At 49.1% G+C, this 230,686-nt stretch carries 228 protein-coding genes, 4 tRNA genes, 3 rRNA genes, 1 pseudogene and 1 riboswitch (2 of these 237 only partly in view); of the genes and pseudogenes, 95 read left to right on the top strand and 141 right to left on the bottom strand.

All coding sequences use genetic code 11. The features are described from left to right. From argJ to A1sIA56_RS03195, 18 genes are all read left to right on the top strand, one after another. On the top strand, positions 1–1,050 hold the 3' portion of the coding sequence (gene argJ / locus A1sIA56_RS03115) for a bifunctional glutamate N-acetyltransferase/amino-acid acetyltransferase ArgJ (protein ID WP_095673497.1). It extends 96 nt beyond the left edge of the window; the window shows 1,050 of its 1,146 coding nt (coding positions 97–1,146); the start codon falls outside the window, past its left edge; it ends in the stop codon at positions 1,048–1,050. After that, positions 1,047–1,832 carry an acetylglutamate kinase gene (argB, locus tag A1sIA56_RS03120; RefSeq protein ID WP_095673498.1) on the top strand — a complete coding sequence of 262 codons (786 nt, stop codon included), beginning with the start codon at positions 1,047–1,049 and terminating at the stop codon, positions 1,830–1,832. Before argJ ends, argB begins: the two co-directional genes overlap by 4 nt. Beyond that, positions 1,829–2,986: an acetylornithine transaminase gene (locus A1sIA56_RS03125; RefSeq protein WP_095673499.1), complete on the top strand. Its 1,158-nt coding sequence runs from the start codon at positions 1,829–1,831 to the stop codon at positions 2,984–2,986. The genes argB and A1sIA56_RS03125 overlap by 4 nt, the downstream gene beginning before the upstream one ends. Beyond that, positions 2,979–3,458 carry an arginine repressor gene (argR, locus tag A1sIA56_RS03130; RefSeq protein ID WP_095673500.1) on the top strand — a complete coding sequence of 160 codons (480 nt, stop codon included), beginning with the start codon at positions 2,979–2,981 and terminating at the stop codon, positions 3,456–3,458. The genes A1sIA56_RS03125 and argR overlap by 8 nt, the downstream gene beginning before the upstream one ends. Then, positions 3,458–4,885, top strand: coding sequence for an argininosuccinate lyase (gene argH / locus A1sIA56_RS03135; RefSeq protein WP_095673501.1), 1,428 nt, complete (start codon positions 3,458–3,460; stop codon positions 4,883–4,885). Before argR ends, argH begins: the two co-directional genes overlap by 1 nt. Positions 4,886–4,893: 8 nt before the next feature. After that, positions 4,894–6,162, top strand: a complete 1,269-nt coding sequence (gene tyrS, locus A1sIA56_RS03140; RefSeq protein ID WP_095673502.1) for a tyrosine--tRNA ligase — start codon at positions 4,894–4,896, stop codon at positions 6,160–6,162. 481 nt (positions 6,163–6,643) lie between these two features. Beyond that, positions 6,644–8,156 (top strand): 16S ribosomal RNA (locus A1sIA56_RS03145). 293 nt (positions 8,157–8,449) lie between these two features. Next, positions 8,450–11,541, top strand: a 23S ribosomal RNA gene (locus tag A1sIA56_RS03150). Between the two features lie 124 nt (positions 11,542–11,665). Next, positions 11,666–11,782 (top strand): 5S ribosomal RNA (gene rrf / locus A1sIA56_RS03155). Together the 16S, 23S and 5S rRNA genes form the textbook arrangement of a ribosomal RNA operon. Before the next feature lie 130 nt (positions 11,783–11,912). Further along, positions 11,913–12,887, top strand: coding sequence for a tetratricopeptide repeat protein (locus A1sIA56_RS03160; RefSeq protein ID WP_223298477.1), 975 nt, complete (start codon positions 11,913–11,915; stop codon positions 12,885–12,887). Positions 12,888–12,971: 84 nt separating this feature from the next. Further along, positions 12,972–13,337 (top strand): single-stranded DNA-binding protein, encoded by a 366-nt coding sequence (locus A1sIA56_RS03165; protein ID WP_095673503.1) that lies wholly within the window; start codon positions 12,972–12,974, stop codon positions 13,335–13,337. Between the two features lie 26 nt (positions 13,338–13,363). Further along, on the top strand, positions 13,364–13,690 hold the full coding sequence (locus tag A1sIA56_RS03170; protein ID WP_095673504.1) for a hypothetical protein: 327 nt from the start codon (positions 13,364–13,366) through the stop codon (positions 13,688–13,690). Further along, on the top strand, positions 13,687–13,836 hold the full coding sequence (locus A1sIA56_RS06955) for a hypothetical protein (RefSeq protein ID WP_190277022.1): 150 nt from the start codon (positions 13,687–13,689) through the stop codon (positions 13,834–13,836). The genes A1sIA56_RS03170 and A1sIA56_RS06955 overlap by 4 nt, the downstream gene beginning before the upstream one ends. A gap of 11 nt (positions 13,837–13,847) precedes the next feature. Beyond that, complete coding sequence (locus tag A1sIA56_RS03175) at positions 13,848–14,636, top strand: TlyA family RNA methyltransferase (RefSeq protein WP_095673505.1); 789 nt, start codon at positions 13,848–13,850, stop codon at positions 14,634–14,636. Then, on the top strand, positions 14,636–15,493 hold the full coding sequence (locus tag A1sIA56_RS03180) for an NAD kinase (protein ID WP_095673506.1): 858 nt from the start codon (positions 14,636–14,638) through the stop codon (positions 15,491–15,493). The genes A1sIA56_RS03175 and A1sIA56_RS03180 overlap by 1 nt, the downstream gene beginning before the upstream one ends. After that, positions 15,486–17,207, top strand: coding sequence for a DNA repair protein RecN (recN, locus tag A1sIA56_RS03185; RefSeq protein ID WP_095673507.1), 1,722 nt, complete (start codon positions 15,486–15,488; stop codon positions 17,205–17,207). The genes A1sIA56_RS03180 and recN overlap by 8 nt, the downstream gene beginning before the upstream one ends. Before the next feature lie 28 nt (positions 17,208–17,235). Continuing rightward, positions 17,236–18,876 (top strand): CTP synthase, encoded by a 1,641-nt coding sequence (locus tag A1sIA56_RS03190; RefSeq protein WP_095673508.1) that lies wholly within the window; start codon positions 17,236–17,238, stop codon positions 18,874–18,876. 14 nt (positions 18,877–18,890) lie between these two features. Then, complete coding sequence (locus tag A1sIA56_RS03195; RefSeq protein WP_095673509.1) at positions 18,891–19,808, top strand: site-specific tyrosine recombinase; 918 nt, start codon at positions 18,891–18,893, stop codon at positions 19,806–19,808. A 13-nt stretch (positions 19,809–19,821) separates the two neighbouring features. Here the strand turns inward: A1sIA56_RS03195 and A1sIA56_RS03200 are convergent, their stop codons facing one another. Next, a complete protein-coding gene (locus tag A1sIA56_RS03200) occupies positions 19,822–20,235 on the bottom strand; it encodes a hypothetical protein (RefSeq protein WP_095673510.1) in 414 nt (137 codons plus the stop codon). Next, positions 20,232–21,116 carry a ParA family protein gene (locus A1sIA56_RS03205; RefSeq protein WP_095673511.1) on the bottom strand — a complete coding sequence of 295 codons (885 nt, stop codon included), beginning with the start codon at positions 21,114–21,116 and terminating at the stop codon, positions 20,232–20,234. The genes A1sIA56_RS03200 and A1sIA56_RS03205 overlap by 4 nt, the downstream gene beginning before the upstream one ends. An 80-nt stretch (positions 21,117–21,196) precedes the next feature. Between A1sIA56_RS03205 and A1sIA56_RS03210 the strand changes: the two genes are divergently transcribed. From A1sIA56_RS03210 to gcvP, 13 genes are all read left to right on the top strand, one after another. Then, a complete protein-coding gene (locus tag A1sIA56_RS03210) occupies positions 21,197–22,144 on the top strand; it encodes a segregation and condensation protein A (RefSeq protein ID WP_095674174.1) in 948 nt (315 codons plus the stop codon). After that, entirely contained in the window at positions 22,137–22,754 is a 618-nt protein-coding gene (scpB, locus tag A1sIA56_RS03215; protein WP_095673512.1) for an SMC-Scp complex subunit ScpB, read from the top strand. The genes A1sIA56_RS03210 and scpB overlap by 8 nt, the downstream gene beginning before the upstream one ends. A gap of 76 nt (positions 22,755–22,830) precedes the next feature. Then, on the top strand, positions 22,831–23,550 hold the full coding sequence (locus A1sIA56_RS03220; RefSeq protein WP_095673513.1) for a pseudouridine synthase: 720 nt from the start codon (positions 22,831–22,833) through the stop codon (positions 23,548–23,550). Between the two features lie 266 nt (positions 23,551–23,816). Then, a complete protein-coding gene (gene aroH, locus A1sIA56_RS03225; RefSeq protein WP_095673514.1) occupies positions 23,817–24,179 on the top strand; it encodes a chorismate mutase in 363 nt (120 codons plus the stop codon). Positions 24,180–24,193: 14 nt separating this feature from the next. Then, positions 24,194–25,246 (top strand): prephenate dehydrogenase, encoded by a 1,053-nt coding sequence (locus A1sIA56_RS03230; RefSeq protein ID WP_095673515.1) that lies wholly within the window; start codon positions 24,194–24,196, stop codon positions 25,244–25,246. A 53-nt stretch (positions 25,247–25,299) separates the two neighbouring features. Then, a complete protein-coding gene (gene der / locus A1sIA56_RS03235) occupies positions 25,300–27,270 on the top strand; it encodes a ribosome biogenesis GTPase Der (protein WP_095673516.1) in 1,971 nt (656 codons plus the stop codon). After that, positions 27,271–27,837 (top strand): CDP-alcohol phosphatidyltransferase family protein, encoded by a 567-nt coding sequence (locus A1sIA56_RS03240; RefSeq protein WP_095673517.1) that lies wholly within the window; start codon positions 27,271–27,273, stop codon positions 27,835–27,837. A gap of 9 nt (positions 27,838–27,846) precedes the next feature. Then, positions 27,847–28,227, top strand: coding sequence for a glycine cleavage system protein GcvH (gcvH, locus tag A1sIA56_RS03245; RefSeq protein WP_095673518.1), 381 nt, complete (start codon positions 27,847–27,849; stop codon positions 28,225–28,227). Positions 28,228–28,320: 93 nt separating this feature from the next. Further along, positions 28,321–28,785 (top strand): FHA domain-containing protein, encoded by a 465-nt coding sequence (locus A1sIA56_RS03250; protein ID WP_095673519.1) that lies wholly within the window; start codon positions 28,321–28,323, stop codon positions 28,783–28,785. 1 nt (position 28,786) lies between these two features. Beyond that, positions 28,787–29,509: a transcriptional regulator FtsR gene (ftsR, locus tag A1sIA56_RS03255; protein WP_095673520.1), complete on the top strand. Its 723-nt coding sequence runs from the start codon at positions 28,787–28,789 to the stop codon at positions 29,507–29,509. Positions 29,510–29,532: 23 nt separating this feature from the next. After that, positions 29,533–30,036 (top strand): bifunctional nuclease family protein, encoded by a 504-nt coding sequence (locus tag A1sIA56_RS03260; protein WP_095673521.1) that lies wholly within the window; start codon positions 29,533–29,535, stop codon positions 30,034–30,036. Between the two features lie 150 nt (positions 30,037–30,186). After that, positions 30,187–30,687 carry a MerR family transcriptional regulator gene (locus A1sIA56_RS03265; protein ID WP_095673522.1) on the top strand — a complete coding sequence of 167 codons (501 nt, stop codon included), beginning with the start codon at positions 30,187–30,189 and terminating at the stop codon, positions 30,685–30,687. A 56-nt stretch (positions 30,688–30,743) separates the two neighbouring features. Then, entirely contained in the window at positions 30,744–33,593 is a 2,850-nt protein-coding gene (gene gcvP, locus A1sIA56_RS03270; protein WP_095673523.1) for an aminomethyl-transferring glycine dehydrogenase, read from the top strand. Between the two features lie 11 nt (positions 33,594–33,604). On the opposite strand, the gene A1sIA56_RS03275 is transcribed toward gcvP, so the two are convergent. From A1sIA56_RS03275 to A1sIA56_RS03315, 9 genes are read right to left on the bottom strand one after another with little or no spacing between them, the layout of a single operon-like run. Further along, positions 33,605–34,348, bottom strand: coding sequence for a polyprenol monophosphomannose synthase (locus A1sIA56_RS03275; RefSeq protein WP_095673524.1), 744 nt, complete (start codon positions 34,346–34,348; stop codon positions 33,605–33,607). An 11-nt stretch (positions 34,349–34,359) separates the two neighbouring features. Beyond that, a complete protein-coding gene (locus A1sIA56_RS03280; protein WP_095673525.1) occupies positions 34,360–35,262 on the bottom strand; it encodes a 5'-3' exonuclease in 903 nt (300 codons plus the stop codon). Continuing rightward, positions 35,259–37,634, bottom strand: coding sequence for a DEAD/DEAH box helicase (locus tag A1sIA56_RS03285; RefSeq protein ID WP_095673526.1), 2,376 nt, complete (start codon positions 37,632–37,634; stop codon positions 35,259–35,261). Before A1sIA56_RS03285 ends, A1sIA56_RS03280 begins: the two co-directional genes overlap by 4 nt. Next, complete coding sequence (locus A1sIA56_RS03290; RefSeq protein ID WP_095673527.1) at positions 37,631–38,497, bottom strand: diacylglycerol/lipid kinase family protein; 867 nt, start codon at positions 38,495–38,497, stop codon at positions 37,631–37,633. The genes A1sIA56_RS03285 and A1sIA56_RS03290 overlap by 4 nt, the downstream gene beginning before the upstream one ends. Then, complete coding sequence (tatC, locus tag A1sIA56_RS03295; RefSeq protein ID WP_095673528.1) at positions 38,497–39,285, bottom strand: twin-arginine translocase subunit TatC; 789 nt, start codon at positions 39,283–39,285, stop codon at positions 38,497–38,499. The genes A1sIA56_RS03290 and tatC overlap by 1 nt, the downstream gene beginning before the upstream one ends. 5 nt (positions 39,286–39,290) lie before the next feature. Beyond that, entirely contained in the window at positions 39,291–39,473 is a 183-nt protein-coding gene (tatA, locus tag A1sIA56_RS03300) for a Sec-independent protein translocase subunit TatA (protein WP_095673529.1), read from the bottom strand. Between the two features lie 28 nt (positions 39,474–39,501). Next, positions 39,502–40,398, bottom strand: coding sequence for a helix-turn-helix transcriptional regulator (locus A1sIA56_RS03305; RefSeq protein WP_095673530.1), 897 nt, complete (start codon positions 40,396–40,398; stop codon positions 39,502–39,504). Continuing rightward, positions 40,391–41,332: a helix-turn-helix transcriptional regulator gene (locus tag A1sIA56_RS03310; protein ID WP_190277024.1), complete on the bottom strand. Its 942-nt coding sequence runs from the start codon at positions 41,330–41,332 to the stop codon at positions 40,391–40,393. Before A1sIA56_RS03310 ends, A1sIA56_RS03305 begins: the two co-directional genes overlap by 8 nt. Then, a complete protein-coding gene (locus A1sIA56_RS03315; RefSeq protein WP_095673532.1) occupies positions 41,316–42,167 on the bottom strand; it encodes a tRNA (adenine-N1)-methyltransferase in 852 nt (283 codons plus the stop codon). Before A1sIA56_RS03315 ends, A1sIA56_RS03310 begins: the two co-directional genes overlap by 17 nt. A 58-nt stretch (positions 42,168–42,225) precedes the next feature. Here A1sIA56_RS03315 and A1sIA56_RS03320 point away from each other — a divergent pair, with 58 nt between their 5' ends. Next, positions 42,226–42,978: a RecB family exonuclease gene (locus A1sIA56_RS03320; RefSeq protein WP_095673533.1), complete on the top strand. Its 753-nt coding sequence runs from the start codon at positions 42,226–42,228 to the stop codon at positions 42,976–42,978. Between the two features lie 12 nt (positions 42,979–42,990). Here the strand turns inward: A1sIA56_RS03320 and metH are convergent, their stop codons facing one another. Next, positions 42,991–46,503: a methionine synthase gene (metH, locus tag A1sIA56_RS03325; protein WP_095673534.1), complete on the bottom strand. Its 3,513-nt coding sequence runs from the start codon at positions 46,501–46,503 to the stop codon at positions 42,991–42,993. Between the two features lie 29 nt (positions 46,504–46,532). On the opposite strand from metH, the gene A1sIA56_RS03330 reads away from it, so the two are divergent. After that, complete coding sequence (locus tag A1sIA56_RS03330) at positions 46,533–47,396, top strand: PAC2 family protein (RefSeq protein WP_095673535.1); 864 nt, start codon at positions 46,533–46,535, stop codon at positions 47,394–47,396. On the opposite strand, the gene mshC is transcribed toward A1sIA56_RS03330, so the two are convergent. Genes mshC through A1sIA56_RS03350 form a run of 4 tightly spaced genes read right to left on the bottom strand, consistent with a single transcriptional unit; the run spans position 47,393 to position 50,588 of the window. Then, complete coding sequence (mshC, locus tag A1sIA56_RS03335; RefSeq protein ID WP_095673536.1) at positions 47,393–48,634, bottom strand: cysteine--1-D-myo-inosityl 2-amino-2-deoxy-alpha-D-glucopyranoside ligase; 1,242 nt, start codon at positions 48,632–48,634, stop codon at positions 47,393–47,395. The two genes, A1sIA56_RS03330 and mshC, sit on opposite strands and share 4 nt — an antisense overlap. 15 nt (positions 48,635–48,649) lie before the next feature. Continuing rightward, positions 48,650–49,351, bottom strand: a complete 702-nt coding sequence (locus A1sIA56_RS03340) for an SCO1664 family protein (protein ID WP_095673537.1) — start codon at positions 49,349–49,351, stop codon at positions 48,650–48,652. Continuing rightward, positions 49,348–49,899, bottom strand: coding sequence for a DUF3090 family protein (locus A1sIA56_RS03345; protein WP_095673538.1), 552 nt, complete (start codon positions 49,897–49,899; stop codon positions 49,348–49,350). Before A1sIA56_RS03345 ends, A1sIA56_RS03340 begins: the two co-directional genes overlap by 4 nt. After that, a complete protein-coding gene (locus tag A1sIA56_RS03350) occupies positions 49,896–50,588 on the bottom strand; it encodes a histidine phosphatase family protein (RefSeq protein ID WP_095673539.1) in 693 nt (230 codons plus the stop codon). Before A1sIA56_RS03350 ends, A1sIA56_RS03345 begins: the two co-directional genes overlap by 4 nt. Before the next feature lie 68 nt (positions 50,589–50,656). On the opposite strand from A1sIA56_RS03350, the gene A1sIA56_RS03355 reads away from it, so the two are divergent. After that, positions 50,657–51,604 carry an aldo/keto reductase gene (locus A1sIA56_RS03355; protein ID WP_095673540.1) on the top strand — a complete coding sequence of 316 codons (948 nt, stop codon included), beginning with the start codon at positions 50,657–50,659 and terminating at the stop codon, positions 51,602–51,604. An 11-nt stretch (positions 51,605–51,615) separates the two neighbouring features. Here A1sIA56_RS03355 and A1sIA56_RS03360 read toward each other — a convergent pair. Next, positions 51,616–52,917, bottom strand: a pseudogene (locus A1sIA56_RS03360) (M20/M25/M40 family metallo-hydrolase); the annotation flags it as partial. Between the two features lie 133 nt (positions 52,918–53,050). Between A1sIA56_RS03360 and A1sIA56_RS03365 the strand changes: the two are divergent. The 5 genes from A1sIA56_RS03365 (at position 53,051) to A1sIA56_RS03385 (ending at position 57,306) form a co-directional block, all read left to right on the top strand. Further along, positions 53,051–53,134: transfer RNA gene (locus A1sIA56_RS03365), tRNA-Leu, on the top strand. Positions 53,135–53,187: 53 nt separating this feature from the next. Then, the gene (locus tag A1sIA56_RS03370; protein WP_095674175.1) at positions 53,188–53,715 is read left to right on the top strand and encodes an adenine phosphoribosyltransferase; all 528 of its coding nucleotides are present in this window, start codon (positions 53,188–53,190) and stop codon (positions 53,713–53,715) included. After that, entirely contained in the window at positions 53,715–55,583 is a 1,869-nt protein-coding gene (locus tag A1sIA56_RS03375) for an acyltransferase family protein (protein ID WP_095673542.1), read from the top strand. Before A1sIA56_RS03370 ends, A1sIA56_RS03375 begins: the two co-directional genes overlap by 1 nt. A gap of 23 nt (positions 55,584–55,606) precedes the next feature. Beyond that, positions 55,607–56,251 (top strand): thymidine kinase, encoded by a 645-nt coding sequence (locus tag A1sIA56_RS03380; protein WP_095673543.1) that lies wholly within the window; start codon positions 55,607–55,609, stop codon positions 56,249–56,251. 14 nt (positions 56,252–56,265) lie between these two features. Continuing rightward, complete coding sequence (locus A1sIA56_RS03385) at positions 56,266–57,306, top strand: NAD(P)-dependent alcohol dehydrogenase (protein WP_095673544.1); 1,041 nt, start codon at positions 56,266–56,268, stop codon at positions 57,304–57,306. Between the two features lie 20 nt (positions 57,307–57,326). Here A1sIA56_RS03385 and A1sIA56_RS03390 read toward each other — a convergent pair whose 3' ends face one another. Continuing rightward, positions 57,327–58,061 (bottom strand): DUF554 domain-containing protein, encoded by a 735-nt coding sequence (locus A1sIA56_RS03390; protein WP_095673545.1) that lies wholly within the window; start codon positions 58,059–58,061, stop codon positions 57,327–57,329. A gap of 22 nt (positions 58,062–58,083) precedes the next feature. On the opposite strand from A1sIA56_RS03390, the gene yczE reads away from it, so the two are divergent. After that, the gene (gene yczE / locus A1sIA56_RS03395) at positions 58,084–58,752 is read left to right on the top strand and encodes a membrane protein YczE (protein ID WP_095673546.1); all 669 of its coding nucleotides are present in this window, start codon (positions 58,084–58,086) and stop codon (positions 58,750–58,752) included. 103 nt (positions 58,753–58,855) lie between these two features. Continuing rightward, positions 58,856–60,292 carry an NCS2 family permease gene (locus tag A1sIA56_RS03400; RefSeq protein WP_095673547.1) on the top strand — a complete coding sequence of 479 codons (1,437 nt, stop codon included), beginning with the start codon at positions 58,856–58,858 and terminating at the stop codon, positions 60,290–60,292. A gap of 54 nt (positions 60,293–60,346) precedes the next feature. On the opposite strand, the gene A1sIA56_RS03405 is transcribed toward A1sIA56_RS03400, so the two are convergent. Together A1sIA56_RS03405 and A1sIA56_RS03410 are read right to left on the bottom strand one after the other, a co-directional pair. Further along, positions 60,347–60,991, bottom strand: coding sequence for a uracil-DNA glycosylase (locus tag A1sIA56_RS03405; RefSeq protein ID WP_095673548.1), 645 nt, complete (start codon positions 60,989–60,991; stop codon positions 60,347–60,349). After that, the gene (locus tag A1sIA56_RS03410; RefSeq protein WP_095673549.1) at positions 60,957–61,745 is read right to left on the bottom strand and encodes an ABC transporter ATP-binding protein; all 789 of its coding nucleotides are present in this window, start codon (positions 61,743–61,745) and stop codon (positions 60,957–60,959) included. Before A1sIA56_RS03410 ends, A1sIA56_RS03405 begins: the two co-directional genes overlap by 35 nt. An 83-nt stretch (positions 61,746–61,828) precedes the next feature. Between A1sIA56_RS03410 and serB the strand changes: the two genes are divergently transcribed. Next, positions 61,829–63,031, top strand: coding sequence for a phosphoserine phosphatase SerB (gene serB, locus A1sIA56_RS03415; RefSeq protein ID WP_190276981.1), 1,203 nt, complete (start codon positions 61,829–61,831; stop codon positions 63,029–63,031). On the opposite strand, the gene hisG is transcribed toward serB, so the two are convergent. The 19 genes from hisG to pyrR are packed head-to-tail and all read right to left on the bottom strand — an operon-like array spanning position 63,032 to position 82,782. Next, positions 63,032–63,877 carry an ATP phosphoribosyltransferase gene (hisG, locus tag A1sIA56_RS03420; protein ID WP_095673551.1) on the bottom strand — a complete coding sequence of 282 codons (846 nt, stop codon included), beginning with the start codon at positions 63,875–63,877 and terminating at the stop codon, positions 63,032–63,034. Positions 63,878–63,895: 18 nt separating this feature from the next. Then, positions 63,896–64,159 (bottom strand): phosphoribosyl-ATP diphosphatase, encoded by a 264-nt coding sequence (locus tag A1sIA56_RS03425; protein ID WP_095673552.1) that lies wholly within the window; start codon positions 64,157–64,159, stop codon positions 63,896–63,898. After that, on the bottom strand, positions 64,156–64,827 hold the full coding sequence (rpe, locus tag A1sIA56_RS03430; protein WP_095673553.1) for a ribulose-phosphate 3-epimerase: 672 nt from the start codon (positions 64,825–64,827) through the stop codon (positions 64,156–64,158). Before rpe ends, A1sIA56_RS03425 begins: the two co-directional genes overlap by 4 nt. Before the next feature lie 9 nt (positions 64,828–64,836). Then, positions 64,837–66,201 carry a transcription antitermination factor NusB gene (locus tag A1sIA56_RS03435; protein WP_420021861.1) on the bottom strand — a complete coding sequence of 455 codons (1,365 nt, stop codon included), beginning with the start codon at positions 66,199–66,201 and terminating at the stop codon, positions 64,837–64,839. Beyond that, on the bottom strand, positions 66,185–67,090 hold the full coding sequence (fmt, locus tag A1sIA56_RS03440; RefSeq protein ID WP_095673554.1) for a methionyl-tRNA formyltransferase: 906 nt from the start codon (positions 67,088–67,090) through the stop codon (positions 66,185–66,187). Before fmt ends, A1sIA56_RS03435 begins: the two co-directional genes overlap by 17 nt. Beyond that, a complete protein-coding gene (gene def, locus A1sIA56_RS03445) occupies positions 67,091–67,651 on the bottom strand; it encodes a peptide deformylase (protein WP_095673555.1) in 561 nt (186 codons plus the stop codon). Positions 67,652–67,663: 12 nt separating this feature from the next. Beyond that, positions 67,664–69,535 carry a primosomal protein N' family DNA-binding protein gene (locus A1sIA56_RS03450; protein ID WP_095673556.1) on the bottom strand — a complete coding sequence of 624 codons (1,872 nt, stop codon included), beginning with the start codon at positions 69,533–69,535 and terminating at the stop codon, positions 67,664–67,666. A gap of 17 nt (positions 69,536–69,552) precedes the next feature. Beyond that, the gene (metK, locus tag A1sIA56_RS03455) at positions 69,553–70,743 is read right to left on the bottom strand and encodes a methionine adenosyltransferase (RefSeq protein WP_095673557.1); all 1,191 of its coding nucleotides are present in this window, start codon (positions 70,741–70,743) and stop codon (positions 69,553–69,555) included. Between the two features lie 4 nt (positions 70,744–70,747). Further along, positions 70,748–71,932, bottom strand: coding sequence for a bifunctional phosphopantothenoylcysteine decarboxylase/phosphopantothenate--cysteine ligase CoaBC (gene coaBC / locus A1sIA56_RS03460; protein WP_095673558.1), 1,185 nt, complete (start codon positions 71,930–71,932; stop codon positions 70,748–70,750). A gap of 17 nt (positions 71,933–71,949) precedes the next feature. Then, positions 71,950–72,210 carry a DNA-directed RNA polymerase subunit omega gene (gene rpoZ, locus A1sIA56_RS03465; protein WP_017955438.1) on the bottom strand — a complete coding sequence of 87 codons (261 nt, stop codon included), beginning with the start codon at positions 72,208–72,210 and terminating at the stop codon, positions 71,950–71,952. Positions 72,211–72,262: 52 nt separating this feature from the next. Next, positions 72,263–73,135 (bottom strand): guanylate kinase, encoded by an 873-nt coding sequence (gmk, locus tag A1sIA56_RS03470; RefSeq protein WP_095673559.1) that lies wholly within the window; start codon positions 73,133–73,135, stop codon positions 72,263–72,265. 9 nt (positions 73,136–73,144) lie between these two features. Then, on the bottom strand, positions 73,145–73,846 hold the full coding sequence (pyrF, locus tag A1sIA56_RS03475; RefSeq protein WP_095673560.1) for an orotidine-5'-phosphate decarboxylase: 702 nt from the start codon (positions 73,844–73,846) through the stop codon (positions 73,145–73,147). Further along, on the bottom strand, positions 73,846–74,784 hold the full coding sequence (locus A1sIA56_RS03480; protein ID WP_095673561.1) for a dihydroorotate dehydrogenase: 939 nt from the start codon (positions 74,782–74,784) through the stop codon (positions 73,846–73,848). The genes pyrF and A1sIA56_RS03480 overlap by 1 nt, the downstream gene beginning before the upstream one ends. Further along, positions 74,781–75,629: a dihydroorotate dehydrogenase electron transfer subunit gene (locus tag A1sIA56_RS03485; protein ID WP_095673562.1), complete on the bottom strand. Its 849-nt coding sequence runs from the start codon at positions 75,627–75,629 to the stop codon at positions 74,781–74,783. Before A1sIA56_RS03485 ends, A1sIA56_RS03480 begins: the two co-directional genes overlap by 4 nt. Beyond that, entirely contained in the window at positions 75,629–78,895 is a 3,267-nt protein-coding gene (gene carB / locus A1sIA56_RS03490) for a carbamoyl-phosphate synthase large subunit (RefSeq protein ID WP_095673563.1), read from the bottom strand. The genes A1sIA56_RS03485 and carB overlap by 1 nt, the downstream gene beginning before the upstream one ends. Then, positions 78,895–80,022, bottom strand: a complete 1,128-nt coding sequence (gene carA, locus A1sIA56_RS03495) for a glutamine-hydrolyzing carbamoyl-phosphate synthase small subunit (protein ID WP_095673564.1) — start codon at positions 80,020–80,022, stop codon at positions 78,895–78,897. The genes carB and carA overlap by 1 nt, the downstream gene beginning before the upstream one ends. Further along, positions 80,019–81,305: a dihydroorotase gene (locus A1sIA56_RS03500; protein ID WP_095673565.1), complete on the bottom strand. Its 1,287-nt coding sequence runs from the start codon at positions 81,303–81,305 to the stop codon at positions 80,019–80,021. The genes carA and A1sIA56_RS03500 overlap by 4 nt, the downstream gene beginning before the upstream one ends. Further along, entirely contained in the window at positions 81,302–82,249 is a 948-nt protein-coding gene (locus tag A1sIA56_RS03505) for an aspartate carbamoyltransferase catalytic subunit (RefSeq protein WP_095673566.1), read from the bottom strand. The genes A1sIA56_RS03500 and A1sIA56_RS03505 overlap by 4 nt, the downstream gene beginning before the upstream one ends. Then, positions 82,249–82,782 (bottom strand): bifunctional pyr operon transcriptional regulator/uracil phosphoribosyltransferase PyrR, encoded by a 534-nt coding sequence (pyrR, locus tag A1sIA56_RS03510; RefSeq protein WP_095673567.1) that lies wholly within the window; start codon positions 82,780–82,782, stop codon positions 82,249–82,251. The genes A1sIA56_RS03505 and pyrR overlap by 1 nt, the downstream gene beginning before the upstream one ends. Before the next feature lie 125 nt (positions 82,783–82,907). Here pyrR and A1sIA56_RS03515 point away from each other — a divergent pair, with 125 nt between their 5' ends. Further along, the gene (locus A1sIA56_RS03515) at positions 82,908–83,408 is read left to right on the top strand and encodes a helix-turn-helix domain-containing protein (RefSeq protein WP_095673568.1); all 501 of its coding nucleotides are present in this window, start codon (positions 82,908–82,910) and stop codon (positions 83,406–83,408) included. Here the strand turns inward: A1sIA56_RS03515 and nusB are convergent. The 15 genes from nusB to A1sIA56_RS03590 form a co-directional block, all read right to left on the bottom strand. Further along, positions 83,405–83,827: a transcription antitermination factor NusB gene (nusB, locus tag A1sIA56_RS03520; protein WP_095673569.1), complete on the bottom strand. Its 423-nt coding sequence runs from the start codon at positions 83,825–83,827 to the stop codon at positions 83,405–83,407. The genes A1sIA56_RS03515 and nusB overlap by 4 nt on opposite strands. Further along, a complete protein-coding gene (gene efp / locus A1sIA56_RS03525; RefSeq protein WP_095673570.1) occupies positions 83,827–84,387 on the bottom strand; it encodes an elongation factor P in 561 nt (186 codons plus the stop codon). The genes nusB and efp overlap by 1 nt, the downstream gene beginning before the upstream one ends. 64 nt (positions 84,388–84,451) lie before the next feature. After that, the gene (gene aroQ / locus A1sIA56_RS03530) at positions 84,452–84,883 is read right to left on the bottom strand and encodes a type II 3-dehydroquinate dehydratase (protein WP_095673571.1); all 432 of its coding nucleotides are present in this window, start codon (positions 84,881–84,883) and stop codon (positions 84,452–84,454) included. Continuing rightward, the gene (gene aroB / locus A1sIA56_RS03535; protein ID WP_095673572.1) at positions 84,880–85,935 is read right to left on the bottom strand and encodes a 3-dehydroquinate synthase; all 1,056 of its coding nucleotides are present in this window, start codon (positions 85,933–85,935) and stop codon (positions 84,880–84,882) included. Before aroB ends, aroQ begins: the two co-directional genes overlap by 4 nt. Continuing rightward, on the bottom strand, positions 85,932–86,438 hold the full coding sequence (locus tag A1sIA56_RS03540) for a shikimate kinase (RefSeq protein ID WP_095673573.1): 507 nt from the start codon (positions 86,436–86,438) through the stop codon (positions 85,932–85,934). Before A1sIA56_RS03540 ends, aroB begins: the two co-directional genes overlap by 4 nt. 5 nt (positions 86,439–86,443) lie before the next feature. Then, positions 86,444–87,625, bottom strand: coding sequence for a chorismate synthase (gene aroC, locus A1sIA56_RS03545; RefSeq protein WP_095673574.1), 1,182 nt, complete (start codon positions 87,623–87,625; stop codon positions 86,444–86,446). Between the two features lie 40 nt (positions 87,626–87,665). Beyond that, the gene (locus A1sIA56_RS03550) at positions 87,666–88,058 is read right to left on the bottom strand and encodes a prepilin peptidase (protein WP_095673575.1); all 393 of its coding nucleotides are present in this window, start codon (positions 88,056–88,058) and stop codon (positions 87,666–87,668) included. A gap of 47 nt (positions 88,059–88,105) precedes the next feature. Beyond that, entirely contained in the window at positions 88,106–88,912 is an 807-nt protein-coding gene (locus A1sIA56_RS03555) for a shikimate dehydrogenase (RefSeq protein WP_095673576.1), read from the bottom strand. Beyond that, positions 88,909–89,949: an endolytic transglycosylase MltG gene (gene mltG, locus A1sIA56_RS03560; protein WP_095673577.1), complete on the bottom strand. Its 1,041-nt coding sequence runs from the start codon at positions 89,947–89,949 to the stop codon at positions 88,909–88,911. The genes A1sIA56_RS03555 and mltG overlap by 4 nt, the downstream gene beginning before the upstream one ends. Then, positions 89,933–90,352: a Holliday junction resolvase RuvX gene (gene ruvX, locus A1sIA56_RS03565; RefSeq protein WP_095673578.1), complete on the bottom strand. Its 420-nt coding sequence runs from the start codon at positions 90,350–90,352 to the stop codon at positions 89,933–89,935. The genes mltG and ruvX overlap by 17 nt, the downstream gene beginning before the upstream one ends. A 5-nt stretch (positions 90,353–90,357) precedes the next feature. Beyond that, positions 90,358–93,033: an alanine--tRNA ligase gene (gene alaS / locus A1sIA56_RS03570; RefSeq protein WP_095673579.1), complete on the bottom strand. Its 2,676-nt coding sequence runs from the start codon at positions 93,031–93,033 to the stop codon at positions 90,358–90,360. Then, positions 93,033–93,389 (bottom strand): DUF948 domain-containing protein, encoded by a 357-nt coding sequence (locus tag A1sIA56_RS03575; RefSeq protein ID WP_095673580.1) that lies wholly within the window; start codon positions 93,387–93,389, stop codon positions 93,033–93,035. Before A1sIA56_RS03575 ends, alaS begins: the two co-directional genes overlap by 1 nt. An 18-nt stretch (positions 93,390–93,407) precedes the next feature. Next, on the bottom strand, positions 93,408–95,147 hold the full coding sequence (gene aspS, locus A1sIA56_RS03580; protein ID WP_095673581.1) for an aspartate--tRNA ligase: 1,740 nt from the start codon (positions 95,145–95,147) through the stop codon (positions 93,408–93,410). Positions 95,148–95,177: 30 nt separating this feature from the next. After that, positions 95,178–96,446 (bottom strand): histidine--tRNA ligase, encoded by a 1,269-nt coding sequence (gene hisS, locus A1sIA56_RS03585; protein ID WP_095673582.1) that lies wholly within the window; start codon positions 96,444–96,446, stop codon positions 95,178–95,180. Continuing rightward, entirely contained in the window at positions 96,443–97,072 is a 630-nt protein-coding gene (locus A1sIA56_RS03590) for an MBL fold metallo-hydrolase (RefSeq protein ID WP_223298397.1), read from the bottom strand. The genes hisS and A1sIA56_RS03590 overlap by 4 nt, the downstream gene beginning before the upstream one ends. Before the next feature lie 163 nt (positions 97,073–97,235). Between A1sIA56_RS03590 and A1sIA56_RS03595 the strand changes: the two genes are divergently transcribed. Then, a complete protein-coding gene (locus A1sIA56_RS03595) occupies positions 97,236–98,552 on the top strand; it encodes a DUF349 domain-containing protein (RefSeq protein ID WP_095673584.1) in 1,317 nt (438 codons plus the stop codon). Positions 98,553–98,562: 10 nt separating this feature from the next. On the opposite strand, the gene A1sIA56_RS03600 is transcribed toward A1sIA56_RS03595, so the two are convergent. Genes A1sIA56_RS03600 through pgsA form a run of 14 tightly spaced genes read right to left on the bottom strand, consistent with a single transcriptional unit; the run spans position 98,563 to position 112,093 of the window. Beyond that, positions 98,563–100,722 carry a RelA/SpoT family protein gene (locus tag A1sIA56_RS03600; RefSeq protein ID WP_095673585.1) on the bottom strand — a complete coding sequence of 720 codons (2,160 nt, stop codon included), beginning with the start codon at positions 100,720–100,722 and terminating at the stop codon, positions 98,563–98,565. A 10-nt stretch (positions 100,723–100,732) separates the two neighbouring features. Continuing rightward, a complete protein-coding gene (secF, locus tag A1sIA56_RS03605) occupies positions 100,733–101,782 on the bottom strand; it encodes a protein translocase subunit SecF (protein ID WP_095673586.1) in 1,050 nt (349 codons plus the stop codon). Positions 101,783–101,786: 4 nt separating this feature from the next. Beyond that, positions 101,787–103,304 carry a protein translocase subunit SecD gene (secD, locus tag A1sIA56_RS03610; RefSeq protein ID WP_095673587.1) on the bottom strand — a complete coding sequence of 506 codons (1,518 nt, stop codon included), beginning with the start codon at positions 103,302–103,304 and terminating at the stop codon, positions 101,787–101,789. 11 nt (positions 103,305–103,315) lie between these two features. Further along, complete coding sequence (ruvB, locus tag A1sIA56_RS03615) at positions 103,316–104,356, bottom strand: Holliday junction branch migration DNA helicase RuvB (RefSeq protein ID WP_095673588.1); 1,041 nt, start codon at positions 104,354–104,356, stop codon at positions 103,316–103,318. Further along, on the bottom strand, positions 104,357–104,965 hold the full coding sequence (gene ruvA, locus A1sIA56_RS03620) for a Holliday junction branch migration protein RuvA (RefSeq protein ID WP_095673589.1): 609 nt from the start codon (positions 104,963–104,965) through the stop codon (positions 104,357–104,359). After that, on the bottom strand, positions 104,962–105,516 hold the full coding sequence (ruvC, locus tag A1sIA56_RS03625) for a crossover junction endodeoxyribonuclease RuvC (protein WP_095673590.1): 555 nt from the start codon (positions 105,514–105,516) through the stop codon (positions 104,962–104,964). Before ruvC ends, ruvA begins: the two co-directional genes overlap by 4 nt. A gap of 32 nt (positions 105,517–105,548) precedes the next feature. Continuing rightward, entirely contained in the window at positions 105,549–106,301 is a 753-nt protein-coding gene (locus tag A1sIA56_RS03630; protein WP_095673591.1) for a YebC/PmpR family DNA-binding transcriptional regulator, read from the bottom strand. Positions 106,302–106,359: 58 nt separating this feature from the next. After that, positions 106,360–106,932: a pyridoxal 5'-phosphate synthase glutaminase subunit PdxT gene (pdxT, locus tag A1sIA56_RS03635; RefSeq protein ID WP_095673592.1), complete on the bottom strand. Its 573-nt coding sequence runs from the start codon at positions 106,930–106,932 to the stop codon at positions 106,360–106,362. A gap of 39 nt (positions 106,933–106,971) precedes the next feature. Continuing rightward, a complete protein-coding gene (gene pdxS, locus A1sIA56_RS03640; RefSeq protein ID WP_095673593.1) occupies positions 106,972–107,859 on the bottom strand; it encodes a pyridoxal 5'-phosphate synthase lyase subunit PdxS in 888 nt (295 codons plus the stop codon). Positions 107,860–107,901: 42 nt separating this feature from the next. Continuing rightward, positions 107,902–108,882: a DUF3048 domain-containing protein gene (locus tag A1sIA56_RS03645; protein WP_223298398.1), complete on the bottom strand. Its 981-nt coding sequence runs from the start codon at positions 108,880–108,882 to the stop codon at positions 107,902–107,904. 43 nt (positions 108,883–108,925) lie between these two features. After that, positions 108,926–109,429 carry a LemA family protein gene (locus A1sIA56_RS03650; protein ID WP_095673595.1) on the bottom strand — a complete coding sequence of 168 codons (504 nt, stop codon included), beginning with the start codon at positions 109,427–109,429 and terminating at the stop codon, positions 108,926–108,928. Positions 109,430–109,431: 2 nt separating this feature from the next. After that, positions 109,432–110,601, bottom strand: a complete 1,170-nt coding sequence (locus A1sIA56_RS03655) for a glycosyltransferase family 4 protein (protein ID WP_095673596.1) — start codon at positions 110,599–110,601, stop codon at positions 109,432–109,434. Further along, on the bottom strand, positions 110,601–111,494 hold the full coding sequence (locus A1sIA56_RS03660; RefSeq protein WP_095673597.1) for a phosphatidylinositol mannoside acyltransferase: 894 nt from the start codon (positions 111,492–111,494) through the stop codon (positions 110,601–110,603). The genes A1sIA56_RS03655 and A1sIA56_RS03660 overlap by 1 nt, the downstream gene beginning before the upstream one ends. Then, complete coding sequence (pgsA, locus tag A1sIA56_RS03665) at positions 111,491–112,093, bottom strand: phosphatidylinositol phosphate synthase (RefSeq protein ID WP_095673598.1); 603 nt, start codon at positions 112,091–112,093, stop codon at positions 111,491–111,493. The genes A1sIA56_RS03660 and pgsA overlap by 4 nt, the downstream gene beginning before the upstream one ends. Positions 112,094–112,117: 24 nt before the next feature. On the opposite strand from pgsA, the gene A1sIA56_RS03670 reads away from it, so the two are divergent. Next, positions 112,118–112,714, top strand: coding sequence for a hypothetical protein (locus A1sIA56_RS03670; protein ID WP_095673599.1), 597 nt, complete (start codon positions 112,118–112,120; stop codon positions 112,712–112,714). Here the strand turns inward: A1sIA56_RS03670 and A1sIA56_RS03675 are convergent. The 4 genes from A1sIA56_RS03675 to A1sIA56_RS03690 are packed head-to-tail and all read right to left on the bottom strand — an operon-like array spanning position 112,697 to position 116,925. Further along, positions 112,697–113,221 (bottom strand): HIT family protein, encoded by a 525-nt coding sequence (locus A1sIA56_RS03675; protein ID WP_095673600.1) that lies wholly within the window; start codon positions 113,219–113,221, stop codon positions 112,697–112,699. The genes A1sIA56_RS03670 and A1sIA56_RS03675 overlap by 18 nt on opposite strands. Before the next feature lie 2 nt (positions 113,222–113,223). Beyond that, positions 113,224–115,212 carry a threonine--tRNA ligase gene (gene thrS, locus A1sIA56_RS03680; protein WP_095673601.1) on the bottom strand — a complete coding sequence of 663 codons (1,989 nt, stop codon included), beginning with the start codon at positions 115,210–115,212 and terminating at the stop codon, positions 113,224–113,226. 4 nt (positions 115,213–115,216) lie between these two features. Next, positions 115,217–115,942, bottom strand: coding sequence for an aminotransferase class IV (locus tag A1sIA56_RS03685; RefSeq protein ID WP_095673602.1), 726 nt, complete (start codon positions 115,940–115,942; stop codon positions 115,217–115,219). Continuing rightward, positions 115,939–116,925 carry a chorismate-binding protein gene (locus A1sIA56_RS03690; RefSeq protein ID WP_223298399.1) on the bottom strand — a complete coding sequence of 329 codons (987 nt, stop codon included), beginning with the start codon at positions 116,923–116,925 and terminating at the stop codon, positions 115,939–115,941. Before A1sIA56_RS03690 ends, A1sIA56_RS03685 begins: the two co-directional genes overlap by 4 nt. A 99-nt stretch (positions 116,926–117,024) precedes the next feature. Here A1sIA56_RS03690 and A1sIA56_RS03695 point away from each other — a divergent pair. The 3 genes from A1sIA56_RS03695 (at position 117,025) to A1sIA56_RS03705 (ending at position 117,361) form a co-directional block, all read left to right on the top strand. Beyond that, positions 117,025–117,097: transfer RNA gene (locus tag A1sIA56_RS03695), tRNA-Gly, on the top strand. 48 nt (positions 117,098–117,145) lie between these two features. Beyond that, positions 117,146–117,219: transfer RNA gene (locus A1sIA56_RS03700), tRNA-Cys, on the top strand. Positions 117,220–117,289: 70 nt separating this feature from the next. Continuing rightward, positions 117,290–117,361: transfer RNA gene (locus A1sIA56_RS03705), tRNA-Val, on the top strand. A 55-nt stretch (positions 117,362–117,416) separates the two neighbouring features. Here the strand turns inward: A1sIA56_RS03705 and A1sIA56_RS03710 are convergent. Next, entirely contained in the window at positions 117,417–118,679 is a 1,263-nt protein-coding gene (locus tag A1sIA56_RS03710) for a uracil-xanthine permease family protein (RefSeq protein WP_095673603.1), read from the bottom strand. Between the two features lie 122 nt (positions 118,680–118,801). Between A1sIA56_RS03710 and A1sIA56_RS03715 the strand changes: the two genes are divergently transcribed. Beyond that, positions 118,802–119,404, top strand: a complete 603-nt coding sequence (locus tag A1sIA56_RS03715; protein WP_095673604.1) for a LysE/ArgO family amino acid transporter — start codon at positions 118,802–118,804, stop codon at positions 119,402–119,404. On the opposite strand, the gene A1sIA56_RS03720 is transcribed toward A1sIA56_RS03715, so the two are convergent. After that, complete coding sequence (locus tag A1sIA56_RS03720) at positions 119,394–120,266, bottom strand: DMT family transporter (RefSeq protein ID WP_190276982.1); 873 nt, start codon at positions 120,264–120,266, stop codon at positions 119,394–119,396. The genes A1sIA56_RS03715 and A1sIA56_RS03720 overlap by 11 nt on opposite strands. Positions 120,267–120,294: 28 nt before the next feature. Here A1sIA56_RS03720 and A1sIA56_RS03725 point away from each other — a divergent pair, with 28 nt between their 5' ends. Beyond that, on the top strand, positions 120,295–121,779 hold the full coding sequence (locus tag A1sIA56_RS03725; protein ID WP_095673606.1) for an aldehyde dehydrogenase (NADP(+)): 1,485 nt from the start codon (positions 120,295–120,297) through the stop codon (positions 121,777–121,779). A gap of 8 nt (positions 121,780–121,787) precedes the next feature. On the opposite strand, the gene A1sIA56_RS03730 is transcribed toward A1sIA56_RS03725, so the two are convergent. From A1sIA56_RS03730 to A1sIA56_RS03765, 8 genes are read right to left on the bottom strand one after another with little or no spacing between them, the layout of a single operon-like run. Further along, on the bottom strand, positions 121,788–122,792 hold the full coding sequence (locus A1sIA56_RS03730; protein WP_095673607.1) for a proline racemase family protein: 1,005 nt from the start codon (positions 122,790–122,792) through the stop codon (positions 121,788–121,790). 8 nt (positions 122,793–122,800) lie between these two features. Then, entirely contained in the window at positions 122,801–123,694 is an 894-nt protein-coding gene (locus tag A1sIA56_RS03735) for a dihydrodipicolinate synthase family protein (RefSeq protein WP_095673608.1), read from the bottom strand. A 23-nt stretch (positions 123,695–123,717) separates the two neighbouring features. Next, positions 123,718–125,055 (bottom strand): FAD/NAD(P)-dependent oxidoreductase, encoded by a 1,338-nt coding sequence (locus A1sIA56_RS03740; protein WP_095673609.1) that lies wholly within the window; start codon positions 125,053–125,055, stop codon positions 123,718–123,720. Beyond that, complete coding sequence (locus A1sIA56_RS03745; RefSeq protein ID WP_095673610.1) at positions 125,052–125,303, bottom strand: (2Fe-2S)-binding protein; 252 nt, start codon at positions 125,301–125,303, stop codon at positions 125,052–125,054. Before A1sIA56_RS03745 ends, A1sIA56_RS03740 begins: the two co-directional genes overlap by 4 nt. Next, positions 125,300–126,442 carry an NAD(P)/FAD-dependent oxidoreductase gene (locus A1sIA56_RS03750; RefSeq protein WP_095673611.1) on the bottom strand — a complete coding sequence of 381 codons (1,143 nt, stop codon included), beginning with the start codon at positions 126,440–126,442 and terminating at the stop codon, positions 125,300–125,302. Before A1sIA56_RS03750 ends, A1sIA56_RS03745 begins: the two co-directional genes overlap by 4 nt. 14 nt (positions 126,443–126,456) lie before the next feature. After that, positions 126,457–126,861, bottom strand: coding sequence for an HIT family protein (locus tag A1sIA56_RS03755; RefSeq protein ID WP_095673612.1), 405 nt, complete (start codon positions 126,859–126,861; stop codon positions 126,457–126,459). Between the two features lie 4 nt (positions 126,862–126,865). Beyond that, complete coding sequence (locus A1sIA56_RS03760) at positions 126,866–127,765, bottom strand: oxygenase MpaB family protein (protein ID WP_150121993.1); 900 nt, start codon at positions 127,763–127,765, stop codon at positions 126,866–126,868. Next, complete coding sequence (locus A1sIA56_RS03765; protein WP_095673614.1) at positions 127,758–128,627, bottom strand: arginase family protein; 870 nt, start codon at positions 128,625–128,627, stop codon at positions 127,758–127,760. Before A1sIA56_RS03765 ends, A1sIA56_RS03760 begins: the two co-directional genes overlap by 8 nt. A gap of 49 nt (positions 128,628–128,676) precedes the next feature. On the opposite strand from A1sIA56_RS03765, the gene hutU reads away from it, so the two are divergent. Genes hutU through hutH form a run of 3 tightly spaced genes read left to right on the top strand, consistent with a single transcriptional unit; the run spans position 128,677 to position 133,018 of the window. Beyond that, complete coding sequence (gene hutU, locus A1sIA56_RS03770; RefSeq protein ID WP_095673615.1) at positions 128,677–130,347, top strand: urocanate hydratase; 1,671 nt, start codon at positions 128,677–128,679, stop codon at positions 130,345–130,347. Next, on the top strand, positions 130,344–131,513 hold the full coding sequence (hutI, locus tag A1sIA56_RS03775) for an imidazolonepropionase (protein ID WP_095673616.1): 1,170 nt from the start codon (positions 130,344–130,346) through the stop codon (positions 131,511–131,513). Before hutU ends, hutI begins: the two co-directional genes overlap by 4 nt. After that, the gene (gene hutH, locus A1sIA56_RS03780) at positions 131,501–133,018 is read left to right on the top strand and encodes a histidine ammonia-lyase (protein WP_095673617.1); all 1,518 of its coding nucleotides are present in this window, start codon (positions 131,501–131,503) and stop codon (positions 133,016–133,018) included. Before hutI ends, hutH begins: the two co-directional genes overlap by 13 nt. Here hutH and A1sIA56_RS03785 read toward each other — a convergent pair. After that, on the bottom strand, positions 132,999–133,766 hold the full coding sequence (locus A1sIA56_RS03785) for an alpha/beta hydrolase (RefSeq protein WP_095673618.1): 768 nt from the start codon (positions 133,764–133,766) through the stop codon (positions 132,999–133,001). The genes hutH and A1sIA56_RS03785 overlap by 20 nt on opposite strands. A 52-nt stretch (positions 133,767–133,818) precedes the next feature. On the opposite strand from A1sIA56_RS03785, the gene A1sIA56_RS03790 reads away from it, so the two are divergent. Continuing rightward, a complete protein-coding gene (locus A1sIA56_RS03790) occupies positions 133,819–134,481 on the top strand; it encodes an exonuclease domain-containing protein (protein WP_095673619.1) in 663 nt (220 codons plus the stop codon). On the opposite strand, the gene trpD is transcribed toward A1sIA56_RS03790, so the two are convergent. Together trpD and A1sIA56_RS03800 are read right to left on the bottom strand one after the other, a co-directional pair. Next, positions 134,456–135,508, bottom strand: coding sequence for an anthranilate phosphoribosyltransferase (gene trpD, locus A1sIA56_RS03795; protein WP_095673620.1), 1,053 nt, complete (start codon positions 135,506–135,508; stop codon positions 134,456–134,458). The genes A1sIA56_RS03790 and trpD overlap by 26 nt on opposite strands. Positions 135,509–135,518: 10 nt before the next feature. Next, positions 135,519–135,959 carry a hypothetical protein gene (locus A1sIA56_RS03800; RefSeq protein WP_095673621.1) on the bottom strand — a complete coding sequence of 147 codons (441 nt, stop codon included), beginning with the start codon at positions 135,957–135,959 and terminating at the stop codon, positions 135,519–135,521. A 152-nt stretch (positions 135,960–136,111) separates the two neighbouring features. Here A1sIA56_RS03800 and ctaE point away from each other — a divergent pair, with 152 nt between their 5' ends. Genes ctaE through qcrB form a run of 4 tightly spaced genes read left to right on the top strand, consistent with a single transcriptional unit; the run spans position 136,112 to position 140,144 of the window. Further along, complete coding sequence (gene ctaE, locus A1sIA56_RS03805) at positions 136,112–136,741, top strand: aa3-type cytochrome oxidase subunit III (RefSeq protein WP_095673622.1); 630 nt, start codon at positions 136,112–136,114, stop codon at positions 136,739–136,741. A 26-nt stretch (positions 136,742–136,767) separates the two neighbouring features. Further along, positions 136,768–137,559, top strand: a complete 792-nt coding sequence (qcrC, locus tag A1sIA56_RS03810; RefSeq protein ID WP_095673623.1) for a cytochrome bc1 complex diheme cytochrome c subunit — start codon at positions 136,768–136,770, stop codon at positions 137,557–137,559. 3 nt (positions 137,560–137,562) lie between these two features. Further along, positions 137,563–138,558 carry a cytochrome bc1 complex Rieske iron-sulfur subunit gene (gene qcrA, locus A1sIA56_RS03815; RefSeq protein ID WP_095673624.1) on the top strand — a complete coding sequence of 332 codons (996 nt, stop codon included), beginning with the start codon at positions 137,563–137,565 and terminating at the stop codon, positions 138,556–138,558. After that, the gene (qcrB, locus tag A1sIA56_RS03820; protein ID WP_095673625.1) at positions 138,555–140,144 is read left to right on the top strand and encodes a cytochrome bc1 complex cytochrome b subunit; all 1,590 of its coding nucleotides are present in this window, start codon (positions 138,555–138,557) and stop codon (positions 140,142–140,144) included. The genes qcrA and qcrB overlap by 4 nt, the downstream gene beginning before the upstream one ends. A 50-nt stretch (positions 140,145–140,194) precedes the next feature. Here the strand turns inward: qcrB and A1sIA56_RS03825 are convergent, their stop codons facing one another. The 5 genes from A1sIA56_RS03825 to ctaC are packed head-to-tail and all read right to left on the bottom strand — an operon-like array spanning position 140,195 to position 145,306. Further along, positions 140,195–141,547 (bottom strand): aspartate aminotransferase family protein, encoded by a 1,353-nt coding sequence (locus tag A1sIA56_RS03825; RefSeq protein WP_095673626.1) that lies wholly within the window; start codon positions 141,545–141,547, stop codon positions 140,195–140,197. A 39-nt stretch (positions 141,548–141,586) separates the two neighbouring features. After that, complete coding sequence (locus tag A1sIA56_RS03830) at positions 141,587–142,450, bottom strand: DMT family transporter (protein ID WP_095673627.1); 864 nt, start codon at positions 142,448–142,450, stop codon at positions 141,587–141,589. A 20-nt stretch (positions 142,451–142,470) separates the two neighbouring features. After that, positions 142,471–142,875, bottom strand: coding sequence for a cytochrome c oxidase subunit 4 (locus A1sIA56_RS03835; RefSeq protein ID WP_095673628.1), 405 nt, complete (start codon positions 142,873–142,875; stop codon positions 142,471–142,473). 2 nt (positions 142,876–142,877) lie between these two features. Then, positions 142,878–144,536: an aa3-type cytochrome oxidase subunit I gene (gene ctaD, locus A1sIA56_RS03840; RefSeq protein WP_095673629.1), complete on the bottom strand. Its 1,659-nt coding sequence runs from the start codon at positions 144,534–144,536 to the stop codon at positions 142,878–142,880. Next, positions 144,533–145,306, bottom strand: a complete 774-nt coding sequence (gene ctaC, locus A1sIA56_RS03845) for an aa3-type cytochrome oxidase subunit II (RefSeq protein ID WP_095673630.1) — start codon at positions 145,304–145,306, stop codon at positions 144,533–144,535. The genes ctaD and ctaC overlap by 4 nt, the downstream gene beginning before the upstream one ends. A 58-nt stretch (positions 145,307–145,364) precedes the next feature. Here ctaC and A1sIA56_RS03850 point away from each other — a divergent pair, with 58 nt between their 5' ends. Next, positions 145,365–146,408, top strand: a complete 1,044-nt coding sequence (locus tag A1sIA56_RS03850; RefSeq protein ID WP_095673631.1) for an aminotransferase class V-fold PLP-dependent enzyme — start codon at positions 145,365–145,367, stop codon at positions 146,406–146,408. On the opposite strand, the gene A1sIA56_RS03855 is transcribed toward A1sIA56_RS03850, so the two are convergent. Next, positions 146,397–147,374 carry a carbohydrate kinase family protein gene (locus A1sIA56_RS03855; RefSeq protein WP_095673632.1) on the bottom strand — a complete coding sequence of 326 codons (978 nt, stop codon included), beginning with the start codon at positions 147,372–147,374 and terminating at the stop codon, positions 146,397–146,399. The two genes, A1sIA56_RS03850 and A1sIA56_RS03855, sit on opposite strands and share 12 nt — an antisense overlap. A 38-nt stretch (positions 147,375–147,412) precedes the next feature. Continuing rightward, complete coding sequence (erpA, locus tag A1sIA56_RS03860) at positions 147,413–147,775, bottom strand: iron-sulfur cluster insertion protein ErpA (RefSeq protein ID WP_095531345.1); 363 nt, start codon at positions 147,773–147,775, stop codon at positions 147,413–147,415. 60 nt (positions 147,776–147,835) lie between these two features. Here erpA and nadA point away from each other — a divergent pair, with 60 nt between their 5' ends. Together nadA and A1sIA56_RS03870 are read left to right on the top strand one after the other, a co-directional pair. After that, positions 147,836–148,981 carry a quinolinate synthase NadA gene (gene nadA, locus A1sIA56_RS03865; protein WP_190276983.1) on the top strand — a complete coding sequence of 382 codons (1,146 nt, stop codon included), beginning with the start codon at positions 147,836–147,838 and terminating at the stop codon, positions 148,979–148,981. A gap of 8 nt (positions 148,982–148,989) precedes the next feature. Further along, positions 148,990–149,520, top strand: coding sequence for a DUF3043 domain-containing protein (locus A1sIA56_RS03870; RefSeq protein ID WP_095673633.1), 531 nt, complete (start codon positions 148,990–148,992; stop codon positions 149,518–149,520). A 15-nt stretch (positions 149,521–149,535) separates the two neighbouring features. On the opposite strand, the gene A1sIA56_RS03875 is transcribed toward A1sIA56_RS03870, so the two are convergent. Beyond that, positions 149,536–150,537, bottom strand: coding sequence for an aldo/keto reductase family protein (locus A1sIA56_RS03875; protein ID WP_095673634.1), 1,002 nt, complete (start codon positions 150,535–150,537; stop codon positions 149,536–149,538). A 60-nt stretch (positions 150,538–150,597) separates the two neighbouring features. Then, a riboswitch (adenosylcobalamin (AdoCbl) riboswitch) is annotated at positions 150,598–150,758 on the top strand. Positions 150,759–150,831: 73 nt separating this feature from the next. Between A1sIA56_RS03875 and A1sIA56_RS03880 the strand changes: the two genes are divergently transcribed. From A1sIA56_RS03880 to A1sIA56_RS03895, 4 genes are read left to right on the top strand one after another with little or no spacing between them, the layout of a single operon-like run. Beyond that, positions 150,832–151,383 carry an SCO2322 family protein gene (locus tag A1sIA56_RS03880; protein WP_095673635.1) on the top strand — a complete coding sequence of 184 codons (552 nt, stop codon included), beginning with the start codon at positions 150,832–150,834 and terminating at the stop codon, positions 151,381–151,383. Positions 151,384–151,393: 10 nt separating this feature from the next. Further along, entirely contained in the window at positions 151,394–152,137 is a 744-nt protein-coding gene (locus A1sIA56_RS03885; protein WP_095673636.1) for an energy-coupling factor transporter transmembrane component T family protein, read from the top strand. After that, positions 152,134–153,738: an ABC transporter ATP-binding protein gene (locus A1sIA56_RS03890; RefSeq protein ID WP_095673637.1), complete on the top strand. Its 1,605-nt coding sequence runs from the start codon at positions 152,134–152,136 to the stop codon at positions 153,736–153,738. The genes A1sIA56_RS03885 and A1sIA56_RS03890 overlap by 4 nt, the downstream gene beginning before the upstream one ends. Then, positions 153,735–154,544, top strand: coding sequence for an ECF transporter S component (locus A1sIA56_RS03895; RefSeq protein ID WP_095673638.1), 810 nt, complete (start codon positions 153,735–153,737; stop codon positions 154,542–154,544). The genes A1sIA56_RS03890 and A1sIA56_RS03895 overlap by 4 nt, the downstream gene beginning before the upstream one ends. Here the strand turns inward: A1sIA56_RS03895 and gcvT are convergent. Further along, positions 154,507–155,595: a glycine cleavage system aminomethyltransferase GcvT gene (gene gcvT / locus A1sIA56_RS03900; protein WP_095673639.1), complete on the bottom strand. Its 1,089-nt coding sequence runs from the start codon at positions 155,593–155,595 to the stop codon at positions 154,507–154,509. The two genes, A1sIA56_RS03895 and gcvT, sit on opposite strands and share 38 nt — an antisense overlap. Before the next feature lie 86 nt (positions 155,596–155,681). On the opposite strand from gcvT, the gene A1sIA56_RS03905 reads away from it, so the two are divergent. The 4 genes from A1sIA56_RS03905 (at position 155,682) to A1sIA56_RS03920 (ending at position 161,258) form a co-directional block, all read left to right on the top strand. Beyond that, on the top strand, positions 155,682–157,196 hold the full coding sequence (locus A1sIA56_RS03905) for a leucyl aminopeptidase (protein WP_095673640.1): 1,515 nt from the start codon (positions 155,682–155,684) through the stop codon (positions 157,194–157,196). Between the two features lie 87 nt (positions 157,197–157,283). Then, positions 157,284–158,651, top strand: a complete 1,368-nt coding sequence (gene lpdA, locus A1sIA56_RS03910; protein WP_095673641.1) for a dihydrolipoyl dehydrogenase — start codon at positions 157,284–157,286, stop codon at positions 158,649–158,651. 19 nt (positions 158,652–158,670) lie between these two features. Next, positions 158,671–160,362, top strand: a complete 1,692-nt coding sequence (gene sucB, locus A1sIA56_RS03915) for a 2-oxoglutarate dehydrogenase, E2 component, dihydrolipoamide succinyltransferase (RefSeq protein ID WP_095673642.1) — start codon at positions 158,671–158,673, stop codon at positions 160,360–160,362. 5 nt (positions 160,363–160,367) lie between these two features. Next, the gene (locus A1sIA56_RS03920) at positions 160,368–161,258 is read left to right on the top strand and encodes a TIGR01777 family oxidoreductase (RefSeq protein ID WP_095673643.1); all 891 of its coding nucleotides are present in this window, start codon (positions 160,368–160,370) and stop codon (positions 161,256–161,258) included. Here A1sIA56_RS03920 and A1sIA56_RS03925 read toward each other — a convergent pair. From A1sIA56_RS03925 to A1sIA56_RS03935, 3 genes are read right to left on the bottom strand one after another with little or no spacing between them, the layout of a single operon-like run. After that, positions 161,244–162,389, bottom strand: coding sequence for an NAD(P)/FAD-dependent oxidoreductase (locus A1sIA56_RS03925; protein WP_269466844.1), 1,146 nt, complete (start codon positions 162,387–162,389; stop codon positions 161,244–161,246). The genes A1sIA56_RS03920 and A1sIA56_RS03925 overlap by 15 nt on opposite strands. Next, positions 162,370–163,377 (bottom strand): Gfo/Idh/MocA family protein, encoded by a 1,008-nt coding sequence (locus A1sIA56_RS03930; protein ID WP_095673645.1) that lies wholly within the window; start codon positions 163,375–163,377, stop codon positions 162,370–162,372. Before A1sIA56_RS03930 ends, A1sIA56_RS03925 begins: the two co-directional genes overlap by 20 nt. A gap of 5 nt (positions 163,378–163,382) precedes the next feature. Next, positions 163,383–165,488 (bottom strand): MMPL family transporter, encoded by a 2,106-nt coding sequence (locus tag A1sIA56_RS03935; protein WP_095674179.1) that lies wholly within the window; start codon positions 165,486–165,488, stop codon positions 163,383–163,385. Positions 165,489–165,608: 120 nt separating this feature from the next. On the opposite strand from A1sIA56_RS03935, the gene lipB reads away from it, so the two are divergent. The 4 genes from lipB to A1sIA56_RS03955 are packed head-to-tail and all read left to right on the top strand — an operon-like array spanning position 165,609 to position 168,577. Beyond that, positions 165,609–166,280, top strand: a complete 672-nt coding sequence (lipB, locus tag A1sIA56_RS03940) for a lipoyl(octanoyl) transferase LipB (protein ID WP_095673646.1) — start codon at positions 165,609–165,611, stop codon at positions 166,278–166,280. Beyond that, entirely contained in the window at positions 166,277–167,209 is a 933-nt protein-coding gene (lipA, locus tag A1sIA56_RS03945) for a lipoyl synthase (RefSeq protein WP_095673647.1), read from the top strand. Before lipB ends, lipA begins: the two co-directional genes overlap by 4 nt. After that, positions 167,202–167,900: a lysophospholipid acyltransferase family protein gene (locus tag A1sIA56_RS03950; RefSeq protein WP_095673648.1), complete on the top strand. Its 699-nt coding sequence runs from the start codon at positions 167,202–167,204 to the stop codon at positions 167,898–167,900. The genes lipA and A1sIA56_RS03950 overlap by 8 nt, the downstream gene beginning before the upstream one ends. A gap of 5 nt (positions 167,901–167,905) precedes the next feature. Further along, complete coding sequence (locus tag A1sIA56_RS03955) at positions 167,906–168,577, top strand: DUF4191 domain-containing protein (RefSeq protein ID WP_095673649.1); 672 nt, start codon at positions 167,906–167,908, stop codon at positions 168,575–168,577. Here A1sIA56_RS03955 and A1sIA56_RS03960 read toward each other — a convergent pair whose 3' ends face one another. Further along, complete coding sequence (locus A1sIA56_RS03960) at positions 168,578–168,952, bottom strand: RDD family protein (RefSeq protein WP_095673650.1); 375 nt, start codon at positions 168,950–168,952, stop codon at positions 168,578–168,580. A gap of 178 nt (positions 168,953–169,130) precedes the next feature. Here A1sIA56_RS03960 and glnA point away from each other — a divergent pair, with 178 nt between their 5' ends. Together glnA and A1sIA56_RS03970 are read left to right on the top strand one after the other, a co-directional pair. After that, positions 169,131–170,564 (top strand): type I glutamate--ammonia ligase, encoded by a 1,434-nt coding sequence (gene glnA, locus A1sIA56_RS03965; RefSeq protein WP_095673651.1) that lies wholly within the window; start codon positions 169,131–169,133, stop codon positions 170,562–170,564. Between the two features lie 69 nt (positions 170,565–170,633). Next, positions 170,634–171,317: a DNA alkylation repair protein gene (locus A1sIA56_RS03970; RefSeq protein WP_095673652.1), complete on the top strand. Its 684-nt coding sequence runs from the start codon at positions 170,634–170,636 to the stop codon at positions 171,315–171,317. On the opposite strand, the gene A1sIA56_RS03975 is transcribed toward A1sIA56_RS03970, so the two are convergent. Then, positions 171,303–172,535: an MFS transporter gene (locus tag A1sIA56_RS03975; RefSeq protein ID WP_095673653.1), complete on the bottom strand. Its 1,233-nt coding sequence runs from the start codon at positions 172,533–172,535 to the stop codon at positions 171,303–171,305. The two genes, A1sIA56_RS03970 and A1sIA56_RS03975, sit on opposite strands and share 15 nt — an antisense overlap. Before the next feature lie 48 nt (positions 172,536–172,583). On the opposite strand from A1sIA56_RS03975, the gene A1sIA56_RS03980 reads away from it, so the two are divergent. Continuing rightward, positions 172,584–173,378, top strand: a complete 795-nt coding sequence (locus A1sIA56_RS03980) for a Na+/H+ antiporter NhaA (protein WP_095673654.1) — start codon at positions 172,584–172,586, stop codon at positions 173,376–173,378. On the opposite strand, the gene A1sIA56_RS03985 is transcribed toward A1sIA56_RS03980, so the two are convergent. The 3 genes from A1sIA56_RS03985 to A1sIA56_RS03995 are packed head-to-tail and all read right to left on the bottom strand — an operon-like array spanning position 173,353 to position 176,370. Next, the gene (locus tag A1sIA56_RS03985) at positions 173,353–174,762 is read right to left on the bottom strand and encodes a purine-cytosine permease family protein (RefSeq protein WP_095673655.1); all 1,410 of its coding nucleotides are present in this window, start codon (positions 174,760–174,762) and stop codon (positions 173,353–173,355) included. The genes A1sIA56_RS03980 and A1sIA56_RS03985 overlap by 26 nt on opposite strands. A 33-nt stretch (positions 174,763–174,795) precedes the next feature. Continuing rightward, positions 174,796–175,626 carry an SDR family oxidoreductase gene (locus A1sIA56_RS03990; protein WP_095673656.1) on the bottom strand — a complete coding sequence of 277 codons (831 nt, stop codon included), beginning with the start codon at positions 175,624–175,626 and terminating at the stop codon, positions 174,796–174,798. Then, a complete protein-coding gene (locus A1sIA56_RS03995) occupies positions 175,627–176,370 on the bottom strand; it encodes an enoyl-CoA hydratase-related protein (protein ID WP_095673657.1) in 744 nt (247 codons plus the stop codon). 84 nt (positions 176,371–176,454) lie between these two features. Here A1sIA56_RS03995 and A1sIA56_RS04000 point away from each other — a divergent pair, with 84 nt between their 5' ends. Both A1sIA56_RS04000 and A1sIA56_RS04005 read left to right on the top strand, forming a co-directional pair. Further along, positions 176,455–176,775, top strand: a complete 321-nt coding sequence (locus A1sIA56_RS04000; RefSeq protein WP_095673658.1) for a helix-turn-helix domain-containing protein — start codon at positions 176,455–176,457, stop codon at positions 176,773–176,775. Between the two features lie 153 nt (positions 176,776–176,928). Then, positions 176,929–177,507, top strand: a complete 579-nt coding sequence (locus A1sIA56_RS04005) for a hypothetical protein (RefSeq protein WP_095673659.1) — start codon at positions 176,929–176,931, stop codon at positions 177,505–177,507. Between the two features lie 92 nt (positions 177,508–177,599). Here A1sIA56_RS04005 and A1sIA56_RS04010 read toward each other — a convergent pair whose 3' ends face one another. Further along, entirely contained in the window at positions 177,600–178,697 is a 1,098-nt protein-coding gene (locus tag A1sIA56_RS04010) for an inositol-3-phosphate synthase (RefSeq protein WP_190276984.1), read from the bottom strand. After that, on the bottom strand, positions 178,694–179,230 hold the full coding sequence (locus A1sIA56_RS04015; RefSeq protein WP_095673660.1) for a PadR family transcriptional regulator: 537 nt from the start codon (positions 179,228–179,230) through the stop codon (positions 178,694–178,696). Before A1sIA56_RS04015 ends, A1sIA56_RS04010 begins: the two co-directional genes overlap by 4 nt. 124 nt (positions 179,231–179,354) lie before the next feature. On the opposite strand from A1sIA56_RS04015, the gene A1sIA56_RS04020 reads away from it, so the two are divergent. Next, positions 179,355–180,008 carry a LysE family translocator gene (locus tag A1sIA56_RS04020; RefSeq protein WP_095673661.1) on the top strand — a complete coding sequence of 218 codons (654 nt, stop codon included), beginning with the start codon at positions 179,355–179,357 and terminating at the stop codon, positions 180,006–180,008. A 14-nt stretch (positions 180,009–180,022) separates the two neighbouring features. Beyond that, a complete protein-coding gene (locus tag A1sIA56_RS04025; protein ID WP_095673662.1) occupies positions 180,023–180,721 on the top strand; it encodes a PD-(D/E)XK nuclease family protein in 699 nt (232 codons plus the stop codon). On the opposite strand, the gene A1sIA56_RS04030 is transcribed toward A1sIA56_RS04025, so the two are convergent. Beyond that, complete coding sequence (locus A1sIA56_RS04030) at positions 180,718–181,419, bottom strand: lysophospholipid acyltransferase family protein (RefSeq protein ID WP_223298401.1); 702 nt, start codon at positions 181,417–181,419, stop codon at positions 180,718–180,720. The genes A1sIA56_RS04025 and A1sIA56_RS04030 overlap by 4 nt on opposite strands. Positions 181,420–181,465: 46 nt before the next feature. On the opposite strand from A1sIA56_RS04030, the gene A1sIA56_RS04035 reads away from it, so the two are divergent. Continuing rightward, positions 181,466–181,747 carry a hypothetical protein gene (locus A1sIA56_RS04035; protein WP_095673664.1) on the top strand — a complete coding sequence of 94 codons (282 nt, stop codon included), beginning with the start codon at positions 181,466–181,468 and terminating at the stop codon, positions 181,745–181,747. 7 nt (positions 181,748–181,754) lie between these two features. Here A1sIA56_RS04035 and A1sIA56_RS04040 read toward each other — a convergent pair whose 3' ends face one another. Then, complete coding sequence (locus tag A1sIA56_RS04040) at positions 181,755–182,699, bottom strand: ROK family glucokinase (protein WP_095673665.1); 945 nt, start codon at positions 182,697–182,699, stop codon at positions 181,755–181,757. Continuing rightward, positions 182,700–183,134, bottom strand: coding sequence for an SRPBCC family protein (locus tag A1sIA56_RS04045; RefSeq protein WP_095673666.1), 435 nt, complete (start codon positions 183,132–183,134; stop codon positions 182,700–182,702). An 86-nt stretch (positions 183,135–183,220) separates the two neighbouring features. Here A1sIA56_RS04045 and A1sIA56_RS04050 point away from each other — a divergent pair, with 86 nt between their 5' ends. Genes A1sIA56_RS04050 through A1sIA56_RS04060 form a run of 3 tightly spaced genes read left to right on the top strand, consistent with a single transcriptional unit; the run spans position 183,221 to position 186,198 of the window. Continuing rightward, positions 183,221–185,008: an AMP-dependent synthetase/ligase gene (locus A1sIA56_RS04050; RefSeq protein ID WP_095673667.1), complete on the top strand. Its 1,788-nt coding sequence runs from the start codon at positions 183,221–183,223 to the stop codon at positions 185,006–185,008. Beyond that, positions 185,009–185,581 (top strand): sensor histidine kinase, encoded by a 573-nt coding sequence (locus A1sIA56_RS04055; RefSeq protein ID WP_095673668.1) that lies wholly within the window; start codon positions 185,009–185,011, stop codon positions 185,579–185,581. Then, positions 185,578–186,198: a response regulator transcription factor gene (locus A1sIA56_RS04060; RefSeq protein WP_150121995.1), complete on the top strand. Its 621-nt coding sequence runs from the start codon at positions 185,578–185,580 to the stop codon at positions 186,196–186,198. Before A1sIA56_RS04055 ends, A1sIA56_RS04060 begins: the two co-directional genes overlap by 4 nt. Here the strand turns inward: A1sIA56_RS04060 and A1sIA56_RS04065 are convergent. Together A1sIA56_RS04065 and A1sIA56_RS04070 are read right to left on the bottom strand one after the other, a co-directional pair. Further along, the gene (locus A1sIA56_RS04065) at positions 186,181–187,329 is read right to left on the bottom strand and encodes a glycosyltransferase family 4 protein (RefSeq protein WP_095673670.1); all 1,149 of its coding nucleotides are present in this window, start codon (positions 187,327–187,329) and stop codon (positions 186,181–186,183) included. The two genes, A1sIA56_RS04060 and A1sIA56_RS04065, sit on opposite strands and share 18 nt — an antisense overlap. After that, the gene (locus A1sIA56_RS04070) at positions 187,329–188,342 is read right to left on the bottom strand and encodes a C40 family peptidase (protein WP_095673671.1); all 1,014 of its coding nucleotides are present in this window, start codon (positions 188,340–188,342) and stop codon (positions 187,329–187,331) included. Before A1sIA56_RS04070 ends, A1sIA56_RS04065 begins: the two co-directional genes overlap by 1 nt. A gap of 62 nt (positions 188,343–188,404) precedes the next feature. On the opposite strand from A1sIA56_RS04070, the gene A1sIA56_RS04075 reads away from it, so the two are divergent. Further along, entirely contained in the window at positions 188,405–188,926 is a 522-nt protein-coding gene (locus A1sIA56_RS04075; RefSeq protein ID WP_095673672.1) for a dihydrofolate reductase family protein, read from the top strand. On the opposite strand, the gene A1sIA56_RS04080 is transcribed toward A1sIA56_RS04075, so the two are convergent. Next, entirely contained in the window at positions 188,927–189,769 is an 843-nt protein-coding gene (locus tag A1sIA56_RS04080) for a DMT family transporter (protein WP_095673673.1), read from the bottom strand. Positions 189,770–189,839: 70 nt separating this feature from the next. Here A1sIA56_RS04080 and A1sIA56_RS04085 point away from each other — a divergent pair, with 70 nt between their 5' ends. The 5 genes from A1sIA56_RS04085 to A1sIA56_RS04105 are packed head-to-tail and all read left to right on the top strand — an operon-like array spanning position 189,840 to position 195,958. Beyond that, positions 189,840–190,424: a DUF3000 domain-containing protein gene (locus A1sIA56_RS04085; RefSeq protein ID WP_223298402.1), complete on the top strand. Its 585-nt coding sequence runs from the start codon at positions 189,840–189,842 to the stop codon at positions 190,422–190,424. Beyond that, positions 190,417–191,700: an HRDC domain-containing protein gene (locus A1sIA56_RS04090; protein ID WP_095673674.1), complete on the top strand. Its 1,284-nt coding sequence runs from the start codon at positions 190,417–190,419 to the stop codon at positions 191,698–191,700. Before A1sIA56_RS04085 ends, A1sIA56_RS04090 begins: the two co-directional genes overlap by 8 nt. 55 nt (positions 191,701–191,755) lie before the next feature. Continuing rightward, a complete protein-coding gene (gene efeU / locus A1sIA56_RS04095; protein WP_095673675.1) occupies positions 191,756–192,574 on the top strand; it encodes an iron uptake transporter permease EfeU in 819 nt (272 codons plus the stop codon). Positions 192,575–192,632: 58 nt separating this feature from the next. Beyond that, positions 192,633–193,847, top strand: coding sequence for a thiolase family protein (locus A1sIA56_RS04100; protein ID WP_095673676.1), 1,215 nt, complete (start codon positions 192,633–192,635; stop codon positions 193,845–193,847). Then, on the top strand, positions 193,847–195,958 hold the full coding sequence (locus A1sIA56_RS04105) for a 3-hydroxyacyl-CoA dehydrogenase NAD-binding domain-containing protein (RefSeq protein ID WP_095673677.1): 2,112 nt from the start codon (positions 193,847–193,849) through the stop codon (positions 195,956–195,958). Before A1sIA56_RS04100 ends, A1sIA56_RS04105 begins: the two co-directional genes overlap by 1 nt. Here A1sIA56_RS04105 and dxs read toward each other — a convergent pair. From dxs to A1sIA56_RS04120, 3 genes are read right to left on the bottom strand one after another with little or no spacing between them, the layout of a single operon-like run. Beyond that, positions 195,897–197,813, bottom strand: coding sequence for a 1-deoxy-D-xylulose-5-phosphate synthase (dxs, locus tag A1sIA56_RS04110; protein WP_095673678.1), 1,917 nt, complete (start codon positions 197,811–197,813; stop codon positions 195,897–195,899). The genes A1sIA56_RS04105 and dxs overlap by 62 nt on opposite strands. A gap of 14 nt (positions 197,814–197,827) precedes the next feature. Then, positions 197,828–200,485, bottom strand: coding sequence for an aconitate hydratase AcnA (gene acnA / locus A1sIA56_RS04115; RefSeq protein WP_095673679.1), 2,658 nt, complete (start codon positions 200,483–200,485; stop codon positions 197,828–197,830). A 33-nt stretch (positions 200,486–200,518) separates the two neighbouring features. Then, positions 200,519–201,733 carry a class I SAM-dependent RNA methyltransferase gene (locus A1sIA56_RS04120; protein WP_095673680.1) on the bottom strand — a complete coding sequence of 405 codons (1,215 nt, stop codon included), beginning with the start codon at positions 201,731–201,733 and terminating at the stop codon, positions 200,519–200,521. 66 nt (positions 201,734–201,799) lie between these two features. On the opposite strand from A1sIA56_RS04120, the gene A1sIA56_RS04125 reads away from it, so the two are divergent. Together A1sIA56_RS04125 and A1sIA56_RS04130 are read left to right on the top strand one after the other, a co-directional pair. Beyond that, complete coding sequence (locus tag A1sIA56_RS04125; RefSeq protein WP_095673681.1) at positions 201,800–202,459, top strand: potassium channel family protein; 660 nt, start codon at positions 201,800–201,802, stop codon at positions 202,457–202,459. Positions 202,460–202,462: 3 nt separating this feature from the next. Further along, a complete protein-coding gene (locus A1sIA56_RS04130; RefSeq protein ID WP_095673682.1) occupies positions 202,463–203,122 on the top strand; it encodes a potassium channel family protein in 660 nt (219 codons plus the stop codon). Here the strand turns inward: A1sIA56_RS04130 and A1sIA56_RS04135 are convergent. Genes A1sIA56_RS04135 through A1sIA56_RS04145 form a run of 3 tightly spaced genes read right to left on the bottom strand, consistent with a single transcriptional unit; the run spans position 203,109 to position 204,744 of the window. Further along, a complete protein-coding gene (locus A1sIA56_RS04135; protein ID WP_095673683.1) occupies positions 203,109–203,723 on the bottom strand; it encodes a DUF3159 domain-containing protein in 615 nt (204 codons plus the stop codon). The two genes, A1sIA56_RS04130 and A1sIA56_RS04135, sit on opposite strands and share 14 nt — an antisense overlap. After that, positions 203,720–204,163 carry a dUTP diphosphatase gene (gene dut / locus A1sIA56_RS04140; RefSeq protein WP_095673684.1) on the bottom strand — a complete coding sequence of 148 codons (444 nt, stop codon included), beginning with the start codon at positions 204,161–204,163 and terminating at the stop codon, positions 203,720–203,722. The genes A1sIA56_RS04135 and dut overlap by 4 nt, the downstream gene beginning before the upstream one ends. After that, positions 204,160–204,744 (bottom strand): PaaI family thioesterase, encoded by a 585-nt coding sequence (locus tag A1sIA56_RS04145; RefSeq protein ID WP_095673685.1) that lies wholly within the window; start codon positions 204,742–204,744, stop codon positions 204,160–204,162. Before A1sIA56_RS04145 ends, dut begins: the two co-directional genes overlap by 4 nt. A 42-nt stretch (positions 204,745–204,786) precedes the next feature. Here A1sIA56_RS04145 and A1sIA56_RS04150 point away from each other — a divergent pair, with 42 nt between their 5' ends. Continuing rightward, on the top strand, positions 204,787–205,239 hold the full coding sequence (locus A1sIA56_RS04150; protein ID WP_223298403.1) for a DUF3093 domain-containing protein: 453 nt from the start codon (positions 204,787–204,789) through the stop codon (positions 205,237–205,239). Here the strand turns inward: A1sIA56_RS04150 and A1sIA56_RS04155 are convergent. The 23 genes from A1sIA56_RS04155 to recG all read right to left on the bottom strand — a co-directional run bounded on the left by A1sIA56_RS04155 (position 205,211) and on the right by recG (position 228,717). Then, positions 205,211–205,507, bottom strand: coding sequence for a DUF4193 domain-containing protein (locus tag A1sIA56_RS04155; RefSeq protein ID WP_095531292.1), 297 nt, complete (start codon positions 205,505–205,507; stop codon positions 205,211–205,213). The two genes, A1sIA56_RS04150 and A1sIA56_RS04155, sit on opposite strands and share 29 nt — an antisense overlap. A gap of 112 nt (positions 205,508–205,619) precedes the next feature. Continuing rightward, complete coding sequence (gene hflX / locus A1sIA56_RS04160) at positions 205,620–207,086, bottom strand: GTPase HflX (RefSeq protein ID WP_095673687.1); 1,467 nt, start codon at positions 207,084–207,086, stop codon at positions 205,620–205,622. Continuing rightward, positions 207,086–207,892 (bottom strand): diaminopimelate epimerase, encoded by an 807-nt coding sequence (gene dapF / locus A1sIA56_RS04165; protein ID WP_095673688.1) that lies wholly within the window; start codon positions 207,890–207,892, stop codon positions 207,086–207,088. Before dapF ends, hflX begins: the two co-directional genes overlap by 1 nt. A 4-nt stretch (positions 207,893–207,896) precedes the next feature. Then, positions 207,897–208,799, bottom strand: a complete 903-nt coding sequence (gene miaA / locus A1sIA56_RS04170; RefSeq protein WP_095673689.1) for a tRNA (adenosine(37)-N6)-dimethylallyltransferase MiaA — start codon at positions 208,797–208,799, stop codon at positions 207,897–207,899. Beyond that, a complete protein-coding gene (miaB, locus tag A1sIA56_RS04175) occupies positions 208,796–210,208 on the bottom strand; it encodes a tRNA (N6-isopentenyl adenosine(37)-C2)-methylthiotransferase MiaB (RefSeq protein WP_095673690.1) in 1,413 nt (470 codons plus the stop codon). Before miaB ends, miaA begins: the two co-directional genes overlap by 4 nt. Before the next feature lie 21 nt (positions 210,209–210,229). Further along, the gene (locus A1sIA56_RS04180) at positions 210,230–211,198 is read right to left on the bottom strand and encodes an acyl-ACP desaturase (RefSeq protein WP_095673691.1); all 969 of its coding nucleotides are present in this window, start codon (positions 211,196–211,198) and stop codon (positions 210,230–210,232) included. A gap of 38 nt (positions 211,199–211,236) precedes the next feature. Beyond that, on the bottom strand, positions 211,237–211,920 hold the full coding sequence (gene trmD / locus A1sIA56_RS04185; protein WP_095673692.1) for a tRNA (guanosine(37)-N1)-methyltransferase TrmD: 684 nt from the start codon (positions 211,918–211,920) through the stop codon (positions 211,237–211,239). Continuing rightward, positions 211,920–212,420: a ribosome maturation factor RimM gene (gene rimM, locus A1sIA56_RS04190; RefSeq protein ID WP_095673693.1), complete on the bottom strand. Its 501-nt coding sequence runs from the start codon at positions 212,418–212,420 to the stop codon at positions 211,920–211,922. Before rimM ends, trmD begins: the two co-directional genes overlap by 1 nt. A 14-nt stretch (positions 212,421–212,434) precedes the next feature. Continuing rightward, the gene (locus tag A1sIA56_RS04195) at positions 212,435–212,674 is read right to left on the bottom strand and encodes an RNA-binding protein (protein ID WP_095531284.1); all 240 of its coding nucleotides are present in this window, start codon (positions 212,672–212,674) and stop codon (positions 212,435–212,437) included. Positions 212,675–212,676: 2 nt separating this feature from the next. Then, positions 212,677–213,264: a 30S ribosomal protein S16 gene (gene rpsP / locus A1sIA56_RS04200; protein ID WP_095673694.1), complete on the bottom strand. Its 588-nt coding sequence runs from the start codon at positions 213,262–213,264 to the stop codon at positions 212,677–212,679. A 168-nt stretch (positions 213,265–213,432) separates the two neighbouring features. Further along, a complete protein-coding gene (gene ffh, locus A1sIA56_RS04205) occupies positions 213,433–214,890 on the bottom strand; it encodes a signal recognition particle protein (RefSeq protein WP_095673695.1) in 1,458 nt (485 codons plus the stop codon). A 12-nt stretch (positions 214,891–214,902) separates the two neighbouring features. Beyond that, on the bottom strand, positions 214,903–217,272 hold the full coding sequence (locus A1sIA56_RS04210) for a [protein-PII] uridylyltransferase (RefSeq protein WP_320410418.1): 2,370 nt from the start codon (positions 217,270–217,272) through the stop codon (positions 214,903–214,905). Next, entirely contained in the window at positions 217,206–217,544 is a 339-nt protein-coding gene (locus A1sIA56_RS04215) for a P-II family nitrogen regulator (RefSeq protein ID WP_095673697.1), read from the bottom strand. Before A1sIA56_RS04215 ends, A1sIA56_RS04210 begins: the two co-directional genes overlap by 67 nt. Next, positions 217,541–218,845, bottom strand: coding sequence for an ammonium transporter (locus A1sIA56_RS04220; protein ID WP_095673698.1), 1,305 nt, complete (start codon positions 218,843–218,845; stop codon positions 217,541–217,543). The genes A1sIA56_RS04215 and A1sIA56_RS04220 overlap by 4 nt, the downstream gene beginning before the upstream one ends. A gap of 130 nt (positions 218,846–218,975) precedes the next feature. Further along, a complete protein-coding gene (gene ftsY, locus A1sIA56_RS04225; protein ID WP_095673699.1) occupies positions 218,976–219,812 on the bottom strand; it encodes a signal recognition particle-docking protein FtsY in 837 nt (278 codons plus the stop codon). A gap of 19 nt (positions 219,813–219,831) precedes the next feature. Then, positions 219,832–223,368: a chromosome segregation protein SMC gene (gene smc, locus A1sIA56_RS04230; protein ID WP_095673700.1), complete on the bottom strand. Its 3,537-nt coding sequence runs from the start codon at positions 223,366–223,368 to the stop codon at positions 219,832–219,834. A 90-nt stretch (positions 223,369–223,458) separates the two neighbouring features. After that, positions 223,459–224,094 carry a ribonuclease III gene (gene rnc, locus A1sIA56_RS04235; protein WP_420021862.1) on the bottom strand — a complete coding sequence of 212 codons (636 nt, stop codon included), beginning with the start codon at positions 224,092–224,094 and terminating at the stop codon, positions 223,459–223,461. 49 nt (positions 224,095–224,143) lie between these two features. Next, complete coding sequence (gene rpmF / locus A1sIA56_RS04240) at positions 224,144–224,317, bottom strand: 50S ribosomal protein L32 (protein WP_095673701.1); 174 nt, start codon at positions 224,315–224,317, stop codon at positions 224,144–224,146. 76 nt (positions 224,318–224,393) lie between these two features. Further along, entirely contained in the window at positions 224,394–224,972 is a 579-nt protein-coding gene (locus A1sIA56_RS04245) for a YceD family protein (RefSeq protein ID WP_095673702.1), read from the bottom strand. Beyond that, positions 224,965–225,453 carry an ATP synthase subunit B family protein gene (locus A1sIA56_RS04250; RefSeq protein WP_223298405.1) on the bottom strand — a complete coding sequence of 163 codons (489 nt, stop codon included), beginning with the start codon at positions 225,451–225,453 and terminating at the stop codon, positions 224,965–224,967. The genes A1sIA56_RS04245 and A1sIA56_RS04250 overlap by 8 nt, the downstream gene beginning before the upstream one ends. Further along, a complete protein-coding gene (gene coaD, locus A1sIA56_RS04255; protein ID WP_095673703.1) occupies positions 225,450–225,932 on the bottom strand; it encodes a pantetheine-phosphate adenylyltransferase in 483 nt (160 codons plus the stop codon). The genes A1sIA56_RS04250 and coaD overlap by 4 nt, the downstream gene beginning before the upstream one ends. Positions 225,933–225,961: 29 nt before the next feature. Then, on the bottom strand, positions 225,962–226,549 hold the full coding sequence (gene rsmD / locus A1sIA56_RS04260) for a 16S rRNA (guanine(966)-N(2))-methyltransferase RsmD (protein WP_095673704.1): 588 nt from the start codon (positions 226,547–226,549) through the stop codon (positions 225,962–225,964). Between the two features lie 2 nt (positions 226,550–226,551). Further along, entirely contained in the window at positions 226,552–228,717 is a 2,166-nt protein-coding gene (gene recG, locus A1sIA56_RS04265) for an ATP-dependent DNA helicase RecG (RefSeq protein ID WP_190276985.1), read from the bottom strand. Positions 228,718–228,879: 162 nt separating this feature from the next. Between recG and rpmB the strand changes: the two genes are divergently transcribed. Next, on the top strand, positions 228,880–229,065 hold the full coding sequence (gene rpmB, locus A1sIA56_RS04270; protein WP_095531270.1) for a 50S ribosomal protein L28: 186 nt from the start codon (positions 228,880–228,882) through the stop codon (positions 229,063–229,065). Positions 229,066–229,078: 13 nt separating this feature from the next. Here rpmB and thiL read toward each other — a convergent pair whose 3' ends face one another. Beyond that, a complete protein-coding gene (thiL, locus tag A1sIA56_RS04275) occupies positions 229,079–229,990 on the bottom strand; it encodes a thiamine-phosphate kinase (RefSeq protein WP_095673706.1) in 912 nt (303 codons plus the stop codon). A gap of 65 nt (positions 229,991–230,055) precedes the next feature. On the opposite strand from thiL, the gene A1sIA56_RS04280 reads away from it, so the two are divergent. Continuing rightward, positions 230,056–230,289, top strand: a complete 234-nt coding sequence (locus A1sIA56_RS04280; RefSeq protein WP_095531268.1) for an Lrp/AsnC family transcriptional regulator — start codon at positions 230,056–230,058, stop codon at positions 230,287–230,289. A gap of 4 nt (positions 230,290–230,293) precedes the next feature. On the opposite strand, the gene A1sIA56_RS04285 is transcribed toward A1sIA56_RS04280, so the two are convergent. Beyond that, positions 230,294–230,686 carry the end of a D-alanine--D-alanine ligase family protein gene (locus A1sIA56_RS04285; protein ID WP_095673707.1) on the bottom strand. 651 nt of this gene lie beyond the right edge of the window, so 393 of the gene's 1,044 nt are visible here — the last part of the coding sequence; its start codon lies beyond the right edge, outside the window; the stop codon is at positions 230,294–230,296.

The raw sequence follows: 230,686 nt of genomic DNA on the forward strand, positions 1-230,686 counted from the left end.
CCACATTTCGATGCAGCCGCCGTCTACACAACTAATAAAGTCGTTGCGGCACCCGTTATTTGGTCACGTGAAGTAACTAAGGGCAAGCTCGTACGCGCTGCTGTTCTCAACTCAGGCGGAGCCAATGCGTGCACAGGTCCTCAAGGATTTGCAGATACTCATAAGACTGCGGAAAAAGTCGGCGAATTGCTGGGAGTTTCTGCTGGCGAGGTAGTTGTCTGTTCCACGGGTCTTATCGGAGAACTTCTACCAATGCCAAAGATTCTCTCAGGACTTGAATCGATTGCCACAAATCTCAAACCAGATTCACTTGATGATGTATCTCGAGCAATCATGACCACAGATAGCGTCCCAAAGGTTGCGACAACTTCAGTGAATGGCGTTGAGTTTGCTGGAATTGCAAAAGGTGCCGGAATGTTGGCGCCTGCATTGGCAACAATGCTTTCAGTTGTAATGACAGATGCGCTATTACCTAACAATGCGCAAGAAATTTTCACCCGGGTAACTGACCGTACTTACAACCGCATCGATTCAGATGGCTGTACCTCAACAAATGACACAGTGCTTCTCATGGGTAGCGGAGCCTCAGGAGTATCACTTTCAGAGAGCGAGTTTGAGAACGCTTTGATGGATATCTGTGGCTCTCTTTCATCTCAACTTATTGCCGACGCTGAAGGATCGACAAAGACTGTAGCAATCACCATCAAGGGCGCTGTAACTGAAAGTGAAGCTGTAGAAGTTGCGCGTGCTTGTGCAAGAAACAATCTCCTGAAGTGCGCAATCTTCGGAGCGGATCCAAACTGGGGTCGCGTGCTTGCCGCTGTCGGGACTGCAGATGCTCAAATGGACGCGCTGAACATTGATGTGATTCTGAATGGCATTCATGTGGCTAAGGAATCAGCGCCAAACGAGGATAAGAATTTGGTCTCATTTGCAGAACGCCTGGTAAACCTTGAAGTAAATCTCAATATGGGTAGCGCTACGGCCACAGTAATGACCAACGACCTATCGCATGATTATGTTCACGAGAATTCGGCATATTCAACATGATCGTCATCAAATTCGGTGGTCACGCAATGACTGATGAGCATGGAGGTTTTGCTAAGGCTATAGCTGAAGCAATTTCATCTGGCGTTACTCCTGTCATAGTTCATGGCGGGGGTCCTCAAATTGGTGAGGCGCTCAAATCGGCGGGAATTGAATCTTCTTTTGTCGGCGGTTTTAGAGTCACGACTTCAGAGACATTTGCTGTCGTTGAACGAGTCTTGGTAGGCGAAGTTGGACCGTCTGTGGCGCAATCGCTTAAGGAACATAGCGTCAATGCTGTTGCTATTTCTGGCAGAACATCAGGAACTTTGGTTGCCACGGCTCTGACGACACTCGTCGATGGAACACCGGCGGACCTCGGTTTAGTCGGTGTTGTTACTTCAGTAAACCCAAAGGAAATCAAAGAGCTTGTATCTACTGGCAGCGTTCCTGTCATCTCGCCGATTGCCACGAGCGAAGATGGCACTCATGGATTTAACGTCAATGCAGATTTAGCTGCTGCAGCGATAGCAGGAGCACTTGATGCCCAGTGGTTGATCATCATGACTGATGTCGAAGGTATCTACAGGAATTGGCCGGATAAGAGTTCACTAATTGAATCAATCTCTGCAGAAGAACTTGATTCGATTAAGGGAAGTTTTGCTGAAGGAATGGCGCCAAAGGTTCAGGCCTGCCTTGCAGCAATTGAAGCAGGCGCGAAAGCAGTAAGGATTATCGATGGAACAAATCCATCGGCTCTCAAGGATGCCCTCTTAGGTGTGGGCGGAACGTTGGTGGTTGCATGAAGCGTTGGCAGAAGGCACTTCAAGATAATTACGGAACTCCGACAATCGAACTTGTCTCTGGCAAGGGATCAGTCGTAAAGGATGCCAATGGCAATACTTATCTTGATTTCTTGGCAGGAATTGCGACCAATGTATTGGGACATGCACATCCTGCAATCGTTAAATCAGTAACCAAGCAGATTTCTACGTTGGGACACGTCAGTAATTTCTACGCTCATCCCAATGTTCTAGAACTTGCTGAAAAACTTCAGAAGTTAACCGGCGATAAAGGCGCACGCGTCTTCTTCTGTAATTCAGGAGCTGAAGCTAATGAAGCCGCCTTAAAACTCTCTCGCAAGACAGGTAAGTACAAGGTGGTTGCAACTCAAGAGGCATTCCATGGTCGCACCATGGGTGCGCTTTCACTTACTGGGCAACCTTCAAAGCGAAACCCTTTCAAGCCTCTCATCAAGGGCATCAAGCATGTTCCATTCGGTGACTCTGCTGTGATGAAGCGCGTCATCACAAAGAAGACTGCAATGGTCATTGTTGAACCGATTATGGGTGAGGCGGGTGTCATCGTTCCGCCGAGCGATTATCTTAAGAATTTACGCCAATACTGTGACGATAATGGTGCGCTCTTAGTTTTCGATTGCGTCCAAACAGGTATGGGTCGCACCGGAGATTGGTTCGGTTATGAATATTCAGGCATCAAACCTGATGTGATCACTTTGGCTAAAGGACTTGGTGGGGGACTGCCGCTTGGCGCAATGATTGCACTTGGTTCAGCTTCAAAACTTTTTGTGGCCGGCGATCACGGCTCTACTTTTGGAGGCAACCCGGTTGCAACTGCAGCAGCGCTTTCGGTGATCTCCGCTATCGAGAAAGAGAAGATTCTTTCTCATGTTGATGAAGTTGGCGAGTACCTACTGACCGAGCTCGCTCTTATTCCAGGTGTAACTGAAGTACGAGGAGCAGGACTACTCATCGGATTAACGCTCAATGCACCGGTTGCAAAAGCGTTAACGAAAAAGTGTCAGGATCTTGGCGCGCTTATCAATGCACCAGGAGATTCAACTATTCGCATCGCACCTGCTCTCAATGTCTCAATGAAACAGGCCCAGAAATTTGTCGTGATTTTCAGCCAAGCCATGAAAGAGGTATCCCATGTCTAGCGTGACCGCTCGTAGAGCAAAGGCGATTTCACTCATCAAGGCAGGCCTCATTCATTCGCAATCCGATTTGGTGAAGCAGTTAAAGAAGGCTGGCTTTGCGGTCACTCAAGCAACGGCAAGTCGAGACCTTGAAGAGATTGGCGCGGTCCGCGGACGTTCTTCATCCGGAGAATCTGTCTACAAGATTTCAAATAGTGACGACGAATCAATCTCGCGCACTATGCCCGTTCCTTCTGATTTGATCATCTCTGTTGAGGCGAGCGGAAATCTGGCGGTAGTTCGCACCCCACCTGGGGGAGCGCAGCTGCTTGCGAGTTCACTCGATCATTCTGGAATTTCCGAGATTATTGGCACGATTGCAGGCGACGACACGGTTCTCGTTGTATCGAGAAAAGCGACGGGTGGAGCCCAACTCGCGAAAGAATTGCTCGCTTACGGTGGAATCAAAAGAAGTGGAAGAGGTAGCAAATAATGGCGCTCTGGGGCGGACGTTTTTCTGAAACACCAGCTGATGCTGTCTTCGCACTCTCTCGCAGCGTCCACTTTGATTGGCGACTAGCGCCTTATGACCTACGTTCTTCACTTGCTCACTTAGCCGTTCTTCAGTCGAGCGGCCTGCTCGAAGATTCCGTGGCTGAACCTATTCGCGGAGCTTTGAACGAACTCATCTCTGAAGTTGCTGCTGGAAGATTCGTCGCAAACGAGACTGATGAAGATGTACATAGCGCTCTTGAACGTGGATTAACTGAGAAGTTGGGCGCCATTGGAGGCTCTCTTCGTGCTGGTCGTTCACGTAATGACCAAGTAGCAACCGACCTTCGCCTTTACGCCATCGATCACATGATCGAAGTTGCTCAACAGATTCTGGCGCTACAAAGCGCACTTATTGCAAAGGCATCTGAATATGGAGATGCACCAGCACCAGGATTTACTCACTTGCAGCATGCTCAGCCAGTTCTCTTCGGACATGAAATCGCAAAGCATGTACAAGGATTTTCTCGCGATCTCGATCGCATCCACGATTGGCTAGATCGCGCACTAGTAAGCCCGTTGGGCTCAGGTGCACTGGCTGGATCATCACTTCCGCTCTCACCTGAGGTAACTGCCAAGAACCTTGGCTTCACATCAAGTGCGGCAAATTCAATTGATGGCGTATCTGACCGCGACTTTGTTGCTGAAGCGCTCTTCACTCTTTCAATGGTTGGAATTCATCTTTCTCGAATCGGCGAAGAATGGTGCATCTGGGCCACAACTGAATTTGGTTGGGCGAAAGTTGCAGATGCCTATTCAACCGGCTCATCAATCATGCCTCAGAAGAAGAATCCGGATATGGCAGAACTTGCTCGCGGAAAAGCGGGACGTTTAGTTGGAAACCTCACTGGAGTTCTGACGATGCTGAAAGGTTTGCCTTTCGCATACAACCGCGATCTCCAAGAAGATAAAGAACCTCTCTTTGATTCCATCGATACCGTGCTTCTAGTTCTTCCTGCAGTTACAGGAATGGTTGCTACAACAGATTTCGATCGCGAGAAGATGGCACTTGCTGCTCCTCTCGGATTCTCACTTGCAACAGAGATTGCTGATTATTTGGTTCAAGCAAAGGTTCCTTTCGCTCATGCCCACGAAGCAGCCGGTAAGTGCGTTGCGATGTGCGAAGCATCAGGGCGCCAACTCCACCAATTAACTGACGAAGAGTTTGCATCGATTCATCCATCGCTCAAGGGCGATGTGCGTGATGTATTAACGGTCCATGGCGCCCTTGAATCGCGCACGACTGTGGGCGGAACTTCACCTTCATCCTTTAAGCAGCAGATCAAAGAGTCGACAGCAATTACTGCTGCCTACTCGAAAGAATTCACCGACAAGGCAAAGGCTTTCTCAGAGATGATGGGTGCGTGAAAAACGACATGACTGACCTAATCGATGACCTTAAATGGCGCGGGCTTATCTCGCAGACCACAGATGAAAAGGAGCTTCGTGAAGCTCTGAAGAAGCCGATCACTCTCTATTTAGGCACTGACCCAACCGCACCCAGCATTCACGTAGGAAACCTTGTAGTCCTCCTCGTTCTCCGCCGCTTCCAGTTAGCTGGCCACCACACGCTTCCATTGATCGGGGGAGCGACCGGTCTTGTGGGAGATCCCAGCGGAAAGAATGAAGAGCGCACACTGAATACAACCGATGTTGTCGAACAGTGGGTTAAGCGCATGACGGCTCAACTCTCTAAGTTTATGGATTTCGAAACCAAGGTAAATCCAGCAAAGATGGTCAATAACCTTGACTGGACTGCGCCGATGTCAGCGATCGAATTCTTACGCGATATTGGAAAACACTTCAGTATCAATCAGATGCTCAATAAGGATTCAGTTTCAACGCGTCTTGAGAAAGATGGAATTTCGTACACGGAATTTTCTTACCAAGTGTTGCAATCAATGGATTTCCTTGAGCTCTACCGCAGTTATAACTGCACACTTCAAATCGGTGGTTCAGATCAGTGGGGAAATATCACTGCGGGTCTTGATCTCATCCGTCGTGCAGAAGGAGGATCTGCACACGCACTTACAGTTCCACTACTGACTAAAGCTGACGGTTCCAAGTTCGGTAAGACTGCAGGTGGTGCTGTATGGATTGATCCTGAAATGACATCGCCATATGCCTTCTTCCAATACTGGTTGAACTCAGATGATAAAGATGTCATCAAGTTCCTTAAGGTCTTCTCATTTAAATCTCGTGAAGAGATCGAAGCACTGGAAAAAACACATAACGAAAACCCTGGTGCACGCGAAGCGCATCGCGAACTCGCGCGTGAATTAACATCACTTGTGCATAGTCCCGAAATTGCGCAGCGCGTTGAAGCTGCAGCACGTGCGTTATTCGGACAAGGTGATATCACCGAACTCGATGAAGCGACGTTATCTGCAGCCCTTGCAGAACTTCCACGAACTCAAGTGAAAAGTGGCGAAGAGATTCCAACATGGGTAGATCTATTGGCAGCCACTGGTGTTGTTGACTCTAAATCGGCCGCTCGACGCATCGTTAAAGAAGGTGGCGCATATCTCAATAATGAGAAGATCTCTGGCGAAGATTTCCGCCTCGAAAAAAGCCACTTTTTATGCGGAAAATATGCAGTTTTACGTAAAGGCAAGAGAGACTTGGCGGCTGTCGAGCTCATTTAAGTAAATTCTTACCCCGAAAAACCTCACTTTTTACGCATAAAAGTGAGGATTTTTCGTATTTCGACCCAATTTGGCCATTTCGGGGTGATTGCCAGTAGCCCGATTTGACCTGTATGGGGGAGAGACCTATAGTTACGCTCCTTGCTGTGGAACGGACACGAAAGTGGTCGTACAGCATTTCCTCCAGATTAAGGCCATTACCGCCGTTTTGACGTGCGCGTAGCCATGGACTAGATTTGGCGGTCTGCCCTGAAAAGTGGAAGAGATTCCGCAAAGCAGTGCGCATCCGTACCTTGAGAACTCAACAGCGTGCCATAAGTCAATGCCAGAGAATGGTGTTAATTCGCCATTCTCTAAATAAATACTTCAATGAAGTATGTACCAGACACTATTTATAGCGTCTGGAAATACTCGTTGATTTCCTTTGGTAAAGACAAAATAAACGACAGTTTGTTTGTCTCGTAAGCCATGAACAAAACTTTCTATGGAGAGTTTGATCCTGGCTCAGGACGAACGCTGGCGGCGTGCTTAACACATGCAAGTCGAGCGATGAAGCACCTTCGGGTGTGAATTAGCGGCGAACGGGTGAGGAACACGTGAAGAATCTGCCTTCAACTCTGGGATAACTCCGGGAAACCGGGGCTAATACCGGATATGAGCCTTGATCGCATGATCGGGGCTGGAAAGTTTTTCGGTTGAAGATGACTTCGCGGCCTATCAGCTTGTTGGTGAGGTAATGGCTCACCAAGGCGACGACGGGTAGCCGGCCTGAGAGGGCGACCGGCCACACTGGGACTGAGACACGGCCCAGACTCCTACGGGAGGCAGCAGTGGGGAATATTGGGCAATGGAGGAAACTCTGACCCAGCGACGCCGCGTGAGGGATGAAGGCCTTCGGGTTGTAAACCTCTTTCAGTAGGGAAGAAGCGAAAGTGACGGTACCTACAGAAGAAGCACCGGCTAACTATGTGCCAGCAGCCGCGGTAATACATAGGGTGCAAGCGTTGTCCGGAATTATTGGGCGTAAAGAGCTCGTAGGTGGTTCGATACGTCGGATGTGAAAATCAGGGGCTCAACCCCTGACCTGCATCCGATACGGTCGAGCTAGAGTTTGGTAGGGGAGACTGGAATTCCTGGTGTAGCGGTGGAATGCGCAGATATCAGGAGGAACACCGATGGCGAAGGCAGGTCTCTGGGCCAATACTGACACTGAGGAGCGAAAGCGTGGGGAGCGAACAGGATTAGATACCCTGGTAGTCCACGCCGTAAACGGTGGGCGCTAGTTGTGCGAACCTTCCACGGTTTGTGCGACGCAGCTAACGCATTAAGCGCCCCGCCTGGGGAGTACGATCGCAAGATTAAAACTCAAAGGAATTGACGGGGCCCCGCACAAGCAGCGGAGCATGCGGCTTAATTCGACGCAACGCGAAGAACCTTACCAAGGCTTGACATATACAGGAATATGGCAGAGATGTCATAGCCGCAAGGTCTGTATACAGGTGGTGCATGGTTGTCGTCAGCTCGTGTCGTGAGATGTTGGGTTAAGTCCCGCAACGAGCGCAACCCTCGTTCTGTGTTGCCAGCATTTAGTTGGGGACTCACAGGAGACTGCCGGGGTTAACTCGGAGGAAGGTGGGGATGACGTCAAATCATCATGCCCCTTATGTCTTGGGCTGCACGCATGCTACAATGGCTGGTACAAACGGCTGCAATACCGCAAGGTGGAGCGAATCCGAGAAAGCCAGTCTCAGTTCGGATTGGGGTCTGCAACTCGACCCCATGAAGTCGGAGTTGCTAGTAATCGTAGATCAGCAACGCTACGGTGAATACGTTCCCGGGGCTTGTACACACCGCCCGTCACATCACGAAAGTCGGTAACACCCAAAGTCAGTGGCCCAACCGCAAGGAGGGAGCTGCCAAAGGTGGGATCGGTGATTGGGATGAAGTCGTAACAAGGTAGCCGTACCGGAAGGTGCGGCTGGATCACCTCCTTTCTAAGGAGCATCGAGTAGAGAAGCTAATAGTTAGCTTCATTAAACTACTCGGCTCATAAGTGGAGCATTGACTTAGGTTTATTTAAGATTTCGCAATTAGTACAGCCTTCGGGAGTGGAAAATTAGCGTTTATCGAATTTCAACTAGGCACGTTGTTGGGTCCTGAGGGGACGGCTAGCGCCAAACCTCTGGACTTAATAAGAAGAGATACTGCGAATTTATTCGTAAGTCTCAACTCTTATTGAGTACCGCCCGTATTTTGAGAACTACACAGTGGACGCGAGCATCTTTGTGGAAAAATTATTAAGCGCACATGGCGGATGCCTTGGCATCAGAAGCCGATGAAGGACGTAGTAGGCTGCGATAAGCCTCGGGGAGCTGTCAAACGAGCTTTGATCCGAGGATTTCCGAATGGGGAAACCCAGCTGGAGTAATGTCCAGTTATTTCCGCCTGAATATATAGGGTGGATAAAGGGAACGTGGGGAAGTGAAACATCTCAGTACCCACAGGAAGAGAAAACAACCGTGATTCCGTTAGTAGTGGCGAGCGAAAACGGAAGAGGCCAAACCAATACTGTGCCAAGCCGGCAGGCGTTGCAGTATCGGTGTTGTGGGACCAGTTAGATCAGACTGCCGTTTGATCAAAGAGTCAAAAACTAGCTAGGTAGATGAATGGTGTGGGAAAGCCAGTCATAGAGGGTGAGAACCCCGTAGTCGAAACTTAGTTAACTCTTTACTGGTATCCCAAGTAATACCGAACTCGAGGAATTCGGTATGAATCTGGCGGGACCACCCGCTAAGCCTAAATACTCTCTGATGACCGATAGCGGACTAGTACCGTGAGGGAAAGGTGAAAAGAACCCCGTAAGGGGAGTGAAATAGAATCTGAAACCGTGTGCGTACAAGCCGTTGGAGCGACGAAAGTTGTGACAGCGTGCCTTTTGAAGAATGAGTCTACGAGTTAGTGTCGTGTTGCAAGGTTAACCCGTCGAGGGGAAGCCGTAGCGAAAGCGAGTCTGAATAGGGCGATTCAGTAGCACGATCTAGACCCGAAGCGAGGTGATCTACGCATGGCCAGGTTGAAGCGCGGGTAAGACCGCGTGGAGGACCGAACCCACTAATGTTGAAAAATTAGGGGATGAGCTGTGTGTAGGGGTGAAAGGCCAATCAAACTTCGTGATAGCTGGTTCTCTCCGAAATGCATTTAGGTGCAGCGTTGCGTGTTTCTTACCGGAGGTAGAGCTACTGGATGGTCGAGGGGTCCTACAAGATTACCAACATCAGCCAAACTCCGAATGCCGGTAAGTGAGAGCGCAGCAGTGAGACTGTGGGGGATAAGCTTCATGGTCGAGAGGGAAACAACCCAGAATAGCAACTAAGGTCCCAAAGCCTGTGCTAAGTGGAAAAGGATGTGAAGTCGCATAGACAACCAGGAGGTTGGCTTAGAAGCAGCCACCCTTAAAAGAGTGCGTAATAGCTCACTGGTCAAGTGATTTCGCGCCGACAATGTAACGGGGCTCAAGCACAGCACCGAAGTTCTATCATTCAAGCACTACCCCGATCGCAAGATCCAGGGGCTTGGATGGGTAGGAGAGCGTTGTGTGGCTGGTGAAGCGGCAGAGGAATCTAGCCGTGGAAGCCACACAAGTGAGAATGTAGACATGAGTAGCGAGAGAGGGGTGAGAAACCCCTCCGCCGAAAGACCAAGGGTTCCTGGGCCAGGCTAATCCGCCCAGGGTAAGTCGGGACCTAAGGCGAGGCCGTCAGGCGTAGTCGATGGACAACTGGTTGATATTCCAGTACTCGCTTATTTTCGCCCAGGACGAGGCAACTAATGCTAAGGCCGTGAAGTTGATCTGGCTTTTGTCAGATTGATGGAACCGCTGACCCAGTGTTGTAGTAGTTCAGCAATGGTGTGACACAGGAAGGCAGTCCAGCCCGGGCGATGGTTGTCCCGGGGTAAGGTCGTAGGGCGTTACGTAGGCAAATCCGCGTAACACATGCCTGAGAGCTGATGCCGAGCCGTAAGGCGAAGTGGATGATCCTATGCTGTCAAGAAAAGCATCTAGCGAGAAAATAAGTGACCCGTACCCGAAACCGACACAGGTGGTCAGGTAGAGAATACCAAGGCGATCGAGATAATTATGGATAAGGAACTCGGCAAAATGCCCCCGTAACTTCGGGAGAAGGGGGGCCCTTTGACGTGTAGGAGTTTTCCTCCGAAGCGTTGGAAGGCCGCAGAGACCAGGCTCAAGCGACTGTTTACCAAAAACACAGGTCCGTGCGAAGTAGCAATACGATGTATACGGACTGACGCCTGCCCGGTGCTGGAAGGTTAAGGGGACTGGTTAGCCGCAAGGCGAAGCTGAGAACTTAAGCCCCAGTAAACGGCGGTGGTAACTATAACCATCCTAAGGTAGCGAAATTCCTTGTCGGGTAAGTTCCGACCTGCACGAATGGCGTAACGACTTGAGCGCTGTCTCATCCGTAAACTCGGCGAAATTGCATTACGAGTAAAGATGCTCGTTACGCGCAGAAAGACGGAAAGACCCCGGGACCTTTACTATATCTTGATATTGGTGTTCGGAACGGTTTGTGTAGCATAGGTGGGAGACTTTGAAGCGGGCACGCCAGTGTTTGTGGAGTCATCGTTGAAATACCACTCTGATCGTTTTGAACTTCTAACCTCGGTCCGTAATCCGGATCAGGGACAGTGTCTGGTGGGTAGTTTGACTGGGGCGGTCGCCTCCTAAAAAGTAACGGAGGCGCTCAAAGGTTCCCTCAACCTGGTTGGCAATCAGGTGTCGAGTGTAAGTGCACAAGGGAGCTTAACTGTGAGACAGACATGTCGAGCAGGTGCGAAAGCAGGAACTAGTGATCCGGCGGTGGCTTGTGGAAGCGCCGTCGCTCAACGGATAAAAGGTACCCCGGGGATAACAGGCTGATCTTGCCCAAGAGTCCATATCGACGGCAAGGTTTGGCACCTCGATGTCGGCTCGTCTCATCCTGGGGCTGGAGTAGGTCCCAAGGGTTGGGCTGTTCGCCCATTAAAGAGGCACGCGAGCTGGGTTCAGAACGTCGTGAGACAGTTCGGTCCCTATCTTCTGTGCGCGTAAGAAACTTGAGAAGGGCTGACCCTAGTACGAGAGGACCGGGTCGGACGAACCTCTGGTGTGTCGGTTGTTCCGCCAGGAGCACCGCCGATTAGCTACGTTCGGAAGGGATAACCGCTGAAAGCATCTAAGCGGGAAGCTCGCTTCAAGATTAGGTTTCTCATTGGTTTACCAAGTAAGGCCCCCAGGAGACTACTGGGTTGATAGGGTGGAAGTGGAAGAGCCGTAAGGCTTGGAGCTGACCACTACTAATAGGCCGAGGATTTAACTACAAAGTTGCTACGCGTCCACTGTGTGGTTCTCGAGATACGGTCGAGAACCACGAACATAAGAAGATCAAATTAATTTTTGATCAGACTTACTTTTCGTAGGTTCATGCCAAAAACTCAATAGCGTTTCGGCGACCATAGCGAGAGGGAAACACCCGGTCCCATTCCGAACCCGGAAGTTAAGCCTCTCAGCGTCGATGGTACTGCACGGGTGACCTTGTGGGAGAGTAGAACGTCGCCGGACTTCTTTTATAAAAAGGGGCGCTTATTTTTAAGCGCCCCTTTTTTATTTCTCAAACGTTTTTACAACGCTTTAGAAATGTAGAAGTTAAACTTAACTAGATGCCAAAAGCATCAAAAAATTGGAGTGAGCAATGGAAGAGCGTCCACGCAACAGCGATCGATCAAGCAGCGATCGACCAGCGCGACCATCAAACGGTCGCCCTTCTTCACGCCCATCCTCATCAAGACCATCGAGCGGCCGTCCATCATCGGATCGTCCAAGCTCTGGCCGTCCATCTTCATCCAGACCTTCATCTTCTCGCCCGCAATCTCGCGAAGATCGTCCAGCTCGTGGCGGTCGCGATGACCGCGCTGGCGCAACGCGCCAAGTTTCACAGGGCCGCGATGTCAGCGATCCACGCGGGTTTCGTCCAGCTCCACAAGAACGCGATCAATCGCGAATTCGTCCACGCATCTTTGAACCAGATATTCCTGAAGATGTTACAGGCGAAGAGCTCGAGAAGAGCGTTCGTGCAGAGCTATTAAGTCTCTCTGCTGAAAATGCAAAGGTTGTTGCGCGTCATATGGTCTGCGTCAATCTGTATATGGATATTGATCCAGAACTTTCACATAAGCATGCAGTTGCTGCAGCACACCATGCAGGTCGTCTTGCAGTGGTTCGCGAAACTGCGGGTTATGCCGCATATCGCGCAGGTCATTATGAAATCGCACTGAAAGAGTTGCGCGCATCAAACAGAATCTCCGGCGATGTTTCGATGTGGCCAGTAATGGCTGACTGCGAACGTGGCCTTGGAAACCCTCTAAAAGCCTTGAATTTGGCTGGTTCAGACGAGGTCAAACGATTGGCAAAGCCTGAAGAAATCGAAATGCGCATCGTCGCATCCGGTGCACGTCGCGATCTCGGTGAATTCGATGCAGCCGTTGTTACCTTGCAATGTAAAGAGTTAAAGAATGAGAGCGAAGATTGGGCATTCCGTCTTCGCTACGCATACGCAGATGCGCTCGAAGCTGCAGGACGCTCAGAAGAAGCGCGCGAATGGTTTTCGAAGTGTGCAGATCTCGATCCTGAAGACGAGACCGATGCGCGCGAACGTTCACAGCAGTAGAGATATCCACATACTTCTTTAAACTCTGAAAGTTCGTCAGAGCAATACTCAATCATCGCCCCTTCATCTATTGAAAGGGTTTATATGGCTGCCACAAAGAGCGTTGCAAAGAAGACAGAGAAGAAGAGCGAGCAGATTGAAGAAGAAGTTGATTATTCACTCAACGATTTGCTCCTTCGAGGCCGTGTCTCAGCTCCTGCGACAACTAAAGAATTGCCAAGCGGAGATAAGGTCGTTGAATTTCGTTTAATTGTCACTCGGTCTGAACGCGAAGGCGTCGACACCCTCGATATCGCAGCCTGGAGCGCAAAGATGCGAAAAGCAGCCCTGACCCTCGAAGGGGATGAATGGATTGAAGTTTCAGGCTCGATTCACCGTCGTTTCTGGCAGAGCCCAACAGGCGTTGCCAGCCGTTGGCAGATTGAGGCTGCTGAGATTGTCCGCCTCTAGTCGTATGGAATCGATACTCTTACGTCATGGCAAAGGCCCCTATTACCGAGATCTTCTCAACCCTCAAGAGCTATGCCCAGAAGCTCTCTGATGGCGAACGCACACCTGCTGAGATCGCCACCGCCCTCAACGATTGGGCGCACGAGAGCGCAGATTCTGTGCGAGCGAAGATTCACGAAGAGGTAGAAGCTGCTGTCCTTAAGATGGGTTTTGTAAAGCGCGAAGAGTTCGATGCCCTTGCAAAAGAAGTCGCTGCTTTGAAGAAGAAATCTCCAGCCAAGAAAGCTGCAAAGAAATCTCCAGCTAAGAAGATTGCTAAGAAGGCACCTACAAAGAAGGCGGCAAGTCGATGACAGAAGAGAATGAAGTAGACCTCGTTCAAGAAGTTCGTACAGAACTTGATGAGATTGATGCCAGCGACCTCTCTGAACATTCAGCGCGTTTTGAGGCGCTCCACGAAAAACTTCAAGAGTCACTCAAGTCAATCGATAACCTCTAAGAACTCACATAATGAAGACTCGTCTCGATGCAGAACTAGTTCGTCGCGAACTTGCACGTTCGCGCGAACATGCTGCTGATTTAATCGAGTCGCGTTCTGTACTTGTTGGTGGAATTCCAGCCACAAAGCCAGCGACCCAAGTTGATGCCGAAACTTCCATCACCATTCAAGGCGATCGCGATGATTTCGTATCTCGCGGTGGCCATAAATTGGCAGGCGCTCTTGATGCATTCACTGGCGTTGCGGTTGAAGGAAAGACTTGTCTCGATGCGGGTGCGTCCACTGGTGGTTTCACCGATGTCTTATTGCGACGTGGTGCAGCACTCGTGGTCGCAGTAGACGTTGGTTACGGACAGCTGGCGTGGGAACTCCGACAGGACCCACGAGTGAAAGTCCTTGATCGCACCAATATTCGCCACCTCACCGGTGAACAAGTCGGTGAAGGTATTGATTTAGTTGTAGCAGACCTCTCTTTCATTTCACTCTCACTCGTATTGCCTGCCCTGGCTGCGGTATCAAAGCCAGAAGCAGATTTTGTTCTGATGGTAAAACCACAATTCGAGGTTGGCCGCGAAAAACTTGGTGCTGGGGGAGTCGTACGTGATCCAGCACTTCGTCGCGGAGCTGTTCTCGATGTCGCAGAGTCCGCTTACGACGTTGGTCTTGGAACTATGGGCATCGCTGCAAGTCCGCTTCCAGGTCCTGCAGGTAACGTTGAATACTTCTTATGGTTACGTCGCGGAGCACCTGAAATTGATGAGGCCGCCCTCGATACTGCGATTGCTATGGGACCTGCCTAATGACTATTCGTTCAGCCGCGCTAGTAATTAGCCCATCACGCGCCGAAGCAATTGCTGCTGCGAAGGAACTTGCACCACTTCTCTATTCTGCGGGTTTCTCGCTCTACACAATCTCTGATGTCTCAATCGAAGGTATCAAGAAGGTTGCTCCATCTGATCTTCCAGAAATTGAGATCGCTGTTGTTCTTGGTGGCGATGGCACCATTCTTCGTGCTGCTGAAATTACTTTGAGCAGAAATATTCCATTACTCGGAATCAATATGGGTCATGTCGGTTTTATGGCAGAAGTACAGCGACCAACTATCTCTGCAATCGCAGAAAGCATTATCTCTAAAAGCTATGTCTCAGAAGATCGCATGATTCTACGTTTCTCCGTCGAACGGGCTGGCAAAGAGATCGGAAAAGGTTGGGCACTTAACGAAGTGACAGTCGAACGTGATGGCACAACCATGGTCGAACTCTTCGTTGAAATCGATAGCCGCCCACTTTCGCATTGGGGTTGCGATGGGCTCATCTGTTCAACTCCGACTGGTTCTACCGCCTATGCATTTAGCGCAGGTGGGCCAGTGCTGTGGCCTGAAGTCGATGCACTTGTCTTGTTGCCAATCTCTGCTCACGCACTCTTCTCGCGTCCTATGGTCGTTTCGCCAAAGTCTGAAATTGTCGTCACCATCGAATCAACAGAGGCGCTTCTCTCAGCAGATTCTCTGCGCAAAATTCCACTTCAGAAGGGTGATCGCGTTCTCATTACTCGCGATGTTCAGACAATCAAGCTCTCACACGTTTCAAAGACGCTTTTCACAGATAGATTGGTAGCAAAGTTCAAACTTCCCGTTGAAGGTTGGCGCGGTGAGTGAACGTTCTTATCTAGAAGAGATTTCTATCCGCAATCTCGGAATTATCGAACAATCTGAACTCGAGCTCGGTCGAGGGCTTAATGTTCTCACTGGCGAAACCGGTGCTGGAAAAACAATGATTTTGACAGCTCTCAACCTTGTGCTCGGAGGCAAGAGCGATAGTTCGCTCGTGCGACATGGTTCTGAACGACTCGTTGCTACTGCGCAATTTTCGGTAACGAAGGATTCTAAAGATCAACTCGATGAAATCGGAGCCGAAGTTGATGGATCTTCACTCATCGTTACCCGCACGGTCAACAGCGACGGCAAGAGCAAAGCATCATGTGGGGGAGTTACGGTTCCGGCAGGGACTCTCGCCGATGTCACTGAGCCTCTGATCGAAATTCATGGGCAATCAGCGAACTCGCAGATCGTAAAACCCGCCCGACAAAGAGAGCTCCTTGATCGTTTTGGTGGAACTGCAGTGGCTTCATCGCTCTCTGATTACCAAGAGAAATACTCCGAATATCTAGAACTTAAAGAGCGCATCAAAGCGATGAAGGCATCTGCCAATAAGCGAGATGGTGAGATTGCAGAACTCGAAGAATTCCTAGCCGCCTGGGTAAAACTCAAAGCTGTACGCAACGAACCTTCTAGCGTTGAAGATGAGATCAAGCGACTTTCTAGCGTTGAAGACTTACGAATTGCATCAAGTGGCGCAATGTCGGCTCTCGATTCTGAAGAATCCGGAGCCTTGACTCTGCTTCATTCCGCCCGACGTTTCCTTGATGCCGCTAAGGGAAAAGATTCAAAGCTGGAAGAGATCGCAGAACGCGTAGCAGAATCACTCTTCATCCTCGATGATGCGTCATCTGATTTGGCATCGTATGCAACATCTCTTGAAGCGGACCCTGAACGTCTGGATTTCCTGCAGAATCGAAAAGCAGAGCTCAATCTCTTTATTAAGAGATGGGGCGGCGCCGAAAGCGCTGATGAGGAACTTGTTCTCCTTGCCGCAAAAGCTAAATCAGGTAAGGAATCAATCGCAGATCTTAAGGGTGGCGACGAACGCATTGCAGAGTTAGAAACTGAACTCGCAAAAATAAAGAAGAGCCTTTTGGCCGCTGCGCAAGAATTATCTAAGGCAAGAAGCGCTTCTGCTGAATCACTGTCACAATCAGTGACATCTGAGATTCAGGCACTTTCTATGCCGCACACTCGATTCTTTGCAGAAGTTATCTCTCCGGATTATTCCGGCGCTCTAAAGGAAAGTGATTTCACACAATTAGGTTGCGATGAAGTTTCTATGCAAATCCAGGGACAAGTTGATGGACCGAAGATTGCACTTGGAAAAGGCGCAAGCGGTGGCGAAATGTCTCGCATCATGTTGGGACTTGAAGTTGTCATCGCTAAATCACATCCAGTCGGAACCTATATCTTCGATGAAGTCGACGCAGGTGTTGGCGGAAAAGCTGCGATTGAAGTTGGTAAGCGCCTGCATGCACTTGCACAGAACTCTCAAGTTATTGTCGTTACGCATTTACCTCAGGTGGCGGCATGGGCCGATACTCACTTTGTCGTAAAGAAGAGCAGCGATGGATCCGTTGTTCAGTCTGGCGTCTCGAAACTTGGACAATCCGAGCGCGTTGAAGAGATTGCGCGCATGCTGGCAGGGCTTGAAGAATCCTCAAGTGCGCGAGAACACGCCGCCGAATTGCTAGCTATGCGAGGCTAAGCCTCAGAGAGCTATAAGATGGTCTTCCATGAGCCAAGCGCATGTGACTAAACATATTTTCGTAACAGGCGGAGTCGCCTCAAGTCTTGGCAAGGGCCTCACAGCTTCATCATTAGGTCGCCTTCTGGTCGCGCGCGGTATCCGCGTCACCATGCAGAAGCTCGATCCATATCTCAACGTAGATCCAGGCACCATGAATCCTTTCCAGCACGGTGAAGTATTTGTCACCGATGATGGCGCTGAAACGGATCTTGATATCGGCCACTACGAACGTTTTCTCGATCGCAACCTCGAAGGTTCAGCGAACGTCACGACAGGCCAGGTTTATTCACGAGTCATTGCGCGCGAACGTCGCGGTGAATATCTAGGTGAGACTGTTCAAGTTATTCCGCATATCACCAATGAAATTAAAGAGCGCATGCTCGCAAATGATTCAGCCGATGTAGATGTGGTCATTACTGAAATCGGTGGAACTGTTGGTGATATTGAATCGCAGCCATTCCTTGAAGCTGCTCGCCAACTTCGCCAAGAAGTAGGCCGCGATAACGTTTTCTATCTGCACATTTCGCTCGTTCCGTATATTGGGCCATCAGGAGAGTTGAAGACAAAGCCGACACAGCACTCAATCGCAGCTCTTCGCAGCATTGGTATTGCACCAGATGCAGTGGTTCTCCGTTGCGATCGACCAATCCCTGAAGGCATCAAGAAGAAGATTTCGCTGATGTGCGACGTCGATGTTGAAGCGGTAGTTGCAGCCGTCGATGCTCCATCAATCTATGACATTCCGAAGGTTCTATTCACCGAAGGCCTAGATTCCTATATCGTCCGTCGACTTTCACTCGGTGGACATGAGGTTCAATGGGGAGAATGGGATGACTTGCTTAAGCGTGTTCACTCTCCAAAGCACCACGTAAAAGTTGCTCTCGTTGGAAAGTACATCGATCTTCCAGATGCTTATCTCTCTGTTTCCGAAGCTCTTCGCGCAGGTGGATTCGCCAATGAAGCGAAGGTTGAAATTGTTTGGGTTCCAAGTGATGAATGTGAAACACCGGAAGGTGCGAAGAAATCACTTGGCGAAATCGATGCAATCTGCGTTCCTGGTGGATTCGGTATTCGCGGAATTGAAGGAAAACTTGGGGCGCTTAAATTTGCTCGCGAAAACAAAATCCCGACTCTTGGACTCTGTTTAGGTTTGCAGTGCATGGTTATTGAAGCTGCTCGAAACCTTGCCGGAATCAAGGATGCAAACTCTGCAGAATTCTTAGGCGATAGCGGAACACATGTCATCGCAACTATGGATGATCAGAAAGATATCGTTGCCGGTGGGGGAGATATGGGTGGCTCGATGCGCCTAGGTCTCTACAAAGCAACACTCACACCTGGCTCAATTGTTGCCGGCGTCTATGGTGCGACTGAAGTTTCTGAACGTCACCGCCATCGCTATGAAGTGAATAATCAGTATCGCGATCAAATTGCAGCGGCTGGCCTTGTCTTCTCTGGCATGTTTGCAGATCGTGACCTTGTTGAGTTCGTAGAACTACCTCGCGAAGTTCATCCATATTACGTTGGTACTCAGGCTCACCCAGAGCTTCGATCTCGACCAACGCGTCCACATCCGCTCTTTTCAGGGTTGATTGCAGCAGCACTCGTCCGTAAGGGCGCTCACTAAATTACAGTTGTGCAATGAAGTTCGAGGCAGCACGCAGCTCTTATCTCGATCAACTGCGTATTGAACGAGGGCTTTCTAGTAATTCAATATCTTCCTACACTCGTGATCTAGCAAAGTTCGAGCTATTTCTTCAAAACTCACGTAAAGATTTTGTGAACCTCACGGCACAAGACCTCACCGACTTTGAAGTCTCACTCAAAGCTATGGGACTGGCGCTTTCGAGCATCAATCGGACCTTGTCTGCCGTTAAGGGCTTCTACAAGTACGCATCTGTTGAATTTGATATCTCTAATCCAACTCTTGAGATAGTCAGTGCGAAGATTGCAAGGAAACTTCCTAAAGCGCTTTCAGTAGATGAAGTAACGAACTTGATTGAATCTGCAAAGCGAGAAGGTGATCCCATTTCACTTCGAGATTTCGCGATGTTGGAACTGCTTTACTCATCGGGTGGCCGTGTAAGTGAAATAGTAGGAGTAAATACCGGTGACATTTCTGTCACGCAGACCGATGATGGTGATGTAACGGTCTTGAAGTTGCGGGGGAAAGGCTCCAAAGAACGCCTTGTTCCACTCGGCAAATTCGCAGTCGCAGCAATTGAAGACTACTTCACGCGCACTCGACCAGCGTTAGCCGCTAAGAATTCAAAATCCGAACCAGCTCTCTTTCTTAACGCTCGCGGAAAACGATTATCAAGGCAGAGCGCATGGCAGATAGTTCTAGATGCTGCAGTTGCAACAGGGCTCGAAGGCAAAGTTAGCCCTCACGTTTTCAGACATTCATATGCGACACATCTACTTGATGGAGGCGCAGATATTCGCGTGGTGCAAGAGTTGTTGGGCCATTCATCAGTTACAACAACACAGATTTACACACTGATTACAATCGATAAAGTGCGCGAGACGTACAGCACCGCACACCCCAGAGCAAAGTGAAGCTAAGGAGTTATTAAATCCCGCGAAGGCGACGAGCAAGAATGCTCTGATCGCCCTTTGCTTCAAGGTCAGCGATTATCACTGCGATTGATTCGCGAACGATACGGCCGCGATCTACTGCAAGCCCTAGATCTCCGCGAAGCATGAGGCGCGCTTGATCGAGATCGAAGAGTTCATCTGTAGATAGATAGACAGTGATCTTCTCTTCATGAAGTTCGCGACCAGAAGGTGACTTCTCGGCGGCTGTAACGCGACGACGAGAAATGGTGCGAACACCCTTCTTTGTCTTCGGTGCAGCGCTCTGTGTTACCGGTGTAACTGGAGCTGAAGTTTGGATTGGTTCCGCAACTTGGCGAACTGCGCTCAGTGCTGGTGTGTTTGCACGGAAGAGTTCATCCGCACCTGGCAAGCTAGCTCTACGTGTCATCGGGCGCCTCCTCGGGCAATTAGTTCACGGGCAAGACGGCGGTATGACTGCGCACCACCTGAAGAAGATGCATAAGCAGTAATCGGTTCGCCTGCAACGGTTGTCTCAGCGAAACGAATTGTCTTTGCAATGATTGTTTCAAATACATCTTCAGGATATTTCTCAAGGATTGCCGTAAGAACCTCGCGGTTATGTAGAGTCTTACGGTCGTACATAGTTGCGAGGATTCCAATTAACTTAAGTTCAGGGTTAAGGAAGCTACGAACCTTGTCGATATTTCCCTTAAGTTCGATAAAGCCGTGCAGGGCGAAGTATTCGCATTGCAATGGAACGATAACTTCATCAGAAGCCACGAGTGCGTTGATTGTGAGTTGACCCATTGTTGGTTGGCAGTCAATCAAAATCACGTCGTACTCTGAGCGAAGGCGACCGAGTGCGCGCTTTAGATATTGCTGGCCACCGATTTCAGCGCCGAGAGTTGTTTCAGCTGTTCCCAAATCGCGGTTAGCTGGAAGAAAATCAAGACCGGCAACTGATGACTTCAGAACAATCTCATCGATATTTGCATCCGGTGTCATGAGTGCGTAATAAACAGTGTTCTCAAGTGGAAGTGCGTGTGCATTTACACCGAGACCAAGAGAGAGACCGCCTTGCGGGTCGAAGTCCACGAGAAGAACGCGACGTCCTAGTTCTGCGAGCGCTGCACCTAGGTTAATAGTTGACGTTGTCTTACCGACTCCACCCTTTTGGTTGAAGATCGAAATGACCTTTGCATCGCCATGTTCTGCAATAGGAGCAGGGATTGGAAAATTATGGGGTTCGCGCCCGAGGAGAGTGGCGGTAGTGGCCACATCATCATCAAATGTCGATTTAGCGTTCAAGCGAGAAACCTCTTTTCAGTTGTCGCGACTCTACGCGTAAAGCGCGACGAACTGCAAGTAAGACAAGTATGGTTCGCCTCGTGGAAAGTCTCGTGACTCCTGAGGAAATTACCTCAGAGCAAGCTGAATCAATCGCTCCTGAGAGCGGTTTTAGCGTCCACCTCGATAACTTTGATGGCCCCTTTGACCTCCTGCTTCAGCTGATCTCACGCCACAAGCTTGATATCACCGAAATCTCGCTCAGCATCGTCACCGATGAATTCATCGCCTTTATCCGCGCCCTCGAGGCTAGCGGTGAGGGTTGGCGCCTTGATCAAGCTACTGAGTTCTTAGTTATCGCCGCCACCCTTCTAGACCTCAAGGCAGCCCGACTCTTGCCTAGCGGCGAGATCGAGGATGAAGAAGACCTCGCTCTACTCGAGGCCCGAGACATCCTCTTCGCTCGTCTGCTCCAATATCGAGCTTTCAAGGAAGTTGCCGCTTCATTCCAGGATGCGATCGCCAACGCCGATAAGTCATTCCCTCGCGTGGTGGCCCTGGATCCAGCCCTAGCCTCACTTTTGCCTGAAGTCCTCATCGGGGTCGGTGCCCAGCGCTTTGCCGCTATCGCCGAGCGTGTTTTGACCCCAAAGTCCCCGCCTGTGGTGGCAGTTGAGCACCTCCATAGCGCCCTTGTGAGCGTGACTGAAGAGTCAAAGCTGGTCGTCGAAGCCCTGCGAAAGGGTCGAACCGTCTCCTTCAGAAACCTTGTCCAGGGCGCCGATTCCACCCTCGTGGTTGTCGCTCGATTCCTTGCTCTGCTAGATCTTTATCGACAGGGTGCGCTCCGTTTTGAGCAGGTTATCGCCCTTGGAGAGCTCCAGATCAGTTGGGTGGGCTCCGATGAAGGCGACATTCTGGTCACTGATGAGTTTGACGTACCCGTTGTGCTTGATGAGACCGTTGTAGAAGAGCTCGAGACTGCCTCGCAGGCGGTATCTGAACAGATTTCTGATGAATATGAGACAGAAGAGGATGAAAATGTCTAATCCAGAGGTAGAGACTCCTGAGGTTGAGGTCGCTAAAGATACCCAGCTTTCCCATGTATTTGATCCAGCTGCGCTAGCTCGCTCAATTGAAGCGATTCTGATGGTCGTTGACGAACCGGTCACCGAGCTCGCCCTGGCATCTGTTCTTCAGGTGACCGTCGATCAGGTCGTGGATTCCCTTGAAGCCCTCGTTCCAACCTACGAAGACCGAGGATTCACGCTCAAGGCGATCAATGGGGGATGGCGCTTCTATAGCCACCCAGATTGCAGCGCAGTGGTCGAGAAATTTGTCCTTGATGGCCAGCAGAATCGCCTCACGCAGGCAGCTCTCGAAACCCTGGCGGTGATTGCATACCGTCAGCCAGTTTCTCGCGCCCGCGTCTCAGCCATCCGTGGAGTGAACGTTGAGGCCGTTATGAAGACTCTCATTACTCGCGGCCTCGTCGAGGAATATGGGGTCGAGAACGAGACTGGAGCGATCTTGTACAAGACGACCAGCTACTTTCTCGAGCGCCTTGGACTCAACGCCTTGACCGACCTTCCTCCTCTGGCGCCACATCTGCCAGATCTCGATGGTCTCGATGAGATCCTCGATTCGCTAACTGACTAAGTAACGCCCTACACTTCTCGCCTAAGCCTCCCGCGCCTTTTGCCGGGGGAGTTGACTGTCGAGAATGGATAGCCACATGGCCGAAATGCGCCTTAATAAGATCATCGCCGATGCCGGAATTACTTCGCGTCGAGGCGCTGATGAGCTCATCATGGACGGTCGAGTCACCGTCGATGGACATCAAGTTCGCGAGCTCGGAGCCAAATTTGACCCTGAAAAGGTTAAAGTCGAGGTTGATGGCGAGACAATTACTCGCTCTTTGTCTAAGACTTATTTGGTACTACATAAACCTAGAGGCGTTCTGTCTACGATGTTCGACCCCGAAGGACGCCCTTCACTAGCTGACTTCATCGACCTCCGTACCGAGCGCCTATTTCACGTTGGCCGCCTCGATAAGGATTCAGAGGGCCTCATTTTGCTGACAAATGATGGGGATCTGACCTTCCGTGCCACCCACCCATCTTTTGGCCTAGAGAAGACCTACATCATTGAATTCGATGGAAAGCTTCCAACGGGGGTCGATAAGGTCCTTTTGAAGGGTATTGAACTAGAAGATGGAATGGGTCGAGTTTTGAGCTTTAAGCACTTATCTCCTCAGTGGATTGAGGTCACGATCCATGAAGGCCGATATCACATCATCCGTCGCCTTATGGAAGCTGTGGGTGTCGATGTCCTCAGACTGATCCGCACCAAATTCGGACCCATCTCATTGGGAGAAACCCTTGAAGGAAGATGGCGAGATCTCAATAGTAATGAATTGATTAGCCTCCAAAACGCTTTAGATATAAAACTTTAAATCGTTTCAGCATACACAAATAGATTTGTCTACAAATAGATACACGAGGTTTGGAAATTTGATAATAGATATATATCGATAATTGCACGCTCAATAGATACCCAAAAAAATGGCTTTATCGATATTGGTTCAGGTTGGAATGTTAGTAAGATTATGGGTCGAGAATATTACGATCCTATTGATGTGAAGAAAGATTGAAAGAGATTTATCGGCAAAACGTTAAATATATAGAACCAAGATATTAAGTAGAAGGGTACGATTGCGGAATGTCAGTGCGCGCAATTCGTGGGGCAACCCAAGTCGAGGCCAATACCGCCGAGGCGATTACAGCTGCAACGCAGGAGTTGATCCTAGAGATTCTCAAGGTCAACTCGCTTACCCCTGACGATGTCATCTCCGTCCTCTTCACATCTAGTCCTGATTTAGATGCCGCATTCCCGGCAGCTGCGGCACGCTCAGTTGGCTTCGAGAACACTCCTCTGATCTGTTCTGTTGAAATCGATGTTGCTGGAGCTCTCCCGCGTACTGTTCGAGTGATGGCGCATGTCGAAAGTGACCTTTCGAAGGACGATATTGCCCATATCTACCTCCACGGAGCTAAGGCGCTTCGACGAGATATCGCCCAGTAATCTCGAGGCCCACAATGACTCTTTCTCACGTACGAATCGTCGGCTCAGGGCTGATAGGAACTTCTATCGGACTCGGTTTAGCGCTCAAGGGCGTGGGCGTCACCATGAGAGATTCCGATTCCAGGGCTCAAGGCTTAGCCGAAGACCTCATAAAGAGTCCGTCAGATCTTCCGGTTGACTTGGTTATCCTCGCAACGCCAATCGGAGCGCTGAAATCGGTGATTGAGGGCGAGTTTGAGGCCAATCCAAAGGCAGCATTTATAGATATAGGGTCAGTTAAGTTTAAAGTTAAGGTTGAGGTATCGACATCATCGCTTCCTTCGAGCCGTTTTCTTCCTACTCATCCGATGGCCGGGCGTGAAGTAGGCGGCGCTGAATCTGCGCGCGCTGATCTATTCCAGGGGCGACCTTGGATTGTCGACGCCCAAGGCGTCGATAGCGATGTTCTTGAAAAGGCGTCAGAGCTGATTGAACTTCTGGGCGGTCACAAGATTGATCTCGATTCATCTGAGCACGACAAGGCGGTCGCACTCGTTTCTCACCTGCCTCAACTTGTCTCATCACTTCTTGCCAAGCAGCTGACCGGGGGAGAAGAGCGCTGGCTCGACCTGGCAGGTGCTGGCCTTCGAGATACCACCCGAATCGCGGGATCCGATGCCAAGCTCTGGCGCGAGATCGTGACGGCAAATAGCCAAGCGCTCACTCCATTACTTAAGGCGCTACAGCGCGATTTAAACAAACTCATCGACTCACTTGAGGATGAGAATTCAGTTGCAGATTTAATCAACGAAGGCCAGAAAGGTCGCACCCGAATTCCAGGTAAGCACGGTGGAAAAGCTCGCGAATACACCTTCCTTCCAATCGTTATTGAAGATAAGCCAGGTCAATTAGCTGCGCTCTTCGAAGAATGCGCGCAAGCATCAGTCAACGTTGAAGATCTGACGATCGAACATAGCCCGGGTCAGTTCACTGGATTAATCACGTTGGCACTCTCTGAGAGCGATGCGATAAAACTTTCTGACCATCTAAAGAGCAATGGTTGGAGCGTTCACGCACCAAAGAAGTAAATGCTTCGAAGCAATTGCCAATAGAATTAACTAACTAAAGATGGGCTGTGAAAATGATTGTTGTAGCGCTAGATGGACCAAGCGGCTCAGGCAAATCAAGCACATCTAAATCAATCGCAATTCGCGCTGGTTGGAATTATTTGGATACCGGTGCGCTCTACCGAGCGATGACATTTCTTGCTTTATCGATAAAGAGTGAAGATCCAAAAGAAATTATCTCAGCCGTAATCGATTCACCTATTTCCTTCAACTCTGATCCGCGCGATCCTAAAGTTTTCCTTGATGGACGCGATATCTCAAAAGAGATTCGATCACATGAAGTGACCGAGAAAGTTTCTGTCATTAGCGCCCTGCCTGAAGTTCGCGCGGAACTCCTGACTCTTCAACGCTCGATCATTAACAAGGCTGATCGTGGCATCGTTGTTGAGGGCCGCGATATCGGAACAGTTGTTTGTCCTGATGCTGCGCTCAAAATTTATCTCACTGCAGATATTGCTGCTCGTGCTAACCGTCGCGATGCTGAACTCGCAGAAGATTCACGCGGCGCAGAAGCGGTTGCACAATCACTTGCAGCGCGCGATGAAATCGATTCAACTCGCACTGTATCTCCGCTAGCGATGGCTACGGATGCTGTTCATATCGATTCAACTGAACTTAATCTTGAAGAGACCGTTGATCGCATCTGGGAGCTACTTTCACAACGTTCTTTGCTCGGTCTTCCGATCGTTGCAATCCTTGGCCGACCTAACGTTGGTAAATCAACTTTGATTAACCGATTTATAGGTCGACGTGAAGCGATTGTTGAAGATACTCCTGGTGTTACTCGCGATCGAGTTCAATATGAATGCGAATGGGCTGGTCGTCGATTCATCATTATGGATACAGGCGGCTGGGAATCAAAGCCTGACGGAATTTCTGTTCAAGTAAGTGCAAGTGCCGAGCTCGCAATGGATGAAGCTGATGTTCTCTGTTTCGTTGTTGATGCGCAGGTTGGCGCACTTGATGAAGATGACATCTTGGTTCAAGAACTTCGCAAAGCGAAGAAGCCAACAATTCTTGTCGCAAATAAGGTTGACGGAGATAACGATGAATCTGATGCTCACGCACTCTGGAATATCGGATTGGGCGAACCGCACTTTGTTTCAGCTCTGCATGGTCGCGGTAGCGGAGATTTGCTCGACACAATCGTTAAAGAACTTCCTGAAGTAGGAGCTGCTCAAGTACAAGATGGTTATCGCCGTATTGCCTTGATCGGTCGCCCTAACGTCGGTAAATCAAGTTTGTTCAACGCACTTGCTGGTGAAAGTCGCTCTATTGTTGATGATGTTGCAGGAACAACTCGCGACCCAATCGATGAATTGATTGAATTCGGTGGAAGCATCTGGAGATTCGTAGACACAGCAGGTTTAAAGAAGCGCGCGAATCAAGCAAGTGGAACTGATTACTACGCAACGCTTCGCACGCAAACCGCTCTCGAACGTTGTGAGTGTGCAGTGATTGTTCTCGATGCCTCGGTGCCGATTTCTGAACAAGACCTTCGCATCATCACGATGGTCGAAGAGGCTGGAAAAGCGATGGTCATCGTGATGAATAAATGGGACCTCGTTGATGAAGATCGCCGCACCCAGTTAGATAAAGAGATTGAACGCCACCTTGACCAGGTTGAGTGGGCACAGATTGTTAACGTTGCAGCTAAGACCGGTTGGCACCGTGATCGTCTAGCTCCTGCACTTCGTACCGCAATCGATTCATGGGAACGTCGCGTTCCGACATCAAAGCTCAATTCATTCTTGGGTGCCCTCATCGGCGCTACACCGCCACCAGTTCGTGGAGGAAAGCAGCCTCGCGTCTACTATGCGACCCAAGCAGGAATCGCGCCACCGAAGTTTGTGGTCTTCTCATCCGGCTGGATTGAAGCTTCTTATCGTAGATTTATCGAACGTCGCCTCCGCGAGGAGTTCAAATTCCCAGGAACTCCTGTTCAGGTGGCTATCCGAGTGAAGGAACGAGATAAGGAGCAGTAAGTGCTGACTATTCCCAACGCGCTTACCTTCCTACGATTCCTCGGAATCCCGATCTTTATCTATCTTGCCCTCGGCAAAGAAGCTGACGGTTGGGCAATTCTCGTTCTCGCCATCGGGGGAGCTACCGATTACTTCGATGGAAAACTAGCTCGCGCCCTTAATCAAGAATCTAAATTTGGCGAAATCGCCGATCCCACCATTGATCGCTTGTACATCGCAGCGACATTGGTTGTTCTTTATATGCGCGAGGCGATTCCGTTGTGGCTCATTGCGATTCTGGTTGCTCGCGATCTCTTCATGGCAGGGGTTGCACTTCTACTTCAACTCAAGGGTTACCAACCTCTTAAGGTCACGTATCTCGGCAAGGCTGCGACATTTAATCTTCTCTACGCCTTTCCGTTCTTGCTACTTGCACTGAGCCATACCTGGTACGGAACTGCTGCATTTATCTTCGGGTGGGCTTTTGCTATCTGGGGCGTGACTCTCTACGTAGGTACGGCCGTGGGATATTTCCGAACCGCGATAAAGACCATTACAGTTCGACCACACATCATCGAGGGCCAGTAGGAGCGCGCAATGTCAAACATTCCGTCAGATCTTCAGTACACAAAAGAGCATGAATGGGTTGCACCGACATCGACTGCACTTCGTATCCGTATGGGAATTACTGATTACGCACAGGGCGCGCTAGGTGACATCGTTTATGTGCAGATGCCTAAGGTCGGCGAGCCAGTTGTCGCAGATAAAGTTTGTGGAGAAGTTGAATCTACCAAGAGCGTCTCTGAAATCTTCGCACCAGTTACCGGAAAAGTCGTTGCAATTAACGAAGAGCTGACAAATGCACCAGAACTTATCAACTCAGATCCTTACGGGGCCGGCTGGTTGGTCGAGATCGAGGTTCCAACTGAGCCATCTGGCTTGCTCTCTGCCGCAGAATACGGAGCAATTACCGCGTAAATCCGGGCTTGATTTAATTTTCTTAACTCTCTAGTGTCACCCTTAAGTTGACGTCCAAAGTCGAGGCGTTCTTTTGGGTAAAGGGGGAGTTCAATGCCATCAGCAGATGAAAATCGCGAACTCACCAGCACCCTCCACCTCGGCCTTCGCTCAGTAGTAGGCAATTCCCCAGCCGATCTCATCAGCGAGCTCATTAACCAAGCCTCAGCAGAAGAGCGTCAGATTATTGATGGCGTCCTTTCTGGCGATGGCAACTCAGCGATGGTCTTTATCCATCGTGGAGCGCAGAAAGGTTCACGATTCCACGTTAGCGCCGAAGGCGTTTCGATTGGTCGCTCACCTGAAAGCTCAATCTTTCTCGATGATGTCACTGTTTCTCGTAAGCATGCATCTATTGAAAAGGTTGGAACCAACTTCACCTTCAAGGATTCTGGAAGTCTCAACGGTTCATACGTCAACAACGAATCTGTCACCGAAAAGGTCTTGACCTCAGGAGACGAAATCCAAATCGGAAAATTCCATCTGCTCTTTATCGGCAGCAAACTAGGGGAGAAGTAAGTTGAGCGTTCCAGCACGTGCTTATCTAAGTATTGGTGAAGTACTCACAAAGTTGCGCGGCGACTTTTCAGATATAACAATCTCAAAGATTCGCTTCCTTGAATCAGAAGGCCTCATTGAGCCGCAGCGCACTCCTTCGGGATATCGCAAGTTCACAACAACAGATCTTGATCGACTTCGCTATGTGCTTCTGGCACAGCGCGACCAGTACCTCCCGCTCAAAGTAATTAAAGAGAACCTCGATGCCCTAGATCGCGGACTTCAGCCAGCAGCGCAAGGCGGGGTTCCATCTCCACGTCCAACACTCGGTTTAGCAACAATCGATGGCGAATTCGCACCAGCTGCCTTCGCTGAGCAGTCAGAGATGCGTCTTTCCCGCGAAGAGCTTTTGAAGGCTTCAGGTCTTGAAGATTCACAACTCGTCGAACTCGAATCATTTGGATTGATCACAATCCGCGGTCGCCACTACGACAGCGACGCGCTCTCTGTCGCAAAGGCTGTCGCTGAAATGGCTGGATTCGGAATCGAACCACGCCACTTGCGTTCATTTAAATCTGCCGCAGATCGTGAAATTGGTTTGATTGAACAAGTCATCACACCCTTTACACGCCAGAAGAGCACCGAAGCAAAGGCTCGCGCCGAAGAAGTTCAGAAAGAGATTGCATCTCTCTCAGTACGTCTGCACGCAGCACTTGTGCGCGGTGGACTTAACCGTCCTCGTTAATCGATCTCGGTTAGGTATTCCACGTGTTTGTTCAGGTTGAAGTTGTTGGTGTCCGTATTGAGATGCCGTCTAACCAACCAATCGTCTTACTAAAAGAGCTAGACGGAACTCGCTTTCTTCCCATCTGGGTCGGAGCTGTTGAAGCCACCGCCATTGCCTTTGCTCAGCAAGGCCTTGAAGCCCAGCGCCCCTTAACCCATGACCTGATTCGCGACCTTCTGGACCGAGTAGACATAACTCTGACAAGTGTCCACATCACTGAGATCAAGGAGGGGGTCTTCTATGCCGATCTTCTCTTGCGAAATAGCGAGGGAGCACTTGAGCCGCTATCTGTAAGACCGTCTGATGCCATCGCAGTAGCTCTTCGTACCAAAAGCAATATCTTGGTCAATAGCGATCTGCTCGATGAGGTAGGAATCGATATCCCAGAGCAGGTGACCAATGAGGCATCGGCTGCGGGAGACCAGGAGCTAGAAGCTTTCCGCGAGTTCCTCGATGGGATTAACCCTGAGGACTTCGCTGGGTAAGCGTCAGCGGTTCCAGCGCGAAAGCATGGCTGGGTAAGGCTTAGAAGTCTCAACCTCAAGTAGAGGTTATGTTCGTGTCGGTCTGCCATATCAAGGGCACGCAGGCGTAGCCTTACGCCAACCCCACTACGTGAAAGCGAGCCCCCTCTCGTGACAGATCAAGAATTTGAAATTGGTTACCGCGGCGCAACTGCATGTTCAGCTGCAGGTATTTCTTATCGGCAACTCGATTATTGGGCACGTACTGGATTAGTCGAACCTTCAATTCGCACAGCAACAGGTTCTGGAAGTGCGCGCCTTTACGGCTTCCGCGACATCCTCGTTCTCAAAATAGTTAAGCGACTTCTTGATGCAGGTGTTTCTCTTCAAAATATTCGCACCGCTGTTGATCATCTTCGCAGCCGTGGCGTAACTGAACTCGAGCGCATCACACTCATGAGCGATGGCGCATCAATCTACGAATGTGCAAGCCCTGACGAAATTATCGACCTTCTAGCTGGTGGCCAAGGTGTATTTGGTATTGCAGTAGGCAAGGTCTGGAACGAAGTCGAAGGTTCACTAGCCACACTTCAAGGTGAGGTTAACGGTGAGGTTGTTGGTGGCGAAAATAACGATGAACTCTCTCTCCGTCGCAAGGCGAAGGGCGCTTAACACTTCTATATTCCTCTCCTAGAGCGCATTAGCGCACCTTTTAGGGGAGTAGCTCGTTGAGTAATTATCAGGACTTCGAAGATCGCCACATTGGTCCATCAGCATCTGATGAATCTGAGATGCTCGGAGTACTTGGCTATTCAGATATTAAGAAGTTCATCGCCGATGTAGTTCCTGAAAATATACATATCGAAAAGCAACTTAAAGATGTACTCGATGGTGCAAAGAGTGAAGTTGAAGTTATCGCTGAGCTTCGCGAAATTGCTTCGCAGAATGAAGTATTCACGTCGCTGATCGGTGGGGGCTATTACGGAACCATCACTCCACCTGTTATCAAAAGAAATGTTTTAGAAAATCCTGCTTGGTACACCGCTTACACCCCTTATCAACCTGAAATTTCTCAGGGTCGCCTCGAAGCACTCTTCGCTTTCCAAACAGTAATTTGCGATATGACAGCACTCGCTCTATCGAATGCTTCGATGCTTGATGAAGGTACAGCAGCAGCTGAAGCTATGACGCTCGCTCGCCGTAGTTCAAGGGCATCTGATGATGCTGTGTTTCTCATCGAAGAACACGTTCACCCACAGACAAAGGCAGTCGTCGCCACTCGCGCAAAGCCGCTAGGAATCACCGTGGTTGAAGTTGATTCTGGACATGTTGCCCGCGATGGTTATGACGGAGAATTTTTCGGTCTGCTCCTTCAATATCCAGATACAACCGGTGAAGTCTGTGATTATGCGAAGGTAACTGAATTCGCACATTCAAAGGGCGCACTTGTTATTGCCGCAACAGATCTTTTAGCGCTTACTCTTCTGAAGGCGCCAGGGGAGTGGGGCGCTGATATCGCCGTCGGTTCTGCTCAACGCTTCGGAATTCCCATGGGATTCGGTGGACCACATGCAGGTTTCATGGCGGTACGTACAGGGCTCGAGCGTTCTCTTCCGGGACGTCTAGTGGGACAGAGCGTTGATGCCCACGGTAATCCAGCATTTCGTTTAGCTCTGCAAACTCGCGAGCAACATATTCGTCGCGATAAGGCCACGAGCAATATCTGTACTGCGCAAGTGTTGTTGGCAAATATGAGCGCGTTCTATGCGATGTGGCATGGACCAAAGGGTCTGCAACAGATCGCGACGCGTATTCATGGATTCGCTTCGCGCCTACAGAAAGCGTCATCATCGCGCAATGGAATCGTTTTCGACACTGTCACAGTTGATGTGAAGAACGCTGATGTGATTCACGCAGCGGCAAAGGCTAAGCGCATTAACTTCGGCCGAGTATCCGATACTGAAGTTCGTATTTCTTTCGATGAAACAACGACCGAGAAGACCTTTGCAGACGTTCTCGAAATCCTAGGGCTTTCAGATGCTGCAGCCACTCCAATTGCAGTTTCTGTATTACGTTCTAGTAAGTATCTTCAACATCCAGTCTTCAATACTTATTTCTCTGAAACTTCAATGTTGCGTTACTTGCGCACACTTGCAGATCGTGATTTAGCTCTAGATCGCACAATGATTCCATTGGGTTCTTGCACAATGAAGCTCAATGCAACTACCGAGATGGAAGCTGTAACCTGGCCAGAGTTTGCTTCCCTTCATCCATTTGCACCAGTTGAACAAACTCGTGGCTCACGATTACTCATCGACCAACTTTCGAAGTGGCTCGTTGAAATTACTGGCTATGACGCAGTTTCATTGCAGCCAAATGCAGGAAGCCAAGGCGAGTTTGCAGGTCTGCTTGCCATTCGCAACTATCACGATTCACGCGGTGACCAAGCCCGTAATATCTGCTTGATTCCATCAAGTGCACACGGAACAAATGCAGCAAGTGCGGTGATGGCTGGCATGAAAGTGGTCGTTATCGAATGCGATGAAGCCGGCAATGTAAGCGTTGACGATCTCAAAGCAAAGATTGCAGAGCATGGTTCAGCACTTGCGGCGCTGATGGTTACTTACCCTTCGACTCACGGGGTATTTGAATCCGCAATCAGTGAAATCTGTGGACTTGTGCATGATGCGGGCGGTCAGGTTTATGTTGATGGTGCAAACCTCAACGCACTTGTAGGAACTGCGCAGCCAGGAAAATTTGGCGCAGATGTTTCACACCTAAATCTTCACAAGACTTTCTGCATTCCTCATGGTGGTGGGGGACCAGGAGTAGGACCGGTTATCTCTAAGGCGCACTTAGCTCCCTTCCTTCCGAACCATCCGATGGATGCTCTCGCCGGCCCAGCAACAGGACCAGGACCAATTTCCGCCGCTCCATTTGGTTCAGCAAGCATCCTGCCGATTTCATGGGCTTACATTCGTTTGATGGGGGGAGAAGGACTCACTCACGCCACCGAGGTAGCGATTCTCAACGCTAACTACATGGCTCATCGCCTAAAAGATGCGTATCCAATTCTTTACACCGGTAATAAGGGTCTTGTAGCCCACGAGTGCATCTTGGATGTCCGTGAAATAACCAAGGTTTCTGGTGTGACCGTTGATGACATTGCAAAGCGTTTAATGGACTTCGGCTTCCATGCTCCAACCATGTCTTTCCCTGTTGCAGGAACTCTGATGATTGAGCCAACTGAGTCAGAAGATGTCTTAGAAATGAACCGCTTCATTGATGCGATGATTGCAATCCGAGGCGAGATTCAAGAGATCATCGACGGCAAGATTGCAGTTGAAGAATCCGCTCTTCGCCATGCACCCCACACCATTGGAGCTATTGCAGGCACAAACTGGGAGAGAAGCTACCCACGCGAACGTGGAGCCTTCCCAGCGACCCTCACGGGCCTGATTCCAGGTGAATTGATTGGCGCTAAGGGAAAGTATTGGCCGACTACAGGGCGTATCGATGGAGCGTACGGGGACCGAAATCTGGTCTGCTCATGCCCACCGATAGAGGCCTTTGCATAGTCTGATTCTTCTTACTTTACATAATGTAACTTATCGGCGTTAGGCCGTAAGCGTCTAGCAAAGCCCCACAGAGTTGTCTGCCACAGAGCTTCAATGACGATCGCTCGGCTCATCTTTGAAACTCCATTAATGCGTTCCACAAAGGTAATTGGAACTTCGACCATTTCAGCGCCAGCTAATTCAGATGCCATCGCCATTTCGATCTGAAAACAATATCCGGTGGCAGTCATATCTTTAAGATTTAACTTGTTGAGTAAAGCTGCACTGTAGACACGGAATCCTCCAGTTAAATCATTTAAAGGAATGCCGAGCGCAATACGTGCATATTTGGTGCCAGATTTAGATAGCAATTGTCTACTTTTTGGCCAATTAACAACTGATCCGCCAGCCATCCAGCGAGTACCTAAAGTGATTGAAACCAGTGAATCGGTTGCATCAAGCATTGCCGGTAGATCCTCAACTCGATGCGATCCATCAGCATCCATAGTGACAATTTTTGAATACTTGTTCATGGATAAAACATGTTCGAAGCCAGCTCGATATGCAGCACCCAACCCAGCTTTACCTGGACGCTTGAGAACACTGACCCACGAAAAATTCATGGAATCGACAATATCTGCAGTCTTATCTGGTGAATTATCGTCAAGAACGACAACATCGAAGTCTCGTACATTATGTAAAGTCGATAATTGATTAAGAAGTTCAACAATCGCAATTGACTCGTTGTAAGTCGGAATCAAGATAACCGGCTTCATATTCACTCACCTTACCAACCTAACGCTGATATTAATCTATCAACGCTGGCGCCAAGGCCGTACTCATCCTTCATCTGATAAATCGTAGACAAATCATCGGGTTTCTTTGGCATCGAGATATCCATTTTCGGAATAGCGACATCTTTTGCGCAGTGCACCAGTGTTGGTGCAATCTTTAAATAGTCAGCGCCATCAATGATTTTCTTTGCAAGTGACTTAGTGAGAGCTTCATGTTCGGCCTTAGCTCCAGCAAGTGCCTCATCCACCGTTGAGAAGTGGTTGGCAATGAGAGCAGCCCCCTTCTCTCCGATTCCACGAACGCCAGGTAAACCATCTGATGGATCTCCACGGAACATCGCAAAGAGTGCGTACCTATCCCCTGGTATCCCATATTTTTCTGCGACCCATTTGCTATCAACTAAATCGTGTTGAGAAATTCCGCGTGCGAGATAAACAATTTTTACATCGCGCTTATCGTCAACCATCTGAAAGAGGTCCCTATCCCCTGTCACAACACGGATTGGCCCCTTCTCTTTAACGGCGAAGGTCGCCATGACATCGTCAGCCTCGTAATCATCAACACCAAGCATTGGGATACCGAATGCATCGAGTAGATCGAGAAGAACTGGAATTTGAGGTGTCAGGGTTTCTGGCTCTTCCTCTTCATCGCTCTCATCCTCGAGACGGTTAGCTTTGTAATCCGGAAATAGATCTACGCGCCACGATGGACGCCAATCACCCTCGATGCAGGCGACGATGCGATCTGGTGAATACATACCGATGAGACGAGCAGTCATATCAAGATAACCGCGGATCGCATTGACCGGCATACCTGAAGGTGAGAGCAAGGTGTCAGGCATTCCGTAATAAGCGCGATACCAAAGTGAGGCGCTATCTAAGAGCATCAGTGTCATAGATCGCCCAACATATATGAAATGACGCCTCTATCCAAGCGCTTAATTCCTTCACGGCAGGCAGGTCGAAGTTCTTCTGCCGCTCCGCCAATTTGAGTAAGCAAGTCGATAAGTTGTTTAATGCTTCGCACAAAGTCACCAACTGTCATATCAGTTCCCTTGAGAATGCTACTGAGAGAGTGTCCATTAGCCCACCGGAATGATGCGTAACAGAAACCAAAATCAGGTTCACGTTGTGTCTTTACATCGAACTCATTTTCAATTGCTTCAAGTTCGATCCAGATCTTCGACACTGCAACAAGAGCGTTTGCAACATTGTCGTTCGGCATTTTTGGCGCATACGGTTCAGAGCTTCTGCCCTGATAAATCATCGCTGATGCAACCGATAACAACTCGGGCGGTGTAAGAGAGTCAAATACTCCGCGTCGAATAGATTCGGTAAGCAATAAATCAGATTCAGCAAATATTTTCGCCAGAATCTTGCCCTGTTCTAGCGGCTTCTCCCCTTCGATATAACCAAGGTGGGTCAATACATCGCAGATACGATCGAAGGTCTTGGCGATTACGTGGGTACGGTTTTCAACTCGTGCACGTAAACCCTCAGATTCACGATTTAAACGATCAGCCTTCTCCGCAAAACGAGCGTGGGTTTCACGATCATTGCAAGAGTGACATGAATGTTGGCGCAGTGAACGACGCATTCCATCAAGTTCGTTCTCTAATTTCACACGCTGGCGTTGGTCGATACTGCGTCGACCATCACGCTTACTCAATAGACGCTCTAGCTCCTTGATATCGATTCGTATCCGCGAATACTCTGAAAAGTCACCCAAGTGACATTGCGCAGAATCGGTGAGCTCTGCCGCAGCAGAATTATTCTTCTTAATTTGACGAACTAAACCGACAACAGCGCGGTCCGCTTGGAACTGAGCAAAGGAAGACTCGAGACTTCCGTGGGCACGCTCTCGACCGAACCGGGCAATCAGATTGATAGACATGTTGTATGTCGGAGTGAACGATGAACGAAGAGGATAAGTACGAGTTGAAGCAAGTCCTGCCGCAGTCGCTGAATCAACAGTTGGAGACCACTGCACAACAGCATTACCCTCGATATCGATACCGCGACGACCAGCTCGCCCTGTTAGCTGGGTGTACTCCCCTGGCGTGATCGAAACGTGAGCTTCACCGTTCCACTTGGTGAGTTTTTCAAGCACGACAGTCCGCGCCGGCATATTGATTCCTAGTGCAAGCGTTTCTGTAGCAAAAACAGCCTTAACTAAACCTCTCTTGAAGAGATCTTCAACCGCACCCTTAAAGCTCGGCAGTAAACCGGCATGGTGGGCTGCAATTCCGCGCTCAAGTGCAATCAACCAATCGCGATACCCAAGTACTTCAAGATCCTCTTCTGCAAGGTTCTGCGTATACCTTGCCGCAGTCTCAGCGATCTCTAGGCGCTCTTCCGTATTGGTTAACTTGATTCCAGCAGCCAAACATTGTTTCACTGCGGCATCACAACCGGCGCGAGAAAAGATAAAGGTAATTGCCGGAAGTAAGTTTTCGCGCTGTAACTTTTCAATGATGTCCGGTCGTGTCAATCTGCTGTCGCCATCACCGAAGCGCTCACGTCGATGGCGTGGAGTTCGTACTTGTCGTAGCGCTTCACGCTCGAGTCCCAAGATTTCGGGGTTGATACGCCCTTGCTCGCGGAATAGATCTACGAGGCGATCTCCGATAAGAACATGCTGGTACAGAGGAATTGGTCGAATCTCAGAGACGATGACTTCGGTTGACCCCCGAACTTCGCCGAGCCAGTCACCAAATTCTTCAGCGTTGGAAACGGTTGCAGAGAGTGAAATTACCTGAACACTTTCCATTAAGTGGATGAGAACTTCTTCCCATACTGCGCCACGTGACTTATCTGCCAAGTAGTGGACTTCATCCATAACAACAGAGCCAAGATTCTTCAACGTTGTTGAATTTGCGTACAACATGTTGCGAAGTACTTCGGTAGTCATCACCAAGACATCTGCTTCGGAATTGATGTTGGTATCGCCTGTAAGAAGACCTACGCGATCCTCGCCGAAGCGCTCTACAAACTCCTGGAATTTCTGGTTTGAGAGAGCCTTAATTGGTGTTGTATAGAAACATTTCTTACCTTGTGCGAGTGCGCTAAATGCTGCGAACTCTCCGACTACGGTCTTGCCAGCTCCGGTAGGTGCTGCGACGAGAACGCCTTTGCCATCTTCAACAGCTTGGCAAGCTTTGATTTGAAACTCGTCGAAACCGAAATCAAACTGCTCGATAAATGCAATGGTGAGCGGATGCTTTCCACGTTGCTTCGCAGCGGCGTAGCGTTCTGCAGGAGTTGTCATAGCGCCCACGTAAGTCCTGCATTACTCACACATTCAGCTGAAATAGGTGCTGCACCGATTCTCTCGCCGTCTGCGTAAGCAATCGCATTAGCTACAAGTTTGACTCGCTTTGATCTGTAGATCTTCACCTTTGGATGCGTGATATGAGAGCCCGAATAGACCTTTGGAAATACCTTGAGGAACTCAACCTTTGAGACCGGTTCTAAAACCATCACATCAAAGAGCCCGTCATGAAGTTGCGCCTGTGGACATACATACATTCCACCGCCGTAAGAACGGCCATTACCAATGGCGATGAGCATCGCCTCAGTCGTAATCGAGTGCGTATCCAGAGTGATCTCGTAAGACAGCGGTTTAAACTTCGGAAGTTCTAGAGCGATTGCGACGTTGTATCTCTGTGGCCCTTTTGGCCAAGCGAGTGCATTGGCTCGCTCATTTACTACTGAATCAAAGCCTGTTGAAAGGATCGCTGCAAACCATTCGCCATCAACATTTCCAAGATCAATGGGTTTAGCCGGTACCGAGGTGACTCGATCAAGATATGAATCAACGTCATCAAGAGACCAACCGAGAGTGCGAACAATGTCGTTTCCTGTTCCTGCTGGCATCACTGCAAAGGGAATATGACGCGGCACGGCAATCTGGAGAACCAGGTGCGCTAACCCATCTCCCCCGACGCTAACCATTCCTTCACAAGCGTGTGAATCGAGGAAAGTTTCGAGATGTTGTTTTAAATCTGCGGCGCTATGTCCTGAGAAAACTTGATAATCAAGGCTGCGTTCTGAGAAGTAACGTACAACCGATTGGCCAACAGTAATTCCTTTGCCATGGCCAGAGGTTGGATTGATCGCTATCGCCCACATTAGAGGCTATCTGCTAATTCTTTTTCGCGATCTCTTCGAGCACGTCGTCGGTCATTGAGAAGAGCGATTACACCTGCCATCAAGTAGAGAAGTATCAGGGGAACTGCGAGAGCCAGCATCGAGAGTGGATCTGCACTTGGCGTAAATCCTGCAACGAAGAGGACGATGCCAAATACCCACATGCGCCATGGTTTCAAGATTGCCTTACCGGAAAGGAAACCAATGGCATTGAAAGTTACGAGGAATACCGGCAACTCAAAAGCAATACCGAAGAGAAGAATCGCTCGAAGAACGAAATCTAAGTAATCATCAAACTTGACCAAGTTAGCAAGAGATGTTGGCGTAAATCCGAAAAGCACGCGAACTGCGATGGGAAGAATTGTGTATCCAAGATATGCGCCGACTGCAAAGAATGGTGTCGCTGCCGTAAAGAAGAGAATTGAGTTGCGCTTCTCCTTGCGATGCAGTGCTGGTGCAATGAATGCCCATAGTTGATAGAGCCAGAGCGGAGCGGTGATAATGATTCCGCTCAGAATCGCTACCTTGATCTGTAAGTTCAGCGGACCAAGTACACCGTTGATATAGAGCGCACCGCAGCTGGCGGCACCGCTCTCCTGTGCTGCGCGAAGATCGCAGACAGGCTCGGCTAATTTAGTGATGATTTCGTTGTAGAAGAACCAGCCGATTACAGCGCCGAGTGAAACTACAAGCGCTGATTTAACTACTCGACTACGTAGTTCCCTGAAATGTTCTAAAAGCGGCATACGACCGCCTGAGGTGGCCGCCATAGAAATTACTTCTCGTCAGATCCCTTATCAGGATCCTTGGTCTCGTCCTTCATCTCTTTCATCTCGCTCTTGAAGATGCGCATTGACTTGCCCAATGAGCGAGCTGAATCAGGTAGACGCTTCGCTCCGAAGAGGACGACTACAACGATGAGGAGGAGGAGGATGTGGCTAGGTTCGCGTAAAAACATGTCTGAACACTATCGCAAAGGCCAGATTTCAGCGATATTGCTGAAGGGTTCTTGCGGCAAGTTCTGCGACCTGGATTCGCATCTGGCTAGGTGCAGTCACCTCGATAGCGCCGGCTGCTGAGATAACAGTTCGTGATAACCACTCGGAGTTATAGGTAGAGACGGTGACTTCGGAGCCCTCCCCAACGACAAATGCGCCGAGTGACTCGCGTGACTTTCGAAGGTTGCGAGAAATCTTTACCTGCGTTGAAAGTAACTGGGGATCACTTGTTGCGGAGGAGATATATGTAGCTTGGGCTTCCAAAAGTGTCGCACTCTTTATTCGATCGACCCTAAAGGTTCTCTCGGCCTGAGCTTTCTCACAATATGCAGTGAGGTAATCGAGATTATTCTCAACAGAAAAATGTAAAGGAGTAATTTCTCGATCCGAAATTTCATCTCCGGCGGGAGAAAAATATGAGATTAATACTCTTCGCTGATCACGTAAACCATCGTTGAGAACCGGGATCAGCTGACCATCTGTTGAAGGACTGGCGTCTAGGATTCGAGAGATACTCTCCCCTAACTTTGATCTAAGGTTCGATATTTCTTCGATAAGAGGTAGTCGATCAGCAGACAGTGACTTCTCAAGTAAATCCAACCCCAGAATGATTGAGATAATCTCTTGTTGAGAAAGCGAGCGAATCAGATTGAGTGTTTCTGCATTTCTAATGGTTACATATCCAGAGTCAAATTGAAGATCGATGAGATCGAATCGATTATCACCACACATCCAGAGCGAATTTAGGTCACTCAGTAACTCTTCTTCAGAGATGCCGAACTCTGACGCTAGTTCTGGAGTACCAATCCCCTGGTGTGAAGTTATATAGGGAACTAGATCAAGCATACGAGCTGCTTTTTCAATTGGAGTCGTCTTCTTAGCCATGGATTCTTACAATCTCTTCAAGTGCGCTAATCGTTGATTCACGAGCGCTTCGAGGCGAAATCACTACGACATCAGTGCCGTGCCAGAGAACTTCGTTAATGAGCTCTGCTTCATCGATGAAAGGAACTGTAATCTCCGACCAATCATCGCCGTCTTCAACTGAAGTGGCTTTGAGGCGTAGAGAGTGAGCCTTACCTCGTCGCACTTTGAGTGTCGCGATCTGGGAAGTTTCCGGCGCAGCCAGAACCTCCTTCATTAAAAAATCTTGAGGAATTTCATAAGAACCAGCCTTGCCCTGCGCTTTCACTTCTGAATGGAAGCGATCAAGACGGAAGAGTCTCTGCTCTTTGCGATCGAGATCGCGTCCTGCGACATACCAGTGACCAGATTTTGTTCCGACTCCATAAGGTTCAAGGGCGCGATTGTCGGAGTCGAGCTCAGGACCAAGATATGAGAAGGAAATCACTTGTCGTTGTGCAATGGCATTAATGACTGCAAGAAAATTTGAATCCGAATTATGCAAAGTAGGCGTAATCGCGGGAATCGAATCAAAGTCCGAATCGATACCTAAGGATTTAAGTTTTACGAGAGCAGAAAGGGCAGTTGAATCAAGAACTGCGCCTTGCCAAGCTTGTGTTGCGACAGAGATCAACGAGAGTTCTCGAGGGGTAATTGATGAGATATCTGTCCGATAGTTTTCAGGTCGGATGCGATACCCAACTTCATCTTCAAAGAGAGGATCAAAAGTTCCGACCTCAATGGTGATGCCTAGATTGCGAAGATCATCTTTATCGCGTTCAAACATGCGCTCCATGGCATCGGGTTCACCTTCGTAACCATCGACGGTATTGAAGATTTGAGATTTAGTAAGCCAACGTTTTGTGGCAAGTAGGGCGATAGTTAAATTAACTAAGCGCTCACTCTTCCGCGACACCGTAGGCACCCTTTGCTGGACGTCTACGTCGTGGTAACACATCGACGCCAGGAGCCATGCGACGGCTTTGAATGAGGAAACCGGTGTGACCAATCATTCTCTGCTGCGGACGAACTGCCAGACCCTCGTGATGCCAACCGCGCACGATTGTCTCTGAACTTTCTGGTTCAGTGAAATGTCCATCTTCTTTAAGTGCTTCGGCCGTCGCCGAAAGCTGAGTAGTGGTTGCAACGTAGGCAAGGAAAACTCCACCAGGACGCAATACCTTTGCAGCCATTTCAACGCATTCCCATGGTGCGAGCATGTCTAAAATGACGCGATCGAATTCATGAGCGAACTCTTTCTCTTGTACAGATCCCACATCGAGTGACCAATTGGCTGGCTTTTCCCCGAAGTAGTCCGTGATATTTGCGGTGGCATTGTCGGCAAAATCTTGGCGACGTTCGACAGAGTGAACTGAACCTTCAGGACCGACTGCGCGAAGTAAAGAAAGAGTTAAAGCTCCGCTTCCAACGCCAGCTTCGAGAACACGTGCGCCAGGATAAACATCGGCAACACCAACAATCATCGCTGCATCTTTTGGATAGACGATGGTGGCACCGCGAGGCATTGAAAGAACGTAATCAGCGAGTAGCGGAATGAAGGCGGTGAATTTCAAGCCAGCAGTAGTGCTTACTACCGATCCTTCAGGTAATCCGATTAAATCATCGTGAGTAATCCAGCCTTTATGGGTATGCCACTCTTTGCCTGGCGTAATCGTGAAGCTATAGAGCTTGCCCTTTGGATCGGTAAGTTGAATTCGATCGCCTGCTTGGAAATACCCTTGTTTAGACACATGCGCATCTTAGGTGAAAGTAACCATCCTGTCGGAACCTCGCTGTATCGTCCGTGCGATGGAACCGTTACGCCTCTCCCCCAGCCGCATGAACGATTTCACAAATTGTCCACAGCTCTACAAATATCGCGCTGTAGACCTGTTGCCCGAACCACCAAGTATCGATGCCGAACGCGGCAAATTGATTCACTCAGTACTTGAAGATCTCTTCGAACTCCCCGCAGGCTCTCGCACCTTTGAATCAGCGCTCGAACTCCTGCCTACAAAATGGCGTGAGCAACTCGAAGGTAAGCCTGAACTAGCAGCTCTCGTACTCGATGATAAAGAGTGGTTTGATCGAGCCCAGGCGTTGCTCACCAATTATTTCTCATTAGAAAGACCCTCCACCTTTGAATCTACATATCGCGAACTTCATTTAGAACGAGATATATCTGAAGAGATCTATCTGCATGGGTATGTAGACCGACTCGATGTGGCACCAACCGGTGAAGTTCGTATCGTTGATTACAAGACTGGTAAATCTCCAAAGCCTGGTTGGGAAGAGAAAGCGCTTTTCCAATTACGCGTCTACGCACTCCTGTATTGGCAGAACGAAGGCGTCCTACCGAAATTACTTCAGCTCATCTATCTCGGTGATTCACGGGTAGTAAAGAGTGAACCCACCGAAGCTCAGTTGAAATCGACAGAGAAGATTTTGAGAAACATTGGTGATGAGATTCTGACCGCTCTTGAGACCAATCATTTTCCAACGAAGAAATCTCGGCTCTGCGATTGGTGTTTCTTCAAAGCAATCTGTCCTGCCCACAACTAATTTCTTAAAGGATTAGTTGGCGTTGAAGTACTTAGCCTCTGGGTGGTGAACGATGATTGCAGATGTTGACTGCTCAGGATGCAGTTGGAACTCTTCTGAAAGTTCGACGCCGATGCGCCCTGGTTCAAGAAGTTCGCAGAGCTGTGTCTGCTGTTCGATATCGGGACACGCTGGATAGCCAAATGAGTAACGTGAACCGCGATATCCCTGATCCAGAATTCCCTGCAAATCAGGTGAATCTTCACCACGAACTGCCATCTCTTCACGAATACGGGCATGCCAATGTTCAGCAAGTGCTTCAGTGAGCTGTACCGATAAACCGTGCAGCTCTAAATAGTCACGGTAAGCATCAGCTGCGAAGAGTTCGTTGGCCGCCTTGCTTACAGTGTTTCCCATTGTGACAACGTGGAAGGCAACAACATCTGTTTTGCCCGAATCCTTCGAGGCAAAGAAGTCGGCGAGACATAATCTGCGATCACGAGATTGGCGAGGGAATGAGAAACGAACTCGCTCTTTACCTGCATCCGGTCCCTCGTGATGAAGGATGATCAAATCGTTTCCCTCTGAAACACATGGGAAATATCCATAGACAACAGCAGCTTCTAGCCAGCCATTGGATTGCACTTCATTAAGAAGTTTGCGAAGACGTGGGCGTCCTTCTGTCTCGGCCATCGCTTCGAATTCACCACGGGCGCCCTTAAGACCCCACTGCCCCATGAAAAGTGCACGTTCGTCAAGCATTCCGACGTAATCTGCAAGAGGAATGCCCTTAACGATTCGGGAACCAAAGAATGGTGCTTTAGGGATATCGATATCAATTGCGACATCACTGCGCACTGTATCGATTGGTCGATCCTCTGACTTGCGAGCAACTGCCTTCACTTTACGTTCACGAAGAGCTGGAAGTTCAGCACCTTCATCTCCGCGTTTTACGGCCATGATTGCATCCATCAGACGCAATCCTTCAAATGCATCTCGGGCGTAGCGAACTTCACCTGGAAATATTGCGGCAAGATCTTGTTCGACGTATGCGCGGGTAAGGGCTGCGCCACCAAGAACGACTGGCCACTTATCTGAAAGTCCTCGTGATGTAATCTCTTCGAGGTTCTCTTTCATGATGACTGTGGATTTAACCAAGAGACCTGACATACCAATTGCATCGACTTCATTTTCTAGCGCAGCATCGATAATCTGATTGATTGTCTGCTTGATTCCAATATTGACAACCTGGTAACCATTATTGGAAAGAATGATGTCAACAAGATTCTTGCCGATATCGTGAACATCGCCCTTAACGGTTGCAAGCAACATGCGTCCACGTCCGGCATCGCTGGTCTTCTCCATATGAGGCTCGAGATATGCAACTGCTGATTTCATCACTTCAGCGCTCTGTAGAACGAATGGAAGCTGCATCTCGCCTTTACCAAAGAGCTCGCCCACAACCTTCATGCCCTCGAGAAGATGGTCATTAATAATCGCCAGAGGTGCAATTCCTTCAGACATTGCTGTATCGAGATCTTCGTTGAGACCTACCTTTTCGCCATCAATGATGCGGCGTTCAAGGCGCTCACGTAGCGGAAGAGCTGCAAGCTCGGAGGCTCGAATATTTCTTGAGGCTGCAAGTTCGACGCCCTCAAAGAGCTGCAGGAATTCTTGCAAAGGATCGTATGTGCAGACATCGCCATCGTAGGTGCGACGATCGTAGATGAGGTCTAGAGCAACCTCTTTTTGACGGGCTTCAATACGCGCCATCGGCATAATCTTCGAAGGATGCACAATCGCTGAATCAAGGCCGGATTCAACGCACTCGTGGAGAAAGACTGAGTTGAGAACAACTCGCGCAGCAGGGTTAAGTCCGAACGAGACGTTACTGACTCCAAGAGTTGTCTGAACCCCTGGATATTCGGTCTTTAAGGTTTTAATTGCGCTGATGGTTTCAATTCCATCACGACGAGTTTCCTCTTGCCCAGTTGCAATTGGGAACGTCAAAGTATCAATCAAGATATCTCCGACATTCATTCCCCAGTTGCCAGTCAAATCTTCAATCAGGCGACGGGCAACACGAAGTTTCCAATCGGCAGTACGAGCTTGTCCTTCTTCATCGATAGTGAGTGCCACTACAGATGCACCATGTTCTTGTACCAACGGCATGATGCGGGCAAAGCGTGATGTAGGCCCATCACCGTCTTCATAGTTGACTGAGTTAATTACACAACGTCCACCTAGTGCTTCAAGACCTGCCTTTAAGACCGCTGGTTCTGTTGAATCAAGAACGATGGGAAGCGTTGAGGCAGTTGCAAAACGTGAAGCGATTTCAAACATATCGCGTGCGCCATCTCGACCTACATAGTCAACGGAAAGGTCGAGCATATGAGCGCCGTCGCGAATTTGATCGCGCGCGATTTCAACACACGTTGCCCAATCCTCTGCGACAAGTGCATCGCGGAAGGCACGAGAACCATTGGCATTGGTGCGCTCTCCAATTGCTAAGTAGGTCTTATCTTGTCTAAACGGAACGTATTGATAGAGCGAAGAAGCACCTGGATCTAGTTCAGGTACGCGTGACTTAACAGAATGGCGGTCGAGTCTGTCGACAACAGCCGCAAGATGGGCAGGCGTTGTTCCACAACATCCACCAATGAGTGAAATTCCATAATCGTTGACGAAGGTTTCAAGCGCTGTAGCCAACTCTTCAGGTCCAAGCGGATATTCCGCACCCTTTGCACCCAGAATCGGCAATCCCGCATTAGGCATTACTGAAATTGCACAGGTCGCGTTCTTAGAGAGATAGCGAAGGTGTTCTGACATCTCAGCCGGACCAGTCGCACAGTTGAGGCCGATCAAATCGATATCGAGAGGTTCAAGTGCGTTGAGAGCGGCTCCAATTTCAGAACCGAGCAACATCGTGCCGGTTGTTTCAACAGTTACTTGTGCAATCAACATGACGTCTCGCCCGGACTCTGTAATTGCCTTGCGCGCACCATTGACGGCAGCTTTTGCCTGTAGCAGATCTTGAGTGGTCTCGATTAAAAGTGCGTCAGAACCAGAATCTACGAGTCCTTTGGATGCCGTGTAGTACGCATCCCTCAAATGTGAATACGTTGTGTGGCCAAGGCTAGGCAATTTTGTGCCGGGCCCAAGTGAACCTAAGACGAAGCGAGGTTTATCTGCAGTACTGAATGCATCGGCAGCTTCACGTGCAATCTTTCCTCCTGCAAATGCAAGTTCGTAAATGCGATCTTCAATTCCGTACTCTGCAAGATTTGCCCAGTTTGCGCCGAAGGTATTGGTCTCGATGGCATCAACGCCAACCGAGAGGTAAGCATCGTGAACCGAACGCACTAAGTCAGGACGAGTAACGTTGAGAATCTCATTACAACCCTCGTGGTTTTGGAAATCTTCGAGAGAAGGATCTGCCGCCTGGAGCATGGTTCCCATGGCTCCATCAGCAATCACGGTGCGGCTAGAAAGTGCTTGACGGAGAAGGCCATCCGCTACAGATGGTGCCTTCTTATCGCTCGTCATGGTGCAGAGGTTATCGTAAGGTGTACGTCATGGAGATTCATAAGATTCCTGACCTGCGCTCACCTGTGATGGTGATTGCATTTTCCGGTTGGAATGATGCTGGTGAAGCTGCTACCGGCGCAGTCTCACACTTACTCTCCTCTTGGACCGACCCATCAACAGATGTTGTCCCCGAACTCATTGCAGATGTTGACCCAGAAGATTTCTATGATTTTCAAGTAAACCGCCCCATGGTTGAAGTTGATGATTCAAGTATTCGCAGCCTTACTTGGCCCGGCACACAGGTCTTTGGATTACGAACTCCTGATCTCAAACATGATTTCGTCGTTGTTCGTGGCGTTGAGCCATCTATGAAGTGGAAGACCTTCGCTGCTGACATCTTGGATCTCGCTGATGATCTTGAGGTGGATATGGTCATTACCTTGGGTTCGATGTTGGCCGATACACCGCATACACGTCCGATTACAGTTAGCGGAAGTGGTGCGCACCCAGAGATTGCCCGTCGACTTGGTGTTGAAATAAGTAAGTACGAAGGACCGACAGGAATTCTCGGGGTACTTCAGGATGCGTGCGTGCGACGTGGCATTGATGCAATCTCTCTATGGGCAGCAATTCCACATTACGCCTCAAGTTCTCCATCGCCCAAGGCAACTCTTGCGCTCGTGAATGCACTGGAAGACTTCCTTGAAATTTCTCTGCCGCAAGGCGATCTACCTGAAGAATCGGCGTCATGGGAAGAAGAAGTAACCGAGATGGCTAAGGAAGATTCGGATGTGGCCGAGTATGTGAAAGCTCTTGAAGAGAGCAAAGACTCATCCGACCTTCCCGAAGCAACAGGTGAATCTATTGCTCGAGAGTTAGAACGTTTTCTTCGCAGACAGAGCGAGAACTAAAGAGTAATTCCCAGCAGAGTATCGAGTGCACGAGAAAGTTCGCCGGCTACTCCCCCTGTTACTCCAGCTTCAGTCTCATCCATCCACGTCTTGATTGATGCAATAACATGCGGTGTATCTAGATTATTTGAAAGCGCATCAAGGATTCTCTGAATCACCGAATCAGTAGGCGCGACTTCCATTCGCGCAAGGTTCAGTTGCAATCGTTCGATATCGACTGTCGCATTCTCAATGAGAGAATTGCTCCACATAAGGTCGCTTGAGTATGGATGCCCCATTAGCGCCCACCGAATAGCAGCGGGATTAACACCTGAAGAAATTAGTTTTGATACGAAGACCAAGTTTCCGAGAGATTTACTCATCTTCTCGCCATCAAGACCAATCATCCCAGCGTGCACGTAACTACGTGCGAATCTCTGATTGCTGATGCTCCGGCTCTGTGCTGCAGACATCTCGTGGTGAGGGAAGATTAAATCGCTTCCGCCGCCTTGAATATCGATAGCGAATTCATCGTTCAAATCGGGGTTCAGGTAATGAAGCGCGATCGCGCAGCATTCGATATGCCAACCAGGACGGCCTGCCCCGAATGGACTTGGCCAACCTGGTTCACCGTCGCGTCGTGAAAGCCAGACCAAAGCATCGAGTGGATCTTCTTTTCCAGGTTTCTGGGGGTCTCCGCCGCGTTCGGCAAATATCTCGAGCATCTTCTCTTGCGAGTAATGCGAGCGTTCTCCAAATTCGGAGTCAGAGTGGACGCGATAGTAGATATCTGAACCAACTTCGTACGTTGTGTCCGCTCTCTTCAACTTTTGAACTGCTTCAACTACGAGAGGCATGGCCTCGACAACTCCAATGTAATCATTTGGTGGAATCACGTGTAAGTCGGTCATATCGCCTTTGAAGAGATCAATTTGCGATTGCGCAAGGTCCTTCCAATCAACACCATCGCGGTGAGCGCGTTCTAAAAGCGGGTCATCGATATCGGTGATGTTTTGAACAAAATCAACTTGTGCGCCCGTCGCACGTAAGAATCGATTGATGAGATCAAAAGTTAGGTATGTTGCTGCGTGGCCAAGATGCGTCGCATCGTAAGGAGTGATCCCGCAGACATACATTCTGTAAAGAGACTTCTTCGGAAGTGGTTCAACCTTTTGGGCTGCCGTATTGAAGAGTGAAAGTTGCGGAACGCTAAAGCGAGCAGGAAGTTCAGGTAGATATACATCTGGCCAGGCGCGCATATTTCACACCCTAACTTAAAACGGTGGCCATGGGACAGCAGGCCACTCATCGCTCGGAGACGGATATTTCTTTTCGCTCAACAGTCTATTAATACGTGCCAAAAGCGCTGAAAACTCGTTCTCAGAAATTAGTTGAAGCAGTTGTTCTGATGAATCGCGGACGGCGATCTCGAGTTTCTCTAGTCGATCGATCTCTATTGGAGATAGCGGTTTATCTGCCCACTGCCAAAGAACGGTGCGCAGCTTGTCATCTTCATGAAAAGTTACCCCGTGGTCACAGCCATGTACGAGGTCTTCACTTATTGGGAGCAAGTGGCCAATCTTTCGGTCGGTGTTATTCACTACCGCATCAAAGAGAGCCATCTTGCGAAGCTCAGCGTTATCTTCCCGGTAGAACATCGCTAGATCGATATCTTCGTTGATATCAATCCATTGTTGAACCATTCCAATTCCGAATGGGCCCTCTCGCAAAACAGTAGGTGGGACGACTCCGAATTCTCCTAGTTCACTAATGAAATACGCAGCGAACTCACGTTGGGCGAGATTGCCATCCTGGAAATCCCATAGTGGTCTTTCGCCAGCAACCGGCTTATAGATGACCGGAATTGTTGAGCCATTGAAAGTGCAGTTTGCGTAGAGCGTTGCGTTGGAGGCATCAACAAGACGACCAGTAACTTCTAAATCCCCTAGGGTTAGATGTTCAATGATTTCACTCATCGGCGATATCCGTTTGCTCTTGGACAGAGGTGACCGCGAATATCAATAGGTCCACCACAGAATGGACATGGCAATCTTCCTGCGCTTACAACAGTGAGGGCACGTTTGGAGAATTGATCTGCTACTGATGGAGAGATGAGGACACGCAGAATGTCTTGATCGCCGCTGAGGTCATCTACATCGATGAAATCGGGTTCTTCCTGATCATTATCTGAGACAGCCTGTAGGTCGATCTGAATCAACTGACGAGAGTCATCAAAAGCAATCCCGATCACACCGACTCTAAACTCCTCTTCAATCGGAGTATCCAGCGGCGCGTCATCACGAGCGATTTTCGGAATCGCAATTGTGGGGTCACTCTGCTTAATCTCTCGCAGCATGTAAATCAGTCGATCGGCGAGGGCTTGTACTTGCGATTTTTCGAGTGAAACAGAGATCAGTCGGGAACCGTTGCGAGCTTGAATGAAGAAGGTGCGCTCCCCTGGTTGCCCAACAGTTCCGGCTACGAAACGTTCAACTGGATCGAAGAGCAATATTCGAGATGTCATGACTTTTTGCTCATGGATTTCCGCGAACCGCCACCGAGTAGCGCCTTAGTCGTTTTCTCCATCGCTGTCATTGGCGCTAACGGACTATGAGAATCGTTAAAGGCTAGAAGACGAGATTTGTTACCGTCAAAATCAATAACTGTTACTGATGCTGGGTCGAGAACGAGAGATTGAAAATCATCCAACTTCATCTTAAGAAGGGAGGCAATAAGCGCTTTGAGTACATCGCCATGGGAAACGAAGAGATGAGTGCCGTTCTTCTTCTCGGCCAGGGCGCTAGCAACGCTTGTGAGAGCTCGCTTCTGCATTGCTCTCATTCGTTCGCCGTCAGGAAACTGGACGGTGCTTGGGCGGTCTTGAATTTCTTTCCACATCTTCTCGCGTGCGAGAGATGATAATTTTCGACCACTCCAGGATCCGTAATTCATCTCAATCAGAGCATCATCAATCTGATAACTCTTAAGACCCTTGGAATACTTGGAGTTAAGCCAAGGCGCAATGGTCTCTTCACAACGTTGCAATGGACTTACTCGAGCGCTATCAAATGAACTTGCGCCGATTCGCTCGACTAAATCTTGGGCTTGCTTCACTCCCTTTTTGCTCAGCGAGACACCAGGCAATTGCCCGCTGAGAATCCCTGCATCATTCGCTGTTGAATGAGCATGTCGAATAAACACTAAGCGAGCCACAACACGAAGATTATCGTGCTATTTCTAATAACGAACTTTGAAGGCCGCTATTGCTAGGGTTGCCAACCATGGAGATGAGAAGAGCAGGTAATTCAGGGCTCTCGCTCTCCCGTTTAGGGCTCGGAACTATGACGTGGGGTCGCGACACGGATACCCACGAGGCAGCCGATCAATGCAGAGCATTTATCGAAGCAGGTGGAAATTTTCTTGATACTTCTTCAACCTACGGAGATGGAGATAGTGAAAGAGTTATCGGCGGTCTCATTGGAACACTCTTTAAGCGTGAAGATGTCGCAATAGCATCGAAAGCTGGAGTTTCATTCCCTGACGGCGTCAGAACCGTTAACAATTCACGGCAAACCCTGATTGCAGAACTTGATCGATCGCTGTCACGACTTGAGACTGACTATCTAGATATCTGGCAGATTCATTCGTGGGATCCTCACAATCCACTCGAAGATACGCTCTCCGCTCTCGACTATGCATATTCATCGGGCAGAGCTCGCTATGTAGGCATATCGAATTTCTCTGGATGGCAGAGCTCTCGCGCAATCACGATTCAAGAGACCAACTCCGCAAAGGCTCCGATTGTCACCCATCAAGTTGAGTACTCATTACTCAATCGTGAAATTGAAAGCGAAGTACTTCCTTGTGCCGATGAGACCGGAGTTGGAATTTTGGCGTGGGCACCACTTGGCCGAGGAGTTCTCACAGGCAAGTACCGTCGTGGAGTTCCCAGCGATTCACGTGCCGCAGCTCCACACTTTGTAAAACACGTCGAACCCTATCTTCGTGAAAAACCACAGCGCATCGTCGAAGCAGTCTGCGTTGCGGCTGAAGGTTTAGGTTTCGCACCTCTTGAGGTTGCCCTAGCTTGGGTGCGAGATACACCAGGTATTACTAGCGCGATTGTGGGCGCAAGAACTGGCGCGCAACTGCGTGGGATTCTTGCTTCTGAAGAAATCTCACTTCCTGACGTTGTTCGTCAGGCGCTCGATGAGGTTTCAGCTCCCTAACAAGAAGTCAGTTAGCAATTCTCCAAGAAGTCGGCCAGAACATTAACTCCGAATTCGAGTCCTGAAATTGGTACTCGTTCATCAACACCATGGAATAGCGCCATGAAATCTAAATCGGCAGGTAGTCGAAGCGGACTAAATCCATAGCCGATGATTCCAAGCTCTGAGAGCGCCTTGTTATCCGTTCCCCCACTCATTAAATATGGAACCGGGATTCCTTCAGGATCGTGCTTTGTAATGGCGTTACACATCGCATCAACTAGATCACCTTCAAAGTTCACTTCTAAGGCAATATCTCGAGAAACGGTTTCGATTGTGATATCTGGACCAATAATCGAACGGATAGTTTCATTCAATTCATCTTCATATCCTGGAAGGAAGCGCCCATCAATGACTGCGCTGGCACTTCCGGGGATTACATTTGCCTTATATCCAGCCTCAAGCATTGTTGGGTTGGCAGTATTTTGCAGCGTTGCGCCAATCATGCGCGCTGTGGGTCCGATCTCTTTGAGCAATGGTCGCAAATCCTTTTCGTCATAAGGTTTGCCTGTTGCTTGCGCGATCTTCTTAAAGAGAATTTTGACTGTATCTGTATAACGCTGTGGCCAATTGAATTTACCAATTTTTGCCACAGCCTCTGAAAGGGCTGTCAGCGCATTCTCATCGTTCATCATGGAACCATGCCCAGCTCTACCGGCTGCGGTCAGTTTCATCCAGTGAATTCCTTTTTGCGCAGCTTCAAGGAAGTAGAGTCGTTTTCCATCTCCCACAGTTACAGAGAAACCGCCAACTTCTGAAATTGCTTCAGTGCATCCAGCGAAAACTTCGGGATGTTCAGCAGCCATCCATCGTGAACCGAATGTCATCCCCGCTTCTTCATCAGCAAAGAATGCAAGAACGATATTGCGTGGCGGCTTGTAGCCAGTTCGGGCCCACTTGCGAACAATTGCAAGAATCATGGCATCAACATTTTTCATATCAACTGCGCCGCGACCCCAGATCATGCCATCGCGAATTTCGGCAGCAAATGGATCGACAGACCAATCAGCTGCATTTGCGGGAACTACATCGATATGACCGTGGACTACCAATCCCGGACGTGAAGTATCTACACCTTCGATATTTGCAATCACGTTACAGCGATTGGGGGCTGACTCGTAGATAGTTGCCTTGATTCCGACCTCTGCAAGAGATGCAACCACATATTCGGCGACAGCTTTCTCATCGCCTCTTCCTTCTCCATAATTAACCGAAGGGATACGGATGAGATCCTGGCAAATCTTTACAACTTCTTCTTCGAGAGTCATATCCCTATTCTGCCTCGTTTCGCACTCTCTCGGTTAGATGGCTTGGCTCACTTTTGCGCGAGGAGGCGTGGCTAGATATAGTTATCCAGTTATTTCGGCCCGAACGCTTAGACTCACATCTTGAGCGAGCGGGTTACTCGTCCGGGTGGCGGAATTGGCAGACGCGCTAGCTTGAGGTGCTAGTTCTCGCAAGGGATTCGGGGTTCAAGTCCCCGTTCGGACACAGTTACGGTGGTTGGATACAGCAATGGATTTACCCTGGTGGAATTCACGATGATGGATTTAGGTCGCGCGCTTTCACTGATTCGCCCTATTCCTGATTATCCGAAACCAGGCATTCTCTTTCAAGATATCACTCCACTTCTTGCAAATCCTGAAGCCTTTCATCGAGTTATCTCCGAGATCGCTTCACTTGATGCTCAATCCGAAATCGCTGCAGGAATTGAAGCTCGAGGATTCATCTTTGCCAGCGCTGTTGCCTTGCAGAAGAAGATTGGCTTCGTGCCAGTGAGAAAGAAGGGCAAACTTCCTTCGGCTACCTATTCGCGTTCATATGGACTCGAGTACGGAGTTGATGAGATTGAAATTCATCAGGATGCTTTAACACCTGGTTGCAAAGTGACTCTCATTGATGATGTCTTAGCAACCGGTGGCACTTTAGAAGCCGCCGTCGCACTGATTGCAGATGCTGGTGGCGTGGTTTCAAGCATTGTGGTTCTTCTTGAAATCGCCTCGCTCGAGGGTAGAACTAGAATCGAGAAGATTGCACCAGACGTTCCACTACATGCTTTGGTGACCATCTGATGCGCATCCCCCAAATTCAAGCTCTACGCGCTTTTGCTGCAACTCTTGTAGTTGTTTATCACGCTGGAATCACATCGGGTGGATATATCGGCGTCGATATTTTCTACGTAATCTCCGGTTACCTGATCACAGGATTGCTATTACGCGAGTTAGATAAGACCGGAACTCTTGGGCTTAAGGCCTTCTATCTCCGGCGCATCAAGCGCCTCTTGCCGACATCTTTCTTCGTTCTCTTTGTAACAGGCGTAACTGCTTGGTATCTATATCCCGCGACAATGCGCGCAGATCTGGGTAAAGATATTGCCGCTGCCAGTATTTACATCTCTAACTATCTGTTCGCTTTCTGGCAGATGGATTATCAAAATCTCAGCGCTGTTCCACCAGTAGTAATTCACTATTGGTCGTTGGCTGTTGAAGAACAGTTCTATCTCTTCTGGCCATTCATCATTCTCGCCCTGTACAAACGTGGGGGTCGCCGAACAGTTGGATTTGGAATTCTTGCAATCTCCATTGCATCGTTCCTCTTTAGTTTGTTTCAAACATCTACAGAACCAATCTGGGCTTTCTACTCGCTACCTACGCGCGCTTGGGAACTCGGAGTAGGTGCGCTACTTCTCTATATCCCTCAGCGAATAAAGTTCTCCCAGAACTACCTTTGGATCGCTCTCGCACTCTTTATCTACGGAACTCTTCAGTTCAGAGATAACACCCCATTCCCAGGAACGGCGGCACTCGTACCGGTTCTGGCTACAGCTATCTCCATTGCGGCAGTGCATTCTTGGCCGAAAGTTCTTAACTCCATCGGAAGCCACCGAATAGTTCAGTGGTTAGGCGAGATTTCATATCCTCTCTATCTATGGCATTGGCCTCTCTTGGTTATTCCGGCGATTTACTTTGGTCGGAATTTAACGATTTTTGAACGCGTCCTCGCTGTATTGGCAACGCTCCTTTTTGCCGAACTCACACATCGATATATAGAAGAGCCACTTCGTCACGCAAAACTTCCACAAAAGACGGTCATTCGTGGAGGCGTTGCAGCAACGGTAATTTCTCTCACGTTAGGTCTTGCGATTAATTCATCGTATTCAGATATCGTCACCTTGAAGGATGGCAAGAAGATTTCACTACAAGAAATCATGAAAAAGCCAGTTGTCTATGACGATGGATGTCATGTGAATAATGGTGAAACAACATCCCCAGACTGCACTTACGGAGTTCGAGGGTCATCGCGCAAGATTGTTCTCTTTGGAGACTCTCATGCAGCGCAATGGTTCCCAACACTCGAGAAGTTAGCCCGTGAGCAGAGATTCGAATTGATTTCGCTTACCAAGTCGGCATGCCCAGGGGCTGCGGTTACGAAGGTAGATACTGGCGAATATAAGAACTCTGATTGCTTTGCGTGGCGTGATTACGCGTATAAGCGAATAAAGTCGATTAATCCTGATGCGGTTCTTGTGAGCGGGTTCCAACACTTCGAAGTTCCATCACAGTACTCAAGTCGTGAATCTTGGTGGCGTGAAGGTCAAGGCAAGACTTATAACTCGCTTCGCGGAAGTTCACCGCGAATCATCTATATCTCCGACACTCCACATCCAAACCGCGATATTCCAAGCTGTATCGCTTCTGGAAGTCTTGACCGATGCAACGGTTCTGAACGTTCAACTCCGATCTTCTCCCCTGGATTCTTGAAAATCAATCCGACTTCTTGGCTTTGTGAACGCAATTGCCCTGGGGTTATTGATGGCGTTGTTGCTTATCGCGATGCTTCGCACCTATCGGTCGACATGGCGCGTGCGCTCTCACCTAATCTGCTGCAAGCTCTAAGAAATCTTGGTGCGCTCAGCAAGACATCTGATGAGCAGAAGTAGTCAAAAAGTGGCAGGATGCCGCCGTGGCTGAATTGGTGTATTACTGCGGAACAATGGATAGCGGAAAATCAACTCTTGCTCTCCAAACTGCGCATAACCATAAAAGCCGGGGACGTTCAGGTCTGATCTTTACCAATAAGGACCGAGCTGGTTCCGGTGTCATTAGTTCCCGTTTGGGACTGAAGTCAGATGCGATTGAAGTAGAACCTGAACTCGATATCCATAAATTTGTAGTTGAACATCTCTCCATGGGCGATCGCATCGATTACATCATCTGCGATGAAGCTCAGTTCTATCAGCCAGATCAAATTGACGGCTTGGCCAAGATTGTTGATGGACTTGGCATTGATGTCTACGCATTTGGGATCCTTGCTGATTTCCGAACGAAACTCTTTCCGGGTTCCGCCCGACTCGTCGAGCTAGCCGATCGCGTAAATACTCTTCAGGTTGAAGCTCTCTGCTGGTGCGGTTCACGCGCTACGCACAATGCCCGTACCGTCAACGGCGTCATGGTTACTGAGGGCGAGCAGGTTGTTGTTGGCGATGTTGGTAAGAGCGATGAAGTCGCATACGAAGTTCTCTGCCGTCGCCACCATATGCGACAAGTTACAGCGCGCGCATCGCGTGCAGGTCATATAAGTTCTGATCCCCTCCCATTCAACGAGTAGAAAAGGTTCCACTTATGAATACACGCTCCTACGCAGTGATGGAAGCAAAGAAGCCTCTCGTTCCTTTCGAATTCAATCGTCGCGACCTTGGGGCGCACGATGTCGCACTTGATATTGCATATGCGGGTATCTGCCATAGCGACATTCACCAGGCACGTGAAGAATGGGGTCCCGCGATTTTCCCAATGGTTCCGGGGCATGAAATCGCCGGTACTGTCACATCAGTTGGATCGTCTGTTACGAAATTCAAGGTTGGCGACAAGATTGGCGTTGGCGTATTCGTTGATTCATGCCGCACCTGTGAAAACTGCAAGCAAGGTTTGCAGCAGTACTGCCTCGAAGGAATGACCGGCACATATAACCAACTAGAACGCGATGGCAAGACCGTTGCCATGGGTGGTTACTCAAATTACTTCGTGATTAACGAAGATTACGCCGTACACATTCCTGCAAATCTTCCACTCGAAGGAGTTGCACCGCTTCTGTGTGCGGGAATCACACTTTATTCTCCAATTAAGCATTGGAACGTTGGACCTGGCAAGAAAGTTGCCGTCATGGGCCTCGGAGGTCTTGGCCATATGGGAGTTAAGTTCGCTGTCGCTATGGGCGCAGAAGTAACTGTTCTCTCTCATTCACCTCATAAGAAGGATGACGCTCTTGCAATGGGCGCCCATCACTTCGTTGCAACTAATGATGACTCTGTATTTGCTGCGCATTCAAAGACTTTTGACGTCATTCTAAACACAGTCAGCGCTGAACTTGATATCAATAAGTACGTCTCGCTCTTGAAGCTCGATGGGACTTTGGTGGTAATCGGTCTTCCTGGTAAGCCTTATGCAGTGCATGTGGGATCACTTCTTGATGGTCGACGCTCAATCGCGGGCTCAATGATTGGTGGCATTCCGCAATTACAAGAGATGCTCAACTTCTGCGGAGAAAAATCAATAGTGAGCGATGTTGAAGTCATCAAGGCTGATTACATCAACGAGGCATACGAACGAACAGTTGCAAGTGATGTGAAGTACCGATTTGTAATCGACGCTTCAACAATCTAGTTCAGACTAAGTAAGCTCGTTCAAATAAATTGATGTAGCAGTGTGGCGATTACTGGCGCGATAATGAGCGCCGGCAATATGTTTGCTACTGCGATCTTCTTGATATCCAAAAGGCGTAATCCAATGCCCACGAGCATTAGGCCTCCACAGATAGTCATGGCATCGATTTGATAAGGCTGAAGGACTGAGCCCAAAAAGAGTCCGACCAAGGTCCAGGCGCCTTGATAAATCGCAACGGGAATAGCAGAGGCCGCAACTCCCCATCCCAGTGATGAGGCAAAAGCCATTGCCGCAAAGAAGTCGAGAGAGGATTTCAGAATCAATTGATCCAAGCCCTCTGACATTCCGTCGCTTACGCTTCCGAGTATTGCAAGTGGTCCAATCACAAAGAGAAGCGAAGCTGAAACAAATCCTTCAATAAAGGGTCCGTCACTTGATGCCTTGAATTTCTGGCGCAGAGTTTCGCCAAACTTATCCAATCTATTTTCAAGAGAGAGCGCAGATCCGATAAGTCCACCAAGCAACATTGCACCCAGAATAACGAGGAGGGTCGATCCATTAGGAAGTGAATCAATAAAGGTCGATGACCATAGCGGCATAAGCGCTGATGCCGCCCCGAGCAAAGTGATGAGACCAAGAATGTCGGTGATGAGGCTCAGCGATTTCTTGGTCAAGCGACTTCCGGCACCGATACCAATGGTGGATCCAATGATAATTGCAATGACATTGATGAGCGTTCCTAGACCTGCAAACATTGTTTAACTATAGACTTTACTAATGAAATTTTCCGAACTTCTTAGCGTTCTCAAGCCACATAAGACAGTTCCGGTTACTCCTTGGCGCGCAGAACATAGATGGCAACTCTCCCCCACTCGTGTACTCATTCTCTTCTTTGGCCTTGCAATCTTCGGTCTCGGTGATTCACTTTTGGTTCAGGGCAACGTCGGCAACGCTCCATGGACTGTCTTCTCTCAGGGTTTAACGTTGAAAACAGGAATGAGTATTGGGTGGGCAACATTCGTTATAAGCGTTTTCGTTCTTCTTATCTGGATTCCGCTCAATGAGAAACCAGGTTTTGGAACGCTTTCAAATATTGTTCTCATCGCCACTTTTATTGAAGTTGGCACACATATCTTCCCTAAACAGAACTCAACCTTGTCAGGCGTCTTCTTTTCACTCCTTGGAATCGCGATGGTTGGCCTCGGCTCAGCGCTCTACATCACCTGTGGACTTGGGCCTGGTCCACGCGATGGAGCTATGACTGGAATTCACTACAAGACCGGAATCAGAGTCGGCCGAGTTCGCCTCGGCATCGAGGTCCTCGTTCTGATCATCGGATGGCTCATGGGTGGGACCGTCGGCATCGGAACAGCGCTATTTGCCCTCTTGATCGGCCAATCTGTGGCAATTTTCCTTGGGGTCGTGGCGCGTTTAACCCATAAGTAGCCTTACGGCTGAACTAGCCTTCAGACATCTTCCCTCGGTCTGTGAGCCGTCATTTCACACGGGGTCGCAAACACCCCCGTTACCAAAATCAGGAAGGTTCGTCATGCTCGATAGTTTCTTCAAAATATCTGAACGTGGCTCCACTGTAGGTCGTGAAGTTCGTGGCGGTCTCGTCACATTCTTCACCATGGCTTACATCGTGGCGCTTAATCCACTCATCATTGGTCTTAGCAAGGATGCAGATGGAAAATTCCTTGGTGGTGGAGATGCTCCTAACCTAGCTCTCGTCGCCGCAATGACAGCTCTTATGGCTGGCGTACTGACGATCCTTATGGGAGTTGTCGGTAACTACCCACTTGCGCTCGCAACAGGACTCGGTCTCAACACCTTCGTCGCAGTTGGAATTGCATCAAAGATGACATGGGCAGATGCCATGGGCCTTATCGTTCTTGAAGGAATCATCATCACAATTTTGGTTCTCACAGGATTTAGAACTGCTGTCTTCAAGGCAGTTCCAGCACAGTTGAAGATCGCTATCTCAGTTGGTATCGGTCTCTTCATCGCCCTTATCGGTCTTGTTGACGCAGGCTTCGTTCGTCGTACAGGAGCTGGTCCAGTACCAGTAACTCTCGGCGATGGCGGAACCCTCGTCGGCTGGCCAATTGTCGTCTTCGCACTTGGTCTCTTCCTTACTATCGGTTTGATAGTCAAGAAAGTTAAGGGTGCAATCCTTATCGGTATTGTTGTTGCAACAGCAGTTGCTGTCTTCATTGAAACAACTCTGAAGGTTGGTCCACTTTTTGACGGAGCTACAGGTAAGGTCAATCCAAAGGGATGGAACCTCAACGTTCCTGCAATGCCTGAGAAGGTAGTCGCAACACCTGATTTCAGCCTCTTCGGCCAATTCAACCTCTTCGGCTCACTCGATCGCGTTCCATTGATCACTGTGATCCTGCTTGTCTTCACCCTTTTGCTCTCAGACTTCTTCGACACTGTCGGAACAGTTACAGCAATTGGTCACGAGGCAAACCTCATCGATCGCGATGGAAATATTCCTAACAACGATCGCATTCTTCTCGTTGACTCACTCGCAGCAGTCGGCGGCGGCGTTGGAAGCATCTCTTCTAACACCAGTTACATCGAATCAGCTGCTGGCGTTGGCGAAGGAGCTCGTACAGGTCTTGCATCCGTGGTCACAGGTGTGTGCTTCTTGCTCACAACCTTCCTTGCGCCACTCGTAGCAATCATTCCTTACGAAGCAGCTACTCCGGCTCTTGTCATCGTTGGTTTCTTGATGATGACTCAGATTAAGGGTATCGATTGGGAAGATTACGGAATTGCAATTCCTGCATTCCTTACAATCATCTTGATGCCATTTACCTACAACATCTCAGTTGGTATCGGTGCTGGTTTCGTAACTCACGTTGTGATCCGCTATATCCAAGGTCGTCGCAAGGATGTACATCCATTGCTTCTCTTAGTATCAGGTCTCTTCATGATTTACTTCCTCACATCACCTATCAACCAGTGGGTTGGTTAATTAGATAGTAAGTAGAAAGACCCCCACTTCATTATGAGGTGGGGGTCTTTTCTTTTATAGCTTCCAGTCGATGGGTTCTCGCCCTTGTGCAACCAAGAGCTGATTTACTTGAGTAAAAGGTTTAGATCCAAAGAATCCTCTATAGGCGCTCAGCGGACTTGGATGAACGCCCTCAATTTTGTAGGTGAAGAATATTGAAAGTTCTTGAGCTTGCTTGCCCCAAAGAACTGCAACGACATCTCTCTTACCTAACTCGGAGGCAATGTGATCAGTTATTCGTTGCCATCCAATATTGGTATGAGCATTTGATTCCCCTTGCCGCGTTGTCAGCACCCGATTGAGCAACAGGACACCTGCAGCACTCCAGGCAGAAAGATCACCGCTGGTTGGCGGTGTGATTCCTTGATCATCTTCCAATTCCTTAAAAATATTTCTCAAACTTTGTGGAATCCTTTCCACTGATGGTGGCGTTGAAAATGCAAGCCCCATGGCATTACCCGGCGTTGGATAGGGATCTTGGCCGACAATCACGCATCTGATTGAGTCGAGGTCGAATTGAAAGGCTCGAAAAATTGAATCGAGAGAAGGTGATAAATCCTCACTTGCAATCTTCGAGAGCAACTCTGCAATGAGTGGATTTATCGGTTCAAAGACCGTTTCCCAACTAGAGTGCACGTGCGAAGAAGCGAGATCCTTCATTGCGAACTTCCATAGGTAGTTCAAAGACTGCTGACATATGTTCCGAAGTGATGACTTCATGAATTGGGCCCGAGACAGCAACTGCGCCATCTTTGAGAATAAGGGCATGCGTAGTTCCACTTGGAATCTCTTCGATATGGTGCGTCACAAGTATGGATGCCGGCGCAGCAGGGTCTGAGGCGAATTGCGAAAATCGTTTCAGCAAATCTTCTCGACCACCTAAATCGAGCCCCGAGGTTGGTTCATCAAGTAATAGCAGTTCTGGGTCAGCCATAAGTGCCCGAGAAATCTGAACTCGCTTCTTCTCACCATCACTCAAGGTTCCATAATCTCGATCCGCAAAATCTCTGACACCAAATGTGGTTAAAAGCGCAACTGCGCGAGATTCATCCCAGAGGTCATAAGCCTCATTCCATCTTCCAAGAACAGCGTAAGCCGCTGTAAGAACAACATCGCGAACTTTCTCGTCGTATGGAATATCTTCCGAAATCAAAGTTCCGCAGATGCCGATGCGATTACGAAGTTCCCAAAGATCTACGCGGCCCATCTCTTTATCTAAGACTTTTACTTGGCCTTGCGTTGGGAAAATTCTGGTTGCAAGAATTTGAAGGAGCGTGGATTTGCCTGCTCCGTTGGGTCCAAGAACAACCCATCTCTCCCCCTCAGATATTGCAAAGTTGATGGGACCGAGAATGGTGCGAACGCCACGGCGGACAGAAACATCCCTCAATTCGAGGACGCGTTGGCTACTCATAGGGCTAAAAGATATATCGTCGAGGTGCAAAATCACTCGCAATTGTCAGCGTTAGGTAAGTGATTCGCGATAACCTGCGCCATATGAGCGATGAAAAGAGTGAATTCACTGGCCTAATTCTCGTCTCTGGTATCGATACTCCAGGCATTACCCAGGCGCTCTTTGAGACCCTGGCACCATTTGCGATCACTGTTCTCGACATTGAGCAAGTTGTCATCCGCGAGCGATTGATTCTGACTGTCCTTATCTCACTCAACCCGGCGCATTCCGAAGCAATTGAGGAAGATCTTCAACTGTGTGGGCAGAAACTCGGCGTTGATATCGCGACTTCATTCCTTGAACAAGGTCAATCTTCCATTGCAGCGAAAACTGGCCTAGTACATGTTGTTGCACTCGGCAGCCCATTGGCACCAACGGCCATAGCTGCAATCGCATCGGCCATTGCATCTCGCGGCGGAAATATCGAACGAATTCATCGCACTGCAAGCTACCCAATCACTGCGATCGAATTCATCGTTTCAGATGCGGACCAAACAGATATCCGCGCATGCCTTGCTGAAGTTACGACTGCGCACTCTGTTGATATTGCCGTGTCCCCCGGCGGTCTGATGCGTTGGGCTAAGAAGCTCGTTGTCATGGACGTTGATTCAACCCTGATTCAACAAGAGGTCATCGAACTACTCGCCAACAAGGCAGGAGTTCAGGAGAAGGTAAAAGAGATTACCGACTCAGCAATGAGAGGCGAGCTCGACTTTAACGAGAGCCTTCGTGCACGAGTGGCTCTGCTTGCAGGTCTACCTGAATCTGTTATTACCGAAGTTCAAAAGGAAATCGCGCTTACACCTGGTGCGCGAACACTTGTGAAAACTCTCCATCAACTCGGGCATAGCGTTGCTGTCGTCTCAGGTGGATTCGTCTCAGTTATCGAGCCGCTCGTTAAAGAGCTAGGCATTGCCCATTACCGTGCCAATACCCTTGAAATCATCGATGGGAAGTTAACAGGTAAGGTCATTGAGCCAATTATTGATCGAGCAGCCAAGGCAACCGCTCTCAGAGATTTTGCTGAAATCGAAGGCGTCCAACTTGAGCAGACTGTTGCAATCGGTGATGGTGCAAATGATCTCGATATGATTTCGATTGCGGGACTTGGAATAGCATTCAACGCGAAGCCAGCAGTTAAGGCAGCGGCGGCAAGTTCTGTCAGCGCGCCATACTTGGATTCAGTTCTCTATCTCCTCGGAATTTCGCGTGAAGATATTGAAGAAGCTGGCGCGCAGCGAAAGTAATTAGAGTCTGCAGGCGTGAATATCTGTAACAAGAATTCCGCGAGCACCAAGTGCCCACAGTTCATCCATCAGACGATTAGTATCTTTACGAAGAACCATTGCACGAACAGCCACCCAATCCGCCTTCTGTAATGGTGAGATTGTGGGAGATTCAAGACCTGGAGTAATCGCACAAGCTTTATCAACGCTCGATGTTGGAATATCGTAATCAAGAAGAACATATTGACGCGCAGTGACAACGCCCTGCAGGCGTCGAATGAGAATTTCAAGTCCAGCCGGTAACTCTGAACCTGTTCTCTTAATGACAATTGCCTCTGAGACCAGAATAGGTTCGCCGAATACTGCTAAGCCAGCCTGTTTCAATGTGTTTCCGGTGCTTACAACGTCAGCGATGAGATCTGCGACTCCGAGACGAACGCTACTTTCGACTGCGCCATCGAGGCGTACAACAGATGCTGAAATATTCAAATCAGCAAGGTGTTTTTCAACTAGCCCTGGGTAAGCAGTTGCAACTCGCTTACCGGCTATATCTGAAGGCTTCCACTGGGTGCTAGCGGGTGCTGCAAACCTAAAAGTAGACGAACCAAAATCTAGTGCGAGAACTTCCTCAGCTTTAGCCCCTGAATCAATCAGCAAGTCACGTCCAGTTATCCCAGCCTCTAGTTCGCCAGAACCAACATAGATCGCGATATCGCGTGGGCGAAGATAATAGAACTCAACCGAGTTATCTGGGTCCGCGAGAACTAGATCGCGAGAATCGGTGCGTTGTCTATAGCCAGCCTCTTTGAGAATTGCGATGGATGCATCGGCGAGTGAGCCTTTATTAGGAACAGCTATACGTAACATCTTCTCCCCTAGCAATCATTAAAGAAACTTATAGATATCAGCAGGCGTTAAGCCTCGTGCGAGCATCAAAGTTTGAAGATGATAAATGAGCTGACTGATTTCTTCAGCTAACGCCTCATCGGTCTCATGTTCGGCAGCAAGCCAGACTTCGCCAGCTTCTTCAAGAATCTTCTTACCGATGCTGTGGACTCCTGCATCGAGAGCGGCGACCGTGCCAGAGCCTTCAGGGCGGTCTACCGCCTTCTGTGCCAACTCTTGCCAGAGCTGATCAAAAGACTTCATGGTGCGAGTTTACTGGAGATGGCTCGCTCGCGAAGAGCATTTACCATCCTTGCAGGATCCTCAGCGTTAAATACAGCGCTTCCAGCGACGAAGGTATCAGCTCCGGCTGTAACTGCTATTTCGATGGTTTCAAGTGAAATTCCACCATCTACTTGGAGCCAGATAGGGCGTGAACCAATAATTTTACGAGTTATCCGAACCTTCTCCATCATCGATTCCATGAATTTCTGTCCGCCAAAACCAGGTTCGACTGTCATGATTAAGAACATATCGACGTCGTCGAGAAATTCGGAGTATTGATCGATCGCTGTTCCTGGCTTTACTGCAAGCGCTGCTCTCGCGCCGTGGCTTTTGATTCCTTTAAGGGTTGAAGAGATATCAGAAGTAGCTTCAGCATGAATCGTCACACTGGCGGCTCCTGCAACTGCATAATCAATAGCAATCGAATCAACATTCGCCACCATTAAGTGGGCATCAATAGGGATTGGTGAGGCGGCAATAATCTTTGCAGCCGAGGAAAAATCAAAGGTGAAGTTGGGGACGAAGACATTGTCCATGACATCGAGGTGTATGAAATCACTAACCGGGGCAATCTTGGCTATCTCTTGATCTAGGTGTCCAAAGTCAGCGTTAAGGATGCTTGGAGTTATGCGAATGTGCCCACTCATGTCTTCAGCCTAAGCCTTCTTCTTAAAGAGCGCGAGAAACATTGAATCCGTTTCATGCACACTGGTCCAGAGAGCCATCGCTCTATCGCGCACGGCACCTTGCAGGTTTGCCGGCAAGAAAGGGGCAACATCAATTTGCTCCAGCTCAGGATGCGCCTTAAGAATCATCTTTACCTGACCAAAGGTTTCAGCAAAGTGAGGACTACAGGTTGCATAGCCGAAGATGCCAGCATCAGAGAGATTGGCGATGGCCGAATTAGCGAGCTCTAACTGTAACTCAGTCAGTGCACGCAAATCTTGAACAGTTCTACGCCAGCGAACTTCAGGGCGTCGACGCAAAGCGCCAAGACCAGTACAAGGAACGTCAGCGATAATCGCATCGAACTTCTGTCCATGTGAGGAAATTTCTCGACCGTCTCCCACCCAGACCGGAAACTTTCCAACAACATTCTTCACTAGCTTTGCTCGCGCCTCAGATACTTCGTTTGCTACGAAATCTCGACCTTCTACATCACAAATATGAGAGATGAGGGCGGCTTTACCGCCAGGACCAGCACAGAGATCGAGAACGGTTTTGGCAGATTTGGTTGCTTGCGAAAAGGCAAGAGCAACTAACTGTGAGCCTTCGTCCTGAACTCCGGCCTTGCGATGACGAATCAAATCGAGGGAACCAGGCGCTCCTTCAAATTTCGCACCATAAGGTGAGAAACGAGTTGCTATTGCGCCTTCAGAAACAAGTTCTTCTTGAGTTGAAGATCCTGGCCATGAAACAAGCGTTGGCGTTGCCGGGATGTTATTTGCACCCAACTCTTCCTCGACTCTTGCGTAATCTTTAAGAAGGTCAAAATAGGCAGAGACAATCCATTCTGGATGTGAATATTGAATTGAAAGTCTGGACACCGGGTCCTTCATGGCTAAGACAGGCTCAAGCCACTCTTCTAACGTCTTGGCACTGACTTTACGAAGAATCGCGTTGACGAAAGAGGCTTTAGATTCACCGATGACCTTACGTGCAAGCTCGACAGTTGCAGATACTGCAGCGTGAGTAGCAACGCGCATTTCAAAGAGTTGATGAACACCTAATCTGCAGATATCAACGATTCCTTCATCGACTTCAGACCAAGGCCGATCAGAGACTTGGGAGAGTATGTAATCGTGACGCCCTTGCATACGCAAAGTTCCGTAAAGAAGTTCAGTGATGAAACCTTTATCTCGCTGTTCGAAATTACTTGCGTTAAGCGCTTGCGGTAGAAGTAGGTTCGAATATCCCCCGCGTCGGTTTACTTCAGAGAGAATGTCGTAGACCAAGACGCGAGGTGCATCTGGTTTAGGAGATTTGAATGAGTCTCGGCGTGCTTTAACCAAAGAGTTCACCATCACCTAAACGCGCACCGTTGAGCCAGGACTTGGCATCCATTCGCGACTTCCCCGCTGGAGTCAAGAAACCTATTGAAACTGCATTGGAGGAAGTTCCTACAAGGAGCTCCTTATTGACTACCTTTAACACGCCAGGTTGAAGAGTCTCTTTGGAAATATTCACCGAATCTATCTTTACTACTTCGCCGCGGAATCGAGTCCAGGCACCCGGTGAAGATGTGAACGCTCTAATCTTTTGAGAAATCAATTGGGCATCGAGGTTCCAGTTAATTTCACATTCCTCTTTAGAAATCTTCATGGCTCGAGTGGCGCCGTCGCTCTTCTGTGGTTCAGGGCGAATTCCAGCCTTGATAGCGTTCAGAGAATCTTCGACTGCTTCGACACCAAGTGCGCCTAACTCTGAAAATAGTTCATCACTCGTGATATCTGAATCAAGCGCAAATCTCTTTACTGAATAGATGGGGCCAGTATCCATTCCAGGATCTAATTGAAAGACCGTTACTCCAGAAACAGGATCTCCGGCCTCGATTGCTCGCTGGACTGGAGCAGCTCCCCGCCAGCGTGGAAGGAGTGAGAAGTGAAGGTTGAGACAACCATGCATAGGAATGCTCAGTAGTTCTTTGGGAAGAAGCACGCCATAACCAATCGTCAAAAGAACATCAGCACCTTCTATGAGAGTGGCTGTTTCCGTTACCGAAGCAGGCTTGAAGCAAGGTACATCGTTATCACGAGCCCACTCGGAAATCACTGACTCCTTGAGAGTTCGTCCTCGTCCTGCAGGGCGGTCGGGCTGAGTAATAACAGATAGCAATTGATGCTCTGAAGTGATCAACCAATTTAAAGTGGGAATAGCCACATCGGGCGTTGCCGCCACAATTATCTTCAATTAAAGCCCTCTGCCGAAGGGATCGTGCGGTGAGACTTTAATCTGCGGCTGCATGCCTGCTGAATTAGCCATGCCGAACCAATCTGATTCACGAATCTCTTTCATGGCGAGCTTTCGATCTTCCTCGGAGAGGCGATCAATAAAGAGAATTCCATTGAGGTGATCTGTTTCGTGTTGCAAAGCTCGGGCCAGTAACTCAGTTCCTTCAACAGTAATTGGTTCGCCGTGCATATTGAAACCCTTTGCAACAGCTCTAAATGCGCGAGGTGTTGGGTAAACCAGATCAGGAAAGCTCAAGCAACCTTCATCTCCGTCTTGGAGTTCTTCACTAAGGTCGAGAGTTGGATTGATGAGATGTCCCAACGCTTCATCGACATCCCAGACAAATACGCGAAGTGGAACACCAATTTGAGGGGCGGCGAGACCCGCACCTGGTGCATCGAGCATCGTTTCGGTGAGATCTTTTACAAGAACGCGAAGTTCCTTATCGAAATCAATTACCTCAGAGGCCGGTGTAACGAGTACGGGATCGCCAAAGTGGCGAATCGGCATGATGGACATGTGCTTATCCTACTATCGAGATAGCGAATAAGGGTCAATGCGAATTGATGCAAGGCTCTTCTTAGACGAACTGCGACGACGTTGGAACTCATGCAGTAACGAGATGAGAGCCTCACCATCAATCAGTGGAACCAGAACAACGATTCGATCTATATCGCCCTTGAGTTGTGATGGGCCAAGGAATTGAGTTGATTCGGGCAAACGGGAGTCATCTTGAGCTTTCTTTAGTCCGCGCAAAAGCGATTGGGACTCAGTGGCTGCAATATCCATCGTGACAGCCCTAGTAAACGGAGGAAGATTTACTTCGAGACGTTCACGTAGTTCACGTTGCGAAATCAGCGACGGCTTCCAGGCAGAGACGGCGCCAATGATCGGGCTATCTGCTGACATGACAAATGCAACTTTTCCCTTTTGCGAAGCCGAGGCACTGGTTGAAAAGAAGAGCTCGCGGGTTCGTTCGTGAGCTCGGATATCTGCCTGCATGAAGAAGCGATCTGCCTCGAGAATAATCACAAGGGCATAGCCGTTCTTGGTGATCGGAATGGCGCCAGGAGTGGCGATGACTAACCCTCGTTCATCGTCAAAACTATCAATCATCAATTCCGATGACGATTGCACCACCTTTACTCCAGGAAAAGCCGCTCCAATCTCATATGCGAATCTTTCTGAGCCGCGACCCAAGAGATAAGGAGTTGAACCTTTACACCACACGCATCTCCACTCCGAATGAGCCTTGCCGCATATGGTGCATTCAAGGGATGTTTCTGAACCACGCTTGAGTAACTTGCCACCGCATTCACAGAGAGCAGAGTTTTTGCATTTAGAACACACGACACTTTGCGAGTAACCCTTTCGAGGCGCGAGGAAAAGTACGGGTCCCGAATTCATTGCCTTGCGAACCTCCCCCATTAACCTGCTGGGAATCAGCTCGCCATGCGATTGAGGATAAGCTGAAACATCGATGCGAGATTTACTTGATGAAAAATCGATCCATTTATTCTCAATAAGTCGAGCGACTTCAGAACTCGGTGAATAACCGACGAAAGTTAGATTGAGCTCTGATTTCATCGCTCGAAGGATGGCGACATCGCGGACATTCCATCCTGGAGAACGAACCTCATAATGTTGCTCAGAACCTTCATCCATAACGATGATTGACTCGAGATCGGTAATCGGTGCAAAGATTGCGCTTCTGGTTCCCAGCACAATCTGGCCTCGTCCATAACGACATAAAAGGAAATTGCGATATCGCTCAGATCTATCGAGTGCTGAATCGAGAACCACCGCTTCCGGTATCAGGGCGACCAGCCTCTGGACGGAGCGATTGTCGGGAACTATGACGAGTGTCGATCCCTTTCCTGAGTACCTGTCAATCGTCGAAAGCAGGAAGTTGAAACGATTAACAGCTGGTGGAATATGAATATAAGTGCGATTTGGCTTCGTTTTTAACTGAGGCAATGCTGCCTCGACCCAGTTCTCTTTATCGACTGATGCAACCCGAGGAGGGATGGCTGATCGAATAACGTCGAACGGATGGGCCGCCCAACGAGCTGCTACAGCCGAAATAAGTTCAATCGATTCAAGCGTCGCAACGCTATGCAGGGATATTGCTTTCGAGATTGATTTCAAGACGGGTGAATCCGACGTACTCTCTCGAGTAAGAACTAGCCCTTCAACTTCTCGGCCATGAAAAGGAACTTGAACACGAACGCCCGTTGAGATAACAGCTGAGAGATTATCGGGTATTAAATAGTCATAACTTTGATCTAGATGAAAGACCCCAGAATCTACCCAGACCCGGGCAATCGGCAGATCTGATGAACTGCCTTCCGGTTTGAGCTTCGCTATCTCAGCTTTGAGACGAAGTGGCCTCGTAAGTGCCACGTCAGTAAAGCCTTCGACTATTTAACGGCTGCTTGGAGTTCTGATACGCGATTAGTTGCTTCCCATGTGAAGTTAGGAAGCTCGCGACCAAAGTGACCGTAAGCAGCAGTCTGTGAATAGATCGGGCGCTTGAGATTGAGATCGCGAATAATCGCTGCAGGGCGAAGATCGAAGACAGTTGTTACTGCATTTTGAATCTTTTGAACAGGAACTGTCTCTGTTCCAAAAGTTTCAACAAATACACCCACAGGCTGCGCTTTACCGATTGCGTATGCAACCTGAACTTCGCAACGACGGGCAAGGCCTGCTGCTACAACATTCTTAGCCACCCAACGCATTGCATAGGCTGCAGAACGGTCAACCTTTGAAGGGTCTTTACCTGAGAACGCTCCGCCGCCGTGGCGAGCCATTCCACCGTATGTGTCAACAATGATCTTGCGTCCTGTAAGTCCTGCATCTCCCATTGGGCCACCAATTACAAAGCGACCTGTTGGGTTAATGAGCGTGCGCATATCTTTGCGAGGCAGATCAATCTTTGCCAAAACAGGATCGATTACTTGAGCAATGATTTCTGGTGTCAACTGCTTGATGACATCTACTTCTTCTGCATGCTGACTTGAGATAACAACTGTATCGAGAGCCACAGCCTTATCGCCGTCGTACTCAATAGTTACCTGTGTCTTGCCATCAGGGCGAAGGTATGGAAGTGCGCCTGACTTACGAACCTTAGAAAGTTGTTGAGCTAATTCGTGAGCCAACCAAATTGGAAGTGGCATGAGCTCTTTGGTGTCATCACACGCGTACCCGAACATGAGCCCTTGATCGCCAGCACCTTGAAGATCTAATGGATCTGCTGCAGATGAAACGCGGTGCTCAAATGCATCATCGACGCCTTGTGCGATATCAGGAGATTGCTGTCCGATGGAGATTGAAACGCCACAGCTATTTCCGTCAAAGCCCTTTACAGATGAGTCGTAACCGATACCAATAACTGTGTCACGGACAATGCCCATGACATCTGCGTATCCGTTGGTGGTTACTTCACCGGCAACATGTACCTGACCTGTTGTGATGAGTGTTTCAACCGCGACGCGACTTGTTGGATCCTGGTCTAAGAGTGAATCAAGGATTGCATCCGAAATTTGATCAGCGATCTTATCTGGATGGCCTTCGGTAACTGATTCTGAAGTAAAGAGGCGTTTTGACATTGTCCTAACCTAACTGAAGAAGGGCTTCATCGAGTAGTTGGTGAGCTAGCGTGTCTTTGGTGGTCTCTGCCACCTTCTTGGGTTCCTTACCTCGAACCAAGATAAATCCATGAGTTGTCTCGCTATTGAAGATATCTCCCCCAGAAATATCATTGAGATAGAGAATATCGGCTCCTTTAGAAACCATCTTCGCCTGGGCGGTTTCGAGATTTTCGGAAGTTTCAGCTGCAAATCCGACAATAACTTGTCGAGACTTCTTTGCTGAGATTGTGCGCAAAATATCTGGATTTTCGACAAGGGCAATATTTGTGAATTCGTTCTTCTTAATCTTCGCATCCGCTATCTGCTTGGGGCGAGCATCTGCAACAGCGGCTGACATCACAAGAATATCTGTGTGAGTGAATTCTGCATCGAGTGCTGAGAGCATCTGTGATGCGCTCTCAACCTTAATTGTTCTTATGCCTTCAATGTCGGCAAGATTCGAATTTGCTGAAATGAGAGTTACTTGAGCGCCACGTCGCTGGGCCGAGCGTGCAACTGCATACCCTTGTTTGCCGGATGACTGATTTCCAATAAATCGAACTGGATCAATCGCTTCACGAGTACCGCCTGCGGTAATGAGCACTTTCTTTCCAAGAAGATCTGAACGTGAGCCCGTAATTTCGGCGAACTCCCCCAGAATGCGTGATGTTTCAGGAAAACGTCCCTGTCCCACATCTCCTGATGTGAGTGCGCCAGTATCTGGATCCATCACGTGATAGCCGCGGCTACGTAGCGTTGCAACGTTTGTCTTGGTGGCTTCGTCGTTCCACATCTCAGGGTGCATGGCCGGCACAATCAGTACAGGTGAGTTGGATGCAAGAATTACATTGGTAAGGAGATCATCTGCACGTCCCGCCGCAATTCTCGCCATGAGATCGGCAGTAGCAGGTGCGATGATGATGAAATTCGAGTTCTTTGCAAGAGAGATATGGCGGACTTCCTCTACGCTTTCAAAGACTTCCGTAGTGACCTTACGCCCTGAAAGCGCTTCCCACGTTGCCGACCCGACGAAGTTCAAGCTCGAAGGGGTAGGAACAACAGTTACGCCAAAACCGAGATCACGGAGACGACGGAGAAGATCGCAGGATTTATATGCCGCAATGCCGCCACCAACGCCGAGAATTACTTCACGGCCAAAACCTTGCATGGTGGTTTACCTAAAAATTAGGCGGTTGGTTCTAGATTTTCAATAGTCAAAAGACCTTCGTTGATTTCGCGAAGTGCAATTGACAATGGCTTCTCGTGAACGTGTGTATCAACTAGTGGCCCAACGTATTCAAGAAGACCTTCACCAAGTTGTGAGTAGTACGCATTAATTTGGCGAGCACGCTTTGCTGCATAGAGAACGAGGCTGTACTTAGAACCAGCCTTATCGAGAAGTTCGTCGATAGGTGGGTTTGTGATTCCATCCATATGTGCGCTCATCTGTACTCCTGTGTTTCGTAGCAATTAATGCTCTGCGGGTCTTGCAGCCTATTTAGGCAGATACGAATTCTATCAGGGATGCGACTACCCCATCGACCTGGTCATTGATGAGGACTTTATCGAAGAAAGAGGCGGCAGCCATCTCTTCTTGAGCCAAAGCCAAGCGGGCGGCTCTACGTTCTGGGCTATCGGTGCCACGACCTTCGAGGCGAGAAACGAGCTCTTCCCATGTAGGGGGCTCGAGAAATACGAGTATTGCTTCCGGAACCTTTGCCTTAACTTGCTTAGCTCCTGCGATCTCGATTTCAAGTAGAACGCTTTTGCCTACACGTAGTGAATCTTCAACAGCTCTTCGTGGAGTTCCATAACGGTTACCTGCAAACTCTGCCCATTCGAGAAATTCATTGGATGCAATGGCTGCATCAAATTCTTCATTTGAACAGAAGTGATAGTCAATTCCATTTACCTCATTAAAACGAGGCGCCCGAGTTGTTGCTGAGACACTGACAAAGAATGGTGATGATTCTTTCAAAACCTTTGCGACAGTGCTCTTGCCGACACCACCGGGTCCCGAAAGTACAACCAACTTCCCAGGAGTGAGGCCGGAAGGAATCTTGAATTCATTATCTAAAGATTCCAATTGATGTCTTCCAAGCCCTTGGATACGACGAGTTAATGAAATTCCAAGACGTTCCAGAATCGATTTGCCGCGAATTTTACCAACACCACTGATTGACTCAACGAGTTCAAGTACACGCATCTTGGCGATTGCTTCATCATCTTTCGACATTGATACAACATCGGTTATCGACAGTTCGCCACTCTTTACGCGCGCTTTAACAGCGGCTCTAATCTGACGCGACTCTTTAGCCTTTGCCAGCGCTCGGGCGCGCTCTTCCGGTGTCAGTTGTGGAGGTGCGCCCATGGGATAAATCTAGTTGAGAATCTCGTCAGCGATGAATCGCGCCTTTGACTTCATTGCCTGCGCCCCATCAGACCATGCCTTGGTAATTGGACGACCAATCACCACGAAAGAAGCACCCGCGGAGATTGCATCCTTCGGTGTCATGGTCCGCTTTTGATCATCGCTTCCTACTTCAGAGAGAGGGCGAACTCCTGGGGTAATAATGTGAGGCGTTGGTCCTACTGCCGAACGGATTGCCGCGATTTCAAGTGGAGAACAGACAATTGCTCGAGCACCAGCATCAACTGACATTTTCGCTAGAGCTACTGCGCTCTCTAGGGCTGGATTTGCGTAGCCGATTTCAAAGAGATCCTCTTCTGAAAGTGAGGTCAAAATCGTTACAGCAGTGACATCGGTTGCAGGAACTGCATCCACCGCAGCCTTCACCATTGCTCGACCACCAGATGCGTGAACGGTAAGGAATCTAGGTTTTAAGTTTTCGATTGCCTTAGCTGCCCCTTGAACTGTGTGAGGAATATCGTGAAGTTTGAGATCGAGGAATATGTCCGCATCAGTCTCGGATTGGATGGCACGGATTCCTTCTTGGCCGAAGGATAGAAAGAATTCAAGGCCTAACTTATAAACACTGACAGAATCTTGGGTTGCCGCAACCCATTGCTTTGCGATCTCGATATCTGGTGTATCAACAGCTAGAACTATTGGGGCTTTCATTACGCCTCTTCTCTATGTGCGTAGCCGATGGCTTGTTGCAGAGTGGCAAAACCACGAGCTGCAAGAAGATCGCGCAATTCATTCTGAATCTCAATAAGAGCTGATGGGTTTCCGAAACTTGCAGTACCAACAGATACTCCTGAAGCACCTGCCAAAATTAGTTCAAGTGCATCCCGGCCTGATGCGACTCCCCCCATTCCAAGAATTGGAACTTTAGGAAGAGCAGCATGCACCTGATAGATCGCACGTACTGCAACAGGTTTAATCGCAGGACCAGAAAGTCCGCCTGTCTTGCCACCAAGATGTGGTCGCATTGAGTCAATATTAATAACCATCCCTAAGACCGTATTGATAAGCGCTAATCCATCAGCGCCAGCATCGACTACGCCTCGTGCGATTGATGGTAGATCAGTTACATCAGGTGAAAGTTTCGCGATGATGGGTAAGTCGCCACCAATTGTCTTTCGCACGCCATCGATAACTCGCCTTGAGGCATCAGGGTCACACGCAAAGACAAGGCCACGGTTTTCAACGTTCGGGCACGAGATATTTACTTCGACAGCGCTAATGCCTGAAACAGATCGAAGCTTACGAGCGAGAGTTGAGTACTCTTCTACGGTTTCACCAGCGATTGAAACAATGACTCTTGCTTTCTGCTCCAATAACCAAGGGACATCGTTAGCTAAAAACGAGTCGATACCTGGGCCTTGCAGACCGATTGAGTTCAACATTCCTGACGGAGTCTCAGCCATACGCGGCGTAGGACGTCCATGGCGCGGCTTGCTCATCACAGACTTGGTGACAACAGCACCAATCTGGTTGAGAGGGAAGAATTGAGCTAGTTCTTTACCGCTGCTTGCACAACCACTGGCTGTAAATAACGGAGCTGGAAACCATGCATTTCCAAGAGTTGTAGACATATCCACTGGAAGCGTCATGCGAGTGCCTCCGGAACTTTGCCGACAAGATCCCAACGAACATTGGCGCCATCCATAACAGGACCATCGATACATGATCGCAGCATCGATGTTGTTCCATCGTCATTTTGTACTGGCAATACGCAGGTCATGCAGATACCAACACCGCACGCCATTGATTCTTCAACAGCGCATTGATGAATTACTTCGGTGTCAGCGACTAGGGCAGTAATTGCGGAAAGCATCGCCATTGGACCACATGAATAAATAACGTCGATGTTTCGATCTCTAACAATTTCCAGAAGATTCTCAGTCACGCGCCCGGTTTCACCCATAGATCCGTCTTCTGTATAGATCTTTAGCGAGTTAACAGACCTCTTACCTTCCATCGGTGCATAAATCTTTGTACCAACGCTCGCACCCAACAACATGTCAACCTTGCAGCCACGGCCTTTAAGAACATCTGCCAATCCGAAGAGCGGAGCTGAGCCATAACCACCACCAATAAGAAGGGCGTTGATTGGTTCTGTAGGAATTCCGAATGCGGTTCCAAGGGGTGCAATGATGTCAATCTCTGCTCCTTCTTGCTGAGAACAGAGCCACTTACTGCCCGAACCATGTGGGGCAACAATTAATTCCATTGTGCCCCCGTATTGGGAATTGTCTGCGACTCGAGAGATAGCGAATGCGCGACGCAAAATCATCTTAGATGTATCGCCTCCAACGCGAATGGCAACGAAGTTACCCGGACGACAGCTCTTCACAATATCTCCGACATTGAGAAGAATCTGGTGATAGGCACCGATACGTTTATTTGAAACGATGGTTACAACTTGCTGAAGTGCGCTCTTATTTATCGTAGCCATTAGCGTTTCAACCACTCTTGAATTGGCGAAACGCTCAATTCGCCCGCCTGTAAGGCCTTGATTCCTTCGACAGCAGCGCTGAAACCAGCTGTCGTCGTGATGATAGGAATAGAACGCTGAACAGCCGCTGTGCGAATAGCCCAGCCATCTGCTCGGGTACCACGACCAACGGGGGTATTGATAACAAGATCAATGTGACCTGCGTTGAGCATTTCGACAATTGTCTTCTCACCCATTGGTCCAGTTCCTTGCGAATTCTTTCGGACGACAACAGTCGATACTCCATGTTCTGCAAGATATGAAGCTGTTCCATCGGTTGCAAGGAGTCTAAATCCGAGCGCCGATAATCCTTGTGCAGGTGCAATCCCGTGCTTCTTATCTTTATCCGCCAGTGAGATAAATACAGTCCCTGACTTAGGAAGTGGTCCAAAAGAACTTATCTGCGACTTGGCATAAGACTCACCGAATGTCGCTGCAATGCCCATCACCTCACCAGTCGAACGCATCTCAGGTCCAAGTACTGCATCGACTCCGCGACCATCTGCTCGTCGGAAGCGGTTCCATGGAAGCACAGCCTCCTTGACGCTAATCCCCTTTGCAACGGCATCGCCTTGTGCTGGAAGTAGACCTTCTGCGCGCAACTCTGCAATTGTCGAACCAAGAGAGATTCGCGCTGCAGCTTTTGCGAGAGGGACGCCTGTTGCCTTGCTGACGAATGGCACGGTGCGCGATGCGCGTGGATTTGCTTCGAGTACATAAAGAACTTGATCAGCCATTGCGAATTGAATATTGATGAGTCCGGAAACCCCAACGCCTTGGGCAATCTTTAACGTTGCTTCGCGGATCTGCACTCTTTGCGAATCAGAAATCGTCATTGCAGGCAATACACATGCGCTATCGCCAGAGTGAATTCCAGCTTCTTCAATATGTTCCATGATTCCACCGAGGAAGAGCTCAGTTCCGTCATAAAGTGCATCGACATCAAGTTCGATTGCAGAATCTAGGAATCGATCAACAAGTACTGGGTGGTCCGGAGTGATATCTGTAGCGCGCGAAATGAAGCCTGAAAGGGCCTCATCATCGTAAACAATCTCCATGCCGCGACCGCCAAGAACAAAACTTGGGCGAACCAGAACTGGATAACCAATACGTTGTGCGATGGAGAGAGCTTCCATTTGAGAAGAAGCCATTCCGAATTCCGGTGCTGTCAGTCCTTGATCCTTAAGAACCTGACCAAATGCACCTCGCTCTTCAGCCAAGTTAATTGCATCAGGGCTTGTTCCAAGAATCGTGACGCCTGCAGCTTTGAGCCCTGCAGCTAAACCAAGCGGCGTCTGCCCACCCAGTTGTGTGATGACACCAAGCACTGGACCAGCCTGTGATTCGGCATGAACAATTTCAAGAACATCTTCAAGGGTAAGCGGCTCGAAGTAGAGGCGATCTGAAGTGTCGTAGTCAGTCGACACTGTCTCTGGGTTGCAGTTAATCATGATGGTTTCATAATCTGCAGCACGTAAGGTGAAGGAGGCGTGAACGCACGAATAATCGAATTCAATTCCCTGACCGATTCGGTTAGGACCACTGCCAAGGATTATGACGGCAGGCTTTGTTCGTGGACGAACTTCCGTCTCTTCCTCATAGCTTGAGTAATGGTATGGAGTAAAGGCCTCGAACTCTGCCGCACATGTATCAACCGTCTTGTATACAGGACGAAGATTTACTTGATGGCGCACTTTGCGGACATCTGCCTCAGCCATTCCGCGAACAGTTGCAATCTGAGCATCTGAGAACCCAGTCGATTTTGCTAACTTCAAAAGATCAAAAGTGAGTTCGCCTGGTTCACCAATAGTTCGCGCTACATCGTTAATGATTTCGATTTGGCGCAAATACCAACGATCTATCTTGGTTGAGGCGAAAACTTCATCCATCGTTGCACCCAACCAGAGTGCGCGTTGAACTTGCTGAAGTCGATATTCAGTCGGCATCTTCATCGACTCGAGAAGGCTGGACTTTTCGTCTGTTGAACGTGCATCCGTAAAGGTGAAAATTGCTTCCTTACGTTCTAGTGAACGTAGTGCCTTCATAAGAGCTTCAGGGAATGAGCGTCCGATGGCCATCGCCTCGCCAACGCTCTTCATCGTGGTCGTTAAGCGTGGATCTGCATCCTGGAACTTTTCAAAGGCAAAACGTGGAGCTTTCACAACGATGTAATCGAGTGTTGGCTCGAATGATGCTGGAGTTACCTGCGTGATGTCATTCTTAATCTCATCGAGGGTATAACCGATTGCTAGTTTGGTTGCAATCTTGGCGATGGGGAAACCTGTCGCCTTTGAAGCAAGTGCACTCGATCGAGATACGCGTGGATTCATTTCGATGACGATGATGCGACCCGTGTCAGGGTTAACTGCGAATTGGATATTACATCCACCCGTATCGACACCGACTTCACGAATGATTGAGATCGATAGATCGCGAAGCTTCTGGTACTCAACATCAGTCAAAGTCAGAGCTGGGGCGACAGTGATCGAATCTCCGGTGTGAACACCCATGGGATCGATATTCTCGATACTACAGACGATAACAACGTTATCGACCTTGTCGCGCATTACTTCAAGTTCGTACTCTTTCCAACCAATGATTGACTCTTCGATGAGAACTTCAGAAGTTGGGCTATGTCGAAGACCAGCACCGGCAATCTGACGAAGTGTTTCCTCATCAAAGGCAATACCTGAACCAAGTCCGCCCATGGTGAAAGATGGACGAATAACCGCCGGATAGCCAAGTTGCCCAACTGCGCCCATGACATCATCCATTGTGTGACAAATAATGGAACGAGCTGATTCTCCCCCGACCTTTTCAACAATAGCTCTAAATAGCTCTCGGTTCTCGCCTCTTTCGATAGCCGCCACATCAGCGCCAATCAATTTCACGTTGTACTTATCAAGTGTTCCGGCTTCGAAGAGTCCTATCGCAGCATTGAGTGCGGTCTGACCACCAAGCGTTGCAAGAACAGCATCTGGACGTTCTTTGGCAATGATGCGTTCGATGAATTCAGGGGTAATCGGTTCGATATAGGTTGCATCCGCAAATTCAGGATCCGTCATGATTGTTGCAGGGTTTGAGTTAACCAAAATGACACGGATGCCTTCGGCTCGAAGAACTCGACAAGCTTGTGTGCCTGAGTAATCGAATTCGCACGCTTGACCAATCACAATCGGGCCTGAACCAATAACGAGAACGCTCTTAATCGAAGTATCGCGTGCCATTAAAGAGCCTCAACTTTTCTTGGATAAGCAACCATGAGGTCAACGAAGCGATCGAAGAGATAAGCGGCATCATGAGGACCGGCTGCCGCTTCTGGGTGATACTGAACGCTGAAAGCGCCGCGTTCTGTGAGTTCTAGACCTTCAACAACTCCGTCATTAAGCGATACGTGCGTCACCTGGCCGGGGCCATAAACAGTCGAGAATCCTGAATCGGTTGGAGCTTGGAGCGCAAACCCATGATTATGCGCAGTGATTTCCACTTTTCCGGTCTTGCGATCCAAAACAGGTTGATTGATTCCACGATGACCGAATTGCAATTTATAGGTTTCGAAACCAAGAGCGCGACCAAGAATTTGGTGGCCGAAGCAGATACCAAAGACTGGAATCTCTTCACCGAGAACTTCACGTACCAAATCAATGGTCTCGGTCATCGTTGCTGGATCTCCGGGACCGTTAGAGAGAAATACACCATCCGGATTTATAGCTTGGATATCTGCAAATGATGAGTTGTATGGCATGACATGAACTTCAATCCCACGTTCAGCCATGGCACGAGGTGTTGCGCCTTTGATACCTAGATCAAGTGCTGCAACGGTAAATTTCTTTTCACCGATTGCTGGAACTACATAAGTTGTGTCCGTAGAAACATCATCACTCAAGTAAGCGCCGCTCATTGCCTGTTGCTTACGAACCTCTATAACCATCTCTTCGCGAGATAGTTCAAGACCTGAGAAGATGCCTACGCGCATTGCGCCTCGATCGCGTAAATGGCGAGTAATTGCTCGAGTATCAACGCCTTGAATTCCAACAATGCCCTGGCTAATCAATTCAGCCTCTAAGTCATTCTCGCTTCGCCAATTGCTTGTCAGCGTCGAAGGGTTTCGTACGACGAAACCAGCAACCCAATACTTCTTAGATTCATTGTCATAGGCATTGACGCCGGTATTGCCGATATGGGGCGCAGTCATCACAACAACTTGCTTGTGATACGAAGGATCCGTCAGAGTCTCTTGATATCCCGTCATTCCTGTCTGAAAGACGGCCTCACCAAAAGTTTTACCGGTAGCTGCCCATGATGTTCCCTCGAAGATTCGGCCATCATCGAGTACGAAGAAAGCTTTACTCATGAACGACCCCCTTCAAAAACAACCTCACCGTTAAAGATTGTTGCGACAATCTGGCCTGGCAGCTCCATGCCATGGAACGGAGTATTGCGACTTCTTGAGGCTACTAGGTCTCTATCGACCCTGAACAGTGAGGTTGGGTCCATCACAGCAATGTGCGCAGGCGCACCTACCTTGAGCTCTTGGCCATGGTTTTCATAAAGGCCGATTCGCGCTGGCGCATAGCTCATGCGTTCGGCCACTGTCGCCCAATTGATGAGACCTGTCTCGACCATGGTCTTGTTCACAATACTGAGCGCCGTCTCGAGGCCAAGCATTCCGAAGGATGCTTCTTGCCATTCGCACTCCTTGGTCTCTGCAGGATGCGGTGCGTGATCCGTTGCAACAATATCGATAGTTCCATCGGCAAGAGCTTCACGAAGTGCCATCACATCTGCTTCAGTGCGAAGAGGTGGATTTACTTTAAATACCGGATCGTAGCTGCGTGCAAGTTCATCGGTAAGAAGTAAATGATGCGGAGTAACTTCTGCAGTCACGTTTATGCCACGAGCTTTCGCCCAACGGATAATCTCAACACCGCCGGCTGTAGTTAAGTGGCAAATATGTAAGCGAGCTTGAACGTGATCTGCAAGAAGAACGTCGCGGGCGATAATTGCTTCTTCAGCAATTGCTGGCCATCCCTTGAGGCCAAGTTGCGATGAAACAATTCCCTCGTTCATCTGTGAACCTTGGGTCAGACGTGGTTCTTGCGCATGTTGTGCTATCACGCCATTGAACTTCTTCACATATTCAAGAGCGCGACGCATCACCAGAGGATCAAAGACGCAATGTCCATCATCACTGAAAACTCGAACGCGGGCAACAGAGTCAGCCATTGCTCCGATCTCGGCTAAATGTTCGCCTTCCAGTCCGCGAGTGACAGCTCCAATAGGAAAGACATCAAGCAAACCTGTTGATTGACCGAGGCGGTAAACCTGTTCCACAACTCCAGCGGTATCTGCAACAGGTGAAGTGTTTGCCATGGCGCTCAGCGCGGTAAATCCACCCTTAACGCCAGCTTGCGATCCGGATTCCACAGTTTCAGCATCTTCCTTACCTGGCTCACGTAAGTGAGTATGTAGATCTACAAGACCTGGAAGTACAACTGATTTCGAAGCATCGATGATCCGAGCATCGCTTGATTCAATCTTTGGTGAAATCTCAGCGATCTTTCCATCCTTGATAAGAAGATCAGATTTCTTTCCATCTGGCAGCGTGCCTCCCGAGATGAGAATTGTTGAACTCATTCTGATGCTCCAATCTCTTGAGACCCTGCGAGAAGTAGATAAAGAATTGCCATTCTGACGCTGACACCGTTGGTTACCTGCTCGAGAATTACCGAACGGGCGCTATCGGCGCTATCGGCTGTGATCTCAAGGCCACGGTTCATCGGTCCTGGGTGCATCACGATTGCAGTGGGTTTCATCTTCTTGAGACGATCCTTATTGAGTCCGAAGTAGCGCGAATATTCGCGAGCATTTGGGAAGAAGAGTTCTGTCATTCGCTCCATCTGAATTCGAAGCATCATTACGGCATCCACTGATTCGATAATTGAATCGAAGTCGTAAGAAACCTTCACCGGCCATGACTCGACTCCGACCGGAAGAAGTGTTGGCGGAGCGACGAGTGTTACCTGTGCGCCAAGCTTTGTTAGCAAGAGGACATTTGAACGCGCAACGCGTGAGTGCAGAACATCACCCACGATGGCAACATGTAAACCAGTAAGGTCGTCTCCCCCATGCGCCAAGTGTCTACGAATCGTGAAGGCGTCGAGCAACGCTTGACTTGGGTGTTCGTGCGTTCCATCGCCTGCATTCACGACAGACCCAGTCATCCATTGACTGTCTGCTAGGCGCTGTGCGGCGCCAGATGCGCTATGACGAATGATTACTGCGTCTGCTCCCATAGCTTGCAAAGTTTGCGCAGTGTCTTTCAGGGATTCACCTTTACTGACACTCGATCCCTTTGCAGAGAAGTTAATGACATCTGCAGACAATCTCTTTGCCGCTGCTTCAAAAGAGATGCGAGTACGAGTCGAATCTTCAGCAAATAAATTTACAATCGTGCGACCTCGAAGAGTCGGCAACTTCTTCATTGGCCCATCAGAAACTCTTGCGAGTTCTTCTGCTGTATTGAGAATTTGAAGTGCTTCGACTTTACTGAGATCTGAGATCGAGAGAAGATGGCGCATTACTTGCCTCCTTCTTCGAGTGAGACAGCATCTACGCCATCGAGTTCAGTGAATTGAACTTTGATGATCTGCGTTGGCGAGGTAGGAAGATTCTTGCCGACGTAATCAGCCTTGATCGGAAGTTGTCTATGTCCACGATCTACCAGAACAGCTAACTGGACTGTCTTTGGGCGACCAATTTCACCGAGTGCATCGAGGGCGGCACGGATTGTTCGGCCAGAGAAGAGAACATCATCAATCAAGATGATGTTGCGATCTTCGACTCCAAGTGAAGGAATAGTTGTGGGCATCAGGGCTCTTGGTGGGCGCATGCGGAGATCATCACGATGCAAAGTGATATCTAAGGTTCCGGATTGAACCGGCTTCCCTTCGATAGCTTCTATATTGGCAGCGATGCGAGCGGCGAGATGAGCTCCTCGTGTAGGAATTCCTAGAAGAGTGATTGAGTCCGAACCAGAGTTACGTTCGAGGATCTCGTGGGAAATACGGGTAATAGCGCGTGCCATATCTGGCGCCGGCAGGGCAAGGCTCATGTAAATCTCCTTCCCCGCCTCGCAGAGCGGGTCGTTAAAGGATGTTGGCGGGAGTTTAGCACTTAAGTTCACCGGCCTGTGGATAGGCGAAGTAGGCGTGGCAGTAGCTCACATACCGTCACGCCATGAATACACAGGTCACCATCCAAGAAGTCTCATCCAAGTTACGTGCCATTAGAACGGCTAAATCGCTCTCATTGAGCGATGTCGAGGTTTTGAGCCAGGGCGCACTTAAAGCGGTCGTATTGGGTTCTTATGAAAGAGGAGCCAGAACACTGAGCGTCAAGCGTGCCATCGCAATTGCAGAGCTATACCAAGTTCCGGTCTCTCAGCTATTCACTGATGAGAAACCCATCGAGTTGGTGACTTCTGGAAAGACCGTCATAGATCTTCGCGCTATCAATAGGCGAGCCCATGACTCTTCGCATCCTTCACACCATCGTTATCAATTGCTGGCCCGCGTAGCGCAGCGAATTGTCCGCTCTCGACAAGATTGGAATGGCGAAGTACTTTCTCTACGTCAGAGCGATCTAGAAACTATTGGAATCCTCTTTGACGAGCCAATTTCAGAAGTACTGAATTGGCTGGAAGATGAACGAATTCTTCTCAAGAAACGAGACGGTTAAATTGCAATGCTTTCCTTGATTGAAGAGATGCGACCTAGGACGCCGTGGATATACCCGGCAGATTCATCGGTTGAAAGTTCTTTTGCAAGAGTGAGAGCTTCATCAATCGCGATTCCATCATCGAGATCAGAACTCCACACAATCTCATAAATTCCCAGACGCAATATATTTCTATCGACTGCTGGAAGACGATCCATATCCCAGCCTTGGGCATAAGTAGCAATGAGCTCATCAATCTTGCGCTTGTTATCTGTTACGCCAGCAATTAGCGTCTTGGTGAATTCACGGATTGGACGTGCATCCGGACCTTCTTCAACAACATCGCGAAGAGTAAGGAGTTCAGCAGCCGAAGCGCCGCGAATATCAGCCTCGTAGAGTAAATCTAGAGTCTGTTTGCGAGCTTTACTGCGTGCTGACACTAGTTGGCGCGACCCTGGTAAGAGCCATCGCGAGTATCAACAAGAACGATTTCATCCTGCTTGATAAAGAGTGGCACTTGAATCTGAATACCAGTTTCAACTGTTGCAGGCTTCGTTCCACCAGATGAACGGTCACCCTGAAGTCCTGGCTCTGTGTAAGTAATCTTGAGTGGAACTGATGCAGGAAGATCGATGTAGAGCGGATTTCCCTCGTGAATTGCAACGATGGCTTCAGTGTTTTCGAGCATGTAATTCGCTGCATCTCCGACAGTTGCTTCTGAAATTGTCATCTGATCGAAGTTAACGTTATCCATGAAGACGAAGTCGTCGCCTTCCTTGTAGAGGAAGTTCATTTCGCGCTTTTCAAGGATTGCGATTTCAACCTTGACGCCTGCGTTGAAAGTCTTATCTACTACCTTGCCGGTCATTACCTGCTTGAGCTTGGTACGTACGAAAGCAGGACCCTTACCTGGCTTTACGTGTTGGAATTCAACGACTGTCCATAACTGACCTTCGATGTCGAGGGTCATGCCATTCTTGAGATCGTTTGTTGTTGCCACGGTAACTCCAGTTCATGCCTTCGCCTATCGAAGGTCAATAGAGAACGGAGTTTACAGTATGAAATTAGGCGACAAGCGCCTTGAGCGCGATAAGCGCCAGAACGTAAGAATTTGGTCCGAAACCACCAATCGTTCCATTGGCCACACCAGAAATTACCGATGTATGACGGAACTCTTCGCGCGCCAAAGGATTTGAAAGATGAACTTCAATCAGCGGAGCCTTGACCAACTCTGCAGCATCACGGATCGCATATGAATAGTGCGTGAAAGCTGCTGGATTGATAATTACTGGGGTGTTGGTATCTGCGGCTTCATGAAGCCAACCAATGATTTCTGCCTCGTCATTACTTTGACGAACATCCGCATCAAATCCATGTGTCTTTGCCGCACCCTCAATATGTGAAACAAGAGCTGGGTAAGTCATATCTCCATAGATCGAAGAGTCGCGAATATCGAGGCGCCCTAAATTAGGACCATTGAGAACGAGAACCTTCATTGGCAAAGCCTCTCATAAGCAGCATGCAGCGCGCTCTCAATTGGGTTTTCAAGTCGTTGTGTCTTTCCAACTTCTGAAATCACGACGAAGCGTAGAGAGTTACCACGACTCTTCTTATCAAGTTTCATCGCTGCGAGAAGTTCAGGCCACTCAGCACCTTTATAGATAACGGGCAGTCCAAGGGCAACCAGGGTTTCGATATGCAATGCGCGCAATTCAGGAGTGATTAAATCCAGGCCTTCTGAGAGATAAGCGATGTAAGCCATTCCGATGGAGACACATTCTCCATGGCGTAGTGAGTATTTTGAGAGAAGTTCAACGGCATGACCAAAGGTGTGTCCGTAGTTAAGGATTTCTCGATCGAAGCTCTCTTTAAAGTCGCCAGAGACCACGAGCGCCTTCACTGCAACAGATCTCTCAATTAACTCAAGAGTTACCTCGCGAGAGGACCGAATATCTGCAAGTGACTTTGATTTGATGAGATCAAGAATCTTCTGATCGCGAATAAATCCGCACTTAACTACCTCAGCAAGCCCTGCTGCAAAATCACGATCCGAGAGAGCGTCTAACCACTTTGGATCGATCAATACTGAGATTGGCGAATGGAATGCCCCAATAAGGTTCTTTCCATAGTCGCTATTGATTCCGGTCTTTCCTCCAACTGCTGCATCAACCATTCCTGCAACAGTTGTAGGAATGGCTACCCAATCAACTCCACGAAGCCAGCTCGCTGCCAGATATCCAGCAAAGTCCGTTACCGCTCCCCCGCCAATTCCCACAATTAAATCGGTACGAGTGAAACCTGCAGCGCCTAACCAATTCCACGCTTGGGATAAAACGTTGGCTGACTTTCCTGCCTCACCATCTGGGATAGGAAGATAGAAGAATTCGGTATCTCCTGAATCGAATGTAGGAATCCGATCTTTCATCGATTCGCTAAAAATAATAGCAACGCGAGTTCTCTCTTTGGTTAATTCAACGAGCTCTGCCTTGAAATCAACGTCGACGCAGACGTCATATTCACGGTCGGCACTTACATGAATTCTCTTCACTTCAGAACCTCCAAGACGAGGGAGACAATCTCTGACTCAGACTTTTCATTCACATCTATGACGCTATCTGCAATTGATTCATAGATAGGTCTACGCGCCTCCATAAGAGTCTGCCACTGACCACGCGGATTGTGCAGCAGTAAAGGGCGATCGCGATTAAATCCAATGCGCGGTGCAACCGTTGCAAGAGATATATCTAGGTAAATAACCGGTGAAGCGATTGCTCGCAGAGCAGATTGCGCATCCACTGAAATAGGCGCGCCTCCACCCAACGCAAGAACTGTGTCATCTGAGAGCAACTCATCCCGTAGAACTTTCTTCTCAAGAATACGGAATTCATCTTCGCCATCTTCCAAGAAGATATCCGATACTGATTTACCGGCACGTTCTTCGATGACATGATCAGTGTCGCGAAACGCGATTCCTAAATTGCTCGCTACAAGCTGACCGATGGTGGTCTTTCCAGATCCCATCGGACCAATCAGAATAACGCGAGGAGCCATGAGAATTACTTGAAGCGCAGATTCTTCATATAGGACTCGTAATTACGACGAACTTCCTGAACTGAATCGCCACCGAACTTTTCAAGTACAGCTTCTGCCAAAACAAGTGCTGCCATAGCTTCTGCAACAACACCCGCAGCCGGGACGGCGCATACATCAGAACGCTGATTGATGGCCTTTGCTGCTTCACCAGTCTTTACATCAATTGTGTCGAGCGCTTTAGGAACCGTAGAAATTGGTTTCATAGCAACAGAGACTCGCAAGATCTCTCCGTTGGACATGCCGCCCTCTGTTCCTCCTGCACGATCTGTACGACGATGAATTGCGCCATCAGTTCCGCGTTCAATCTCATCATGAGCAACCGATCCACGGCGTGTGGCTGTTCGGAAACCGTCACCAATTTCAACGCCTTTAATTGCTTGAATTCCCATCATTGCAGCGGCTAATCGCGCATCTAATCTGCGATCCCAATGAACGTGTGAGCCAAGTCCAGGAGGCAAGTTGTAGGCAAGTACCTCGCATACTCCGCCGAGTGTGTCTCCATCAGAGTGAGCGGATTCAATTTCAGTGATCATGAGTGCACTCGTTGCAGGATCTGAACAACGAACAGGATCTTCATCAATGCGTTTCATATCTGTTGCATCTGGAAGCTCGTAATTGTCAGGGATACGAACCGAACCGATAGAGACAACGTGGCTCAAAATTGTGATGCCAGTAGCCTGCTCGAGGAAATTACGTGCGATTGCACCGAGTGCAACGCGAGCCGCTGTTTCACGAGCACTTGCACGCTCAAGGATTGGTCGTGCGTCATCAAAATCGTACTTCTGCATACCTACAAGATCAGCATGCCCAGGGCGCGGACGCGATAGCGGTGCATTACGAGCAAGGTTTTCAATCTGGTCTGCAGGAACTGGATCGACAGACATTACCTTCTCCCACTTTGGCCATTCACTGTTACCGACCTGAACAGATATCGGTCCGCCTTGTGTGGTGCCTAGACGCACGCCGCCAAGAATGGTGACTTTATCTGCTTCGAAATTCTGTCGAGCACCACGTCCCACGCCGAGTCGGCGGCGGGCTAAGTGGAAATCGATATCTTCAGTCGTAATCGCAACATGAGCTGGCATGCCCTCGATGATTGCTGAGAGAGCTTGGCCATGAGATTCACCTGCTGTAATCCAACGCATGAGCCTATTCTTGCAGATACCGAGTGATTCTCGCTCACCTTTAGAAATTACTCCAAGGGGCAAGAATCAAAGCCGCACCGCAGAGCGCGGGAGCAAAGGCCATATCACCACGCATTGAACGGTTTCGAATCAGATGCACCAGCACCAGGAATGAGGAGGCCACCAAGAGCGCCAGTAGGTAATCCGAAAACTGACTACTCGGTACAACAAAATTCAGAAGAACTAACAGGAGTTTGGAGTCGCCGTAGCCGCAGCCGGATATCCAAGTGAATAAGAAAATAAGACAAGAAGTCAGGGCCAAGGTTCTGAGATCGAGATTGAACCCTTTTTTGAAGATAGAGGCGATCACAAGGAGAAGAAGTGCTGAATTTGGTATGCGATGGGTTCGAATATCAAAGGCTGCGATGAATACAAGTATTGACGAGACAAGCACCTAGTCAAGATAACGAGGTTATTTAGCGTTTGAATCCCGCTTGTGTATTACCGCGAGGCCTTGCGCAAAAGAGGACGTATATGTTCGGCAAGAGCGTTGCGATCCAATGGTTTTTCTAGAACAAGCTCAAGCTGATCAATACCCTGATACAACAAAAGTTCTAATCCGTTGAGGACGTTTCCACCGCAATCACTCCATCGTTGCGCTAGCTCAGTCGGCCAAGGCTTGTAAATAACATCGAAAAGTGTTGTCGAAATTCCAGGTTGCACTGAATTGGCGAGAAGATCTGCGGCTCCCGCTGGCGTGGTATTCACAACTAAGTCGTAATTGCCGAAATCAACATCAAGGTTCCATCTGTGATATTCGAACTTTGTATGAACCACAGCAGATTCAAGTGCTTCTTGTCGCACGCTCGAGCGCCCAAGCACGTGCAAATTCTTTGTAATGGAATCAAGGGCACCCGCCACTGCCCGCGCAGTTCCACCTGCGCCAAGAATTAAAACGGAGTCGAATTCCTTCAGCTCTGCATGAGCAAGAGCAGCAACGAGCCCACTTCCGTCGGTACTGGTGAGTGACCACGTGTTATCGCGATTGATTAAGGTATTTCCGGATTGAATTCTGCGAGTTAGTTCATCAACTTCAACGTCTAGGGCGAGAACCTCCTCTTTAAGAGGCATGGTCAGCGATAAGTAATCGAACTCAGAGCCACGTGTTTGTACAAACTCTTGCAAAGTGCCGGACGTAACTTCAATTGCAGAGTAAGTGCCTTCTAGACCGAGGAAATCAAAGGCAGCTTTATGCAAAACGGGAGATAAAGAGTGGGAAATCGGAGACCCTAATACTGCGCCTTTCATTTCTTTTCACTCCTAAATTTTCCTGCTCGTAAATTCTTCTTGTACTCAACTTTCCAGTCATTGAACTGGTTGATATCGCTGGTGAATCTGGTATCAAATGGCGCGACAGTGATGAAATATAACCAATCACCAGGCGTTGGGTTCACTGCGGCGCGCAGGGCATCCGCACCCGGATTATTAATCGGTCCAGGAGGCAATCCGTATTTACGATATGTGTTGTACGGTGAATTCAGCAAGGTTGATTGAGTACTAAGGAAGATGCTTCCTCGTGTCTTCTTGACGTAATGAACAGTCGAGTCAAACTGCAACGGCATACCTTTGACAATTCTGTTGCGAATTACCTGAGATATCTTGGCAAAGTCCTCGGTATTTCCTTCGGCCTGAACTAGCGACGCAATGATCAGCAATTGTTGCGGCGTGAATTTCTCCCGTGAAGAGTAGAACCCGGCCGCCTTCATCTCTCTTAAAGCTCTATCGATCATGCTCTGTAAAGCCACTTTCGCTGAAGTATCAGTTGCGAAACTGTACTGGGCAGGAAAGAGCAGACCTTCGATTGATGAGAATCCAGATGGTTTAACAACCTTACTTAACGCACTGGCTACATCTGATTTCGTAAAGTTAGCAGCGTAGAACTGCGGAAGAATCTCAGATAACCAAGCGCCTTCAAAAATATTGATAAGCCCGGTGATGCGTGCTGAATCTAGAAGCTGATTGAGGGCTTCTGTCGCACAAAGATTTAGATCAATCTCATGGTTACCAGGTGCGACTTTCTGAGAGCGAGGATCTCCGACTGCAACCCGGAAATATGACCCGGATGATTTGACGACTCCGGCATCAAAAAGGGATTGAGCTATCTCTGATCCTGATTCACCTGCTGCAATGTTTATATTGGCTCTAGTTTGCGACGGTGAGCCACAAGGGAAATCAGGCGCGGAACTGCCAGGAACTCGAAGAAAGTGGAGGGAAAAGGTCACAACGCCAACAAGGCCCAGGGCTATGAGAATTCGAGAGAGAGGTGAGTTATTCCAGAGTTTCACTCAGTAGCCCTTGTTCCAATATCGCTACGGCAGCCATCGCATCAATAAGTGACTTCGAGTCACGCATCGATACCCCTGCCTCCTTCAACTTCCTCTGCGCACTCACTGTTGAAAGTCTTTCATCAACTAGTTGAATCGGAAGGTTGGTAATGGATTGAACCTGTCCTACAAATGCTTCGACTTTCTCCGCACTCTCCCCCGTAATTCCGGACATGTTCAGGGGCTTGCCAATAAAAATTCGAATTGGTTCATGTTCAGAAAGAAGCGATGAAATCTCAGTAATGAAGTTCTTCGACTTCGTCTCAAGAACGCAGAGCGGTGAAGCGAGAATGCCATCGGGATCACAGAGCGCTACACCAGTGCGGACATCTCCATAATCGAAGGCGATACGTCGGCCTCGCATATGCGTTACTTACCGGATATGGAATCGGCGATAGCGAGAAGAGCTGCCTGTGACTTAGATGCATCTGTTCCGCCACCTTGGGCGAAATCATCTTTACCGCCGCCTCCGCCACCAAGGATGGTTGAACCAATCTTTACGAGCGCGCCTGCCTTAAGTCCAGTTGCCTTGGCAGCATCGCTGACTGCAACCACGAGAACAGGTTTTCCTTCGTTGGCACTAATAAGTGCAACAGCAGATTGCGGTGCGCGAGCTTTGAGGTCAAGAGCGATCTTGCGCAGGTCATCACCAGTAATGCCATCTGGCAGAACCGCAGTGACAGTCGTCGTTCCATTAAGAACTTGAGCGGAATCTGCAAGTGCACCGATTTGACCCATCGCCTGCGCAGAGCGAACTGCGGCAAGCTCCTTCTCAATATCCTTAATCTTGTTAAGTAGATCAGAGATACGTTCAGGAAGTTCTTCGGTTCGGGCGCCCTTGATAATTTCGGTCAGTGAATTCAACAGCACGTGCTCGCGCGCCAAGAATTTATAAGCATCGACTCCGACAAGTGCTTCAACGCGACGAACACCAGCACCTACAGATGATTCGCTGAGCAACTTCACTACGCCAAGTTGGCCTGAACGTTCGACGTGAGTTCCGCCGCAGAGTTCGCGAGCCCAATCACCAACACTGACGACGCGAACTTGGTCTCCGTACTTTTCGCCGAAGAGCGCCATCGCGCCGATCTTCTTTGCCGCATCTTGAGTCATAGTTTCGGCGGTGACTGCCAAGTTATCGAGCAAGAGTGTGTTGACGCGAGATTCAACTTCATTAAGTACTGAATCAGGAACTGCACCTGTCGATGGGAAGTCGAAACGGAAACGGCCTGGTGAATTCTCAGAACCTGCCTGCGTTGCTGTTTCTCCAAGAATTTCGCGGAAAGCTTTATGGACCATGTGCGTTGCGGTGTGAGCACGCGAAATTGCATGGCGACGCTCCATATCGATCGCAGCAAGTGCCTGCGAACCAGTAGTTACCTCACCTGAGATAACGCGGCCGCGGTGAACAGAGAGTCCATTAACCGGCGTCTGAACATCTTCAATTTCAACAACTGCGCCATTAGAAAGTGTGATGCGACCGCCATCGGCAAGCTGTCCGCCACCTTCTGCATAGAAAGGTGTGCGGTCTAGAACAATTTCAACATCTTGGCCTGAATTCGCTGAAGCTACGCTCAGTCCATCCACCAAAATTCCATTGATTACCGATTCAGTTTCACTATGTGTGTAACCCACAAATGAGGAAGCGCCCTTTGAATCTGCGATCTTCTTATATTCGGAGAGATCTGTATGGCCGCTCTTCTTTGCTTTCGCATCGGCCTTTGCGCGGTCGCGCTGTTCGTTCATGAGACGGCGGAAACCATCTTCATCTACTTCAAGGCCTTCTTCGCGAGCCATTTCGAGCGTCAGATCAAATGGGAAACCGTAGGTATCGTGAAGCTTGAAGACTTCTTCTCCTGGAAGGACGTTCTTCTTCGTAGATTTCAACTGAGTTGAAGCCATATCAAAGATCTGTGTTCCGGCCTTGAGTGTTTGCAGGAATGACTCTTCTTCAGCCACAGAGACAGCGAGAATGCGCTTTTGATCTGCAATAAGTTCAGGGTATTGAGGTCCCATTGCGCCAATTGCTGCAACAGTGAGCTCGGACATAATCGGATCGTTAACGCCCAATAAACGCATATTACGAATCGTGCGGCGCATCATGCGACGAAGAACGTAACCACGACCTTCATTGCCTGGGGTAACTCCATCGCCAATCAACATCGCTGATGTTCGCGCATGGTCTGCAACTACGCGCAGTGAAACATCTGTGTTCTGAGACTTTCCATAGTTAACGCCAGCGAGTGCCGATGCCTTCTTGAGAATCTGCATCGTTGTATCGATTTCATAGATATTTTCTACGCCCTGCAACAAAGCTGCAGTACGTTCTAGACCTAAACCAGTATCAATGCTCTTTGCAGGAAGTTCGCCGAGGATTGGGTAACCATCTTTACCGCCACCTGCACCGCGTTCATTCTGCATGAAGACAAGGTTCCAGACCTCCATGTAACGGTTCTCGTCAGCGATTGGTCCGCCTTCGACTCCGTATTCAGGTCCGCGATCGTAGTAAATTTCAGAGCAAGGTCCGCAAGGTCCCGGAACACCCATCGACCAGAAGTTATCTGCCATGTCGCGACGTTGAATGCGTTCGCGTGGGATGCCGATCTTCTTATGCCAAATATCAGCTGCTTCATCATCATCAAGATAAACAGTTACCCAGAGACGTTCTTCAGGGAATCCATATCCGCCGTCCGCAACAGGACGAGTGAGAAGTTCCCAAGCAAGTGAGATTGCACCTTCCTTGAAGTAATCGCCGAATGAGAAGTTTCCGCACATCTGGAAGAAGGATGCGTGACGTGTTGTCTTTCCCACTTCATCGATATCAAGGGTTCGGACGCACTTTTGAACCGAAGTTGCGCGCTTGTATGGAGGTGTTACCTCACCCAGAAAGAATGGCTTAAACGGAACCATTCCTGCGTTAACAAGAAGAAGGTTTGGGTCATCAGCGATGAGAGATGCTGAAGGAACGACAGTGTGAGTTAAACCTTGACGGTTTTCGGATTCAAAGAAGCGCAGCCAGCGCGAACGGATCTCGGCGGAGTCCACTAGTCAGATTTTTTCTTCGACTTGCGGCCCTTGCTGAGAGTTGCAGCGCCAAGGAGCGCTCCAGCAACTCGTCCAGTAGGACTTTCCATAAAACCAGTCGTTGCACCGGTCACCTTTGAAGTTACTTCTTCAACATTCTTGGTGATCTTTGCAAAACTTTCGAGAGGGCCATTGATAAGTTCCAGTGTGCGTGTTGACTCCGAGAGAAGCGGAGTTGTGTCATCGGTAAATGCTTTGAGGGAGGTTTTTGCCTCGTCGATGAACTTGCTTACTCGAAATACTGTGTAGGCAATCGCTACAGCGATCACGAAGAGTGATGCCGCTGCAATTATCGTTGCAATTCCGCCTGGACCCATGTTGTTAGCCTACCTGACTTACTCCTTTGGAGGAGTCCAATCGATGGCAGCTTCCTTTCGTTGCGCAGGAGTAATTGGAGTTGGTGCACCAGTAAGAGGGTCGCCACCGCTTGCAGTCTTAGGGAATGCAATTACCTCACGGATTGAATCAGAACCGGTGAGTAGTGCGCATACGCGATCAAGACCTAGAGCAATTCCGCCATGTGGAGGTGGACCGTAATTGAAAGCTTCGAGTAAGAATCCAAACTTGCTCTGTGCTTCTTCATCTGAAAGTCCAATTACAGTAAATACATCCTTCTGAATATTGCGATCGTGAATACGAATCGAGCCACCGCCGAGTTCAGTTCCATTAAGAACGATGTCATACGCATAAGCAAGTGCAGATGCAGGATCTGATTTAAATGTCGCTGCAAATTCAGGCTTAGGACCCGTAAATGGGTGGTGAACTGCAGTCCATCCCCCGTTATCAGTCGGTTCGAACATTGGCGCATCGACGACCCAAACGAATTCCCAGGCTCCTTGATTGATCAAGTTGCAGCGCTTGCCAATTTCAAGACGCGCTGCACCTAGAAGCTGTTGAGAAGATGATCGATCACCAGCGGCGAAGAAGATTGCATCTCCTGGGTTTGCGCCAACGAGTGCTGCAATTCCTGCTTGTTCTTCTTCAGAAATGTTCTTTGAAACAGGGCCACCAAGAGTGCCATCAGCATTTACAAGAATGTATGCGATTCCCTTTGCACCTCGCGCTTTTGCCCAATCCTGCCATGCATCGAGTTCGCGACGTGGTGAATCAGCTCCGCCAGGCATAACAACTGCACCAACATATGGCGCTTGGAATACGCGGAAAGGAGTGGACTTAAAGAATTCAGTAACTTCTGTTAATTCGTATCCGAAGCGAAGGTCAGGTTTATCTGAACCGTACTTATCCATCGCATCTGCATAGGTCATATGTTTGATCGGAGTTGGAATGTCGTAACCAACAGCTTCCTTCCAGACTTTGACCAAAATCTTTTCTGCAACAGCCAAGATATCTGCCTGATCGATAAATGACATCTCGATATCTAGCTGAGTGAATTCAGGTTGGCGATCAGCGCGGAAATCTTCATCGCGGAAACAACGAGCGATCTGGTAATAACGTTCCATGCCAGCAACCATCAAGAGTTGTTTAAAGAGCTGTGGCGACTGTGGAAGTGCGTACCAGCTGCCTGGCTGCAAGCGGACAGGAACTAGGAAGTCGCGCGCACCTTCAGGAGTTGAGCGAGTCAGGTAGGGAGTTTCGATCTCAAGAAACTCAAGGTTCTCCATGACATTGCGGATGGCTGATGTGACTTTCGAACGAAGACGTAAGTTGGCAGCTGGACCTTCACGGCGGAGATCAAGATAGCGATAACGAAGACGGACTTCTTCAGAGATATCAACTTCACTTCCGGAATCAACTGGGAATGGAAGAGGTGCAGATTCGCTCAGGACCACAACATCATCGCCCATAACTTCGATTGCACCGGTAGGAATATTTGAGTTTTCATTTCCCGCAGGACGTAGCGCAACTTCGCCAGTAATTTGAAGACACCATTCAGCGCGGAGTTGTCCGGCCATCTTTTCGTCGCGAATAACTACTTGAACAGAACCAGTTGCATCGCGGAGATCGATAAAGGCAACTCCCCCGTGGTCACGTCGACGTGCGACCCAACCAGCAAGGGTTACGGTCTGGCCTGCGTGGGAAGCGCGAAGTGCTCCTGCATCCTGATTTCTTAACATTGTGAAAAGCCGCCTTTAATTGAGGGTGGATTACAACGAGAGAGCTCGCTGCAATTCCTCCTGTAATTGGTCAATCTTAACGGAGGTTGTTACTCCATCAGACATTCTCTTGAGTTCAACAGCGCCCTCTTTAAGTTCAGATTCGCCCAGAACGATGACAAATCTTGCTCCGGACTTATCGGCAGCCTTCATGGCTCCCTTAAGAGCTCGATCTCCAAAGGCAATCTCCGTTTGGATTCCAACGCTTCGTAATTGCGATGCCATAACCAGTGTCTGCTCTTTTGCACCTTCGCCGAGAGGAATGATGAAGAGATCAGATGTGAACTCTTGGGATGGGACGGTTGATTCTGCAATGGCAGCTAACAGCGCTCGATCTACTCCGAGACCAAAACCAATTCCGGAAAGAGATTGCCCACCGAGGGTTTCCATGAGGCCGTCGTAGCGACCACCGCCACCGATGCCGCTTTGCGCACCCAAATCAGGATGTACGAATTCAAATGTTGTGCCGGTGTAGTAATCCAAACCACGGACCATGCGCGGGTTGATGTTAAAAGCGATTCCCATTGCCGTGAGGTACTTCTGTACAGCTGCAAAATTCGCTGCAGATTCGGGCGACAAATAATCAAGAAGCAACGGGGCTTTTGCCATCGCAGCTTGCATATCAGGACGCTTATCATCGAAGAGGCGTAATGGGTTGATCTGCGCGCGAGCAGCAGTCGCCTCATCCAGATCAAGTGTTGTTATATATGAAAGTAAATCAACGCGATGAGCTGCGCGCGATTGCGCATCTCCTAGAGAAGTGATCTCGAGGCGATAGTTTTTTAGTCCCAAGTTCTTAAAACCACGATCTGCAATGGCAATTACTTCTGCATCGAGAGCTGGATCTTCAGTACCAATTGCTTCGATGCCCACTTGGTAGAACTGTCGATAGCGACCAGCTTGTGGTCGCTCGGCTCGGAAGAATTGGCCGGAGTACCAGACCTTGACTGGAAGCTGACCGCGATCAAGATTCTGTTCAATGACTGCTCGCATAACACCAGCAGTTCCTTCGGGACGCAAAGTAATTGAGCGACCACCTCGATCTTCAAATGTATACATCTCCTTAGAGACCACATCTGTGGATTCACCAACTCCACGACTAAAGAGATTGGTATCTTCAAAGACTGGAAGTTCCATCAATTGATAACCAGCGTTCTTCGCAGGCACGATCAACTGCTCGCGAACCCATTCGAAAGACTGGGATTCAGGAGGCAGATATTCGCGGACCCCTTTGGGCGCTTGGATCTTCTCGAACTTCATGAGGTCAATTCTTTCAGATAAGGGTTGTTTTTTCGCTCGAATTTAATTGTGGTTTCAGGTCCATGTCCTGTCAGAACCCGTAAATCATCAGAAAGTGGCAACACCTTGGATTTAAGGGTCTGCGTCATATCTTTTGCGCTGCCTGTTGGTAGGTCTGTGCGCCCTATCGAGCCAGCAAAGAGAACATCTCCGCTAATCAAAATCTCGTCATTGATGGTGAACATCAATGAACCTCGTGTATGACCAGGTGCATGGATTGCAGTGATATTCATATCGAGTAACTGCACAGTGGAACCATTCTTCAGTTCTTGCACTTTCTTAGGTTCAGTGAAATTCATGCCTTGCAGTTGAGAAATAAATTGCTCGCCATGTATTCCAGCAGGATCTGCAATAAATCTGCGGTCTTCTGAGTGAATATATGCAGGGATGTCATAACCATCGGCCAGCGGAGAGATTGAGAAGGTGTGATCAAGATGGCCGTGAGTTAAGAGAGCAGCCACAGGCTTCAGATTATGTTCTTCGATAATCATCCCGATCTCGTGGGAGATGTCGGGCATACCGGGGTCAACGATGATGCACTCTGAGCCTTCTGAAGGGGCGATAACCCAGCAATTGGTCGCAAACATGGGTGCCGGAAATGAACGGACAAGCATCTATATGACCCAATTTCTAGCGTGGATTTACGACTCGCGGAAGCACAGGGTACCTTTGACCACGTAAACACTCGCACATATCAACGAAGGTCGCGTTCACACTGAACTCAACCGACGCGCTGAAGGGGAAAAAGCCATGACCGATATCAATCCAACTGCTCTAGCTCAAACACACTCCACGCCAAGTGCTGCATCTGCACTCGTCGGAGACCCTTCACGATTTGGTCGCGTTGCCGAGGATGGCACTGTTTTTGTTCGAACCAACGATGGCGAGAAGCCTGTTGGTTCATACCCAGGAAAGACTGCCGAAGAAGCGCTCGCTTACTTCGTTCGTAAATTTGAAGCGCTCGCTTCTGAGGTTGCGCTCACTGCAGCGCGCATCACAAGTGGTGCAATGGTTCCGCAAGATGCTTATGAAGCAGTGAAGAAGCTGCGCCAGCAGGTTCGCGAACTCAATGGCGTTGGCGATCTCGACGCACTTGCTGCATCCGTTGAGCAGATTGAGCCACTTATCGAAGGTCATCGCGAGGCATATGAGGCAAAGAAGGCTGCCGAGTCAGTTGCTAAGGCCGCTCGTCGCGAACAAATTTTGGTTGAGAAAGAGAAGATTGTTGCTGAAGCTGAATCACTCGCTCTCTCAGAGAATTGGAAGGTCACTGGCGATCGTCTTAAGGCGCTCCTCGACGAGTGGAAGGCTGCTCCTCGTTTAGATAAGAAAGCAGATGCTGAGTTCTGGAAGCGATTCTCAGCTTCTCGCAATAAGTTCGATAAGCGTCGCCGCACTCACTTCGCTGCGCTAGAAGCAACTGCCGGCAAAGTCTCAGAGGCAAAGACAGCGATCATCGCCGAGGCTGAAAAACTTGCAACATCAACTGATTGGGTAGCAACTGCTCGTCGTTTCAAGGTTTTGATGGATCAGTGGAAGGCAGCAGGTCGCGGAAAGAAGGGCGACGATGCAAAGATGTGGGCTCGCTTTAAAGCAGCTCAGGATCAATTCTTTACTGCAAAGAACGCAGATCTCGAGAAGCGCGAAGTCTCAATGGCTGCAAACCTCATTAAGCGTGAAGAAATCATCGTTCAGATCGAAGCACTTGTTCCGTTCACTGATGTGAAGCAGGCAAAGAACGCGCTCCGCGAACTCATGAATTCTTGGACAAAGATTGGCATCACGAACCGCGATAAGCGCGCAGCTCTCGATGCTCGCGTCTCTAAGGTTGAGGATGCAATCAAGGAAGCTGAAGCTGAGATCTGGCGTAAGACAGATCCAACTGCGAAGGCTCGTGCAGCTGAAGTTGTTAAGCAGCTATCTGACTCTATTGAAAGCTACGAGAAGGCTGCTGCTAAGGCAAAGGCTGCAGGCAATGAGAAGAAGGCTAAGGAAGCCGCTGAATCTGCTGAGGCTCGTAAATCTTGGCTTGCAGAAGCCCAGAAGCATCTCGCTGAATTTAACTAACAGTTAATTCTTAGGTTCGATAGACGTCGTAGACGCCTTCGATACCGCGCACTGCTGCCAATACTGAATCAAGGTGCTTGGCATCTGCCATCTCAAAGGTGAAGCGCGAAATAGCAACGCGATCTTTTGAAGTACTCACTGCTGCGCTCAAAATGTTCACATGTTGCTCTGAAAGCGTACGAGTGACGTCAGCTAACAAGCGCGCACGATCGAGTGCTTCGACCTGAATATTGACCAGGAAGATGCTGGCCGCGCCAGCAAGCCAAGAGACCTTTACTACTCGTTCATTCTGATGGGTACGCAAATCAGATGCGTTGATGCAATCATCACGGTGTACAGAGATTCCAGAACCTTTGGTAATGAATCCCATGATGCTATCCCCCGGTACTGGAGTGCAGCAACGCGCAAGCTTTACTAAGACATCATCTACGCCTTCCACTTCGATAGCGCTCGATGTTCGTTTCGCTGCCTGAACGCCTGTTGGGATATGTTCAATCGTTTGCTCAGGGTGCGAATCTTCAGCTCCCATGCTGGCGACAAGCTTCTCGATGATCGACGCTGCTGAAACGTGGCCATCACCAACGGCGCTATAGAGCGCATCGATATCGGCGTAATGCATATCGTGAGCAAGCTCGAGTAGAGAATGTCCTGCAAAAATCTTTTGAAGTGGCAAACCTGCTTTGCGCATCTGGCGCGCAATGGATTCACGGCCTGCATCAATAGCTTCTTCACGGCGCTCTTTGCTAAACCAGGCCTTAATCTTTGATCGCGCTCGTGGGCTCTTTACAAAGTTGAGCCAGTCGCGACTAGGACCTGCATGTTCACCCTTATTGGTAACAATCTCAATGACGTCGCCATTATTTAACTTTGATTCGAGTGGAACAAGGCGTCCATTGACTTTCGCTCCCGCGCAACGAAGTCCCACATCTGTATGAACTGAGAAGGCGAAGTCGACTGGAGTAGAGCCACCAGGAAGTGCGACCACTGAACCTTTAGGAGTGAAGACGAATACTTCAGGGCTGCCAAGATCAAAGCGCAGTGCTTCTAGGAATTCAGAAGGATCTTCTGTCTCTTTCTGCCACTCGTGTAGTTGACGCAACCAGAGCATTTCAGGAGAGCTGCTCTGTGGATCTCCCCCTTGCTTGTACTTCCAGTGCGCAGCGATACCGAACTCTGCACGAGAGTGCATGTCATAGGTGCGAATCTGAATCTCGATTGCTTTGCCATTAGGCCCAATTACGGTTGTGTGAAGAGATTGATAAAGATTGAACTTAGGCATTGCGATGTAATCTTTAAAGCGTCCTGGTACCGGGCTCCAGCGAGCGTGAATTGAACCAAGGACGGCGTAACAATCGCGAACATCATTTACCAGCACGCGGATACCAACAAGATCGTAGATGTCATTGAAGTCTCGCCCACGCACAACCATCTTTTGATAGACGCTGAAGAAGTGCTTCTTTCTGCCAGTTACGGTTGCTGATATTTCGTCTTTGGCAAGATCTGATTCGACAGCAGAGATTACTTCAGCTGTTAACGCATCTCGCGAAGGAGAGCGTTCTGCGACGAGACGAGAAATTTCCTCGAATTTCTTAGGTTCGAGAACACCAAAAGATAGATCTTCGAGTTCCCATTTAATTGCGTTCATACCTAGGCGGTGAGCAAGAGGTGCATAAATGTCGAGCGTTTCGCGTGCCTTTCGAGATGCGCTTTCGCCGGATACGAAACCCCATGTGCGCGCGTTGTGAAGGCGGTCTGCAAGCTTGATTACCAAAACACGGATATCTCGTGACATCGCGATAACCATCTTACGAACAGTCTCTGCCTCAGCAGTTGGTCCGTAGGTCAACTTGTCGAGCTTCGTTACTCCATCTACGAGATTTGCAATCTCGTCGCCAAAGTCGGAACGTAATTGATCGAGCGAGTAAGGGGTGTCTTCAACAGTGTCGTGAAGAAGGGATGCAATGAGAGTTGTTTCATTCAGGCCAAGTTCGGCAAGGATCTGGGTAACAGCAACAGGATGAGTTATGTAATCTTCGCCAGATTTCCTTAGCTGACCTTTATGGGCATTTTCGGCAACAAGAAAAGCGCGTTCTATTTCAGCGGTATTTGCCTGCGGATGATGCTCCTTAAGCGCACCAATGAGAGGTGCGATTAAGGGCAACGTCTGCATATTTAAAGGGTTACTTGCGACCCTTGCGCTTTGGTTGGTTACGAGGACCGCTACCTGTTGAAGGACGAGCCGCCTTAACTTCAGCAACTACAGGTGCGCCACCACGAGCTGCAACTCGCTTTGCAAGAGCCTGCATTGCTGGCTCCTTCTCGCGAAGTTGAGCAAGGAATGGAGGTGCGATAAATACAGATGAGTATGTTCCCACCGCAAGACCGATGAAGAGTGCGAGCGAGAGATCCTTAAGAGTTCCTGCACCAAGAAGTCCTGCGCCCACGAAGAGAATTGCTCCTACTGGAAGAAGAGCGATAATCGATGTGTTAGCAGAGCGAACAAGAGTCTGGTTTACAGCCAAGTTAGCTGCCTGCGAATAGGTCATCTTGCTATTTGCAGCAACTGACTTTGTATTTTCGCGGACCTTATCGAAGACAACCACGGTGTCATAGAGCGAATATCCAAGGATGGTGAGGAAGCCAATAACCGTTGCTGGCGTTACATCGAATCCAACAAGTGCGTAAATACCCACTGTTATGAATACGTCGTGCACCACGGCAACGATCGCAGCAATAGCCATCTTAGGTTCGAAGGCCATAGCCAGGAAGAGCATTACTGCAAGAAGGAATGCGATCAATCCGTAAAGAGCCTTCTTGGTAATTTCCTTACCCCATGAAGGTCCAACTAATTGAGTATCAATTGATTCTGCAGTTACGTTAAAAGTTGAAGTCAAAGCGTTCTCGACGGCTTGAGATTCAGCTGAAGTCAAAGATCCAGTTTGAATGCGAATCTTTGAATCACCGATCTTCTGGACGATAACTTCACCCGGAATGCCGATATTTTCAACTGATGCGCGCGCCTGTTCTACAGTGACGGAAGCCTTATTGATTGTGTAAGAAGCTCCACCCTTGAACTCGATACCTAGGTGTAGGCCTTGAAAACCAAGGGCTGCCATTGAGGCGATGATGAAGACAGCAGAAATTGAATACCAACGCTTGCGGTTCTCAACAATGTTAAATGAAATCTCGCCTGAGTAGAGACGGCCACCGAAACCTGAAAGTTTAGCCATGTGATTATGCCTCCAATGGTGATGCAGGGTTAGATTTTCCGATGCTCTTGGCTGAGAAGCCTGAGAGCGGATGACCTGATGAGAAGAAGTTCGTCTTCGCGATCAGCGTTACCAGCGGCTTGGTAAAGATGAAGACGACAATAAGGTCGATAAGAGTTGTGATTCCGAGTGTCAGCGCGAATCCACGAACTCCGCCTACAGCGAAGAAGTAGAGAAGAACAGCGGAAAGAATCGAGACCATATCCGCGACGATGATTGTGTGACGTGCTCGCGCCCAACCACTTTCTACTGCAGATCGAAGTGAGCGACCTTCACGTGCTTCATCTCGAATACGTTCGAAGAAGACGATGAACGAGTCAGCTGTAATACCGATTGCCACGATTGCTCCAGCAATTCCAGCCAAGGTGAGCGTAAATCCGATTGCTCCTCCAAGAACCAGGAAGATGAGATACAGGAGCAACCCTGCGATGAGCAATGAGCCAACAGTTACTAATCCGAGTGCACGGTAATAAAGAAGAGAGAAGATGAATACAAGTCCGATACCAAGCGCTCCTGCGAGAAGACCTGCTTCAAGCTGGTCAGCGCCCAGTGTTGGTGAAACTTGCTGTACTTCACCACGATCGAATGCCAGTGGCAGTGCACCGTACTTAAGAACGTTGGCAAGGTCATTAGCCTCAACCTGTGAGAACGAGCCAGTGATCTGAGCATTTCCTGAAGGAATAGCTTCATTAATAACTGGAGCAGATACAACAAGTCCATCGAGAACGATTGCAACCTGATTCTGCGGTGATGGCAAAGTTGTCACGCGTGAAGTAAGCGCACCAAATGCTGAAGTTCCTTCGCCGTTAAATGTGAGCATTACATACCAAGCGCTGGTTCCCTGCTGATCTATTCCAGCAGATGCCTTTGAAACTTGGCGACCGAGTACTTCTGCAGGAGCCAATATGTACTTGCTCGCACCTGAGCGCGCACAAGCAACAATGACATCTGATGGTGAATCAGCGCCTGAACCTTGGAGATTTGCAGGGTTTGTACAGTCAAGAGCAGCAAAGCGAGCATTTACTTCTGCAGATACTCCACCGACAGGTGTTGCTGCAGATGCGCTTGTTCCGCCGAGTGCAGCAGATTCAGCCAATACTTGGCGGAAGCGAAGTTCAGCTGTCTGACCAACAAGATCGACCACACGTCGACCTGAATCTCCTGGAACAGAGATAACGATTTGGCGGTTGGCTCCACTTCCCTGTGCTGTTACTTCTGATTCAGCAACACCGAGTGAGTTAACACGCTGGCGAATAATTGAAACAGCTTGGTCAATCGCTTCGGATGTGACCTTATTCGAATCATTAGATGCGCGAGGTTGCAGCGTGACGCTTGTACCTCCGCGAAGATCGAGGCCGAGGCGAACCGAAGTCGCTCCCTGGATCAGAGCTGTGGCTAGTAGGCCGAAGATAATGACGGCCAAGAGAGCCAAGGCACGAACTGGGCGGCCCGAAGTCTTCATAGGTTTTGTAGGTGTGGACATAAGGGCAGAGTCTATGCGTCGGGCGCAGGCGTGTCGAAAAGGGTGGCGATTCCAGCAGGTGGTGTTCGTCCCACATGCTCCCACCCCATCGCTGTGGCGATACGGCCGCGTGGAGTGCGCGCCATAAAGCCATTACGGACCAAGAATGGTTCGGCAACAGATTCAACTGTTTCAGTCTCCTCACCTACCGCGATTGCCAGAGTCGAAAGACCCACCGGTCCCCCGCCAAATCGCTCGATGAGCGCAATCAAAACTGAACGATCCAGGCGGTCGAGCCCTTTGGCATCTACTTCATACATATCAAGTGCTGCCTTCGCATGTTGATGTGAAAGTGCATTAGATCCTTGCACCTGCGCGAAGTCGCGGACTCGTCGGAGTAAACGGTTTGCAATGCGAGGTGTTCCGCGAGAACGGCTGGCAATTTCAGCGATCGCAGATTTATCAATTGTGAGGCCCAGAAGAGTCGCGCTTCTCGAAATAACTTCCTCAAGTTCTGACTCTTCATAGAAATCTAAATGAGCGGTGAATCCAAAACGATCACGAAGCGGTGAAGGAAGTAATCCGGCGCGAGTTGTAGCACCCACCAAAGTAAAGCGCGGAAGTTGAAGAGGGATAGCGGTTGCCCCTGGTCCCTTGCCTACAACTACATCAACCCGGAAATCCTCCATTGCTAAGTAGAGAAGTTCTTCTGCAGGTCGCGGAAGACGATGAATTTCATCCAGGAAAAAGATCTCGCCTTCGACAAGAGAGGAGAGAATCGCAGCAAGATCTCCGGCATGTGTAATCGCAGGGCCGCTTGAGATGCGAATTGGAGCTTGCATCTCAGAAGCAAGAATCATTGCAAGTGTTGTTTTGCCGAGCCCAGGTGGACCAGAAAGAAGAATGTGATCTGCTGCCGCATCTCGTTTACGTGCTGCCGTTAAGAGAACATCAATTTGTTCGCGAACTCGGTGCTGCCCAATGAAATCCCCCAGCGTCTTCGGGCGAAGGGCGTGTTCAGCAGCCGCGTCATCATTTCCGCTTTGAGGATTAACTAATCTCTCTTCGCTCATTTATGCACGCCGTCCACTTTGGAGAGCAGCCTTGAGAAGTTCGGAGATATCAACGCTCTGCGCATCAATACCGTTATCTGCATACTGCGAAACAACTGCTGTGATTGCAGAATCTGAATCCTTAGCTGTGAAACCGAGTGAGATGAGTGCTGAGGTAAGTTGTTCGCGCCAGACAGGTTGGTGAATCTGTTTATGATCAACACTTCCGAAATCAGAGATCTTTCCTTTGAGTTCGAGAATCAATCGTTGGGCTCCCTTACGACCTATGCCGGGCACCTTCTCGATTGCCTTGATATCTTCTTGCGCAATTGCAACGGCTAGAGATTGTGGAGTGTGGGCTCCAAGAATGGCTAGAGCTACCTTTGGGCCAATACCTGAGACTGTCTGTACCAATTCGAATGCTGAACGACTTTCCTCATCAAGGAATCCAAAGAGGGTAAGCGAGTCCTCGCGAACAACAAGGGAAGTGAAGAGCTGAACTGGAGTACCTAAATTAAGTTGCGCAGTTGTTTGTGAAGTAAGCGAGACAGCTAACCCAACCCCACCCACTTCCACGACAGCGCGATCACTCGAGATCGATCGAACGATCCCATTAATTAGAGAAATCATTTGCCCACCAACTTTGCAAGACGAGATTTCTCGGCCTTAAGAGCGGCTTCAATTTTAGAGTTACCGCCACCGCGCCAGATATGGCAAATGGCTAACGCTAAAGCGTCAGTGCTGTCGACCGGTTTCGGAATCACTTCTAGATTCAATAACCGTTTCACCATTTCGGCAACTTGTGCTTTATTGGCTCGTCCTGATCCAGTGACCGCAGCTTTAACTTCTGAAGGAGTGTGCATCATTACGGGGATGCCGCGACGCGCTGCAACAAGGAGAGCGATTCCTGCCGCCTGACCTGTACCCATGACGGTGCGAACATTATGTTGAGAGAAAACCCGTTCTACGGCAATCACGTCTGGTTTATGAGTTGCTATCCACTCTTCAAGTTCTGATTCGAGCTGGAGTAAGCGCTGTTCAAGTGGCGCATCAGCTGGAGTGAGGATGACCCCAACCCCAACGAGCGAGAGCGGCTTACCGATTGCACCTTCAACGATTCCCACGCCACAACGAGTTAACCCTGGGTCTACACCCAAGACTCGTCGCTGCATATGGCTCATAACTTCTAAGCCTAGGACTTAATGAAGTGGGATTAAGAAAGGCTCGCCATAACTTCGTCTGAGACATCGAAGTTAGAGAAGACGTTCTGCACATCATCGAGCTCTTCAATGGCGTCGATGAGTTCGAACACTTTTTGAGCGCCCTCGGCATCAAGTGGAATCTGCATCGAAGGTAGGAATGATGAATCCGCAGATTCGTAATCAATACCGGCAGTCTGAAGTGCGGTACGAGCAGCAACCAGGTCACTAGCTTCGCAGACCACTTCGAATGATTCACCGAGATCGTTTACCTCTTCAACGCCAGCATCGAGCGCTGCTTCAAGAATTGAATCTTCTGTTGCTCCAACTGCCTTGTTGACGATGATGACGCCTTTGCGATTAAAGAGGTATGAAACTGAACCTGGGTCAGCCATAGATCCACCATTGCGCGTAACAGCTACACGAACTTCAGAGGCAGCACGATTTCGGTTATCTGAAAGACATTCGATCATGATGGCAACACCATTTGGTCCATAACCTTCGTACATAATTGTCTGCCAATCAGCACCACCTGATTCGAGTCCTGCGCCACGCTTTACTGCGCGCTCAATATTGTCAGCAGGCATTGAATTCTTCTTTGCTTTTGCGATTGCATCAAAGAGCGTTGGGTTTCCATCTACATCAGGTCCACCATTGCGCGCAGCAACTTCAATCGCCTTAATTAACTTCGCGAAGTTCTTAGCGCGACGGCCATCGATGACAGCCTTCTTATGCTTAGTTGTTGCCCACTTGGAATGGCCTGACATTTTTCAAACACCTCAATCGCTCTTTGGCTTAAATCTTTTTTTTGCTACGGGACCTACTTTATCTGCCTTTGCAGATCTCTTCAAAGAAGTAGCGGTGCACGGCTAAATCTTCAGTGAGTTCGGGATGAAAGCTCGTTGCGAGCAGGTTGCCTTGGCGAACGGCAACCGGATGGTCGGCGGCAGTGGAAAGAACCTCAACCCCCGGGCCCACCTCTTCGACCCATGGAGCTCGGATAAAGACAGCGTGCAGTGATTTTCCGTTGAAGTTCAGATCGGATTCAAAGGAATCAACTTGTCTTCCAAATGCATTTCTACGAACTGTAATGTCCAGACCACCAAAAGATTTCTGATCCTTGATTCCGTCGACAATGCGATCGGCTAAAAGAATCATTCCTGCGCATGAACCGTACACAGGCAATCCCTTAGAGATGGAATCTCTTATTGGTTGATAGAGATCGAAATTCTGAGCGAGATGAACAATTGTTGTTGACTCTCCCCCAGGAAGAATTAACGCATCCACACTTTCAAGCTCGGATACTCGACGAACATCTACAGGTGCATGGCCACAATCAGCGACTGCTTTCAGGTGCTCGCGAAAATCACCTTGCAGAGCAAGTACGCCAACTTTCATTGCCCGTTAACCATTTCCCTGTATTTCTGAAGGAAAGGTTTACCAGCCGCGATCAGCGAGGCGATGTGGAACAGGAATATCTGAAACGTTGATTCCCACCATTGCTTCACCAAGTCCACGTGAAACCTCAGCGAGGACCTTCGCATCATTATAGAAAGTTGTTGCCTTCACGCATGCAGCTGCACGTTGCGCAGGATTTCCGGACTTGAAGATTCCTGATCCGATGAAAACACCGTCTGCGCCCATCTGCATCATGAGTGCAGCATCTGCAGGAGTTGCGATTCCGCCAGCAGTAAATAGAACTACGGGAAGTTTTCCGGTCTCGGCTACTTCCTTAACAAGAGCGTAAGGCGCCTGGAGTTCCTTGGCTGCTACATAAAGTTCATCTTCGCGCATTGAGGTAAGGCGTCGAATTTCAGCTCCGATTGTGCGCATGTGCATCATCGCATTGGAAACATCGCCGGTACCTGCTTCACCCTTTGAGCGAATCATTGCGGCACCTTCGTTGATACGACGCAGTGCTTCACCGAGATTTGTAGCACCACAGACGAAAGGAATCTTGAAGCCCCACTTATCAATGTGGTTGGTGTAATCCGCCGGTGTAAGCACTTCGGATTCATCAATGTAATCAACATTAAGAGTCTCGAGTATCTGCGCCTCAACAAAGTGGCCGATACGAACCTTTGCCATAACTGGAATAGAAACCGCAGCCTGAATCTGTTGGATCATGTCGGGATCTGACATACGAGCAACTCCGCCTTGCGCGCGAATATCTGCGGGTACGCGCTCAAGCGCCATCACTGCACATGCGCCGGCATCTTCGGCAATCTTCGCCTGTTCAACATTGACGACATCCATGATGGTGCCGCCCTTGAGCATTTCAGCCATTCCGCGCTTTACGCGTGCTGTGCCAGTTGCTTCAGACATGATGTGAGACTCCTAATGTGAAATGAAATCGAGAAGTTGAGTCTACTTTGAACTCTTGATTCCCGCATCCGAGGTTTTTTTGGTGAATACAGGCTCTTTATCGGTGAGCGCGACCCAGATCTGGCCTTTAGCAAAGGCAATCTCTTCACCACCTGGGGTTCGCCATGTAGTACCCGAGCTCGCATTGTCGCGGGACCAATTCGCTTCAAAGGCTTTTCCGTCCCGCAAGATATATCCGCGACCAACACCCACGGTTGCTGAGAACGGAGTAACTCCGCCAACTTTGTCTTTATAAATCGAATCAGTAATCGACACTAATTGGATAACAAGCGTCTTCGCACCAAGTCGCTTTCCTGAGGCAGAAATATTCGGAACTCCAACATGATCAAGTAACCATCGCTCTTCGTCTTCAGACCAATGTGCATCGTAGGAACTAGCCGGCCAAGAAAGATGAGCAGATTTGATATCCATTCCACCATCTGGCGCATCACCAAATTTCCAACCCATGGACTTTGAAAGAGCGACAGGCAAATCTCGTTCTGACATCTGTTGCATGAGCAAATCCGCTCTTAGCACCATTGCATATGGCTGAATACGGTTGGGGTCGGTTGTGTAGATAGTTGACGACTGACTCTGTGCACCGAGATCTTCAAGATTTGCGGCTTCAATTACCGGTCGCATCTTCTTTTGTGCACCGCTATAGGCAAAAGCCACATTTCCATACTGCTCAAGAAGTTCGATATCTGAAATTCGTGCAGAACGAACTGGACCAATATGGGTTGGAATATTTGATGAAAAAATTGCAGCTAGTCGGGTAAGGCCACCTTCTACTTGTTCAATATAGATAATGTCAGCATCTTCCAAACCAATTTGTGGATGAGCTTGGCGAGTGTCATCTATCTTCACAACCAAAACCGGGCCATCACCCCCAGGTAAGCCACTAATTGAATTAGTGGGCGAATCTTCAATAAATGGAAGCTTTGAAAGAAGTGGGTTATTTGGGTTAAGAACTGCTAACGCCACTACCCCAATCGAAAGCGCCGCGAGGGTTAGTCGCGCTGTCCTTTTAAAGAACATCGCCTTCGAATTCATATGTGACGGGTTCTGGTGCATGTCCGGCAAGTCTGAAAAATCTAATGAACCACTTCTTTCGAACCATTTGAGTTCGATTTACCGCGTCAACGTGCATTGCTACTGCCATCTTGATTTTTTCAGTGAGATCTTTGAGTTCGCGAATGAGGTCTTGTTCATTCGCTCCTGATATATCTGTTGATGTCTCAAGCAGTATTCCCAGCGCTCCCGTTAAGCCAGTTTCGGCTTGAGATCTATCGCGCACACTGGCTTCACGAGCCTGGTGTGCCGCAAAGGTGAGAAGAAGAGACGAAGCTGGGTCAGAAATTTCAGATCTCGCTATTTCAATAGCAACTGCTGCACGGCGCTGTAATAAACCGTCTAAGTTAGCCCAACTTGTTTCAACTCGATTATGCAAGCGATCTAGCCGAGTTGCTGAATAAGAGAGATACCAAGCGATGAATGTAAGGAACAGGGCTCCAAGGATGTATCTGCTCATCGCTATCTCCCCAAGAACTTATTCCATGCGCGGTTTTCAGACGAAAGCGAAACAGTTGATCCACCAACCATCGCCATTTCATAGACATCATAAATCTTCTCAGCGACCACATCCCAATCGAACTCTTGGGCGTAAAGCTTCCCGCGCTGTGCAATTGCTCGGCGTTTGCCCTCATCACCCAGCAGATCAATAATCTTTTCTGATAAATCGGCTGAGTTCTCTGATTCAAAGAGCGTTCCATATTGACCGTGCCCCAGGAGTGAATCAAAGGCAGGGATATCACTGGCTACTACGCTCGCACCGCCGGCCAACGCTTCGGCAAGAATGATTCCGAAAGATTCTCCACCAGTATTGGGTGCGATGTAGAGAGCGACCGAGGCAAGGAAATTCGCCTTCTCCTCTTCACTGATGCGTCCCAAAAAAGTAAATCGTGAATGTAGCGAGGGATCGATCTCCTTCAGCGCCGCCTCACTATCGCCAGGACCAGCAATGAAAACTTTCACATCTGGATATCGAGAAATTACTGCGGGAAGAGCTGCAGCCAGAATGTCTAACCCTTTGCGCTTCTCTTCGAAACGACCAATAAAACCGATTGTGTTGCCTGTCCATCGCTTATCAATCGAACCATCTCGGTATCTATCTGCGTAAATTCCATTGGGCACAACAATCGCATCAGTTTCAAGATGCTCAGTCAGTGTTTCACGTGCCGCTTCACTGACGGCGATTCTCGCGGTCAGTTTTTCAATCACAGGTTCGAGAATCGGGGCCACCGCAAAAGTGACTTTCTGACGCTTTGCTGCAGCATGAAATGTTCCGACCATTGGCCCTTCGGCTGCCCAGCATGCCAGCAGAGAGATCGAAGGAATTGCAGGCTCATGTAGGTGCAATACATCGAAACTTCCATTGTTAATCCACTGTCGAACTCGAGCAAAAGCAATCGGTCCGAAGAGAACGCGTGCTACGGCTCCGTTATATGGAATTGAAATCGGACGACCTGCGCTGGTTACATAATCTGGAAGGTTCTCTTCATCGATTGCTGGAGCCAGAACTGAAACGTAATGTCCTTGACGGATTAAATACTCTGCGAGATCTCCGACGTGGCTTTGTACGCCTCCCGGTGTATCCCATCCATAAGGGCAGACAATTCCGATTCGTTTCTTAGATAACGGCATCAATTGCTCCCTTCAGAACTTTCATTACGAGCATCGACCCAGATCCTTTGCAGCATATGCCAATCTTCAGGATGCTGTGAAATCCCAACGGAGAAAAGTTCCGCAATAATCTGCACTGTCTCTTCAATGCGCTCAGTTTCACTTCCTTGGGTCGGCACCTGTACTTCATGGAAATCAATATGTATTCCGGTTTGCGTATAAGAGACGTGGGCAACAACAAGTGGGATTCCTGTTTTGACTGCCAATAAAGCCGGACCAGCTGGCATACGCGCATTGCTGCCGAAGAAATTAACATCGATCCCTGATTGAGATAGATCCCTGTCGGCAACAAGTGCGATCAATCGCTTCTCTTTGGCCCGCTTCACGAGAGTAATGAAAGACCTGCTATCAAGAGAAAGGACCTCGAAGCCCATTGATTCCCTATGGCGCAAGAACTTCTGAAACAGCGCTTCTGGTTTTAAGCGCTCGGCCACTGTCACTAAAGGAATACCTAGCGAACAGAAATAAGCACCAGCGTGATCCCAGTTTCCAGAATGAGGCAGCGCGACAACTACTCCCCGGCAATCATTCATAGGATCGAGCAAGAAATTCTCATTGGTCGTTGTGACAGTCTTGCGGATTCTTTCCGTGCTCCAATTTTGAATACGGAAGGTGTCGCACCAATAACGCATATAAGACGACATTGATTGAGCGACCAGCGTCTCAAGTTCAATCTCATTGAGCTCTGGCTTCACTTGATGGAGATTGGAGCGAAGTCTTTGGATGCTCTTTCCATTGCGACGATGAGTGAGTTCGCCTATCGAATAGAAGAGTGAATAAGCCGTCTTCTCTGGCAGCGTTCTAACAATCCACCACCCAAGAAGATAGGCGATGAGCGTAATGCGATCTTTCATTGATTCAGTAGTCCATTTCGAACCACTTTGATACGTTGGATAACTGTGACTACGCCGAGAATTGCAAGGAGCCAGAGTCCGGCTGCAAGTGCGTATGGCACATTCAGGCCTTCGAATCCGACAGCGGTGAGAATGATGACGAGGCGCTCAGTTCGTTCAGCGATACCAACAGAACAATCAATTGAATAGCTTTCGGCTTTAGCGCGGATGTACGGGATCAAAAGTCCTGTGACAAGAGTGATTAGCCCAAGATACGAAAGCTTGTCATCGGCTTCAATCAGCGGGATAAGGATTGCAATGATGATTGCTGAGTCCGTGATCCTGTCGATAGTTGAATCGAGAAATCCTCCCCACTTACTTGCACCACTGTGAGAAATTCGAGCCATGGTGCCATCGAAGAGATCGCTAAGAGCAAAGAATGAAATAAAGAGAGTTCCAACGAAATACTCTTCCTGCGGATAGAAATAGCCGGCAGAGAGAAGAACGCCGAGTGCACCAAGCAAGGTAATTGTGTTTGGAGTAAGGCCAATTCGCAGGGCAAAGCGAGCCACCGGTTCAATTAATCGAGTGACTGCTGGTTTCAGTGCGCTACTAATCATCGGCACCATCGTAGGCTTACCCGCATGTCTTCACCTAGCGCCAACGCTGTGAAACGTATCCATGTATACGGTCACGCCAGCGCATCTCCTCAGACCGTAGCAACTGCTTTCGGGGCACGCTTCACCGATAGCCCTGAAGGGGAATCCGACCTAGCAATCTTTGCCATTAACCCTTCTGCTGGAATTGATCAGCTAGCAATAGATAATTGGGCCGCTCTCGATGATTTCCAGATTCCGCGAATGGTCGTAGTAAACGGCCTTGAAGGACAAGAGCTCGATTTTGAAGATGCCGTCATGGTTGCCAACCGCGTCTTTGATCAACTTGTAACTCCGTATCTAGTTCTTCACGACGATAACGGCGAAGCTGCGGCGCTCATTAGATTGCAAGATTTACAGATTATTGATTACACCAAGAATCCACCACAGCTTCGAGCTAGCGATCCAGAACACGAGGAACTCGTACGTGAATTCCGTGAAGAGTATTTCGATCTGACATCAGAGATGGATGAAGGCGCCTTTGCGGCTGGGATTCTATTTCCAGCTATTCCGATTAACTTGATAAAAGGTATCGGCGTAGATGTCGTGCAAAGCTATATAGATTTACTACCAAGCGGCAGCTAACTCTTCTCGAGTCATCGTAAGTAACTGCGGTAATACTTTGGTCTTGCCAATTATTGGCATGAAGTTAGCATCGCCCGACCATCGAGGAACGATGTGTTGGTGGATATGTGCTGCAACTCCTGCACCTGAAATCGCACCTTGATTCATTCCCAGATTAAATCCATCGGCGCTTGAAACCTTGCGAACGGTTTTCATGGCATGGGCGCTCAAGTCAGTGATTTCATGACGCTCTTCATCGGTCAGATCGGTTAAATCTGCAACATGTCGATACGTGCACACAAGCAAATGTCCTGGGTTGTAGGGATAGAGGTTCATCACCACATAAGCGGTCTTACCGCGGGCAACAACTAGGCCTTCCTCATCCGAAAGTGACGGGATACGACAGAAGGGGCATTGAACATCGTTGCCATCAAGTGGGCGATTTTCCCCACGCAGGTAATCCAGGCGATGAGGAGCCCACAAGCGCTGCCAACCATCTGGCATGCCTACACCGTTGATTTCAGACATTACTAAACCTGTTTACGGTTGGCGACGATCTCTTTGATCTCCGCGATTGCATCTGCGATAGGAATTCCGTTCTTCTGATCACCATTGCGATATCTAAAGGAGACCGCTCCGGCGTTCATATCTTCTTCGCCTGCAATGACCATGAAAGGAATCTTCTGCATCTGTGCGTTACGCACCTTCTTCTGCATGCGGTCATCTGAAGAATCTAATTCAGCGCGAATACCCGAAGATTTCATCTGCTTCACAACGCCATGTAAATAATCAGTGAAGTTATCGGCAACCGGGATTGCCATCACCTGTACTGGAGCAAGCCATGGAGGAAAGGCGCCCGAATAGTGCTCGGTAAGAACGCCAAAGAATCGCTCGATTGAACCAAAGAGTGCGCGGTGAATCATTACTGGTCGCTGACGTGAACCATCTGCAGCAGCGAATTCAAGTTCGAATCTTTGTGGCAGTTGGAAGTCAACCTGAATTGTGGACATTTGCCATGTGCGACCGATTGCATCTTTAGCTTGTACGGAAATCTTTGGTCCGTAGAAAGCAGCTCCGCCTTCATCAAGAACGAGTTCAAGATTCTGAGCAACTGCAGCTTTACGAAGAGCCTCAGTAGCTTCTGCCCAATCCGCATCTTCTCCAACAGATTTTTCTGGGTTGCGAGTTGAGAGTTCGAGGTAGAAATCTTTGAGACCGTAATCGCGGAGCAAGTTAAGAACGAAGGTGAGAAGTGAATCGAGTTCACCTGGCATCTGCTCTTTGGTGCAGTAGATGTGAGCATCATCTTGAGTAAAGCCACGAGCGCGTGTAATACCGTGCAAAACGCCTGACTTTTCATAGCGATAAACAGTTCCGAATTCGAAGAGTCGAAGTGGTAGCTCGCGATAAGAACGTTGACGTGACTGGAAGATGAGATTATGGAACGGGCAGTTCATCGGCTTCATGTAGTACTGCTGCCCCGCACGCTTAATTGTTCCGTCGGCATGGAGCTCTTCATCCATGATCATTGGTGGGTACATGCCTTCTGAGTACCAATCCAAGTGGCCAGACTTCTGGAAGAGCGCTGCCTTGGTTAAGTGAGGTGAGTAAACAAATTCGTACTCTTCTTCTTCATGGCGCTTGCGCGAATAATCTTCCATCGCACGTCGAACGATTCCACCCTTTGGATGAAATACCGCAAGACCAGAACCGATTTCTTCGGGAAATGAGAAAAGGTCTAGCTCCTGGCCAAGGCGACGATGGTCACGCTTTTCAGCCTCTGCAAGAAGTTCGAGGTACGCGTTGAGTTCATCTTGTGATGGCCACGCTGTTCCGTAGATACGTTGCAGCATTGGATTCTTTTCAGACCCACGCCAATAAGCAGCGGCGCTACGCATCAACTTAAATGCTGGAATGTGTTTTGTAGATGGAAGGTGCGGCCCGCGACAGAGATCAGACCAGACAGGTTGTCCATCTCGACCTAGATTGTCATAAATCGTTAACTCTGCGCCGCCAACTTCTACATTGGTCTCATCAGTTCCGCCACCCTTAATTCCAATGAGTTCGCACTTGTATGGCTCGTGAGCCAGTTCCTTCAGCGCATCAGCTTCAGTAGTAACTCGACGCTTAAATCGCTGTCCCTCTTTCACGATCTTGCGCATTGCGCTTTCAATCTTTTCTAGATCATCAGGATTGAAAGGGTTCTGTGGATCGAAGTCGTAATAGAAACCATCGGTGATGGGAGGTCCAATACCTAAACGTGTTTGTGCAAAAACTTGCTGCACCGCTTGTGCCATCACGTGCGCTGTTGAGTGGCGAAGAACGGCGAGTCCATCTGGTGAAGAAATTGAGATGCCTTCGATGACATCGCCATCAACAAGGTCGGTCCAGAGGTCCTTCAGAGCGCCATTTACTTTGCAGACAACAATCTCTTTATTCTCGGCAAAAATATGGGTTGGTTTCTGATCTGCCTCGATGCTGCGAACAGCGCCATCGACGGTTACAGAGATCATGGACATGGGGTTAGCCTACCGAAACAGGCTTACAGTTCGCGCGAATTTGCTCCTCAAGAACGCGTGAAGCATCTCCTATTTTCAATTTCATATCCCCGATATGCGAGATGGGCTGGGCGATTCGAAGGCTTGAGACCATAAATCCAGATTCGACCTCTGGAATTTCAGAGACGTGAATTGGCCGAACCTTCACTCCGCAATTCTCTACTGCGATTGCGCGGATAACGCCCGGAAGAATTCCAGATGAAATGGGCGACGTGACCCACTCGCCTCCAATCAAGAAGATGAGATTCGATACGGCAGTTTCAGTGATTTCGTTCTTTTCATTAAAGAGCACACTGTCGTGATAACCCTCGTCATTGGCCGCATCAATTAACCCAAAGCGGAAGTCATAGGGAAAGCGCTTGTGAACTTCACCGATGACGGTTTGTGTGTAGAAATTCAGGCGAGCTGGTTCTGTTAGCTCAACGTAAGAGTCATGAGTGATATGGAAAATAACTTTCCCGAAGCAGATTCTCATTCGTCCCACATCATGAGGATTTTCGCCTAGAACTCTAATCATCTCTTCTCGAATGAAGTCTTCAGACGGAATTGAAATACCGAGTTCGAGCGCTGATTCCAAGGCTCGACGCATGTGGCGTCCAAGGGCAATGGGTGCACCGTTAACGGTCTTAATCGTTTCAAAGATTCCAGAACCTTGAGGGAAGCCATGGCTATCAAGTGCTACTGAACTCATAACTCTCCCCCCGCAATAGAAATGAGATGACGCGCTTTGAGCTGCGTCTCCTCCCATTCTGCAGCAGGATCACTTCCCCACGTGATTCCCGCTCCCGTTCCAAAATTAAGAGTGCTTCCTTCATGCCAGAAGGTGCGAATGGCAACAGATAATTCCGCACGATCACCATGAATCCAACCGAGAGTTCCGCAGTAAGGTCCACGCAATCCTTCATTTTCTTCAATGATGGAGAGTGCAGAACTCTTGGGCGCACCGCTTACTGATCCAGGAGGCATCGTGGCTTCCAAGATTTCACGCCATGAGATACCCGATTTCAATCTTCCTTCGACATCAGAGACGAGATGAGTAATCCCAGGATGCTTCTCATTTCTAAATAGCTCATTTACTTCGATTGATCCGGCATCACAGATACGACCTAAGTCGTTACGCATCAAATCAACAATCATCAGATTCTCAGCTTTATCTTTCTCGCCAAATACATCCTGATCGCTTCGAATTGTTCCCTTGATAGGCGAAGTAATGACCTTTAAACCATTTCTAGACAGGAAGCGCTCTGGGGATGCCGATGCGACTTCAAGGCCCTCAATATTGAGATAAAAAGCGAATTGCGCCGGATTGCGTTCAAGCAATTGAGAGAACAATCCTTCTAAAGAGCCCCCTTCAAAGGGTTGGCTCAAGATTCGGCAGGCGTTAACTTGGTAGACGCCACCGAAGGCAATGGATTCACGAATCTTCGAAACATAAGCGGTGTATTCACTCTGACTCTGCGATGTCGACCAACGTGAAGTAAGAGGCTCCCAATCATGCGCTGAAAAATTGTTTTCCGAAACATTTGCGAAGCGAGCAAACCTGGCTTTACCTTCAAAAGAAATAGAGACTGCCCAGAACGATCCATCATCTAAACGGGTGGCGTCGTCAGTGATTTCGACGCAATTGGTTGCGTGAATTCCACCCATCCACATCTGCGTTATCGGGGCTGACATGGGGGCAAGGCTACGCATATAAAGCCTTCGAAATCCCTTTCAATTTTCCCGCTTTGGCAGTTCAGCCCGCACTGCGCTAGATTTGCCCCTGCACAAAATGCGGACGTAGCGCAGCTGGTAGCGCGGAACCTTGCCAAGGTTCAGGTCGCGGGTTCGAACCCCGTCGTCCGCTCGGATTAACCGCCGCTTCGAATTTATTTTCAGGTGGCGGTTTGTCTATGGTCGGATGGCCGAGAGGCGAGGCAAGGGACTGCAAATCCCTCTACACGGGTTCAAATCCCGTTCCGACCTCCAGCTCTTCTTTTTTCAATAAGAGAAGATTTGGTTGAGCACTACAATTACGACACACAATTGAATATACCTAGGACGATTGGCTCAGCGGTAGAGCACCACATTGACATTGTGGGGGTCACTGGTTCGATCCCAGTATCGTCCACTTAAAAGAAAACCCCACCGCCACATCAGTGACGGTGGGGTTTTTTGTTTACTATTTATTCAGCTTTTCCTGCAGCCTTATTAAGTGCACGAAGCAGCTGATATCCGATCACGGCAACGAGTGTTCCGTTGATGATTCCGCCGAATGAGTAATCCCCACGCTTCCATGTCATATCTGCAATACCGATAATCAATGTTGTTGCAGCGATGAAGAGGTTGGTTGAGTTACCAAAGTTGACCTTATTTTCGATCCAAATCTTTGCACCGAGAACACCGATCATTCCGTAGAGAGCAACTCCGACTCCACCAAGAACACCTGCTGGAGTTGCACTGAGTACAGCTCCGAACTTAGGAGATAGGGAGAGAAGGATGGCTCCGATACCTGCTACCCAATAAGCAGCAGTTGAGTAGATGCGAGTAGCAGCCATAACGCCGATGTTTTCAGCGTAAGTAGTTGTTCCTGAACCGCCGCCAGCTCCGGCAAGAGTTGTTGCTACGCCGTCTGCGATCAGTGCGTTACCCATTTGACCATCAAGATCTTTTCCTGTCATTGCAGCAACTGCCTTGACGTGGCCAACGTTCTCAGCGATAAGAACAAGCACAACTGGCAAGAAGAGCAGGATTGCATTGACGTCAAATGATGGTGAGGTGAAGGTAGGAAGTGCAAACCACTTCGCAGCTTTCACGCCATCAAAGTTGATATCGCCCTGAAGGGCCGCAAATGCGTACCCAATGATGATTCCACCGAAGATGCTGATGCGTCCTAGGAAGCCCTTTGATACTGCTCCAATAATTGCAACTGAAGCAAGTGTCACGATTGCAGTAACAGGAGCTGCCTTGAAGTTGTTGTTAGCGGCTCCTGCAAGATTGAGGCCAATAATCATGACGATAGAACCAGTGACAAGTGGAGGCAAGAGCCAGTTGATCCAACCGATACCGACTGCGTTGACAATCAAACCAACGATTGCAAGAAGTACGCCTGTTGCAACAACGCCGCCAAGAGCGACAGCAATTCCACCACTAGCTTGAGCTGCTGCGATTGGAGCCAAGAATGCAAAAGATGAACCGAGATAGCTAGGTACTTGATTCTTGGTAAGTGCAAGGAAGATCAAGGTTCCGATACCAGAGAAGAAAAGTGTGGTGCTAGGCGGGAAGCCTGTAATGATTGGAACTAAGAATGTTGCGCCGAACATTGCGGCGATATGTTGAACACCAACTCCGATAGTAAGTGGCCAAGCGAGACGTTCATCTGGCTTTACAACTTCTCCATCTTTAACTGACTTACCATTTCCATGTAGATTCCACGATAGAAGCGACATCGCATTCCTTCCAGCTCAGTTGAGAACCACAGAGTTACTGTGGCCGGGGAATGTAAAAAGAGTAGAACTGAACTACCTAGTAACTTCGATATGACACGAGTCTTCTGGGGTAGATTCATCGGGTGATTGCGCTACTGCCAGGATTCTTGACTGGGCTATCCCTCATTATCGCAATCGGCGCTCAAAATGCCTTCGTCATCAAACAGGGTCTATTACGACAGCATGTCCTCCTCATCGTTCTCATTTGCGCCATTTCTGATGCTGTTCTCATATTTCTCGGAACAGGTGGGCTGGGAGCGCTAGTTCAAAGTAATCAAGGATTGCTTGAAGTCATTCGTTGGTTTGGCGTCGCTTACTTAACTTGGTTCGGAATTAAGAGTGTTAAATCGGCGTTCACTAATCAATCGTTGGAAGCTTCAGAAAGTCCAACAGTCAGTGCGCTCAAGGTTGCAACGACGGCCCTAGCGTTGACCTGGCTCAATCCACATGTCTATCTGGATACGGTCATACTTTTAGGAAGTGTTGCAAATCAGTTCGATTCAGATCGTTGGTATTTCGCTATCGGCGCATCAGTTGCAAGTGTTCTGTGGTTTACCGTTATCGGTTTTGGCGCCAGGGCTGCCTCGAAATATATGTCGCGTCCAATATTTTGGAAGATCCTTGATTCACTGATCGCAGTCGTCATGTTCTCGATTGCAATAACGCTCGCTTTCTTTAATTTTTAGTACGAGAGGTAAGCAGGATTCCCAAGGCAACAATCGCGATTCCTATATAACTCTGCAGAAAAAGAGCCTCGCCAATTACGATGGCAGCCAGGATCGTTGCAGTTGCGGGTTCGGCTAAAACCACTGTCGCAGCAAGACTGGATTCGATTCTCTTGAGCCCAAACATAAAGAGCACGTAACCAATAGACGTTGTTACAAGTCCCAGCCATAGAACGGTGAGAAAACCTTGTGTAGTGAAGATCCATTTGGGGTTTTCGGTAAATAAGAACGGGAAACTGACCAGCGCTGCAACGCCAAAGGTTGTTGCCGTAAGCCACATATCCTGTGCACCCCTTGCGAGGGATTTGCGACAAACCACATTAAAGATTGCAAAACCTAACCCGGCAAGGACTGCCAAGCCCACTCCCTTAGGCTCAAATGATTCAACACCATCCGCAGTTCCCACCAAGATGATTCCAAGAACTGTCACTGAAGTTCCTAGGTACCAACTCTTCTGTGGTTTCTCTCGAAGAACTAAGTAAGCGACTATGGCTGAAAGTGTTGGAGCTGAACCAAGCGCTGTAACGGTTGCTATCGCGATACCGGTTGAATGCACGGCGCTGAAGAAAGTCAGTTGATACATTCCTATTCCAACACCACAGATGATCAAATCAAGGAGGGGCATTCGTACATCTCCCCGAGTCTTTCTCTGAAAGTATGCGAAAACGAAGAGAAATGCGGAACCACATAAAAGTCTTGCTGAGGCGACCGCGACAGGAGAAATATCCGGAACGCCAAGTTGTTGAGTTGTGCCAGTTGTTCCGAAGCAGAGAGCGGCACCAAGTACGGCGAAGATTCCCGCACGGTTCTTGGTAGTACTCATCCGACGAGGATACTCGTAGTATGCGCTCATGACATTTCGCGCGGTAAAACCAATTGATGGAACTCCTTACGGAGTTGAGATCCCAGAGCACACTAAAGGTGACGTTGATTCACGAATCAAGAAGGCGGCTGCCTCGGCGCATGCGATTGCTAATCAATCACCCAAAGAGCGAGCACTTCTACTTCGTACTATCGCTGCCGAGATCGAGGCCGTGCGCACTTCACTTGTCGAATCTGCATGTGCTGAGACCGCGCTCCCTGAAGCTCGCATCGGCGGCGAAATAACTCGCACAACAGTTCAGTTCGAACTCTTCGCCCGTCTGGTTGAAACAGGTAAGCACCTGGGGGTTTCTATTGATAAGGCCGATGCTAACTACTCCCCTGCGCCACGTCCTGATATTCGCAAAATGAATGTGCCACTTGGAGTGGTGGCAATCTTTGCGGCAAGTAATTTCCCTCTCGCGTTCTCTGTAGCTGGCGGCGATGCTGCATCCGCAATAGCTTCAGGTAATGCAATCATCGCGAAGGCTCATCCATCTCATCCGAATACCTGCTCCACGATTGAACTAGCTATCAAGTCAGCACTGAAGAAGTGTGGGCTGAGCGAAGATACTTACTCCATCGTTCAAGGTGTTAACCCTCAGATCACTCATTGGTTGGCCCTTCATGAAGATGTGAAGGCAGTTGGTTTCACAGGATCTGAAGTTGTCGGAAGAATCCTGGTCGACTTGGCGGCAACTCGTAAGGAACCAATCCCAGTATTTGCTGAGATGGGAAGCCTCAATCCAGTCTTTGTCACAAAGAACGCGATCGCCGATCGTTCAGAGGCGCTTGCTAAAGGAATTATTGATTCCGCACTGATGGGATCTGGCCAGTTCTGTACAAAGCCAGGACTGGTATTTATCCCTAAAGATGAAGATTTCGTTTCAACTATGAAATCTCACCTTGCAACACTTTCTGTCGCACCTCTATTGAGTAAGTCCATCGCTGATCGCTACTCGTCAGCAATCGCGAAAATTTCAGATGGCGGCAAACTCGAAGTTGCTTCAGGAATCGCTAATGACTCAGGCTTTGGAGTTACTCCAACCGTTTTTATTACCGATTGGACGACAGCCTCTTCGAACCATGAATTGCTCGAAGAGCACTTTGGTCCAACAACAGTCATCATTACTTGTGATGAAACCCAATACGTTGAAATTGCCTCATCGCTTCGGGGTCAGCTGACCGCAACGATTCAAGGAACTGATGCCGATAAGCCCACCGAACTTCTTTCAGTACTGAAAGAAAAAGCTGGCCGTGTCATTTGGAACGGTTTCCCTACAGGAGTTGCTGTTACATCGGCTATGAATCACGGCGGCCCATGGCCTTCATCGTCATCGCATACAACGTCAGTGGGAACAGATGCGATCTATCGCTTCATGCGTCCTGTTGCTTTTCAAGGATTTGCGCAGAGCGTTCTTCCGGAACCGCTACAAGATGCCAACTCTTGGGCTGTCCCGCAATCAATTAACTAATTATCTAGTTAGACGATGAAGCCGCTTGGGAATGGATCGTTCTCATCGAGCATCCATGTTGCCTCGCCCATTACCCATGCGCGTCCGGTAATCATCGGAATAATTGCGTCGAAGTTACCGACCTTGGTGCGCTCTTTAATTCTTCCTTCGAAGTGAGAACCGATCCAAGATTCATTGTTGAGAACATCGCCTTCCTTGAAATCTCCGCGAGCCACCATCTGAGCTAGTCGAGCACTTGTTCCTGTGCCGCAAGGAGAACGATCGAACCAACCTGGGTGAATTGCCATCGCGTTGCGCCAATGCAGTGGACCTTCAATTCCTGGAGCAATGAAATCGATGTGGTGACAGATAGCGATATCTGGATTTTCAGGATGCACGGGCCGATTCTGTTCGTTGATGGCATCAGAGATAAGAAGACCATAATCGAGGAACTTTTGGCCGTTCTCGCGTTTGAATTCAAGACCCACACGATCGACTGGAACTATGGCGTAGAAATTTCCACCATACGCCATGTCGTACTTAATCTTTCCGAGACCTGGAACATCAACTTCTTGATCAAGTGCGTAAGAAAATGATGGGACGTTGGTCAAGGTGACATTCTTTGCGCGGCCGTTTTCTACCGCGACATCTACGACAACTAGCCCCGCTGGAGTATCAAGGCGAATAGTTGTTACTGGTTCAACAACTTTCACTAATTGTTTTTCGACGAGAGCGGTTGCTACTCCGATAGTTCCGTGACCGCACATCGGTAAACATCCTGAAACTTCAATATAGACAACTCCCCAATCAGCATCTGGTCGAGTTGGCTTCTGCAAGATTGCACCGCTCATTGCGCTATGTCCACGTGGTTCATACATCAACCAGTGACGGAAATAATCCATATGCTCCATGAAATGCAGGCGTTTATCGAACATCGTAGCCCCGGGGATTTCGCCAATCCCTGACGTCACAACACGAGTTGGCATACCTTCGGTATGCGTCTCAACAGTCGTGACGGTGCGGATGCTCTTCATAAGAGCGCTTAGCGATTCTTAAAGTAAGCCAGCGCTACATCCATCTCACGATGAATCTGCTCTTGCTCATGCTTTGGAAGAGGTAGACGTGGAAGTCGTGTAGGACCGCCATATCGACCGACGTGATCCATGCCCAACTTAATCGCCTGAATGAATTCCTTTTTAGAATCCCAGTGGAAGACATCATGAAGTGCTGCGTACATCGGAGCTGCCTCTTTGAAGTTTCCTGATGTGGCAAGGTTATAAAGCTCCATAGATTCCTTAGGAAGAGCATTTGGGAATCCTGCAATCCAACCTGAAATTCCAGCGGTTGAGAGTTCGAGGAATACGTCATCTGCGCCCACAATTACCTCAATACGAGGGGCAAGCTTCTTGATCTGCCAGATACGACGAACATCGCCTGAGAATTCCTTGATTGCGACCACGTTTGGAACTTCATCAGCAATACGGGCAACTAACTTCGGAGTCAGATCTACCTTTGTATCAAAAGGATTGTTGTAGGCGATGATTGGGATTCCAACCTTTGCTACCTCTTTGTAATGCGCAATCACTTCGTCATCTGAAGCGCGATATGCGTTAGGTGGAAGCAACATGACAGCGCCTGCACCAGCATTCTGTGCATGCTCTGCCCATTTACGTGACTCGGCTGCGCCGTACGCGGCTACGCCAGGAACAACGCTGAAACCCTTTGGAGCAGCAGCTACCGCAACTTCAACCATCTTTGCGCGCTCTTCAGCTGTAAGTACTTGATACTCGCCAAGCGAACCGTTCGGAATAACACCATGCGTTCCGTTAGCTGCAAGCCATGCAACATGTTCTGCATACTTGTCGTAATCAACAGAGAGATCAGATTTGAACGGGGTCGCTGTGGCGGTAAGAACGCCATTCCATGGGTTAGTCATGCTGCACAACTTATCCCGTAATTCTACTTTTTTCCATCTCCAAGAAGTCCGAGTGAGATAGGGCTAGCAATAGGTCGGTTGCTTGAAGCAATTCGTTCTCCATCAGAAACAGTGCAATGAGTAAGGCCTGCGACAATCTCTGAAACATTCCGAGAACAGATTCTGCCTTGGCATAGGCCCATGCCGGCGCGAGTAAATAGTTTCGCCGTACGAGAATCTTCGGCACCGAGTTCGGTTACTGATTCACGTATTTCACTCATCTTTACTTCTTCGCAACGACAGATAGTCGTCGTATCGTCTGACCAGCTCTGCCAACCATCACGAATTGGATATGAGCGTTTCAGAGCATTTGCAAAAATCTGCTTCCGCATTCGATTGAAATTAAGCAGTGGGCGAACACCTTGACCGGATGCGGATAATCCGGCAATTTCTCCTTCAATGAGGGAAAGATCTGCTCCGCCGATTCCAGTTGCTTCTCCTGCGATCCATACATTTTCTACAGAACTTCGCTGCGCATCATCGACCGAAAAAATGGTGGTTCCGTCAACATCAACTCGTTGTGCGCATCCAACAATTCCCCCAAGTGAGAGATCGGGCGTAAAACCCCATCCGGCTGCAACGACATCTACGAGGCGCGACTTATCTCGTTTGGCCACGATATTGAACTTTGAGTTAACTCGGGAAATGGTCGCTGAACCTTCCGAGAAGGAAGAGACAGCTCGTTTGAATTGCGGCGTGACACTGAATCTCTTCAAAAGTCTTGCGTAGTAAATAAGTTCAAGGAATTTGGATGGGTTGAGCAATAAAGCGTGCGGTGACAGTGCCCAGCGCAACGGAGTATTTGCATCGTAGAGACCAACGATTTCCGCACCTGATTCAGCTAAGCCGGTCGCAACAGGCAATAAGAAAGGTCCAGTTCCAGCAACTACCACTTTCTTTCCTGCCAATACTCCATGACCTTTAAGTAAGGATTGTGCCGCACCTGGAGTCATTGACCCTGGCTTATCCCAACCAGGAAATGGAAGTGAACGATCGTATGCACCCGTTGCAAGGATGAGTTTCTCGGCTGTCAACGAACTCTCTTGCCCGCCTTGCAGATAGTTCACTCGAAATAGATTGCCATCCTTTTCAATACTCCAGACAGTTGCCTCTGAAATATGGGTTATCGAAGACGCATTCTCAATCTTTGCAAACAATGTGTCAGCGCGATTGCTTCTGTACCCTTTAACCGCAGTTTGGTGACGCCAGTACTGACCACCTTTGCGAGGTGCAGAGTCAATGAGTGCCACATCTGTTCCATTTCGAGAAGCGGCCTCAGCCGCAGCAAGCCCAGCAGGACCCGCACCAATAACGATAATCATGGAGCACTCTCCACATTCATTCCTTGCTTTGCTTCAATGAGGCATGAGCGTTGGTTTGCAACCCCATCAACTACTACAACACAGTCATAACAGATACCAATGCCGCAGAAGATTGAACGGGCCTCATTGCCAAATCGCGTAGTGCGAAGTTCTCGGGTATCAGAAGCTATGAGGGCTGCAGCGATACTTTGTCCTGGTTGGCAGCTGAACTCTTTTCCGTTGAAAGTAAATGAGATCTCTTTCGTCATAGCGAAACTTTCTCGAACCTTGCAGGTGAAAATGCGGATCCATCCATAAACGATTCACGCCCGAGAATTGCATCGGTAATGAGCGCTGCAGAACCCGGCGCCAATCCAATTCCGGCGCCTTCATGGCCCGCCGAATGCCAAAGGCCTTTAACTGTTGCATCTTCACCGATTACCGGAAGATGATCTGGTGCGTAGGGGCGAAAGCCGCGATACGCGCGAAGCAGTTGTACATCTCGAAGCACAGGAAAGAGCGAAGTGGCTTGAGCAGCAAGGCGACGTAGGATTTCATAATTCATTGACCCATCAAAACCAACACGTTCTCGGCTTGCACCAATGAGGATTGTTCCGGCGCGTGTTCCTTCAACGACTGTACTGGTCTGCAAATCGGCATCACTGCTTGCAACATTTGCGACATAGTCAGAGTCATAGACTTTATGGAAGACGTACTTCTTTGTTGGCTCGGTGACGAGAATGAAACCTTTACGTGGAGCGATGGGCAGATGCGAACCAGCCATCTGTGCCAACTCCCCCGCCCATGTTCCTGTTGCGTTGACGATAATCGGTGCCGAGAAATTGCCCTGAGTTGTCTCGATACCTGTTACTGCACCTTGGTTAACAAGAATTCTGGTGACCTTGGCTTGAGAGATAAATGCTCCACCACGTTGTACGACCGTGCGAATCACATGAGCTGCAGCCAGCATCGGTTGGCATTGAGAATCTTGGGGGTAGAAAACCCCAGACTGGTATCTCTGGTCTAGGTAAGGTTCCAACTCATGAAGAGATGTGTGGTCTAACTTCTGAATCGTCACGCCATGGTTACTTTGTTCAGACGCCAATATCATCAATGGGCCATCATCGTTGCGCGCAACAACTACTCCGCCCTTGGCTTCGAGTTCAAAGGTATCGCCAACATCGTCTTGCATTTCAAACCATAGATCACGAGAGCGAAGCGCCAACGTTAGTTCTGGACCAGGATCTTTATCTGAGACAAGAATGTTGCCTTCGCCTGCGCCAGTTGTTCCGCTCGACACAGCTCCGCGATCAATGACTAAAACTTTAAATCCAGCGTTGGTAAGCGAAAGTGCAACCGAAGCGCCCACTATCCCCGCGCCAATAACAATTGCGTCAGGGTTTTTCATGGGAGAAGTCTGCTCTACTTTGTAATCTGTTGCAGAACTTCGAGAAGATCAGACTCTGCCGCTGGCGCGATATCCCAAGGCTTATGCAAACCGTCATTTTCCCAGCGAGGAATGACGTGCATATGCAAGTGAAAAACGGTCTGCCACCCAGCATCTCGGTTCATCTGAAAAACAGATGTGCCTTCTGAGCCAAGCTGCGCATACAGGAGATCGGCCACAACTTTCGCTGTGCTTGCAACGCGACCATAAGTTTGCGCATCTGCCTCATGAATATCTTTGACGTGGTTCTTTGGAATAACCAGAGTGTGGCCGCGATTGGCAGGAAATATGTCGAGGAATGCGTAGCAGTGCTCATCTTCATAGACCTTGTATGAAGGAATGGATCCTTCAACTATCTTGCAGAAAATGCAATCTGACATGGCATCACTGTAGAGCGTTGATTCTTTGTCGCGCAATCTTCTGGCTCGGAGATTCATGGCCCAACATGTAAGAAAGGAAATCCAAAAGCACCTTACTTACTCGAAGCCAATTCTTTGATCGAGGCTTTAATCCAAGGACAGAGAGAAAGGGTTCATCAATTGTGGCTATGGCTGCGTTTGCCAAAATCCTGTAGAAGAAAAGACCACCTTTGCTAAATGGAGGTTTGAGAATGAAGCCGACTATTGGTGGAGTCATTGCAATAGAAGTTACTTCATTCTGCGCAAAGCTAGCCATCACATCTGCGAGTTCCTTCTTAGAAAGAGGTGCTGAAGTGAGCCCGAGAGGTTCTGCACTCTTTGACCATTCGCGAACATACTGATCTGCCCCCTGAGGTAAGACATAACCGAGTTCTTCATGCGCACGAAGAAATGAATCTGTGAAGGCGCAGTGAACCCAGAGCAAGTACCGCGGATCTGAAGCGCTATATGGAGATTGAGAACCAGACTTCTCTTCAAACGTTCCAGTGACTCGCTTATGCATTTCGCGAACTCGTCGCGCTTCAATCTCAATCGCTTCGGTCGAACCAAAAGAAGTAATCGTTAACCAACGAGTTGTTCGCTCTAATCGACCCAATGGGTCTGTGTCATAAGCTGAATGTTCAGCAACTCCTGTAAGCGCTGCCGGGTGCGCTGCCTGCATGAGAAGGGCGCGAATTCCACCAACAAGAGTTGCAATGCAACCATGCACTTCCCAGACCGCGCTACGAGGACCGAATAACCCTTCATCGCTACCGATCGCCATCTGCTTTGACCAAACAGGCGCACCACTGGGATCTCCTGAAACTGTCTTACGAAAGGCATCGGCAGCTCTATTTCCGCCAAGAGCACCCAATAATCTATTCACGCGTCGATAAACCCGCAATCATTTCTAGAACTACAAGCGCTGCCAGTCGAACAGTTCTTTCATCGCTCGAATCCTTCGTTGAATCAATCTCTGTAATGTCGGCGCCCACTACTCCCGTAGAGCTACCTGCCAGAAATGCAAATTGTCGGATTTCATCTGCACTTATTCCGCCAGGAGCTGCCGCAGGACAGGCGGGAACGACGGAACGATCACAGACGTCCATATCGAAATCTACAAAGATCTTACTTCCAGCAATTGCTAGAGCTTCAGCCCATACATCGCTTATGGTCCTTGCACGAAGAGAGGAACGTGGGATTACCGTGATTCCGAAATCTTTAGCGCGCTTCGCATATTCAACAGAATTAGAGAAATCTGCAATGCCGATTTGTACAACTTTCTTTCCATCTAATCCAGCTTCGACGAGGCGACGAACAGGTGAACCATTGCTAATGCCATCGCGTAGGTCGTAATGGGCATCAAAGGTAATCAGACCAGTTGCACCCGTGGCTTTAAATGCTGAATAGGAAACAGAATTGTCTCCGCCTAAAGAAATGAGAAGTTCTGTCTCCGCTTTCAACTTGGTCAATTGCTCAATTGTAATTTGTTCGTTGCTATCAGGTGAAGAAACATTGCCCGCATCGCGCAGAATTAATCTTTCAAGTGAAACACGTGGATCTGAATGCGCAGTCGAATATCGCAAGAGCGCGCTTCGAATTGCCGCGGGTGTTTCATGAGCTGACGAAGGACTCAAACTTGTTTGCGACGCTGGAATTCCAACTAGTGTGACATCCGAATGACCGCTGACTTCAGCGCTAAAAAGTGATTGCGCTCTTGGCCAGAGAGGGTCATGAGGCAATTTCATGGCTCAAGGGTAGTGGTAAGTGCATTGACCTCAGTTATATAGTGCTCAAATGACTTCAGGACCTCGCCCCGTAAGAGCACCTCGCGGAACAACAAAGAGTGCTGTTGGATGGGGGCAAGAAGCCGCACTCCGAATGTTGCAGAACAATCTCGACCCCGAAGTGGCAGAACATCCCGACAAATTAGTTGTCTATGGCGGTACAGGTAAAGCTGCTCGCAACTGGGAATCATTCGATGCTCTCGTTAAGACGCTTACTCATCTCAAAGATGATGAAACCATGTTGGTTCAATCAGGTAAGCCTGTCGGCGTATTTCAAACCCATGAGTGGGCTCCTCGCGTTCTGCTCGCGAATTCAAACCTAGTTGGCGATTGGGCAACGTGGCCTGAGTTCCGCCGTCTTGAAGATCTTGGCCTCACCATGTACGGACAGATGACTGCAGGTTCTTGGATCTACATTGGAACTCAAGGAATCTTGCAGGGAACATACGAAACTTTTGCAGCCGTTGCCGAGAAACATTTTGGAGGCACTCTTGCGGGAACTCTGACCGTTACCGGTGGTTGTGGCGGAATGGGCGGAGCTCAACCTCTTGCTGTAACAATGAATGAGGGAACATGCCTCATTATCGATGTCGATGGTTCGCGCCTTAAACGTCGTGTCAGCAAAAGATATCTCGATGTCATTGCAGATAACCTCGAAGATGCGGTGTCTATGGCAGTAAAAGCCAAGAGCGAGAAGAAGGCAATCTCAATCGGGCTTGTAGGAAATAGCGCCACAGTTCTCCCCCAGCTTTTTGCCATGGGTGTCCCTATCGATATCGTGACCGATCAAACTTCTGCACACGACCCACTCTTCTATATTCCTGAGGGCATTGATATCAACGATGCGCGAGATAGCGCCGATCGCAATCCAGTCGATTTCGCAAAGCGCGCCAAAGAATCAATGGCAAAGCACGTTGAGGCGATGGTTAACTTCCAAGATAAAGGTGCGGTTGTCTTTGATTACGGAAATTCGATTCGCGATGAAGCCCGCCAAGGTGGTTATCAAAGAGCCTTCGAATTCCCTGGATTCATTCCTGCTTACATTCGTCCACTTTTCTGCGAAGGAAAGGGACCATTTAGATGGGTTGCACTCTCAGGGGACCCAAAAGATATTGCTCGCACCGATCAAGCTGTTCTTGAACTATTCCCAGAAAATAAGCATCTTCATCGTTGGATCAAGATGGCGCAAGACCGCGTTGAGTTTGAAGGCTTGCCAGCACGTATTTGCTGGCTCGGCTACGGCGAACGTGATAAAGCTGGCTTGAAATTTAACGATCTCGTAGCAAGCGGTGAAGTCAGTGCACCAATTGTTATTGGGCGCGACCATCTTGACTGCGGAAGCGTGGCCTCTCCTTATCGTGAATCAGAAGCGATGCTCGATGGGTCAGATGCAATCGCAGACTGGCCACTACTTAATGCCATGATCAATATTTCATCCGGTGCATCTTGGGTCTCCATTCACCATGGTGGCGGCGTCGGCATTGGTCGTTCTATTCACGCCGGTCAAGTAAGCGTTGCAGATGGAACACCACTTGCAGCTCAGAAACTCGAGAGAGTACTAACCAATGACCCTGGCATGGGAGTTATTCGACATGTTGATGCGGGTTATGAACATGCAAAGGAAGTTGCCATCGATAAGGGTGTTCACGTTCCCATGTTGAACGGTGCGCCTATCAAGTGAGCTCCGTAGCTTTCACAAATATTGCAACGCTTGTCACAAATGCTTCTCACGGCGATGGAACGTTAGGCGTTCTCAAGGGAGCCACTCTTGTTGTGGAAGATGGACTCATTGCAGCGATTACTCAAGGCAGACCATCCGGTGTTGACAATGAAATCGATTGTTCTGGAAAAACCCTTCTTCCAGGTTTTGTTGATTCACATTCCCATCTGATTTTTGCTGGAGATAGGGCCGAGGAATTCTCTGCACGTTCACGGGGTGAGAAATACACCGCTGGAGGAATAGCTTCGACAGTCGGCGCAACACGAGCAGCATCAGATTCAGATCTTGCACACAATGCCCAGCGCCTATTAAACGAAGCACTTTCTTCGGGAACTACCACTATCGAGATTAAATCTGGATACGGCCTCACGGCAGCAGATGAATCTCGTTCGATAGAAATAGCAAAGAGCTTTACCGATGAGACTACGTTGCTTGCAGCACATGTAATTCCTCAGGAGTATAAGCAAGATCCTGATGCTTACGTTGATCTGATCATTAACTCAATAATTCCCCAATCGAGCGCTAAGTGGGTCGACGTATTCTGCGATCAGGGGGCATTTACTCCTGAACAATCCGAGGCGATTCTTCGAGCAGGAATTGCTCATGGCATGTTGCCTCGCATTCACGCAAACCAACTCACCGCTGGCAAGGGCGTAGAAATCGCAGTTGGCCTTGGCGCAGCATCTGCAGATCACTTAAGTAAATCCACTGACGCGGACATTGCACTTCTTGCATCAAGCAATACGGTCGCCACTTTACTTCCGGGCGCTGAATTCTCAACACATCTTGAAAGCAACCTTGGGCGCAGATTCCTCGATGCGGGCGCGACAGTGGCTATTGCATCTGATTGCAATCCTGGGTCGAGCTATACAACGTCAATGCCCTTCTGTATCGCTGCCGCAGTAAGTCTCTTAGGTTTCACAGTAGAAGAAGCAGTTCTTGCAGCAACGCTTGGTGGCGCGAAAGCGCTTCGCAGAGATGACATTGGGCAACTAGCTGTTGGAAAGAGAGCGAACCTCGTTCTTCTCGATTCTCCAAGTTATATCCACCTTGCATATCGTCCAGGCGTAAATCTCGTTCACAGTACCTACAAATCAGGAAGAGCAGTGACATCATGGCAGAAGTAGTAATCTCAACATCAGGAATGACATTTAGCGATGTTGTTGCAATCGCCCGAGGAAATGAAAAAGTCACGCTCTCCGCGCAATCGGTCGCCGCTATGCAATCTTCACGTGATCATGTTGAAAGCCTTGCCGCCTCAGAAACACCTGTCTATGGAATTTCAACTGGCTTCGGTGCTCTAGCGAACCGACATGTTTCTCAAGAACTTCGTACCCAGCTCCAGCGCTCACTTATTCGTTCACATGCTGCAGGTGTTGGTGATCCTGTTGAACGAGAAGTTGTCCGTGCGCTGATGGCGCTTCGACTCAAGACTCTCGCATCAGGGAAAACCGGTGTTCGTCCCGTGGTTGCGCAAACGATGGCAGACCTTCTTAACGCAGGGATTACTCCCCTTGTTCGTGAATTCGGTTCTCTTGGATGCAGCGGTGATTTAGCACCTCTTGCACATTGCGCACTTGTATTGATGGGTGAAGGTGAAGCACTTGATAAGAACGGTGTACAACGCCCAGTACCAGAGCTACTTGCTGAAGCGAAGATTTCACCAGTTCAGTTGGCCGAGAAAGAGGGTCTGGCTCTCATCAACGGAACGGATGGCATGCTTGGCATGCTCGTTCTCGCAATTGAAGATTTGCGAATGCTGGTCGATTCAGCAGATGTTGTCGCTGCAATGAGCGTTGAAGGTTTGCTCGGAACTGACCGAGTCTTTATACCCGAGCTACATGAACCACTTCGTTCGCATCCTGGCCAAGCTACAAGTGCGGCCCGCATGCTTGCAACACTTAAAGACTCAGGAATTGTTGCCTCACATTTACATAACGATGACCGCGTACAAGATGCATACTCACTTCGCTGTGCACCTCAGGTTGCGGGCGCTGTTCGCGACACTATCGAATACGCAGCAACTGTCGCTCTTCGCGAACTTTCAGCGGTGATTGATAATCCCGTGGTTCTGGAAGATGGGAGAATTTCATCAAACGGAAACTTCCACGGTGCACCCGTTGCATATGTTCTCGATTTCTTGGCTATTGCAGTTGCCGATCTCGGCAGCATCGCTGAACGTCGCACAGATAGAGCTCTAGATAAGAACCGCAGCGCAGGGCTACCGCCGTTCCTTGCAGATGATCCTGGGGTCGATTCAGGTTTGATGATTGCGCAATACACACAAGCTGCTCTCGTCAGTGAGAACAAGCGCCTTGCATCTCCTGCAAGTGTTGATTCGATTCCATCTTCTGCAATGCAAGAAGATCATGTTTCGATGGGATGGTCAGCAGCCCGCAAGCTACGAAAAGCAGTCGACAATCTCAGCCGAATTATCGCTATCGAGTTAGTGGCAGCATCTCGCGCTATAGAACTTCGTGCTCCGCTAACTCCAAGTCCAGTTTCAGCCAAGATTATTGGCGAACTACGAAAGAGCGTTGCAGGACCTGGCCCTGATCGCTATCTCTCCCCTGAACTAGTTGCAGCTACAGAGTTTGTTATGGGCGGAAGAGTTATGAGTGCGATTCAATAAATAGACGTGAATTCTCGAAGATGATTTCAGCGTCATAATCGAGAGTTGCAACGTGATAGCTATTTACCAATTCGATGCGGTTCTTCTCGCGAGATCCCACGCCTTGCATAATGATTTCAGTGTTTGAAACTGGCAGCGTGTGGTCTTCAACGCTATGGAATAACTGAAGAGGAACAGTTACATCATGCAGACGCTTGCGCGTATAGGTAAGCATCTTCAGAAGTTCATAAACTCCTACAGCAGGAAGTGAGTCGTATCCATATTCGGTAATACCTGGACGCTTAATGTCATCACCCACAGAGTCACGCATTTTCTGGAATCGTGAAATAACCCAAGCCACCTGAGCCGGAATGAATTTCACATGGATCATTGGATTGACCAGGATGATTCCAGCCAATTGCTTTGAATATCTAGTTGCAACATTCAGCGTTGTGCCACCACCCATGGAAAGCCCGCAGATAAAAACTTTTTCGCATGATTGCAGCAGCGCATTAAGGTCGTTTTCTACCTTTGCTGGCCACTCTTGCCATTTCACAAGGTTGAGATCTTTAGGATTCGTACCGTGTCCGGGCAATAGAGGAACGGTGACTGTATATCCGCGCTGGTTGAGGTACTCAGCCCATGGCCGCATCGATGCGGGAGAACCCGTGAATCCATGAACCAGAAGAACTCCGATTTTCTTATTGGCGCCATGACCTTCGGCATGCCAATCTTTAATTAAACCTGCGGGTGCGTCTTCAACTGCCATGAATTGAGAGTATTACGCATCCGATGTCATCGCAATCATCTAGGGTTTGGATATGGTCGAAAAATCTGAGAGTGCAACGTGGCAGAGCACTCTGCAAGATTTCGGTCGTCAACTTAGCGAAACTACTTTCGTTGTCATTGATCTCGAAACTACGGGTGGGGCGCCTCATCTTGGAGCGGGCATCACTGAAATCGGTGCAGTCAAGGTTCGCGCAGGTGTTGTACTCGGCGAATTCAAGACCTTCATCGATCCACAGCATCCCGTTCCTGCCTACATCACCGATCTCACTGGTATCACCGATGAGATGGTCTTCCAATCTCCCACTATTGCGCAGATATTTCCTTCACTTCTCGAATTCATCGGTTCACACAATGAAACAGTTCTCGTTGCCCAGAACGCGCCCTTTGATCTCTCATTCCTTACCTTTGCTGCTCGCACCCATGGATTTGATTGGCCGAAATATCCAGTCCTCGACACCGCAATCATCGCTCGCAAAGTTCTCTCGCGAGATGAAGTACCGAATTGCAAACTTGGCACGCTTGCCGAATTCTTCGGAACGCAGACAACTCCAAATCACAGAGCTTTAGATGATGCTCGCGCGACAGTCGACGTTTTCCACGGGCTACTCGAACGCTTGGGTTCGCACGATATCTACACCCTTGAAGAGCTAAACAACTTTGGCAAGAAAGTTAAGAAGCAGAAATCTCCTGAGTAAGAGCTGCCCATTTATTAAGTAGTTCTAACGCCGCCCCAGAGTCAACTGCGTTCTGTGCGCGTTCTAATCCAAGAGTTAAACGCTGCTTGATGTCACCCTCAAGGTCGCCTTCAAATGCTGCGATTGCCGCGGCTGCATTGAGAAGAACTGCGTCTCGTGGTGCGCCTCTTTCACCTGCAAAGATGGCGCGTGAAATTTGTGCATTCTCCTGCGCATCTCCGCCAACGATTGCCTCAATCGGCGCGTTCTGCATACCGAAATCCTTTGCATCAATTCGATCGCTCTTGATCTCATCTCTGCCAATTGAGAGAACAGAGGTCGTTGTGACAAGCGTTATTTCATCGAGGCCATCGTCGCCTCGGAATACAAAACCATCGCAACCCTTTTCAGCCAATACTTGGGCCATTACTAAATGCATTCGCTCATTGGCTACACCGATTGCTGCAGCCTGTGGCTTTGCGGGATTCGCTAGTGGGCCCAAAATATTAAATACGGTCGGTACCCCGAGCTCTTTTCGTGCTGGTGCTGCAAACCTCATGGCGGGATGAAATATTGGTGCAAAGCAGAAACCGATGCCGAGCTCGCGAACGGTGCGTTCGACGCCTGGACCATCAAGTCCTGGAACTACACCTAGCGCTTCGAGAAAATCAGATGCCCCGGATTTGGAAGACACTGCCCGATTTCCGTGTTTGACGACTCGGGCACCTGCGGCCGCAGCAATGATTGCAGCCGTCGTCGAGATATTAATTGTGTGAGCGCCGTCGCCACCAGTTCCCACAGTGTCAACAGCTCGCTCGGTGATATTAATTGGCCCTGAGTGCGAATACATTTCCGCAACAAGCGCGCCAACTTCATCAGAGGTTTCACCCTTGTTCTTTAAAGCAATGAGAAATTTCTTAACAAATTCAATGTCCGACTCGCCGCTCAGGATTTCACGCATTGCTCCTTGAATTTGTTCCGGCTCGAGATCTAAACCTGACTCGAGTCTTTCAACGAGGGCGCTCCAACTCAACCGTGAATTGGACATAGCTTTTTAATTACGCAGTAGCAGCAGTGCGAGCACGAAGAAGCTCGGCAACTGTATGTGAAAGCGTGAATGGATCTACCGGGTGGAGAACATTTGCCTCAGCGCGCGACCATGCCGCAAGCCAAGCATCTTCCTTGCGACCTGTAATCACCATAACGGGAGGACAGTTGAAGACTTCATCCTTTAACTGACGAGCCATTCCGATTCCACCTTCAGGAACTGATTCTCCGTCGAGGATAAAGAGATCGATGGGGGCCTCGTTGCCTGGCTTCTTTGCATCAACAAAGAGACGAAGCGCTGCTCCGGTCGCGAATTGATGGATGACATGTTCTGCCATATCCGGAGCTACTCGAGAACCCAAGGCCCCAATTACAGCTTCACGGACTGTGACGTCATCAGAGTAAAGAACGATGGAGTACTTGCGCTCTCTGAGGCCGGAATTCGAGGTCATGGCCGAAAGTCTAATAGCCAGAAGCTCAACTTCTGACCTCTAAAAGTGGCCATAGATGGGTGACCCTTTTCACCTCGGTTGAGCGGAAAAACGGGCCCTTGGCGACCCCTCTAAATAGGTTAGTACGCTCCTTTTCGGGAATAATGCCACCCATGACAAGTACCAGCGTGAGCGCCCACCACAAGATCACTCGCCCCAATATGGTGGCTGTTGGAACAATCGTTTGGCTCTCAAGTGAGCTCATGTTCTTCGCGGCACTCTTCGCCATGTACTTCACAACACGCGCGGTGCAAGGCCCAGCAATTTGGCTTGAGTCAACAGAGATTCTCAATATTCCCTTCGCAGCGTTCAACACAACTGTTCTAGTTCTCTCATCCGTGACATGTCAGTTCGGCGTATTCGCCGCTGAGCGTTACCAAGCTCGACGCGATGGCGCTCTCTGGAAGATTTCATCTTGGGGAATGCGCGAATGGTTCTCCATGACATTCCTTATGGGTGGATTCTTTATCGCAGGTCAGGTTTACGAATATGCACACCTCGTTGCTGAAGGAATGACTCTTTCATCTACTGCATACGGTTCTGTCTTCTACCTCGCAACTGGTTTCCACGGACTCCACGTAACAGGTGGCCTCATTGCATTCCTCATCGTCATGGTGCGCGTAGCCAAAGCTCGTCGCTTTACACAAGGTCAAGCAACAACAGCAATCGTTGTTTCTTACTACTGGCACTTTGTGGACGTTGTATGGATCGCTCTCTTCGCCTCTATCTACCTCATTAAATAATTACCACCCCGACTGAAAGGAAATCAGTGAAGCGTCTCTCGCGTCTACGCAGACATCGTGCAGCAGGACCAATTCTTTTGATCTTTGCTCTCTTCACCATTGGCACAACATTCCAAGTTGCGAGTGCTGTGAATAATGAAGCCCCAACAACTGCTGATCGCTCGGCAGTTATCGAAGAGGGTAAGCAGATCTTCCTTAAGGGTTGCTCTTCATGTCACGGCCTCAACGCTGAAGGAAGCCAGATTGCCCCTTCACTTATTGGCGTCGGTGCAGCTTCTGTAGATTTCCAGGTTGCCACAGGACGTATGCCAATGGCAGATATGAGCAGCCAGGCTATGCGCAAGCCGCCTGTTTATGATGCAGAAGAAGTGAACGCGCTAGCTACCTACGTTGCATCCCTTGCACCAGGACCACAGATTCCTGGCGAAGAACTCTTGAATTACGAACGCGATGGCTCTGTTGCAGAAGGTGGCGAACTCTTCCGCACCAACTGCGCAATGTGCCACAACTTTGCTGCACAAGGTGGTGCTCTTACTCAAGGAAAGTACGCACCAACGTTGATGGGTGTTACTCCACGTCATATCTACGAAGCGATGATCACTGGTCCACAATCAATGCCAGTGTTTAGCGATAAGACACTGACACCAGAAGAGAAACTCTCCATCATCAAATGGGTTAAGGCTGCAGAAGCTGAACCACAACTTGGTGGTGCTGCACTTGGTCGCGTAGGACCGGTAACCGAAGGGTTACTTGCTTGGACACTTGGAATCGGACTGCTCATTGGTGTTGCAGTCTGGCTAGCTATGAAGGCGAGATAAGAAATGTCTAACGAGATCGAATTAATTAAGGATCCAGGACTTCCTGCTCACGTTCATCGCCAAGCCGATATCGATCCCGTTGCTGCAGCACGCGCAGAACGTCAGGTCGCGATTCTTTTTATGCTTTCAGCACTAGGAACTCTTCTTCTTATCTTCTCTTACTTTTTTATCTCTGAAGAGACCTTCATCTTCATTCCCGTCCTAGGTCAGACAAATGCACATCAACTAGGTCTCGGCATGGGAATGGCGATTGCCCTCTTCTGTATCGGTGCCGGCCTTATTCACTGGGCGAAGACTTTGATGCCCGATGAAGAAGTTGTCGCGCAACGTCATGAATTTCGTTCAGAAGATGAAGATCGCTCTGACTTTGTGAAGACAGTTAAAGAAGGCGCAGCATCTGCAGGACTTGGACGCCGTCCGCTCATTAAGCGCACATTGGGTGCGGCCCTAGGTCTTTCGGCACTTTCTCCTCTCATTCTTCTTCGCGACCTAGGTCCTCTTCCAGGTGATGAACTCTCAAAGACTTCATGGAAAGCGGGCACTCGCCTAGTCACTGATCCCGGTGATCGCCCATTGCGTCCAGAAGATCTAGAAGTTGGCGCAGTTGCGCAGACTCTTCCTGAATTGCCAGCCGGTGAAGATCACCGCTCACTTGCCGACATTGGAAAAGATGCAGTCTTGCTGATCCGCCTTCGTCCTGAAGAGTTCAACCTCGATGCTGAGCGTCTTTCATGGACGCATGAGGGCATCATCGCCTTCTCAAAGATTTGTTCACATATGGGCTGCGCGGTTGCTCTCTACGAGCAGCAGACCAAGCACCTACTCTGCCCATGCCACCAATCAACATTCGATGTCACGCGAGCGGCAAAAGTTATCTTTGGACCCGCTGCGCGACCTCTGCCACAATTGGCAATCACAGTAGATGCCGATGGTTACCTAGTAGCCCAAGCACCATTTAATGAACCTGTTGGACCTAGCTTCTGGGAGCGCTCATCATGACAGCACGCGAACGAATCGCCGGTAACGTCGCAGGATATGTAGACGATCGCACTGGTGCTGCAAAGTGGATGAAGAAGAACCTCACCAAGGTCTTCCCTGATCACTGGTCATTCTTACTTGGCGAAATCTGCCTTTACTCATTCGTCATCCTTCTTCTCTCTGGAACCTTCCTTACTTTCTGGTTCGACCCTTCCATGAAGGAAGTTGTCTATGACGGTTCTTACGAACCGCTTAAGGGACTTGAGATGTCTGCGGCATACGCATCGACTCTCGATATCTCATTCGAAGTTCGCGGAGGTCTTCTGATGCGTCAGATTCACCACTGGGCTGCCTTGATCTTTATGGTGGGAATCGTTGTCCACCTGCTCCGCGTTTACTTCACTGGCGCTTTCCGTAAGCCACGTGAATTTAACTGGATCATCGGCGTCGGTCTTCTTACTCTCGGAATCGTTGAAGGTTTCTTGGGTTACTCACTTCCTGATGACCTTCTCTCAGGAACAGGTATCCGTATTGCAGAAGCGATTATTCAAGCGCTTCCTGTTGTCGGTTCGTACTTGGCATTCTTCGCATTTGGTGGAGCATTCCCAGGTGAAGCATTTATTCCACGTATTTACACAGTTCACGTTCTCTTGCTGCCTGGCATCTTCCTTGCGCTGATCACAGTGCACTTGATGTTGGTCTGGTACCAGAAGCACACTCAATTCCCTGGTCCAGGTCGTACAGAGAAGAACGTAGTCGGCTATCCATTGATGCCTGTCTACATGGCAAAGGCTGGCGGATTCTTCTTCATCGTATTCGGTGTGACAGCATTCCTCGGGGCGGTCGCATCCATCAACCCAATCTGGCTCTATGGTCCATATACACCTGGACAAATTTCAGCTGGCTCGCAACCCGATTGGTATATGGGATGGCTCGACGGACTCGTTCGTATGGCTCCCCCACTGGAAACACATGCATTTGGCTACACAGTCTCATGGAATATTTTGATTCCAGGATTGATCTTGCCAGGAATTATGTTTACCGGTCTTGCTCTCTATCCATTCATTGAGAGCTGGGCTACTGGAGATAAGCGCGAACACCATCTCCTTGATCGTCCACGTAATGCACCGAACCGCACAGCAATTGGTGCAATGGCGCTGACATTCACATTGGTTTCTCTGCTTAACGGCGGTAATGACATCATCGCGACAACATTTGATTTAACAATCAATCAGATGATGTGGTTCTCTCGAATCGGTGTCATCGTTCTTCCGCCGATAGCTTTCGTAGTGACGAAACGTCTCTGCCTATCGCTACAACGCGCAGATCGCGATCTCGTCCTTCATGGCCGCGAAACAGGTCGACTCGTTCGTATGCCTAGTGGTGAATTTGTGGAAGTACATGAGCCAATCTCTCCAGAGAAGGCATGGCTTCTTACATCTCACGAGCAGCTAGCTCCACTCGAACTACCTGAGCATGATTCAGCTGGAGTTCGTCGCCCTGCAGCGCTTAAGAACAAGATTCGCAACAGAATTTCACGCGCTAATGCTGTTGCCGTACCAAAGGCGACAGCAACTGAGCGCCGTGAACTAGAAGGACATCACTAAGTAATTAAAGAAACGACCCTGTCTCGCGCAATGTGAGCAGGGTCGTTTTTTTATGCGCCTGTGTAGTGGTGGGCAATACTTGCGAAAGCTTGATCGAGAATTGCAAAGCCTTCACGAATTTCCGCTTCAGTCACATTGCATGGTGGGCAGATATGCATTCTGTTGTAGTTGTTGAATGGGAATAGCCCTAGCTTCTTGCACGCAGCAACTAATTCATTCATCGCAGGACTTGATGCTCCATATGGGGCAAGAGGCGCACGAGTTGCGCGATCAGTAACAAGGTCAAGAGCCCAGAAGACACCTTTACCGCGTACTTCTCCGATAACTTTATGTTTGGCCATCAACTCTTGAAGAAGTGGCTTAATGACATTCTCACCGATTGCCGCAGCATTTTCGACCATCTTCTCGTCTGCCATCACATCGATGGTGGCAACAGCTGCTGCAGTTGCGAGTGGATGTCCGCTGTAGGTCAGACCGCCCGGGAACACTCGATCGTTGAAGGTTGCAGCGATTTCATCACTGATAACAACGCCGCCAAGTGGGACATAACCGCTATTAACGCCCTTCGCGAAGACAATGAGATCAGGTTCGACAGAAGAGTGTTGGTAGGCAAACCACTTACCTGTGCGGCCAAAGCCTGACATGACTTCATCCGCAATCCATTTGATTCCGTACTTATCGCAGAGTGCGCGAACGCCTTCAAGGTATCCCGTTGGAGGTACAAGAACACCTGCTGTGCCCACGACTGATTCGATAAGAATTGCTGCAACGGTATTTGGACCTTCGAAGATGATTACTTGCTCGAGATGTTCAAGGGCGCGCTTGCACTCTTCCTCTTCGTTCTGAGACCAGAATGCTGAGCGATAGAGGTAAGGACCGAAGAAATGAACGTGTCCATATGAGTATTCATTTGGCCAACGACGTGGGTCGCCGGTTGAAGTAATCGCTGCCCCTGTATTGCCGTGATAACTGCGGTAGAAAGAAAGAACTTTGTGGCGGTTGGTGTGGAGTCGAACTAAACGGATAGCGTTTTCGATGCCATCTGCTCCACCATTGGTAAAGAAGACTTTGTTGTGGTGAGCACCCGCACGCTCGGTGATGCGCTGTGCAGCTCTACCGCGCGCTTCGTTTGCGTGCTGAGGAGCAACAGTTGTGTAGAGCGCCGCTTGTTCCTGAATTGCGCTAATTACCTTTGGGTGTTGGTGGCCAATATTTGTAAAGACCAACTGACTTGAAAAATCTAGATACTTATTTCCATCGAAATCCCAGAAGTAGCTTCCTTCTCCCCCTGCAACAGGCAAAGGAGAAATCTGGGCTTGAGCTGACCATGAGTGAAATACATGGGAACGATCAAGGTCAGCGACCTCTTTGCCGCGTGTTGGGTCTGCAGGTGGTTGAGTCATGGCCATATTCAATCAGTTCTCTGCGAAAAAAGTGAGAGGCTAACTTCGAATTACGAGTGCAACGCCCATCGCTGTCATGGCGATTCCAATAATTCCGATGGCTGAAACCTTCTCACCGAAGAGAATGAAGGCTTGCAAGACCGCCATGGGAGGAACAAGGTAGAGAAGGCTAGAGACCTTTGCAGCCGATCCTTTATTCAAGAGCCATAACAACAGCAGAACTGCAGCAATCGAAGTAACCAAGACCGCCCACGCCATCGTCCAGAACGTTGTATGGGTTAGCTCTAACGATGTCTTGCCTCTTGCTATAGAAACAAGGAGAAGAACCACACCAGCAACCGCGAATTGATAGGTCGTGCCCATCATCAATGGAATCGAGTGACCAATCTTCTTTTGAAGAAGAGTTGCTATCGTGCTTCCAGCTAGCGCCATAAAGAGAAAGGCCAGTGACTCAGCGGTAAAACCATCAGTGCCAGAAAGCTTTGGAAGTACAACTAAGACGACTCCAGCTAATCCAAAGAATAGCCCCGACAGTTGTCTACGAGTCAGAGGTTCTGAAAGTAACTGCACTGCGAGCAAAGACACGATGATCGGCTGCATACTTGTAATAACAGATGACAACCCAGCCGGAGCACCTAGTTCAACTGCATACCAAACGCCTGCGAGATAGAGACCGTGTAGCGCAAGGCCAATCAGCAGAGAAGCTTTGAGATCCGTTCGAGAAAGTCGTACGGGCTGACGAAGAGCAAGGGTCAAGGCAAAGAGTATGAGCGCTGCCAGAATCAGTCGGATTGCGAGAAAGTAGAGCGCATCTGCGTCAGCAAATGCGAACTTTGCAACAACGAATCCCGAACTCCAGATAACAATGAAAATCCAAGGAGCAGCGGAGACGAGCCTCTTCACTTAAAAGGATCGAGCGATCTTTAGTGGCTCGAGATATGTACAGGCTTCTCGTACTCAGTCACCATTCCGATGATGCTGATAACGAGAGCGCCAAGTGCAATAAGAGTGAGCCACCAACCAATGATCAATCCAAGACCCATAGCTGTTGCGCTGAGTGCTACTGGAAGAGGCCACCATGAATGTGGGCTATAGAAACCAAGTTCGCCGGCATCATCTGCGATTTCTGCATTGAGATCATCTGATGGAATATCGAAGCCGATGCGCTTCTGCGTAAACCAGATATAGAAACCGACCATGCCAGCTAAACATGCGGCAAGAATCATGCCAGTAATGCCGACCGCTTCCCCACCAACTACGTAATAAACAACTGCCATGATGACGTAGAAGACTGAAAGTCCAACAAAGAGTTTCCAATTAGCCTTCATGATTAATGTCCTTCTGTCTTAATGTGAGGATGGTGGAGATCAAATGCTGGACGCTCTGAACGAATGCGTGGCATTGATGTGAAGTTATGTCGTGGTGGCGGACATGATGTCGCCCACTCGAGAGATGCTCCGTAGCCCCATGGGTCATCAACATTGACCAACGGTGACTTTCGTGTGATCCACACGTTGACAAAGAATGGAATCATTGAAAGAGCTAAGAGGAATGAGCCGACTGTTGAAATCATGTTCATTCCAGTAAATCCATCGGTAGCTAAGTAATCAGCGTAACGACGTGGGAAGCCCTTAATTCCAAGCCAGTGCTGGATTAGGAACGTGAGGTGGAAGCCGAAGAAGAGCGTCCAGAAGTGAATCTTTCCAAGACGTTCGTTGAGCATGCGACCTGTGAACTTAGGCCACCAGAAGTAGAACCCTGCGAACATCGCGAAGACCACGGTTCCGAAAAGCACATAGTGGAAGTGCGCAACAACGAAGTAGGAAGCGGAGACTGCGAAATCCAGTGGTGGTGAGGCAAGAATAATTCCTGTGATTCCACCGAAGAGGAATGTCACAAGGAAGCCCATGACCCAAAGCATCGGAGTCTCGAAGGTGACGTGACCGCGCCACATAGTTCCGATCCAGTTGAAGAATTTAACTCCAGTTGGAACACCGATTAGGAATGTCATAAATGAGAAGAATGGGAGAAGCACCTTGCCTGATGCGAACATGTGGTGAGCCCACACTGCAACAGAGAGCGCTGAGATTGCGATAGTTGCAGCAATCAAACCTTTGTAACCAAAGATTGGCTTACGGCTAAAGACCGGCAAGATTTCCGTCGCGATTCCGAAGAATGGAAGCGCAAGGATGTAAACCTCGGGGTGTCCAAAGAACCAGAACAAGTGTTGCCACAACATAGCTCCACCGTTTGCAGGATCAAAGAGATGCGTACCAAAGAGGCGATCTGACTCAAGGCCCAAGAGAGCTGCAGCCAATGGAGGGAATGCAAGGAGAACAAGAATTGAAGTAAGAAGGACGTTCCAAGAGAAGATCGACATACGGAACATCGTCATTCCAGGTGCGCGCATTGTGAAGATAGTTGTAATGAAGTTGACGCCACCAAGAATTGTGCCGAGACCAGAAATAGCAAGACCCATAACCCAGAGATCTCCACCGATACCAGGTGAATATGTTGAGTTAGCAAGTGGTGCGTATGCAGTCCATCCAAATGAAGCAGCTCCACCTGGAGTTAAGAATCCAGCGACTGCCTGAATCGAACCAAAGAGGAAGAGCCAGTAAGAAAGCATGTTTAAGCGCGGGAAGGCAACGTCTGCTGCGCCGATTTGCAAAGGCATAATCACGTTAGCAAATCCCACGAACAATGGAGTTGCAAACATCAGAAGCATGATCGTTCCGTGCATTGTGAAGATCTGGTTGTACTGCTCAACGCTCAGGAACTGCATTCCTGGACGGGTGAGTTCGACGCGAAGAAGTAGCGCCAAAAGGCCACCAATAAGGAACCACGCAAATGAAGTGGCGAGGTAAAGGTAACCGATGCGCTTGTGATCAGTTGAGGTGATTGTCTTTACGAATTGGCTTCCCAATGAAGTCTTTTGAACTCCCTGGGCTGGCGCTGAGATCGTTGGACGCTCTGCGAATGTTGTCATGCTGCGCTCACCTTCAATGAATCAAGATACTTTTGATATTGCTCGGGGGTTACAACCTTTACCGTGAAAAGCATCTGCGAGTGGTTACGTCCGCAGAGGATGTTGCATCGACCTGGGAACTCACCCAATTTATTTGCGGTGAATTGCAACTTGTTAACCTCTCCCGGCAAGTTCTGCATCTGAATCATGAACGCTGGAATCCAGAATCCGTGAACAACATCATTTGCTGTCAATGTAAATCGAACTGATTCGCCAAGTGGAAGATAGAGAGTTGGAGCCTGTGCAGGTGTGCCAGTTACAACTGCTTCCTTACCTGCTTCTGGGTAACCAAACTGCCAAGACCACTGAAAACCTTCGACGCTGATTTCGTGCTTAACAGGTGATGTCTTATCAACAATCTTTGTCTCTTTTACAGCGGTGAAGTAGAAGAGAACTGCAACGATGATGAAAGGAATGACGGTGTAGAGAATTTCGACGGGAATGTTGTACTGAGTCTGCTTAGGGAATTCACCCTTGCTCGCCTTTGCGCGGTGAAAGACAGCTGGCCACAAGATGAGGATGAGCGTGAAGACACCAACGACACCGCCTGCAATCCATGCGCCTTGCCACAAAGAGAGCGAGATGTCATTGACGCTCGAAACTCCCTTTGGAAAACCCATACCTGAAATATCTTCTGACTTAAATGAACAGCCAGAGAGAAGAAGGAGCGCGGGAACGAAGATCGCTGCGACTCGAATAAAGCGCTTGCTGCGCGGAGCATGTGACGACATGGGCTAAGGATAGTGGTGCGACGTGCGGACGCTCGCCCGAGCGAGTAGCGTTCATTCGGTGGTTCGTGTCACAAGAAATTTCACCTCCGAGGGCCAGCTCCACCCTGCCGCAAGACAGGCTCTGCTAGCCGCTTTCGACCAAGGGTGGGCCGATCCTAAGAAGATTTCTCAGAGCGCTTCTAGGGCCGCAATCCTTCGAAACCAAGCCCTTGAAAATATCGCCGACAAGTTGGCTATCCCGGTCTCCTCAATCGAGGTCGTCGGCGAGCCAGCACTGGGCCACTTTCTCTCCATCGCCGGACTCTTTCGAGAGAACTCCCCCTTTGTGTATTCAGCCACCGATAAGGGAAAGATTCGAGCAATCGCCCGATCTCATTCTGGTGAAGTTTCAGAACTTTCTGTCGATCGCACCGGTGGCATTCAAAACCTTGCGGGCATAGCCCCAGGATCTGTGCTTTCTCTGCAGTTAGCAAATGGTGAGACCGGAGTAATTCAGCAGCATCTAGATCTTCCAACTTCAATCCGAGTAGCAATCGATGCCACCGCTTCAGGTAGCCGGCTTCCTCTTCCACCGCATTGGAATACCGCTCTATTTGATTCGCTCTCGTGGAATGGACCTGCAGGTCTTGCGATTATGGCTATCAATAATCGTTCGGAATTCTCATACCCACTTCCGCACATCGCTCCAATTAGCGCGCCAGGTAGTTACTCACTTCCACTTCTAATCGCTTCCTCCATTGCGCTTGAAAACTTTAAAAGCGAAGACCCTGCTCTTCGCGCTTTCGCACTATCCGCTCTCTCTTCTCTTGAAGGTGTGGAAGTTGCCGCACCCCAAGCGCCCGCACTTCCGCATCTCTTTTCATTAATTGCTCAAGGCGTTGCCGGCGAACCCGTTATCCGCGAACTTGCTGCCCTTGGCATTGATGTGGATTCAGGATCTGCATGTTCTCCTGAAGATTTGCAACCAAGCCATGTGCTTGCAGCAATGGGCTACGAAACAAAGGGACACCTGAGATTCACCTTGCACGCAGAAACCACTGAAGAAGATATTTCAGAACTTGCATCCGCCCTCAAGGCAGTGCTGCAGAAATTACGCGGGTAGGTGTGCAGCTACTTCAGCTGCAGCATCTGTTCCGTAAGCCTCGCTAAATCGGGTTACGAATTCTTCTTTAGTAAATCGATATTCCTGAGTACCAGTCGTCTCAATGACATAAGTAGCAATCATTGAACCTAGCTGAGCGCATCGTTCGTGAGATAGACCCCATGCAAGCCCTGCAACAAAACCAGAACGGAAAGAATCACCGACACCAGTTGGGTCGATCTTTGCCTTCTCTTGCGCGCAACCAACCTTGATAAATGTTCCATCAATGCTTTCGATTCGCGCGCCATCTGCCCCAAGTGTGACGATTCGATATTTCACACGTTCAAGGATTTCGTGATCGCTCCAGCCAGTCTTTTGAATTGCCAGAGCTAATTCGTACTCGTTCATAAAGAGATAGGTAGCTCCTGAAATTAACTTCTTGATTTCTTCACCGCTCATGCGCGCCATCTGTTGTGAAGGATCAGCTGCAACTGCAACGCCCATAGCCTGGGCTACTTCTGTGTGACGCAACATCGCTTCAGGATCATCGGGGGAAACCACCAAGAGGTCGAGCTTTCCGACCTTATCCATGATGGGCTTGAGTTCAATGTTGCGAGCTTCAGACATCGCACCGGGAAAGAATGATGCGATCTGATTGAGTTCAGTATCAGTTGTCACTGTGAAGTGAGCAGTGTGCTGCGTCGTTGAAACAAGTGCGTGAGATGTATCCACGCCATGGCGAGAAAGCCATGCATCGTAATCAGCGAAATCTTTTCCGACGGCAGCAATCAAAATTGGATTGAGACCAAGGACGCCAAGGCCGAATGCAATATTTGCAGCACAACCCCCGCGACGCACATCAAGGCCGTCTACGAGAAATGAGAGAGAAACTTTTTCGAGTGAACCGGCGACCAGTGAGTCAGTGAACTTTCCAGGGAAAGTCATGAGGTGATCGAGACCAACAGAACCAGCAACGCCAATTTTCATGTGGGAATCTAACTACAGCAGCGAGGTTTTAGCGCTGATTAGTTAAATGAATCGCCGCATGCACATGAACCCTGTGCATTTGGATTATCAATTGTGAAGCCCTGCTTCTCAATTGTGTCTACGAAATCGATGGAAGCGCCCATGAGATATGGATCGCTCATCTTGTCGACAACAACTTTGACCGCACCGAATTCGCGAGTGATATCGCCATCTTGATTGCGATCATCGAAGTAGAGCTGGTAACGAAGACCTGAACAGCCACCTGGCTGTACAGCAACGCGGAGGTAGAGGTCATCGCGACCTTCTTGTGCAAGAAGTGCTGCAACCTTTGCGGCTGCGACATCTGTAAGTGTGATGCCTGTTGTGATCTCGACTGGAGTTGATGTTGTTTCAGTAGTCATGTGCCGAAGAATACCCGCGTCGGGTTGCCGTGGCGAACCCAAACGCATGACAATACGTACATGTCCATCAGCCTGAGCGAGCTACTCGTCCTTGGTCAAGGCTCCGACCTCGCTTCTGAGCGAGGCGTCTCATGTACAGGCGAACTTCCACCTTCAAGTGACCCGCATCTGGTTGAACGAGCCATCGCTGCGAAGGCAGCACTTGGGTCTCGCGCACTCATATTGGGCCATCACTATCAACGTGATGAAGTAATTCAATTCGCCGATATCACTGGCGACTCATTTAAATTGGCGCAGGCGGCTGCAGATCAAAGTTCAGCTGAATTCATCTTCTTCTGTGGTGTTCACTTCATGGCCGAAAGTGCCGACATCCTCACATCCCCCAAGCAGCGCGTGATTCTTCCCGACTTGGCTGCAGGGTGCTCGATGGCAGATATGGCTACTGCAAATCAAGTTAACCAATGCTGGCAAGAACTTGAAAAACTTGGCGTTGCATCACGAACTGTTCCGGTTACTTATATGAATTCATCTGCAGCAATTAAGAGTTTCACTGGCGAACATGGCGGAACAATCTGTACTTCGTCTAACGCACAGAAAACTCTTGAATGGGCTTTTGCTAAGGGCGAGAAGGTGCTCTTCCTCCCCGATCAACACCTTGGTCGCAACACAGCAGTACTTTCACTCGGGCTCTCATTAGACGATTGCGTTCTCTGGAACCCATGGAAACCGATGGGCGGATTAACCGAAAACCAAATTCTTGGCGCGAAAATGATTCTCTGGCGCGGACATTGCTCCGTCCATGGTCGATTCACTCGCGAATCTATTCAGGAAGTACGCACTCGAATTCCTGGAGTTCAGGTAATCACCCACCCTGAGTGCCAACATGAAGTCGTTGTTGATTCTGATGTAGTTGGTAGTACGGAAAGAATTATTCAGGCGGTCTCATCGTCACCTGCAGGAAGCAAGTGGGCAATCGGAACAGAGCTCAACCTGGTATCTCGCCTAGCTCAGAACAATCCGGATAAAGAAATCGTCTTCCTCGATAAGACAGTGTGCTACTGCTCAACCATGAATCGCATCGATCTTCCGCACCTTGTCTGGGCGATGGAATCAATCGTTGCTGGCCATGTCGTCAATGAGATTAAGGTCGATGAGCGCGTTGCGAAGTACTCGAAGTTGGCTCTCGACCAGATGCTCGCTCTATAGTTCGGCACATGAGCGAATCAACTCCAAGTAAAAAAGGCCGTCCTACTCCAAAGCGTAAAGATGCCGTAGCGGCTCGCAAGGTTTCATCACTTGCACCAGCATCGACTAAGGAAGAGAAGAAGCGCGCCAAGGATGCAGCTCGTGCCGGCAGAATCGCATCTCGTGCTGCGTATCTTCGTGGAGACGAGAACGCGCTCCCACTGCGCGATAAAGGTCCAGTAAAGCGATATGTCAGAAATTATGTAGATTCTCGTAAATCGATCGGCGAATACTTCTTGCCAATCATCTTCGTAGTCCTATTCCTCACTCTTATTCCTTCTGCCATCTTCCAAATTGGCAGCATTGCCATCATGTACAGCGTTCTTCTTATCTCTGTGATTGATGGAATTTTCTTGAGCCGCCGAATCAAGCGAGTTGTCGCAGAAAAGTTCCCAGATGCAGAAGTTAAGGGCATCGGCATGTACGGATGGCTACGCTCAACTCAGATGCGCAGAATGCGCACACCTAAGCCTCAGATCAAAGTAGGAGAAAGCTTCTAACAAAGCGCCAAAGAATTACGCTCTTGGATTAGGGCTTTCATTCTTCTTTGGATCACGTTCAGGAAGTTTTCCTAGAGCGTTATCAATCGCTTTCATGACATCTGCGCTGAGCTTTACTCCTGATGCCTTCACATTCTCTTTCACCTGTGAAGGTTTAGTTGCGCCCATGATTGCACTCGACACATTCTGATTCTGCAGGACCCAAGCCAACGCCAACTGAGACATTGAAAGATCAAGCCCATCTGCAATCGGCTTTAACTTCTGAACCGCGGTGAGGACTTCTTCAGTCATCCAACGAGAGATGAAGTTTGCGCCGCTCTTCTTGTCAGTCGCACGAGAGCCTGCAGGTGCTTTCTTTCCTGGCAAGTACTTGCCTGTGAGAATTCCTTGCGCCATGGGCGACCAGACAATCTGCCCGATTCCCTCTTTCATGGAAAGTGGAACTACTTCACTTTCAATAACGCGCCATAGCGCTGAGTATTGAGGTTGGCTAGAAACGAATCGGTTATACCCGCGTGCATCCTGAATCTTTAAAGCGTCAGAAATCTGCTTCGCATTCCATTCGGAGAAGCCGATATAGCTGACTTTTCCTTGACGAATCAAGTCATCAAAGGCGCTCAGAGTTTCTTCGAGCGGAGTTTCAACATCGAAGCGATGTGCTTGATAGAGATCGATGTGATCTGTATTTAGGCGCTTAAGAGACGCGTTACATGATTCCATGATGTGCTTGCGTGAAAGTCCGCGATCGTTCTTCCCTTCACCGGTTGGAAAGTAGACTTTTGTAAATAGTTCATATGACTCACGGCGAACACCTTTGAGGGCTTTGGCAAGAACAACTTCTGCCTTTGTGCCCGCATAGACGTCTGCGGTATCAAAAGTGGTAATCCCCTGGTTCAGTGCTTCGCGCACACATTTCACGGCCGCTTCGGTCTCAACTTGTGAGCCATGAGTGATCCAGTTTCCATAAGAAATTTCTGAGACATACATTCCTGTGTTGCCGAGGCGTCTATATTCCATAGCGCCACCTTAAGCGCAGCGTGGTGAGTTGCCAACAGCATGCCTCTATGGTTTGGTACGACCACAACTTAATAGATGTCCCAATAGGGGAAGTTCGGTGCAAATCCGACGCTGACCCGCAACCGTAAGACAGTTCATCTCTGAACCGTTCAAGTCGGATTACCTATTGGCGATATTTGATTTTGACCAACACCCGCCGAGGTTTGCGGGGTGTAGTCCAAAGGTATTTGGCGCATTCGCACCGACCGCTAGCGAGCTACCCCTGTGAGACTCTTCAACTCTGGAGTTCACATAATGAATGCAAGATTAACAACATCTACAACACAGAAAATTGCTCTCGCAATTATTCTCATCTCATCCCAATTAGTGGCACTGCCATCTTCGCAAGCCGCCTCTAAAGGTTGGCGCTACTGGGGCTACTTCCAATCAGCTCCAGGTTCAACTACATGGAAGGCTGCAATGACTGGCCCAACCGTGGATATTGAAGATGGAGCAGTTGAAGGATGGTCATTCGTTTTCAGCAGCGATGACGTCCCATCTGTGGCACCTAAAACAAAGCCATCATTTGCCTCAATTTGCGGCAAGACGAAGTCTGATCCCGATACAAAGCGCATCGGCCTCGTTATTGAATTTGGAAGCGCTGCTTATGCGCCCAAAGGTGAAAAAGTTCAGAAAACTATCGTCCGCTGCGTGACAACTGCGAAGGGTTCACAAGGAATTGATGTTCTTGGCCAAGTTATCAAGGTTCGATCCGCGAGCTCTGGCTTGATCTGTGGACTTAATGGCTTCCCAAAGAAAGAATGTGGCGTAGAGATCACCACTCCTGCATCGCTGCTCAAGAAGTAAATAAGTAGATATGAAGAAGCCACTGCATCCACTTACCTTGTGGATCTGTGCGATTCTCTTAGCAATAGGAGTTGTCGCACTCGATAACGCATTTATCGCCCTCGCGATAGTAGGTGCAGTGGCATTTCTTGTCTACATTCGTCGTGATGGATCGCCATGGCAGAGAAGTTTTGCTCTCTCCATTCGCATTGGTCTGACAATTCTCGCCATACGAACCGTTGTTGGAATTCTGATTGGTGTTCCAATTCCAGGAACAAATCTCTTCACTCTTCCCATACTTGATCTACCGTCCTGGATGCCCGGAATTCGCATCGGAGGCGCAGTTACGCTCGAGCGATTGTCATCTTCGCTTCACGAAGGGGTAATCATTGCGACAATGATTGCGCTTTTCGGTGCCGCAACTTCTCTTACTAGCCCCCACAAACTCCTGCGTGTTACTCCATCCTTTATTTATGAAATTGGCATAACGCTTGTAATTGCAACTTCCCTCTTTCCGCAACTCGCTACGAGTGCACGTCGCATCCGTACTGCTCAGAAATTGCGTGGTTTTGAAAAGCTTGAACTTCGATCCATTGCTATTCCCCTGCTAGAAGAATCTCTCTCTCGGTCATTGCAGCTTGCCGCAGCCATGGATGCTCGTGGCTATGGCATCAGTAGAAAGCGCTCACGCTATAGACCCGTGCCTTGGTTGATGCGCGATAACCTCACTCTTCTCTTCACCTCTGCCTTAGCAGTTGCGATGGTGACAAGTTGATTACTTTCTCCAACGTCTCACTCATCTATCCGCAATCGACAAAGACCATCCTCGAAGACCTTTCATTTCAGATCGAAGAAGGCGAAATGGTTCTCGTGATGGGCGAAACGGGTTCGGGAAAATCTTCCCTTCTGCGCCTTATTAATGGTCTTGTCCCCCATCACACTGGTGGCATTTTGGCGGGCGACATATCGGTAGACGGAATTTCAACCAGAACAGTTAAACCAGGTTCTCTGGCACATCTTGTTGGAATTGTCGGACAGAACCCCATCAATGGATTTGTCACAGATATTGTTGAAGAAGAGCTCGCCTTCAGCATGGAAGCACTTAACTTCGCACCCGATGTAATGCGCAAGAGAGTGGAAGAAGTTCTAGACCTTCTAAGTTTAAGCGCGTTACGTAACCGATCCATCGCCACGTTAAGTGGTGGCGAGCAACAACGCCTGGCAATCGGTGCCGCCCTTGTCATGCACCCAAAAGTCCTCGTGCTCGATGAACCCACAAGCGCGCTAGATCCCATTGCGGCTGAAGAGGTTCTCTCTGTCCTTCATCGACTCGTTCATGACTTGAGCGTGACTGTCATCATCGCTGAGCATCGCCTGGAACGCGTCATTCAATTTGTAGATCGAATTATCTATATCGAAGGAAATGGGGATACCTCAATTGGCACGGCCGATGAAATTCTCAAGAACTCAGACTTAGTCCCACCCATCGTCAAATTAGCTCGCGCTCTTAATCTCTCAGAAATTGGTACAAGCGTTCGTGAGGTAAGAAGACAGACTGAAGATGTTCGAAGTAAAGAATATGTGCGCCCTTCGACGACTCCAACAAACACATCAACTGCGATAGAAATTTCAAAAGTTTCGCATTCATATTCAGGGAAAACGGCTCTTAATGGCGTCAGTGCATCCATCAACCACGGTGAGATTGTTGCAATCATGGGTCGCAACGGAGCAGGAAAGAGCACGCTGCTTCACTCGATTGTTGGACTCCACTCCCCACAAACTGGTCATATAAAAGTCGATGGCGTAGATCCCACAACCCTTAAGGGTGCTGAGCGCCGGAAGTCAATCGGATATGTTCCTCAAGAACCCAGTGACCTTCTCTTTGCTTCAACTGTCTCCGAAGAGTGCGCCCTTGCAGATCGCAGTAATGACTTAACTCCCGGTTCCACGGCTTCATTACTCAATCGTTTAGTTCCAGATATCTCGACCCACGCCCACCCCAATGACTTATCTGAAGGTCAACGTTTGGCGCTTGTCTTAAGCATCGTGCTTTCTGGAAATCCTGAAGTTCTCGTTCTCGATGAACCGACCCGCGGCCTTGATTATCGCGCCAAGAATTTATTTGCCATCGCTCTTAGGGAATATGCAACACAGTTCAATCGTCCTGTCCTCTTAGCTACACATGATGTTGAGCTAGTAGCCGAACTCGCAGACCGTGTTCTCTTCCTTGCTGAAGGCGAAATAGTTGCTGACGGAACAACGCTCGATGTTCTTCTTTCATCTCCCGCCTTCGCACCTCAAGTTGCAAAGGTCATGTCTCCGAAACCATGGCTCACAGTCTCTGATGTCGTTCATGCAATCGAAGGTCAGTCATGAGAACTTCAGGAGTTTTTACCTTCAAAGGCGCATCTCTGATCGCACTATTTCTCACAAGTGCGATTAGCGCACTCGGCTTCTTATGGCCATTTTTAATTAATGAGAAACAAGGTCATCCGCAGTGGATTTTCTTGATGGCAACACCATTCGCTCTACTGCTTTTGTTAATTAGTTCTAGTAATAATCAATTAGATAGTAAATCCATTGCCCTGTTAGCAGTTCTCACCGCTCTCATTGCAGCTTTGCGCCCAATGGGTACTGGCGCTGTGGGAATCGAACCGATGTGGTTCGTACTTATTCTCTCTGCGCGAGTCTTTGGTCCTTCATTTGGCTTCTTACTGGGAACTCTTTCCATGCTTCTCTCTGCAATTCTTACCGGCGGCATGGGGCCATGGGTTGCATATCAAGCATTTGCTGCCGGATGGATTGGTTTAGGAGTTGCACTCATTCCACGTTCTTTGCGCGGTAAGAAAGAAATTTTCGCACTCGTTATCTACGGAATTCTCGCCGCCGAGTTCTTTGGAATTGCGATGGACCTTCAATTCTGGCCGTGGGCACTAGGTACGGATACACAGCTTTCATATCTGGCTGGTGCACCTATCGCTGAAAATCTCTCACGGTTCTTCTCGTATCACTTCTTATCGGCGATGGCCTGGGATATTCCCAGGGCAATCTTTACTGCTTCGCTCATTGCAATTGCCGGAAAATCAATCCTTCAGACGCTACGTAGAGCACACACAAAAGCTGCCTTCTTAACCCCGATTGAATTTATCGAACATGTGAAGGTACAAAAGGCAACGAATTAATCGTTGCTGATGATTCACGTCCTCGGACATCGATTATCACCGCATCACCCACTGCATACTCGGGATCAAGCAGGGCCAATGCAATTCCCACTTTGAGTGACGGTGAGAAGGTTCCGCTCGTGACAACACCAATCTCTTTTCCATCGGCGCTCTTGACTGACATGCCTGCACGAGGAATTCCACGGTCATTAGATTTCAAAGCTTTCAGTGTTCTGACCGTGCCTGCTTCACGTTGAGATTGCAGTACATCAGAACCTCGGAAACTATCTTTCTTCCAGCCTATTGCCCACCCAGCACTCGCCTGTACCGGTGAGATTTCAAGTGAGAGTTCGTGGCCGTGCAGTGGATAACCCATCTCGGTACGCAACGTATCGCGAGCACCCAGCCCGCAGATCAATCCGTCGAAAGGCTTCATCGCCTCAACAAGTGCATCCCACACAACAGAGGCATCGCTCCACTGTGGAACTAGTTCGTATCCATGTTCACCGGTGTAGCCGGTACGACAGAGAATGACATCGCAGCCCGCGATAGAAACATGGGCAAAAGCCATGTAATCCATTGTGGGATTAATTCCTAAACTACGAATGACTTCTACCGCTTGCGGACCTTGTAAAGCCAAAACTGCAAACTTTTCATGGAGGTTGGTGACGGTAATTCCCGAAGGAACGTTCTCATTAAGTACTCGCACAACATCTGTTGTGTTGGATGCATTTGGAATCAGGAAGAAATCTGAATCTGTATTTCTATATGCGATGAGGTCATCTACGACACCACCATCCGGATTACAGAGAAGCGTGTATTGAGCCTTGCTATCGACAATGCGATTGAGGTCATTGGTAAACATTGCATTGAGGTACTCGAGAGCACCATCACCCACAACGCTTGCTTTTCCTAAGTGCGAGACATCAAAGAGTCCAACGCGTTCGCGAACAGCCGTGTGCTCAGCAAGGACACCTGCTCCGGGATACTCGATAGGCATAAGCCAGCCTCCGAAATCGGCCATCTTCGCCTGGAGGTCTACATGCTTCTGATGCAAAGGTGAGTTTTTCACAGCAACAACTTACACTTACGCTCTCGCATCTGCTCAGTTACGGCAGAGTGAAATCAATCAATTAAGTGTTAGCTAGAGGAGCCACTATGACCACGATCCGCCTTTCAGACGGAATTGTTAAAGATGATGTTCTAGTCGTTGGGTTGGCCTCTAAGAGTTCTAAGTCTTCAAAGGCTGGGGCCGTTTCTCTTCAGATTGAATCAGGTGATCTCGCGATTGATACCAAGGTTCTCATGCAGGCGCTTTCCGATTTGGGCGCTACCGGAAAAGCCGACGAAGTAATCAAGGTCCCTAGTACTTCCACCCGCCTCATTGTTTTTACTGGTCTTGGAAAAGCTTCAACGCATTACGATCACGAAGTATTGCGTCGCGCAGCAGGGGCTGCAGCTCGTGCGCTAGCCGGAAATTCAAGTGCCACATTTTCACTCCCTGCCAAGAACGCTGCAGCAGTAAAGGCGATCGCTGAAGGTGCAGCGCTTGGCTCATATCTATTCGATCAATTTAGAGGTTCAACCAAGAGCGCGCAAAAGGCTCCTCTGAAATCGGTCACAGTTCATACAGATTTAGCATCAAAGACGGATGTAAAGTCAGTGGCAAAGTCAGCTGAAATCATCGGTACGTATACAAACTTGGTACGCGACTTAATCAATACACCTCCAAGCCACCTCACCCCTGAAACTTTCTGCAAGGCAATTACAGATGCAGTTAAGAAAGCAGGCGGTGCATCTGTTGGACTTAAAGTTTCAGTGATGACTGATACGCAATTGAAGTCAAAGGGTTACGGCGGAATTATCGGAGTAGGTCAAGGTTCTGCAAATCCTCCACGTTTACTTCACATCTCATATACGCCAAAGGGTGCAAAAGCCAAGAAGAAGTACGCCTTCGTTGGCAAGGGAATCACATTTGATACCGGTGGTCTTGCTCTTAAGCCAGCTCTTGGCATGGAAGCAATGAAGTCAGATATGTCTGGCGCTGCTGCTGTTTGTGCTGCAACTATTGCAATCGCACTTCTTAAGTTGCCTGTCGCAATCGAAACGTGGGCTCCTCTTGCCGAGAATATGGTCAGCGATACAGCAACCCGTCCTAGCGATGTCATCACAATGTACGGCGGTAAGACTGTCGAAGTTCTCAATCCAGATGCTGAAGGTCGTCTCGTTCTCGGTGATGCACTTGTTCGCGCACAAGAGATAAAAGATCTCGATGGCATTGTTGATGTGGCAACCCTTACCGGTGCACAGGTTGTTGCACTCGGAACTCGCACGAGCGCTGTCATGACGAACAATCCAGAATTTTCATCTCACTTTATGGATGTGACAAAAGAGACTGGCGAAGCGTTCTGGCCAATGCCTCTTCCCGTAGAACTTCGCGCCTCTTTGGATTCACCAGTTGCAGATCTTGCCAATATCGGCGAACGCATGGGCGGAATGCTCGTGGCGGGCTTGTTCCTCAAGGATTTCGTCTCAGATGAACTCCCATGGCTACATCTGGATATTGCAGGTCCTGCCTATAACGAGAGCCAGCCCCACGGATATACCCCGGTTGGCGGAACTGGCGTAGCTCTTCGCTCTCTCGTTCAGCTAGCCGTGGCCGCCAGCGCCTAACCGCGTTATGCAATCACCCGCCTAGGCTGGCAAGATACGGCTGTTGAGCTCATTTCAAACAGGGCTCACTTGCGAAGGAGTATCTCGGTGGCAGATTTTGATCTCGTAGTTCTCGGCGGCGGAAGCGGCGGCTATGCAGCAGCTCTTCGTGGAGCACAACTTGGACTCTCAGTTGCTCTCATCGAGAAAGATAAGGTCGGCGGTACCTGCCTCCACCGCGGTTGCATTCCTACCAAGGCTCTTCTGCATGCAGGCGAAGTTGCAGATAGCGCACGCGAATCTGCGCAATTCGGAGTAAATGCCACTTTCAACTCGATCGATATGGTCGGGGTCAATTCCTACAAAGATGGAGTTATCGCCGGTCTCTATAAAGGTTTGCAAGGTCTCGTTAAATCTCGCGGAATCACATTCGTTGAAGGTTCAGGACGACTTGTTTCAAATAACACCGTTGAAGTAAATGGAACGAAATATGTTGGCAAGAACATCGTTCTTGCAACCGGTTCATACGCTCGCACTTTGCCTGGCCTAGATATCGACGGTCAACGCGTCATCACTTCAGATCATGGAACTTCACTTGGTTACGTTCCACAAAGCGCAATCGTTCTTGGTGGCGGAGTCATTGGTTGCGAGTTCGCATCTGTCTGGAAGTCATTCGGTGCAGATGTAACAATCATCGAAGGTTTGCCACACCTCATCGCACTTGAAGATGAATCATCAAGTAAGTTGCTTGAGCGCGCCTACCGCAAGCGTGGAATTAAATTTGAACTCGGAGTTCGCTTTAAGTCGCATCGTGTCGATGCAAATGGCGTCACAGTCACTCTTGAAGATGGCCGTGAATTCACTGCCGATGTTCTCCTCGTATCTGTTGGCCGTGGCCCTGTAACCGATGGAATTGGCTACCAAGAAGTCGGTATTGCAATGGATCGCGGATACATCACCGTTGATGACCACTGCCGCACAAATATCCCTGGCATCTTCGCAGTTGGCGACATCATCCCTACTCTTCAGCTCGCACACGTTGGATTCCAAGAAGGAATCCTCGTTGCCGAAACTATCGCAGGACTTAACCCCCGCCCAATTAATTACGACGGCGTTCCACGCGTTACATATTCAGAGCCAGAGGTTGCATCCGTTGGTCTCTCAACAAAGATTGCTAAAGAACGCGGTTACGACGTTGTCGAACTTGATTACAACCTCGCTGGAAACGGTAAGGCTCAGATTCTTAAGACTGCAGGTTCGATCAAGCTTGTCGCCGAAAAGAATGGTCCAGTTCTTGGAATCCATATGGTCGGCGCACGCGTTGGCGAACTTCTCGCTGAAGCTCAATTGATCTTTAACTGGGAGGCGACAGCAGATGATGTTGCACCTCTCGTACATGCACACCCAACACTGTCTGAGGCAATGGGCGAAGCTCATATGGCTCTTGCAGGCAAACCACTTCACGCGCACGGTTAAGTAAGAGGAGAAAATAACGATGTCATTCTCAGTAACAATGCCAGCTCTCGGCGAGAGCGTAAGTGAAGGAACAGTTACACGTTGGCTCAAGAACGAAGGCGACATGGTCGCTGTCGACGAACCGCTCCTCGAAGTTTCAACCGATAAAGTCGATACAGAGATCCCTTCACCTGTTGCAGGAATTCTTTCTAAGATTGTTGTCGGCGTAGATCAGACTGTTGCAGTTGGCGCAGAGCTTGCAGTGATTTCATCAGATGCTTCTGCACCAGTATCTGCACCAGCAGCGCCAACTCCACCTCCAGTTGCTGTGTCCGAGCCAATAGCTCAGGTTCAGGTGGCACAGGTTCCAGATCAAGTTGTAACTCCAGAAGTTGTGTCCACTCCTGCTCCAGCAGGCGGAGGAACTGTCATCACAATGCCAGCACTTGGCGAATCTGTGAGCGAAGGAACTGTTACTCGTTGGCTTAAGAACGTTGGCGATTCAGTTGCAGTTGATGAAGCGCTCCTTGAAGTTTCTACAGATAAGGTCGATACAGAGATTCCTTCACCAGTTGCCGGAACACTTCTTGCAATCGATGTTGCAGTTGATACAACTGTTCCAGTCGGTGCACGTCTCGGACTTATCGGGGTAAGCGGATCCGCTCCAGCACCTGTGGCCGCAGCACCAACGCCTCCTCCAGCTCCTGTTGTGTCCGAGCCAATAGCCCCCGTTCAGGTGGCACAGGTTCCAGTTCAAGTTTCTACTCCAGTCGCTGTGCCTGTAACACAAGCGCCAGTTGCACAACCACAAGATGCTTATGTCACTCCAATCGTTCGCAAACTTGCAAATGATCTCGGAGTAAATCTCGCATCTGTTCGCGGCACAGGTATCGGCGGTCGTATTCGTAAGGAAGATGTCGAGGCGGCTGCTCCTAAGTCAGCAGCAGTTACATCTGCACCAGTTGCGGCAGCAGCACCATCTGCACCACGTCCTGCAGCTCCAGTTGCATCTCCACTTCGCGGAACAACTGTGACAATGTCACGACTTCGCAAGGTAATTGCAGCGCGCATGGTTGAGTCACTTCAAGTTTCAGCTCAGCTCACCACAGTGATTGAAGTAGATGTCACAAAGATTGCTCGACTTCGCGATCGCTCAAAGGCGACTTTCGAAGGTCGTGAAGGCGTCAAGCTCTCATTCCTTCCATTCTTTGCAGTTGCAGTATGCGAAGCGTTGAAGCAACACCCAGTTCTTAACTCCTCTGTCGAAGGCGATCAGATTATTTATCACGGTGCAGAACACCTTGGTATTGCAGTCGACACTGAACGCGGTCTCTTGGTTCCAGTGATTCACAATGCTGGCGACCTCAACATGGGTGGCGTTGCTCGTAAGATTGCAGATCTTGCAGCTCGCACACGCGATAACAAGGTAACTCCAGATGAACTCGGTGGCGGAACATTTACTCTCACCAACACAGGTTCACGTGGTGCGCTCTTTGACACCCCAATCATTAATCAGCCACAGGTTGCAATCCTCGGACTCGGCGCCGTTGTTAAGCGTCCAATGGTTGTTAAGGGTGAAGACGGTGGCGAGACAATTGCTATTCGTTCAATGGTTTATCTCGGACTTTCATACGATCACCGTGTCGTAGATGGTGCAGATGCAGCTCGTTTCTTGGTCACTCTCAAAGAGCGCCTTGAAGGTGGAGCATTCGAAGCTGACTTGGGTCTCTAACGCCAATGTCAGTTCCACAACGCATCGCAATTACGGGTGCATCAGGACTTATCGGAACCGCACTCGTTGGCCACCTCAAGAGTGAAGGCCACACAGTTCAGCGCTTTGTGCGTCGCCCTGTTGTTGCACCTGATGAAATTCAATGGGATCCAAAGACAGGTTATGTAGATATTGAAGCGCTCCGTGGAGTAGATGCAATCATCCACTTAGCTGGCGTCGGAGTTGGCGATAAGCGTTGGAGCAAGAAGTACAAATCTGAAATTCTTAACTCGCGCTTACTCGGCACAACCGCAATCGCGCACGCAGTTAATGAAGTGAAGCCACAAGTCTTTATCTCAGCTAGCGCTATCGGTTGGTATGGCGAATCAGGCAATCGCTCTGTCGTCGAATCTGATCGCGTCGGAGATGACTTCCTTGCTGCTGTTTGTCGCGAATGGGAAGGTGCCGCGGACCTCGTGACTGACGTTCGCACAGTAAAGATTCGTACCGGTCTTGTCCTTGACCCAACGGGTGGAGCGCTAGGAAAGATGCTTCCGCTCTTTCGTTTAGGCCTTGGTGGAAAACTTGGAAACGGTAAGCAGTGGTGGTCTTGGATTACTTTGCACGATGTTATTCGCGCAATTACCTTCCTCCTCGAAAATAAGGTTTCTGGTCCTGTAAATCTGACTTCACCAAATCCAGTTACTAATCAAGAGTTCACATCAGCTCTAGCTCGCGCGATGCATCGCCCCGCGCTCTTTCCAGCACCTGCAATTGCACTCAAAATCGCACTCGGTGGATTTTCTTCTGAGATTTTGGGAAGCAAGAGGGTCATGCCTCAAGCGCTGACTGATGCTGGATTTACTTGGGATTACCCACACATCACCAACGCTCTTACCGCTCTAATTCAGGAGTAACTCCTGCGCTGCTAAGCGCCCCGATAAGAGTGCACCATTCTGTGATGGCGCCGTTCTGTAATCTCCTGCGACAAAGAGATTTTCTGAAACCTTTGCCGATTGAATTCCTTGCTTACCAAGTCCGAATATAGGAAGAGATTTTGGAATCTCGTACTTAGCAATCAGCGCCCATTCAGATGTTGAAACTCCCCACATGATTGCAAGGTGGCGACGTACTTCAGATTCGGATGCAAACTCGATTGTTGTTGATGAAAGCAAAGTCTTTCGGATGGGCGCATACGATGGGACCATATTGGAAATCGCAATCGAGTTAATGACTGGCCCGCGGGATTGTCCATCGATCAATAGACGATTAGATAGCGTCATCTCTATAGGAACCTCGTGATACCACGTTGTACTCGAAGCGAGTTTTGGAACGTTTGGAATATCGAGCAGTTGTGCTGCAGTAGTTAAATCAGCTGCAACTATGACGGCATCTGCCTTTAGGCCATCAAGTGAATCAATCCGAGTGTTGAGATGAATTGAGCGAACCCGTTGTGCCAGTGCCTTTGGCAACTCCCCCGCACCATGTGCTGGCAAGCCGGGTTTCCCTGAAATAAATGAGCGAACAATCTCTTTGCCACTTACTGCATCAACGTTTGCCGGCGATGTCAGAAATACGCCCGATAAGAATGGTTTAAGTACGCGCTGATATAAATCACCGTATTGAGAAAGTTCATCTTCAACCGAACGCCCTTGCTTCGAAGTGCTGGTCAGATAACCAATAAATCGCAGCTTTGTAAAGATTGAACCTGTCGCAGAATTCAAGGCGGCAAAGGGATTCTCGCGAGGATCGCCTAGTGTGACAATCGCTTCATCAAGACAGACATCGACAGAACGAGATGCTTCAACAAAGTTTAATTCTCTAACGACATCAAGGCGCAGCAGCTCTGGGTAGCGCGAGTTAATGAGCTGGAATCCTCTATCGAGTCGGTACCCATCAATCAGATCCGTTGCGACTCGACCGCCTACGCGATCTGATGACTCGTAGACATCAACTTCGCAACCCGCATCCTGCAAAGTGATTGCTGCACTTAGACCAGCCAGGCCTGCGCCGATAACTGCAACCTTCTTATCGGACACTGATTTCACGCGCCTTATCGATAATTGTTGCGACTGCAAGAATTTGCTCGCGAGATACCGGCATTGAACCTTTACCCTCGAGAGCATCTCTTACTGCCAAATAGAAGTAACCGTAATTTCCAGGTACTGCTTGGATCTCTTCACGCTGATCACCGCGTTGAATGTAAGCCTTTGATGAGGTTGGTTCTTTCCAAATCCCACCTTCAGGGAAATTACCTGCTCGTAATAACGCTTCTTGTGGATCGAGGTCCTCAATCACAAGAGCGCCTTCAGTGCCTAGTACGCGTACTCGTGGACCTGTTGAACCTGAAATAGCGCTTACTGAACAATATGAATCAACGCCAGAATGATGACGAAGATTGAGAACAACATCATCTTCAGATTCGCCGCGAATCTTTCGAATGCTGGCATAAGTGAGATCGGCTGGCCCGAAGCAATCAAGGGCGGTAGAGAGTAAATGTGTTTGAAGATCGAGAAGTAGACCACCACCTTCATCAGGTGTGAGGTTCTCTCGCCATGCAGTCGGGTTGAGCTGAGGGCGGTAGCGCTCGAACCGCGAATCCATTCTGAAGACTTTTCCAATGAGACCGTTTGCCGCCACCTTCTTAATCGTGAGTGAATCACTATCCCATTGGCGGTTATAGAAAGCGGTAACCGGAACTCCTGATTTCTCACTCGCATCAAGAATGCGCAGAGTTTCGGTAACAGTGCGTCCCATGGGCTTCTCGACGACTATAGGGATTCCTGCGCTTATTGCAGCAAGTGCATGTTCGCAGTGCGCTGCATTGGCTGTTGCAATCACAACCAAGTCAAGATCTTGTGCAAGAAAGTCTGTGAGGTTTTCAGCAACCTTTACTAAGGGGAAATCTTCCTTGGCTTGTCGCGCACGCGTTGAATTGCCGGTTAGAACTGAGGCGACTTCAAATCCACACCCTTTGAGTAAAGGTGCGTGAAAAGATCGACCTGCAAGTCCGTAACCGGCAATACCAACGCGCATCAGTATTACTTGTTCTGCAACTTAGATGGCCACCAGATCTTTGGACCAATCTCGTGGACTAGCGCTGGAACCAAGATTGAACGAACGATGATGGTGTCGAGCAATACTCCAAAGGCCACCGCAAAACCAAGCTCTGCAAGTGGAACGAGTGGGAGTAGACCGAGCACAGCAAATGTTGCTGCAAGAACGATTCCAGCAGATGTAATAACTGCACCTGTCACTGTAAGTCCCTTGATGACGCCTGCTCGAGTACCAATCTTCATAGATTCTTCGCGAACGCGAGTCATCAAGAAGATGTTGTAGTCAATACCGAGAGCGACAAGGAAGATGAAGGCGAAGAGTGGGAAGGATGTATCTCCCCCGGCAAAACCAAATACATGGTTAAAGACGAGTGCACATACGCCCAGTGTTGCGAAGTATGAGAGTAGAACTGTGCCGAGCAATAGTGCTGCACTCAAAATGCTTCGAAGAAGTAGGCCAAGAATGAGAGTGATTGCAATAAGGATCAGGGGAATGATTGTCTTATTGTCACGATCATTTGCAGTTCGCACATCGAAGTAAACGGCGCTTGTGCCACCCACTAGTGATGTGGAATCTGCACCATGAGCCAAGCGGCGAATTTCGGGAATATCGTTTCCTGCTTCGACGCTATCAGGCGCCTTATCGAGGGTCACGTTAAGAATTGCTCTATTGCCGACGACCTTCACTGCAGGAAGTGGCTGTCCTGGAACAGGAATTCCATCGAGTTGTGGTGAAACATCCGTTACTCCTGGAGCGCTCTTAAGCGCTGCAGAGACCGCCCCAATCTTGTCGACGTTGACGACAACCTGCGTTGGGTCTCCTTCTCCACCAGGGAAGTGCTTGGTCAGTAGCTTCTGACCGACAACGGATTCAGGCTTTCCTGTAAAGGTATCAACTGTTCCGATTCCATCTGCCTTCAAAGTTGTTGAGGCAAATGCAAAGAGCAGAAGGACTGAACCTGAAATAACCCACGCCTTGCGCGGATTGCGATCGATTGCATTACCAACCTTTGACCAAGTTCCTGTCATGACATGGTCATCACCATCATTGCGAGGAATGCGTGGCCAGAAGATCCAACGACCAAAGAGAAGTAGGAGTGCAGGAAGCAAGGTAAGGATTGTGATCATCGCGCAGACAATGCCGATAGCGCCGACAGGGCCAAGTCCTGCAGTATTTGTCAGCTGACTGAACAAGAGAATGAGAAGTGAAATCGAGACTGTTGAACCGGAAGCAATGATTGGTTCCCAAACACCCTTATAGGCAGCCTTCATCGCATCGAATCGATCTTCATGATGGTGAAGTTCTTCTCGATAGCGTGCGATTAGTAGAAGTGCGTAATCAGTTGCGGCACCGATTACAAGAACCGAGAGAATTCCTTGCGACTGGCCATCAACATCGATGATGTCTCGCTTAGCCAAGAGGTAAACAATTCCACCTGCCATCGTGAGCGCAAAGAGCGCTGAAAGAAGTGGGATAAACCAGAGAACAGGTGAGCGATACACAACAATCAAAATAACTGCGACAACGGCTAATGTGGTGAGCAAAAGCGTCGAGTCAAGAGTTCCAAAAGCTCCGAATAAATCACCCAGAAGGCCAGCTGGTCCCGTGACATAGTGAGTAACACCATTGGCTTCAGCGAGAGGCTTAACATCTTCACGTAAGGCCTCAACGATTGCCGGAAGAACTGGTTCATCATTGGGCAATAAGAGTGAGATTGCATTTCCATCAAGTGGAACGTTGGCAAGAATTGCTTCGCCATCTTGTGACGGGAATGCAGAGATTGCCTGATCTGGTGCTAAGTAATCTGAAATCTTCGCACTTGTTCCTGCAAGTGTGAGTGAACCGACGCCAGCCATATGCGACTGAATATTTGCCAAGACTTCTGGCTTTACCGCGCCCTCAAAGAGAATAAGTGCTGGGAAGCTGAACGAATCGCCTGCAGAGAATTTCTGAATCTCATCAGATGCAAGCGTTGCTTCGGCGCCCTTCGGCAAGAAGGATGAATTGTTATTCTCCTGGACCGAGGTGAGCTTTCCAAAGAGTGGACCGAATACGCCTGTGAGAACGAACCAGACGATTACGACCAACATTGCAAGTGCAAATGGCTTACGAGATTTCTGAGCAGTAATTGTTGACACGATAGATCAGGCCTTTCGGGCTTGGAATGAGCGTAATTCGCGAGAGCGCTAGCCTACCTTTAGGCTGTACCTGTGCCCCTTGCAAGCGCTTCATCTGACTCACAAATTTCTCATGCTCCTTTGGCGATTCAGCGCGCAGGTCTTATTGAGTACGCAACGGCGCTCGAAACTCAACGACTTATTCATAAAGAAGTAGCCGAAGGCGTTCGCCCGAACACTCTTCTGCTTCTTGAACATCCTTCTGTCTACACGGCCGGAAAGAGAACGAGCGAATCCGAGAAACCCGTTGATGGAACCCCAGTGATAAACGTCGATCGCGGTGGAAAAATCACATGGCACGGTCCTGGCCAGCTCGTTGGCTACCCCATCGTTAAATTGGCAAAGCCCACCGAGCTCGTTGGTTTCGTTCGCGAAATTGAAGCTGGTCTAATCCGGGTATGCGGTGAGTTTGGCCTTGAAACCCAGAGAGTTGATGGCCGTTCAGGTGTCTGGATCTGCGATGAGAAGGGCGAGAGGAAGATTGCCGCCATCGGCATACGCGTAGCAACTGGCGTATCGATGCATGGCTTCGCTCTGAACGTGAATCCAGACCTGACTGAATTCAATAGAATTATCCCCTGCGGAATTGAAGATGCCTCGGTGACTTCGCTGCAGCAAGAACTTGGTCGCGACATCTCTATCGATGAAGTGGCTCCGGTTGTTGAGAAGTATCTCTACGAGACATTGGTAAAGGTGAGCGCATGACTATTGCACCCGAAGGTCGCAAACTTCTGCGCATCGAGGCTCGTAATACTGAGACTCCCATTGAACGTAAACCCGAGTGGATCAAGACCCGCGCCAATATGGGTCCTGAGTACACCCGTCTTCGTTCTCTCGTAAAGAGCGAAGGACTCCACACTGTCTGCCAAGAAGCAGCGTGTCCAAATATCTTTGAATGTTGGGAAGATAAGGAAGCCACTTTCCTTATCGGAGGCGAGCGTTGCACTCGTCGCTGCGATTTCTGCAATATTGATACTGGAAAACCAGATCCACTTGATCGCGATGAACCACGCCGTGTAGCTGAATCCGTTCAAGCTATGGGGTTGAAGTACGCAACTATTACTGGTGTTACGCGCGATGATCTTGAAGATGAAGGTGCGTGGTTATACGCCGAAACTATTCGCAAGGTGCATGAACTCAACCCTGGAACGGGCGTTGAAATGCTTGCTCCTGATTTCAGTGGCAACCCTGTCTATCTCAATGAAGTATTCGAAACTCGTCCAGAGGTATTTGCGCATAACTTGGAGACTGTTCCACGAATCTTCAAACGAATTCGCCCTGCCTTTACCTACGAGCGTTCACTCAATGTCATTACACAGGCTCGTGAATTTGGCCTGATTACAAAATCCAACCTCATCCTTGGACTCGGAGAAACTCGCGAGGAAATTTCACAGGCGCTCGTTGATCTACATGCAGCTGGCTGTGACCTCATCACCATTACTCAATACCTTCGCCCTACAAATAAGCACCATCCAGTCGAACGTTGGGTTAAGCCGGATGAGTTTGTCGAGCTGGCGAAAGAAGCCGAAGATATTGGATTTAGTGGCGTCATGAGCGGACCACTTGTACGAAGCTCTTACCGAGCAGGTCGCCTTTATAAGCAAGCGCAAGAAAAGCGAAGCTTGCGTGGCTGATCTCGTCTATCCCCCAGTAATCGTTGCCATCAAAGCTTTCTGGCGTTACTTGGGACTGCAATTTGATTTTCAAGGTGAAGAGAACATTCCGCGTGATGGTGGATCAATTCTGGCAATCAATCACATTGGCTATTTAGATTTCGCACTCACTGGAACAGCTGCGCTTCCAGCTGGTCGCTATGTTCGTTTTATGGCAAAGAAGGAAATCTTCGATAACAAATTAGCTGGACCACTCATGCGTGGAATGCACCACATCTGCGTTGATCGCTCAAATGGTTCCGCTTCCTTCGTTACGGCGCTTCGCGCTCTTCGTGCAGGTGAAATCATTGGAATCTTTCCTGAAGGAACAATCTCCGTAAGTTTTGAAATCAAGGAACTTAAATCTGGAGCTGTTCGTTTAGCTATGGGCGCCGGCGTTCCAGTAATTCCCACAATTGTCTGGGGCTCTCAGCGAATCTGGACCAAGAAGGTTAAGCGCGATCTACGCCGTAAAAATGTGCCCATAACAGTGGCTTTCGGAGAACCTCTCTACTTTGATAAGAAATCTGATGTCGAGGCTGGCGAGAAGCTTCTGCGCGAAACAATGCTTGCGATGCTCCATGAAGTGCAGGAAAAGTATCCAGATTCACATGAAGGACAGCGCTGGGCGCCTGCGCGCCTTGGTGGTACAGCCCCTGCTCCCCTAAACTAACGCGCATGTTTAAGAAGAAAAATAAAGAAGCAAAGATCAAGACTCCTCGTTTTCAGACATTTCGTGATGCCTATAACGTCACCAAAGCTGTAAAACCGTGGATTGGCATCGCCCTCATTGCAATCTTCTTGGTTGTACTTGTAGTCGGCATCTCACTTGGCTTTATCTTTGATCATCCTATTTATGGTGGATTCGTAACGATCCCACTTGCAGCACTTGCTGCCATGTTCTTCTTTACTCGCATTGCAGGCTCTGCTGCTTACTCTTCTATTGAAGGGCAGATCGGCGCAGGCGCTAGCGTTCTTATGGCTATTCGCAAGGGATGGACAACAACTCCGGCTGTTGCAGTAAATCGCCAACAAGATATGGTCCACCGCAGCGTTGGACGTGCCGGAATTGTGCTTACCGGTGAAGGCGGATTTGCAGTTCGCCAGATGATTCAAGATGAGAAGCGAAAGTCTGAGCGATTCGCTCCCGGAGTTCCAATCATCGAAGTTTACGTAGGCGATGGAGATGGACAAGTTCCTATCCGCAAATTACAGAAGCACCTTGCCAAGCTTCCAAAGAAATTATCTGCACATCAGATGCGTGAAGTACGTGCGCGTCTGAAGGCTGTTGGTGGAATGTCTCTTCCTATTCCAAAGGGACCAATGCCAAAGGGAACAAAGATTCGCTAATTACCTTCTTGAAACTAAGACGGTATTTGAAAAACGCTCGTTAATTCCGCGACCATTCTCATCGAATGTGATTGCAGTGATGAGCGGTAGCAGGAGCGCAGTTCGAATCAAGGACTGAATCGGCGTGACCGCCCCACCATCTGAAAAACGGACCACCTTGAGACCGACTAAGCGATGGCCAAATGACGATCCCCCAAGAGCGACGAAAATCGAGTACTCAGCGAAGAGCAGTATGAGAACCGGGATTCGGGCCTGCGGCACGCGATCGGTGAAGGCGCCGCCGCCGGCAAAGAAACCAAGAGCGATGGCGTAGCAAGCCAGCCAATCTAGAGATATGCCGAGTAGTCGTCGGCCCTGGCTTACGCGTGGAAACATGCGCGAAGCCTATCCCCAGGCGCCGGCGTCCGCGATGTGAGCCATCCGACGATGATGTAACACAGATGTAACACCAAAATTATGACATTTTTACTCGGGCAAACTAGCCTTCACTCCATCAGCGGTACTCAATGATGAGGCAGCTGGGCGATAAACAGCCTCAATTGGAGTCCACACTATGTTTAAGAATTCTTCAGAGATTTTTGCATACATCAAGAAGGAAGATGTAAAGCTCGTTGACGTTCGCTTTACAGATCTTCCAGGAATTCAGCACCACTTCAACGTTCCAGTTGAATCATTCGACGAAGCAGTCTTCACAGATGGTCTTATGTTCGACGGTTCATCAATTCGCGGTTTCCAGTCAATCCACGAATCAGATATGAAGTTGCTTCCAGTTCCAGAATCAGCATTTATTGATCCATTCCGTCTTGAAAAGACTTTGGTCATCATCTTCTCTGTTCACAACCCTTCAGATGACACTCCTTACTCACGCGACCCACGTGGCGTAGTGAAGAAGGCAGTTGATTTCTTGAAGTCAACAGGTATTGCAGATCAGGCGTTCTTCGCTCCTGAAGCTGAGTTCTACGTCTTCGATGCAATTCGCTTTAAGACCGGAATCAACGAGGCATACCACCACATCGATTCATACGAAGGTTCATGGAATACAGGAATCGTTGCAGATCCAGATGGCACACCAAACCGTGGTTATCGCACACGCGTTAAGGGTGGCTACTTCCCTGTTTCCCCAACAGATCAGTTCGCTGATCTTCGTGACGAAATGGTTATGGAACTCGGTCGCGCAGGTCTTCAAGTTGAGCGTTCACACCACGAAGTTGGAACTGCTGGACAGATGGAGATCAACTACCGCTTCACAGACATTCTTACTGCAGGCGACGAATTGATGAAGTTTAAGTACATCATCCGTAACGTTGCATGGGAAGGTGGAAAGACCGCAACATTTATGCCAAAGCCACTCTTCGGAGATAACGGCTCAGGTATGCACGTTCACCAATCACTCTGGAAAGATGGCAAGCCACTCTTCTTCGAAGCTGGCACATATGGCGATCTCTCAGATATGGCACGTTGGTACATCGGTGGTCTCTTGAAGCATGCTCCATCACTTCTTGCATTCACCAACCCAACAGTGAACTCATACCGCCGCTTGGTTCCAGGTTATGAAGCGCCAGTAAACCTCGTTTACTCAGCTCGTAACCGTTCTGCATGTATCCGTATTCCAATTACTGGTTCATCACCAAAGGCAAAGCGCGTTGAATTCCGTTGCCCAGATCCATCATCAAACCCATACCTCGCATTTGCAGCAATGCTCATGGCTGGTATCGATGGAATCGTAAATAAGATCGAACCACCTGCTCCAGTTGATAAGGATCTCTACGAACTCGAAGGTGCAGAAGCTGCAGCTATTCCACAGGTTCCAGGATCACTCGATGCAGTTCTCGATTCACTCGAGAAGGATCACGAATTCCTTACTAAGGGTGGAGTCTTCACTGAAGACCTCATCGCTACATGGATCGAATGGAAGCGTAAGAACGAAGTTGATTACGTGCGTCTACGTCCGCATCCAGCTGAATTCGAGCTTTACTACGACATCTAAAAATACTTACCCAAAGAACCCCGTCAGAAATGGCGGGGTTCTTTCATTTTCAAACGCTAATCTGGCGTCGTGACATACAACAAAGAGTTCGTTGCAACTTTGAAACCTCAGCTCTCAGCCCTAGGAAATCGCACCGCGGCAATTGGTGCGCAAAGTTATATGAAAGATATCGCCCCATTTCTTGGAGTTAAAACCCCGGAACGGAGATCTCTGGTCAAGAAGATTGCTCGAGAATTCGACCTTCCGACAAGCGATGAATTGGCACAGACCGCTCGTGCGCTCTGGAAGTTGGAAGAGCGCGAGTTTCACTATGCTGCCTTCGATCTCATTCAAATCCATATCGATCAGGCGAATAAGAAATTTCTTGAAGAACATGTCGAGTATTTGATTACACATAAATCTTGGTGGGATACCGTCGATGGCCTTGGTTCGGCCGCCGTTTCTCCTCTGACCGATAAGTATGGATGCGAGAAGTTGATTGAGAAGTGGAATAAATCTGAGAACATCTGGCTCGTTAGATCTGCGATACAGCATCAACGTGGCAGAAGGTTCGAAGCAGACAATAAGTTGATTCTTCGATACTGCCACGAACATGCTGATTCAAAAGAGTTCTTCATCGTGAAAGCAATTGGATGGGCCCTCCGCGATATGGCGAAGGTTTCTCCTCGCGATGTTCGAAATTTCTTAAGAGATCATCCGGAATTGGGTCGAGTTGCTGTTCGCGAAGCAGAACGAGGTTTAGGCCGGAGTTGAAATCCAAGAACGAGTTACAAGCTTGTGCATCAGAATTCCGTTAATCAGGAATATTCCAGCCATGATGAACCATCCTTCTTGACCCAAGGTAATTGCCATCAGCGTTACAAAAGCAGGGCCAAGAGTTCCTCCTAGTCCCCAGCTGAGCGACCAGACTCCTTGATATTGCCCTTGATGTTTTTCATCAGCTAACCCAAAACCGATACTCCAAGATCCCGCTGACCCGATGAGTTCGCCATAAACGTGAACAGCTGATGCCAAAACAAGAAGTGCGCTTGCAGTTATCGCACTGACTCCGTGTGATGTCGAATAGAGAATGCAGGCGATCGCAATCGCCAAGCTTGCCCGCCTATATAGCTTCGCGCCAGCAAATATCGGCCCGCTACCTTTACTTGCGGCCACTTGAAAGAGCATCACTGCGATGGTGTTGACCATCATGATCACAGATACCCACCACCGTGGCGCAGTCGTTTCTCGCACAACCCACAAAGGAATAGCTACAGATTGCAATACAAAGTGCAACGAGTTGATGGCATTGAGTGCAGTGGCTGCAACAAATCGCTTATCGCGAAGAGCCTGGAAAGAAATCGGTTCGCCTCGTTCAACCGTTGGCTCCATGTAGGGCATCTTGCGAAAGACAACTCCCGCAAGAATGAAGGTCACCGCATCCCCTGCAAGCATCAACTGATAACCGAGCGGCGTATTAACCGCAAGCGCAATTCCTGCAAAGACAGTGCCGAGTGAAATTCCGAAGTTGGTAATTGCGCGTTGATAAGCACGGATTGCTACTCGCTCTTCGCCTTCTCCTAGTTTTGCGATGGTTGCCATTCGCATCGTTTGGGAGATATTTCCAAGTATTCCCATGCCTATATTGACCAGTAAAAACGGTAGATAGGTATGTACTGACAGAAGGGCAAACATGAGCAAGCCTTCGAGAATCATCGCAAGGGCTGCAATATCGCGAGGACCAAAGCGATCGGAAATATGACCAGCAGGAACGCTTACAGAAAGCGCAACGCCCCCGGCGATAGAGAGAGCGAGAGCAACTTTTGTAGGAGAGAGTCCGACAATCAGAGTGAAGTAAATGACTTCAATTGTCATAAATAGTCCGTTACCAAATGTATTAATGAGCGTGGATAAACTCATTGTTCGCTTCGCCGGATCAGTTGGAATAACGACTGACCTCATGTGCTGAATCCGATTGGCGACCGCTGACATTCACGCAGTTTAGCTCAGCCTCTTCACTCAATGAGTTACGATAGAAATATGGTTTCAGAGGCATTGACCTTTCTTTTCTTTCTATTAATCGGTCTTGAGATTCGTGAGGGACTGCAGAGACCGAAAGATGCCCTTCTCCCCGCAATTTCTGCACTAGGTGGAATGTTGTTCCCGGCTCTAATATTTTTTGCTTTAATCCCAGATTCACAAGCATGGGCCGTAGCAATGCCTACAGATGTCGCACTGGCTATCGGGGCACTGAGCATTCTCGGAAAGCGTGTAAATCCCGCCGTTCGCCTCTTTCTACTCACACTTGCCGTTGCTGATGATTTCTTCTCCCTCGTTGTTATAGGAGTGTTTTTTAGCGATGACCTCCACCTCGCAAGCGCCATTTACACACTTGGCGCAGCCTCTATCGGATTCCTGCTGCCTATGCGGCATCGACTCATAGCGTTTCTTTCACCTTTTGCGACCTTTGTAATCATTCCCGTCTATATCTCCATCAACCTTTTGACGAAACTAGATTTTTCTATGGTTACCGAAGAAATTTCGGTTGCCATCGTTTTTGCGCGAGTACTTGGCAAAGTTCTAGGAATCACACTTTTTGCTTACCTATTGACACGGTTTACAACAATCCGTCTTCCCGAATCTCTGAGCCTCAAGGAAGTTGTCGGTGTCGGATTTCTAGCGGGCATGGGTCTGACAGTTTCAATCGTGATTGCAGAAATAACTCTTGATTCACCATCAGAGCTTGCGCAAGTCAGAATGGGGCTTTTCCTTGCAGCGATTGCTTCAGGACTTCTTGGAGTTCTGTGGCTTAAACGTTTTCATGTCGCGCAATAGCGCGTCGCCCAGTAAAGAAATGACCCACAAAACCGATGATGAGAGCAAAGAAGATTCCAAGATTGGCATAAGCCCAAGATCCTTCTTTACCGCCGAGGACACCTAGGAAGTAACCTTGCCAAGATAGCCAGCTTGCAAAACTATTAGTGACAAAGCCCCATCCGACAACTGTTCCCACGGCCATCACGGCAATCGAACCGAAATTCCAAGATCTGTATATTCCATCAGTTCTATAAAGATCTGCTTCGTCGTAACTCTTTCGCATCAAGACATCTGTTACAAATATTGCAGACCACGTTGCTACAGGTACTCCGAGAGTGATGAGTAACCCTTGGAATGGGAAGAAGAAGTTATCTGCGACCCAGACAAAATAGATGGTTCCGATAAGCATAAGTACCGAATCAATCGATGCTGCAATATGTCTCTTCACAGGAAGTCCAATTGAAATCAGAGTCATCCCCGAAGAGTAAAGATCTAAAATTGCTCCCCCGACTAAACCAAGGATTGCGACAAGTGCGAAAATAATCAGATACCAGGTGGGCAAAATTGTTGTCAGCGCTCCGATTGGGTCTGTTGCAATAGCTCCAGCAAGTTCTTCGCTACTGCCAGATAGCGCGGCTCCATAAGTTACGAGAATTATCGGAACGATTGAGGCTCCAAAAACGGTCCAGAAAACTACAGAACGGTTTGAAACGGTTCGTGGCAAGTAGCGCGAATAATCTGCCGCTGAATTGACCCAACCAAGGCCAATGCCCGTTGCCCCGAATATAAGAGCGCCGATAAATGCCTGACTATTTCCATTCTTCATTGACGAGATTACATTCCAGTCAACCTTAGAGATTGTCAGTGCGATGTAAATAAGAGTTGCGACAACAGTGATTGAGGTGATGTATTTCTGCAACTTCATGATTGCTTCGAAACCGAGTACTCCAGCTGAAACAGTCAGCGAAACGGCGATAACAAAGCCAATAACCATCGCGACGTTATGTTCAATGCCGCCGAGACGGATAAATACTGTTCCTGTAGCAAGCGTTGCTAGTGAGACTAAAACTGTCTCCCACCCGACGAAGATGAGATAAGACAGTGCACCCGGAATGAGGTTTCCCTTCACTCCGAAAGTTGCGCGGGATATCACCATCGTTGGTGCATTCGATTTCTTGCCAGCAAGTGAACTAACCCCAACAAGTAAGAAGGAAAGTACCGTTCCGAGGAAGGCTGCGATCGTTGCCTGCCAGAAAGAGATACCAAATCCAAGAAAGAATGAACCGTACGAGAGAGCTAGAAGCGAAACGTTTGCACCACACCATGGCCAGAAGAGTGAGGAAGCCTTACCTCGTCTCTCGCTCTCGCGAATGACGTTGGTTCCGTTTAATTCTAAGTTCATAGGCGAAGATTAGAGGAAAGCGTGCGCAAATCCTTAATCAAGGAAGAAATCGAGCAAGAAATCTTTAGTTCCAGGGACTACCGAATACTTCTCAAGATCTGTGATGCCTTCTGAGGCCAGAACTTCATCGTCAACAAAGAAGTTTCCGGTGCACTCCTTAGAATTTCGATTGAGGATGATGTAGGCACTATCTGACAAAATTTCTGGTGTTCGGCAAGCAGCTGTATCCACGCCCGGGATCATCTGCAGCGCAGCGGTATCGATTGCCGTGCGTGGCCAGAGGGCATTGACGGCAATCCCATCACGCTTGAATTCTTCTGACATTCCGAGAACGCACATGCTCATTCCATACTTAGCCATTGTGTATGCAACGTGGTTCTTAAACCACTTTGGTTTCATGGAAAGTGGAGGTGACAGAGTCAAAATATGTGGGTTTCGTCCAGCCTCGGCTGATTCGCGCAAGTGTGGGATTGCAGCCTGAGAAGTAAGAAAAGTTCCGCGAACGTTGACATCAAACATGAGATCAAATCGCTTTGCAGGCGTATCTTCGGTGCGCGTTAAGTTGATAGCGCTAGCGTTATTTATCAGAATATCGATTCCACCGAACTCTTTAGCCGCTAGGGCTACTGCCTCGGCAATCTGATTCTCATCACGCAAATCACATTGAATAGGTAGAGCCGTTCCACCAGCTGCACGGATTTCATCCGCTGCTGTATGGATAGTTCCGGGCAGCTTTGGGTTGGGATCAGAAGTCTTTGCAGCAATGGCGACTAATGCACCATCTTGGGCGGCGCGAAGTGCAATTGCCAAGCCGATTCCGCGAGATCCCCCTGTGATGAAGATGCGCTTACCTTGAAGTGACATTTACTTTCCCTTCTTTGCCATGAACTTCATAAATGCTTCTGCCGCTTCTTCGGATTGAAGAGCGAGAGCAAAGAGCTGGAACTCAGCGAGCATCACATGAGCTACTGCATCATGCTTATTGGCCTTCATAAGCGCTTTAGTATTCATAATCGCCTTCGGCGGTTGTTCAGCAATCTTCTCTGCGATTTCTAGAGCTTCAGTTTCGGGATCCCCCGCGATGCTGGCAATCATTCCCATCTGGAGGGCTGCATCGGCAGAGAAGGATTCACCTGTCATGAATATCTTTGCAGCTCGTTGATATCCAACTAATTCAGGAAATAACTTGGTAGACCCAGCTTCAGGCACGAGGCCAAGTGAGGTGAATGGCATTGAGAAATTTGCGCTTGGAGAAGCAACGACAACATCGCAATGTAGAAGCATTGTGGTGCCAACTCCTACGGCATTTCCTTTTACTGCAGCTAGAAGTGGTTTTGGGAACTCGAGTAGAGAGCCGAGAAATTTAGCAACATCGGAATCTGCTTCAGTAGGTGGGTTCGACATGAAGTCTCGAATGTCATTTCCTGCTGTGAAGTGATCGCCTTCGCTGGTGATTACGACACAACGAATGGATTCATCTTCGGCCGCCTGGTTGAGCTGTTGAGCTAGCTCGCCATACATTCCCCGAGTAATCGCATTCATCTTTTCTGGGCGATTGAAGCGAATAACAAGGATCTGCCCTTGTCTGGAGGTCGTGATTTCCGTCATTTGGGCATCCTAAAGGGTGGCAAAGGCAAATGAAAGGAGCTTTGCAGGAGCATAATAGGAATTAGCAACGGAGAGGTCGCTGAAATGGCTAGAGATATCACAATCACAAGTAGAGAACTATCGCCCTTTGAACAATTGGTGCTGGGTTTACTCTGCGAAGGTAAAACAAATATCGCTATTGCCCGCGAAACCAACCACACTGAAAAGGTAATCGAAAATACAATTAGTCGTTCTGCCAAAGTTTTTGGAATTACATCCGACGGGGATACAAATATCCGTGTTCTTCTGGCGCTAGCTTTTCGTACCCATTACGGTGATGCCGCTTTCGATCGACTGGGCGTACCTTGTGCTCACTTTGAGGTAGATGGCCAAGGTAAAGGTCTCTGTAACCGCGAAATTCATTGAATGAGTAATTAACTAAATCACTTTTTGCTTAGTGCTAGCACTCGCAATGCCTCATCAAGTGCCAGCACTCGTCTTCTCGCCTTCACCTCATCACTGATAGGTGTCTAATTCAAATAACACCTGGAGATGGTGTCATTTGAATGAGGAGAGAAAATGAAACGTAAAAATTTTGACAAGATTGTCACAGCAGTTGGATTTGGTTTATCTGTCTTTCTATTCGCCGCAGCTGCGCTTCTCAACTGGGGAGCTTCATTTGCCTCTGATTCAGTCAAGAGCCAACTAGATAATCAGAACATTTCATTCCCAGCAGCCGATGCCATGCCAGAAGCAACTAAGGCTCAACTGGCAAAGTGGGCCGAGAAGAAGGTTACAACAGGTGAGATGGCCCGTGATTATTCAGATCTTTACATTTGGGAACATATGAAGGGATCTGCAATTGCAGCAGTCGGAAAGCCTGCGACATATTCAGAAGTATCCGGAATGTATATGGGCCTTGTTCGTGGCGGGAGTTCAGATACTGCACAGATTGCAAAGTTAGGTGATTTGCGACAGACGCTATTCATGGGTAACACCTTGCGTGGAATGCTCCTCGAGGCATATGCATTCGGCACTATGGGAGTTATCGCAGGATATGGAGCGATTGCGGCTCTCGTTGGAGGGCTCGTCATGCTTCTTCTCTCAATCGCGGGGTTAGTACACATTCGTCGCACTCCAGATAGCGCGACGATTTAACCCTCCTCTCTTCAACTCTCCGTGAAGGTTGAGGGGATAAGAAACCCCGGCCCTGAGCAATCAGGACCGGGGTTTTCTCTTACTCAATAGATTTATCGATCGAGCTTTCCTGAGATGAAATCTTCCACCTTCGTATGGGCTTGTTCATCGGTGTACTGCACCGGTGGAGTCTTCATGAAGTACGAAGATGGTGAGAGCAGCGCTCCCCCAATCTTGCGATCTAAACCGATCTTTGCGCAACGGAGTGCATCGATGATGACACCCGCTGAGTTTGGTGAATCCCATACTTCTAGCTTGTATTCGAGGTTTAAAGGCACATCACCAAAGGCTCGACCTTCAAGACGTACATATGCCCACTTTCGATCATCTAGCCATGGAATGTAATCAGATGGCCCAATGTGAACGTTCTTCGCACCCATGTCGTGATCAAGCTGTGAAGTAACGGAGTTGGTCTTTGAAATCTTCTTAGATTCGAGGCGATCGCGTTCGAGCATATTCTTAAAGTCCATATTTCCACCTACGTTGAGCTGATAGGTGCGATCGAGATGAACGCCGCGATCCTGGAATAACTTCGCCATGATGCGGTGTGTGATGGTCGCGCCAACTTGGCTCTTGATGTCATCGCCAACGATAGGAAGACCCGCATCCTCAAACTTCTTTGCCCAGACTGGGTCGGATGCAATAAAGACTGGAAGCGCATTAACGAAGGCACATCCCGCATCAATTGCACATTGTGCATAGAACTTCGCGGCATCTTCTGAACCAACTGGTAGGTAACAGATAAGAACATCTACTTGTTCTTCCTTAAGAGCGGCAACAACATCTACAGGGCTCTCGGTTGATTCTTGAATTGTCTCTTTGTAATACTTTCCAAGTCCATCATGAGTAACTCCACGCTGAACAGGAACACCTGTCTTCGCAACATCAGAGAACTTAATGGTGTTGTTTTCACTTGCCCAGATTGCATCCGCAAGATCTAAGCCGACCTTCTTTGCATCGACATCGAAAGCCGCAACAAACTTGATGCTGTTGATGTGATACCCGCCGACTACGGCATGCATAAGTCCTGGAATCTCTTGATCGAGGGCTGCATCCTTGTAATAGGTAACTCCCTGTACGAGTGAGTTTGCGCAGTTGCCAACGCCAACAATCGCTACACGGATGTCGCCTTCTTGAGTCTTGATATTCACTTATTCTTCCCCTCGGTTGTGATCATGTCTTTAAGCCAGGCGATCTCGCGCTCTAGCGACTCGAGAGAGAAGCGGCGCCACTCCTCGAGGTATCTATCAATTCCTGCTGAAGAACTCTTGAGGTCTTCACGCAGTACATCTGCTTTTTCTTCCAAGCGACGAAGTCGCCCTTCTAAAATTCGAACGCGGTTCATCGTTGTTGTTGGGCTGAAGAAGGCGAAGCGAATGCCAAAACCTTCATCTTCCCAAGCGTCGGCAGTCACAGCGCTATTGAGCTCTTCGAATCTCTGTGACCCTTTTTTGGTGATCGTGTAGACGATGCGAGTTCGGCGTGAAGTCACGCCAATCTCCTTCGCCTCGATAACTTCCGATATGACCATCTTCTTCAACTGCGGGTAGAGAACTGAGAACGAGAGCGCTCTGAAGGGGCCGAAGATTGCCATCAGCCTCTTGCGAAGCTCGTATCCATGCAAAGGACCCTCTTCCAGAAGGCCCAGGAGGGCGAACTCGAGAGATTCTGAGCGTGAACGCATAGCATCTTCCCCTGTCTATGTTGATTAGATATATCGTATCGATATATAGCAATTAAAGCCCCTCTTGGCCTTGAGGGCAAATCGCCACGCACAATTCGAGGGTTCAATTGGTTACCTTTACCCCATGCTGAGCGGAGTGATTCCTAGTCGCCTACCGGAATATCTGGTGGCTGCAATGATCATCATCATCGCTCCTGGGCCAAGCGTCCTCTTCGTCATTGCTCGAGCTGTTTCATGGGGTCGGAAAATCTCGATCCTCACCGTCGCCGGAAATGTCACGGGCTCTTTCGTGCTTTCGACACTTGTCGCCCTAGGCGTTGGTCCAATTCTTCAGAAATGGCACATCACTTACATCGCAGTGCAATGGGCTGGTGGTCTTTATCTGATTTATCTTGGAATCGATGCAATTAGGAAACGCGCGCTACACGCCGCGGATATGACAAACCAAGGACCCGTTGCGCCAACCGTTCGTCAATCAATCCGAGATGGATTCTGGGTCGGAGTGCTTAATCCCAAAGCGATTGTTTTCTTTGCTGCAGTTTTGCCGCAATTTGTAGATATTGATGGCGGACATGTCACCACTCAATTAATTTTTCTTGGTCTTGTCTTCTGCGTTTTGGCTTTTATCTCTGACGGAAGTTGGGGTCTGCTTGCCGGTACTGCACGCGCTTGGCTTGCAACAGATAATAAACGCCTAGAACGACTCCGTGCTGCCGGCGGAACAATCATGATTATCTTGGGACTCGCCGTCCTATTCTCGGCAGTTGTCACTGGGTAAGGAGAAGATGAGATATGAAAAAGCCTGATGTTCCTGCGCGCGACACCATTGCCCCATCCGATCTCACCTTTGGGCTCTCTACTTGCAAGCGCTGCTTATGGCTTAAGTACTGGTTTAAATTCGATTTGAAGAAGGAGTTTCCACTCGTCAAGCCACTTGCTGATTCTCAAGAAGAACATTTCCGCCGAGCTTCAATGCAAGATATCGATGCTTCATTAAAGCCTGGTGTTGTGAAGCAATGGGGCCAATGGGTAAAGAGCGCACCAATCTCAATCAATGGCTTTGAAACGCGCTGGAAAATTCTCGGAATCTACGACCTGCTTGGCCATTACACAGATGGCACTGTAGGAATTATTGATTGCAAGGTTTCAGATTCCGATCGCGACAATGGGCCTTTCTATGCGCCACAGTTAGAGGCATATGCGCATGCCCTCGAGAACCCTGATCGAGGAAAGCCATTTCCGGTTTCCAGCATGGGTCTATTGATTTGGAAATTAGCGGGAGTAACCGAGACTTCATCGAGTGAACTAGCCTCCAACTCTCACGGCTTCGGCGTCAATCAACACTATGTTCCAGTAGAGCGAGATTCCAATCGTTTTATTTCGATTCTTGAAGAGTTGATTACAACCATCGAGGGTGGAATGCCTGATTCAGGCCCAGAGTGCAACGTCTGTAATTACTTGGTTAAGCGCGCAGAGCTAGAGATTGACTAATCGTTCTCTTCGCTATTTTCGACGTTAATGCCTGATTTCTTCGCCTTCACAGCGTAGGTATCGACGTACTCCTGGCCAGATAACTGTTGAATGCGTTTCATAATTTGATCAGTAACTTCACGCAAGTACTGCAAATCTGTTGAGTCACCTTCGAAGTACATAGGTTCGCCAAATGTGATTCCAACGCGCATGATCTTTGGAATGACTGTGCCGGTTGGCTGAATCTTGTCGGTGTTAAACATCGCAATCGGAATTACGGGTGCGCCTGATTCAATGGCAAGGCGAGCAATACCTGTGCGTCCTTTGTAGAGGCGTCCATCCGGAGAACGCGTTCCTTCCGGATATATACCTAGAGAATTTCCGCCAGCAAGTACTTCGAGCCCAGTGATCAAAGCTGCCTCGCTTCGTCGTCCACCTGAACGATCGACAGGAACTTGACCTAGAGCGATGAAAGTTAATTTCTTGAGAAGCCCCTTGGGTCCAGGAGATGTGAAGTACTCACTCTTTGCCAAGAAGGTAACTTTGCGAGGAACAACAAGCGGCATAAAAATCGAATCACTAAATGAGAGATGGTTCGATGCAAGAATTAGTGGCCCTGTAGATGGAACGTTACGCAGCCCCTTTACCTTCGGGCGAAAGAGCAACATCAAAAATGGTGTCAGAAATGCCCGGAGGGTGCCGTAGGGCAGGTTGTTCATAGGCGCTAATTTAGCCTGAATCGACCCATTTGTGCGAACATAAACCATGAGCAAGCGTGAATCGGGCCATGAATCAGATGATGAATTCGATGACAAGGAACTCATTGATGCAGAATTCCATTCAATGGTCGAAGGTCTATCACTCGATGAATCTGCTCCAACAACGTATCTCGATGAACTTGATGCGATAAATCGTTCCAATAAATTTTCACCGCCGGCAATTCCAAAGAGATCACTTATTGATCAAATCAAAGATTCATTGAACGCAATGGTGCGCTGGAAGAATAATCGCAATAACCAACACCCTGATGACGGTGCTGCTCTCTAAGAAGAGCTTACGAACGAGCTAAGTCAGCCACTCCGACTAGCCCGGCTTCATTACCTAATTGCGCTGCAATGATCTCTGGATACGGATGCTTTCCAGCAAACGGCATTGACTGCTCCAGTGCTTTTCGAGTTGGTTCAAGAAGAATCTCGCCCGCATCGATTACTCCACCACCAATCACAACGCATTCAGGATCCAGAACAACGGAAAGCGTTGCAATTCCAGCGCCCAACCATTGACCCGTTGTATTGAAAGCAGCAAGTGCAACTGCATCGCCGTCACGAGCAGCTTCAGTTATATCTTTTCCAGTAAGTCCCTGAATAGTTCCATCGCCACGTGAAAGTAAGTTACGTGCGATATCAGGACTTGCTGCAATCGCTTCACGGGCATGGCGCATGAGCGCATTTCCAGAACCATATTGTTCAAAGCAACCACGTGCCCCGCATCCGCAGAGATGGCCTTCTGGAACTACACGGATGTGGCCGATTTCAGCAGCAACTCCGAAGGCGCCGCGGTAGAGCTCTCCATTTACAACAATGCCGCCACCAATACCTGTGCCCACAGTTAACATCAACATGTGGCGCTTTCCACGTCCTGCTCCGAAACGAGCTTCGCCCCAAGCGGCCGCGTTGGCATCATTTTCAATCACAACAGGTAAACCAATAAGTGAGGTGAGCTCGTAATCTAAATCGACGCCATTCCAACCAGCGATGTTGGGAGTAGCCAGCATTGTTTTTCTATTTGATGAGACAAACCCTGCGGCAGATACCCCGACAGAGTCGATCGTAAAATCTTTCTTTAATTCAAGTGCCACATCGGCGATGGTTTGCGTAAGAGCAGCTCCACCTTCACGTGGCGTATCTCGTCGGGCAGTCTTTAGGACAGCGCCGAATTCGTCGACAACTCCCCCAAGAACTTTTGTTCCGCCGACATCGACGCCAATTGTGTAACTCATTTAGCCGACTCGCTCAGCCAACTCCTTGAGAGCAGCATCAATGGTCTGCTTCTGCGCCTTTGTGATCATCATGGCAGGAACAGGCATCCCAACAGCCACTGTGAGTTCATAGGTAACTTCTGTTGAATCCGAATCAATTGCCTTGAGTGTGTAGGCGCCATCCATCTGAGTCAGTAAATCAGCTTCATCCATTGTGAAAGAGAGCGAAGCAGGTGCTGCGCTCCAATCGTAATCAAGAGTGACTCGATCTTTCATCATGCCGGCATCGATAGCTAGTTTCGCCTTGAGCACCCGGCCAGATGAATCACTTTCAATGACATCTGCCTTCTTGATGGAGCTTAGCCACTCGGGGTAGCTCCCAATAGAAAATAGGGCGGCTTCAACATCCGCTAGAGGTGCATCGATAATGACTGTGGAAACGCTCTTCTCTGACATGGGCGCAAGGCTACCAACACTCACCCAGAAGTAATACGCGCTCGGAATCTTCCCTTTTCACCCACTCGCCCGCTAGCGTTAGCGTCATGAACGAAATCAACAATCCTCCAATCATCCCTGCCGCGACAGCCGGAAACCTCACCAATTTGATTGCAGAACGAGCATGGTTTGAACCAGATCGCGTCACCATTTCACGTCCCCTTGGAGATGGATGGCAGCCACTGACTGCGCGACAAGTTGAAGAAGAAATCCGCGCAACTGCCAAAGGTCTCGTTGCTGCTGGAATTCAAATTGGCGATCGCGTCGCAATCATGGCGCGCACTCGATATGAATGGACGATTTTAGATTTCGCTATTTGGTACGCAGGCGGATGCGTTGTTCCAATTTATGAAACATCTTCTGCTGAACAAGTTGACTGGATCCTCAACGACTCAGGTTCTGTTGGATTAATCGTCGAAACGCCAACGCACCGCGAGCTCGTAACTCCAGTTCTTCCTGGACATACAAAGCACGTTTGGGTGATGACAGAAGATGTACTCGCTATCTTGAAGGATGCTGGTTCAAATATCTCTGATGAAGAGATTGAACGTCGCCGAAATGCTCTCGTTCCTGCAAGTCTTGCGACTTTGATTTATACATCGGGTACAACGGGGCGTCCAAAGGGCGTACAGCTCACACATTCAAACTTTCTCTCAGAGTGCGGCAACGTTGTTGAAGGCGCTAGCGATCTCTTCCTCAAGCCAGGTGGATCAACTCTCCTCTTCCTTCCTGTAGCGCACGTCTTCGGTCGTATGGTGCAGATTGGTGCTATCCATGCAGGACTTCACCTTGCTCATTGCAGTGATCCTGTTGGTCGTCTGCAACCAGATCTCGCATCATTTAAGCCTTCATTCGTACTTGCCGTTCCTCGCATCTTCGAAAAGATTTACAACGGCGCTGAAGCTAAGGCAGAAGCTGCTGGCAAGGGAAAGATCTTTAGAAAGGCTGCTGAAGTAGCTATTGCTTATAGCGAGTCAAAAGATAAGCGTGGATTTAATCCACTCCTTACTCTCAAGCACGGCCTCTTCGACAAGTTGGTCTACTCAAAGATTCGCGCAGCAATGGGCGGTTCTGTTGAAGCAGCAATTTCAGGTGGCGCTCCACTTGGAACACGTCTAGGTCACTTCTATCGTGGCGCAGGAATCACAATTCTTGAAGGTTATGGATTAACTGAGACAACAGCAGGTGCAACTCTTAACCTCACAAAGAAGATTCGTGTGGGATCTGTTGGCCGACCAATTCCTGGTACTTCAATCAAGATTGCCGATGACGGCGAAGTCATGATCAAGGGACCAATCGTCATGCGCGGTTACTGGCAGAACGATGCTGCTAACCAAGAAGTATTTGATGGCGAATGGTTTAAATCTGGAGACCTAGGTCGTCTGGATGATGAGGGATATCTCTACATCACGGGACGAAAGAAAGAACTCATCGTTACAGCGGGTGGAAAGAACGTCGCACCTGCGGTTCTTGAAGATCGCCTACGCGCGCATCCGCTGGTCAGCCAGTGCATGGTCGTTGGAGATAACCAGCCATTTATTGCATCCCTCATCACTATTGATCAGGACATGCTCAAAGGTTGGATTGCTTCAAACAATAAGGCCGGAGCAACTATCGATACTTTGGTAAATGATCCAGACCTCATTGCTGTCATTCAAACTGCGGTAGATGAAGCAAATAAAGCGGTATCGAAAGCTGAATCAATTCGTAAATTTACGATACTTGCAAAGGACTTCACCATCGCTGGTGGAGAACTCACAGCAAAGCTATCGCTTAAGCGTCACGTCATCGCTGAGAAGTACTCAGCTGAAATCACAGCGCTCTTTACCAAGTAAATGGAACTCCCGTCACCCGAGAGACTTCGGGTTGCACGGGAGCTCCATGATGGGATTGCGCAAGATTTGGTTGGAGTGGGTTACTCACTCGACCTTCTGCTTGCCGACCCATCACTTTCGACCAATTCCCGTAAGGAAATCAGGCGAACTCGCCTTTCTATAGACGAACTCATTACAAAGGTTCGCCGAGAAATTCTCAACCTGCGCACAAACACTTCGCAGACCTTTGGCGGTGAAGTTGAACGGCTCATCAGCGAACTAACGCCGTCCCAAGAGATAGCGCTCTCTATCGAGGAGATGGACATCGATAAAGAATTAACCACCCAACTTCTGCTGATTACTAAGGAAATCCTACGCAACTCCATCGCACACTCTGGGGCTACCCACATTGGAATAAGCCTCTATCCCATCAACAATCGAACCTGTCTTGAGGTGATCGATGATGGGATTGGAGGGGCGCACGTGAAAGATGGACACTTTGGTATTTCTGGAATTATTGAACGAGTACATGCGATGAATGGCAGTATCACAATCGAAAGTATTGATGGGACTCGTGTAGCGATATTGATTTGAGCGATCTATTAGTGGCGCTCATCATTGATGACCATGCCATGGTTCGTGAAGGGCTACGTCGCGCCCTGGAAACGCGACAGAGCTTCTCAATTTACGAAGCTTCTTCCATTGACGAAGCTCGCGCCCAGATTGCAAGAGTGAATCCAAACTTGCTCATACTCGATATCAATCTTCCTGATGGTAGTGGCTTGGAAATTGCACAATGGGTGCGTTCGCTTTCGCAATCTGTTGCGATTGTCATTCTTACCTTGAACGAAAAGGACGAATTCGTCATTGCAGCCATGAAAGCTGGGGCCAGCGCATTCGTCAATAAATCAGCACCGCTTGCAGACTTTCTTGCAGCGGTTGATCACGCGCTCTTATCTCCTGCCACTTTTTCTGCGCAAGATTTGGCAGGGGCTCTTAATCGCAAGACTGAGACTTTTGGTCTTTCGCAGCGAGAGCTACAGATTCTCGCAACTTTACATATGGGTCAACCGCTAAAAGAGTTGTCAGCTTCTTTATTCATTTCCGAATCAACGCTGAAGACCCATCTCAACACAATCTATAGAAAGTTAGAGGTCAGTAATCGAACTCAAGCTGTGAAGAAGGCGCAACAATCAGGGTTGAGTGAGTAACTGGGCAAACTTCTTTGCCCAGATTTCCCAGCGCCATTCATCAATAATCCATTGGCGACCGCGTGCACCCATCTGGCTTGCTCGTTCTGGATCCTTCAAAAGCGTAATCACCGCATCAGCTACCGCTTGCGCTGACGTTCCATCAACTGCAAATCCGGTCTCACCTTCAAGAACTGCATCTGGTGCTCCCCCGGACTTTCCGCCGACTACTGCAAGGCCACATGCACTGGCTTCTAAGTAAACGATGCCAAGACCTTCAACTTCAAGACCTGCAAGACGAGAGCGTGAAGGCATTGCAAAGATATCTCCAACGCAGATGTAGCGAGGAAGTTCGGCATACTGAATTCGTCCAATAAAGGTAATTGCATCGCTAACCTTTAATTCAGCTGCGCGCTTAACTAAATAATCTTTATATGGACCTTCGCCGATGAAAAGTAAATGCGCATCCGGTACCTGCGAAAGAATCTGCGGCATCGATTCGACGAGCGTGTCCTGGCCTTTGCGATGCACTAATCGTCCAACAGAGACGATTACCTTCTTCTCTGAAAGTCCTAACTCGGCGCGCAATGCTTGTGCATCAGCTCGAGGTGCGAAGTGATCCGTATCGATTCCGGGTGCGATCTTCACCATCGCACTCGCTGCGCTAACTGTGAGCGCCCGGGATATCTGCGAACGTGTGAAATCACCAAGGTATGTCAGGTTATCCACGCCGTTACCAATGCGGCGCATGGCCCATGAAAATGGCCAGACCTTTGCCCACCAGACTTCATGTCCGTGAGTCAGTGAAACGATTCGTTTAGCTCCTGCGCGACGTAGCCCATGAGACAAGAGGCCCAGTGGCGCTGCTGCCCCAAAGAAAACCGTGGTGATTGATTCGCGGCGGAGAATCTTTCGCACTGCTTTAGATACACGTGGAGTCGGCAATAAGACCTTCGCTTTATCGCGAATAACGAGTACCCCGTAATTCTCCATCCACGCTCTATCAAAGGCAGCAGAGTCTGGTTGTGAAGATGTGTAAACGACGACCGAGTTCTTGGGAAGGCGCTCGATTAAACCAATAACAAAAGTTTCAATTCCACCTGCGCGTGGACCAAAATCATTTGTAATACAGAGAATCTTTGAGTCGCTCATTAGAAACGGCGGACTGCAACCAAAGGTTTACGTCCGAGTGAATTCGACTCTGCCACTTTCACGCGTGAGCCCGAACGTGGTGCATGGACCATACGACCACCACCGAGATAAATACCTACGTGAGAAACAGGACGGCCAAAAAAGAGGAGGTCGCCAGGCTTCTTCTGTCCGAAGGGAATTGATTTACCCATTCTTGACTGAGCAGCTGAAGAGTGAGGAAGAGAAACTCCAGCCGACTGGAAGGCGCGCATCGTCAAACCTGAGCAATCCCACGTAGTCAGACCTGCAGCACCGAAGACGTAGCGATCGCCAATCTGCTTCAGCGCATATTTGAGTGCAATACCACTGCGACCTGAAACACCGGCGGCAGCTTTTGCCGCAACTAGTGAAGATGCCTGGTCTGCATTCTCGCGATCTTCTGCCAACTTAGCGAGTCGTTCGCGATCCTCTTTCTTTAGTTTAGAAAGCAAGAGCTCTGCTTGAGCCAACTTTCGTTGAGCAAAAGCGCTCCGTTCGGCCAATTTTGTCTGCAATACCTTCACTTGAGCCAAGCGGTCACTGACTGTTAATGAGGTTGCATTAAGTTGCTGTTCGGCAGATTGGAATTTGCGAAGCTGCGTAGATTTACGACGAGTGATTGCTTCGAGAGAACCTGCTGATGATAGATAAAGCGCAGGATCTGACGAGAAGAGTAGTTCGAGGCTTTGGCTGAGAGTTCCAGACTTGTACTGATTGACTGCAATGACTCCAAGAGTTTTCGAAATTGCATCAACGGTCTTTCCTTGAATCGCTGCCTGAGCTTGGATTCCTGCCAGGCTGCGTGTCAGAGCTGCGAGCTTGACCTTGGCTTCTTGCGCACCTTCAGCAGCTTCAGTGGCATCTTCTTCAAGTCGATTTACTTGCGCTTGTACCTGCGCCAAAGTTTGCGCAGCGTTTGCTCCAGTTGATGGAAAAATTGAGAGGAGAAAAACTGCGCTTGCAACGGCAGCGCCAGCACTCATAGCTTTTCTCATGTTGAAAGGCTAACGCTCCTAGTAATGAACTTTCAATTTTAAGCGGGAGATTTTCCTGATAAATGGGTGAGAAAGTGAATATTCTTACCTTTATGACGGTCACAGTAACTCTTGTAGTAGGAAGTGATGGATCGACCACAAAGAATGGCAGCTCCGCGGGTGTAACAACCGCAGCAGATCGCTCAGAGTTCTTAGCGCGACGTCGTACAGCTGATTGCATTCTTATCGGAGGAAATACTGCTCGCACAGAGCCCTATCACCGCACACCAGTGCCTGTCGTGGTTATTTCACGCTCTTTGATTAACCCTTTAGCCGATAATCGCCTGGCGCATTGTTGGAATCTCTCCCCAGAGAAAGCGTTAGATCGAGCGATTAAAACGTTCGGTCCCAATGTTCACATTGAAGCGGGCGTTGCAATCATCACTGAATTAATCAGTGCTGGACGAATTGATGCTCTTGAACTCAGTATTACAACTGTTACGGGCGGAGAAGATGTCATTCATATCGATCAACTGCTTGGGCACTTCACGCAGAGCAGCGAAGTAACGAACGCAGATACGCGCTTTATCTCTGCGCGAAAGTAGTTAGAAGGCGGAAATTAGCGCCACACCGATTACAGCAAAGAAGATTCCAACATATTGCACTTTATGTAATCTCTCGTGGAGAAATTTGTAAGCCAATAAGGCAGTAGCAATTGGGTAGAGCGAACCTAAGACCATGGCAAGTGAGACAAGGCCCTTTGTCGTTGCAACGCCAAGTAGCAAATTAGCTGCGAAGTCTGCGACACCAATGAATATAAGAATTGGAAGTTCGGCTTTTCCTAGCCCGCCGATATGTCTAAATCGAATAAAGATGGCAATGCCGATAAGAAGAGTAGTTGCGCGCATTGTCGTCATAGTCATCAAAGCGCTGCTCTGCGATCCGATTGCCATAAAGACAAGAGCTAGACCAAAGAAGACCGCGGCAGATAAAGCGAGGAGAACTGGCTTAAGCGGAAAACCTTGTGAGACTTCTGGTCCACTTGCAAGAAAGCCACCAAGAAGTGCTGCCACAACTCCGATACTGACGATTGTAGAAAGTTGATCACCTTTAATGACAATTGCGTAAGACAAAGGAATCAGCGCACCAAGAGAGCTAATCGGTGAAACAACGCCCATTCGCCCTGTAGATAGTGCGGCATAAAGACTAATCAGACCGGCATACCCACAAAGACCTGCAAGTGCTCCAGCTAGAAGATACCCATCACTTCCGAGTGCTTGCGCATTCCTAGATGCGCTCACAATGACAAGAAAGAGGCCGGTGATAAATCCAATTGCCTGACTGGTTGCAAGAACTGCAATTGCAGGGAATCGCTTACTGAGTTTTCCTGCGTGATAATCGGCGCTACCCCACAACGCGCTTGAAAGTAGCGCTAGAAGGCTTGCCATGGAGAGGACTCTACAGGGCAAGACCATCAGCCTCCCATGCAAAGCGCGCCTTGAACTTTAGAATCAACCAGTGAAATCGACATTTACTTTTGAAGAGATGATCGACCTTCTTCGTACCTTCACCCCAAGAAATGAAATCATTCTTGAAGAAGTCCCCGCCCCTCAAAAGCTTGCGGCTTATTCCTTTGCATTCACCGCAGATATCTCAAATGGCTCACTCGGAGATGCTGAAGATGAAGTCGCCTCCGGACGTTTCGTCATCTTGCACGAACCTGGTGGGCAAGACACATGGGAAGGCGATTTCCGCTGCGTCACCTTTATGCGCGCCGATGTAGATAGCGAGATGCAAGAAGATCCCCTGCTTCCAGAAGTAGGCTGGAATTGGCTTCTTGATTCACTCAATGCAACGGGTGCTTCTTACAACGCACCGAGCGGCACAGTTACTCGCGTATCCAGTGCATCATTTGGAAAACTTTCACCACGTAATGACGAATCCGAAATTGAAATCCGCGCTTCTTGGTCGCCGGTAATCACATCTCCTGACGACATGTTCGCTCACGTGCAGGCGTGGTGCAATCTCATTACCGAAGTCGCAGGTCTTCCACCCGTTCCTGAAGGCGTTTCAACTATTGCATCAGCTCGACGTCGTGTCTGAAGTAGAAGAACTTCCCACCGCAATTCCTTTGCTGCATCCAGCAGAGGGAGTTCCCGCGATCATCGACACCGAGGAAGCATTTGATGCAGCTCTTGCACAGTTAGCTTCAGGCACTGGCCCTTATGCATTCGATGCAGAACGTGCATCTGGATATAAATACAGCGCCCGTGCATACCTGATTCAAATCAAACGTACTGGCGGCGGGTTGCACCTCATTGATCCAATTCCATTTGGGCCAGGACACCGCTGTTTTGTTGCACTTAACGCACTTATCCAAGACGTTGAAGTCATCTTGCATGCAAGTACGCAAGACCTTCCCTGCCTTCGCGAAGTCGGCATATTTCCTAACATTCTCTTCGATACCGAACTCGGCGGTCGTATCGCAGGGCTTCCGCGCGTAGGTCTTGGTCCGCTCCTCGAAACGTTGATGAGCGTCTCTCTTGCAAAGGAACACTCTGCAGTTGATTGGTCTACTAGACCACTTCCCCATGATTGGTTGAACTACGCAGCACTTGACGTTGAACTTCTTGTCGAGTTGCGCGACAAGGTTTACCAACTCTTGGTCGATGCCAAGAAATCGAAATGGGCTGAAGAAGATTTTGCATCAATCATTGCAGCTCCACCGGCGCCACCGCGAGTAGATCCATGGCGCAGAACTTCTGGAATGCATAAGGTGAAGAAGCGCAATCACATGGCGGTAATCCGCGAAATCTGGCAGGCGCGTAATGAACTTGCACAAGAATTAGATGTATCGCCCAGCCGGCTTTTATCAGATTTAGCAATTACAGAAATTGCTCTCGCTTCGGATAAGGGTCCCATTACCAATCGCAAACATCTTGAAAAAATTCTGAGGCCGCTGGGCTTGCGAGCGCGCTGGTTAGAAAATGCTGCAACATGGATTAGTTGTATTACCGATGCCATTGCAATGCCAGAAGATCAATGGCCTGAAGCGCGTTCTAAAACTGATGCGATGCCACCGATTAAAATTTGGCGCGAGCGCTTTCCTGAAAAGTACGCACCTCTCACTCACGCGCGATTTAATTTGCAGGTACGGGCTGAGGAACTTTCCATTCCTCTTGAAAATATGATCTCCCCCGAACTGGTCCGCCGTATCTGTTGGCAGCCTCCGACCTCATCTGTGCACGAAGCCCTGCTCGCCATGGGAGCGCGCCGCTGGCAGGCTGAGATTGCCTCTCCCATCCTTGAGCTCGCTCTTACAGAGACTGAGCCACTAGAAGTGGCCGAGCCTGAGGCGGAAGTCACGCCTACAGAGTGACGAATTACGCAACATCAGAGTTGCGTAATTCCCTTGGCTCAATTACTCTCAAGCCATGCTCAGTACATTCATCATCGCCCTACGCGAAGGCCTAGAAGCCGCGCTCATCGTTGGAATCCTTGTCGCCTACCTTGTGAAGAGCGACCAAAGAAGCCATTTACGCGCACTTTGGACAGGTGTAGCTCTCGCTATTACTGCAAGCCTTGCCTTTGGAGCTTTCTTGTCTTACACCTCTGCTGAGCTCTCAGAGAAGGGCGAAGAGCTCTTCGCCGGAACTACCTCTTTCGTGGCGGTCGGCCTTGTCACCTGGATGGTCTTCTGGATGAAGCGCGCAGCCCGTGGCTTGCGTGATGAGCTCCATGGAAAGGCAGAGGTCGCTGTGACCTCTGGTGCCCTCTCGATGGCGACCCTCGCCTTCTTCGCTGTTGCTCGCGAAGGCCTGGAAACATCACTCTTTCTCTATACCAACTTTAAAACCGTTGGCGCTTTCTCTACAGCGACCCTTGGATTGATCCTTGGCTTAGCTCTCGCAGTCGGTCTTGGTTATGGAATTTACAACCGCGCAGTCAAGATCAACCTTGGAAAGTTCTTCACTTACTCAGGTGTGGCTCTAATCGTTGTGGCAGCGGGCGTTCTTTCATACGGAATCCACGAGTTCCAGGAGTTTGGAATCTTGCCTGGCCCAGATGCTTTTGCATGGGATGTCACTTCATGGATGGCTAAGGAGTCATTTATGGCAGCGCTTCTTGGCGGAACAATTGGTTTTGATACAACGACTTCATGGCTCCAGCTCTTTGTCTGGGTCGCCTACCTTGGTTTGACTATCAGCGCCTACTTGTCGCCAGCGAAGGTAAAAACACCTCTTAACGCATAGCCAATTCCCCTACTGGCGAGTAACCTTTCCAAAGATACTCACCAGCGAAGGAAGTTCTATGTCGTCACAACTCCGTTCAGTCGTCCTCGTCGATGCTGTCCGCACCCCATTCGGTAAAGCCGGCAGCATGTATGCAGGTACTCGCGCCGATGACCTGATGGTGCGCGCTATGCGTGGCCTCTTGGAGCGAAATCCCAATGTAGATCCAGCATCCATCGATGATGTTGCTATCGCTGCTGCAACGCAGACCGGTGATCAGGGAATGAATATCGGGCGAAGTGCAACGCTTCTTGCTGGACTTCCAAAGACTGTGCCTGGTTATTCCATCGATCGCTGGTGCGCAGGTGCGCTGACTGCAACAACAACTGTTGCTGGTGCAATCGCTATGGGCGCTATTGATATTGCAATTGCTGGCGGCGTTGAACATATGGGTAACCACCCAATGGGTGAATTGATGGATCCCAACCCTCGCTACCTTGCCGAGAAGTTGGTGGAACAAGATGCGCTCGCTATGGGTGCAACAGCTGAGCGTTTACATGATCGCTTTCCGCATCTAACAAAAGAGCGCGCTGATGCATACGCACTCAACTCTCAGATGAAGACAGCGCAAGCTTATGTCGATGGCAAGATTCAAAGAGATTTAATTCCAACCGCGGCTCGCAACGCAGAACTCGGTTGGACTATCGCAACCGTTGATGAAGCGCCACGTCCTACAACAACTATGGAAGGTCTTGCAGGGTTGAAGACACCTTTTCGTCCAGCAGGTCGCGTTACTGCAGGAAATTCATCAGGACTCAACGATGGCGCAACCGCGGCCCTTCTTGCCAATGAAGATAAGGCGAAAGAACTTGGTCTTACTATCAAAGCGCGCATGGTTACATTTGCATTTGCAGGCGTTGAACCTGAAGTCATGGGTTATGGGCCAGTTCCTTCAACAATCAAGGCTCTCGGTAAAGCAGGCTTGAAGATTGAAGATATTGGCGCATTTGAAGTCAATGAAGCATTTGCAGTACAAGTTCTCGCATTCCTTGATCACTTCGGAATTGCAGATGATGATCCTCGCGTGAATCCTTACGGCGGAGCAATTGCTGTCGGGCATCCACTTGCATCATCCGGTGTGCGTCTGATGCTCAACTTAGCGCGCACCTTTGAAGAGAAGCCAGAAGTTCGTTATGGAATCACCACAATGTGTATTGGCCTCGGTATGGGCGGAACAATTATTTGGGAAAACCCCCATAACAAAGAAGCGCAGATTTCAGGAGGTTCGAAGTAATGACTACTGCAATCCAACTTCCAGAAGGCGCTCCTGAAGAAGTCGTTACCAGCGCACTTGTGCGCGATGTTGACCTCTCCCCCTTTGGCTTCAAGGGCACACTCGCACTCATTACTCTCGATAATGGCCATGACCATAATCGTCCCAATACATTCGGTCCACAGTCATTGGTGGCACTTGATGCGGCAATTACAGAGGCTGCTTCCCGCAAACCTGCAGCAATTGCTATTACAGGAAAGCCATTTATCTTCGCTGCCGGTGCAGACTTATCAGCGCTGGCATTTCTAAATAAGCGCGAGCAAGCAGTTGCTATCGGCAAGTTAGGTCACGATGTCTTCCGTCGTTTCGATGAAATCGGAATTCCAACCTTTGCCTTTATCAACGGACTTGCATTGGGTGGCGGACTTGAAGTCGGACTTCACTGCAACTACCGCACTCTTTCTGCCACAGCATTTACCGCACTTCCTGAGGTATTCCTTGGGCTAGTTCCAGGATGGGGCGGAGCGACAATCGTTCCTAAGTTAATTGGTCCAGAGCGCGCTGTTCAAGTGATCATCGGAAATGCGCTAAATAACAACACGATGATGAAATCTAAGGATGCTCTCGGTCTTGGCATCGTTGATGCGGTCTATGCGCCAGCTGATTTTCTCGAGAAATCTGTGGCATTTGCGGCCTCCATTTTGAGCGGTGCAACCAAGATTGAACGTAAGGATTACTCAACTGATCCTGCATGGGATTCAGCCCTTGCTGCAGGTCGTGCTGCAGCGCTTAAAAAGTACGGGGGCGCAGAAATTGCATCACCAATGAAAGCGCTCGAGCTGATTGCGCAAGCAAAGACAAATACACGCGGGCAAGGTTTTGATGCAGAAGATGCAACTCTTGCAGACCTGACAATGTCAGACCCCCTTCGCGCATCGCTCTATGCCTTTAACGTCATTCAGAAGAAGCGCAAAAAAGTTGAGGGTGCACCAAAGCCCGCGCTAGGCCGCAAGGTCGCTCGTGTGGGCGTTGTCGGTGCTGGTCTTATGGCTTCGCAACTCGCACTCCTTCTTCTTCGTAACCTCAAGTGCCCTGTTGTCATGACAGATATCGATCAAGAGCGCGCCGACAAGGGTGTGGCATGGGTAAAGAACGAACTTGCTAAGTTGGTTGAGAAAAAGCGCATGAGCGCTGAATCTGCTGGCCGTCTCTCACTTCTGATTAGCGGATCCTCAGATCAGCAAGTATTTGCTGGATGCGACTTCGTTATTGAAGCGATCTTTGAAGAGCTATCGCTTAAGCAGGAACTCTTTAAGAAACTTGAGAAGATTGTCGGACCTGAATGCGTTCTAGCTACCAATACCTCTTCCCTATCGGTCGAACGCATGAGCGAAGGCTTGGAACACCCTGGACGCGTTGTTGGTTTCCACTTCTTCAACCCTGTGGCTGTCATGCCACTTCTTGAAGTTGCTCGTACATCAAAGACAGATGATGCAACCACTGCAACTGCTGTCAACATTGGTAAAGAGCTAAAGAAGACGATGATCATTTGTAAAGATGCTCCGGGCTTTGTTGTGAACCGACTTCTCACTCGATTCATGGGTGAAATCACCGATGCAGTTGATGAAGGTACCGACCCAGCAACTGCAGATAATGCAATGCGCAGTATTGGTTTCCCAATGTCGCCTTTTGAACTCCTTGGCCTAGTTGGTCCTGGCGTTGCACTCCATGTCTCTGAAACTCTCAATGCAAACCTTGGTCCTCGCTACCGCATCTCTCCAACAATGCAAGCAATGGTCAAGGAAGGCGTTAAAACTTTCTACATTAAAAACGATGACGGCTCAGTAGGCCCAAACCCAGCAGCTCTCACTCTCGTTCATAAGGGAACAAATCCTTCAACTGCTGAAGAAGTTCGTCTTCGCGCGCTGAAAGCGTTGGCAGAAGAAGCTCGCATGATGCTCGATGAAGGCGTTGTTTCAACACCAGCCGAGATTGATCTCTGTATGTTGATGGGCGCTGGCTGGCCGATGCATCTCGGCGGAATCCTGCCTTACTTAGATCGTGAAGGAATTAGCGAGTCTGTTTGCGGTCAGCGTTTTCATGCGCCGGGAATTGCATCTCTTCCACAGTAGAACTCCACTCGACGATGTCGCGTGAAATCTTCTGAGCAGTAATTCCAAGATCTTCCAGAATTTCTGCGCGCTTAGAGTGCTCGATAAATTCAAGAGGAACGCCGATGCTGTGTAGCGCAACATTAAGCCCTGCTTCGCGGAAGAGCTCTGAGATAGAACTTGCGATTCCTGCATGGCGAATTCCATCTTCAAGAATGACTACGCTCTTATAGCGCTGCGCCATCGTGACAAGTGATTGAGGAAGCGGCTTTACCCAACGAGGATCGATGACGGTAACGCCAACGCCTTCGCGGTATGCCTGAGATGCTGCCTCGACTGCTATCGCTGCCATTGCACCAACGCTGACAAGAAGAACATCTGCGCTCTCGCCACGATAGAGAACATCAATTCCATCACGACGTTCGAAAGCTGGAATATCTGTCTGTACTGCGCCCTTTGGAAAACGAATGAGCGATGGAGCATCTGAAATTTCTAGAGATTCGCGCAAAGTTTCGCGAAGGCGAGCTGCATCGCGAGGAGCAGCAACATGAAGCGTTGGAACGATTCCGGTAAGAGCTAAATCCCACATCCCGTTATGTGAAGGACCGTCATCGCCTGTAATTCCAGCGCGGTCTAGTACGAATGTAACGCCCGCCTTATGAAGAGCGACATCCATCAGCATCTGGTCGAATGCGCGGTTGAGGAATGTTGAGTAAACAGCAACGACAGGGTGCATGCCTGCAAAGGCAAGACCAGCGGCACTTGTTACTGCATGTTGTTCGGCGATACCCACATCGATTGTGCGATCAGGGAATAACTTTTCAAATTTATCCAGACCGGTAGGTCCAAGCATTGCCGCTGTAATTGCCACAATATCTTTACGCTCGTGGCCAAGAGCAACAAGCTCATCAGAGAAGACACTGGTCCAGCTAGTTACCGATTTACTGAGTGGTGTTCCTGTTTCAGGATCAACGATTCCGACCGCATGAAACTTTTCGGCCTCATCTGCAACAGCTGGCTTATGCCCCTTACCCTTTTCGGTAATAACGTGAAGAAGAACGGGTTCACCGAACTCTTTTGCCTGAAGTAGTGCGCGCTCCATGGCGGCGACATCGTGTCCATCGATGGGTCCGACATATTTCAATCCAAGATCTTCAAACATGCCTTGCGGGGCGACAATATCTTTGATGCCCTTCTTCATTCCATGAAGGGTCTCGTAAATCGGATTGCCAACTACTGGAGTCTTGGTAAGAACCTCTTTGCCCCAGTCGAGGAAGCGCTCGTAGCCACGTGTGACTCGAAGCGTTGAAAGATAGGTTGCCACTCCACCGATGGTTGGTGAGTAAGAACGTTCATTATCGTTGACGACGATGATTAAGTTTCGGTCATTGGCTGCAGCAATATTGTTGAGCGCTTCCCATGACATTCCACCTGTCAGCGCTCCGTCGCCTACGACAACAACAACGTGGCGATCTGATTGACCGGTGAGTGAGAAACCGCGAGAGATTCCATCGCCCCAAGAGAGCGCAGTCGATGCATGTGAATTTTCAATGACATCGTGCGCGCTCTCGCCACGGTTTGGATATCCGGCGATTCCACCACGTTGACGCAACTTATCGAATTGATCTGCGCGCCCTGTCAGAATTTTATGAACGTAAGACTGGTGGCCGGTATCGAAGAGAACGACATCCTTCGGTGAATCAAAGGTGCGATGAATTGCAATCGTGAGCTCGACTACGCCGAGGTTAGGGCCTAAGTGCCCACCGGTCTTAGAGACTTTGGTGATGAGGAATTGGCGAATCTCTTCAGAGAGTTGCTCCAGCTGCTCAGGGCGAAGAGCCTTGAGGTCACTGGGACCTTTGATTGATTCGAGCATAGGTGAAGTCTAGATTAGCCGCGGAGCTGACGCAGTACGTACTGCATGATTCCACCGTGGCGGTAGTAATCCGCTTCACCTGGTGTATCAATTCGTACCTTAGCTGTGAAGGTCTTATCCCCTGCAGCCACTGTGACTTCCTTAGGGATTCCGCCGTCATTGAGCGCGGTTACGCCGGTAATCGAGAATGTCTCATCACCCTTAAGACCGAGTGATTGAGCATTTGCACCGTTGGTAAATTGCAATGGAAGTACGCCCATGCCGATCAAGTTAGAGCGGTGAATGCGTTCGAAGCTTTCTGCAATCACTGCGCGAACACCGAGAAGCGCTGTTCCCTTTGCTGCCCAGTCACGTGAAGATCCTGATCCATACTCTTTACCTGCAAGGATGATCAGACCAACACCTGCTGCTTGGTATGCAACTGATGCATCGTAAATTGTTGTCTGCTCGCCATTGGCAAGGAAGTTCTTGGTAAAGCTTCCTTCAACGCCATCAAGAAGTAGATTCTTAAGGCGAATATTTGCAAATGTTCCGCGGATCATTACTTCGTGGTTTCCACGACGCGATCCGTAAGAGTTAAAGTCTTTTCGATCTACGCCATTAGCCTCGAGATACTTACCTGCAGGTGAATCAGCCTTGATATTTCCTGCTGGAGAAATGTGATCAGTTGTTACTGAATCTCCGAGAATCGCAAGAATTCGAGCTCCGGTGATATCTGTAACTGGCTTTGGCTCTGCTGGCATACCTTCAAAGTAAGGGGGTTTGCGAACATAAGTGGACTTTGGATCCCACTCGAATGTCTTTCCAGTCGGAGTATCAAGTGACTTCCAACGATGATCGCCATCGAAGACAGTTGCATAATCCTTCTTAAACATTTCAGATGAAATAGATGAATCGATTACTGTTTGAATCTCTTGTGCAGATGGCCAGATATCTTTAAGAAGTACTGGGTTGCCATCTTTATCGTTACCCAAAGAATCGTTTTCGAAATCGTGATCCATTGTTCCGGCAAGTGCGTATGCAACAACAAGCGGTGGTGAAGCAAGGTAATTCATCTTCACATCAGGGCTAATGCGGCCTTCGAAGTTGCGGTTTCCTGACAAGACAGCAGTGACAGCGAGATCATTCTCGTTGACAGCCTTACTGATTTCGATAGGAAGCGGTCCTGAGTTTCCGATACAGGTGACGCAGCCGTAACCGACCAAGTTAAAACCAAGGGCTTCCATGTACTTGGTGAGATCAGCGCGATCGTAGTAATCGGTGACAACCTTTGAGCCTGGTGCAAGAGTTGTCTTTACCCATGGCTTAGATGTCAGACCCTTTTCAACAGCCTTCTTTGCAAGTAGAGCTGCACCGATCATGACTGAAGGGTTTGATGTATTGGTACACGATGTAATTGAGGCGATAACTACATCGCCATTCTTGATTGTGGTCGCCTTCGCACCAACGTTTACTGAGTAAGCCTCTTTACCTGTCTTATCTGAGAAGTAGGTAGGAAGAATCTTCTCGAATGATGACTTTGAAGCGGTCAGTGAAATGCGATCCTGCGGACGTTTTGGTCCAGCGATTGATGAGACAACTGTTGAAAGATCGAGTTCGATATTCTCTGAGAAACGTGGAGATACAGAAGGGTCATGCCACATTCCCTGAGCCTTTGCATACTGCTCAACTAGCGCAACCTGATCATCGCTACGACCTGTAAGGCGAAGGTAGCGAAGTGTCTCTTCATCGATTGGGAAGATCGCACATGTCGAACCGTATTCAGGTGACATATTTCCGATAGTCGTGCGGTTTGCCATAGGTACTGAGACAACACCTGGACCATAGAACTCTACGAACTTGCCGACAACGCCATGCTTACGAAGCATTTCAGTAATTGTCAGAGCCATATCAGTTGCAGTTGTTCCAACTGGTAGCTCGCCAGAAAGCTTGAATCCAACAACGCGTGGAATGAGCATTGATACAGGCTGACCAAGAAGTGCTGCTTCTGCCTCGATTCCACCTACACCCCAACCAAGGACTCCGAGTCCGTTGACCATGGTGGTGTGCGAATCTGTTCCAACAACTGTATCTGGGTATGCGCGAAGAACTCCATTGACAGTACGTGTCATAACAACGCGAGCAAGGTATTCAATATTTACCTGGTGAACGATTCCGGTTCCTGGTGGAACAACTTTAAATTCATCAAAGGCGCCCTGGCCCCAACGCAAGAAGCGGTAACGCTCGCGGTTACGTTCGTATTCAATATCTGTGTTCTGCTCGAAAGAATCTTTTGTTCCGAAGACATCTGCAATAACTGAGTGGTCAATAACGAGTTCAGCGGGAGCAAGCGGATTTACCTTAGATGGATCTCCCCCAAGATCAACGATTGCTTCGCGCATGGTTGCAAGATCGACGACACAAGGAACGCCAGTGAAGTCCTGCATAACAACGCGCGCTGGCGTAAATTGAATTTCTGTATCTGGCTCGACAGATGGATCCCACTGGGCAAGCGCCTTGATGTGATCCGCAGTGATGTTGGCGCCATCTTCGGTGCGCAAGAGATTTTCAAGAAGTACCTTGAGTGAGAACGGAAGGTTGGCTGCGCCTTCTACTGCTGAGATATCAAAGATTTCATAATCTTTGCCGGCAACTGTGAGGTTCTTCTTTGTGCCAAGTGAGTTCTTGCTCATCGTGATTCTTCTTTCGCGGGAGATATCTTGACGTCAAGATACCTTAGTGGGTACGAATTTCGCAACAGATTCGATGTGATGCGTCATGGGAAAGAGATCAAAAGCCCGCATGGATTCGAGTTGGTAGCCGGCATCGCGTAGATATCCGGTATCTCGGGCAAGCGCCGCAGGGTCACATGCGACATAGACGATTGCTCGCGGCTTTAACTGCGCGCAATGCGCGATGACATCTTTGCCCGCGCCTTCACGTGGTGGGTCGAGAACGATGACATCTGCAGACGAGAAGCGGGTAATCAACCGTGCAACATCGCCTGTGTAGATATTGACGTTGTTCTTGCCCTCAAAGTTTCGGGCCGCGTCCGCTGTTGCGCTCTTGCTTCCCTCGACAATATCGACGGAACCCGATTCACCGATATGAGTTAAGAAGCTTGCGGCTAAGAGACCGACTCCACCATAAAGATCAAGAACATGATCTCCTTCGCGCAATTGCGCGTATTGCAGAACGGCCTCTGTTAGTACACGTGGAGCGTCTTTATGGCTCTGCCAAAATGATTTCTGGCTGACTTCAAAGGAATTCTCTCCAACCGTGTAATGAGCTACATCGGGTCCGTCGCTGATTCGAAGCGGAGATTCATCGCGAGAATTGGCAGTAGCGATTGTTCGCTCACCCGTGTTCGAGATCGAAATTTCAATACGTTGATCACCTTTAGCACCGCGTTGAGCGAGCTCTGAATAACGCATCTCAGGTACAAGAATTCTGCAATCATCAACGGGGATAATTTTGTGAGAGCGAGCTTGGTAGAAACCGAGCGCCCCAGCTTTGGTAGTAACGGCTGAGCATCGTGTTCGCCATCCAAGAGGGCCTGCAACTTCTTCGACTTCTACTTCAATATCCATCTTTGCAATGCGTGAGAACTGTTCCGTAATGACATCGCTCTTCAAGCTGAGTTGGCGTGGAAGAGAAATATGCTGGAAATCGCATCCCCCGCATCCATTTCTATGCGCAAAGCGGCATGGTGCGCTGACACGATCTTCTGAAGGTGCGGTGACTTCAATAACGTCGGCACGATTAAATGAGGAGCCCGTGCTGGTTATCTCGATTGTGCACTCTTCGCCAGGAATACCGTGGCGGACGAAGATAACGGCGCCTTCGTAGCGAGCGATGAAGTGTCCCCCGTGGGCGACCTTCTCGATTGTTACCTGAATTTTCTGCCCTACTTCGAGCGTTGTTCTCTTGGTAGATGACATGGAGGCAAGCCTAGTCGAGATCCGAGTATGAGAGATTTTTGGCGCGACCAGTAGTAGGTTAACCCTGTGCATGTTGTCATCATGGGTTGCGGTCGAGTTGGTTCATCTCTTGCTATCGAACTAGAGGCTGCCGGCCATTCCGTAGCAATTATCGATCAAGCAAAAGAAGCATTCCGCCGATTGGGTCCTGACTTTAAGGGTCGCACAATCGTGGGCGTTGGTTTCGATAGAGATACTCTCCTTGAGGCAGGTATCGAAGGTGCTCAAGCATTTGCCGCAGTAAGTAATGGCGATAACTCAAATATTTTGGCTGCACGTGTGGCGCGCGAAAGTTATGGCGTAACCAATGTTGTGGCCCGTATTTACGATCCAGGTCGCGCGGAAATTTATCAGCGCCTTGGCATCCCAACAGTTGCAACAGTTATCTGGGCAACAGATCAGATTTTGCGTCGTATCGCACCAGAAGGTGCTCGTTCTGAATGGCGCGATGCAACCGGAACCGTTCAGCTTCTAGAAGTTCATCCTCATCTCGATTGGTATGGACGTCCAATCTCAGAGCTCGAATCTGCAACGCAGGCACGCGTTGCCTTCCTTACTCGTCTCGGTGAAGGCCTCATCCCTGAACCACAAACTGTTCTTCAAGATGGCGATCTTGTTCACATGACTATCCGTGATGATGGCATGGCCGCTGCAGAAGAAGCACTAACGCAAGGACCAGGTGAATAGTCCATGAGAATCGCTATTGCAGGTGCAGGAAATGTTGGTCGCGCGATTGCCCGTGAACTCCTTGATAACGGACACCAAGTTCTACTTATCGACCGTGACCCTAAGGCGCTCAAGATTGATTCTGTCCCAGATGCTGAATGGCTTATGGCCGATGCATGCGAAATTGCATCCCTTGATAACGCTCAGCTCAATAAATGCGCCGTCTTAGTTGCTGCAACCGGCGATGACAAAGTTAATTTAGTTGCATCCCTTCTTGGAAAGACTGAATACGGCGTCCCTCGTGTTGTTGCACGTATCAACCACCCAAAGAATGAATGGCTCTTTGATCAATCGTGGGGTGTAGACGTTGCTGTATCTACTCCACGCATCATTGCCGCACTTGTAGAAGAAGCGGTCAGCGTCGGAGATGTTGTACGACTCTTCTCATTCCGCCGCGGTCAAGCAAATCTTGTCGAACTCACCTTGCCTGACTCTTCAACATGTATCGGAAAGACAGTGGAAGAAGTAACGCTTCCTGATGATGCTTCCCTTGCAGCGATTGTTCGTGATGGCCGCGTTATTGCACCGGCACCAAGCGATGTCTTTATTGCAGGAGATGAATTGCTATTCGTAGCCTCTGCAACTGCAGAAGATTTGATTAAGGGCTGCTTTATCGCTCAGTAGTTCGTTGTGGCGCGTTCTTCAAAATCAGCCATGATCCATATGCAGTTGCAATAAAGAGTGGATATCCCATAGCTAGATTTACTGTGCCAAGTAGATTGACATTGCCACTCTTGTAAATTGGGTACTGCACAGCAATACGAGTAAAGAACATCGCAACCCAGAGCCAGCTCGCCAAGGTATATGCGCGTTTACGTTCAGGATGATTTCTCCATGTGAGGTTTTCACCAAGAATCGGCCCTAACATCACACCAAGAATCGGCCATCCAGCAAGGTTCGCAATCAGATAAACGGTTCCATAGCCAAGGTTGGTAAGTAACTTTGGAATATAAAGATCGCTGGCATTGCCTGTTCGGTTGGCAAACCAAGCACAGATCAGCACGCCGATAAATCCGCTGAGAGCATGCTGGATGGTGTCCTTCATCGCCAATCGAAGGATAGTCAGAAGGGCTGAAACAGCGATTGAAGCAATAAGCGCTGTCTGCAACTCCTTTGAGATGTTGAAGACAACTAAGAAGATGACCGATGGAATTCCAGAATCAATTAGTCCTTTCTTGCCGCCAAATGCTGCAAGAACTTTTTCGCGATCTTCGTGTTGGCTCATTGACGACCCGTCGATCCAAATCCACCTGTGCCGCGGCCCGATCCAGGCAATTCATCAACTTCTACAAAGTGTGCGCGTTCTACTTTCTGGAAAACCAACTGTGCAATTCTGTCGCCGCGCTTAAAAGTGACACTTTCTTTAGGGTCGTGATTAATCATGATGCACTGGAGTTCTCCGCGGTAACCGGCATCAACGGTGCCGGGTGCATTGACCATTGTGACGCCATGTTTAATTGCTAAACCAGAACGTGGATGAACCAACGCAACATATCCATCAGGAAGTGCGATTGAAATCCCAGTGGGAACGAGTGCGCGCTCCCCCGGAGCCAAAGTGATGTCGATGCGAGAGACGATATCTGCTCCAGCATCTCCGCCTTTTGAGTATTGAGGCAATGGAAGATCAGGATCGAGCCTCTTAATTAATACTTGGAATTCGCTCATGGATTGATATCAAACTCTGGATCTACAAAGTTAAGAAGTCCAGGATTCTTGCGCAGAGCTTCCATGTATTCGGCAGGCGCATTTTCAAGGAAGTGTTTCATCGGAACAATGACGAAAAGTGCTGCGGCACGTACTGCAACTTCCCCTTCAGGGCCTCCGAGTCGCCCTTCAGCTTCGGAATACACCTTGCGATTTACCTGGCCGGTAATTCGGGCAGTGATATGAAGTTTTGTTCCAATAGGAACAGGCTTTAGAAAATCGGTTTCTAGGCGTGCAGTAACTGCTGGGGCGCGAAGAAGCCACATAAGTTTTCCAAGAGCTTCATCAAATGCCAGAGATAAGAGCCCACCATGAGCCAAGCCAGGTGCTCCTTGGTGATTTTCTGTGACGACAAAATCTGCAGTGATATCTGCGCCTTCTCCGACATGAGCTACAAGATGTAAGCCAGTCGGGTGAAGTTCTCCGCATCCGAAGCAGTGTTTAAAGTGGGATGGGATCTGGGTTCCAGTTGCCGGCGACATTGGATGTCGAGCAGGAATCTCGGCTCCCTCGGGAGGCGTAGTGCTTGCAACGCGACTCATGTATGTAGATTACTTGATGAATAGAGAGATAACCTAGACCTCGTGGCGAAAAGTGAAGTGATATTCAAGGAAGTAATTCGTCCACCATTGTGGCTCTTAGCCTTTATCTACTTCATGTTTCTCTCACTTGTTGTCGCCATTTGGGCAGCTCTTGATAATCGATCTGCACTCATTGCTTGGATTTTGGCCACTGTCGCACTCATTGCTATCGCTCGTTCAGCGCAATCTGAAATAGAGGTTACTGAGAAGGAGCTGCGTATTGGCCGCGCTCATATCGAGTTGAAATATCTTTCAAAAGTTGAGCACATCGATACTCAGCAGATGAGGCTACTTCGGACTCGAGATGCAGATCCGGCAGCTTATCTGGCGATTACCTTCTGGATTTCAACCGGTGTGAAGATCACGTTACAAGATGAACGTGATCCCACTCCGTATTGGTTGGTAAGTTGTAAGAACGCTAAAGAGCTTACGAGCACTCTTTACAAATTGCTTTAGCGCCTTCGCCCTTAGCAAGTTGTGTAATGTGATGAATCAAGAAACAACGTGAACAAGTAAATTCATCAACCTGAACTGGAACTACTCGAACAGCTAATTGCTCACCCGATAGGTCAGCGCCTGGAAGTTCAAGATTCTCTGCAGCTTCTGCCTCATCAACATCGATCTGTCCTGATTGTGCATCAACGCGCTTAGCTTTGAGTTCTTCTAACGATTCCTCGTGAAGCTCCTCGTCGGTCTTTCTGGGTGTGTCGTAATCTGTTGCCACTGCTCTCACCTCGCTTCCGTACATTTCTTATGAGCGGGTCTAATTACCCGGCATGCGCGAATAGTGGCGCATTCTTTGCTCTATAGACGATACAACACTCGGCGTGTCGCCTTTATTCCTGCTTTGCCGTGGCTATTTCAATCGCTTTGGCTAATCCACCATCGACATAGGCATGAATTGCGGTGCCTTCTGCAAGATGTTCTTCGCTCAAGATCTCACCTTGTTCATGGATCGCACTTACCAGGTCTCCGCGGTGATACGGAATGACTGTTGTGATTTCTACGCTGGGATGCGGCAGAGACTTTTCAATGGCGTGAACAAGTCCTTCAACTCCGAATCCAGAACGAACTGAGAATGCATAACTATTTGGCTCTTTTCGCAGAATCTCCATAACTACATCGGGGCTGGCGATATCTACCTTGTTGATAGCGATGATTTCAGGGACATCTCCCCCACCAATTTCCGTGATGACTTGTCGCACCGCACGAATTTGCTCAAAGGGATCAGGGTGCGAACCATCAACGACATGCACAATCAAGTCTGCGCCTGAAACTTCTTCGAGAGTTGATTTGAAGGCATCGACCAATTGATGTGGAAGGTGGCGCACAAAACCTACGGTGTCAGAGAGTGTGTAAACGCGACCATCTGCGGTCTCAGACTTACGAACAGTCGGATCAAGCGTTGCAAAGAGCGCGTTTTCAACGAGCACACCGGCACCGGTTAAAGCATTGAGTAAGGAAGATTTTCCAGCATTGGTATAACCAGCAATAGCAACAGATGGAATATTGAAGCGCTTGCGTTCTTGTCGTTTTGTATCGCGAGATACTTTCATCTCAGCGATTTCACGACGAAGTTTCGCCATCTTGTCACGAATACGACGGCGATCAGTTTCAATCTTTGTCTCACCAGGTCCGCGACCACCAATACCGGCACCACCTGCAGCGCGACCACCGACCTGGCGTGAAAGAGAATCTCCCCAACCGCGAAGGCGTGGGAGTAGATATGCAATCTGGGCTAGCTCTACCTGAGCCTTACCTTCTTTACTCTTGGCATGCTGGGCAAAAATATCGAGAATCAAGGCAACGCGATCAACAACCTTTACCTTCAACTTATCTTCAAGAGTACGAAGCTGGGCCGGTGAAAGTTCTCCGTCGCAGACAACGGTGTCAGCGCCCGTTGCAACGACAATCTGTCTGAGTTCAATCAACTTTCCTGAACCAATATATGTTGCCGGATCCGGGCGATCGCGACGTTGAATCAACGCTTCTAGAACTTCAGAGCCCGCAGTCTCTGCCAGCGCCTTAAGTTCGGCCATTGAATTCTCAGCCATCTCAGCTGTTCCTTCGGTCCAGACACCAACAAGTACAACGCGCTCTAACTGTAATTGGCGATATTCAGCTTCAGAGATATCTTGAAGTTCAGTTGAGAAACCTTTGATTCGTCGAAGCGCATTACGGTCAGAAAGTTCTTGTTGCTCATTCTCCTGAAAATCACTTTCATCGAAATCAAAATCTGAAGCAACTCGTGCGCTCTCGCGCAGGAGCTCATCGAATAACTTGTCGTAACCGTCGTCAGTCATTACGACAAGTACTTTGTGAGGTCGTGATCTTCGAGGATAACGGCAGGACCTGTAAGGGTTGCATTGGAGTGTCCATCAATATCGACGATGAGACGACCACCTGGTGGGTAAATGGTCCAGCGCGACGGGAGCTTTCCATTTGTCTTGAGTGTTGCTGCAAGTGCGACTGCACATGTGCCGGTTCCACAAGAACGAGTTTCTCCGCTTCCGCGTTCATGAACCCGCATCTTTGCTTCAAAGTTCGGCAAGATTTCTACAAATTCAACATTGACGCCTTGAGGATATGACGATGCTGGCGAAACAGCAGGTGCACCAATAAAAGAGCCGATATCGTCCATGGAATCTACAAAGACAACAGCGTGCGGGTTGCCGACATTGATGTTGTATCCACTCCAGGTATGACCATTATTTGAAACTTCGATTTCTTCCATTTCATCGGTGACATGTCCCATATTTACCGAGATATCGCCGTCACGAGGTACGCGCAGATGTTTGATTCCGGCACGAGTATCAATGGCGAAGATTCCTTCGGGCTGGATATCGCGAGTGACCAGATATTTAGCCATCACGCGAATTCCATTGCCACACATCTCTGCAATCGAACCATCGGCATTGCGGTAATCCATAAACCACTTACCGTCGGCCTTAGTAATACGGATAAATCCATCTGCACCAATTCCCGTACTGCGGTTACAAATAGCAGAAATTTGTGCCTCTGAAATCGTGAATGAATTTTCTGGGTCATAGACCAGCACGAAGTCATTTTCGGTGCCGTGGCCGTATGTACCGATTACTGGTTTGGTCATGATGCTAGGAGTTTATCTTCTGGAGGATAGTTTCGAGACGTGGTTGATGTTGGGCAACCCATTGAATACGCGCATCACGTGAGAACCAGGTCTCTTGGCGACGGGCATACTGACGGCTTGCGCGCTTTGTATCTTCCTTGGCTTCGCTTTCACTCATGGTTCCATCACGCATCGCAATGATTTGGGCATACCCAAGTGCACGTTGAGCTGTGACACCGTCGCGAATACCTTGAGAAATTAGCTGGTCTACTTCATCGACAAAACCTGCATCCCACATGCGGTCGACTCGAAGGTCGATTCGCTCGCGCAGATGCTCGCGATCCATGACAAGGCCAAATTGAAGGGCGTCGGGATAGCGAGAACTATCTTCTCGCGGCAAATTGGCAGTAAATGGTTGACCGGTAATCTCAATAACTTCTAGCGCGCGGATGATGCGTCGTGTATTTGCGCGATCAATCGCCAAAGCTGCAGCCGGATCCAACTCTTCCAATCGAGAAAAAAGCGCAGCCGATCCAAACTCTTCCACTTCAGCTTCGAGCTTTGCGCGCACGGCAGGATCTGTATCTGGAAAATTGAGATCATCGAGAATCGCTTTGATGTACAGGCCAGTGCCTCCGACAATCACAGCATCTTTGCCGCGGGAGTGAATTTCTGTAATCGCAGCGCGAGCATGTTCTTGATACCAAGCAACGGTGGAATCTTGATTTACATCGAGAACATCAAGAAGGTGATGCGGGATTCCGCCACGCTCTGCTTCAGGCAACTTTGCAGTTCCAATATCCATGCCGCGATAGAGCTGCATCGAATCAGCGTTGATAATTTCAGCGCCTAGCTCTTGCGCCACCTCAATTGCGATATCGCTCTTGCCTGTGGCAGTAGCCCCACAGATGACAATTACTCGGTTCACTTTCTTACCGTAGGAATTCCGAGGGATGTAGAAGCAGGAGCTGTGCGAGCTGTATGTGCATCTCCCCCGCGAGTGCGATGAACTGCAACAGCGTCACCAATCAAATAATGGGCAGAGCTTTCAGCAATCTTTACATCGACAAAGTCGCCTGGGCGAGCATCGGTATCACTACTGAAGTGCACGAGGCGGAAATCTTCAGAGCGACCGGTCATTCGAGATCTCACTTCGTCGCGACGGCCTTCAATTTCAGAGACCATCACGCGATGAGTTGTACCAATCGCTTCCTCGTTAACGGATTGAGAAATTTTCTGCTGGTGCTCGTGAAGGCGTGTGTATCGCTCTCCCACTACATCTTCAGGAATTTGGTTCTCCATTGCACCTGCTGGAGTTCCTGGGCGGATCGAATACTTGTAGGTGTAGGCAGCGGCGAAACGCGCCTTGGTTGCAATATCGAGAGTTCCTTGGAAATCTTCTTCAGTTTCTCCAGGGAATCCAACGATAATGTCGGTTGTAATCATCGCGTGAGGCATTGCGGTACGAACGCGATCGAGAATGCCCAGGTACTTATCGGTGCGGTATGAGCGGCGCATTGTCTGCAAAATTGCATCTGAACCAGATTGCAGAGGCATATGCAGGTGTGGCATCACATTAGCCGTCTCGGCCATAGCTTCGATGACATCATCAGTGAAATCGCGTGGATGAGGAGACATGAAACGAACGCGCTCAAGTCCATCAATTTTCCCAGCCTCGCGGAGAAGCTTTGCAAAGGCTCCTCGGTCACCGAACTCAACTCCATAGGCATTCACATTCTGACCAAGCAGAGTAATTTCAATGACGCCTTGATCGACGAGCGCGCGCATCTCGGTTAGAACTTCGGCGGCAGGTCGATCTTTTTCAACTCCACGAAGGGTTGGAACAATGCAGAAAGTACAGGTGTTATTACAGCCAACAGAGACCGAGACCCATGAAGTAAAGGCCGAGAAGCGTCGGGCAGGCAGCGTGGATGGGAAGTGCTCAAGCGCTTCAAGGATTTCGAGCTGCGATTCTTCTTCAATCCGAGCGCGCTCGAGCAGCACTGGCAATGAGCCCACGTTGTGAGTACCAAAGACAACATCTACATAAGGTGCCTTTTTGAGAATGATTGACTGGTCTTTCTGCGCAAGACAGCCACCAACTGCAATTTGCATCGCTGGGTTCTTCTTCTTGATGGGCGCTAAGAAGCTCAAATTTCCATAGAGTTTATTGTCGGCATTTTCACGCACCGCACAGGTATTAAAGACGACGATATCTGCCTGCTGGCCTTCGGGAACTGGAAGATAACCAGCTTCATCCAACAAACCAGCGATACGTTCGGAATCGTGCACATTCATCTGACACCCGTAGGTCTCAACGAGATATGTGCGCGTCATGGCGCCTATCTTATTTGAGCTTTAGTTGGTGATGCGAATTGGCTGAATGCCGCGCGCAATTTGACGCTCGAAGTGAACTTCGCGCTTATCGTTAAATGTTGCAGCCGCCTTATATGTCGTATCCATAAATGCAGCAAGCTCTTCACGCGCCTTGAGGCCATCGCCAGAAAGATCGGTACGTTCGAAGACATTCCACGCACGAAGAACTGGAGCTACGACATCATCGAGGTGCTGCTGAAGATCATAGATACCAGCAAGGGCAATCTGAACAGCCTTGCGTCCGAAGCCCGGCATATTCGCTCCTGGCATATCGAAGTTAGTAACGACATCTGCGATTGCGCGCATTGCAGCATTTGGTTCCATATCAAGGGCCGCAGAAAGTGTGTTGCGATAGAAGAGCATGTGGAGGTTTTCATCGAGAGCAACGCGCTGCATCATGCCTTCAGCGATTGGATCATCAGAAAGTTTTCCCGTGTTGCGGTGAGAAATGCGAGTAGCAAGCTCTTGGAATGATACGTATGCGATGGTGTGCAACATGTCGTTCTCATATGGAGTTTGATATCCGAGAGACATATGTGCCATGCGAAGATCTTCGAGTTCGTATGGATCAACTCCACGAGTTGCCATCAGGTAATCGCGAATCACGATTGCGTGGCGCGCTTCTTCAGCTGTCCAACGTTCAATCCAGTTTCCCCAGGCACCGTCGCGGCCCATCGAGAGAGCGATTTCGGTGTGATAGCTCGGCAAGTTATCTTCTGTAAGAAGATTCAGTACGAGTGAATCCTGAGCTACAGGAGTCAGACGTGAATCTTTCGCTTCCCATGCATCTCCATTGAGTGGGCCTGCATAGTCGCGACCTTCAGACCATGGGACATACTCGTGTGGGTACCAGTTCTTCTGGACCTTGAGGTGGCGTTCGAGTTCTACTGCTACGATTGGTTCGAGATCACGAATAAGACGTGACTGAATGCGTGCTGACTCTTCGCTCATGGGCGCAACAGTACGGCAGTGAATTGGTTACTAACGAGTTAGAGATTATCTTTCGCGCGTTGCCCCGCCTGTTGTGTGCGCCACTTCGCAATTGCGGCATGGTTACCACTCAAAAGAATCTCGGGAACTGAGATACCGCGCCATTCTTGAGGTTTGGTGAAATTTGGATATTCGAGATAACCCTCGCTGTTATGTGACTCTTCAGCGAGTGATTCTGGATTTCCAAGAACACCAGGGATCAATCGTGTGATTGCTTCAATCATCACCATCGACGCTACTTCTCCCCCGCCGAGTACATAGTCTCCGATTGAAACTTCATGCACTCGAATATTTCGGGATTGAAATTCAGGTTGTGAGTAATACTGACGCACGCGGTCATCGATGCCTTCGTATCGACCACATGCAAAGATCATCTGTTTTGATGAAGAGAAGCTCTCGGCCATCTTCTGATTGAAACGCTTACCGGCAGGCGTAAGGATGATGATGTCGGCGCCATCAGTAACCACTGAATCAATTGTCTTGCCCCAGACTTCAGGGAGCATCACCATGCCGGCTCCACCGCCATATGGAGTGTCATCGACAGTGTTGTGATTGTCATTTGTCTGAGCACGAAGATCGTGAACAGAGATATCTACGAGTCCTGCATTTTGTGCTTTTCCAAGCAATGAAAGCTTGAGCGGTGAAAGGTATTCAGGAAAAATCGAGATGACATCAATCTTCATCAGATGCTCCCATCGATTTCTGGAGGAATAACGGTCATCTTCTTCTTTTTGATATCTACGACAGGCACTAGTTGATGAACGAAAGGAATCAGGGCTTCACCTGATTCAGTTTTTATGACGAGGACATCTTGCCCCGGAAGGTTGAGAACGTCGGTCACGTCGCCGAATTCATCCCCGTCAACCAAAAAGGCTTTACAGCCAACAAGCTGCAAGACGTGATAATCATCTTCATCAAGTCCAGGCGCATCGATATCAACGTCTGCGTAGAGAAGCTCATTGCGTAACGTTTCAATGGCGTTGCGATCTTCAATGCCCTCAAAGCCAAGCAGGAGAATTCCGTTGTGCACACGTGCAGAAGCCACGGTTAATTCACCGTGGCTTTCTGTCTGTAAAACTGCGCCGATAGCGAAGCGATCTTCAGCTTCATCTGTTCGGACTTCGATTGTTGCTTCACCGAGAATTCCGTGAGCTTTACCGATGCGGCCCACGTTTAATTTCATGGGTGAGTTATGACTTAGCGAACCTCGTCGGTATCGATGAGATCGACACGTACTGAGCGACCAGCAAGTGCGCTTACGACTGTGCGAAGCGCCTTTGCTGTACGTCCATTACGACCGATTACCTTGCCGATATCTTCAGGATTAACACGCACTTCGAGCGTTGTGCCGCGACGGTGTGTCTTCTCCTTCACATTGACATCGTCAGGGTTATCAACGATTCCCTTTACGAGATGTTCGAGAGCTTCATCAATCATTATTACTCTGCTGCTGCTTCTGTAGGTGCTTCAGTTGCTTCCGCTACTGGAGCTTCAGTTGCTTCGGCTACTGGAGCTTCAGTTGCTTCGGCTACTACGACATCTTCTGTAGTCGCTTCTACCGCTGGAACCTCGGACTCAGTTGCAACCGCAGCTGGCTCGGACACTTCTGCCACTGGATTCGCCTTAGCTGCAAGCTTCTCTTGCGCCTTCTTCTTCAAAGTTGTTGCGCCTTCTGCAGGTTCTGCAGCAGCAGCTTTAACTGCAGCTTCATATGCAACGCTCTTTGCAGGCTTTGGAGCTGCGAACTTAAGAGTTCCTTCAGTTCCTGGAAGACCCTTGTGCTTCTGCCAATCGCCAGTGACCTTCAAGAGCGCCTCTACAGCCTCTGATGGTTGTGCACCAACGCCGAGCCAATAGAGAGCACGCTCTGAATTAACTTCGATGATTGATGGTTCTTGTCCTGGAACATAACGACCGATCTCTTCGATTGAGAGTCCGTTACGAGCCTTGCGAGAATCTGTGACGACGATGCGGAAATAAGGTGTGCGAATTTTTCCCATGCGCATTAAACGAATTTTTGTAGCCAAAGAAGTAGTGCTCCTAAAAAGTATGTCGTACCAAATTGCTACAGCGGGGTGCGTAGCGAAGAGGTCCAATTGTGGATTGGATTGTTACCGGGGTAGAGGGCCCTGTAACAGGTGGCTAATCTTGCCAGTTACGCTCACAATGTGGAAATTGGTGGAAATTGGTGGAAATCAGCCGTTTTCTAACGCTCGTTTAGCGGGGTTTCCAGACTTCGACTTCTTCTTCTGTGGCGGGGCTGCGCTTCTTGGCGCTGGTGGCAGGCCTGGCATTCCAGGCGGTAGAGCCATGCCCCTAGCCATATTCATATTGGGCATTCCCCCACCCTTACGCATCTGCTTCATCATCTTCTGAGCCGCCGTGAACTTGTCGACGAGAGCATTTACATCTGAAACTTTGCGACCAGAACCAAGAGCAATACGCGCGCGACGTGAACCGTTTAGAACTTTGAGATCGCGGCGCTCAAGCGGTGTCATTGATTGCACAATCGCTTTTGTGCGAGTGATCTCAGATTCATCGAAGTTCTCAATCTGCTTTTTCATCTGACCAGCTCCTGGCAACATTCCGAGAAGCTTGCCCATAGAACCCATCTTCGACATTGCTTCGAGTTGTTCGAGGAAATCATCGAGTGTGAAATCTTCACCGGCTATGAATTTCTCTTCGAGTTTCTTTGATGTATCGCCATCAAATGCTTTCTTGGCTTGTTCAGCAAGAGTTGCAACATCGCCCATGCCGAGAATGCGTGAAGCCATACGCTCGGGATAGAAGATATCGAAATCAGAAAGCTTTTCACCAGTTGAAGCAAACATGATTGGGCGGCCAGTAAGGGCTGCAATCGAAAGCGCTGCGCCGCCTCGAGCATCACCATCGAGTTTTGTGAGAACCACGCCATCGAATCCAACACCGTCTTGGAATGCTTTGGCGGTCCGCACAGCGTCTTGACCGATCATGGCGTCGACGACAAAGAGAATTTCATCAGGTTTAACCGCATCGCGAATAGCGATTGCTTCCTTCATAAGCTCTTCATCAACACCTAGGCGACCTGCGGTATCGACAATGACAATGTTGTGAAGCTTTGATTTCGCAAAGGCGATTCCATCTTGTGCAACCTTTACAGGATTACCAACGCCATTTCCTGGTTCAGGTGCAAAGACCGGAACTCCTGCGGATTCACCAACAACTTGAAGTTGATTGACGGCATTTGGGCGCTGCAAGTCGGATGCAACCAAGATTGGGGTATCGCCTTGCTCTTTATAAAACTTGGCAAGTTTTGCAGCGAGTGTTGTCTTACCTGCACCTTGAAGACCGGCAAGCATGATGACTGTTGGCGGATTCTTTGCAAAGCGAACGCGACGGGCTCCCCCACCAAGAATTTCGGTGAGTTCTTGATTTACAACATCAAAGATTGCTTGTGCTTGATTGGTTCCAGATTGAAGTGTGGGTAGAACCTCAAGAGACTTCTGGTGAATTCGTTCGGTGAATCCTTCGACAACTTCGAGAGCAACATCGGCTTCAAGTAGAGCCTGGCGGATATCGGCAGTTGTTGCATCGATATCTTTCTCGGAAATCTTTCCACGCGAGCGAAGCGCGCTAAAGGCGCCGGCAAATTTGCTGGAGAGATTGTCGAACATAGTGGTGGAACTCTACTTGAGCGCAGACCTCAAACGAGTTGCCACTTCATCAGCGCGTTCAGAGCTGAGCGGTCCCCCACCAATTTCTGTGACATACAAGGTGTCGATCGCTTCAGCGCCAAGGGTGGTGACGATTGCTGAGCGGATATCGATATTGCTCTTAGTGATGGAATCACCGATACCGAAGAGCAAGGCAGGTCGGTCATGGCTGCGCACTTCAATAATGGTTGCATCAGTTGCTGCATCGGCGAAGATATCGATAATCGGATCTGGCACAGGAATTGTCGGCAGTTGGGCATAAGCCTCAATGCGCTCTTCAATACGGCGGGCAAGTGAACTTTTGCTTTCTAGTGCATCATGAAGTTCTTGGTGCAACTTCTTCTCAGATAGCGGCGGTGCATGAGGATCTGGGATAACGATCCACTCCATCACCGCAGAATTTCCGTGAGACTTAGTACGTGCAGATCTGACATCCAGGCGCAAGAGATTGAGAACGCCAGCAACTATTGAGAGAAGTCCTGTCTTATCGGGAACGACAATTTCAATGGCATAAACGCTTTCGCGATCTTCGATAGATACAGCAAGAACTCCGCTCTCTGCCTTCTGGCGTTGATCTTCAGTCAGCTCGGGCTGCAGCGCCACTGTGTTATCGGTAATCGCTAGCTCTACGCGTTTTACTAGCTCTACAACAAGTGAAGCTTTCCAATCGGTCCAAGCTGCACGACCCGTTGCTTCTCCATCAGCGATGCTAAGTGCGTGCAAGAGTTCGAGTACTTGAAGATTTGGGATTACTTCAACAACTGATGCAATAGTCGCTGGATCATCAAGATCGCGGCGAGTAGCAGTAGCTGACAAAAGTAAGTGGTGCTTTACAAGTAACTTGATAATTTCGACATCTTCAGGATCGAAACCAATTCGCTTAGCGAGTGGTTCGATCAGGCGCATTCCGCGTTCTGAGTGATCTTCTTCTGTGCCTTTACCTATGTCGTGGAAGAGCGCACTAAAGAGCAGGATGTCAGGGCGATGCACTTGGCGTGTAAGTGCTGCGGCATGCACCGCTGTCTCAACCATATGGCGATCAACTGTATGTCTATGCAGAACATTACGCTGTGGCAGCGAACGTACCGCTTTCCATTCTGGAATCCAGTGAAAGATGATTTCTTCTTGATCTAGCGCTTCAAAGATCTGAACCATTGCTGAACCAGCGCCAATGAGTGAGATCAGGTTCTCACGCGCGTCACGGGGCCATGGATTTGGAAGTTGTCCCACGTTCTGGCTGAGGCTTGCAGATAGTCGTTCCAGTGAATCCATTGAAATCGGTAACCCCAGTTGAGAAGCCGATGCAGCAGCACGCAAACCGATAACGGGATCTAGTGCAAAATCTGCATCTCCACTTATGACAACTTCTTTATTTGAAACAGATATATCTCGAGATAACGGAGTAGAGCGAACTTTCTTCAGAAAACGGCCAGCGCCGTCCTTTCCTTTATGAGCCAGCCTGTACCAAGTTGAATCTAATAAGTAATCAACTGACCGAGCTGCTTGTGCAACGTCGCTCATAAGCGCATCTGCATCTGTGTAACCGAGATGTTCTGCAACTTTATCTTGCTCTTGAAAGAGCAAGCGATCCTTATCACGACCGCTGACTATGTGAAGCGCTTCACGGACATTGGCCAGAATGGATTCGGCAACGCTAATGCGTTCGATGGGTACCGCAATTGCAGATGATTTATGTATGGCGCGAAGTGAGGTGATATCGCGTAACCCACCGCGTGCTTCCTTTAAATCAGGTTCAAGAAGGTAGGCCAGTTCTCCGATGCGCTTGTGGCGTTCAGTCAGAGATGCCTCTAGTTCTTGCAATCTGCTCTTTGAATTACGGCGCCAAGATTCAAGGGCATCTACCTGCACTGCGGCGACTAAATCGGCACTTCCACATACAAGGCGAATATCAAGTAAGCCCATTGCGACTTTGAGATCTGAATCGGCGATATCACGAATTTCAGAGCGCGTGCGAACCGAATGATCAATCTTTACATTCTTATCCCACAGCGGGTACAGAATCTTATTTACAAGCTCAGAAAGTTCTTTTTCGAGAAGTCCTCCTGTATGAATAATGACGATATCTAAATCTGAACCTGGAGATAGCTCGCCGCGGCCGAAACCTCCGACCGCGGCGATTGCTACATCGTGCGGATTAGCGCCACTACTTGAGAAGAGAGAAGAAAGAAGCAGATCACCCTCGTTTGATCTATTGCGTCTTTCTCGTGTTCCCATGTCGCCAATCTTAGTTTGTCTTACGTGAATAGATGAAGAGACTAAATTGCGTCTGCTCCCTTTTCGCCCGTGCGTACACGAACAACCTGATCTACAGGAGTAGTCCAGACCTTTCCATCACCGATAGAACCTGTTGATGCTGCTTTGACGATGACATCTACTACTGATGCAGCGTCTTTATCATCAACGAGAACTTCGAGGCGGACTTTCGGAACCAGGTCCACGGTGTATTCGGCACCTCGATAGACCTCGGTATGTCCGCGCTGGCGACCAAAACCACTGGCCTCAGAGACAGTCATACCTGTAACGCCTGCAGCTTGCAGAGCATCTTTTACTTCATCTAACTTAAACGGCTTGAGAATTGCGGTAATCAACTTCATAGTGATGCACCTCCACGTGATGAGCTTGCTAGTTCGTATGCGGATTCAGCATGTTCCTTGAGGTCGATGCCTTCGATTTCAACTTCACGTGAGACGCGGAAGCCGATTGTCTTCTCGATTGCAAAACCAATAATCAGTGTTGCAATGAATGAATATGCAGCGACTACACCAACGCCCAGTGATTGCTTGACTAGAAGATCAGTTCCGCCGCCGTAGAAGATTCCATCGATTCCGATGCTGTTGACAACATGTGTGCCGAAGAATCCAACTGAGAGTGAGCCCCAGATTCCACCGACAAGGTGAACGCCAACGACATCGAGTGAATCATCGAAACCGAACTTGTACTTGATTCCCACTGCAAGTGAGCAGAGGATTCCTGAGATAAGTCCGATAACTACTGCAGCCCATGGGGCGACGAATGCGCATGCTGGGGTGATTGCTACAAGACCTGCAACTGCTCCAGATGCTGCTCCGAGTGAAGTTGCATGTCCGTTACGAATCTTCTCAACGAGCAACCACCCGAGTACTGCGCCAGCTGTTGCAACTTGAGTATTCATAAATGCAAGTCCTGCAATTCCATTTGCAGCAAGTGAAGATCCAGCATTGAAGCCGAACCATCCGAACCACAAGAGTCCTGCGCCGAGCATTACCAATGGCAGTGAGTGAGGACGCATAGATTCTTTGCGCCATCCGATGCGCTTTCCTAGAACGATTGCTAAAGCTAGGCCCGCGGCACCAGCATTGATGTGAACTGCTGTTCCGCCTGCAAAGTCTTCAAGACCTTTACCTGCAAGATAACCAGTGCCTGTAATCGTGTCGCCAACTTTGTTTCCAAATGCAAATACCCAGTGCGCAACTGGGAAGTAAACAACTGTTGACCAGATTGCAACGAAGATTGCCCATGATGAGAACTTTGCGCGATCTGCAATTGCACCAGAAATAAGTGCAGGAGTAATGATCGCAAACATGAGCTGGAATGCTGCGAACACAAGAACAGGAATTGGATAGACGCCACCGTTGTTGGTGAAGTCATTAACCATTCCTCCGAATCCGCTAAAGCCAATTCCTCCATACCAAGGTGAATCGGCTGAATGACCGAACGCTAATTCAAATCCGTAGATAACCCAGAGAACGCTTACGATTCCCATAGTGATCATCGACATCATCATCATGTTGAGTACGCTCTTTGTACGAACCATTCCTCCGTAGAAGAATGCCAAACCAGGTGTCATGAGAAGTACTAATGCAGTACTTGCTAACATCCAAGCGGTGTCACCACCGTTAAGAACTACGTCTTCCATATTTAATCCATTTCCAAAGATGAGGGGCACTCGTCGTTGAGATGGCGTAAAGATGCATGAACTGAGTTACATAGGAAGGATTTGCAGGTTAAGAAAGGGTCACAAAATGGCCCGTTGTGTTACGAGCGGGTTACGCGAGCAGGCCAGCGATATAGGCCTCAGGCTCGAATGGGGCGAAATCCTGGGCCGCTTCGCCTGTCCCGATGAACTTAATCGGGATATCGAGCTCGCTCTCGATTGCTAGGGCAACTCCCCCGCGGGCACTTCCATCGAGTTTGGTAACAATAAGGCCGGTGACTTCAACAGCTTCACTAAAGATTTTCGCTTGCGCCAATCCATTTTGACCGGTGGTGCCATCAATCACGAGGAGAACTTCAGCAAGTGGTGCGCCCTTTTCAATGACGCGCTTTACCTTTCCAAGTTCAGCCATCAGATCGCTCTTATTGTGAAGACGCCCCGCTGTATCAACAATCAGATATTTACTACCGAGTTCGACGGCTCGTTTTACGCTATCAAATGCGACCGATGCTGGTTCCGCGTTTTCTTTACCCGCAATGACTTCGACGCCAATGCGCTGGCCCCATGTTTTCAGCTGATCAACAGCTGCGGCTCGGAAGGTGTCAGCTGCTGCCAGCGTTACTGACTCACCGTTCTTGTGGAGCAAGGTGGCAAGTTTTGCAACAGATGTTGTCTTGCCGGTTCCATTAACTCCAACGACCATGATGACATTTGTTGAAAGATCGCTTCGTAGAGCACGTGGCTTTGATGAAAGTTTTGAAGTAAGAATCTCTTTGACTGCAGATTCAGCATCATCGCCACGCATCTTCTTCGATGCAGCAAGGAGTTCAGAGACAAGTGAAGGACCTAAATCCGAGGCAAGGAGTTCGACTTCAATCTCAGACCAATCCAGGGCTGAGGCAGTAGAAGTTCCGCGAACTTTGGCGATTAACCGATTGAAGAGACCCATCGCTTACAACCTAATGAAGTTAGGCGGTTTCAGATTCGCGCAGACGCTGCGAAATTACTTCTGTCACGCCATCGCCGCGCATTGTGACGCCGTAGAGCGCATCAGCGATTTCCATGGTGCGCTTCTGGTGAGTGATGATGATCAACTGTGAACTTTCACGAAGTTCTTCAAGAATTGTAAGGAGGCGACCGAGGTTTACATCATCGAGCGCTGCTTCAACTTCGTCGAGTACGTAGAACGGACTTGGACGTGACTTGAAGATTGCGACCAACATAGCAACAGCGGTAAGTGACTTCTCTCCGCCTGAAAGCAGTGAGAGGCGCTTGACGCGCTTTCCTGGTGGTCGTGCTTCAACATCAACACCGGTGTTAAGCAAATCATCTGGGTTGGTGAGGAAGAGGCGACCATCTCCACCTGGGAAGAGGCGCGAGAAGATATCTTTAAAGTGTTCGGCAACTTCTTCGTATGCTTCCATGAAGATCTGCTGCACGCGATCATCAACTTCCTTGATGATGTCGAGGAGATCCTTCTTTGTTCGCTTGAGATCTTCCAGCTGTTCAGCCAAGAACTTCAAGCGTTCTTCGAGCGCGTTGTACTCCTCGAGAGCAAGTGGGTTGATCTTTCCGAGCAAGGTCAATGAACGCTCAGTTGCTGCAAGGCGCTTCTCTTGTTGATCGCGACGATAAGGGATGAGTTCGGTGGCGACAATTTCGCCCTCTTCGGTTTCGATAAATGTTGGGACATCTTTATCAGGACCGTATTCAGCCACGAGAGTTGGGATATCAATGCCCAGTTCTTCAACAGCCTTGGTCTGGAGAGCTTCAACGCGCATACGTTGTTCTGCGCGAGCAATTTCGTCGCGGTGAACACTTGAGGTGAGCTGATCAAGTTCTTGTGTGAGTTCGCGGTTACGTGCGCGAACGGTGAGGGTCTCGCCTTCACGATCTGCGCGAGCGTTTTCAAGTCGTGTGCGCTCTGTCTGTGCCTTAGCGATAGAGCGTTCAATATTGATAAGTGCTTCATAGGCAGCTTCTGCGATTGCCTGTGAAATTACCGCACCCCGTGCGCGTGCACCACGACGTGAGACCGCGCGTTCTGAAGCTTCACGTTCAGCCTTTGCAGATTCTTCAAGGGCAAGAGCGCGCGCTGCAATCGATGCCACTCGTTCTTCAGAGGTGCGCACAGCAAGTCGTGCTTCTACTTCTGCAGTACGGGCATTTGATACATCGTTACGGAGAGATTCTGCGCGTGCATGATCAGGTTCTGCAATCTCGCCATGGTTCTGCATCTGATTTGAAGCAATTGAAAGCTCGTTCTCATCGCGTGACTTTGCAGCAGTTGCCTCATTAATTGCAACAGTTAGACGTTCAACTTCAGCAGTTGCAGATTTTATGTTCTGTCCAGAGACTGCAAGTTGTTCTGTAATTGCTGCAATGCGAGCATCAGATTCGTTGAGTTTGCTGAGCGCAGTATCAAAGGCAGCTTGTTTTGCATCTACCTCTGTTGCAGCTGTTGAGATTTCAAATTTAAGTCGATCGCACTTGTGATTCAGATCTTCGAGCTTCTTTGCCAGATCATCGACAAGCGCCTTGATTTCGATCAGTGAAGTAGAAGAAGCGGAACCACCACGTGCACGGTGAGATGTAATGACATCACCATCACGTGTAACAACGGTTACATGTGTGTGCTGGCGAAGGATTGATTCAGCATCCCTTGCATTTTCAGCAACGACTGTTGTTGCAAGAAGTGAAGCTAGAAGTTCTGAGATTTCAGATGAGCGAACATGACTAAGAAGTGATGTTTGGCCTGAAGGGGTTTCACCACCTGCGCGTTGACCTGGTTCATATACCAAGACATCTGCCTGACCCAAGTTCTCGCTGCGAAGAGTTGTGAGCGCACTGACAGCAGATGAAAGATCCTTAACAACTACTGCATCTGCGAGTGAGCCAAGTGCGGCTGCAGTTGCTGCTTCCCAACCAGAATCAATCTGGATGAGAGAGGCAATGCTTCCAAGAATTTGCACGCCACGGGAATCACGGATGAGAGCAGCTGCCCCATCTCGCGAATCGGATGTAAGGCGCATTGCTTCAAGTTTAGATTCCGTGGCATTGCGTTCGCGATCTGCAGCGCGTTCAGCATCAACAAGTTCAGCGTGAGCTTTCTTGGCTACATCGAGTGAATTCTTTGCGCCTTCGAATTGTGAATCGAGACCTTGTTCGCCGGCATCGGCGTTTCCGATCTCCATCTCAAATTTTGCATAATCGCTCTTCGCTGAATCAACGCGTGACTGCGCTTCTGCGCGAGCTGCTGCAAGTCGAGATATTTCTTCGGTGATTGCTTCAAGGCGGGCAGCAAGAGATTTGATATGTCCCTCTTGGCGCGCAGTACCTTCACGTTGATCTGCAATTGCGCGCATTGCGGCAGCAATAGTGTCTTCTTCGGCTTTGAGTGCAGCTTCTGATGTAGCAAGTGATGCAGTCGATGCAGCTAGCGCGTTCTGCGCTTCAACAACTGCCCCACGAAGTTGGGCTTCTTCTTGGCGAAGAGTTGCTGCTTCTTGATCGAGCGCTTCAGGATCACGTCCTGCGCTGCGCGCTTCTTCAGCTTCTTCAGCAAGGAAGCGTGAGCGTTCTTGCGCTAGAGATTGAGTTCCGCGGAACTTCTCGCGAAGACCGCTGAGTGAATAGAAGTTCTCTTGCGCCTTAATAAGAAGCGGGCTTTCAAAGGCAGACTGTGCGTCGAGCTCTTCTTCGCGACGACGTACCTTGTCGAGTTCGCCTTCAACATCTGCGCGACGCTCGCGTAGCGCGTTCTCGTCTGCAACTTCTGCGTCCAGTGTCTTTGATAGAGAGATGTAATCATCGGCAAGCAGACGCAACTTCGCGTCGCGTAAATCAGCTTGGATTGTTGCCGCCTTCTTCGCGACTTCAGCTTGCTTACCCAATGGGCGTAGCTGGCGACGGAGTTCGACGGTGAGATCGTTTACGCGAGCAAGATTTGCCTGCATCGAATCGAGCTTACGAATTGCCTTCTCTTTACGCTTGCGGTGCTTCAGCACGCCTGCAGCTTCTTCGATAAATCCGCGACGTTCTTCAGGTGTTGCCATCAAGATTGCATCAAGTTGGCCCTGGCCAACGATGACGTGCATCTCGCGACCGATACCTGAATCGCTCAAGAGTTCTTGGATATCAAGAAGACGTGATGCTTCTCCATTGATCTGATATTCGCTCTGTCCATTGCGGAAGAGAATGCGAGAGATAGTTACTTCGGTGTAGTCGATAGGGAGCGCGCCATCGGTGTTATCAATTGTTACCGCAACTTCTGCACGGCCTAGTGGTGCACGACCTGAAGTTCCGGCGAAGATAACGTCTTCCATCTTTCCGCCGCGAAGTGACTTTGCACCTTGTTCACCCATAACCCAGGTGAGTGCATCAACGACGTTTGATTTTCCAGAACCGTTAGGACCGACCACGCAAGTGATTCCGGGTTCGAGACGAAGAGTGGTCGCCGAAGCAAAGGATTTAAATCCTTTGAGGGTGAGGCTCTTCAAATACACGCGGTTAACCTATCGTTGCGCGAGCCATTGGTATAAAAGCGACTCGGTTCAAGTTCTACTTGAGGGTTTGTCTTAACTGCAGGGTTTTGACTAAGAAATCTGTTGTTGCGAAAGTAATTCGAAGGCGGTGCGCGCAGCAGATTGTTCTGCTTCTCGCTTGCTCTTTCCAAGGCCTTCTGCAACTGCTTCACCCAAAACCATTGCGACAGCAGTGAAACTCTTATCGTGATCTGGGCCGGTTTCTGTCACTACATATTCTGGTGATCCTTTACCAAGTGAAGCAAGGAGTTCTTGGAGTGCGGTCTTTCCATCAAGTCCTGCGCCTTTTGCCATCGCACTTTCGAGAGTATCGGCGATTAATCGGTTAACGACAGTTGTGCATTCGGCGAAACCGCGTTCGAGATAGATAGCGCCAATGAGAGCTTCAAGTGCATCGGCAAGAAGAGAGTTCTTATCGCGGCCATTGGTGACTTCTTCGCCCTTTCCAAGGCGGATGTACTTACCTAAATCGAGAGTTCGAGCGATATCTGCGAGCGCACGCATATTGACGATGCCAGAGCGAAGCGGAGAGAGACGACTTTCGTCGAGATCTGGATATTTAAGATAGAGCTCTTCAGTAACAATGAGTCCAAGAACAGAATCACCTAGAAATTCAAGGCGTTCGTTAGTGGTTGTAATACCTGTTTCATACGCAAAAGAGCGATGGGTAAAAGCTAACTCGAGCAGTTCAGGAGAAAGTTCAACGCCTAATTGCTCAAGAAGTTTTGAGAACAGATCAGACCTCGAGAACCTGACGGCGGTTGTATGTACCGCATGTAGGGCATGCAACGTGGTTGAGCTTTGGAGCCTGGCACTGTGGGCAGGTTGAGATTGCTGCAGCAGTTGTCTTCCACATGCTTCGACGTGAACGTGTCTTCGAACGAGACATCTTTCGCTTTGGTACTGGCACGGTAGTCGTCCTTAATCTTCTTAGGTTTTACGGAGAGCTTCAACAAAATTGCCGCTGCTATGGGCGTAAGTATCGCTTATTTATCGGTTTTGCCAAAATCGAGCTTTTCAAGGCCTGACCAGCGGGCATCTATGACCTCGTGGGCATGGTCCTCAGCCAGGCTCGCCCACTTCTCGCCACAGTCTGGACAGAGGCCTAGGCACTCCTCCGAGCAGAGGGGGTTCACAGGCAAAGCCAAGATGATGGCATCGATGATGGGGATCTCAAGGTTCATGACATCGCCCTCCATCTGGAGTTCATCCTCAACATCGAGATCAATATCGTCTTCTTCGCGGCGCTTCTTACGACCCTTTTCATTGGTTGGTTCGTATCGATAAAGCTCTTGAATTTTACGTTCGACAACTTGTTCGACGGTGTCGAGACAACGAATACATTCGCCGATCGCAACTGCGTAGATATCTGCGCTAAGTAGTACGCCTTCGGTAACTGATTCAAGGCGCACATCGGCTTCGATGACATCGCCTTCAGGAACTGCAATAAGTGGAACGCCAATGCGTGCGTTAGCTTCAATATCGAGCTCGTACTCCTTGAGCTCCCCCGCACGACGAGGTAGCTCGTGGGTGTTAAGCAGGAATGGGTTGGCTTTCTTAGTCATCAGAGTTGAGCTGCGAAAGAATATCTTTATCGTCAGCACCCTCAAGGCGTTCGCGACCGCGTGCAACAGCTTCCATGGTCTTATTGAGAATTACTTCAAGAGTTGCCAGGCGTCCATCGATATATGCCTCAACTTCACGGCGCTCATCTTCGGCTACATCGCGCGCTTCATCGAGAATGCGCTGGGCTTCATCACGAGCTGCTTGAACGATAGAGGTCTGCTCGACCATGCGAGCGACATCTTCGCGTGCAGTCGCAATCATTGATTCAGCGCTTGTGCGCCCCTCTTCAATAATTTGGTCGCGCTTTGTAATGATTTCTTCGGCGCCAGATAAATCGGCAGGGAGAACATCGCGAGCACCTTCGAGGATTTCAAGCATCTCACCGCGATGGACGACACATGAAGCAGAGAGTGGAACGCCACGAGCTTCTTCAACGATTGCAATCGCAGTGTTGAGTTTTTCGATTGAGTCCATTGTCATTTCTGTACCTCTGCTCTTGCTTTCAGTGCTGCGTTGACATTTGCCGGAACCATTGATGAGACATCGCCACCGTAGTGTGCGAGTTCCTTCACAATGGATGAAGATAAGAATGAGTGGGTGGGAGATGTAGCCATAAACATGGTTTCAACGCCAGATGCTTGGATATGTACTTGCGCCATCTGAAGTTCGTAGTCGAAGTCGGTAACGGCGCGAAGGCCTTTTACGATTGCCTGCACGCCATTCTTCTTGCAGTACTCGACGAGGAGTCCGCTTCCTGAATCAACGCGCACATTAGGAAACTTCTTCACATTTTCAGCGATCATGTCGATGCGCTCTTGGACAGAGAAGAGCCCTGATTTATTGCGGTTAACGAAGACTGCAACGATTACCTCATCGAATTGCCCACTTGCGCGCTCGATGATGTCGAGGTGGCCATAGGTGATGGGATCAAAGGATCCTGGGCACACAGCGCGTTTCATAGTGCAAACGCTAGCAATGATTGCTGTGGTTATCCATTTTCGCCATCAACCAGCGTGGGAGCCCCGTAGAAGATTGTCGCCTGACCGTAATTCTTTTCACGTATCGCTTCTAATCCATCAGGCCATGAAATCTCTTTCACTCGTGAATTACGTTCGATAGCAATGAGTGCTTGTGGATGTAGATAGCCACCATCACGTAACTGAATAAGTGTTTCTACAACATCAAGGTCATCGACTTCATAAGGTGGGTCGATATAGATGAAGTGATATTGGTGAGCAGCTTTATCTTGCAAGAATCGATGAACGCTCATCGCATAAAGATGGAAAATTCCGGGGCAATGCGCACTCTTCAGATTTTCATGATTGCTTGTGATCGCTTTTGCAGCAGAGTCATCCTTTTCAACTGCATGAACAATTGAGGCCCCGCGAGATAGCGCTTCGAGAGCAATAGCACCGGTTCCTGCATAGAGATCGAGAACATTGAGTCCATCAAAGTCACCAAATTCAGAGGCGAGTGTAGAAAAGAGCGCTTCTCGAGCACGATCTGATGTCGGACGAGTGGAAGAGGAAACTGCGTCGATAGTGCGACCTTTTGCAAGCCCAGCAATGATTCGCATCTTTACGCCTTATCTATATATTCGGCTGCAGCATCAGCTTGAATCTGTGCAAGTTCCGCAGCCAAGAGTGGGTATTGTGAAGTATCGGATTCGATAATTGTAGTGGCGTCAATGCGCGCTTCTTCAATCATTGATTCATCGCGCAATACTCGAAGTAAACGCAGATGAGAACGAGATCCCGATTGGCTGGCTCCTAAGACATCGCCTTCACGGCGTTGCTCGAGATCTATTCGAGATAGTTCGAAGCCATCGAGAGTTCCGGCAACGGCATCAAGGCGTTCGCGTGCAGAACTTTCAGGTTCAGCGTTAGTGACAAGAAGACATAACCCTGGAGAAGTTCCTCGACCTACGCGTCCACGTAACTGGTGCAATTGCGAAACACCGAATCGATCGGCATCCATGATGACCATCACTGTTGCATTCGGGACATCTACGCCGACTTCGATAACAGTTGTTGAGATCAGAACATCAATCTCTTTATTGGCAAATGCCTGCATAGTCGAATCTTTGAGCTCTGCGCTCTGCCTACCGTGCAAAGGAGCAACCTTGACCCCCTGCAGCGCTCCCCCGGATAGCAATGGGCCAAGCTCTTCGACCGATACAATCTCTGTAGAGGTTTCTCCCATGAGGAAATCCATATCGCTATCTTCAGAAGTTCCTGCGGCGATACGTGGAGCAACAATGTAAGCCTGATGTCCTTGCGAAACTTCCTCCTTAATCCGCTCCCATGCGCGTTCAAGGAAGCCTGGCTTTTCAAGAACTGGCACAACATGCGTTGTGATTGGCTGACGACCTAGCGGCAGTTCGCGCAAAGTAGAAACATCGAGATCACCAAAGACTGTCATGGCAACGGTTCGCGGAATAGGCGTTGCTGTCATCACCAAAAGATGCGGCGGATATGTTGCTTTGCTCTTCAACGCATCGCGTTGTTCAACACCGAAGCGATGTTGTTCGTCAACAACGATAAGACCCAAATCTTTAAAGGCGACGGTCTCTCCAAGCAGTGCGTGCGTTCCGATAACAATGCCTGCAGCACCTGATGCAGCAAGTGCGAGTGCTTCTTTTCGTGACGCTGCGTTCTGAGACCCAGTAATGAGAGTGACTTGGGTAGCAATATCTGAGCCGCCCAACATTCCACCTTGTGCAAGTGGGCCAAGTAATTTCTGCATGGTGCGAAGGTGTTGGGCTGCTAACACTTCGGTAGGTGCAAGCAGTGCCGCCTGTCCCCCGTTATCAATGACGGAAAGCATCGCTCGGAGCGCAACTACCGTCTTACCAGAACCAACTTCACCTTGCAGCAATCTGTGCATGGGATGCGGTTGTGCAACATCGCTTGCAATCTCTTCAGCTACAGCGCGCTGGCCCGCAGTGAGTTGAAATGGCAGCAATGCATCGAAGGCATCGAGCAGGCCGCCAGTAATTGGTGGTCGTGCAACTGCATCAAGATTCTTTAACTCTTTTCTGCGAGTGAGCAGAAGTAACTGCAACATAAACGCTTCATCAAAAGTAAGACGTTGACGTGCCTTCTCTGCGCTATCTAGATCTACAGGGTTATGAAGTTGAACGAGCGCTTGATGCAGCGTGGGATATCCATGCTTTTCCCGCACAGATTCAGGCAGATAATCAGGTACCTCATCAAGGGATCCGATTGCGAGCTCAATGCATTGTGCAATTTTCCATGAAGGCATCTTTGAACTGGCTGGATACATCGGAAGATATTTGCCGGCAAATCCTTCAACAGCAGCATCTACGTCATTGCCATCGGGAATTAATTCGTAATCAGGATGAGCGAGCTGACGCTTGCCGTTAAAGACACCAACTTTGCCCGCAAAGAGTCCCTGCTTGCCTACTTTGAGATCTTTTTCGCGCCACGCTTGATTGAAGAAGGTGAGCGAGAGTTTCGCAGAACCATCGGTGACGATTACTTCAAGAATATTTCCCTTGCGTGCATGAAGTCGACGGCTGGTTGCGCTAAAGACTTCAGCGAGAATGGTGACTTCATCACCTTCGTTGAGTTCCGAGATATTTGAGAGTTCGCCACGAACTAGATAGCGACGTGGATAGTGATGGAGTAAATCCCCGACAGTGACATACCCAAATAAATCGCGGAGCACCTTTGTGGTGCGATCGCCTAAGACTCCAACAAGTTTTGAGTCGAGGGTGGCCATGCGCCTATTCTCTCCTTGCATCGCCTGGGTTGGGCTTGTTTATGCAGGGATTTCGGTGGATTCGCTCTATCCCGCCCCCTCTTGCTACCCTTACGCCCTGTTCCTCACAGGAACGAGAATTCTTTAGATCTAAGGAATTTGTAATCTAGAAGGAGTACCGACATGGCATCTTCATGCGACATCTGTGGCAAGGGCCCAAGCTTTGGCAATAACGTTTCACACTCACAGGTGAAGACACGTCGTCGTTGGAATCCAAATATCCAGCGCGTTAAGACAATCGTTGCAGGCGCATCAAAGCGTCAGAACGTATGTACTTCATGCCTTAAGGCTGGCAAAGTAACTCGTTAATTCTTATCTTTAGCTAAAAATGGCTCCAGGAAACTGGGGTCATTTTTCTTTCTAACCCAGAAATTCCTGAGCCTGCAATAACTGATCCAATTCGAATTCCAGGCAGGTTTACACCCGTTGCAAGTAAGGCATGGTCTTCTCCCCCGGCAAGAATCCATTGCAAGATATCCACTTTGAGTTCATCGGCCAATGCGCTCAGTTCGGCAAATTCACTCGCCTGCACAATCGCCTTCTGATCAATAGAAATTTGAACACCTGATGCATCAGCGATCTGTTCAGCCTGGACAAGCACCGAATCGCTGACATCAGCCATTGCAGTCGCGCCCGAAAAATCAATTGTGTAATCCAAAGTCGGTGCAGAGAATTCTGACAGCGCTTTCTCAGCTGTTGCACTATTAATTGAAATCTCTCGGGTGAGTAGTTCAAACCCTGCTGCAGACCATCCTGTGAGAGATGAGAGATAGAGACCATCTCCGACCTTGGCGCCTGATCGCAGAATTGGGGAAGATGAGTTTCCAACAGCAGTCATGGAGATGACGATTTTGGGGCCACGCGCAATATCTCCACCAACAACAAGTGCGCCGGCAAGGTCTGCTTCATGTTTCATTCCGCGAGCTAGATTTTCAATCCACTGCAAAGTTTCATCGCCGGTAAGGGCAACGGAAGCAGTGAGGAAGTCGCACTTTCCACCCATTGAGAGAATGTCGGCAACGTTTGCAGCGGTGATCTTGCGCCCGATATCGAACGGTGAGGACCACTCGAGTTTAAAGTGAACATCCTCAACAGCCATGTCGGATGTAATGATGGATTGAGATTGCGTGGCTACGACGGCGGCATCATCGCCGATTCCGACTTTGAGCCGAGAGTCTGCGGTTGCGAATATCTGCTGTAAGACAGATATAACTTCGCGCTCCTGAAATCCCATAGCCACAAGACTAGGACATGAGATAGCGTTAGGTCGAAGCGCAGGGAAAGAAAGAAGGAACTCACATGTCAGTACAGGCTTACATCTTGATTCAAACAGAAGTCGGCAAGGCCTCATCAGTTGCGGCTGCAATTAAGTCGATCGCTGGAGTCTCACTCGCTGAGGGTGTAACCGGTCCTTACGATGTGATCATGCGCGCTGAAGCTCCATCGATGGAAGAGTTCGGCCGTGCAATTTTGACCAAAGTTCAAGCAGTGCCAGGTATTACCCGCACGCTTACTTGCCCCGTAACTAATTAATAACTTAGTTAGGTAATGCGCTCTTAAGTAGGTGCGTAATTACCTCTGAATATTCAATACCTGTGGCTTGCCACATCTTTGGATACGCCGAAGTTCTCGTAAATCCTGGCATCGTATTAATCTCGTTAATAATGATTTCTCCGCTATGAGTGACAAAGAAATCAACGCGCGCTAGACCTTTTGCACCAATCGCTTTGAAAGCGATGAGTGCATAGCTTCGAATCTTTTCGATAATCTCATTGCTAAATGGTGCCGGAATATCAATGCGAGTTGCACCATCGAGATACTTAGCTTGATAGTCATAGAACTCGTACTGAGGATCTATCCACACTTTGCCAGGAATTGAAGCTTGCGGATTGCCATCAATTTCAAGAACTGCACATTCAACTTCGGCACC

It is taken from the genome of Candidatus Planktophila sulfonica, assembly GCF_002288065.1.
Lineage (GTDB): Bacteria > Actinomycetota > Actinomycetes > Nanopelagicales > Nanopelagicaceae > Planktophila > Planktophila sulfonica.

Coding starts and splice junctions, on each gene's coding strand:
- argB (WP_095673498.1), top strand. CDS start 1,047: ATGATCGTCATCAAATTCGGTGGTCACGCAATGACTGATGAGCATGGA.
- A1sIA56_RS03125 (WP_095673499.1), top strand. CDS start 1,829: ATGAAGCGTTGGCAGAAGGCACTTCAAGATAATTACGGAACTCCGACA.
- argR (WP_095673500.1), top strand. CDS start 2,979: ATGTCTAGCGTGACCGCTCGTAGAGCAAAGGCGATTTCACTCATCAAG.
- argH (WP_095673501.1), top strand. CDS start 3,458: ATGGCGCTCTGGGGCGGACGTTTTTCTGAAACACCAGCTGATGCTGTC.
- tyrS (WP_095673502.1), top strand. CDS start 4,894: ATGACTGACCTAATCGATGACCTTAAATGGCGCGGGCTTATCTCGCAG.
- A1sIA56_RS03160 (WP_223298477.1), top strand. CDS start 11,913: ATGGAAGAGCGTCCACGCAACAGCGATCGATCAAGCAGCGATCGACCA.
- A1sIA56_RS03165 (WP_095673503.1), top strand. CDS start 12,972: ATGGCTGCCACAAAGAGCGTTGCAAAGAAGACAGAGAAGAAGAGCGAG.
- A1sIA56_RS03170 (WP_095673504.1), top strand. CDS start 13,364: ATGGCAAAGGCCCCTATTACCGAGATCTTCTCAACCCTCAAGAGCTAT.
- A1sIA56_RS06955 (WP_190277022.1), top strand. CDS start 13,687: ATGACAGAAGAGAATGAAGTAGACCTCGTTCAAGAAGTTCGTACAGAA.
- A1sIA56_RS03175 (WP_095673505.1), top strand. CDS start 13,848: ATGAAGACTCGTCTCGATGCAGAACTAGTTCGTCGCGAACTTGCACGT.
- A1sIA56_RS03180 (WP_095673506.1), top strand. CDS start 14,636: ATGACTATTCGTTCAGCCGCGCTAGTAATTAGCCCATCACGCGCCGAA.
- A1sIA56_RS03190 (WP_095673508.1), top strand. CDS start 17,236: ATGAGCCAAGCGCATGTGACTAAACATATTTTCGTAACAGGCGGAGTC.
- A1sIA56_RS03195 (WP_095673509.1), top strand. CDS start 18,891: ATGAAGTTCGAGGCAGCACGCAGCTCTTATCTCGATCAACTGCGTATT.
- A1sIA56_RS03200 (WP_095673510.1), bottom strand. CDS start 20,235: ATGACACGTAGAGCTAGCTTGCCAGGTGCGGATGAACTCTTCCGTGCA.
- scpB (WP_095673512.1), top strand. CDS start 22,137: ATGTCTAATCCAGAGGTAGAGACTCCTGAGGTTGAGGTCGCTAAAGAT.
- A1sIA56_RS03220 (WP_095673513.1), top strand. CDS start 22,831: ATGGCCGAAATGCGCCTTAATAAGATCATCGCCGATGCCGGAATTACT.
- aroH (WP_095673514.1), top strand. CDS start 23,817: ATGTCAGTGCGCGCAATTCGTGGGGCAACCCAAGTCGAGGCCAATACC.
- A1sIA56_RS03230 (WP_095673515.1), top strand. CDS start 24,194: ATGACTCTTTCTCACGTACGAATCGTCGGCTCAGGGCTGATAGGAACT.
- der (WP_095673516.1), top strand. CDS start 25,300: ATGATTGTTGTAGCGCTAGATGGACCAAGCGGCTCAGGCAAATCAAGC.
- gcvH (WP_095673518.1), top strand. CDS start 27,847: ATGTCAAACATTCCGTCAGATCTTCAGTACACAAAAGAGCATGAATGG.
- A1sIA56_RS03250 (WP_095673519.1), top strand. CDS start 28,321: ATGCCATCAGCAGATGAAAATCGCGAACTCACCAGCACCCTCCACCTC.
- A1sIA56_RS03275 (WP_095673524.1), bottom strand. CDS start 34,348: ATGAAGCCGGTTATCTTGATTCCGACTTACAACGAGTCAATTGCGATT.
- A1sIA56_RS03280 (WP_095673525.1), bottom strand. CDS start 35,262: ATGACACTGATGCTCTTAGATAGCGCCTCACTTTGGTATCGCGCTTAT.
- A1sIA56_RS03285 (WP_095673526.1), bottom strand. CDS start 37,634: ATGACAACTCCTGCAGAACGCTACGCCGCTGCGAAGCAACGTGGAAAG.
- A1sIA56_RS03290 (WP_095673527.1), bottom strand. CDS start 38,497: ATGTGGGCGATAGCGATCAATCCAACCTCTGGCCATGGCAAAGGAATT.
- tatC (WP_095673528.1), bottom strand. CDS start 39,285: ATGGCGGCCACCTCAGGCGGTCGTATGCCGCTTTTAGAACATTTCAGG.
- tatA (WP_095673529.1), bottom strand. CDS start 39,473: ATGTTTTTACGCGAACCTAGCCACATCCTCCTCCTCCTCATCGTTGTA.
- A1sIA56_RS03305 (WP_095673530.1), bottom strand. CDS start 40,398: ATGGCTAAGAAGACGACTCCAATTGAAAAAGCAGCTCGTATGCTTGAT.
- A1sIA56_RS03320 (WP_095673533.1), top strand. CDS start 42,226: ATGGAACCGTTACGCCTCTCCCCCAGCCGCATGAACGATTTCACAAAT.
- metH (WP_095673534.1), bottom strand. CDS start 46,503: ATGACGAGCGATAAGAAGGCACCATCTGTAGCGGATGGCCTTCTCCGT.
- A1sIA56_RS03330 (WP_095673535.1), top strand. CDS start 46,533: ATGGAGATTCATAAGATTCCTGACCTGCGCTCACCTGTGATGGTGATT.
- mshC (WP_095673536.1), bottom strand. CDS start 48,634: ATGCGCGCCTGGCCAGATGTATATCTACCTGAACTTCCTGCTCGCTTT.
- A1sIA56_RS03340 (WP_095673537.1), bottom strand. CDS start 49,351: ATGAGTGAAATCATTGAACATCTAACCCTAGGGGATTTAGAAGTTACT.
- A1sIA56_RS03345 (WP_095673538.1), bottom strand. CDS start 49,899: ATGACATCTCGAATATTGCTCTTCGATCCAGTTGAACGTTTCGTAGCC.
- A1sIA56_RS03355 (WP_095673540.1), top strand. CDS start 50,657: ATGGAGATGAGAAGAGCAGGTAATTCAGGGCTCTCGCTCTCCCGTTTA.
- A1sIA56_RS03370 (WP_095674175.1), top strand. CDS start 53,188: ATGGATTTAGGTCGCGCGCTTTCACTGATTCGCCCTATTCCTGATTAT.
- A1sIA56_RS03375 (WP_095673542.1), top strand. CDS start 53,715: ATGCGCATCCCCCAAATTCAAGCTCTACGCGCTTTTGCTGCAACTCTT.
- A1sIA56_RS03385 (WP_095673544.1), top strand. CDS start 56,266: ATGAATACACGCTCCTACGCAGTGATGGAAGCAAAGAAGCCTCTCGTT.
- A1sIA56_RS03390 (WP_095673545.1), bottom strand. CDS start 58,061: ATGTTTGCAGGTCTAGGAACGCTCATCAATGTCATTGCAATTATCATT.
- yczE (WP_095673546.1), top strand. CDS start 58,084: ATGAAATTTTCCGAACTTCTTAGCGTTCTCAAGCCACATAAGACAGTT.
- A1sIA56_RS03400 (WP_095673547.1), top strand. CDS start 58,856: ATGCTCGATAGTTTCTTCAAAATATCTGAACGTGGCTCCACTGTAGGT.
- A1sIA56_RS03405 (WP_095673548.1), bottom strand. CDS start 60,991: ATGAAGGATCTCGCTTCTTCGCACGTGCACTCTAGTTGGGAAACGGTC.
- A1sIA56_RS03410 (WP_095673549.1), bottom strand. CDS start 61,745: ATGAGTAGCCAACGCGTCCTCGAATTGAGGGATGTTTCTGTCCGCCGT.
- serB (WP_190276981.1), top strand. CDS start 61,829: ATGAGCGATGAAAAGAGTGAATTCACTGGCCTAATTCTCGTCTCTGGT.
- hisG (WP_095673551.1), bottom strand. CDS start 63,877: ATGTTACGTATAGCTGTTCCTAATAAAGGCTCACTCGCCGATGCATCC.
- A1sIA56_RS03425 (WP_095673552.1), bottom strand. CDS start 64,159: ATGAAGTCTTTTGATCAGCTCTGGCAAGAGTTGGCACAGAAGGCGGTA.
- rpe (WP_095673553.1), bottom strand. CDS start 64,827: ATGAGTGGGCACATTCGCATAACTCCAAGCATCCTTAACGCTGACTTT.
- def (WP_095673555.1), bottom strand. CDS start 67,651: ATGTCCATCATGCCGATTCGCCACTTTGGCGATCCCGTACTCGTTACA.
- metK (WP_095673557.1), bottom strand. CDS start 70,743: ATGTCAAAACGCCTCTTTACTTCAGAATCAGTTACCGAAGGCCATCCA.
- coaBC (WP_095673558.1), bottom strand. CDS start 71,932: ATGCAAGGTTTTGGCCGTGAAGTAATTCTCGGCGTTGGTGGCGGCATT.
- rpoZ (WP_017955438.1), bottom strand. CDS start 72,210: ATGAGCGCACATATGGATGGAATCACAAACCCACCTATCGACGAACTT.
- gmk (WP_095673559.1), bottom strand. CDS start 73,135: ATGGGCGCACCTCCACAACTGACACCGGAAGAGCGCGCCCGAGCGCTG.
- pyrF (WP_095673560.1), bottom strand. CDS start 73,846: ATGAAAGCCCCAATAGTTCTAGCTGTTGATACACCAGATATCGAGATC.
- A1sIA56_RS03480 (WP_095673561.1), bottom strand. CDS start 74,784: ATGACGCTTCCAGTGGATATGTCTACAACTCTTGGAAATGCATGGTTT.
- A1sIA56_RS03485 (WP_095673562.1), bottom strand. CDS start 75,629: ATGGCTACGATAAATAAGAGCGCACTTCAGCAAGTTGTAACCATCGTT.
- carB (WP_095673563.1), bottom strand. CDS start 78,895: ATGGCACGCGATACTTCGATTAAGAGCGTTCTCGTTATTGGTTCAGGC.
- carA (WP_095673564.1), bottom strand. CDS start 80,022: ATGAGTAAAGCTTTCTTCGTACTCGATGATGGCCGAATCTTCGAGGGA.
- A1sIA56_RS03500 (WP_095673565.1), bottom strand. CDS start 81,305: ATGAGTTCAACAATTCTCATCTCGGGAGGCACGCTGCCAGATGGAAAG.
- A1sIA56_RS03505 (WP_095673566.1), bottom strand. CDS start 82,249: ATGCGCCATCTTCTCTCGATCTCAGATCTCAGTAAAGTCGAAGCACTT.
- pyrR (WP_095673567.1), bottom strand. CDS start 82,782: ATGAGCCTTGCCCTGCCGGCGCCAGATATGGCACGCGCTATTACCCGT.
- A1sIA56_RS03515 (WP_095673568.1), top strand. CDS start 82,908: ATGAATACACAGGTCACCATCCAAGAAGTCTCATCCAAGTTACGTGCC.
- aroQ (WP_095673571.1), bottom strand. CDS start 84,883: ATGAAGGTTCTCGTTCTCAATGGTCCTAATTTAGGGCGCCTCGATATT.
- A1sIA56_RS03540 (WP_095673573.1), bottom strand. CDS start 86,438: ATGGCTCCTCGCGTTATTCTGATTGGTCCGATGGGATCTGGAAAGACC.
- aroC (WP_095673574.1), bottom strand. CDS start 87,625: ATGCGTTGGATTACAGCAGGTGAATCTCATGGCCAAGCTCTCTCAGCA.
- A1sIA56_RS03555 (WP_095673576.1), bottom strand. CDS start 88,912: ATGAAAGGCGCAGTATTAGGGTCTCCGATTTCCCACTCTTTATCTCCC.
- ruvX (WP_095673578.1), bottom strand. CDS start 90,352: ATGCGAGGCCGACGTATCGCCTTCGATTATGGAGATGTCCGCACTGGT.
- A1sIA56_RS03575 (WP_095673580.1), bottom strand. CDS start 93,389: ATGGGTCCAGGCGGAATTGCAACGATAATTGCAGCGGCATCACTCTTC.
- aspS (WP_095673581.1), bottom strand. CDS start 95,147: ATGTTAAGAAATCAGGATGCAGGAGCACTTCGCGCTTCCCACGCAGGC.
- hisS (WP_095673582.1), bottom strand. CDS start 96,446: ATGAAGTTCGAGAAGATCCAAGCGCCCAAAGGGGTCCGCGAATATCTG.
- A1sIA56_RS03590 (WP_223298397.1), bottom strand. CDS start 97,072: ATGTTTGCGACCAATTGCTGGGTTATCGCCCCTTCAGAAGGCTCAGAG.
- A1sIA56_RS03595 (WP_095673584.1), top strand. CDS start 97,236: ATGACCGATATCAATCCAACTGCTCTAGCTCAAACACACTCCACGCCA.
- A1sIA56_RS03600 (WP_095673585.1), bottom strand. CDS start 100,722: ATGCAGACGTTGCCCTTAATCGCACCTCTCATTGGTGCGCTTAAGGAG.
- secF (WP_095673586.1), bottom strand. CDS start 101,782: ATGGCTAAACTTTCAGGTTTCGGTGGCCGTCTCTACTCAGGCGAGATT.
- secD (WP_095673587.1), bottom strand. CDS start 103,304: ATGTCCACACCTACAAAACCTATGAAGACTTCGGGCCGCCCAGTTCGT.
- ruvB (WP_095673588.1), bottom strand. CDS start 104,356: ATGAGCGAAGAGAGATTAGTTAATCCTCAAAGCGGAAATGATGACGCG.
- ruvA (WP_095673589.1), bottom strand. CDS start 104,965: ATGATTTCTCTAATTAATGGGATCGTTCGATCGATCTCGAGTGATCGC.
- ruvC (WP_095673590.1), bottom strand. CDS start 105,516: ATGAGCCATATGCAGCGACGAGTCTTGGGTGTAGACCCAGGGTTAACT.
- A1sIA56_RS03630 (WP_095673591.1), bottom strand. CDS start 106,301: ATGTCAGGCCATTCCAAGTGGGCAACAACTAAGCATAAGAAGGCTGTC.
- pdxT (WP_095673592.1), bottom strand. CDS start 106,932: ATGAAAGTTGGCGTACTTGCTCTGCAAGGTGATTTTCGCGAGCACCTG.
- pdxS (WP_095673593.1), bottom strand. CDS start 107,859: ATGTCTGAAGCAACTGGCACAGCACGCGTAAAGCGCGGAATGGCTGAA.
- A1sIA56_RS03650 (WP_095673595.1), bottom strand. CDS start 109,429: ATGAGCAGATACATCCTTGGAGCCCTGTTCCTTACATTCATCGCTTGG.
- A1sIA56_RS03655 (WP_095673596.1), bottom strand. CDS start 110,601: ATGCCGTTATCTAAGAAACGAATCGGAATTGTCTGCCCTTATGGATGG.
- A1sIA56_RS03660 (WP_095673597.1), bottom strand. CDS start 111,494: ATGAAAGATCGCATTACGCTCATCGCCTATCTTCTTGGGTGGTGGATT.
- pgsA (WP_095673598.1), bottom strand. CDS start 112,093: ATGATTAGTAGCGCACTGAAACCAGCAGTCACTCGATTAATTGAACCG.
- A1sIA56_RS03670 (WP_095673599.1), top strand. CDS start 112,118: ATGTCTTCACCTAGCGCCAACGCTGTGAAACGTATCCATGTATACGGT.
- A1sIA56_RS03675 (WP_095673600.1), bottom strand. CDS start 113,221: ATGTCTGAAATCAACGGTGTAGGCATGCCAGATGGTTGGCAGCGCTTG.
- thrS (WP_095673601.1), bottom strand. CDS start 115,212: ATGTCCATGATCTCTGTAACCGTCGATGGCGCTGTTCGCAGCATCGAG.
- A1sIA56_RS03685 (WP_095673602.1), bottom strand. CDS start 115,942: ATGAGTTCAGTAGCACTTGATAGCCATGGCTTCCCTCAAGGTTCTGGA.
- A1sIA56_RS03690 (WP_223298399.1), bottom strand. CDS start 116,925: ATGTCAGCCCCGATAACGCAGATGTGGATGGGTGGAATTCACGCAACC.
- A1sIA56_RS03710 (WP_095673603.1), bottom strand. CDS start 118,679: ATGTCGCTTCTATCGTGGAATCTACATGGAAATGGTAAGTCAGTTAAA.
- A1sIA56_RS03720 (WP_190276982.1), bottom strand. CDS start 120,266: ATGAGTACTACCAAGAACCGTGCGGGAATCTTCGCCGTACTTGGTGCC.
- A1sIA56_RS03725 (WP_095673606.1), top strand. CDS start 120,295: ATGACATTTCGCGCGGTAAAACCAATTGATGGAACTCCTTACGGAGTT.
- A1sIA56_RS03730 (WP_095673607.1), bottom strand. CDS start 122,792: ATGAAGAGCATCCGCACCGTCACGACTGTTGAGACGCATACCGAAGGT.
- A1sIA56_RS03735 (WP_095673608.1), bottom strand. CDS start 123,694: ATGACTAACCCATGGAATGGCGTTCTTACCGCCACAGCGACCCCGTTC.
- A1sIA56_RS03740 (WP_095673609.1), bottom strand. CDS start 125,055: ATGATTATCGTTATTGGTGCGGGTCCTGCTGGGCTTGCTGCGGCTGAG.
- A1sIA56_RS03745 (WP_095673610.1), bottom strand. CDS start 125,303: ATGACGAAAGAGATCTCATTTACTTTCAACGGAAAAGAGTTCAGCTGC.
- A1sIA56_RS03750 (WP_095673611.1), bottom strand. CDS start 126,442: ATGAAAAACCCTGACGCAATTGTTATTGGCGCGGGGATAGTGGGCGCT.
- A1sIA56_RS03755 (WP_095673612.1), bottom strand. CDS start 126,861: ATGTCAGATTGCATTTTCTGCAAGATAGTTGAAGGATCCATTCCTTCA.
- A1sIA56_RS03765 (WP_095673614.1), bottom strand. CDS start 128,627: ATGAAATTGCCTCATGACCCTCTCTGGCCAAGAGCGCAATCACTTTTT.
- hutU (WP_095673615.1), top strand. CDS start 128,677: ATGACTTCAGGACCTCGCCCCGTAAGAGCACCTCGCGGAACAACAAAG.
- hutH (WP_095673617.1), top strand. CDS start 131,501: ATGGCAGAAGTAGTAATCTCAACATCAGGAATGACATTTAGCGATGTT.
- A1sIA56_RS03785 (WP_095673618.1), bottom strand. CDS start 133,766: ATGGCAGTTGAAGACGCACCCGCAGGTTTAATTAAAGATTGGCATGCC.
- A1sIA56_RS03790 (WP_095673619.1), top strand. CDS start 133,819: ATGGTCGAAAAATCTGAGAGTGCAACGTGGCAGAGCACTCTGCAAGAT.
- trpD (WP_095673620.1), bottom strand. CDS start 135,508: ATGTCCAATTCACGGTTGAGTTGGAGCGCCCTCGTTGAAAGACTCGAG.
- A1sIA56_RS03800 (WP_095673621.1), bottom strand. CDS start 135,959: ATGACCTCGAATTCCGGCCTCAGAGAGCGCAAGTACTCCATCGTTCTT.
- ctaE (WP_095673622.1), top strand. CDS start 136,112: ATGACAAGTACCAGCGTGAGCGCCCACCACAAGATCACTCGCCCCAAT.
- qcrA (WP_095673624.1), top strand. CDS start 137,563: ATGTCTAACGAGATCGAATTAATTAAGGATCCAGGACTTCCTGCTCAC.
- qcrB (WP_095673625.1), top strand. CDS start 138,555: ATGACAGCACGCGAACGAATCGCCGGTAACGTCGCAGGATATGTAGAC.
- A1sIA56_RS03825 (WP_095673626.1), bottom strand. CDS start 141,547: ATGACTCAACCACCTGCAGACCCAACACGCGGCAAAGAGGTCGCTGAC.
- A1sIA56_RS03835 (WP_095673628.1), bottom strand. CDS start 142,875: ATGAAGGCTAATTGGAAACTCTTTGTTGGACTTTCAGTCTTCTACGTC.
- ctaD (WP_095673629.1), bottom strand. CDS start 144,536: ATGACAACATTCGCAGAGCGTCCAACGATCTCAGCGCCAGCCCAGGGA.
- ctaC (WP_095673630.1), bottom strand. CDS start 145,306: ATGTCGTCACATGCTCCGCGCAGCAAGCGCTTTATTCGAGTCGCAGCG.
- A1sIA56_RS03855 (WP_095673632.1), bottom strand. CDS start 147,374: ATGAAAATTGGCGTTGCTGGTTCTGTTGGTCTCGATCACCTCATGACT.
- erpA (WP_095531345.1), bottom strand. CDS start 147,775: ATGACTACTGAAACAACATCAACTCCAGTCGAGATCACAACAGGCATC.
- nadA (WP_190276983.1), top strand. CDS start 147,836: ATGTCCATCAGCCTGAGCGAGCTACTCGTCCTTGGTCAAGGCTCCGAC.
- A1sIA56_RS03870 (WP_095673633.1), top strand. CDS start 148,990: ATGAGCGAATCAACTCCAAGTAAAAAAGGCCGTCCTACTCCAAAGCGT.
- A1sIA56_RS03875 (WP_095673634.1), bottom strand. CDS start 150,537: ATGGAATATAGACGCCTCGGCAACACAGGAATGTATGTCTCAGAAATT.
- A1sIA56_RS03880 (WP_095673635.1), top strand. CDS start 150,832: ATGAATGCAAGATTAACAACATCTACAACACAGAAAATTGCTCTCGCA.
- A1sIA56_RS03885 (WP_095673636.1), top strand. CDS start 151,394: ATGAAGAAGCCACTGCATCCACTTACCTTGTGGATCTGTGCGATTCTC.
- A1sIA56_RS03895 (WP_095673638.1), top strand. CDS start 153,735: ATGAGAACTTCAGGAGTTTTTACCTTCAAAGGCGCATCTCTGATCGCA.
- A1sIA56_RS03905 (WP_095673640.1), top strand. CDS start 155,682: ATGACCACGATCCGCCTTTCAGACGGAATTGTTAAAGATGATGTTCTA.
- sucB (WP_095673642.1), top strand. CDS start 158,671: ATGTCATTCTCAGTAACAATGCCAGCTCTCGGCGAGAGCGTAAGTGAA.
- A1sIA56_RS03920 (WP_095673643.1), top strand. CDS start 160,368: ATGTCAGTTCCACAACGCATCGCAATTACGGGTGCATCAGGACTTATC.
- A1sIA56_RS03930 (WP_095673645.1), bottom strand. CDS start 163,377: ATGCGCGTTGGTATTGCCGGTTACGGACTTGCAGGTCGATCTTTTCAC.
- A1sIA56_RS03935 (WP_095674179.1), bottom strand. CDS start 165,488: ATGTTGGTCGTAATCGTCTGGTTCGTTCTCACAGGCGTATTCGGTCCA.
- lipA (WP_095673647.1), top strand. CDS start 166,277: ATGACTATTGCACCCGAAGGTCGCAAACTTCTGCGCATCGAGGCTCGT.
- A1sIA56_RS03955 (WP_095673649.1), top strand. CDS start 167,906: ATGTTTAAGAAGAAAAATAAAGAAGCAAAGATCAAGACTCCTCGTTTT.
- A1sIA56_RS03960 (WP_095673650.1), bottom strand. CDS start 168,952: ATGTTTCCACGCGTAAGCCAGGGCCGACGACTACTCGGCATATCTCTA.
- glnA (WP_095673651.1), top strand. CDS start 169,131: ATGTTTAAGAATTCTTCAGAGATTTTTGCATACATCAAGAAGGAAGAT.
- A1sIA56_RS03975 (WP_095673653.1), bottom strand. CDS start 172,535: ATGTCAGCGGTCGCCAATCGGATTCAGCACATGAGGTCAGTCGTTATT.
- A1sIA56_RS03980 (WP_095673654.1), top strand. CDS start 172,584: ATGGTTTCAGAGGCATTGACCTTTCTTTTCTTTCTATTAATCGGTCTT.
- A1sIA56_RS03985 (WP_095673655.1), bottom strand. CDS start 174,762: ATGAACTTAGAATTAAACGGAACCAACGTCATTCGCGAGAGCGAGAGA.
- A1sIA56_RS03990 (WP_095673656.1), bottom strand. CDS start 175,626: ATGTCACTTCAAGGTAAGCGCATCTTCATCACAGGGGGATCTCGCGGA.
- A1sIA56_RS03995 (WP_095673657.1), bottom strand. CDS start 176,370: ATGACGGAAATCACGACCTCCAGACAAGGGCAGATCCTTGTTATTCGC.
- A1sIA56_RS04000 (WP_095673658.1), top strand. CDS start 176,455: ATGGCTAGAGATATCACAATCACAAGTAGAGAACTATCGCCCTTTGAA.
- A1sIA56_RS04005 (WP_095673659.1), top strand. CDS start 176,929: ATGAAACGTAAAAATTTTGACAAGATTGTCACAGCAGTTGGATTTGGT.
- A1sIA56_RS04015 (WP_095673660.1), bottom strand. CDS start 179,230: ATGCGTTCACGCTCAGAATCTCTCGAGTTCGCCCTCCTGGGCCTTCTG.
- A1sIA56_RS04020 (WP_095673661.1), top strand. CDS start 179,355: ATGCTGAGCGGAGTGATTCCTAGTCGCCTACCGGAATATCTGGTGGCT.
- A1sIA56_RS04025 (WP_095673662.1), top strand. CDS start 180,023: ATGAAAAAGCCTGATGTTCCTGCGCGCGACACCATTGCCCCATCCGAT.
- A1sIA56_RS04030 (WP_223298401.1), bottom strand. CDS start 181,419: ATGAACAACCTGCCCTACGGCACCCTCCGGGCATTTCTGACACCATTT.
- A1sIA56_RS04035 (WP_095673664.1), top strand. CDS start 181,466: ATGAGCAAGCGTGAATCGGGCCATGAATCAGATGATGAATTCGATGAC.
- A1sIA56_RS04040 (WP_095673665.1), bottom strand. CDS start 182,699: ATGAGTTACACAATTGGCGTCGATGTCGGCGGAACAAAAGTTCTTGGG.
- A1sIA56_RS04045 (WP_095673666.1), bottom strand. CDS start 183,134: ATGTCAGAGAAGAGCGTTTCCACAGTCATTATCGATGCACCTCTAGCG.
- A1sIA56_RS04050 (WP_095673667.1), top strand. CDS start 183,221: ATGAACGAAATCAACAATCCTCCAATCATCCCTGCCGCGACAGCCGGA.
- A1sIA56_RS04055 (WP_095673668.1), top strand. CDS start 185,009: ATGGAACTCCCGTCACCCGAGAGACTTCGGGTTGCACGGGAGCTCCAT.
- A1sIA56_RS04065 (WP_095673670.1), bottom strand. CDS start 187,329: ATGAGCGACTCAAAGATTCTCTGTATTACAAATGATTTTGGTCCACGC.
- A1sIA56_RS04070 (WP_095673671.1), bottom strand. CDS start 188,342: ATGAGAAAAGCTATGAGTGCTGGCGCTGCCGTTGCAAGCGCAGTTTTT.
- A1sIA56_RS04075 (WP_095673672.1), top strand. CDS start 188,405: ATGGGTGAGAAAGTGAATATTCTTACCTTTATGACGGTCACAGTAACT.
- A1sIA56_RS04080 (WP_095673673.1), bottom strand. CDS start 189,769: ATGGCAAGCCTTCTAGCGCTACTTTCAAGCGCGTTGTGGGGTAGCGCC.
- efeU (WP_095673675.1), top strand. CDS start 191,756: ATGCTCAGTACATTCATCATCGCCCTACGCGAAGGCCTAGAAGCCGCG.
- A1sIA56_RS04100 (WP_095673676.1), top strand. CDS start 192,633: ATGTCGTCACAACTCCGTTCAGTCGTCCTCGTCGATGCTGTCCGCACC.
- A1sIA56_RS04105 (WP_095673677.1), top strand. CDS start 193,847: ATGACTACTGCAATCCAACTTCCAGAAGGCGCTCCTGAAGAAGTCGTT.
- dxs (WP_095673678.1), bottom strand. CDS start 197,813: ATGCTCGAATCAATCAAAGGTCCCAGTGACCTCAAGGCTCTTCGCCCT.
- acnA (WP_095673679.1), bottom strand. CDS start 200,485: ATGAGCAAGAACTCACTTGGCACAAAGAAGAACCTCACAGTTGCCGGC.
- A1sIA56_RS04120 (WP_095673680.1), bottom strand. CDS start 201,733: ATGTCATCTACCAAGAGAACAACGCTCGAAGTAGGGCAGAAAATTCAG.
- A1sIA56_RS04130 (WP_095673682.1), top strand. CDS start 202,463: ATGAGAATCGCTATTGCAGGTGCAGGAAATGTTGGTCGCGCGATTGCC.
- A1sIA56_RS04135 (WP_095673683.1), bottom strand. CDS start 203,723: ATGAGCCAACACGAAGATCGCGAAAAAGTTCTTGCAGCATTTGGCGGC.
- dut (WP_095673684.1), bottom strand. CDS start 204,163: ATGAGCGAATTCCAAGTATTAATTAAGAGGCTCGATCCTGATCTTCCA.
- A1sIA56_RS04145 (WP_095673685.1), bottom strand. CDS start 204,744: ATGAGTCGCGTTGCAAGCACTACGCCTCCCGAGGGAGCCGAGATTCCT.
- hflX (WP_095673687.1), bottom strand. CDS start 207,086: ATGACTGACGACGGTTACGACAAGTTATTCGATGAGCTCCTGCGCGAG.
- dapF (WP_095673688.1), bottom strand. CDS start 207,892: ATGACCAAACCAGTAATCGGTACATACGGCCACGGCACCGAAAATGAC.
- miaB (WP_095673690.1), bottom strand. CDS start 210,208: ATGACGCGCACATATCTCGTTGAGACCTACGGGTGTCAGATGAATGTG.
- A1sIA56_RS04180 (WP_095673691.1), bottom strand. CDS start 211,198: ATGAGCGAAGAGTCAGCACGCATTCAGTCACGTCTTATTCGTGATCTC.
- trmD (WP_095673692.1), bottom strand. CDS start 211,920: ATGAAGATTGATGTCATCTCGATTTTTCCTGAATACCTTTCACCGCTC.
- rimM (WP_095673693.1), bottom strand. CDS start 212,420: ATGAAATTAAACGTGGGCCGCATCGGTAAAGCTCACGGAATTCTCGGT.
- A1sIA56_RS04195 (WP_095531284.1), bottom strand. CDS start 212,674: ATGATTGATGAAGCTCTCGAACATCTCGTAAAGGGAATCGTTGATAAC.
- ffh (WP_095673695.1), bottom strand. CDS start 214,890: ATGTTCGACAATCTCTCCAGCAAATTTGCCGGCGCCTTTAGCGCGCTT.
- A1sIA56_RS04215 (WP_095673697.1), bottom strand. CDS start 217,544: ATGAAGTTGATTACCGCAATTCTCAAGCCGTTTAAGTTAGATGAAGTA.
- A1sIA56_RS04220 (WP_095673698.1), bottom strand. CDS start 218,845: ATGGAAGACGTAGTTCTTAACGGTGGTGACACCGCTTGGATGTTAGCA.
- ftsY (WP_095673699.1), bottom strand. CDS start 219,812: ATGGGTCTCTTCAATCGGTTAATCGCCAAAGTTCGCGGAACTTCTACT.
- A1sIA56_RS04245 (WP_095673702.1), bottom strand. CDS start 224,972: ATGACTAAGAAAGCCAACCCATTCCTGCTTAACACCCACGAGCTACCT.
- A1sIA56_RS04250 (WP_223298405.1), bottom strand. CDS start 225,453: ATGACAATGGACTCAATCGAAAAACTCAACACTGCGATTGCAATCGTT.
- coaD (WP_095673703.1), bottom strand. CDS start 225,932: ATGAAACGCGCTGTGTGCCCAGGATCCTTTGATCCCATCACCTATGGC.
- rsmD (WP_095673704.1), bottom strand. CDS start 226,549: ATGCGAATCATTGCTGGGCTTGCAAAAGGTCGCACTATCGACGCAGTT.
- recG (WP_190276985.1), bottom strand. CDS start 228,717: ATGGCCACCCTCGACTCAAAACTTGTTGGAGTCTTAGGCGATCGCACC.
- rpmB (WP_095531270.1), top strand. CDS start 228,880: ATGGCATCTTCATGCGACATCTGTGGCAAGGGCCCAAGCTTTGGCAAT.
- thiL (WP_095673706.1), bottom strand. CDS start 229,990: ATGGGATTTCAGGAGCGCGAAGTTATATCTGTCTTACAGCAGATATTC.
- A1sIA56_RS04280 (WP_095531268.1), top strand. CDS start 230,056: ATGTCAGTACAGGCTTACATCTTGATTCAAACAGAAGTCGGCAAGGCC.